The organism is Massilia frigida (assembly GCF_011682175.1).
GTDB classification, from domain to species: domain Bacteria; phylum Pseudomonadota; class Gammaproteobacteria; order Burkholderiales; family Burkholderiaceae_D; genus Telluria_A; species Telluria_A frigida.
The window spans coordinates 114,579-290,464 of sequence record NZ_WHJG01000004.1; the positions used below are offsets into that span (position 1 = coordinate 114,579).

Genomic DNA, 175,886 nt, shown 5'->3' on the forward strand with positions numbered 1-175,886 from the left:
CACGCGCGTCTCCTGCGGAGTGATGTTGATCAGGATATCTTCGTTCATTGTTCAGGGCCGCCGTGCAGATGATGGTGTTAGGGACGAGGCCGGAGGCGGGGCCGCTGCGCGCGTAAAACGCATCAGGCCAGCGGAATGCCCGCTTCGCGCAGCAGTTGCGCGGTTTCGAACAGGGGCAGTCCGACGATGCCCGAGTGGCTGCCTTCGATATGTTCGACGAACAGCGCGGCCATGCCTTGCAGGCCGTAGCCGCCCGCCTTGTCGTAGGGTTCGGGAGTGGAGCAGTAAGCCTTGATCGACGCCGGCGACAGTTTGGCGAAGCGTACCTGCGACACCTGGGTGATCTGGCGCTGCATGTCGGTGTGATGGACCGCGATTGCGGTCAGCACCTGGTGCGTGCGGCCGGACAGGCGTTCGAGCATTTCCATCGCCTCGGCGGGCGAAGCGGGTTTGCCGAGGATCTGGCCATCGATGGTGACGGTGGTGTCGGCCGCCAGCACCGGACGCAGGGTCAGGCGGCGGTGCTGCACCATGTTCCAGCCGAAGGCCGCTTTTTCGTTGGCCACGCGCGCCACGTAGTCGATGGCCGCTTCGCCCGGGTTCACCAGTTCGGTCACGTCCGGACCGCGCGGGGTATCGTTGCGCAAGGTGAGCAGCTCGAACTCCACGCCGATCTGGCGCAGCAATTCCCGCCGGCGCGGGCTTTTGGATGCAAGGTAGATTTTTCTGTCGATCGGTTTCATCGGATTCCCGGTTTCTCAGACGCGATGATAAGGGTGATTCTGCGTGATCGACCACGCCCTATACAACTGCTCGGCAAGCATAACACGCACGATGCCGTGCGGGAGCGTCATACTGGAAATACGAATCAGCCCCTCGGCGCGCGCCTTGAGCTCGGGATCGAGGCCGTCGGCCCCGCCGATCAGGAAGACGGTGTCGCGTCCGTCCTGCTGCCACTGCATCAGCTGCTGGGACAGGCCCACGCTGGTCAGGTCCTTGCCGCGTTCATCGAGCGCGATGATGCGTGCGCTCTTGGGCAGGACCGCTTCGATGCGCTCGCGTTCGAGCACCATGGCGGTAGCCGCCGTCTTGCTGCCGGAGCGTTCGACCGGCTTGATTTCCTTGAGCACGATGCGCAATTCAGGAGGCATGCGCTTCGTGTACTCAGAAAAGCCGGTCTCGATCCAACCGGGCATCTTGTGGCCGACCGCAGCGATAATGAGCTGCATCGGCGCTTACTCTGCGTCTTTTTTGGCGACGCGCTTGATGACTTTTTTGACCGGCACGGCGTCGGCTGGCGCTTTTGGCGCTTTTGCCACCTTGGTTGCAGCGGCGGCTGCGCGTTTCGGCGGCAGTGCCTTGAGGGCCTTGACGGCGGCTTCCTCGGTCTTGGTCGCGGCGACCTTGACCACTTTGCCGACAGCTTTCGACGCGGCTTTTTTGGCCGGCGCTTTTTTGGCGGCGGCAGGGGTCTTGGCGGCAGCGGCTTTTTTGGCGGCTGGTTTGCGCTCGTTGACCGGCTTGACTTCAGGCGCCGCCTGGGTCGAGGCGAGGTGCTTCGACTTTGGCTTGGTTTCGGCCGCTTCGGCCGCTTCCACGGTGCCCTTGCGCTTGGCCGCGCCGAGCTTCACAGGCTTGTCGCCCCAGATCTCTTCGAGACGGTAGTACTGGCGGATCGCCGGCTGCATGATGTGGACGATCATGTCGCCCAGATCGACCAGGACCCATTCGCCGGTATCTTCGCCTTCGATGCCGATCACGTCGCCGCCGGCTGCCTTGATCTTGTCGCGCACGGAGGCGGCAAGCGCCTTGGTCTGACGGTTGGAGGTGCCGGAAACGACGGCGATGCGGTCAAAAAGGCTGGTCAGGTGAACGGTATCGAACACGGTAATGTCCTTGCCCTTCACATCTTCGAGGGCGTCGACGACGAGGGTCTGCAGTTTTTTAATATCCATTAGATTTCGTATAAATTATGTTGTTGAATATAGTCTAGCACTACCGGGGAGATAAGCGTGTTTGCCTTCTCGCCCCGTTGTAATGCCGCACGAATCTGGGTGGCGGAGATGTCCACATCCAGCGTCTCGGCCAGGTAAGCCCTGCCGGACGGGGTATTACGCAATTGCGCCAGGCTGCCCCGGCGCAGGGTGAGTTCTTCGGCGACGGCCGCCGGCAATGCCGCATCGGCCATCGAAAATCCAGGGCGCGCAGCCACGCCGATATGGGCCAGCTCGAACAGCGCGCGCCATTCGCGCCAGCTGTCGAGCTGCTGCAACTGGTCGGATCCCATCAGGAAGACGATCGATGCCTGCGGCCCCAGTTCGGCACGCACGCTGCGCAAGGTGTCGATGGTGTAGGTCGGCGTGCCGCGTTCGATTTCCTGCAGGTCCAGCGCGACCGGGCGCGCCGCGCCGCCAAAGGCCAGGCGCAGCATGGCGACGCGCTCGGCGTCGCTGGCTTGCAAGCGGCTCTTCTGCCACGGACTGCCGGCCGGCAGGATGCGCAACTGGTCCGGTTCGAGCAGGGTGGCAAACAAGGTGGCCAGCGCCACATGACCGTTATGGACCGGGTCGAAACTGCCTCCCAGCAGCGCGACGCACAAGGTCACGTAAGAAGCCAGTCGCGATGGACCAGGAAGTCGCTGTACAGCGCCGCTTCAGCGCTGCCGGCTTCCGGATGCCAGTCGTAGCGCCACTTGACGATGGGCGGCATCGACATCAGGATCGCTTCGGTGCGCCCGCCCGACTGCAGGCCGAACAGGGTGCCGCGGTCCCACACCAGGTTGAATTCCACGTAGCGGCCGCGCCGGTAGGCCTGGAAGTCGCGTTCGCGCTCGCCGTACGGCGTGTCCTTGCGGGCCATCAGGATCGGCAGGTAAGCCTTGACGAAGGATTCGCCCACGCTTTGCGTCATCGCGTAGGACAGGTCGAAACCGGCTTCATTGAAGTCGTCGAAGAAGATCCCGCCCACGCCGCGCGGCTCCTTGCGGTGTTTCAGGTAAAAGTAATCGTCGCACCAGCGCTTGAAGCGCGCGTGCAGCGTGCTACCGAAAGGCGCGAGCGCATCGTGGCAGCTCTGGTGGAAGTGACGCGTATCGGCTTCGTCGCCGTAGTAGGGCGTCAGGTCCATGCCGCCGCCGAACCACCATACCGGATCGATGCCCGGTGCGGTAGCAGTGAAGAAGCGCACGTTCATGTGGACCGTGGGCGCGTACGGATTGCGCGGATGGAGCACCAGCGACACGCCCATCGCTTCCCAGGCGCGGCCGGCCAGTTCGGGACGCGAGGCCGCGGCCGATGGCGGCAGGTTGGCGCCCATCACGTGCGAGAAATTGACGCCGCCGCGTTCCAGCACATTGCCTTCCTCGATCAGGCGCGAGATGCCGCCGCCGCCCTCGGGACGTTCCCACTCTTCACGCAGGAAGGGCTTGCCGTCGGCGTCTTCGAGCGCTTGCACGATGCGCGCTTGCAGGTCGAGTAGCCAGGCCTTGACGGCCGCAGGGGAAGGGGATGACATCGGGGAGCGGGATCGGGGAATAAAAATTGAGGACGAATTGTACACCGTCCGCGCATTTTATGATATGCGCAGCTAATGCGCCGTCGTTCCCGCGCCAAGGCGGCACTCGGCGGGAACGACGTGGGGACTAGTGCTTCAACCCCCGCCACCCGATATCACGGCGGAACTGCGCGCCGTTGAAGTGGATATTGTCGACCGTCTCGTAAGCCTGCTTCTGCGCCATCTTGACGCTGTCGCCCAGGCCGACCACGCACAGTACGCGGCCACCACTGGTCACCAGCTTGCCGCCAGCCTGCTGCGTACCCGCATGGAAGGTCACGCATTCAGGCGTCTCGGCCGGAATGCCGTCGATCACATCGCCCTTGCGCGGATCGTCCGGATAGCCGGCGGCGGCCATCACCACGCCTACCGCCGTGCGGCGGTCCCATTCCAGTTCGACCGTGTCGAGCGTGCCGTTGACCGCATGCTCCATCACCGTCACCAGGTCGCTCTTGAGGCGCGCCATGATCGGCTGCGTCTCCGGGTCGCCCATGCGGCAGTTGAATTCCAGCGTCTTCGGATTGCCTTTGTCGTCGATCATCAAGCCCGCGTACAAAAAGCCGGTGAACGGAATGCCGTCCTTGGCCATGCCGTTGATGGTCGGGTTGATAATCTCGCGCATCACGCGCGCATGCATGGCCGGCGTGACGATCGGCGCCGGCGAATACGCGCCCATGCCGCCCGTGTTCGGACCTTCATCGGCATCCTTGAGGCGCTTGTGATCCTGGCTGGTCGCCAGCGGCAGGATGTTCTTCCCGTCGCACATGACGATGAAGCTCGCTTCCTCGCCCGCCAAGAACTCTTCGATCACGATGCGCGCGCCGGCGTCGCCGAAACGATTATCGGCCAGCATATGGTCGACCGCCTGGTGCGCTTCTTCCAGCGTCATCGCGACAACCACGCCTTTGCCGGCCGCCAGGCCGTCGGCCTTGATGACGATCGGCGCACCGTTGGCGTCGATGTAGGCGTGCGCCTGAGCCACGTCGGAAAACGTCTGGTACGTCGCCGTCGGAATCCCGTGGCGCTGCATGAACGCCTTGGCGAAGTCCTTCGAGCTTTCCAGCTGCGCCGCTTCCCTGGTGGGGCCGAAAACCTTCAGGCCGCGGCCGCGGAACAGGTTGACGATGCCGGCCGCCAGCGGCGTCTCGGGACCGACCACGGTCAGGGCGATGCCCTCGCGCTGGACGAATTCGGCCAGCTGCTCCGGATCGGTCAGTTCGACATTGACGAGGCGGATGTCGCGCGCCGTGCCGCCATTGCCCGGGGCGACGTACACCATTTGAATACGTTCGGATTGGGCCAGTTTCCAGGCCAGTGCATGTTCACGGCCGCCAGAGCCGACTACCAGGATTTTCATAGGAGCTTAATCTTCGATCAGGACGTTGGTATAGACTTCCTGCACATCGTCGAGGTTCTCGAGCGCGTCGAGAATTTTTTGCATCTTGATGCCGTCTTCGCCGCCGATCACGGTCTCGGTCGACGGTTTCATGATGATCTCGGCCACTTCGGCCTTGAAGCCGGCCGCTTCCAGCGCTTCTTTCACGGTCGCGAAACCGAAAGGATCGCACAGCACTTCAAAGCCGCCTTCTTCGTCGGCCACCACATCTTCGGCGCCGGCTTCGAGGGCCGCTTCCATCAACTTGTCTTCGTCCACGCCGGGCGCGAACAGGAACTGGCCGCAGTGCTTGAACATGAACGCGACCGAACCTTCGGTGCCCATGTTGCCGCCGTGTTTATTGAAGGCGTGGCGCACTTCGGCCACCGTGCGCACACGGTTGTCGGTCATGCAGTCGACGATGATGGCCGCGCCGCCGATGCCGTAGCCTTCGTAGCGCACTTCTTCGTAGTTCACGCCTTCGAGTCCGCCCGAACCGCGGGCGATGGCGCGCGTGACGTTCTCTTTCGGCATATTGGCGTCAGCCGCCTTGTCCACCGCCAGGCGCAGGCGCGGATTGGTGGCGATGTCGGGGCCGCCCATGCGCGCGCCAACGGTGATTTCCTTGATCAATCGGGTCCAGATCTTGCCGCGCTTGGCGTCGGTAGCGGCCTTCTTGTGCTTGATATTGGCCCATTTGCTGTGTCCAGCCATGTCGAAATTTCCTTAGACGGTGTGCATCAATGGCCGACATTTTACCATAGCGGCCTTGCCAAAATCCGCCGGCCTCCAGCCCGTTTGCGCGATTCGTTCTACAATCGCTGCATGAACAAAAGCGCAACGGCCCCCGCCGCCCAATCGATCCCGCGCCCGGCCCTGCTGGCCGGCCTGACCCTCGCCATCGCGGGCGCGGTGCTGTTTTCGGCCAAGGCGGTCCTGGCCAAGCTGATGTACCGCTACCACGTCGATGCCGTCACCGTGATCGCGTTTCGCATGCTGTTTTCGCTGCCGGTGTTCGCCGCTGTCGCGATCTGGAAGATGCGCACCGAAGCGCCGCTGTCGACGACCGACCGCTGGCGCCTGGTGTTCCTGGGCGTGATCGGTTACTACCTCTCCAGTTTTCTCGACTTCCTCGGCCTGCAGTTCATTTCGGTCGGGCTGGAACGCCTGATCCTGTTCCTCACGCCGACCTTCGTGCTGCTCATTACCTCGGTTTTCCTCAAGCGCCACATCAGCCGCATCGAGTGGCTGGCCCTGCTCGTATCCTACTGCGGCATCGTGCTGGTGTTCGTGCACGACTTGCACGGCGGCGCCGGCAGCACCGCCATCGGCGCGCTGCTGGTGCTTGGCTCGGCCCTGTCGTACGCGGTCTACCTCCTGATGTCGGGCGAGATGGTGCGCCGCATCGGCTCCCTGCGCCTGGTCGCGTATGCGATGTGCGTATCGAGCGTGGTGTGCATCGGCCAGTTCTTCGTGCTGCGGCCGGTGGCCATGCTGGTCCAGCCGGCGGCGGTGTACTGGTACTCGCTGGCCAACGGGATCTTCTGCACCGTGCTGCCGGTGTTCATGACCATGATCGCCGTGCAGCGCATCGGCGCCTCCACCGCCTCGCAGGCCGGCATGATCGGCCCCGTCTCGACCCTGTTCCTTGGCGCGCTGGTGTTGAACGAACCGATGACCGCCGTGCAGGTGGGCGGCACCGCGATGGTCCTGGCGGGTATTTACATGCTGTCGAAGAAAAAATAGCCACCCCACACCCGACCCCACGAAAGCAGACCGAATGAGCCAACCGACCAAGCCCCGCCTCGCCCTGATCGCCCACGACAAGAAGAAGGACGACATGATCGTGCTCGCCGCCGAGTACATCGATTTCCTGCGCGGCTGCCAGCTGATGGCGACCGGCACCACCGGCGCGCGCCTGATCAAGGAGCTGGGGCTGGCGGTCGAACGCAAGCAATCCGGCCCGTTCGGCGGCGACCTGCAGATCGGCGCGGCCCTGGTCGAAGGCCAGGTCGACGCGGTGGTGTTCCTGCGCGACCCCATGACGCCGCAGCCGCACGAGCCGGACATCAACGCGCTGGTGCGCGCCTGCGATGTGCACAATGTGGCCTGCGCCACCAATCTGTCGACCGCCCATTTGCTGCTCTCGCAGCTCAGGCTCGCGGCCGCACAACCCACCTCAGAATCAACCAGGAGTCCAGCATGATGGCAAAAGCAATCCGCATGAACCGCACCGGCGGCCCCGAAGTGATGGAATACGTCGACGTCGACGTCGGCGAGCCCGGACCGGGCGAAGCGCGCGTGCGCCATGCCGCCTGCGGCATCAATTTTATCGACGTCTACTTCCGCACCGGCCTGTATCCGCAGCCGCTGCCGGGGGGGCTGGGCATGGAAGGCGCTGGCGTGGTCGAGGCGGTGGGCGAGGGCGTGACCGAGGTGGCCGTGGGCGACCGCGTGGCTTATGCCGGCCGTCCGAACGGCGCCTATTCGGAAGTGCGCAACCTGCCGTCCGCGCTGCTGCTGCGCTTACCCAGCGAGATCTCGTTCGAGACCGGCGCGGCCATGATGCTGCAAGGCCTGACGGTGCAGTACCTGTTCCGCCGCACCGTGCCGCTCAAGCGCGGCGACACCATCCTGTTTCACGCGGCCGCCGGCGGCGTGGGCCTGATCGCGTCGCAGTGGGCGCGCGCGCTGGGCGTGAACATGATCGGCACCGTCGGTTCCGACGAAAAGGCGGCGCTGGCCAAGGCCGCCGGCTGCAGCCACGTCATCAACTACAACACCGAGGATTTCGTGGCGCGCGTGATGGAGATCACCAACGGCGAAAAAGTCTCGGTGGTGTACGACTCGATCGGCAAGGATACCTTCACCAAGTCGCTCGACTGCCTGCGCCCGCTCGGGATGATGGTCAGCTTCGGCAGTGCGTCCGGACCGGTGCCCGATTTTTCGCTGGCAGAGCTGTCCGCGCGCGGCTCGCTGTTCATCACCCGTCCGACCCTGTTCAGCTATGCCGCCAAGCGCGCCGACCTGGAAGCGATGGCAGCCGACCTGTTCGCGGTCGTCGCCAGCGGCGATGTGAAGATCGATATCAACCAGACCTATAAACTGGCCGATGCGGCGCAGGCGCATAGCGACCTGGAAGCGCGCAAGACGACCGGTTCGTCGATCCTAGTGCCATGAGCGCGCCCGGCGACGACGGTTCGCCCAAGTTCGGGCGCCTCTTGATCGCTCTGGTGCTGGCGGTGCTGCTGATCGTGGGGATCACCTTCGGCTCGGAGGCCTGGCTCGGTCATCCTTGAACGAAAAACGCGCTCCGGGGAGCGCGTTTTTCGTCAATAGCCGGAAAATCAGCCTTCGCGTTTGAGTTCGACCCGCCTGGCGACCCCGCTCACGCCCGGGAATTCGGCAAAGGCGCTTTGCACCAGCGCCGGCATCAGCGCCGGCGTGGACATTTCGCGGCTCATGTTATGCACGGTGACGTCGAACAGGCGCTTGCCGCCGGGGATGGACTTGATCGCCACCTGCAGCTCGCGCCGGTATTGGTGATCAATGCGCTCGCGGTACATCGGCGCGCCGCTCCAGAACGGATCGTAGAAGGGGCTGTGCCAGCCGCCCCAGTAGCGCCGCGCGCCCCAGTGGCGGCCGCGGTAACCGTAGCCGTAGCCGCCGAACGCGAAGCGCGGGTTCGGGATGAAGAAGGGATCGACCAGTTCGACCACGCGCACCGGCACGTCGGTGGTGGTGAATTTCATCGAGATTTTCAGGGTCGGCTTGCCGCTTTCGCCGGCGTCGCGGAAACCCAGGCGCGCCAGCTGGCCGCGCACCAGGTTCTGGTAGCTGCGCAGTTCGAGCGTGTCGTCCTGCACCGGCGGCGCTTCGAACACATAGGTTTTATCCTGCAGCTCGGCCGGCCACTGGTGAAAGGTGGTCACATTGCTGCGGATCGTGGTCGCGCAGCCTCCCAGCAGCAAGGTCAATGCCGCGCCGGCAGCCATCAATAATCGTCTCATCGCACTACTCCCATACTCAAAACGGATTTCACCGAAGCTAACTTTATGGCCCACGGTCTATTTTCGCAGAATTTTTACAAGTTGTTACCCTGTTCACACTGCGATACAGACAATGAGGAACGGCGCACGGTGGCGGTATTGGTAAAATAGGCACCCGACTCACCGTCCTTCCCGAGATCCCATGCGCACAGACACTCCGCAAACCATCTATCGCAAAGATTACACCCCGCCCGGCTTTCTGGTGGAAACGGTCGAACTTGGCTTTGATCTCGACCCGCAGCGCACCATCGTCGCCAGCCGCCTGACCATGACGCGCAATCCCGAGAGCAAGGTGCGCGCGATTGAGTTGCATGGAGAGAATATCGTCCTGGTGGCGCTGCGCATGAACGGCAAGACCCTGTCCAAGCGCGATTACCGCCTGGACGACAAGTTGCTGGTCATTCCGAATGCGCCCGATGAGGTCACTTTGGAAATCGAAACCCTGACCGCGCCCGTCAAGAACACGACCTTGAACGGGTTGTACGTGTCCAACGGCAACTTTTTCACGCAGTGCGAGGCGGAAGGTTTCCGCAACATCAGCTATTTCCCCGACCGTCCCGACGTGATGGCGAAATACACGGTGATGCTGCGCGCCGACAAGGCGACCTATCCGGTGCTGCTGTCGAACGGCAACCTGATCGAAGAGGGCGAGCTGGGCGATGGCCGCCATTTTGCCAAGTGGGAAGACCCGTTCAAGAAGCCGTCCTACCTGTTCGCCCTGGTGGCGGCGCGCCTGGTGTGCCAGGAAGAAACCTTCAAGCTGGCCGATGGCCGCTCGGCACTGTTGCAGGTGTGGGTGGAAGAGGGCAATCTCGACAAGACCGATTACGCCATGCAGTCGCTCAAGAACAGCATCCGCTGGGACGAAGAGCGCTTCGGGCTCGAACTCGACCTGGACCGCTTCATGATCGTGGCGGTGGGCGACTTCAACATGGGCGCGATGGAAAACAAGGGCCTGAACATCTTCAATACCAAGTTCGTGCTGGCCAATCCGCGCGTGGCCACCGACATCGACTACGCCGGCATCGAGGCGGTGGTCGGACACGAGTATTTCCACAACTGGACCGGCAACCGCATCACGTGCCGCGACTGGTTCCAGCTGTCGCTGAAAGAAGGCCTGACGGTGTTTCGCGACCAGGAATTTTCGGCCGATATGATCGGCACCGACAGCGGGCGCGCCGTCACCCGCATCGACCAGGTGCGCACATTGCGCCAGGCCCAGTTCCCGGAAGACGCGGGGCCGATGGCGCATCCGGTGCGCCCCGACTCGTTTGTGGAGATCAATAACTTCTACACCGTCACCGTGTACGAAAAAGGCGCGGAAGTGGTGCGCATGTACCAGACCCTGCTCGGGCGCGAGCTTTTCCGCAAGGGCATGGACCTGTATTTCGAGCGGCACGACGGCCAGGCCGTGACCTGCGACGATTTCCGCGCTGCGATGGCCGACGCCGGCGGGCGCGACCTGACCCAGTTCGAGCGCTGGTACAGCCAGGCCGGTACGCCGGTGGTGCGCGCCGAAGGCCGCTACGATGCCGATGCGCAGACCTACGAGCTGACCTTGACCCAACGCTGTCCGGCCACGCCGGGGCAGGAAAACAAGCTGCCGTTTCATATTCCGGTGGCCGTGGGCCTGCTGGGCGCCGACGGGCGCGACCTGCACCTGAACGTCGATGGACTCGATGCCGTCACCGCGGTGCTGGAACTGACCGAAGCAAGCCGCACCTTCCGCTTTTCCGGCGTGAAGGAAGCGCCGACGCCATCGATCCTGCGCGACTTTTCCGCGCCCGTGGTCCTTGAATACGATTACACCGATACCGAACTGCTGCACCTGTTCAGCCATGACAGCGACCCGGTCAACCGCTGGGAAGCCGGCCAGCGCCTGGCGATGGCGCGCCTGCTCAAGCTGACGGCGGCCGTGGCCAAGGGCGATACGCTTGAACTGGACACCACCTTCATCGAGGCGCTGCGCAAGATCCTGGCCGACGAATCGCTCGATGCCGCCTTCCGCGAACAAGCCTTGCTGCTGCCGTCGGAGAGCATGATTGCCGATCAAATGGACGTGGTCAATCCGCAAGCGATCCACCAGGCGCGCCAGTTCGTTCGGCGCACCATCGGCGGCGCGCTGCGCGCTGACCTGCGCGCCCAGTACGACGCCAACCAGACGCCGGGCGCGTACAGCCCCGATGCGCTGTCGGCGGGGCGGCGCGGCCTGAAAAACCTGGCCCTGGCTTATCTTGCGTCCACCTCCAGCGAAGACAGTATCGCGCTGGCGCAGGCGCAGTTCGACCACGCCGGCAATATGACCGACCGGGTCGCCGCGCTGGGAGCCCTGATCCATGCGGGCGCCGCTTCCGCGCAGGCGGCGCTGCAGGCTTTCTACGCCGACTTCGACAACGAGGCGCTGGTGATCGACAAGTGGTTCGCGATGCAGGCTTGCGCCCCGGCGACCGACGTGGCCGCGGTGCGCGCGTTGATGCGCCACGCGGCCTTCAACCTCAAGAACCCGAACCGGGCGCGCAGCCTGGTATTCACTTTCTGCGTCGGCAATCCATCGCAGTTCCACGCGGCGGACGGCAGCGGCTACGCGTTCTGGGCCGAGCAGGTGATCGCGCTCGACGCCTTGAATCCGCAGGTGGCCAGCCGCCTGGCGCGCTCGATGGACCGCTGGCGCAGGTATGCGCCGGCCTTGCAGGCGCCGATGAAGAAGGCCTTGCAAAAGGTCGCGGGCGTGAAAAAATTATCGAACGACGTGCGCGAAGTGGTGAGCAAGGCGCTTGCCAACTGATGCTGTCGTCAGCAAAGAACGTCAACAAACCAAAGGGAAGTGAATGAAACGCGTCAGTCTCACGCAACACCTGGTCGAAGAACAACGGCTGCATAACTCCATCCCGGCCGAACTGCGCCTGCTGATCGAAGTGGTCGCGCGCGCCTGCAAGACCATCAGCCATTCGGTCGGCAAGGGAGCGCTCGGCGATATCCTCGGCAGCGCCGACACCGAGAATATCCAGGGCGAAGTGCAGAAAAAGCTCGACGTGATCTCCAACGAGATCCTGCTCGAGGCGAACGAATGGGGCGGCCACCTGGCGGCCATGGCGTCGGAAGAGATGGAATCGATCCATCCGATCCCGAACCGCTATCCCATGGGCGAATACATGCTCCTGTTCGACCCGCTCGACGGCTCGTCGAACATCGACGTGAACGTCTCGATCGGCACCATCTTCTCGGTGCTCAAGGCGCCCGAAGGCATGGGCACGCCGACCGAAGCGGACTTCATGCAGGCCGGTAGCATGCAGGTTGCCGCCGGCTACGCCGTGTATGGCCCGCAAACCATGCTGGTGCTCACCACCGGCAATGGCGTGAACTGCTTCACCCTGGACCGCGAAATGGGCTCGTGGGTGCTGACCCAGCGCCACATGATGATTCCCGAGACGACCAAGGAATTCGCGATCAATATGTCCAACGCGCGCCACTGGCATGCGCCGGTGCAGCGCTATGTCGACGAGCTGCTGGCCGGCTCGACTGGCGTGCGCGGCAAGGACTTCAATATGCGCTGGATTGCGTCGATGGTGGCCGACGTGCACCGCATCCTGAACCGTGGCGGCATCTTCATGTATCCGGCCGATACGCGCGACACCTCGATGCCGGGCAAGCTGCGCCTGATGTACGAAGCCAACCCGATGGCGATGATCGTCGAGCAGGCCGGCGGCGCCGCGACCGACGGGCGCACGCGTATCCTCGATATCGCCCCGCACAAGCTGCATCAGCGGGTGCCGGTGTTCCTGGGATCGAAGAGCGAAGTCGAGCGCGTGAGCAGCTATCACGCCGAGTAAAAATGGTCTTTTTCACAAAAAAGTAAAAGAACGCGCATTCGCACTAGCAATTTTGCAGCGTTCTTTGCTAGAATACGCGTCTTCGCCGATTTAGCTCAGTTGGTAGAGCAGCACATTCGTAATGTGAAGGTCGCCAGTTCGATTCCGGCAATCGGCACCAAGTACATAGCAGCAAGTCAGAACCCGCACGCCTTACCGGCGTAGCGGGTTTTTTCTCGTTCTTTTGCCGCGGCGGGTAATTCGCTGCGATGCCTCACCGGGGCACGAGGGCGTGAAGTGTCGGCGCGAGCTTGATCGCACTGCCGAAGGGAATCCGGAAGAACGTTTTCCCGCCTTGGGCGCGGGTGGCACTTTTCCCCGATTCAAAACTGGTGATCATGCCCGACAGTAAGGTCGCGTTGAAGGCGGCGACTCCGAAGACCGTCGCCATCGTCGCGGTGATGGCGGTGATGATGACTGTCTTCTTGAGGTCTTTCATGTCGGCTTTGATCTTGGTTCCGGTTTGCTCGATATGGGCGAAACGCACGTCCAGCCGTTTTTCAAATTCCGCGCGCCGCTCCGCCTCAAGGCGGTCGCGCTCAATTTGCTGTTGGCGGCGCTCAGCCTCGAGGCGCGCGCGCTCGGCTCGTTGTTCAGCTCGCCATTCGGCTTCCAGGCGGTCGCGTTCGGCCCGCCGCTCCGCTTCCCGTTGGTCGCGTTCGGCCATCCGGGCATCGCGCTCGTCCATGCACATGATCAGCGTTTTTACATCCATGTCGATTGCCGAGACGCGCGCTTCCGTCCAGCCTTTTTGGGCTGCCAGACGTGCTTCGATCTCTTCGCGTGATAGGCCGTTCATTGGTCCATCATAGCGTCGCCCATGGGTGCGTCAAGCGCGCGCGTTTGAGGTGGCGCAAGCGCCGCCGGCGGGTGTCGCCAGCCCGGCTAAAGGCTGTCCATGGAGAAAAATAGTAGCGACAGGAGGTCTCAGCGCTGTTGCATGGACGGAAAGGTACGCGCAGCACGCGCCGCCAGCAGGTCGATACTGGCCTTGGCGCGCCGCAGCAGTTCAGGGTCGGGTTGCAAATAGCCTTCGATGGTGCTGATCTGCCCGCGAAAGTAGCCGCTATCCCATACATCCGGACCCGTCAGGGCATCGGCGTGCCGGATCAGACTGCGCAGGGCCATGTTTCCCCGCTCGCAGGGTTGAATCATGCAAACATCGCCATGGCACGGTCATGCGCGAGGCGGTCGGCGCGCGCGGACAGGTGTTCGTCCATCGCGTCGCGGATGTGCGCCGCCAGCCGCGCCAGGTCGCACAGCTCGGTCGCATTCCACCCTCCGGGCCGGTGCAAACGGGTGCCATCATGGCCGATGAAGTCGGCGCCCTGGGGACAGGTCACTTTCACCACCTGGTTGCCGGCCATCAGGCAATCGACCCGCGTCGCCGCCAGTTGCGTCAGCTCTTCATCGAAGCCTTCGCCGACAAACATCGTCAATTTCATACCATGCCACATTGTTTGCATTACCGTCATTCAGCGCGCTCCCCATATCGTTGAGACAGGTGATATATTAGTCTTACTAATGAATATTGTCAATAGTCCAACTGATATATTTCGCCAAAGTGTTGTTTGTTTGAGCATAAAACAGAAACCCCGCACACGGCGGGTTGGGGTTGCGGAAACAGGCAGGGCGCTCGGGGCAGGCTTGCTTGTTGGCCTCAGACGCGGCCCATCAGCGTGCGCGCTTCCTGCCGCACCACGCGTCCGACGATGATGCAGTCGCCGCCGCGGCAAGCACGCCGGTGGTAGGCCGGATCCGGATTCATGGATGCCAGATACCACTCGCGGCCGTCGCGCACGAGGCGCTTGACCACGGCTTCGCCCTCGAAATTGACGGCGTAAAACTCGTTGTTGATGGGCTTGGTATCGGCAATATTGATGACCACCACATCGCCTTCGATCATCAGCGGCCACATGCTGTCACCCTTGACGCTGATGGCCAGCAAGCATTGCGGCACCAGGTCGTTTTCCTCGATGAAGCGGCGCGGCAGGTCGATCGTGCTGTCGGACGGATCCTCCTGCGACGCCTCGAAGCCCATCACGCCGGCGCGCAGCGTCAGGCTGACCTTCTTGATGGGGATGTGCTCGGCCTGCTGCGCATCGACCGTGACGCGCTTGCCGACGATGCCGAAATCATGCTCGCGCGCCTGCGCCATGGCTATCGCATCCTTGGCGGCGGCAAAGTCATCGGCATGGGACGCCAGCGTCGAGCTGAACGCCGAGATCGGCACGCCCAGCAGTTTGGAGAACTTGATGGCGACGTCGATATTCAAGGGGATCTTCCCGTTGAGATATTGGTTCAAGGCGCTCTGGCCGAACTCCAGCTGGTTGGCGGCTGCTTCCTGGGACGCCGGCAGCCCTTGGCTGCGGCGCGCGTGTTGCCACTCAATGAAGAGTTGCTTGAGCTGCGCTGCTTCCGCGAGCTCGTGTTGGTTTAGGGGGAGGGCTGGCATAGCTCGCACAATATAAGGAAAACTAATAAACATCAATTAGTCCGACTGTTGACAAACATCATTAGTAGGACTAATATAGTGCCTATGAACTCAATCGCACACATCCGGGCCCGGCTCGGCGTTACCCAAGCCGTGATGGCGAAGGGGATCAATGTTTCTCAGGGCAATGTTTCCAACTACGAGCGCGGGCAATCCATGCCGCCCGACGTGGCGGCCCGGCTGATCCGCTACGCGGCGTCCGTGGGCTGCACGATCAGCCACAACGATGTGTATGCGTCGTCGCACGGCCGCGCGCACGGAGACGCCCGCCGGGCCTGATCCGGCTGTTCCGTTTTACCCGGTTTCACCCCAAGCCCAGCGCCATCGCCAGCAGCGATGGCGGCTGTACCCCCACGTCCGCGCCAGTGGCGCTCACTTCATCAAGGAAAACACATGACTGTTCTACCGGAACTCAATCACGAGGCACGCCAGGTGCTCGCCATGGCATGTGCCTGGCGCGACAGCCGCAATGCCACCTTCGCCCTGCGCGGCGTCACCGCCGAGCTGATGCAGCTGCGCCACCGCCTCGATGGCGACGCCCTGGCCGACGCCATCGACAGCTACTGGAGGACAGCATGAGAGCCCTCTGGATCGATGCACTGCGCGCCAGCATCGTCAGCGCCCTGGCGGACGGCCCCACGCAAGTGATTCCGCTGGCGCAGCGGCTGGGCGTGGACGCCGAACTGGTGCGCCAGCAATGCCTCCTGCTGTTTCGCGAAGGTGCTATCGCGCGTGATCCGCGCACCCGGCGCGCGCGCATGGTGTACAAGGCCGCCGCCAATGGGCAGGCCGCCGCCGAACACGACCCGCACCCGCTCCTGCACGTCCTGGCGGCCGAATGGAAGGGCCATCCTTTCCGCGATCCGCTGGTCGCCGCCCTGTTCGGTCCGGCGGGACAGCATACCAACCATAGCGCTATCTGATAGCGGTTCTGAAACGCGGTCATCCGCAACGGAGGTAATCAATGGCAGGAGAATGGATCAAGATGCGCACCAATCTGTGGAGCGATCCGCGCGTGTCCAGGCTGTGCGACCTGACCGGCAAGGCCGAAGCGACGGTGGTCGGCGCGCTGTACTGGCTGTGGGCCACGGCCGACGAGCATACCCGCAGCGGTCACATGCCGGGTCTGAGCATGGCTGGCATCGACCGCAAGACCGGCATCGACGGCTTTGGCGCGGCGCTGCTGGCAGTGTGCTGGATCGATGATACCGAAGGCGGCATCACCCTGCTGCGCTTCGACGAACATAACGGTTCCTCGGCCAAGAACCGCGCCACCACCGCGCGCCGCGTGGCCAGTCATGCCGCCGGCGTACGCGCCAGAACACAGGCCGGCGGCGCCGTCGCGACGGCACTGGCCGATGATGGCGGCGACGCTAACGCCGCCGCCGTTAGTGCCGCGTTAGCTAAAGAAGAGAAGAGAAGAGAAGATGTAAACAGCCTTCCCCCAACCCCGGCGGTTTCTTCAAGTCCGCTTGTTGCAACGCCGGCCAAACGGCGCGCGTCGGGTGCCGTCTCGCTCGCGGCCTACCTTGAGCAATGCAAGCTGGCCGACGACAAGCCGATCCGCGCCGACGACGCGGTGTTCGACTACGCGGCCAAGGTGGGCGTGCCGACCGACTTCCTGCGCCTGCAGTGGCTCGAATTCAAGGAGCGCTATAGCCTGGACGGCGCGAAGCAGTACAAATCGTGGCCCACCGTGTTCGCCAAATCGGTCAGGGGCAACTGGTTCCGCCTGTGGTACATCCAGCCCGACGGCGCTTACGCCCTGACCACCAGCGGCTTGCAGGCCCGGCGCCAGCACGAGGCGGGCGCTTGAGCCGGCCCCTTTTCAGCATCACTGCCGAACAGGCCGTGCTGGGCGCCATCCTGGTCGACAACGCGGCGCTCGACAAGATTGCGACCCTGCTCGAACACGATTTTTACCGCGCCGACCATCGCCTGATCTACGCCGAAATGGTGCGCCAGGTGATGGACAACAAACGCGCCGACGCCATCACCCTGGCCGATACGCTCAAGGAGCGCGTGGCCGATTGCCTGCCTTATCTGTTTGCGCTGCAGGCCTCTGCCGCCAGCGCGGCCAACGTCGCCATGCACGCCGCGATCGTGCGCGACCGCGCCATGCTGCGCGCGCTCGACGCCTTCGGGATGGAAGCGCAGACGGAGGCCAACGGCGCGCTCGAACCGGCGCGCGTGGTGCTCGACCGCATGGCGCACAAGCTCGATGCGCTGGCTCTGAACAAGGAAGAGGGCGCGCCGCTGCACAGCGCCGAGCTGCTGGGCGGCTATGTCGAACTGCTGACCCGGCGCATGGATGGCCTGGTGCGCGCGGTACCGACCGGCTTTCGCGACCTTGACCGCCAGCTCGACGGCGGCCTGGAACGCGGCACCCTGTCGGTGCTGGCGGCGCGCCCCGGCATGGGCAAGACGGCCATGGGCCTGGCCATGGCGCGCAACGTGGCGCGCGAGGGAGCGGCCCTGTTCCTGTCGATGGAAATGAACCGCACCCAGATCAGCGACCGCAATATCGCGGCGCTGGGCGGCATCCCGGTGGCGTGGCTGCGCAATCCGCACGCGGGCGACGCCGCCACCTGGGGCAAGGTAGCGGCGGCGTGCGCGGCGAACGGAGAACTGAACCTGTACGTGGACGATGCGAGCAGCCTGTCGATGCTGGAGATCCGCGCCAAGGCGCGCGCCGTCAAGCGCCGCCACGGCCTCGATCTGCTGGTGATCGACCAGCTCAGTTTCATCAGCGGCGGCAGCAACGAGAACAAGGCCTACGACATCGGCGAACACACGCGCGGCGCGGTGGCGCTGTCGAAGGAACTCGATTGCGCCGTGCTGCTGCTGGCGCAGCTGAACCGCGACTGCGAGAAGCGCCAGAACCGGCGTCCCATCATGGCCGACCTGGCGATGTCGGGATCGATCGAGCAGGATGCGGCCAACGTCCTGTTCCTGTACCGCGACGAGATGTACAACCCGCTCACGCGCGAGCGCGGCGTGTGCGAGGTCATCGCCGGCAAGCAGCGCCAGGGCGCCACCGGCACGGTCGGGCTGCATTACATCGGCAGCCAGACCAGGTTCGAGGATCTGCAGCACGCATGGCAGGCGCCATACCAGAGCGACGCCGGCGCCGCTCCACACCTGCGCGGTTTCGATTAAGCGGCTGCATGCACGTCACAGCCGCCGGCAAACCACCTACCAGGCCCGCACGCCCCGCATGGCGCGGCGGCGGGCCCGCCCACACATATATATGAGGAGTGCAGCATGATCGTTCAATCCAAGCACACGGCCCCCGTGGCACAACAGCCGGCGTCGCCGTTCGAGCATGCCATGTCGGTCTGGACGCGCTGGATCGCGCTCAAGGACAACCAGGTTTCGCAAGGCTGGGGCCATCCGCAGGACACCAAGGATTTCATGCGCGCCGGCGAAGCGGTCGAGGTCATGATCAACGACCTGCCGCGCGTGGAATGGTGGGCTGTGCGCAAGGCGCGCGGGGTGGCCACGGTGTGGCGTTTTCCCGATTTGTCGCTGCCTGATGCACTGGCGCGCGCCGAACAAATCCTCACGCCAAAAATGAGAAATCACATTGCCACGCGCCGCTTCTTCCATTAGTATGGTGGTGTTAGATGTGATTTCTGCGTCAGAAGCGACGGCAGTAAAATCACCCTGACGCACAAGGCCCGCTCCGCAAGGACAGCGGGCTTTTTCGTTTGCGCGCGCGCTTTTCGGCGCCGCGTTTTTGAACCACAACACGGATCGACAGGTAAATCATGGGCATGGAAGCGATGGTATCGGCGGTGCTCTGGCCCCTGACCGCGGGACGCGTCTATTTGGACGTCGCCCCCTCCGGCGCGGTGCGGCCGTTCATCACTTTGCGCGCCGCTGGCGGCACGCCCATCACGTTCCTGGACGGGACCATCCCTGCCAAGGAGATCGTGCGCGTGGAGGTCTCCGTATGGGGCAGCGGGCGCGCGGACGCCGCTGACGTGGGCAAGAAGGTGGAAGACGCCCTGCGCGCCGCCACGGCCCTGCAAACGACGGTGCTCACCGGCCGCAGCGCCATCATCGACAGCGCGACCCAGATACCCGTCATGCTGCAGGAATTCGAGATATTCGTCTGACACGGCGCCGCAGGGCGCCAGCACTTTGCCCGCAAGGGTCACAACCGACCGCCCACGAGGCGGTTTTTTCATGCCCTCACGGGTCAACTATATCGGTCGACATCGACCGGAAAGGCACTATCTTGGCCGTATCTCTCCCTAATGGCATCGTTCTCGCTCTGGCAACTGCGTATGCCGCACCCATCGCCGTTACCGCGGCAAGCAACGGCGCCGAAGCCGTCCTGACGGTGGCCAATGCCCTGGTCGCCGGCGACTACGTCGAGTTCAGCTCCGGCTGGAGCCGCGCGAATGGCCGCGTGTTCCGCGTCAAGGCGCCGACCCCGACCACCATCGTGGCCGAAGGACTGGACACCACGTCCACCTCGCTGTTCCCGATCGGTTCGGGCGTGGGCACGATCCGCAAGATCAATAGCTGGACCCAGATCACCCAGATCATGGGTTGCACCAGCTCGGGCGGCGAGCCGCAGTACCAGACCTACTCTTTCCTGGAGCAGGACTTCGACAGCCAGATTCCGACCACCACGTCGGCCCAATCGCTGGCCCTGGAAATCGCCGACGATCCGTCGCTGGCCGGCTACCAGGCGTTGAAGAACGCGTCGCAAGCGCGTAACCCGACGGCGCTGCGCGCCACCCTGCCGGCTGGCGGCTTCATTCTCTACAACGGCGTGTTCGCCTTCGACGAGACGCCATCGCTGACCAAGGGCAGCCTGATGGCCGTCAAGGCCGGCATGGCACTGCAAGGCCGTCCGGTCCGTTACATCGCTTAAACACCTTGTTGTCTGTGGCCCGCTCTGGCGGGTCTTTTACGCCCCCGGCTTGATCCCTGGGGGTCTTTTTCTCTCTGAAAGCAAAAAATGACCAAGACAAACGCCAAACAAAAATTCTCCCTGAACGTCGCGCCGACCTTCAAGGCGCCGGTGACGATCACGATTCCCGGCGGCGGCGAAGCTGACATCATGTTTACCTTCAAGCACCGCACGCGCGACGAATTCAAGGCCTTCACCGAAAGCCTGAAAGCAAGCGCCGATGCCGACGACGGCACCAAGGGCGACGGTCCCAAGGATACCGACGTGCTGCTCGACATCGCCAGCGGCTGGGACCTGGACGATCCGTTCGACGCCGTCTCGCTCGACAAGCTGGTGCAGCGTTACATGGGCGCGGCCCAGGCCGTTATCGGCGCCTACTTCGGCGAACTGACGGGCGCGCGCGCAAAAAACTGATCGCGCTTGCAGAGCACCTGTACCGCACAGCCCCGACCGCCGACGAGTTGGAGGCGGCCGGGCTGACGGCGCAGGACTTTGCAGGCGAAGCGGTCACGCCCTGGCCGGACAACCTGGCAGCGTTCTCGCTGTTTCAGTTCATGCGCACGCAGTGGCGCATCGGGATGGCCGGGCCGACCGGCCTGGACTACGGTGTGCTGTTCCGCAAGATGGACCGGATGGGCTTGAGCCCGGACGAGTACGACCAGCTCGAGTGCGACATCCAGATCATGGAAGTGGCCGCACTGAACTGTATTTTCGCAAAAACCTAGCCGCCTTCGGGCGGCATTTTTATTTGGACTTCCCATGCCGGACATCACGAACAATACCACCATCAAGCTCGACACGAGCCAGGTGGAAGCGGGTCTGAAGAGGATCGACGAGGCGCTGGCCAGGACCGGCCGCAACCTCGAGAACCTTGGCGATGGCGACGGCATGGGCAAGCTGGGCGAGGATGCCCAGGCCGCCGCGGCCGCGTTCTCGGCGGGCGCCGGGACCGTTTCCGACGCGGTGGAAAAACAGAGCGCGTCGATGGCGGACTTCGCCGGCAAGCTTGGCGAGGTTACCAGCGCCAGCGAACTGTGCGCCGAAGCCCTGCTGGCGGTCAGCGCGGCGGCCGCGCCGCTGCTGGTGCAGTTGAACGGCGCCGCGCAAGCCACGTCCTTTCTCGATGGCGTGCTCGGCAAGGCCAAGGCATCGCTGATCGGCTTGGGTGTCAGCCTGCTTGAGAAGGTCTCGTTCGAGGCGATGGTCGAGGGCATCAATGCCGCGATCACCGGCCTGGCCGACCTGGACGACATGGCGCAGCGCACCGGCGCGTCGGTCGAGACGCTCTCGCGCATGCAGAAGGTAGCGCAAATGACGGGCCAGGAATTCGGCGAAGTCGACCGCGTGCTGTCTCGCCTGGCGGGCAATATGGGCGGGGTGGGCGAGGGCGCGGACAAGGTCAAGGATGCGCTCAAGCGATTGGGTGTGTCGGCCACGGAGGCGTCGGGTGAACTGCGCGACCCGGCCGAGGTGCTGATCGAGGCGACCACCAAGCTGCAGGGCTATTCCGAGAGCGTCGCCAAGACGGTGCTCCAGCAAGACTTGCTGGGCATATCCGGCGCCAAGCTCAAGCCTTATCTGAACGATGTGGTCGAGCATATCGGCAAGTTTTCCGGAACGAGCGAAGCGTCCGCCGCCGCGGCGACGGCGTTCAACCAGAACATGGGCAAGCTGCAGGTACACCTCGGCGAACTGGGCACGTCGGTGGCCGAGAATCTGCTGCCGTCGCTGAACAGGCTGTTGGAGAAGGTGAATGAGCTGGCCTCCAGCGAGGAATTCAAGACGTTTCTGAAAGTCGCAGGCGCGGGTGCCCGGCTGTTTGCCGTTGGCGTCGAGATCCTGGTATCCGCGCTGGTCGCAGCGACCAAGATCGCGGCTGGCTTTGCCACCGCGTTTGGCGCCGCGCCCGCGCTGTGCGGCATGGCGGGCAAGGGCTTGTCCGCACTGACGGGTCTATTTACTGACTCCTCGGCCGCAATCAGCACCAACGGCGGCTTGTGGTCGACGCTGGACAAGAACCTGGGCGATGTCGCGGAGTCGACCGAATCGGCCAGCGCTTGGCTGGACAAACTCCAGGTCGCCGCAGTCGAGGTTCTCACCGCATTCGGCGCATGGCAGATCGGTACCTGGCTGCGCGAGGAATTCGAGATCGTGCGCATTGCCGCCCTGGCTTTCGTGGGGGATGTTCTGGTCGGATTCGACTATATTTCTTCCAACAGCAAGAAGGCTTTTCTTTACCTGGAAACTGCCTGGTCATATTCCCTCGGCAACATGTCGGTATCCTTTGCCAGTTTTGGCGACTGGATCGCTAACGGGCTGGGCAAGATGGGAGCGAAGCGCATCGCGGGCGAAGTGCGCGAGTATGCAAATTCCTTGCGCGCAACGGGCGCCGAGCACCACGCCAATGCCGCCAGCGCGCTCAAGTCCGCTGCAGCGGAGACCGAGGCGTACGAGGCGCGCAAGACATCGACCCAGGCGCGGATCGACGAGATGATGCAATTCGAGCGGCTCAAGGGAAAAATTGTCGAGCCCACCTCCGGCGGATCCGAGCCAAAGCCGCAAGTGCCGGCACCGGTTGTCAAGACCGGCAAGTCGACAGAGGCGAGCGATTACAGCAAGATAACGGCATCCATCCGCGACAGGATCGCGGCAAGCGAACTGGAGCTGAAAACCAGCGAGAACGCGACCGAAAGCGAGAAGCTGCTGCTCAAACTGCGACAGGATCGTGCTGTTGGCACGGTCGTGTTGACCGATAAGCAGATGGAATTGGTCAAGGCGCAACTGGCCGAGCTTGGCGCGAAGGAAAAGCTGCTCAAGTTGCGTGCGGCGGAAAAGGATGTGGGCGACTACATCGAGCAGAGCACGGCGGCCCGGGTGGCCTCGACAAAATCGCTTGCGCTGGAATACAGCATGTACGGCAAATCGAGCGATGCGCGCGAGCTGGCCAATGTGGCGGTGCGCTCGGAAGCCGAGCTGCAGAAAAAGCTGACGGACATGCGCAAGGAAGACAAGCCGATCACCGACGACATGCTCGAACGGATGCGTCGGGAAAAGGACTTGCGCGACGAGATCGAAACAGCGACGCTGGCGCAGACCAAGGCGCTCGCCTATGCAAGCACCTTGGCCGGCGAAAACCAGCGCTTCGCGGTCGAGTCGATTCTCGATGAGCGCGAGCGTGCCGCCGCCCTGCTGGAAATCGAGGCCGACACCTGGCGCGAGCGGATCGCGCTGGCCGGTGAAGGCACCGATGCGCAGAAAAAGCTGCAAACGCAGTTCGACCAGTGGTACAAAAACCAGTCGGCCAAGCCGATGATCGAGGAGTGGAAGAAGACTGTTCAGCAATATGAAGAGCTCTTCCACAAGGGATTCACCGATACGCTGATCAACGGCAAAGAGGGCTGGAAGTCGTTTACGAAGTCGCTGGTCTCCACGTTCAAGACCACTGTCGCGGACCAGATCTACAAAATGTTCATCAAGCCGATCGTGCTGCAAATGGTCGGCAATATGGTCGGTGGCCCCGGCTCAGGTGGGACGGGCGGCTTTGATTTTTCCAGCGCCGGACAGTCGATCTACAAAGCGTTTTCCGCAGCGGCGTCCAGCGGGGGCGGCTTGGTCAACATGGGGAAAACGTTCTTCACGACGTTGCGCGGGACTCCTGCGGTTTCCACGCCGCCTGTGGGCCACCATGTGATCCCTGGCGCTACGGAGCCAGTCACTAGCGGCACCCCAACTCCCACCACGGGCGGCGGCTTAAGCGCCTCTAATGGCACCATGTCCATCGCGGGCTGGATTGCCGCGGGCATGGCGTTGTCGAAATCGCTCTATGCGAAGGGCTGGGATGCGCAGAACGGGTCGATCAGCTCGGTGGGCCCGGTGGCACCTTTCAATGCGCCAATGCTGCACCTGAACAAGGGGCTGCAAAAACTCGGGTTTGACAACACCACGGCCAATATGCTTTCGGGCGCCTCCACCGTGTCGCGCCTCTTCGGCCGCAAGAACCCCGAGGTGAAAGACTTCGGCATCGAAGGCACGTTCGGCGCGTCCGGGTTCGATGGGAAGACGTACCAGGACATCCTCGAAAAAGGCGGCATCTTGCGCAAAAGCAAGCGCTACACGAAGGATGGGGCGCTCGACGCCGCCAGTGAAAGCACCTTCGACGGCACGATCAAGAACCTGATGGCGGCCGTGAAAGGCTTTGGCGCGCAGTTGGGCATTGAGGCGACGCAGATCGACAGCTACACCAAGTCGATCAAGCTCGCCCTCACCAGCGACGAGGCCAAGAACAAGGAATTGATCGTGTCCCTGTTCGGCGACATCGGCAACGAGCTGGCCACCTTGCTGCTGCCCACGATTGCAGGCCTGGGCAGGGATGGCGAAACGGCGGCGGCGACGCTGCAGCGCATCGCGACTGAATTCGTCGCCATCGATGCCGCTCTGGCCTCGGTGGGGGACGCCTTTGGGGCGGTCGGCATGGGTTCGCTGGAAGCGCGCCAGCGCTTGCTCGACCTCAGTGGCGGCATGGAATCATTCGGCAAGGATATCGCCTTCTTCGGCCAGAATTACCTGACCGAATCGGAACGCCTGGCGCCGGTCGCCAAGACGGTCGAGGCGGCGCTCGATAGCCTTGGCATGTCCCAGATCAAGACCCGCGACCAGTTCAAGGAAGCGATCCTCGGCACGCGCGATGCGACGGGAGAACTGGTGGGGGGCCTGGACCTGACCACCGAGGCCGGTGCCAAGGCTTACGCCGGCCTGATGAACATCCAGGAAGCGTTCGCCCAACTGCATCCGGCGGCCCAGAAAATCGCCGACAAGCTGCGCACGCCGGACGACATCAAGGCCGAGCGCGATGGGTTGAATGATCAGATCGATGAACTGACGATGACGCCTGCCGCGTATAGCGACAAGCAGCGTATAAAACAGCGTGCCAAAGACGCTGAGCTGATCGATCCGAGCAACAGGGATCTGTTCGACCAGGTGCAGAACGGGCGCATCGCCGATGCGGCGAACAAGAAGATGTTTGCCGACGCCGAGAAGCTCGCCAAGATCAGCCAGGGCATTCAGGATCAGATCGACACCTACGAACGAGCAAGCATGACGCCCACGCAGGTGCGTGAGCGTGAAATCGCCGGGATGGACAAGAGCACGGTGGAGCTGTACGACTCCCTGGCAGCGCTCAAGCAGTCGGCGACCGCGGCCGATGCGCTGAAATCGGCCAACAAGAGCATTCAGGACCAGATCGACACCTACGAGAAAGCGAGCATGACGCTCGTGCAGGTGCGCGACCGTGAAATCGCTGGGATGGACCAGACCACGGTGAAGCTGTATGACTCCCTGGCAGTGCTCAAGCAATCGTCGGCCGCGGCCGATGCCCTGAAATCGGCCAACAAGGTCATCCAGGACCAGATCGACAGCATGCTCAGGGCACGCATGACGCCGGACCAATTGCGCGCCGAGGACACCAAAGGCATGAAGCAGGAGACCATCGACCTGTACGACAAGCTGGCCGCCATGAAGCTGGCGGAGCAGCAGGCGCAGGCCACGCGCCAGGCCGAGGAGGTGCGCCTGGCGGACCAGAAACGCCTGGCCGAAGAAGCCCAGCGCGCAGCGGAACAGTTGCGCGATGCCTGGAAGTCGGTCACCGACGCCATCTTGGACGAGGTCAAGCGGCTGCGCGGCTCGATCGATGACGCCTCGGTGAACTCGGTGGCGCGCGCCCAGTCGGCCTTCACCGTCGCCACCGCGCAGGCGCGCTCGGGCGACATGGACGCGAGCAAGATGCTGCCGAGCCTGTCGCAGAAACTGATCGAGCTGACCGAAGCGAACGCGACCTCGCTGCTCGAACTGCAGCGGGTGCGCGCACAGACGGCGGCCAGCCTGGCCGTCACCGGCGCGCTGCTCGGCGCCACGATGGGCTTGAATGCGCCGCAGGCAGGCCCCGCCGCCGCGCCGAACGCGCAGGGCGGCATGCCGAAGGCGGGCGCGTATCAGCCGCCGATGCAAGTGCCGCAAAACTGGGGCTTGCAAGGCGGCGCGGGTGCCAATCCGGATGCCCAGAGGCTGCAGGCCGAGGTGGAGGCGCTGCGCGCCGAAACGCGCGCCACGGCCACTCATACCGCCAAGCTGGTGTCGATGCTGAGCCGATTGATTGTCGATGACGTACTGAAAACAAAGGAGACCGCATGAGCGGAATGAAGGTCATTAAACCGACCACCATCAGCGGCGCGATGCTCACCAGCAGCAGCGTGGCCGAACCGGATGTGGGCGAGACGGTGTGGAATCCGGCCACCAGCTACGGCGCCGGCGCCGTGGTGATCCGCACCACCACCCACATGAAATATGAACGCGTCGCCGCCGGCGCCAGCGCTACCTTGCCGGAGAACGATAGCGTCAACTGGCTGCCGGCCGGACCGACCAACAAGTGGGCGATGTTCGACCGCAAGATCGGCACCACCACCAAGGCCGGCGCCAGCCTGACGGTGGTGATGCGGCCGGGCGGTATTTCTGGCCTGGGCATGCTGGAGCTGATCGGGCGCGAAGCGATCGTCACGCTGCGCGATGCGCCAGGCGGCAAGGTGGTCTACAACCGCACCATCAATCTGGACGGCACCTTGATCACCAGCGTCTACGACTGGTTCTTCCTGGACTACGAGCAGCTGAGCGACTTCGTGCTGACCGACTTGCCGCAGCATTACTCGGCGGGCGAACTGAGCGTGCAGCTCAAGGGCACCACCGGCGTGGCGGTCGGCGTGCTGCAAGTGGGGCAAGTGCTGGCGATCGGGCGCACCACGGGCGGCTCGACCGTCGGCATCATCGACTACAGCCGCAAGGAGAAAGACCGGTTCGGCAACTTCGATGTGGTCGAAGGCGCCTTCAGCAAACGCGGCACCTTGCAGGTGGTGACCGAGGCGTCCGAATTCAACAAGCTGTTCCGCTCGCTGGCGGCACTGCGCGCGATTCCCTGCATCTACATCGGCACCGACCAGATCGGTTTCGAACCGATGATTAATTACGGCTTCTACAAAGACTTTTCGATGGTGGTGGCCTATCCGCACCACCACCTTTGCAACCTTGAAATTGAAGGACTTTCCCAATGACGATCACTGCCATTCCACCACTGGACCGCACCGCGCCGACATTTCGTGCCGACTGCGACACCTACTTCGCCACCAGCATCCCCAACTTCACCACGGAGATCAATGCGCTGGCGACCGACCTGAGCGGCAGACAGGACATCGCCAGCAAGGCCGCCATCAACGCGGCCACGTCTGCCGAGACCGCGACGAAAAAGGCCGCGGACGCCGCTGGCAGTGCGAGCAGCGCCGACACCAGTGCGGTCAACGCCGCCACCAGCGCCGCCAATGCGCTGGCCTCGGCCGGCACCATCGGCCAGGCTGCCGCCTTTTCCGATGCTAATCCGGTGGTCAAGGGCAGCACCGATCCGACCAAGCAGCTCAAGATCGAGTGCGACATGCTGATCCCGGCCGGCTCGACCGTGACGCTGACGGCACCGGCGGTCAGCGGAACCATTGCGACGCTGAGCGACCTGCAGGAGCTGATGCGCTCGATGGTGTTCTACGACAATGGAGCAAGTACCGCAGTCAATTACGCCAATGGTGGCACCCAGCGCGTGGCGCCGGCCTCGGGCGCAAAGACACTGAGTTTTACCAACTGGCCCGCCGCCGGGAAGCAGGCGGTGCAGTTTCTGGAGCTGGTGAACATCGGCCTCGGCGGTACACCAGCCTGGCCTGCCGGCGCGCGCTTCATCCGCAACGATGGCGTGCTCCAGCCGACGGCCGGCGCGGCAAATATCAACTGGCAGGGGAGCGGCACCGATTATGTGATGGTATCGACGCGCGACGGCGGCACCACGCTGATCATTTCCGTTCAGCGGGGTTGAGCATGACACCGATCGATGCGCAACGTGCCTTGTTCTACGGGAAGCGCTCACGTACGCTCGTGACCCAGACATTCACCAGCAGCGGGACGTGGTACGCCCCGTTGACAACGACACGCCTGGAATCATTGACTGGAAAAGGTGGTGATGGCGTCCCGGGAGGAGGTTCTTATCGTACTGATCCAAACTCGATTGTCGCCATTGTGCAGACCACTTCTGGTTCAGGCCCAACAGCGGGGATCGCTCGTTGGGAGCAACTCGCGCCATACGCAAACGCGGCGGTGAACGCACTGAATGCCGGGAACAGCACTTATTCAGGTGTTGCCATTTCTCAATGGACCACGCCGGGATTTAGCTACGGCATCTATCCTGGCACCGTGATTACTGTCACAGAGCCTGTGATACCAGGTAGCGCGGTATGGACCGCCTCTGGCTCAGCAAGCAGCAGTGGGCCGATTTCGAGTAATGGGGGCCTGACTCTGCGGTGGGAAACACCGTATCCGGCAACGACCGGGCAGGCGACCGTGGCATTTGGCATCAGCTTCCCGGGTGGCCTTGGCGGTGGGGCCAATCCGGTCGTTTACGGCGCCATGGGGGTTTCACCGGGTTACGGATATGCGTTCACAGTACCCCCTGGCGGGTCTATCAGCTTCACCTACTATTTTTAACGGCTAGCCATATTGCTGCGCTTTCCATGACTGCTCCTGCAATCGACTGCGTTTGCCTCCCGCCGCCGCGCGCGCTAATTCAACCGGATCAATTCCATGACCAATAGTCCACAACGCATCGTTGATATGCGCATTCCCCTCACCTGGTTGCTGACCTCCGCGTCAACCATACTTTCCCTGCTATGCCTCACCCTGTGGACGGTTGCCGGCCAGTCCAACAAGCTCGAACAGATCGCCGGCACCAGCGCCAAGATGGAAAAGCGGCTCGACGATCGCGACGAGAAGACCGAGGCCATGCGTGAACGCATGTTCAACTTCGACCGCACCACCGACAACCTCAAGCTGCGTGTCGATGCGCTGGAACGGGCGCGCAAATGATCCTGCTCGATGACTGGCGCGCCGTGCTCGCCAAAGCCTGGAGCCTGAAATTCACCGCCGCCGCCGGCCTGCTCGGCGCCGCCGAAGTGTATATCGCCATCGCCCAGCCAGCGGGCGTGCCGAACGGCGTGTTCGCCGGCATCGGTGCGCTGGTGTCGGTGCTGGCCTTCGTGGCGCGCCTGATGGCGCAGGAGGAACTGCGCGATGGCCAGCATTAAGCAGCGTGCCGGCTGGTGCGCGATCGCGGTGACGATGGTCGGCGGCTTCGAGGGCTTGCGCCTGGCCGCCTATGCCGATCCGGTCGGCATTCCCACCATCTGCTTCGGCGAAACGAAGGGCGTGCGCCTCGGCCAGCGCGCCACGCCCGCGCAGTGCCAGGCCATGCTGGCCGACTCGCTGGCCATTGCCAACCGCGCGGTCGACGCCTGCATCCGCGCGCCCCTGGGCGATTACCGGCGCGCCGCGCTGGTCTCGTTCGCCTACAACGTCGGGCAGGAAAACTTATGCGGCTCCACGCTGGCGCGCAAGATGAATGCCGGCGATGCACTCGGCGCCTGCAACGAATTTCCACGCTGGAACCGGGCGAAGGGTATCGTCTTGCCTGGCCTGACCAGGCGCCGCGCCACCGAGCAGGCGATGTGCCTCGGGGCCTTGCCATGAACGCGCTCTTGTGGAAACCCATCGCGGCGGTCCTGCTGCTGGTGCTGGGCATCGCCTGCGTGGCCAGCGGCACCGGCTGGTTCCTGGCGCGGCGCGAGCGCGACCTCGCCCGTGCCGAGCTGTCGGCCGAACGCGACAAGCGTGCCGCCTGCGGTGCGGCGCTCGACCAGCAAAATAGCGCGCTGGCGGAACTGGCCGAGCAGAAAGCAGCCGCCGACCTGCGCGGACTGGCTGCCCAGCAAGTCGCCGCTGCCCAAGGCAAGCGTTTCGACCAGGCGCTGGCGCAGGTGCGCACTGCCAGGGCCACTACCTGCACCGAAGCCATGCCTGCCGTCAACATGATCCTGGAGTCCATCCGATGAGTTCACCTTCCTTTCCTGCTGGCACGCGCCTGCTTGCACTGGCGATGCTGACGGGGGTGCCGATCGCGCTGGCCGGATGCGGCACCGCAACGCAGGCGATGCACACCGTCCGCGTGCCGGTGCGCTCGCCCTGCATAGTCGCGTTGCCGGCGCGCCCGCTGTTCGCTACCCAAACCCTCATGCCGGACGCCAGCGACGGCGAAAAGGTGCTGGCCATCGCGCGCGACCTGCCGCTGCACCTCAAGTACGAGAGTGCACTCGAAGCCGCCATGGTAGCCTGCCTGTAAGCGGCCGGCTTGCGGCCATCCCGCGCCCGCCTGCCACCGCATCCGCACCATCTTAAGCCTGCGCCGACCTGCGTCAATAACGCACGTTTGAGGCAGCGCAAGGCGTCCCGCATCCTCCCTCTAAAACGATGCCTTCTGGCATGCATTGCAACTCTGTTAGTCAGCGCACGGTGAACGACGAGTAATCGTTATATTTTTTGTATTCGGCGTCATCCAAAGCGCCACCACCCGCGCTGGTATAAAACTTTTAGAGGAATGGATCATGGACAATCAGAAATCGAATGGCGGCAACGCAAGCAATATGGGTAACGAAGGTTCGGGCAGCAGCATGGGCAAGGATCTGGGCGCTGGCCGCAGCGATGGCAACCAAGGTAGCGATAATAAAGGCAGTGATCTGAGCAAGAGCGCGAGCGAGCTGCACAACACCATCGACAAGGCAGCCGAGGCTGCCCAGCCTGTGGTCGACCGCCTCGCTTCCAGCGCGCACGCCGGCGTCGACAAAGTCAGCGGCGCCCTGAACGGCGTCACCGGCCGCATGGATGAAAAAGCGCGCCAGCTGACCGACGCCTATAAAAACTTCGCAGAAACCGGCCGCGACTATGTTCGCACCAGCCCGGCGACCTCGGTCCTGGTCGCCCTCGGTGTCGGCTATACGCTCTCGAAACTGCTGGGCCGTCGTCACTAATCAGCGCTCGTGCGCTGGCATGGCCCGGACGGCGCACGCCGCCCGGGTCAAGCCCGTACGTCCCCACACTCCCGTTTTGATCGTGTCGCTACCGTGCCCATGCCGGTGGTGTTGCATTCCCGCGCCGGTCGCTCGTCACACATATTCTAATTGAGGTATTTCATGGTCACACGCAAGAAAACGGGCGCCACGGAAGATGGCGCCGGTTCCATCCTGAGCACCGTCTCCGGTCCCTCCAACGCGCAGCCTCCCGGCAGCCTGGGCAGCAGCGATCCGATCGCCGAACAGTTGCTCCTTAAAACCGTGGCCGGCCAACAGCTCGCCGCCGCGATGCCATTCAACCCGAACAAGCCAGCCGAGTACGGCGAGGCGGCGCGCACGCCGCCGCCGGGCGCCACGGCCGAGCCATCGACCCCGTCCGCCACCGGCAGCACCAGCACCGAAACCATCGCGTCCAGCAAGCTCGGTGCCGGCGTCGCGCCGCTTGGTGCCAACCCGACCGTGGGACCGCTCGACCGCGTGCGCGTCGACGGCGGCGGCCAGCGCCTGACCACCAACCAGGGCGTGCCGATCGCCGACAACCAGCATTCGCTCAAGGTTGGCCTGCGCGGACCGACCGCGATGGAAGACTTCATCCTGCGCGAAAAACTCACCCATTTCGACCACGAGCGCATTCCCGAGCGCGTGGTGCACGCGCGCGGCTCCGCTGCCCACGGCTATTTCGAGAGCTACCAGGACTTGAGCGGCGTGACCCGCGCCTCGCTGTTGGCCCAGCCCGGCAAGCGCACGCCCGTGTTCACCCGGTTTTCGACCGTCGCCGGCGAACGCGGTTCCTCCGATACCGTGCGCGATGTGCGCGGCTTCGCCGTCAAGTTCTATACCGATGAAGGCAACTGGGATCTGGTCGGCAATAACATGCCCGTCTTTTTCATCCAGGACGCCATGAAGTTTCCCGACCTGGTGCACTCGGTCAAGCCCGAGCCGCACCACGCCATGCCGCAAGCGTCGAGCGCCCACGATACCTTCTGGGACTTCGTTTCCCTGATGCCCGAATCGACCCACATGCTGCTGTGGCAAATGTCGGACCGCGCGATTCCGCGCAGCTACCGCACCATGCAGGGTTTCGGCGTGCACACCTTCCGCCTGGTCAATGCGGAAGGCGAATCGGTGTTCTGCAAATTCCACTGGACCCCGCTGCAGGGCACGCACTCGCTGGTCTGGGACGAAGCCGCCAAGCTGGTCGGCGCCGATCCCGATTACCACCGGCGCGACCTGTGGGAAGCCATCGACAGCGGCAATTTCCCCGAGTGGGAACTGGCGCTGCAAATTTTCACCGAAGAGCAGGCTGAATCGTTCGCTTTCGACGTGCTCGATCCGACCAAGCTGGTGCCTGAGGAATTGGTGCCGCTGACGCCGGTCGGCAAGATGGTGCTCAACCGTAACCCGGATAACTTCTTCGCCGAAACCGAACAAGTGGCCTTCTGTACCGCCCACATCGTGCCCGGCATCGATTTCAGCAACGATCCGCTGCTGCAAGGGCGTATCCATTCCTACCTGGATACCCAGATCAGCCGCCTGGGTGGCGCCAACTTCCACGAAATCCCGGTCAACGCGCCAGTGGCGCAGGTGCAGAACAACCAGCGCGACGGAATGCACCGCCAGGCCATCCACCGTGGCCGCGTGAATTACGAGCCGAACTCGCTGGCCGGCGGATGCCCGTTCCAGGCTGGCATGACGTCGGGCTTTACCAGCTTTCCGCAGACGATTTCGGAAGACAAGGTGCGCGGCAATCCGGAACTGTTCGCCGATCACTATTCCCAGGCGCGTTTGTTCTTCAACAGCCAGAGCCCGGTCGAACAAGCCCACATCGCCGCCGCCTTCCGCTTCGAGCTCACGCGCGTGCAGACGCCGGCCGTGCGCGCGCGCGTGCTGGCCACCCTGGCCAATGTGAACCCGGTCCTGGCTGGCGCCGTTGCGGGCGGCCTGGGCATGGAGGTGCCGCCGCCGCTGCCGCTGGCGACCGACCGTCCGATCCCCGAGTACGAGCCGTCGCCGGCCCTGTCGCTGCTCAGCCGTCCGGGCGAAACCGGCATCCGCACGCGCAAGGTGGCCGTGCTGGTCGCCAACGGCGTCGATGGCGCCATGGTGCGCGCCATCTACAGCGCGCTGCTGGAAGAGGGCGCCGTGCCGCGCGTGGTGGCCAGCCAGCTGGGCAAGGTCAAGACCAGCGACGGCGCCACGCTCGACGTGGAAATCACGCTCGAAGCCGGACCGTCGGTGCTGTATGACGCGGTGGTCGTGCCCGATGGCGACGCCGTCACCGTGCTCGGGCGCGATGCGCATGCGCTCGACTTCGTGCGCGAGCAGTATCGTCACTGCAAGCCGATCCTGGTGGTGGGCGCCGGCGCTGCGCTGCTGAAAAAGGCGGGCGTGCCGCCGGCGCTGCCGGATGGCTCGGCCGACCCGGCCCTGATCGGTACCGAAGCCGGCGCACTGGCGCCGGCGCTGGCCGCGTTCAAGAAGGCGCTGGCCGGGCACCGCTCTTTCGCGCGCGAAACCGATCCGCCGAAAATCTGAGCGCACCGACCAAAAAAACGCCAGCAATGCTGGCGTTTTTTTTGGTCCGGGAAGCGCGTTGCGGATCAGCGGAAGGTGTCGTACTCGCTCTTGCGGCGACGCGACATGAAACCGATCAGGCCCAGGCCGGCCAGCAGCATGACATAGCTTTCCGGTTCTGGAACCGGGGTGGTCGGCACCTGGAAAGCGGTCTTGCTCAGGTCGCGCGCGAAGATGGTCAGGCTCGAGTAATCGGCCAGCTTGCCGCCCGGGTTGAGCGCGTTCAGGGTCCAGCTGCCCGTGCTTTTCGCGCCGGCGCCGAGGGCTTCGTTATCGAACAGCCAGGCCGCGCTGCCGCCGCCGCCGTGCATCGCAAACACCAGGTCCAGCTTGACATTGTTCTTGACGTCGCTGTTCGCGACAGTCCACGAACCATGGCGGCCGTCAAACTTGTCGAAGGTGAAAGTCAAGCTGGCGCCGAGCTTGCTGGTCGTGATCGCAACGCCATTGTCAGCCTTGCTGTCGAAGGCGGCGATCGAGGTCCAGCCCTGCTGCGAGCCGTACAGTGCAAAGTCGCTGGCGAAACCGCTGCTGCCGCCTTTGGTGGCGTTGCCGCTCTGCGGATTGACGCCGGCGGCATAGTCGACCGCATCGGCGCTCACGCCGCCCAGGCTGACATCATTTTTGGTGGTGTTGCCGGCGCTACCGCTGGCAGCCGCATGCGCGGTGGCGGCGAACAGGACGGACGAGCAAAGAACTGCGCCAAAGCTTATCGTTTTTGCAATGTTTTTCATGTCGTTTCCGATGACTGAGAAATGGATGGAGAAGCATTGCAGGGGTTAGGCAGCGCTTGATGCAAATGCAGTAGGTCAGGACAGATAGTACCGCAGGTATTGATTAGATTCAAGAAGGAAAGTTATATTAATGCAATTCAACTGATAAATATACAACTTTCATGCGCAATGAGCTTGAGATTGCATCATGTTGCCCGCCCGCGCTTCCCGGCGAATCGGGCTCAACGGCGGGCGACGTGGCCTGGCGCGGCCTGGCGCAGCCGGACATGGCGGCGCACGGCGGCCCCAGCCTCGACCGTTGTCAGGGTCCAACAAAAACGCCAGCACGAGGCTGGCGTTTTTGGCTGATTCACAACAGGCGGATCAGTGGAACAGCGGCTGTGCCTGCTTGCGGCGACGCGACATGAAGCCGACCAGGCCCAGGCCGGCCAGCAGCATGGCATAGGTTTCCGGTTCCGGTACCGGGGTGGTTGGCACTTCGAAGGCGGTCTTGCTGACGTCGCGCGCGAAAATGGTCAGGTTTCCGTAGTTGGCCTTGCTGCCGAACAGGTTCAGCGCGTTGAAGGTCCAGCTGCCGGCGCTGGTCGAACCGGCGCCCAGGGTTTCATTGTCGAACAAAAAGGCCGAGCTGCCGATGCCGCCGTACATGGCGAACACCAGGTCGAGTTTGACGTTGTTCTTCACATCGTTGTTCACCACCGTCCACGCACCATGGCGGCCATCGGTCTTGTCGAAGGTGAAGGTCAGGTTGGTGCCCAGCTTGTGGGTGGTGAAGGCGTCGCCATTGTCGGCCTGGCTGCCGAAGGCAGCCATCGCGGTCCAGCCCTGCTTCGAGCCGTACAGCGCGAAGTCGCTGGCGAAACCGCCGCTGCCGCCCTTGGTGGCGAACAAACCTTGCGGATTGACCAGCAAGGCGTAATCGGCCGCATCGGCGCTGGCGCCGTTCAGCTTGACGTCGGCCGCGGTGGTATTGCCGGCCCAGGTCGCATGCGCGCTCGAGGCGAACAGGACGGATGCGCAGAGTGCCACGCCCATCGTAATATTTTTAGCAATGTTTTTCATGTCGTTTCCAGTGGAATGGTTCAAGAAGCATTGCGGGGGTTCGGCAGTGCTTATGCAAATGGAATATGCGGAGCGAATACTACCTGACGTATTGATGAGATTCAAGAAAATGCATTATATTTCCATAACAAAGCTGACGAATATACAACGTCGATGCTCTGGAACATTTCTACCTAGAAATTCCAGCAAACGCGTCGGCCAATAAAAACGCCAGCACGAGGCTGGCGTTAGGGGGCAGGCACCGGAGCGGGCTGCTTATTCGTTCAGGTCGAGCACGGCCCTGCGTGGCGGGACGGCTTTTTCCTTGCGCAGATAGCGCATGCCGCGCTTGAGCAAGCCTTCCAGGTCATCGATGTAGGTGTACACCGCCGGCACCACCAGCAGGCTGAGCAAGGTGGATGTGATCAGGCCGCCGATGACGGCAATCGCCATCGGCGAGCGGAAGCTCGGGTCGGCGCCCCAGCCCAGCGCCAGCGGCATCATGCCGGCGCCCATCGCGATGGTGGTCATGATGATCGGGCGGCTGCGCTTGTGGCAGGCGTCGACCAGCGCATCGAAGCGGTCCATGCCGGCCTGGCGCGCCAGGATCGCGTAATCGACCAGCAGGATCGAGTTCTTGGTCACGATCCCCATCAGCATGATCAGGCCGATCATGGATGGCATCGACAATGCTTTCCCGGTCAGCAGCAGGGCCACGAAGGCGCCGCCTATCGACAGCGGCAACGCCGCCAGGATCGTCACCGGCTGCATGAAGTCCTTGAACAGCAGCACCAGCACGCCGTAGATGCACAGCACCCCGATCAGCATCGCCAGGCCGAAGCTGGCAAACAGCGCCTGCATTTCCTGGGCGTCGCCCAGTTCCGCGATCTTCACCGACGCCGGCAGGTTTTGCATCGATGGCAGCTTGCGCGCTTCGTCATTGACTTCGCCCAGCGAGCGGCCCGACAGCTCCACTTCCAGGGTCACGTTGCGGCTGCGATTGAGGCGGTCGATCTGCGCCGGACCGCTCTCCATCGTGATGGACGCCACGTTGTCGAGCATGACCGGGCCGTTCTTGCCCGGCACCGTCAGCCGGCCCAGGGCCGACAGGTCGGCCCGCACCGCGTCCGGCAGCTTGACCCGGATCGGCACCTGGCGCTCGCTCAGGTTCATCTTGGTCAGCGCCGTATCGTAGTCGCCGGCGGTGGCCACGCGCACCGTCTCGCCGATGGCCGCCGCGGTCACGCCCATGTCGGCCGCCTTGGCAAAGTCGGGACGCACGATGATCTCCGGACGTACCAGCGAAGCGCTCGAACTGACATTGCCGATGCCCTTGAGGGTGCGCAGTTCGCGCTCCACCGCCTGCGCCGCGCCGGTCAGCGCCAGCGCATCTTCGCTGCGCAGCACCAGCTGCATCTTCACGCCGGTATCCTGCGGGCCCACGTTGAACTTGGCGCCGGGGATCTGATCGAGCTTGGCGCGGATCTGGCGTTCCAGCTGGTCCATCGATTCCTTGCGGTCGTTGCGGTGCAGCGTGGTCAGGGTCAGCACCGCGCGGCGCGCCTCGGCCGAGGCGCCCGGAGCGAAGGCGTCGCCGCTCGAACCGCCACCGATCGAACTGAAAATGCCTTTGATGCCCGACACTTCCATCGCCGCCACGCGGGCCCGTTCGGCCACCGCGCGCGTCTCGGCCAGGGTGGAGCCGGGCGGCAGTTCGACGTTGATCATGGTCTGGGCGCGGTCGGACGGCGGCACGAAGCCGGTCGGCAGCAGTGGCACCAGCATGATCGAACCGACGAAGAACAGGGCCGAGCCGATCGCGGTCACCAGGCGGTGCTTCAGGCACCACTTCATGGCCACCATGTAGCGCTGCATGATCCAGCCGTCTTTTTCCTCTTCGTGCGGCAAGTCCTTGAGGATGTAGGCCGCCATCATTGGCGTGAGCAGGCGCGCCACCACCAGCGAGGCCAGGATCGCCAGCACCGCGGTCCAGCCGAACTGCTTGAAGAACAGGCCCGGAATACCGCCCATGAAGGCGGTCGGCAGGAACACCGCGACCAGCGCGAAGGTGGTGGCGATGACCGCCATGCCGATTTCATCGGCCGCTTCCATGGCCGCCTGCATCGGGCTTTTCCCCATGCGCAGGTGGCGCGAAATGTTTTCGATCTCGACGATCGCATCGTCCACCAGCACCCCCACCACCAGCGCCAGCGACAGCAGGGTCACCGTATTGAGGGTGTAGCCGAACCAGTACTGGCCCAGGAAGGCGGGAATCACCGACAGCGGCAGCGCGGCGGCGGCCACCAGGGTGGCGCGCCAGTCGCGCAGGAACCACCACACCACCAGCACCGCCAGGATCGCGCCTTCGTACAGCAGTTCCATCGAACCGTCGAAGTTTTCCTTGACCGGCTGTGCGTTGTCGATCACTTCCTTCAATGCCACGTTGGCATGCGCCGCCCGCAGTTCGGCGATGGCGGCGCGCGTCCCTTCGGCCACCGCGATTTCGCTGGCGCCCTTGGTGCGGAAAATCTCGAAGCCGACCACGCGCTTGCCATCCTGTTCGGCCACTGAACGCGGCTCGGCCACGGTATCGGTCACGGTCGCGATCTGGTCCAGGCGCACACGGCGTCCGTCCGGCAGCGGAATGTCCATTGCCGCCAGCTGGTCGGCCGTCTGCACGGTGGCGATGGTGCGCACCGATTGTTCGGCGCCGGAGACGTCACCGCGTCCACCCGGCGCTTCGCGCTGCACGCTGCGCAACTGGCGCGACACGTCCACGGCAGCCACCTGCAACGCCGCCATGCGGGCGTCGTCGAGTTCCACGCGGATCTCGCGGAACACGCCGCCGACGCGCTTGACTGCCCCCACGCCCGGCACATTCAAGAGGCGCTTGGCGACCGAATTATCGACGAACCAGCTCAGTTCCTGGTCGTCCAGCGGCACGCCGCCCTTGCCCGGCGCCGCGCTGGCGGTAAAGGTGAGGATCACGCGCCCGGCCGTGGAAGCCTTGGTCACGGTCGGGTCGCGCATCTCGGCGGGCAGGTCGGCCTTGACCCGCGCCACCGCATCGCGCACATCGTTCACGCCTTCCGAGATGTTTTTCTCGAGGATGAATTCGACCGTCACGGTGGCCACGCCGTCGAGCACCTTGGTGTAGACGTTCTTCACGCCTTGCAGCGTGGCGACCGAATCCTCGATCTTGCGCGCCACTTCCGTTTCCAGCTGCGCCGGCGCGGCGCCGTCGAGCGTGGCGGTGACGGTGACGATCGGCAGTTCGATGTCCGGGAAGTCCTGTACCGCGTTGGCCTTGTAGGCCAGCAGGCCGGCCAGGGTCAGCAACGCGAACAGCATGATTGCCGGTATCGGGTTCTTGATTGATAGGGATGAAAAATTCATGAAGATTCCTTATTTGGCGGCGCCAGCCGGCGCGCCTGCCGTGGCCGCAGCCGCGGCAGGCACGTTACGTACCAGATCGCCATCATTCAAAAAGCCCGCGCCGCTGACCACGACCAGCGAATCGGCCGTCAAGCCCTTGGTCACTTCGATGCGCTCGCCCAGGCGCCGTCCGGCCTGTACCTTGAGCTGGCTGACCCGCTGATCCTGGTTCAGGCGGAACACATAGCTGAAACCATCGCGCACCACCACCGCCTGCTGTGGCACGGTCATGGCGTCCGAGGTCCCCAGCTCGAACCGGCCGCTGGCGAACATGCCGGCCTTGAATGGCGCGTTGGCCCCTGTCGTTGCTGGCAGGTCCACATACACCAGCGCGGAGCGGGTCTGCGGATCGATGGTGGGCGCGATCATGCGCACCTTCCCGGTCAGCTCGCTGCCGTTGGCCGCCTTGACCACGGCGCCGGTGCCGGGCTTGATGCGCGCCAGTTCGGCCGCCGTGACTTCGGCGCGCCATTCCAGGCGGCCCTGGCGGATCATGCGGAACAGTTCCGTGCCCACGCCCACCACCGAGCCGACGGTGGCCGCGCGCGCCGAGATCACGCCATCGTCGGGCGCGGCCACCTGCGTGTATTTCAGGCGCAGCTGCTGCGACGACAGGGCCGCCCTGGCCGAGGCGATGCGCGCCTTGGCGGTCTGCTCGGCCGTCTTGTACTGGCTGATCTGCTGGGCCGACAGCGCGCCCGAGGTTTCCAGCGTGCGCGCGCGGGCCGCGTTGGCCACCGCTTCGGCGGCATTCGCTTCGGCTTCGAGCAGGCCGGCGCGCGCCTGCGCCACATCGGCATTGACGCTATCGGCCGAGAACACGGCCAGTACCTGGCCCTTCCTGACCACGTCGCCGACATTGACCTTCACATCCGTCAGGCGCAGGCCGCCCGATTCGCTGCCGATCACCGCTTCCTGCCAGGCTGCGACGTTGCCGTTGGCGCCCAGCTTGATGGCCAGCGTGGCCGGCGACGGTTTGGTGGTGGTCACGGTCAGCGCCGGTTTCGGCGCCGCGTCTTTCTTGTCGTCGGCCGCCATCGAATTGGAGGACACGGCCATCAGCGCCGTCGAGGCCAGCACCAGGCTGCCGATCACCAGCGCGGCGGCCGGCTTGAGTTTGAGGTTTTTCAAAGTGTAGTGGGTATGGTTTGTCATGGTGTTCTATCCGTAGTCGTGTCGGGGCGGTCAGTTCGAGGCGGTGGTCCAGCCGCCGCCGGCGGCGCGGTACAAGGCGACCGAGGCGGCGCTGCGTTCGCGCTCCAGGGTCACGACCGCGTTCTCGGCGGCCAGGCGGGTGCGGCGCGCGTCTTCCAGTTCGAGCAGGCTGCCCAATCCATTCTTGTAGCGGTCCTCGGCGGCGCGGAAGGCGGCGCGGTAGCCGTCCAGCGAGACTTGCGCGTCGGCGCTGCGGTCGGCAGCGCTGTTCAGGTTCACCAGCGCCTGCTCGACTTCACTGACGGCGCGCCGCGCGCTGGCGCGGTACGACACCACCGCCGCTTCGTAGCGCCCCTTGGCCGCGTCCACATTGGCGCTGCGCCGCCCGCCGTCGAAGATCGGCAGGGTCAGCGCCAGCGGACCGATGGTCCAGGTATCGAGCTGGGTATTTTCGCCGCCGCTGCGAAAGTTCGCCGCGCCGATCGCGCCTCTCAGCGCCAGGCGCGGATAGCGCTGCGCCTGGGCGCTGCCCACGTCGAAGCTGGCGGCCGCCACTTCGCGTTCGGCGGTAAACACGTCGGGCCGCTGGGCCAGTACCTGCGCCGGCAGGGCCGCGATGCCCAAGGGCGGCGGCGCCACCGGCGTGCTGGCCAGCAGGCGCGCGCGCAGGTCAGGCTCGTCGATCGCCGTCAGGGCCACCAGCGTCTTGATATCGATATCGCACAAGGCGCGCTGCAAGGTGGCGCGGCTCTTGCCTTCGGCCGCGCTGGCGCGTGCCAGGGCCGCCGTGGCGGGTGCCTGGAAGCCGGCATCGGCCGACAGGCCGGTCAGGCGCGCGGTGTCCTGGCGCGAGGCGGCGTCGAGGCGGGCCACCGCCAGCAACTGCTCGCATGCGCGCAGGCTGTAATACTGGTTGGCCACTTCGGCCGCCACCGCCACGCGCGCGTCATGCCAGCCGGCGCGCGCGCCGGCCAGGCGTTCCTCGCTCGCGTTACGGGTGGCGCGGCCACCGCCGAACAGGTCGATCTCCCATGTGCTTTCCAGGCCGGCCTGGCTGGTGGTGCCGCCCGGCTGGGCGCTTTGCTGGTTGGCGCGGCTCACGCTCACGCTCGCGTCCAGGGTTGGCGCCAGCGCGGCGCCGGCCGCGATGCGGTCGGCGCGCGACTGGGCGATGCGCGAGCGCGCCGTGGCCACGCTGGGGCTGGCCGTCTGCGCCGCCTCGACCAGCTGCACCAGCAGCGGGTCGCCCTGCTGGCGCCACCAGCTGGAGAGGTCGGTCAGGCTGCCGTTGTGCGGCAGCGGTGCCTGCCATTGCGGCGCTACCGGCGCGTCGGTCTTGCCCGGCGGCGCCAGCGCGCATCCTCCCAGCGTCAGCGGCAACAGGGCCGCACTCAATACATGGATTATCTTCATGCTTTCTTCTTTCGTGGCTTTGTAATCGGTTGTGCGGCGCCGGCCTTGCGGCGCGCCAGTTCGGCATTGACCATCGCCTCGCCGTAGTCGACCAGGCGCGCCATCCAGGCATCGATGGCGGCGTCGTTTTCCAGCAGGAGGGGATTGATGCGGTCGATCACGTCGCGCGTGACCATCAGCTGCACCGCCAGCCCGACCAGCGAGAAGGCCAGGCGCTGCAGGTCGTCGTCGGGCGTGGCCAGGCCCAGGTGGCGGCCCAGCACCATCATCAGCGCCGCATGCGCCGGCTTGATGCCGTTGTCGATTTCCTCGTCCCACACGCCGGTCGGTTCGAGCATCTCGCGAAACCACAGCCGCATCGACAGGCGCGCCAGGTCGCCGCGTTTCAGGTCGGCCATCATGACGCCGTAGAAGCCTGCGAGCGTCTCGCGCAAGGTGACGCCGGTCGCGGTGAACGCGTGCAGATTGGATTCACAGCCGGGCGACGGTTCGGTGAAGGCGGCGCGGTACAAGCCCGCCTTGTCGCCAAAGTAGTAGCTGATCGACGCGATATTGGTACCGGCAGCCAGCGCAATCTCGCGCGTGGACGTCCTGGCGAAGCCCTGCTCGGCGAACAGGCGGATCGCCGCCAGCAGCAGCCGCTCGCGCGACTGGGCGCCGTCCGAGCGCGTGCGGCGCGCATCGTCGGCCGGTAATGTGGGTGTTTTTTCCATCCCGTAATTTAATCACGAAAATCAAACGATTGATATAACTAAAGCGTTCGCTTTAACTAAACGGCTGTAACTTTACATTAGGGTTATATTGTGGACCATCTTGCACCTAAATTAACGGGAACTTTTCGTCCGTTCGGGCGCAATACATGGAAGGCGGGGATGTTCCCGGCCATTTCCCGGATCGGGTTGCCCATGAAAATGACTTTGCTTGCCTTGTTCGCCGCCGCCACGCTGATGACGGCGCGTGCCGACCCGCTGCCGGGCGGGCAGGCGGCCGCGCATGTGCTCAACCGGATCGCCTTCGGGCCCGCGCCGGGCGACCTTGAGCGCGTGACCCGCAGCGGCGTGCGCGCCTATATCGACAGCCAGCTCGAACCCGAAGCGATTGCCTTGCCGGCCGCGCTGGGCGCGCGCCTGGCCGCTTTGGAAGCGCCCAACCGCAGCGCCGGCAAGACCCTGGGCGAATTCGAGCAAGCGCGCCGCAATGCGCGCGACGAGGCGCCCGCCGCGCTGGCGCAACGGCGCGCGCGGGTGGCCCGCATTGCCCGCGACACGGCCGAAGCGCGCCTGCTGCGCGCCATCTACAGTCCGCGCCAGCTCGAAGAAGTCATGCTCGACTTCTGGTTCAATCACTTTAACGTGGCCGCCTCCAAGGGCAATGTGCAAGCGCTGGTCGCCAGCTACGAGCGCGATGCGATCCGGCCCTGGGTGTTCGGCTCCTTCCGCCAGCTGCTGGGGGCCACCGCGAAACATCCGGCCATGCTGTACTACCTCGACAACTACCTGTCGGCCGGCCCCGCGCCGGCGGGCGCCAGGGGCCGGCCGCGCGGCCTGAACGAAAACTACGCGCGCGAACTGATGGAACTGCACACGCTCGGCGTCGATGGCGGCTACACCCAGCGCGACGTGACGGAACTGGCGCGCATGCTCACCGGCTGGACCTACGACCAGCGCGCCCTGATCGCCGGGGACCAGGGCTTCCGCTTCGATTCCCGGCGCCACGACCAGGGCGCCAAGACCTGGCTGGGGCGCGCGGTGCCGGCGCAAGGCCAGGCCGAAGGCGAGATGGCGCTCGACGTGCTGGCCGTGCATCCGGCCACTGCGCGCCACCTGAGCTACAAGCTGGCCCAGTATTTTGTGCAGGACGAGCCGCCGCCGGCGCTGGTCGGGCGCATGGCGCGCACCTGGCAGGCCAGTGATGGCGACATTCGCGCCGTGCTGCGCGTGCTGTTCGCCAGCGACGAATTCATGGCGCCGGCCAGTGTCGGCGCCAAGTTCAAGACGCCGTACCAATATGTGGTGTCGGCGGCGCGCGCCAGCGCCGCGCCGCTGGGCGACATCGGCCCGCTGCTCTCGGCCATGACCCAGCTCGGCATGCCGCTGTACGGCTGCCAGACCCCGGACGGCTACAACAATACCGAGGCGGCCTGGATGAATCCCCATGCGCTGACCCGGCGCATCGTGTTCGCCACGGCGCTCGGCGCGGGACGCCTGCCGCTGGGGGCGGGTGCGCAGCCGGTGCCCTTGGAGGCGGCCAGCTCGGTGGCGCCGGCGCCGCTCGATCCGCAAGTGCTGGAAGCCACCCTGGGCGCGGCCGTGTCGGCCCGCACCCGCGACATGGTGGCGGCCAGTCCCATCGCGCTGCGGGCGGCGATGCTGCTCGGCGGCCCCGATTTCATGCAGCGTTAAGCGAAGGAGCATCCATGCAACGCAGAGACTTTTTATCCTCGATGGCGGCGGGTGCCAGCCTGCTGGTGCCGGCCGGGCGCAGCGCCTGGGCCGCCAGCGGCGACAGCGCCACGCGCCAGAAACTGATCGTCGTGATGCTGCGCGGCGCGGTCGATGGCCTGAACGTGGTGGCGCCGGTGGGCGACCCGAATTACCGGCGCCTGCGCCCGACCATCGGCCTCGAATTGCCTGGGGCGGAGGGCGGCGCGCTCGACCTGGACGGCTACTTTGGCCTGCATCCCGCGCTCGCGCCGCTGCTGCCGCTGTGGCAGGAAAAGCGGCTCGCGTTCGTGCATGCGAGCGGCTCGCCCGACGACAGCCGCTCGCACTTCGACGCCCAGATCTATATGGAGAACGCCACGCCCGGGCGCAAGAACACGCCGGACGGCTGGATGAACCGGCTGGTGGCGGCGCTGCCGGGAGCGCCGGCGGCCAGCCGCGCGCTGAGCATCTGCCCGCTCATGCCGCGCATCCTGAGCGGGGCGGCGCCGGCCATCAACCTGCCCAGTGGCGCCGGCGCAACCCGCGCCGATGTCCTCGACCGCCCGGCGGTGGGCGCCGTGTTCGACCAGCTGTATGGCGGCCATGCGCGCTTCGGCCGCGCCTATGGCGAGGGCAGGGTCGCGCACAAGGAAGTCATGCAGGCGGCGATGAGCCAGGAGATGCAGGCCGCCGACAACGGCGCGCCACTGCCGAATGGTTTTCCCGACGATGCGGCGCGCCTGGCGGGCCTGATGCGCAGCGACCCGCGCATGCAGGTGGCGTTCATCGCGCTGGGCGGATGGGACACGCATGCCAACCAGGGCGCGGCCAGCGGCCAGCTGGCCAACCGGCTGGCGCCGCTCGGACTGGGGCTGGCCACCTTGGCCCAGCGTCTGGGCCCGATGTTCGCGCAGACGACCATCGTCGTCATGTCGGAATTTGGCCGTACCGCACGCCAGAACGGCAACGCCGGCACCGATCATGGACACGGCAACGCCATGTGGCTGCTGGGCGGGCGGGTCGCGGGCGGCAAGGTGTATGGCGACTGGCAGGGTGTCGGCGACGCCGCGCTCAACGAAGGGCGCGACCTGCCGGTGACGACCGATTTCCGCTCGGTGCTGGCGCAGGTGGCTGAAAAACACCTCGGTTTGCCCGACAGGCAACTGGCGCGCTTGTTCCCGGACATGCCACGCAAGGCGCCGGGATTTCAATTATTTCAAGCGTAAGCAGAATATTTGTATCCGCACAGCAACACCGTAGAACTACCGTATTGCAGTGCACCATCAATGAGAATATAGTGGACTTGTCTCCTCCAGTTTTCTCGGAAGATTGGATTGCCGCCCGCACCATCAAGGTCGCGGGCGTTTTTTTGGGGTCAGACCCCGGTGTTGCCTGCATGGGGTCTGACCCCGGGGTCTGACCCCGGTTTGTACGTCTTAACGTTTTTCGCGCAGGGCGAGGGTGAAGGTGCTGCCGGTGCCGTAGTCGCTGGTGAAATACAGGTTCCCGCCGAGCAGATTGGCCAGGTTCTGGCACAGGTACAGTCCCAGTCCCGCGCCCTCGGCATGCCGGGTCGAGGTCGAATCGAGCTGCGAAAAGGCCTGGAACAGCTTCGACTGGTCTTCCGGCTTGATTCCCGCCCCGCTGTCGGTCACGCTGAATTCGGTGAGCAGCTCGCTCGTGTCAAGCCGTTGCGAAAGCGCGACTTTGACCGTCCCCTGGTCCGTAAACTTGATCGCATTATTAACCAGGTTGATAATGATCTGGGTCAGCGCGCGCCGGTCCGAATCGATCACGATTACCTCGCCCGGCAGTTCCACCGACAGCGTCAGGCCCTTTTGCGCCGCCAGCGGACGCAGGGAATCGGCCGTCTGGTTCAGCAGGTCCTGGCACTGCACCCGCTCCAGCGCCAGCGTCACCTTGCCCGCCTCGATCTTGGCCACATCGAGAATGTCGTTGATCAGCGAGAGCAGATGGCGTGCGCTCGAACGGATGGTGTTGAGCTGCTTGTCCTGGTCGGGCGTGAGCGGTCCGGGAAGCTTCATCAGCAGCGCCCCGGTAAAGCCGATGATGGCATTGAGCGGGGTGCGCAGCTCGTGCGACATATTGGCGATGAAGGCCGACTTCATGCGGCTCGCTTCGGCCAGCTCCAGGTTCTTGAGCGCGATCTCGCGGTTGATGGTTTCCAGTTCGGACGCATGGTGCGCCAGCCGCATATTCAGTTCGATCACCTGGCGCTCGCGCGCCTGCAGCTCGCTGTTGACCTGCACCGCCTGTTCGTAGGTGGAAATGAGCAGGTCCAGGATTTGCTGGCGCCCGGCGTTGATGAAGTGCTTCTGGTTGCCGAGATAGAGCGCGATGCCCGCTTCCACCTCTTGCGGCGGCCCTTCGCGCAGGCGCAGGTTGAGCAGCATGTGGCTGATCCTGCTGAGCAGGTAATCCTCCGCATACGGCTTGCGCACGAAGTTATCGGCGCCGCACTCGATGCCGCGGATGATGTCCTTGGGGTCGTTCAGCGCCGTCACCAGGATGACCGGGATGTCGCGCAGGGCCGGGTCGGACTTGATGATGTGGCAAAGTTCGTAGCCGTCCATCTCGGGCATGATGATGTCCGACAGGACCAGGTCCGGCTTTTGCTCGCGGATCAGGGCCAGTGCCAGCTGGCCGTTGAGGGCCACGCGCACCCGGTACGCCTTGGACTGGATCAGGCGCCGCAGACGCTCGGCCTGGGTCGGGCTGTCTTCGACGATCAGTATCTCGAATTCTTCTGGCTGGATTTGGTACGTCGAGTCCACGACATGGCTCCTTGCACGACGGCTGCGTTGCACACGACTATATCGGATTTGTCGCGCCAGATGGTAAATTTACAGCCTCGATCATGTCACTGTTTTTTTACTCCGTGTCGCCCTGGAAGCTTCCCGTGCGCCAGGTCAGCACCAGGGTGTCGCGGTGGCCGTTCGCGCCGTCGGGCTGGATCGGGGTCGATTCGTGGATCACGGTGGCGTCGTCGAGCAGGATCAGGGTCCACGGTTCGAGCATTGTGAAGCGCTTGCCGTCCGGCCCGGCGGCCTCGAAAATGCGGGTTTCGCCACCCTTGATATGGCGGCGCCCGACCAGCAGCACGGCGACAAAATCGACGCCATCGCGGTGCGCGCCTTCCGGGGTGGGGCGGCCGATGCCGTCGAGCGTATCGATGCGGAACTGGTGCGCTTCCACGTACCAGGGCTGGCCCGCACGCACGCGCGAGCAGGCGTCGCCCAGTGCGCGCAGCAGCTTGCCCCACGCCGGCAGGGCCACCGTGGCCGGGTCGACCGGCTCGAACAGGCGGTGCATGCCGCCGTGCAGCGCGTTGTATTCGACCGGCTGCCAGTGTGCACGGTGCGCGGTCTGGGTCAGCGTGGCGCCATCCTGGATGAAGCAGGAGTGGCGCCGGCGCCGGTAATTGCCGCCATCCTTGAGATAGTTGTCCGGCGCGAGCTGGTCCCAGCTGGCGACCAGGGTGTTGAGTTCCTCGAGGGTGCAGCCGGCCAGGATGGCCACATCGGCGGGACGCAGCAGGGCGTAGCCGCTGGCGCGCAGCGCGCTGGTGAGCTGGGCGATATCGGTAAAAGGTGGCGCGTGTGTTGTCATTCCGTTAGCGTAGCATTTTTTGCTGCGGGCCGTCAGGGGCGGCCCCCCTTTACCATTTCTTCACAAGGGTCAGCCGCAGCGAACGCGATTCCGTGGGGTGGAAGTGCACGTCCTGGCGCGCTTCGCTATCGCCCGGCAGGCGCGACGCATAAAAATAGGCGATGGCCGACGCGCGCCGGTTGGCCAGGTTGAAGCCTTCGATTTCCAGCAGCAGGCCGCCGGCGAGGCGATAGCCGATGCGGCCATTCATGGTGCTGCCGCCGGGTGCGCGCACGCTGTTGTCTTCGATGAGCGGACGCGCGCCCACGTAGCGCAGGCGCAGTGCGCCGGACCAGCGGCCACGCTCGAGGGTCAGCGCGAACTGGCCCACGCCTTCGACCGCGCCGGCGATGCGCTCTTCACCGGCGGCGGCGCCGCGCGTGCGGGCTTTGGCGAATGCCAGGTCCAGATCGAGCGAGAGCCATTTGAAGGGCTTGTAGTAGTTCGACAGCTCAATCCCGGTGCGGCGGCTTGCGGGGCCGGCTTCGGTGTTGCCGGCGTCGCCGACGAACACCAGTTCCGAGTCGATGTCGAGGCGGTATAGCGACAGCGCGCTTTGCAGCTTGGGCAGCAGTTCGCTGCGCACGCCCGCCTCCAGTCCACGCGTGCGCGCCAGGCCCGGCGCGGGGGCGAGCCGGTCCAGCGTGCCGCGCGCATCGTTACTGTGAAAGCCGTTGCCGGCATTGAGATACCACTCGGTCTGCGCCCACGGACCGAAGATCAGGTTCAGCGAAGGGCCGAGCTGGCGGTCGCGCGCGCGTGCCGCGCCGCCTTCGTTGCGCACGGCGAAGCGGTAGGTGTCGGCGCGCAGGCCGGCCACGCTGCGCAGCTTCTCGCTCCAGCGCACCTGATGTTCGGCGAACAGGCCAAGGCTGGTCTCGGCCACGTGGTCTTCACGCGTGGTGGAGAGGCGCTCGCGCCGGCGCGTGTTGTACAAGCCGTTGAAGATATTGTCGTTCTGGAGCTGCAGGCCGACGGTCAGGTCGGTATTGATCCCGGTGCCGTGCCCATGCCAGGTGTGGGTCGCGTCGACGCCGCTGGTCACGCGCCGGTCGGGCTGGCTGAACTGGTCGCCGTTGAGCGGGTCGTTCAGGAAGTAGGTGAAGTTGGAATACAGCTCGAGCTGGTTGCGGATCACGTAGGCGCTGACCTTCGACGCCTGGTCCGCCCCGGTGCGGCGCCACACGCCGGACACGCTGTAGCGGCGCGCCTGGCCGCCGTCGCTGTCGTCGATGGCGTCGAAACGTCCCAGCGTGCCGTCATCGACAGCGCGCCGCGGTATCTGGTCGGTTGCGTTCCAGCTGGCGCGGTAAGCCATGGCGCCGATACTGAAACCGTTGTTGGCGTAGCCCTGGCTATAGCGCAGCACGGCGTTGACCTTGCGGTAGTCGTCCGGACGGGTGAACGGGCCGTCGTTGTGCAGCACCTCCAGCGCGTACAGCAGGTTGCCCGCGCCCGCCTCGGGCGAGCCGGCCAGCAGGGCACGGGCAAAGCCGTTCTGGCCGATGCTGGCGCTGGCGGCCGATTGCGCCAGCCGGTTGGCGTAGGTGATCGCCGCGGCGCCGGCCGAGGCAAAGTCGCCGTCGCGCGCCGAGTACGGCCCTTTGCGGTAGTCCAGGCGCGCCGCCAGTTCGGGGATCAGAAAATTCAGGTCGGTCCAGCCCTGGCCATGCGCGTGGCTGCGCTGGTTGACCGGCATGTCGTCGACCGTGGTGCGCAGGTCGGTGCCATGATCGAGGTTGAAACCGCGCAGGAAGAATTGATTGGCCTTGCCCTCGCCACTGTGCTGGGTGGCGACCAGCCCCGGCGCCGCTTCCAGCAGCTCGCCCGGGCGGTACACGGTGCGCATCTCCAGCTGCTTCTGGTTGACGCTGCCGGCGTTGGCCGAATCGGCGATGCCCAGCTGGCTGGCGCGCGCGCCGTCGATCAGCACGCGCTGCAACACCAGGTCGTCGGCGCGCGCCGGCAGGTGGCACAGCATCAGGGACAAGGCGAGAGGGGTGAGGAAATGGGCGTGCTGCATGGTTCAGGGAAGCGGCTGTTCGGTTTTGCTGCGGTCGAAGGTGAGGGTGGCGGTCGCGCCGCCTCGGTTGACGTTGACGGTATTGATCTGGTCGGGCAAAAAATCGGACAGGACCGCGTCGTGCACGCGCGCGGCGCTGGCCAGCGGGGTCTTTTCAACTTCCTGGTAGACCACCACTGTGTCCACGTTGCTCGTGACGCCGACCCAGCGCAGCGGCAGGCGCGATTTGTCTGGTGCCAGGAGGTAGAACTGTTTTTCGACGTACTTGCGCAGCACCGCTTCGTCCTGCGGGTCGGACAGGTCGAACTGGCGCTGGTACAAATTGGCCAGCAGCGCTTCGACATCGTGCGCCATGTAGGTGTGCACGACTTCGATGCTGCCGGTGCCGTGGTTGAACGAAATGTCGGTGATCCCCGCGTGGAAGCGGTGCGCATGCGCACCCAGGCAGGCGCAGGCCAGCAGCGCGCCGCACACGAGGCGACGCATCATTGGGCGGCCTTCTTGTCCTTGGCGTCCTTGAGTTTCAGCGGCGTGTTGAAGTCCTTCATCAGGTCATCCTTGGTGCGGTCGGTCTTGAACAGCTCCAGGCGCGACGGCATGATCTTGCGCGGCCAGGCGTTGTTGCTCACGTCCGTGTCGGCCGTTTCCCAGTACGGGTCCTGGGTCAGTCCCACCATCGGTTCGTCGGTGGCGATCAGCTTCGTGATCTTTTTCGGCGAATAGCGCCACACTTCGGCCGGAATGCGCTCGATGTATTTTTTGCCGGACTTGAGTTCGATGTCGAGCACCAGCGGCGTCACCAAGCCGCCCAGGTTGGAAAAGTCGACCAGGTACAGATGCTTGCCCTGCGCCAGCAGCGCCTTTTCCCAGTCTTCCAGACCCTCCACGGCTTCGCTGTACTTGTTGCGGTCCTTGTTGGTGACCGTGAAGTCGTCATGCTCGTTGTAGAAGTCCTTGAGCTGCGGATGCGCGTCGACGCGGCGCGCCGTGCCCTTGTCGCGCTGGCTTGTCACCGACACCGGTTCGGCATCCTTCTGCGCCTTTTTCCAGGCTTTCTCGATGTCCGGATTCTTGGTGTTCACGCTATATTCGGTGATGCCGTCCACGCTCACGTCCACCGCATCGGTGGTGTAGAACCAGCCGCGCCAGAACCAGTCCAGGTCCGTGCCGGAAGCGTCTTCCATGGTGCGGAAAAAGTCGGCCGGGGTCGGGCGCTTGAATTTCCAGCGCCGCGCGTATTCGCGGAAAGCGAAATCGAACAGTTCGCGCCCCAGCACCGTCTCGCGCAGCACGATCAGCGCGGTGGCCGGCTTGGCGTAGGCGTTGTTGCCGCGCTGCAGAACCGATTCCGAGTTGGTCATCACCGGCACCTGGTTCTTGCTGCGCATGTAGTCGACGATGGCGCGCGGATCGCCGCGCGTATCGGGGAAGTCATCTTCCCACGCACGCTCCGACAGGTATTCCAGGAAGCTGTTCAGGCCCTCGTCCATCCAGGTCCACTGGCGCTCGTCGGAGTTGACGATCATCGGGAAGTAGTTGTGGCCCACTTCGTGGATGATCACCCCGATCAGGCCATACTTGGTGCGCTTGGAGTAAGTCAGCTCGCCGGTTTTCTTGTCCTTGACCGGACGCGGGCCGTTAAATGAAATCATCGGATATTCCATGCCGCCCACCGGGCCGTTGACCGAAATGGCGATCGGATACGGATAATCGAAGGCGTACTTGTTGTACTGCTCGATGGTGTGGATGATGGCCTGGGTCGAATAGCGCTCCCACAGCGGATTGCCTTCCTTGGGATAGTAGGACATCGCCAGCACGTCGGTGCCGCCCTTCTTGTAGCCCTGCGCATCCCAGATGAACTTGCGGCTGCTGGCAAAGGCGAAATCGCGCACGTTGGCGGCCTTGTAGTGCCAGGTCTTGCTGGCGCTGCTGCGCGATTTTTCGGCCGCTTCCGCTTCCTTCTGGGTGACGATGATCACCGGTTTTCCGCTGCTGCGGGCTTGTTTGAGGCGCTCGCGCTGGGTCGCGCTCAGCACCTCGCCCGGATTTTGCAGCTCGCCCGTACTGGCCACGATATGGTCGGCCGGGACGGTCAGTTCGATGTCGTAGTCGCCGAATTCGAGCGTGAATTCGCCGTCGCCGAGGTACTGCTTGTTTTGCCAGCCGGCCGCGTCGTAGTAAGCCGCCATGCGCGGATACCACTGCGCCACCTCGAACAGGTCGTTCTTGTCTTCCTCGAATTTTTCGTAGCCGGAGCGGCGCCCCAGCACATGCATTTCGGGGATGTTGAAGTTCCACGCCATCTTGAACGAAAAGCGCGAGCCCGGCTTCATCGGCTGCGGCAGGTCGATCCGCATCATGGTCTTGTTGATCGTGTACTTGAGCGGCTGGCCGCCGGTACCGCTCAGGCCGGTGATATTGAAACCACCGTCGAACGTGCGGCTCTCGACGATAAAGCGCATCGCCTCGAACTTCATGCCGTCCGCCTCGGTCGCCTTGCCCCATGCTTCGCGCGACGGCACGGTGGCGATGGCGCGGTTGTCCGAATCGGCGCGGAACATGTTCTGGTCCAGCTGCACCCACAGGTAGGACAGCGTATCCGGCGAATTGTTGTGGTACGTGACCGTGCCGCTGCCGTCGATGCGGCGCTTCGCTTCGTCGAGCGTGGCGCGCAGCCTGTAGTCGGCGCGCTGCTGCCAGTAAGCGTGGCCGGGGGCGCCGGACGCGGTGCGCGTGATGCCGGGCGTGGGCAGCAGCTCGTCGAGCTGGCGGAACTTGTCCTCCAAAGGCTGGGCCGCCGCGATGGAACCGGCGAGGCAGGCGGCCAGGGCCAGCGAAAGGTGTTTGATGATCATTGTGCGGTCATTCAGTGCGAAGAAGACGGGCACGCGATCGTGCCCGCCCGTGCTACTTGGTTTTCAAGGGCGTGTTGAAGTCTTTCATCAGGTCGTCCTTGAAGCGGTCGGTCTTGAATAGTTCCAGGCGCGACGGCGTGATCTTGCGCGGCCATGCATTGTTGCTGTTGTCGATATCGGCCGTTTCCCAGTATGGGTCCTGGTTCAGGCTCACCATCGGTTCGTCGGTGACGATCAGCTTGGTGATCTTCTTCGATGAATAGCGCCACACTTCGGCCGGAATGCGTTCGATGTATTTTTTGCCCGACTTGAGTTCGATTTCCAGCACCAGCGGCGTCACCAGCCCGCCCAGGTTGGAAAAATCGACCAGGTACAGGTGCTTGCCTTTGGCGAGCAGCGCCTTTTCCCAGTCTTCCAGGCCCTCGACCGCTTCGCTGTACTTGTTGCGGTCCTTGTTGGTGACCGTGAAGTCGTCATGCTCGTTGTAGAAGTCCTTGAGCTGCGGATGCGCATCGACGCGGCGCGCCGTTCCCTTGTCGCGCTGGGCCGTCACCGACACCGGCTCGGCATCCTTCTGCGCCTTTTTCCATGCCTTTTCGATTTCCGGATTCTTGGTGTTCACGCCATACTCGGTGATGCCGTCCACGCTGACGTCGACCGCGTCGGTGGTGTAGAACCAGCCGCGCCAGAACCAGTCCAGGTCCGTGCCGGAAGCGTCTTCCATGGTGCGGAAAAAGTCGGACGGCGTCGGGCGCTTGAATTTCCAGCGCTGCGCGTACTCGCGGAAGGCGAAATCGAACAGCTCGCGGCCGAGCACCGTCTCGCGCAGCACGTTCAGCGCTGCCGCCGGCTTGGCGTAGGCGTTGTTCCCGAACTGCAGCAGCGATTCGGAATTGGTCATGATCGGCACCTGGTTGCGGCTGCGCATGTACTCGACGATGGTGCGCGCTTCGCCGCGCGACTGCGGGTAGTGCTCTTCCCACGCGTTTTGCGCCAGGCCCTGGATGAAGGTGTTCAGGCCTTCATCCATCCAGGTCCACTGGCGCTCGTCGGAATTGACGATCATCGGGAAGTAGTTGTGGCCCACCTCGTGGATGATTACCCCGATCAAGCCATACTTGGTGCGCCTGGAGTAGGTCAGCTCACCGGTCTTCTTGTCCTTGACCGGACGCGGGCCGTTAAACGAAATCATCGGATACTCCATGCCGCCGATCGGGCCATTGACCGAGATCGCCGCCGGGTATGGATAGTCCAGCGCATACTTGTTGTACTGTTCGATGGTGTGGACGATGGCCTGGGTCGAATACTTTTCCCACAGCGGATTGCCCTCTTTCGGGTAGTACGACATGGCCATCGTGTCGGTGCCGCCCTTCTTGTAGCCCTGCGCATCCCAGATGAACTTGCGGCTGCTGGCGAACGCGAAATCGCGCACGTTGTTCGCCTTGTAGTGCCAGGTGCGGGTGCCGCTGGCGCGCGATTTTTCGGCCGCTTCCGCTTCCTGCTGGGTGACGATGAGTACCGGCCTGGCGCTGGTGCGCGCTTGTCTGAGGCGCTCGCGCTGGGTGGCCGTCAGCACCTCGCCCGGATTTTGCAGCTCGCCCGTGCTGGCCACGATATGGTCGGCCGGGACGGTCAGCTGCACGTCGTAGTCGCCAAATTCCAGCGTGAACTCGCCGGCGCCGAGGAACTGCTTGTGCTGCCAGCCATACACGTCGTAATACGCCGCCATGCGCGGGAACCAGTGGGCGATTTCGAACAGGTCGTTCTTGTCGTCGAATTTTTCGTAGCCGGTGCGCCCGCCCTGGACCTTGGCGTCGTTGATGTTGAAGCTGAAGTCGATGTTGAACGACAGGCGCGCGCCCGGCTTCATCGGCTGCGCCAGGTCGATCCGCATCATGGTCTTGTTGATGGTGTGGCGCAGTGGCTTGCCGTCCGCCCCCTTGACCGCGCCGATCGCGAAACCGCCCGCGAAGCCGGGGTTCTCCAGCAGCGAGCGCATGCTCTCGAAGCGCACGCCGTCTTCGTCGCTGCGCGCCTTGGCCCACGCGTCGCGCGAAGCCACCGTGGCCGACATGCGCGCGTCCGAATCGGGCTTGAAGATATTCTGGTCCAGCTGCACCCACAGGTAGGACAGGGTGTCGGGCGAATTGTTGTGGTAAGTGACCGTTTCGGTCGCGCTGATGGTGCGCTTGTCTTCATCGAGGCGCGCGCGGATCGTGTAATCGGCGCGCAGCAGCCAGTAGGCGTGGCCGGGAGCGCCGGCCGCGTTGCGGATCGTGTTCGGTGTCGGCAGCACTTCTTCGAGCTGGCGGAACTTGTCGTCGAACGGTTCGGCGGCCGGGGCGATGCCCGACACGAGGAACAACGCTGCTAGGACCGGGATACGGATCATGTTGTCTCTGGCTTTTCTCGTGAAAAAGAGCAAGTATTCTAAACGTACCGATTAGTCAATTGTTTCAGGAAATTGTAAAAAACCTGAAACATAGACGCGGGTGCACGCTATGATTGTTGAGGCCGAATATTGTGGCGGGGAGGCGTGGCGGAATGGAAATGAACTTCAAGGCGAGCATCCTGATTGTCGATGGCGTATCCGACAACCTTGTACTGATGGAAGAGCTGCTGCAGGAACGCTACCACGTGCGCCTGGCGCGCAGCGGCGAGGACGCGTTGCGCATTGCGCAGCAGGCGCCGCGGCCGGACCTGATCGTGCTTGGCGGCGCGCTGGCGGACGCCGACAGCGTGCGCGTGTTCCACGGCTTGAAGTGCCAGGTGCTCAGTGCCGACATCCCCGTGATCATGCTCATTTCCGCCGGCGGCGTGGGGCTGGAACAGCGCGCGTGGCGCGAAGGCGTGGCCGACGTCGTGCAATTGCCGTTGGTGGCCGGGGCGCTGCAGGCGCGTATCGGCACCCAGTTGCGCTTGCGCGCGGCCGATGCCATGCTCAAGGACCAGCACCGCCACTTCGAGCACCTGGTGGCCGAGCGCGTGCGCGATGCGGGCCTGATGCAGGACGCCACGGTGCTGGCGATGGCCGTGCTGGCCGAGTCGCACGATCCGGGGATCGGGCAGCATTTGCTGCGCACCCAGCATTACGTGACGGCGCTGGCGCGCGAGCTGCGTTTCGTGTCGGCCTACACGGCCGAACTGACCAACGAGGATATCGCGCTGCTGCACAAGGCGGCGCCGCTGCACGATATCGGCAAGGTGAGCGTGCCGGATGCGGTGCTGCTCAAGCCGGGCAAATTGAGCGACAGCGAATTCGAGCTGATGAAACTGCACACCGTGTACGGGCGCGATGCGATTGCCGGGGTCGAGCGCACGCTGGGGCGCAGCAATGGCTTTCTGCGCTACGCGCGCGAGATCGCCTACTCGCACCAGGAAAAGTGGGATGGATCGGGCTATCCCGAAGGCTTGGCGGGTGACGCGATTCCGCTGTCGGCGCGGCTGATGGCGGTGGCCGACGTGTACGACGCCCTGATCACCGCGCGTGTCTACCGGCCCGCGTTCACGCACGAAACGGCGGTCGAGCTGATCCGCCAGGGCCGGGGCGAGCACTTCGACCCCGACGTGGTTGACGCCATGCTCGCCATCGAAGAGCGCTTCAAAGCCATCGCCGCCGAATTTCCTCCCCCCAAACCGGGCTCAGAGCTCTAATTTGAAACATTTAGCGCCGCAGGAACTGCGGCCTTACCCAGCGTCGTGGGGCAGGCATGGCGGAAGTGCGCTACATGCCTGATTTGGCAACTGTTTTTGGCCGAGATTTGATGCTTTTATGGAATGTTTCAATTTAAAGCTCTCACCCCGGTTGTAGGGGACTTTGGAGGGAGGCTGTAGGAGATTTCGGCGGGCTGAAGTGTTGTTGGGCTGCGCCATTTGTGCGATTTCCGCATAACAATATGCTATAGTCAATTCGCATACCCGGGCGTGCCCGGCCTTCGGTACAACGTGGAGCGAACCGATGCGGACTCAAGGATGCCTGGCCTTTGTAGTCGGTATTTGTCTGACCATGTGGACCTGCGTTGCCGTGCTCGATGCGCAGCAGGCGCGCATCTCGGCCATCTTCCAGCGCGATGCCGACAAGGTCGCCAGCGACACCAATGTGCGCCTGCAAACCTATTTCGACATGCTGCTCAGTATCAAGGGCGCCTTTGCCGTTAACGATCAGGTCGACCGCGAGCAGTTCGCCCGCTTCGTGCGCGAACTGAACCTGACCACGCGCTATCCAGGCTTCCAGGCGATCCAGTTCGTCCGTTATGTGCCGGCCGCCGACCTGGCCCGGTTCACCGAGGCCGTGCGCAGCGATACGCGCCTTTCCCCCGTCGGCTATCCCACTTTCACCGTGCATCCGAAGGTGGCGCGCGCCGAACACTTCATCATCGAATACACCGAGCCGCTCAAGGGCAACGAAAATGCCTTCGGCCTCGATCTGGCGGCCCTGCCGCCGCACCTGGCGGCGGTCCAGACGGGCCGCGACAGCGGCGAGATCGTCGCCACCGAGCGCATCATCCTGGTCCAGGACCACACCGGCCAGCCTGGCTTCGTGGCGCGCGCGCCGGTGTACCGCCAGAACATGCCCTTGAGCACCGTGGCGGAACGGCGCGCCGCGCTGGTGGGCCTGGTGGCGATCGTGTTCCGCGTGAAGAACCTGATGCATGAGGTGATCGACCCGTCGCTCATGAGCCAGATGGCGTTTCGCATCCACGATGCCGGCAATGTGTCGGACGGCGCCAACGCACCCTATGCCGCATCGAACGTGATGTTCGATACCAGCGCTGCCGGCGCGCCGCCGCTGCCCGGCTTCCAGACCGAGGCGCGCCTGAACGTGGCGCAGCGCCAGTGGGTGATCCGCTTCCAGGCGCTGAGCGGCAGCCGTTACAGCCGCGATGTGCGGCCGGTGCTGGTCATCGCCGCCGGCGGCCTGGTGATCAGCACCCTGATCGCGGCGCTGATGATCGCCTCGCGCCGCAGCCGCCTGCTGGCGCAGCAGCTGCGCGTGACGCTCGACGAGCAGCGCGCCTTCCAGGACAGCGCCAGCGTCGGCATCGCGCTGTTTTCGCACGGCGTGATCATGCGCTGCAACCGCGGCATGGAGGAGATGATGGGCTACGCGCCGGGCGAGCTGGCGGGGAAAGCGACGCAGGTACTGTCGCGCCCCGCGGCGGCCGGCGCGGCCGATCCGTTCGCGGTCGATCCGCAAACCCAGCGCTGGCAGGGTGAACTGAAACTGCTGCGCAAGGATGGCACCACGATCTGGTGCCTGATCAACGGCAAGGCGCTCGATGCGTCGGACCTGCCCAAGGGCGGGGTGTGGGTGATCCAGAATATCAGCGACCGCAAACATACCGAGGCGGCCCTGGTCGACGCCAAGGATGGCCTGGAACACAGCCTGGCCGAACTCGAACAGCAAAAGGCCAACGTGGAGAGCGCACACCGCGACCTGTCGACGGTGCTGGTCACGCTCAAGCAGGCGCAGACGAATCTGATCACCTCGGAGAAAATGGCCTCGCTCGGGTCGCTGGTGGCGGGCATCGCGCACGAACTCAATACCCCGATCGGCAACAGCCTGCTGACCGCCACCGCGCTGGCCGACATGGTGGCCGACTTCGAGCGCAAGTATGCGGGCGGCGGCATCAAGCGCTCGGCGCTCGAAGCGCACATGGCCGATACGCGCCTGGCGTGCGACATCATGGCCAGTTCGCTGCGCCGCGCGGGCGACCTGATTACCTCGTTCAAGCAGGTGGCGGTGGACCAGACCAGCGACCAGCGCCGCCGTTTCGACCTGTGCGACCTGGTGCGCGATACGCTGGCGACGTACGCGGCGCAGCTGCGCCGGGCCAACTGCGAAACGCGCATGGATGGTCCGGCCGCGCTGCTGCTCGATTCCTATCCGGGCAGCGTGGGGCAGGTGCTGTCGAACCTGATCAACAATGCGCTGCTGCACGCGTTCGAGGGGCGCCCAAGCGCGCTCATTACGATCACCGCGCGCGAGATCGAAAACGACCAGCTGCTGCTCATTTTCAGCGACGACGGGGTGGGCATGCCGCCCAAGATCCTGCACCAGGTGTTCGATCCGTTTTTCACGACCAAGATGGGGCAGGGCGGCTCGGGCCTGGGGATGAACATCGTGTACAACATCGTCACCGGCATGCTGGGCGGGAGCATCGAGCTCGAATCGTCGCCCGAACATGGCACCAGCGTGACGATCCGCATTCCGCGCAAGGCGCCCAACCGCGAGAGCGAGGCGGCCGACGTCAACATGCTGCTGATGTAGGGTCAGGCGGCGTAGCGTTCCCGCAGCAGCCGCAGCATCGCCACGTTCAGGTCCCACGCATCCGAGAGCGGCTCGCCGCTGAACGGCATGCTCTGGGTGTAGGGCGCCGGCCCGAATTCGGGCGTGATCGTCATTAATGCGGCGCCGGCCGCGCGGCGCAGGGCGACGATGCGGTCCCACCACTCCAGATGGCGCGCCAGCTCGGCCGCGAACTGCGGTGCGCGGAAGTCGCTCACCTGCGGCCCTTGCGCATGGCCCACACGCGCGTGGATATGGCGCACGTGCGGCAGCGTCGCCGCCAGCGTGGCCGGCTGGTCGTCCAGCAGCGATTCGCAGGCGCAGCACCAGTGCGACAGGTCGGCCGTCAGTTCAAGCCCGGGCAGCTCGCGCAGGTACGGCCGCAGCAGCATCGGATGGCCGGAAAAGCGGCTGCGGTGGATCTCGTGCACGATCGGCACGCCGTGCTCGCGCGCGATGCGTGCGGTCAGCGCGATCAGCTCGCGGTTTTGTTCGTGCGTGTAAAAATCCTTGCCGGTGTGCGTGTTGACGAACAGCGGCCGCGCGGCGCAGGCGTTGGCCAGGTAGGTCGCCAGCGCGTCGCGGTGCGCGTCAAATTCGGCATGGAACACGGTTTCCCACTGCTGCGCGATGAGCAGCAGGCCGGCATCGGCGATGCGCGTGCGCCAGTCGTCGCGCTGGGCGGCGTCGAGCGGGAGCGACATTTCAATGCCGTCGAAACCGGCCGCCTTGACGCGCTCGATGAAGACTTCCGGTGCCAGCTCGTTGCTGCCCCAGTGCGGGGCGAAAATGCGGATATCCATGAACTAGTCGAAGCCTCGCACCGGAAAGCTGGCGTCGCGCTGGATCCAGTTCTGCGGCGAGTAGACAGTCGCGCCATCGGTCGCATGCAGGGTGTAGGCATGGCGCGATACGGACGATCGGTTCGGCGCGCTGTAGTGCGGCAGCAGGCCGTGAAAACATACCAGGCTGCCGGCTGTCGCTTCGAGCGGCACGGCGGTGCTGTCGTCCGGCCATGGCATGGTGTCGAGCGTTTCCATTTTAATGGCGTCGCCGTGGCGCACGAAGCGCTCGCGCAGCGGGCCGCGGTGGCCGCCCGGTTCGACCCACAGGCAGCCGTTGTCGATGGTGGCGTCTTCCAGCGCGAACCAGAAGGTGGTCACGCTGATCGGCGTGGTCTCGAAAAAGGTCGCGTCCTGGTGCCAGCGTACTTCGCCGCCGATGCCGGGCTGCTTGAAGATGTACATCGATTGCCACACCTTGGGGTCGCCCAGGCCCAGGTCGCGCGCGACGGCGGCGAGGTTCGCATCGCGCGAGAAGGCGCCGAACACCGGATCGAGGTCGTGCAGCGCGTGGCCGATCTTGTTGATCGACAGGGCTTTTTCCTGGCGCAGCTGGCCGTCCGCGCCGAACGCTTCTTCTTCAAAAAAGCAGCGGATGGTGTTGTCCGAGCGCAGGAAATACGCGTCGGTGGCGGTGGTCTGGTCGCGCGTGGTGAAGATCGAGCGGCCCTGGCCTGGATCGAATTCGTTGACAATCTCGCCGGCGCGCCGGCGCAGCCGGGCGATCTCGTCCATTGTCTTGAAGCCGGGGACGACGAGGTAGCCGTCGCGCTGGAACTGGTCGCGTTGTTCGGTGCTGAGCATGGGGGTGGCTCCTGGCATGAGGGAAGCTGCCATTGTAGGGTTGGCGGCGCAGCCCCGCAATCGCCGTATCGGTTGACAGATTGTCGCCATCGGGTTGACAATCGGCCGCATGGATCAATTGCGCGCAATGGAGATTTTCGTCGAGGTGGCGCGCCTGCGCAGCTTTTCGGCCGCCGGGCGCCGCCTGGGGCTGACGCGCGCCATGGTCAGCAAACATATCATGCAGTTAGAAAGCAAGCTCGATGCGCGCCTGCTGCACCGTTCCACCCGCGAAGTGAGCCTGACCGACGCCGGCCACGCCTATCTGGCGCCGTGCCTGGCGACGCTGGAGCAGGCGCGCGAAGCGGCGCGCGCCATCAGCCCGGCCGGCGCCGAGCTGGCCGGGGCGTTGCGGATCCAGGCGCCGTCCGGTTTCGGCAGCGCGTGGCTGGCCGATGCGCTGGCGCGTTTCAACCTGCGCCACCCGCTGCTCACGCCATCGCTGTTCGTCGACGATGCGCTGCTCGACCCGATCCGCCATGGCTTCGACCTGACCATCCGCGTGGGCGGCATCCCGGACAGCAGCGGGCTGGCCATGCGCCGCCTGGCGCCGTGCCGCGGGGTGCTGTGCGCCAGCCCCGATTACCTGGCCCGCTGGGGCATGCCGCAAACACCGGAACAACTGCTCGATCACCAGTGCCTGCATTTCAGCCACCTGACCGATGGCACCAGCTGGCACTTCACGCGCGGGAGCGAGCGCCGCACGGTGCGCGTGAACGCCGGTTTCACCGCGAATAACGGGCTGGTGCTGCAGCAGGCGGCCGAGCGCGGACTGGGCATCGTCTACAACACCACTTTCCTGGCATGGCAAAAGCTGATCGATGGGACGCTGCTGCCGGTGCTGCCGGACTGGGAGCTGCCACTGAACGACCTGTCGGCCCTGTACCCGGCCAGCCGCCAGCTCTCGCCCAAGGTCAGGGCGCTGGTCGATTTCCTGGTGGAGGAGTACCGCGTGGCGCCGTGGGACCTGGCGCTGGCCCGCGCCGGCATCCTGGCTTGATCAGGCCTCGGCGCCGACCTGCCAGGCGCCATCCTTGTAGACCAATTCCTCGTCCAGATACACGGCTTCCGTCACCGCGAAGATGTCGACGTGGTAGCGCGCATCCTTGCGCTTGAAACCCGGCTTGGGATAGACGCCGTGCTTGGCCCCCAGCGACAGGTGGATGCCGCACATGCGTTCATAGGTGCCGATGTCGTTGACGCGGCGCTCGCGGGTAAAGGCGCGGTTCATGCCGAAACCGAGTTCGCGCACCCATACTTCGCCTTCGTCCGCCCGGATGATCTCCAGCAGGCGCGCGAATTCCGGCGTGGCGTCGACCGTATCGACCACGCGGCCACGTTCGATCACCAGCGTGATCGGGGTCTCGGGGCGGTTGACCATGTAGGAGGTGTCGCCGAAGACGTGCACGCGTACGCGCCCGTTGACCGCTTCGAGGTCTTGCGCTTCGGTGAATACTTCGCCGATCGGGAACTGGCCGCCGACGTTGTTCATGCCGCTGTAGTCGCCCACGTTCAGCTTGGCCGGCTCGAACGGCGAGGCGAATACCAGCGTCTCGCCGCCGCTGTGCACCACGCCGCCGGAGGCGGCATCGATGCGGCGCTTGAGCGCCTTGCCCACGCCGCGGTAATAGGCGCTGTCGTAGGCCAGTGATTCGATGTAGTGCTCGCCCTGCGCGCCCGGCATGCGCGACAGGTGCACGTGCTCGATCACTTTCAGGCCCAGCTTGAACAGCTCGACCCGGATGCGGAAGGCTTCGAGGCGGAAGTTGGTGGACTGGATCAGCACCACCAGGTCGTGCGCCGCCATGCCCTTGAAGGCGGCCAGCACCGCGTCGGCGGCGACCGTATCGAAGTCGATGAAGACGGCATCGGGCAGGTTGCGTCGATAGCCTTCGGTGAGCGCGCGCGCCAGGTCGCAGCGGCGGTCGACCACCACCAGCGCGCGCTGGGCCGGCCCGTGCTCGAACACGGTGGCGAGCACCTCGTGCAGGTGGGCGGCGGCCGCGTCGACGGCGTGCGCGGGAATCTCGCCCCAGGGGGCGGCGGTCAGGTCAGGGGAGGTCATGGTGCGCTGCGAAGGTCTTGGATGACCGCCATTATACGTGGCGCGGCGGCATGGTTTTGCTTGGTAGCCACACTTCCTTGTCGAAGAAATAATGCTTTGTGTTATTTATTCCGATAACCCAAGGGCATATGTTAACGTCAGTAAAACTACACGGTTCAAGGCCGGACCCCTCGATCTGACAAACCCAAGGAGATACAGATGAAATCATTGTTCAAGCAATTGATGTTCGCGGTCTTTGCCTTCACCCTCGCCGGCGCCGCCAGCGCGCAGGATGCCAAGCGCGGTACCGCCGAGGAAGCGGTGGCCATGGTCAAGAAGGCCAGCGCCTACCTGAACGAGAACGGCCGCGACAAGGCGGTTGCCGCCTTCAACGACCCCAAGGGCGAATTCATCAAGGGCGATCTGTACGTCTTCATGTTCACCTTCGACGGCACCGCGCTCGCGCACGGCCAGAATGCCAAGATGGTCGGCAAGAACCTGATCGACCTGAAGGCCGGCGAAGTCTATCCGATCCGCGAATTCATCAAGATCGCCAAGACTTCCGGCACGGGCTGGTTCGGCTACAAGTGGCCCAATTCGATCACCAAGGCCATGGAAGAGAAAAACACCTACATCGAGCGCAATGGCGAGGTGCTGATCGGCGTCGGCACCTACAAATAGATGAACATTGCGCTGCGCCCCTGAAAACCGTCCTTGCCGCCAATGACGGTTTCTCTCCAGGCATCCGGTCCCGCCCCCTGAAATACCGCGAAACGGTACCCGGTAAATAAACCGCGTAGCCAACCCGTTTGCGCTATGATTTGAAGAGCAACAACGGCCCGCTTTGACGGGCCGCGACTTCTTATACATATATATGGCGGCAAGCGACATGGTACACCGATGGGAAACGCCCGGCAGCGTCTGGCTGGAAGATGAACACACGGCGCAGTTTGAACTGGCGTCGAGCGAAGGATTGGGCCGCGTCGAGCGCGAAGCCCAGTCGCGCGGCCGGCTTCCCGACATCGCCCATCTGCTCGGCGCCTCGCTGCCACTATCGTGCGACTGCTCGCCCATCTATCCCGAAGGTTTCGCGTTTTGCCCCACCTGCGGCGCACCGCTCGACAAGCTGGCCGGGCGCACCAGGACCCCGCCCGACTGGTGGGGGCCGTGGTCCGACCGCCTGCTGCCGCGCCATGTACCGCATGGCTTGAGCGTGACCGCGCTGGCGCTGGGCGACAGTCTCGAAGACCGTCCCGCCGCGCCGGCCCCGGGCCGCCCTGACCGCAGCATGCCGGCCCCGCCGAATGCGCATTGCGTGTTCGCGGCCGGCACCTTCGGCTTTTCGGCGCAGCGCCTGATCGCGCTGGCCCATGCCCGCAACGTGCTGCAATATTGGGACCCGCTCGGCGCGGCCTGGCATGTCATGGCGGCCGAAGACAATACGGCCGACCTGACTTTCAGCGCCCCGGCCTCGTCCTACGCCTGGCTGCCGGAGCCTGACCCGCTGCGCGGCGAAGTGGGGCTGGTGCCGACCGACCGCGGCCTGCGCCGCCTGTTCATCGATCCGGTCAGCGAAACCTGGCGCACCGAATCGGTGTTCGATGGCCGCCTTGCCAGCGCGCCCGGCGCCATGCGCCGCCACCTGGCTTGCCTGGTCAACGGCGACCAGGGCGTGCGCCTGTGGAGCGCGCACAGCGACATGAGCAATGAAGTCGTCTACGAATGCGATGCCCCGGCCGGCCACTGGGAGCGTCCGCTCGGCTACGACGGCAAGCTGTTCTGGCTGCACGCCCAGGGCCAGATGGTGTGGCAGCCGGACGCCCCGCCGCAATGGATCGCCTGGCCGGCCGGATGGTCGCCGCGCCTGCAGTTCGGCGGCCCCACGCAAAGCCGCGATGGCCGCCTGTGGCTGATCGGCCATGACGGCCAGGCTTACTCCTTCCTCGAACTGGGCAGGGCCGACGGCCAGCTCGAAGCGCTGTCCGGCGCGCGCCTGGGCTTTGCCAGCCTGCTGTTCCGGCGCGGCCATGCGGTGGTGGGCGAGCCGTGGGGACAGGAACACGTCGAAGATCCGCACGACGACGACGCCATGGTGCTGCCGCTGCTGCGCGGCTTCAATAACAACCGCAGCCAGCCGAGTGGGCTGGTGCTGCGCTTCCACCAGTACACCGGCATGGCCGAAGATGCGCTGGCCGGGCGCATCCTCCCGCGCACCACGGTCGAATGGATCGGCAAGCGCAACGTGATCCTCGACGATATCGCGCGCCTGGCGCGCCCGCTCGAATGCGTACCCTTCGTGTACGACAACTGCCTGTGGCTGCACCATCCGGACTGGAACCAGGTGCGCGGCTGGCATCTGGACGCACTGCCGTGAGCCGGTCGCTGCCGCGCCTCGCCGCCAGCGCCGCGCTGCTGTGCGCCGGCGCGCCCGCGCTGGCCGGCTCGCACGTATTCCTGGTCCAGAACTCTGGCTGGATGGAGCCGTTCTATACCGATCCGGCCTCGCCCTTCAAGCCGCTGGTGGCCGAAATCGTCATGGCCGCCACCCGCCCGGGCGACCCGATGGTGCTGGCCGCGTTCAACCAGTCCTTGCCCGGCGCACCGTCGCCGAAGGCGCTGCTGTCGCTCACAGTCGACCCTGTGCCCACGCGGCGCCAGGTGGTCACGGCGCTGTCCGCGCTCGCGGTGGCGCACAAGCCGGGCAGCACGGCGCTGGCCGATACCGATCTCAATGAAGCCGTCAGTTCCGCCATCGGCACGGCGCTGGGTGGCAAAGCGGGTCTGGTGTGGCTGTTCACGAACAACCGCAACAGCCCGAACAACGACCAGGCGACGGCGCTGCGCAACCGCGATTTTTACCAGTTGATCCACCGCGGCGGCGCGATCAGCAAGGCGCTCGCCTTTCCGCTGCAAATGCCGGTGCAGGGCGCGCAGTATCGCGCCAATGGCTTGATGGTGTACGTGTTCGCGGTAGGCGGCGAGGGCGCGCGCGAGCTCGATGCGCTGCTGGCGTCCGGGCGCCTGCAACAGGTCATCACGGAACCGGCCGCGCGCCTCAAGCCGCTCGACCGCGACACCGTGCGCCTGGTGCCGCGCAAGGTCAGCGACGCGCCGGGCGTATCGTTTTCGATGGCACCCAATGGCGTGCTGCATGCGGACGTGGATGCCGAAGCGCGCAGCCCCAGCGCGAAGATCGAGTGGAATCTGGAAAATACCATGTACCCGTACACCATCGCCAGCGCCACCCTCGGTGCGCGCTCGCTGCTGGGCGGGGAGAACCACCCGATCGAACTGGCCGGCACCCAGGTCAGCAAGCTCGCACCGGGCAAAAGCGCGCCGCTGGCCTCGACCATGCGGCTGCCGGTGGGCCAGCTGCCGGGCAAGTGGTCGATGCAGGCCGTGACCTCGGCCGGTTCGGCCTACGTGCTGCCGGGACGGATCGAGCTGCAACTGAGCGGCCAGCGCCTGGAACTGTCGCAAGCCTTCCGCCAGCGCATGGCCACCCTGTTCCCGGGCGACCCGCTGCCCGACATCTTCACGCCGCCGGCGCAGATCGACGGCTCCACCGCCGTGCTGCCGATCGAAGTACGGGTGCATTACGGCGTCGGGCCGCTGGTGGCGCTGATCGGCGCCGCGCTGGCGCTGCTGGGCGCGGCCGGCGCCGCCGTGCTGGCCATGGCGCGCCCGCGCAAGGCGTACGTGACGGTGGAGGATGAATTGCGTACCCTGCACGCGCGCGCCGGTAGCACCCAGCCGATCTACGACAAGGCGGGCAACAAGGTGGCGCAACTGAAAACCACGCTGTTCGGCCACCAGCTGATCGACCTGCGCGAAGGCGCCCAGGTCCGGCTGGGCCGCTGATCCATCTATTCATATTAGGACCATCTTCATGCAAAATCCCAAGGACCCCGCAAGCGCACCCGCCGATCCCGGCTTCCGGCTGCCCAGTGCGGCCAGTGCGCCCGCCGTCGGACCGTTCAAGGGCGGCGCGAACGGCGGCACCTCGCCGCTGCCGATCGACATTGTCCCGGTCGAGGGCATGCCGGTGACCGATACCTCCACGCGCGACCTGGCCATCGGCGGTGCCGTGTTCCTGGTGCTGCTGATCGGTTTTTTCTTCGTGCGTAACGCCTACGTGCACCACCTGGTGGTCAAGCGCGTGGCGCCGTCGTCGGCCGGCAGCGCCGGCTGGCTGATGTTCGTCGGCCTGTCGCTGGTGAGCGCGGCGGGGGTACTGGCGGTCATCAACCCGGGCAAATTCCTGACCATGGCCGTGACCGCGACGCTGGTGCTGATTGGCCTGATCGCCATCATCGCCGCCCTGTTCGTCGGACGGCGCTGAATCAACCACTGAAAGAGATTTGACATGGCAGAATTTCCCAACACCGGCGGCGCCAAGGCGGAACTGAAGGTCGACCTGCGGCCCACGCTGTTCATCGGCGCCGGCGGCACCGGCATGGAAGTGATGCTGCGGATTCGCCGCCGCATCCTGTCGGAAGTATGGAACCGCCACAATCCGACCCGGGTCGAATCGATCGCGCAGTTTCCGGTCGCGCGCTTCCTGCACTTCGACCTCGATAACAACGCCATCATCGACGAGGGCAAATCGCAGCGCACCGACCCATTGTACGAACTGGTCAAGCTGGCCGACGACGAGCGCCTGGTCGAGCCGCTCGACCTGCCCCAGTACCACGAATCGGACGACAGCCTGGCGCGTTTCCCGCTGATCGAAAACTGGATGCCGCTGCGCCCCAAGAAACTGCGCTCGCTCGGGATCGACCCGTCCAAGGGCGCGGGCCAGATCCGCGCGCTGGCGCGACTGTACCTGTTCGACAAATATCCCAAGCTGCGCGGGCGGATCAAAGGCGCGCTGAATTTCTTGAGCAGCAATGCCGGTAACGAGCGCAAGGAAACCTACCAGCGTCTCGGCCTGCAAGTCGATACGTCCAAGTTCCGCATCGTCGTCATCGCCTCCTGCGCCGGTGGCACGGGCGCCGGCAGCGCCATCGACCTTGGCTGGATTTCCAAGGCCATCGCGCGCCAGGAAGTGTCCGACAACCAGGTCGACCTGGTGATGTTCATGCCGTCCGGTTTCGCCAAGGCCAACAAGGAGCGCACCGAGGCCAATGCCTACGCGACCCTGATGGAGCTGGAAACCACCATGCGCGACATGAACGCGCAAGTACGCTGGGCCGAGCCGGACAGCCTGGTGGGCAAGGGCGCACCGTTCGACGATGTGTATTTCGTCGACACCGCCAACCTGGCCAACAAGGCGACCGGCGACGTCAAGGATATCTACCAGATGGTGGCCGACACCCTGTTCGAGGACTTCGCCTCGGCCGATTTTGCCAACCGCAAGCGCTCGATCGCGGTCAACCAGCAGCAGCACAAGCTCGGGCCCTTCAATCCACGCGTGCCGGAACAGCGCTTCGGCGACATGCGCCTGTCGTACTCGAAGGTGTATTCGGCTTTCGGCCAGGCGGTGCTCGACACCCAGCAAAGCCTGCGCGACGATATCCGCGCCTACGAACTGGCCGCGCTGATGGTCAAGGCCTTCTTTGGCCTGATGGGGACTGACGGCGTGGCCGCGCGCCGCGCGGGCGACCAGGAACGCGACATCTTCATGCGCGAGCAGATGGCGATGAGCGAGCATCCGTTCGACGAATTCCCCGACTTCAAAAAGGGCACGGTGGACCTGACGCCGTTCCAGGAATACGCGCTGACCGACCAGCTGCTGATGGACAAGGACCAGCGCTCGCTGCTGGAGCGGGTCGAAAGCAAGGTGCAGCTGGAAATCGACCGCATCATGGGTTCCTACGACCTGGGCGTGTGGCGCGAAAAAGTGGCAGAGCTATTGCCGCACCTGGAGCGCGACGCCATCCGCGAAGCCGGCGCCACCGCCGAAACGAGCGAAGACCGCATCAAGCGCCACACGGTCGAACTGACCACGCGCCTCAAGGGCCGGGCGCGCACCCAGTTGTACGCGCTGCTGGACGACCGCAAGCAGGGCGGCCTGGAATTCGTGCTCTCGCTGCTGGAACAGATCAAGGCGCGCCTGCTGCAGCGCGACCTGGGCAACGCCGAACGCAATGGCAAGCGCTATCGCGACATCCGCGATGCACTGCGCACGCGCCAGGTCGAGGAGTCGCTGGGCAACCTGTCGCAGGCGGCCAGCCGCCTGTTCGGCAAGGATGTCCAGTCGCGCGAAGTGATGGCTCACCTCAAGCGCGACATTGCCGACTACCTGCGCTTTCACATGCTGGCAGTGGCGGCCGGCCAGTCGATCGAAGTGATGCGCGCCATGTCGGCCTGGCTGGGCGACCCGCAAAGCACCGACGAACAGGGGCAGCCCGTATGGAGCGGCATCGCCGGCGAATTCCAGGAGGGCCGCCGCTGCGTGCAGGCCATGCTGGGCGCGGTCGACCAGCGCATCGACCAGCTGCGTGCCGACGCGCGCCACGAACACGCCACCTGCATCAAGCTGGCCAGCGATGTCTTGCCCGATCCGGTGGCCTTGAGCGGCGACATCCATGCCTGGAGCGAGGAAGTGCTGCTCGAATTCGGCGGCTCCGCGCGCCTGTTCCCGCAACTGGGCGATGAAAAACTGCGCGCCAGCCTGCTGCTCAAGCTGTTCCGCCGGGCCCAGACCCAGCTCACCGTGCAGGAGGCGGGCGACGCCGAACCCGTCGATCCGCTGCTCGAACGCCTTAACGCCATGTCGCCCCAGGAGCGCCAGCGCATCTTCAACGAGTGGCTTAAAAGCGCCATGCCGTGGATGAATGCGCGCTTTTCCGCCGAGTTCACGCCCAAGGCCGACCAGTTCAAGTGCTTTATCGGCGTGGGCGACGTCAATGCCTGGCGCAAGATGGAAACCGAAATCCGCGCCGCCGTGCCGGCCGGTTCCTTCCATGGCGACCTGGTCTCGGTGGTCAACACCGGCATTAACGGCAAGGCCGTGTGCTATATCGAGCTGTCCGGGTTCCCGATGACGGTGCTGCGCGGCCTGCCGACCTGGCGCACCTCGTACCAGATCGAGAATCCCAAGATTCCGACCCACCTGCATTTCGACGCGACGCGCTTCCGGCATCCGATTTCGCCATCGATGGATGAACTGAACCGCCTGGCCGACGATTACGAGTGGTTCTTGCAGGCCAACGCGCTCGGCGTCATCCGCCGCAAGGGCGACCTGGCCGACCGCGAAGCGTCGTTCCAGCCGCGCGGGCAGTACCTGTTCGAGGTCGAGCCGGGGTCCGGCGAGTGGCTCCAGATCGGCAACGAGTTTGCGATCCGCTCCAACGGCTTGCCGCCGTTCTACCGCGAACAGGTGATCGCCGCCGTGCAGCAGCGCCTGGCCGGCGTGGGACCGGCCCAGCTGACCATGCTGGCCGCCCTGATGCGCCACTTCCAGCAGCGCGTGTACGAACCGAAGCTCGACGTCGACGAAACCGGCGCCCAGCTGCCGTCGCCGTCGCTGCCGAACATCACCGCGCGCCGCCTGTACGAACAATGGTTCAAGCGCGCCACGGCCATGAACCCGGCGCTGTCCCTGCGCGACATCGATGCCGCCAGCGCCTCGCTGGCCCAGTGGAGCGACACGGTACCCAATTCGGCCAGCGATGCCTACACCTGGGAAGTCGAGAAGGCGGTCGACAAGCGCGCCATCCGCGCCGCTTACCTGGCCAGCGAGTTCGAGGCGGCGCAGGCGCTGGCCGGGCGCGCGCTCGCGCCTCCACCGCCACCGCCGCACGCGGGCGGTGGACGCTATAAACTGTTCATCGACGGCGCGCAGCAGGGACCATATTCGATCGATGAAATCGCGCTGCGCATCGCCCGTGCCGAAGTGGGGTCCGAGACGCGTGTGTGGAACATGCAGTGGAACCCCAAGGCCGACAAGTGGAAGTTCGCGGGCGACCTGCCGGAGCTGGCTGCCCTGTTCGACGATGCCATTCCCGACCCCGATAACGACATACCCGATCCAGACTGACGCCATGAACCTGCAAGACCAAGTGATCTACCGCTGCATCGATGCCGCCTGCGCGCGGCCGATGCCGCGCCGGGTCGATTTTTGTCCGTACTGCGGCGCTCCCCAGCACGACGGGGCGCGCAGGCCCGCGTCCGCCCCCGCGTTTGCCCCCGCTTCTGCGGCGCCTGCGGCTGCGCCGGCGCCGGCCGTGTCGCCGCTCGACGCCCCCTCGTTCGTGCAGGTAGTGCCTGTGGCGCCGCCAGCGCCACCGAAGCCGGCAGCGGCCGCGCCGGCGCGCAAGACCACGGCGCGGCCCGCGCCGGCCGCCGCTACCGGGCTGCGCAAGCCAATCCGCCTGCGCTACTGGCTGATGGCGCTGGCGCTGCTGGCCGTGATCTGGTTCACGGCCAAGCCGGAACCGAAACGGGTCGAGGCGCGCATCGCCGAGGCCACCGAGCTGGCTGAAAAATGCAAGATCAAGGAAGCGCAGGACGAGGTGGTCGCGCTCAGGGCCGACAAGGTCAGCGCGGCGCAACTGCGCCGCTTGCAGTCGTCGATCAACGCGGCGGCCGACGCCTGCGAACGCAAGCACCCGCGCGTGGTCAAGCCCAAGGCTACCCCAAGGAACGAGCCGCCGGCGGTGTCGTCCAGGCCCGCGCCACGGCCCGTGGAACGCCCGCTGGACCCGTCGGCGCGCAACCTGATCGCGGAAGCCGAGCGCCAGATCGCGCAGGGCGATTACCGGGCCGCCGCCGCCAAGCTGGAAACCTGCATCGCCATGGTGGAGGGCGGCAGCCGCGAGTGCGCCGCTTTCAAGAAATACGCCAACCGCCTGCTCAGGGAAATGGAGAGCTGCGTGGCGTCGGGACGTTACTGGAGCAACGGACGCTGCACGTAAGTACAATCGTGTCATAAAGTCCAGCGCTACTCGTCTGACATGTATCTTTTTTGTAAAGATTGTCAAAGTGCTTGCTGAAATGTTGCTGGTTGGTCTAGGATCGACACTTTCCTCTCATTGGAGACGTCGATGGCTCTCAGCAGAATTCTCCCGTCGCTGGCACTGGCCTGCGGTGCAGCCTCGGCGCAAGCTGCCAGCTTCGACTGCGTGGCGCCCGAGTTTCCCGATAAATCGGTGTCGAGCCAGGCCGCGCGCCGGGTGGACGACCAGGTGCGCGCGTGGGAAAAGTGCTATGCCCAGTTCCGCGCCGGCCACTGGAGCATCGATGCCGCGCGCCAGAACGACGAAGTGGCGGCCGGCCTGGAACGCTGGATGACGCTCACGCGCAGCCAGGGCCGGCGCAGCAGCGCCGATGGGCCGGCCCGGATCGCACGCGACAAACGCGATAGCCAGGCCGCGCGCTTCGTCGAACAGGCTCCGGTTCAATACGCGGTAGAACTGCCCTGACCCCGGGCCGGGTCAGGCCAGCGCCCGCATCTCAATCGCAATCCCCGACAGCACCGCGTTGCCCGACAGGGGATCGCGCAGGTTTTCATCCAGCAGGGCGTTCAGGTTCACGCCCGGCCGCTCGGCCGCCACCCGCATCCGCGTGCCTTCCAGGTTGTGGCCCCAGCCATGCGGCAGGCTGACCACGCCCGGCATCATCTGCGCCGAGATCTCCACCTGCACTTCGATCATGCGCCCGCCATTGCGGATCTGCGCCATGGCGCCGTCGACCAGGCCGCGCCGCGCCGCATCAATCGGATGGACCAGCGCCGTGCAGCGGTAGGCGCCCTTGGCCAGCACCGGCAGGTTGTGCATCCAGCTATTGTTCGAGCGTAGCTGGCGCCGGCCCACGATGACCAGGTCCGGCGCCGGCGCTTGCAGGTCGGCCGCGGCGCGCGCCAGGTCGTCGAGCAGCGCCTGCGGCGCCAGTTCGATCTTGCCCGACGGCGTGCGCAGCGCTTCCGGAATGCGGCTGCCCATCGGCCCCAGATCGATGCCCGAGGGGGCCGCCTTCAGCCGCGCCAGGGTCAGCCCGTCCGGGTTCTTTCCGAACTGGTCGCCGTAAGGGCCGCTGCGCAGCGCCAGGTCGAGCATGCGTTCGGCGCCGCGCTGGCTGCCCAGGGCCGCCAGCAGCGCGGGGGCGGCCGGTCCGGCGGCGCGCGCCACTTCCTCCTGCAGCAGCTCGTCGTCGAGCGCGTCGATATCGGCCGTCGCGCCCAGTCCCTTGGCGATGGCGGCGATGCGCATCAGGCTTTGCCACTCGTCCGGCTGCCCGCCCGCGCGCGCCAGCACGGGCGCGCTGAAACGCGCATGGTTACGGTGCGAGAACTGGGTGAAACTGACGTCGTAGTGCGCGTCTTCCAGCGGCGAGACGCCCGGCAAAATAACGTCGGCGTGGCGCGAGGTTTCGTTGAGGTAGATATCGAGGCTGACCATGAAGTCGAGCTGGTCGAGCGCCTTGGACAGGCGCGCCCCGTTCGGCGCCGACAGTACCGGATTGGCGGCGATGGCGATCAGGGCGCGGATCTGGCCGGGGCCGGGGGTGTCGATTTCCTCGGCCAGGCAGGTCACCGGCAGCTCGCCCGACACTTCGGCCGCGCCCGAGACGCGCGAACGAAAACGCCCGCTGACCACACCGCGCCCGATGCCCGGCGCGCCGCGCGTATTGGCGGCGAAGGCGGCCGCTTTCGGGAACATGGCGCCGCCTTCTTCATCGAGGTGCCCGGTCAGCACGTTGATGACGTCGATCAGCCACGAACACAGGGTGCCGAACTGCTGGGTGCAGGTGCCGATGCGCCCGTAGATGGCCGCGCGCGGCGTGTTGGCCAAGCTGCGCGCGAGCTGGCGCATGGTGGCCGCATCGATGCCGCAGCGCGCTGCCACCAGTTCGGGCGCGTAGCCGCGCACCGCCGCTTCGACCTGTTCCAGGCCCACCGTATGGCCGGACAGGCGCCCGAGGCGCACCAGGTTTTCGTCGAACAGCGCGTGCGCGATCCCGAGCAGGAAGAAGACGTCGGCGCCGGGCCGGATGAAGTGATGGGCGTCGGCCACGTCGGCCGTTTCGGTGCGGCGCGGATCGACCACCACCAGCTGGCCGCCGCGCGCGCGCAAGGCCTTGGCCTTGCCGCGAAAGTCCGGCACGGTCCACAGGCTGCCGTTCGAGACCATCGGATTCGCACCCAATATCAGCAGGAAGTCGCAGCGTTCGATGTCGGGCACCGGCACCGACAGCCAGCTGCCGAACATCAGCCCGACCGACAGCATCTTGGGAACCTGGTCGACGCTCGACGCCGAATACATATTGCGCGTGCCGAGGGCTTTTGCCAGGCGCGCGAAGTACAGCATCAGGCTCATTTTGTGGGAGACCGGGTTGCCCAGTACCGTGGCCACGGCATTGGCGCCGCCGGCGGCGATGACGGGCGGCAGGCGCTTGTCGATTTCGGCGTAGGCTTCGTCCCAGGTGGCCGGCTCGAACACGCCATTGCGCTTGATGAGCGGCGTGCGCAGGCGGTCCGGATCGTCGTGCAGGTCTTTCAGGCCGATCGCCTTGGGACACAGGAAGCCGTGCGAGAACACGTCATTGGCGTCGCCGCGGATGCGCACCACCTTGTTCTCTTCGAGGTCCAGTTCAAGTCCGCAGCAGGCTTCGCAGAACGGACAAATGCGGTGCGCGCTGGTGGCGGGTGGGGTGGTAGGCAGGGTGCTGGACAAGGTCATGGGAGCGCTTTCCAAAAAATCGAACGGTCGTGCGATTGTGTGCACTTAGTGCCCAACTGTCAACCGGAATGTCGGGCACGGGTGTATGCTATTGAGCAACAACAACCGTAGGGGAAATCATGAAAATCACATCGCTCATCGGCTGCGCAACGATGGCCGTGGCGCTGGCCGCGCTGGCTGGCTGCCACAAGGACGAGCAGGGCATGGGACCGGCGCAGAAGGCCGGCGCCAAACTCGACAAGGCCGGCGACACCGTCGGCGACAATCTCAAGGCCAACGTCGACAAGGCCGAAGAGGCGGGCAAGAAGATCACCGATGCGGCCAAGGCGACCGGCGACAAGATCAACGAGGCGACCCAGGACGCCAGCAAGGGCCTGAATCAGGCGACCGAGAATGTCGGCAAGAAGGTGGAAGAAGCGGGCGAAAAGATCCAGGAAGCGGCGCGCAAATAACAGCGGTCAGCCGTGGCCGCGCGCCGGCTCCAGCGGCGCCCGCACGGCCATGGCGCGCCAGTCGTCGACCGCCTCCGGGCTCACCACCAGCGCCACCATGTTCGGAAAGCGCTCCAGCATCCGGTCCAGCCACGGCATGTCCTGCATCACCTGATCGATGCCGGGCCGCGCCGGCTCGCGCAAGCGTGCCAGCACCCGGCGCCGCCGCGCCAGTGCCGGATGGCGCTGGGCGTTGAACAGCGCCAGTTCGGCCACGGCGCGGTCGACCAGCACGCCGGCCGCGCCGAAGCGCAGCAGCCGGCTTCTGTCGCCGGCCCAGTCGAACAGGCTGGCCGCCACCGGCAGCAGCGTTTCGTGGCCCGGCTTCCAGCCCGCAGCCAGCAGGTGTGTCATGACTTCCTCGAACAGGGTGCGCGCGCAGACATTGACCATGGCCTCGCCGTCGAGGATGCGTTCCAGCTCGCGCCGCCAGGAGGCGTCGTCGCCGGCCACGTGCGCCTGCGTCAGGCGCGGCAGCGCCGCGCCATACTGTGCGATGGCCAGGTCGCACAGGTGCTGCGGGTCGCTGCGGTCCAGGTCGGGCTGCAAGGGCTGCTTGCCGCTGGCGGCGGACACCGGCATGAGCCGCTCGGCCGCCTGCGCCGCCCACGCCAGCGCCATTTCGTAGGCTTCGCGAAGGTACTGGAAGCCGGCGGCGTCGCCTTCCTGGTCGATCTGTTTGAGTTCGCGCGCGTAGGCGCGCCGCACCGCGCGCGTGTCGGCGTCCTGGCACAGGCCCAGCCGGGAAAAACAGGGATGGGTGTGGGGCATGTCAGACGATGGTCAGCTTGGGCGGCGCGGGCGGGTTCTTGCTTTCCGGCCAGGTGCCCAGCACGATCGACATGTCGACGTAGCCGGCGCCCCAGGCGCGTTCCAGGTCTTGCTCGATGTCTTCCATCGTGGTCTGCTCGAAGTTGGCGAAGCCGCGCACGCCGTAGGCGCGGTTGCGCCCGTGCGCCTTGGCCAGGTACAGCGCCATGTCGACCAGGTTGACCGCGCGCTCCCACGGCAGCGGATTCGTGCCCGGCACCAGCGGGAAGGGCGCGAAGCCGATCGAGACGTTCACCGACAGCTTCTTGTCCTGGTAGTCGATGCTCTGGTTCGAGATGCCGGTCAGCAGGCGGCGCGCGATTTCCTCGACGCCGCTGCGCGGGATGGCCGGCAGGAAGGCGAGGAATTCTTCGCCGCCCCAGCGCACGATCATGTCGGTTTCGCGCAGGATCTCGCGCAGGCTTTCGGCGATCATCTTGAGCACGGCGTCGCCGGCGGCGTGGCCGTGGCCATCGTTGACGTGCTTGAAGTGGTCGACGTCGAGCAGGAACAGGGCGCCCACGATTTCTTCGCCCGAGGTGCCGGCGCCGCGTTTTTCCACCTGCAGGTGGGTGCGCATGAATTCCTGGAAGTGGCGCCGGTTGTACAAGCCGGTCAGCGGGTCGCGCGAACTTTGCTGCTTCAGTTCCAGGTTCTTCACCTTGAGCTGGGCATTCGCATGGCGCACCTTGCGGTACAGGATGCCGACCACCAGCGCGGCCAGTGCAAACACCACCGCCAGCAGCCACCACACGCGCTGCTGCAGGCGGCGGTTGTCGATTTCGGTCGACTTGAGCTGGTTCTCGCGGCTTAAGAGTTCGATCTGGCGCTGCTTCTTTTCGGTGTCGTATTTTTCCTGCAGCTCCAGCGTGGCTTTCTGGCGCCGTTTTTCAAACAGTTCGTTCGACAGCGCCCGCTCGCGGTGGTAGGCCCTGACCGCGCCCGCCATGTCGCCGGCGCGTTCGAGCGCGGCGCCGTATTCCATCAGCACTTCCTGCAGTTCCGGCTTGTCGCCGACTTTTTCGTACCACGCCAGGCCCAGCTCGAAATGGCGCTTTCCCTCGGCCAGGCTGCCCAGGCCGAGGTAGGCCTGGCCCAGGTTCAGGTGCGCGGTCGCTGCGGTGCTCTCGTCGTTCAGGCTGCGCGCCGCCTGCAAGGCCTGGTTTGCGTAGGTCAGGGTGCGCGCGTAATCGCGCTGCTTGAGGTAACTGTCCGACAGGTTCACCAGGGTCCCGGCGATCATCGCCTCGGCGCCGATCTGGCGCTCGTACGCCAGCCCGGCGAGCAGGGCGCGCAGGCCGCGCTGCGGCTGGTTGGTTTCGACCGCCAGGCCGTATTCGGTATCCTTCAGGGTCGCCAGGCGGCCCGGCGAATTGGTCTGCTCGGCCAGCGCGGTCGCTTCTTCGAGGGCCTCGAAGCCCTTGTCGTGTTCATTCAGTTGACCGTACAGGAAGGCCAGCGCGTTGAGCGCCTGGACTTTCGGAATCGGCTGGCCGTACTGGCGCGCCAGGGTCAGCGCGGTCTGCATCTTGGCCATCGCCGCCGGAAAATTGCCGTCTTCGGAGTAGGCCTGGCCCGAGGTGATGGCCGCCTGCACGCGCAGCGCCAGGTCGTCGGTGGTGTTGGCGATCTTTTCGCCTTCCCACGCCAGCTGGTGCGACAGGGCCAGCTGGTCCATGCGCGAGACGACGTACGCCTTGGTCAGCAAGCCTTTGGCGCTGACCACATTGTCTTTCTTGTCGCGCCCGAACGCGATCAGTTCTTCGGCCGCAGCCAGCGATTCAGGCACCTTGTTCATGCCGCGCAGGGCCAGGCATAGCTGGACCAGGAAGTCGGCCTTGGTGCGCATCGGGGCCGCGCGCGCCTCGCTCTCGATCTGGCGCAGCGCGGCGAGCGCCTTGGGCGGCACGTAGCGGTTCATCTCGCGGATCTCGACCAGGCGCGCATCGAGCACCGGGTGCTGGGCATGCGCCAGACCCGACCCCAGGCATAGCGATGCCAGCAGCACGCGGACCTTGCGGCCATGCGAGGTGTCTGATAAACCTGCCAACATCACGTTCCTTAATGTGAAAAGCGCTGTTTTCCGGAGGGGAAAACTGCAATCAATTATATTCTTGTTGCAGTCTGGAAAGTCCTAGTTGCACTCAGATTGTGCCTCTAAATGCACATTTTTGTGGCAGGCGCGTGCGTTTCGATGCCGCTTTGGCATGGAAGTGTTGGTGCCATACGACGCCATCGCGGCACTTGAGGACCCCGATCTTGCCGCCCGTCGCATTTGCGAGCCGGCGCCGTGCGCTTCCCTTATATTTCCTGCAAGCCCATCAATAATGTCAGGAAATACAATGCTTGAGCTATGCAATGTGGTCAAAACATTTGGCAAGGATGTCCGCGCGGTGGACGGCGTGAGCCTGACGCTCGGGCCTGGCGTGGTCGGCCTGATCGGCCACAATGGCGCCGGCAAGACCACCCTGATGCAGATGATCGCCACCCTCACGCGCCCCAGCAGCGGCCGGATCCTGTTCGACGGCGTCGATATCGCCGCCCGGCCGCAGGACATCCGGCGCCGGCTCGGCTACCTGCCGCAGGATTTCGGGGTCTATCCGAACCTGTCCGCGCTCGAATTCATGCAGTATTTCGCCGCCCTCAAGGGCGTGCGCGACCCGGCCCGCATCCGCTATCTGCTCGAACTGGTCAACCTGCACGAGCAGGCCAGGCGGCCGGCGGCCTCGTTCTCGGGCGGGATGCGGCGCCGCCTCGGCATCGCCCAGGCCTTGCTGAACGACCCCGACATCCTGATCGTCGACGAGCCGACCGCCGGCCTCGATCCGGAGGAGCGCCTGCGCTTTCGCAACCTGCTCGGCGAACTCGGATTCGACAAGCTGGTGATCATGTCGACCCACATCGTGTCCGACGTCGAGAGCATCGCCGGCCAGCTGGCCACCATGGATGCCGGCAAACTGATCGCCTGCGAGATGCCGCGCGTGATCCTCGACCGGGCGCGCGGACGCATCTGGTCGGCCAAGGTGGGCGCGGCCGAATACGAGCAGTTGCGCAAGCGGGTCAGCGTGCTGCATGCGCAGCGCGAAGGCGAGCATGTGGCGCTGCGCATGGTCCATGCTGCTTCGCCCTGCGATGGGGCGCGCGTGGCCGAACCGACCCTCGAAGAAGCACTGATGGCGCAGCGCCACGCGCTCAGGGAGGCCGCATGAAGCGGCACGTGCTCAGGGCGCTGGCGCTGGCCGAAGTGCGCCTGCGCATGCGGCGCGCCTCCACCATGGTCGCGCTGCTGGCAGTGGTGGCCCTCTGCTGGGCGATGATCGCCGATCCGGCCGGCGGCGAAGCGCTGCTGGTCTTTAACAAGGCGCGCGTGCTTTACACCAGTTCCGCACTGGCGCTGGGCAGCGCCACGCTGGGCGCCGTGCTGTTCGGACTGGGCGGTTTTTACCTGGTACGCGGGCGCATGAGCGAAGACCTGCGCAGCGGGGTCGGCGGCGTGATCGGCGCCACGCCGGTCGCCAGCGGCGTGTTCCTGGCGGGACGCTGGCTGGGCTGCGTGGCGTACCTGGGCGCGCTGGTGGCCGCCTTCATGCTCACCATGCTGGTACTGCACGCGCTGCGCGGCGAAGGCCCGCTCGAGCCGCTGGTCTACCTGCAAACCTATGCGCTGTTGCTGCTGCCGATGGTGTTTTTCGCGGCCAGCTGCGCCATCCTGTTCGACAGCTGGGCGCCGCTGATGGGCAAGGGCGGCGACCTGCTGTTCTTCCTGCTGTGGGTGGCCCAGCTGGCGCTGATGACGCAGGCCGGGAGCAGCGAACTGCCGGCGCTGATGGTGTTCGATTTTTCGGGACTGGCGGCGGCGGTGGCGACGGTCCAGGGCTTTGTCAGCGGCGCCAATTTTGCCATCGGTTCCAGCAAGTTCGATCCGGCCGTGGCGCCCGTGATCCTGCCGTCGCTGCTGTGGAGCGCGCGCATGATGGCGTTGCGCGGCGCCTCAGGCCTGATCGCGATCCTGCCGCTGCTGCCCGCGTGGTGGCTGTTCCACCGCTATTCGCCGGACCGGGTCAAGCCCGGCCGCGCGCGCGTGCGCCGCTCGCCGCTGGCGCTGCTCAACGCCGCCCTGCGTCCCCTGGCCGCGCTGGCCGCGCCGCTGCTTGGCCTGGCCGCGCACCTGCCCGGCGTGGCCGGCCAGGTGCTGGCCGATATCGCCCTGACCTTCATCATCGCCCCGTCCGCGCTGCTGGCGGTGCTGCTGTGCGCGGGGGGCGCCATGCTGGCACCGGCGGCCGCGCTGCCCGCAGTGCTGCTGGCCGGGGTGGCGTGCTGGGGCATCCTGGTAAGTGACATGAGCACGCGCGACTTTGGCGCCGACACCGAGGATTTGACCGGTGTGGTCAGCGGCGGCGTGGCGCGCCGCTACCTGCGCCAGTACGCGGCCAGCGTGCTGCTCGGGCTGATGTTCACGGGGGCGGTCGCGCTGCGCTGGTCGCTGGCGCAGCCGCTGCGCGCGCTGGCGCAGCCGCTGCGCGCGCTGGCGCTGGTGAGCGGCGTGGCCTGCCTGGCGGCGCTGGCCAGCCTGTTCGGCCGATGCAGCCGCAGCGCGCGCCTGTTCCTGTCGCTGTTCCTGTTCGGGTTGTACGTGGCGCTGAACGCGACCAGGGCGCCGCTGCTCGATGCCGTCGGTTTCAACGGCGCGGCCAACCTGCATTCGCTCGGCATGTATGCGCTGGTGGGGGCGCTGGCGCTGGCGGGCGGCTACCTGTGGAACGCCAGCCGCCCGCAGCGCTAGACGGCCAACTGCTGCAACAGGTACAGGCGCTGGTACAGGCCGCCCTCGACCAGCATCAACTCGTCGTGCGAACCGGCCTCCGAGATGCGCCCGTGATTGAGCACCACGATGCGGTCGGCCTCGCGGATTGTCGACAGGCGGTGCGCGATGGCGATGATGGTGACCCTTCCGCGCAGTTCGTTGAGCGCTTCCTGCACCACCTGTTCGGTGGCGCTGTCGATGTGCGAGGTCGCTTCGTCGAGCAGCAGGATGCGCGGCTTGCCGGCCAGCGCGCGCGCAATCGCAATGAGTTGCTTCTGGCCGGTCGACAGGCGCGAGCCACCTTCGCCGAGCGAGGTGTCGTAGCCCTCTTCCAGCGCGGCGATGAAGTCGTGCGCGTGCGCCGCGCGCGCCGCCGTCTCGATGGCTTCCTGCGACAGGCCGCGCCCCATGTCGATGTTTTCGCGCGCCGACGCCGCCAGCAGGAACGGGTCTTGCGGCACCAGTCCCACCTCGGCGCGGAAGCGCTCGTTGTCGATCGCGGCCAGCGGCTGGCCGTTGATCTCGATGCAGCCCGGGGGTGACGGGTAGTAGCGCAGCAGCAGCGACAGCAGGGTCGATTTGCCGCTGCCGGTGTGGCCGACGATGCCGAAAAAGGCGCCCTGCGGCACGTCCAGGTTCAGCTCATGCAGCACATCCTGGCCCGGCGCATAGCCGAACGTCAGGTCGCGGATGCGCACCGCCGGCGCGTTGGGCGCCGCATGGTCGGTGGGCGCCGCGCGCCCGGCCGCGTGTTCTGGCGCGCCGGCTTCGTCGAGCAGGGCCGCCACGCGCGCGGTCGCCACCACGGCCTGCTGCAAACCGCTGAACTGCATCGTGATCTGGATCATCGGTTCGACCACGCGAGCGATGTAGCTGATGAAGGCGTACAGCACCCCGACTTCGACCGCGTTCATGTCGCGTTGTCCGAAACTGTAGATCACCACCGCCAGCAGGATCACGTTGAGCAGGTCGAGCGCGGGGCGCAGCAGGAACGCGTTGGCGCGCAGCTCGGCCAGGCGCGCCTTGTAGTGCGCCTGGTTGGTGGCGGTAAAGCGCGCGCCGAAACGCTGTTGCGCGTTATTCGCCTGCAGCACGCTCATGCCGCCGATCGATTCGGCGATCTGGCCGTTGATGTCGCTGCGCAGGGCGCGCGCGCGCGTCACCGCCGGCGCCGACAGGCGCTGGTAGACGACCACGATGACCACCACCGCCGGCACCAGGGCCAGCACGATCAGCATCAGGCGCCAGTCCAGCCAGGCCATGGCGATCATGGTCCCGACCAGCACGATGCTGCTGTCGAGGATTACGAACAGCACCTGGATGTACAAGGTCTTGACGGCTTCGGTGTCGTTGGTCACGCGGCTGATCAGCTGGCCGGTGATGGCGCGGTCGAAAAAAGCCATCGGCAAGCGCAGCACATGGCCGAACACCCATTCGCGCAGGCGCTGCACCGAGCGCATGGCCAGTCCCGACAGGCGCACCAGTTGCAGGTAGCGCAGCCAGCTGGCGATCCAGCCGCTCACCAGCATGGCGCCGAGCAGCATGGCCATGCGCGGAAAATCCAGGTGGCGCGGCAGCAGGTGTTCGTCGATCAGGGCCTTGCCGAGGATCGGGCCGATCACTTCCAGCGCGGCGGCGAGAATCAGCCACAGGGTGGCCCACAGCAGGTGGCGGCGGTCGGGATGGGCGGCGCGGCGCAACAGGCCAATGGCTTGCGCGGCCTGTGCGCGCATCGGCTTGGGAGTGGTATCAGAGTGCATCGAGGCTGGCCTCCAGTTGTTGATAGCGCCACTGGCTGGCGTACCAGCCGCCCTGTTCGAGCAGGGCGTCATGGGTGCCCGATTCGACGATGCCCCCGTCGCGCAGCACCACGATCAAGTCGGCGTTGACCACGGCCGAGAGCCGGTGGCTGGCGATGATCACGCTGCGTTCGGGCCGCGCGCGCCGCAGTTCTTCCAGGTGTTCCAGGATCCGCGTTTCGGTGCCGGTATCGACCGCCGACAGGGCGTCGTCGAGCAGCAGCAGGGTGCTGTCGGCCAGCAGCGAACGGGCAATCGCCACGCGCTGGCGCTGGCCGCCCGACAAGGTGATGCCGCGTTCGCCCACCGGCGTGTCGTAGCCCTGCGGGAAGCGCAGGATGTCGTCGTGGATGGCGGCCATGTGGGCCGCGTGTTCGATCTGCGCGCGGGTGGCGTCGGGGCGCGCCAGCGCGATGTTCTCGGCGATGGTGGCCGAGAACAGGAACGATTCCTGCGCCACCCAGCTGATCGCGGCGCGCAAGGTCGCCAGCGTATATTCCGCCAGCGGGCGGCCGCCCCAGCGGGCCTCGCCCGTTTGCGGCGTGGCCTGGCGCAGCAGCACGCGCAGCAGGGTCGATTTGCCGGAACCGGTCGGTCCCACCAGGCCCAGGGTCTGGCCGGGCGCGACGCTGCACGACACGCCGGCCAGCGCCGGGACGGTTTGCCCGGTATAGGTGTAGCCGACCTGCTCGAGCACCAGCGCGCCCGGGGCCAGCTCGGCCACCGTGCCATGGTCGTCCACGCTCAGGGGCGTGTCGAGCAGGGGCTGCACGCGCGCCAGCGCGGCGCGTCCGCGTTCGATCAGCGAGAGCACCCAGCCGGCCGCGAACATCGGCCAGATCAACTGGCCCAGGTACATCGTAAAACTGGTCAGCGCGCCGATGGTCAGCTGGTTTTGCCAGACCAGGTAGCCGCCCAGGCCGAGCGTGAGCGCGCTGGCGGCGGTGAGGGTCAGGCCGACGGCCGGCTCGTAGGCCGCTTCCCATTTCTGGGCGCGCAGGCTGGCGTCGGCCGCGCGCGCGGCCAGTTCGCCGAACTGGGTCGCGCTGCGCTGCTCCAGCCCCAGCGCGCGCAGGGTGCGCACGCCCGACAGGGCTTCCTGCACATGGTCGTTCAGGCTGGAAAAGCGCTTGAGCGAGTCGGTGGCCGCCACGTGGATATGGCTGGAGATGCGCCAGAACGCGAACGCCATGAAGGGGAAGGGCAGCAGGGCGATGCAGGCCAGGCGCCAGTCGACGCCGAGCGTCATGATCCCCAGCACCATGACCAGGGTCAGGGTGCCGTCGAAACCGGCCAGCATGGCTTCGCCGGCCGCCATTTCGATGGCGTCGATATCGTTGGTGGCCAGCGCCATCAGGTCGCCGGTGCGCTGCTTCTGGTAGAACGCCGGTCCCTGTGCCGACAGGCGCGCGTAAAAGCGCGTGCGCAGTTCGACGCCGAGCCGGTAGGCGGCGGCGAACAGGCGCAGGCGCCAGCCGACCCGCAGCAGGTAGATGGCCACGCCCATGGCGAGCAGTTGCAGCAGTCCGCGCAGCAGGTCGCCCGGTGCCAGGCTGTGCGTGGCCAGGCCGTCGATCAGCGCGCCGATCTTGCGTGGAATCCAGACCGTGAATGCGGCCACGCCGGCCAGCATGAAGGCCGACGATATATACGAGCGCCAATGGCGGCGCACAAAGCTGCCGACGAGCTTCGATAAACTCATTACGTTCCTTGGAAGTTGCGCCCAGATGAAAAAAACGGGCCGAAGCCCGTCAATTTACTACTTTTGGCAACTTGGCGCAGAGGCCGGCCTTGTCTGGCGCTCGCCCTTACTTCTTGCGCGCGCCTTTCGACGCGGACGCATCGGCCAGTTTGCCGATGCCCGGCCTGCCCGAATGCGGAGCCGGTGGCGGCGCGGCGTCGACCGGTTTGATGCCGGAGACGTCGATCTGGATCGCGTCGTCGGCCGCCAGCGGCGCGGCGGAGGGCGCGTCTTGCGAGGCGCCGGCGACGATGCCGGCGACCGCGCGCGCGATCGGCGTGGCGTCGGCCAGCGGCAGCGGATCGGGGTCGGACTGGCCGATCGGGTTCATGCTGACGATGATGGGCTCATCGTCGGTGTCGGGTTCGGCCGGGGCAGCGCTGGCGGCGGCTTGCTCGTCGTCGCCGTGCGCTTCATCGTTGGCGGACGCGCGCGCCAGGCTGGGCGCGGACAGGGACGTCACCTTGGCGGCGTCGGTGCCCACGCTGCCGGCGATGCCGAACAGGGCGCGGCCGTAGTCGAGAATGGTGTTGAAGCTCTCGTGGCTGTGCGCGGTCAGCGCCAGCAGGTCGCGCGGGTCTTTTGCTGCCAGCAACTGCTGGAAGGCGGCGGTGGACTTTTCAACGCTGGCGCGGGTGGTGCGCAGGTTCAGGGCAATCAGCTTCTCGGTATGTTCGACCGCCTTGCCGGAAAAGTGGCGGAAAGCGTCGAACTGGGCTTCGAGCTGGGCTTTGCGTGCTGCGGAAAACTGTTCTGGAAGGTTGCTCATGAGGGTTCCTTGGAAGTGTTTTATGACGCGCTGCAATATTGCTAAGTCTATCCATGATTGCCTGCCTTGAAAAGCAATTTTTCAACCGTGCTCACGAAAATATCTTGCATCGCAGCATTTACCCGTTTGGCATGATCGTGACATGGAAAAGCTGCGTCGGCGCGACCCAAGCGCGGCCGAACTCGCTACAATCGGGCGACACCCCTTTTCCAAGGAGCCATCGATGGATCTCGTTATCCGCAACGCCAGCCTGCCCGACGGACGCCTACTGATTGATATCGCGCTCGAGGGTGGGCGCATCGCCGCCGTCGGCCCGCGCCTGGCCGTGCAGGGCGCGCGCGAGATCGACGCCGGCGGCGACCTGGTGACGCCGCCCTTCGTCGACGCCCACTTCCATATGGACGCCACGCTCAGTTACGGCTTGCCGCGGGTGAACCGGAGCGGCACCCTGCTCGAAGGGATCGCCCTGTGGGGCGAACTGAAACCCGGCCTGACCCAGGATGCGCTGGTCGAGCGCGCCATGCAGTATTGCGACTGGGCGGTCGCGCGCGGCTTGCTGGCGATCCGCTCGCACGTCGACATTTGCGACGACCGCCTGCTGGCGGTCGAAGCGCTGCTGGAAGTGCGGCGCCGGGTGGCGCCCTATCTGGACCTGCAGCTGGTCGCGTTTCCGCAAGACGGGATTTTGCGCAGCGCCAGCGCTTTCGATAACCTCAAGCGCGCCGTCAAGATGGGGGTGGACGTGGTGGGCGGGATTCCCCATTTCGAGCGCACCATGAGCGAAGGCGCGGCCTCGGTGCGCCTGCTGTGCGAATACGCGGCGCAGCAGGGACTGCGGGTGGACATGCACTGCGACGAATCGGACGACCCCCTGTCGCGCCATATCGAAACGCTGGCCTTCGAAACCCAGCGCCTCGGCATGCAGGGCAGGGTGGCCGGCTCGCACCTGACCTCGATGCACTCGATGGACAACTACTATGTCAGCAAGCTGCTGCCGCTGATCCGCGAGGCGGGCGTGGCGGCGATTGCCAACCCGCTGATTAACATCACCCTGCAGGGCCGCCACGACACGTACCCGAAACGGCGCGGCATGACGCGCGTTCCCGAGCTGATCGCGGCCGGCGTCGACGTCGCCTTCGGCCACGACTGCGTCATGGACCCCTGGTACAGCCTGGGCTCGGCCGACATGCTGGAAGTGGCGCATATGGGCTTGCACGTGGCGCAGATGACCGGGCAGGAAGCGATGCACCAGTGCTTCCTGGCGGTGACCGAGGTCCCGGCCCGCATCCTTGGGCTGGAAGGCTACGGCCTCGCGCCCGGCTGCCACGCCGACCTGGTGCTGCTGGACGCGGCCAGCACGGTCGAAGCGATCCGCCTGCGCGCGGCGCGGCGCATGGTGATCCGGCGCGGCGTGGCGGTGAGCGAAGCGCCGCGCGCGCGCGCCACCCTGAACCTGCCGGGGCGCGCGGCCGCCACCGATTTCCGCCTCGGGCCGAGGTGAAGGCTTGACGGGCAGGGCGCCATCGGTGCTACACTCGGCAGCGGTCAACCTTGCCAAAACATGAACATGGCGCGACGTTCAACCAGGAGGGGCGCGTGAGCCAGCATCAGATCCAGATCCGTCCAGCCGCCGATACCGATATCGGCGCGATGTGGACGATTTTCGACGCCGTCATCGAGGCCGGCGAATCCTATCCTTTCGCGCCGGGCACTTCCAGGGCGGCTTGCGCCGACTACTGGTTCAACCCGCGCTCGACCAGCTTCGTGGCCGTCGATGCCGACGGGTGCGTGCTGGGCATGTACAAGCTGGTGCCGAACCAGATGGACCTGGGCGCGCACGTGGCCAATGCCTCGTACATGGTCAGCCCGGCCGCGCAGGGCGCCGGCGTGGGGACCCTGCTCGGCAGCCACAGCCTGGACGAAGCGCGCCGCCAGGGCTACCTGGCGATGCAGTTCAACTACGTCATCAGCAGCAACCTGGCCGCCGTCGCGCTGTGGAAAAAGCTCGGCTTTGCGATTGTCGGCACCCTGCCCAAGTCGTTCCGCCATGCGCGCCTGGGCTATGTGGACGCCTACGTGATGTACCAGCTGTTGATGGAGCCGGCCGGCTGGCCGGCGCCGGGGGGCCGATGAACATCCTCGCTACCCCCCGGCTGGCGCTGCGCACGGTGGAAGCGGCCGATGCGCCGTTTTACCTGGAGCTGGTCAACGATCCCGATTTCATCGACCACATTGGCGACCGCGGCATCCGCACCCTGGAGGCGGCGCGCCTGCACATCGAGAACGGCCCGGTCAAGATGCAGGAAGCGCTCGGCCATGCGATCTGGCTGGTGGCGCTCAGGGACAGCGGGGTGGCGATCGGCATGTGCGGGCTGATCAAGCGCGACACCCTGCCCGGGGTCGACATCGGCTACGCCTTCCTGCCAGCCTGGCGCGGCTGCGGCTATGCGCTGGAAGCGGCCACTGGCGTGCTCGCCTACGCGCGCGATACGCTCGGCCTGGGGCGCTTGCTGGCGATTGCCTCGCCGCAAAACAGCGCTTCGCAGGCCTTGCTCGAAAAACTGGGCCTGCGTTTCGAAAAGATTGTCCACCTTACACCGGAAGATGCGGGCACCCGGCTGTACGCGATGGAACTGTGTGCAAGCGCCTGAAATACTTGTCGTGAGTTAACTGATACGTATTTCTTTTTATCTTGAGCGGGTTCATGATGAGTTGCACAGCAAGCGTCTTTACAGACGTCAACGCAACTATCCCGAGAGAGACCATGAAACTCGCCAACCTCCGAATTGCCGTGCGCCTTGGTGCGCTCGGTGTCTTCTTCTTTGCCGCCTTCCTGCTGGTCGGCCTGGGCGCCTGGTCGGCCCTGTCCAGCGCCGATGCCCAGAGCGCGCTGGCCATGCAGCGCGCCGCCAAGCTGACCGACGCGGTCGACATGGCGCGCAGTGCCCAGGTTGAATTCAAGATCCAGGTGCAGGAATGGAAAAATATCCTGCTGCGTGGTTCGGACGCGGCCCAGCTGGAAAAATACACGGTCTCGTTCCGCAAGAGCGGCGAGACCACGCGCGCCGAACTGGGCAAGGTCAATACCATTCTGGGCGAACTGGGGCTGCGCACGCCGCTGGTCGACGAGGCCATCAAGGCCACCGACGAACTGGGCAAGAACTACCTGGGCGCGCTGAAAAAATTCGATGGCGCCGATCCGGAGAGCTACAAAGCCGTCGATAAGCTGGTCAAGGGCATGGACCGCGAGCCGACCCAGAAGATCGACGCCATTGTTGCCTTCATCGGTACCGAATCGCGCGCGCTGACGGTTGCCATGGCCAAGGAGCAGGCCGCCGTCGAACGCTCCGCGACCATCAAGTTGCTGGTGATCGTGCTGGTGACGGTAGCGGTTGGCGCGGCCATCATGGTGTGGCTGGTACGCAGCATTACCGGGCCGCTCAACGAAGCGGTCAACATCGCGCGCACGGTGGCCAGCGGCGATTTGTCGACCTTGATCGTGGCGCGCGGCAGCGATGAAATCGGCATGCTGCTCAAATCGCTCAAGGATATGCACGATAGCCTGGCCGAGATCGTCGGCAAGGTGCGCGCCGGCACCGATGCGATCGCGGCGGCTTCCAGCGAAATTGCCGATGGCAACCTGGACTTGTCAGCACGCACCGAAGAACAGGCCAGTTCGCTCGAAGAAACCGCCTCGGCCATGGAAGAGCTGACCTCGACCGTCAAGCAAAATGGCGAGAACGCCAGCCAGGCGAGCAAGCTGGCCAGCGACGCCTCGGTGGTGGCGGTGCGCGGCGGCGATGCGGTGGCACAAGTGATCCACACCATGGGGTCGATCAATGACTCGTCCAAGAAGATTGTCGACATCATCGGCGTGATCGATGGGATTGCCTTCCAAACCAATATCCTGGCCTTGAATGCCGCCGTGGAAGCGGCGCGGGCGGGCGAGCAGGGGCGCGGTTTTGCCGTGGTCGCCTCCGAAGTCCGCAACCTGGCGCAGCGCTCGGCGGCGGCGGCCAAGGAAATCAAGACCCTGATCGGCGACTCGGTCGACAAGGTCGAAACCGGAAGCAAGCTGGTCGGGCAGGCGGGCAATACCATGGAAGAAGTGGTGGCAAGCGTGCAAAGGGTGACGGCGATCATTGCCGAGATTGCCATTGCCAGTGGCGAGCAAAACGTGGGGATCGACCAGATCAACGATGCCATTGGCCAAATGGATGCCGTCACGCAGCAAAACGCGGCCTTGGTGGAGCAAGCGGCGGCGGCGGCGGAAGCGATGAAGCAGCGGGCGGCCAGCCTGGCCGAAGCGGTCAGCGTGTTCAAGATCAGTGACCGGCACGTGGCGGCGGCGCCGGCGGCGCGTGCACTGCAGCGGGCCGCGCCGGCTGCGCACCGGGCCGCTCCGGCCGCCCGTCTGTCCGCGAACAAACCATCCCCGGCGCGCCCGGTACCGGCCGGCGCAAACGACTGGGAAGAATTCTAAATCCCTCCCACAACATTTCTCAATCGGGGTCAGAGCTCTGACTCGAAACATTTCTTCATTGGGGGCAGAGCTCTGACTCGCAACATCTTGCTCGCAAAGCCGGCGCCGGCCGCCGGTTTTGCAGCATGCAAGCTCACTTCCCCCTTCACGTCATCGCTGCACCAGGCCATCGCCCCTTTTTTCTTTTTTTGAAATGTTTCGAGTCAGAGCTCTGACCCCGATAGGGAAATGTTTCGAGTCAGAGGTCAGACCCCGGTTGGGTAAGTCGTTTTCCTGCGGATACGGGGCGCGCGGGCGCGCGGATTCGGAGGGGGAACCGGTGCTAATTGTGCACGGTTGCTTGTCGAGTATCTATATAATAAGTGGAAGATTGCCGCGACCACAACCGGTCCGTCCATTGCCTTCCCATACTCAGCCGTACTATCCCTAAAAGGATCCAATGAGCACCGACAAAAGCCCGCAGTTAGCGTTGATTATCACCAAGTTCGAAAATGAGCTGCTGGAAGTGTGGTTGTCGGGACTGATGACGCGGATGATTCGGCGCGACAAGAACGCCGAGGCCGAACTGCGCCAGCAAGCCACCCGCTTCCTGCCCTTGCTGGTGCAGGCGCTCGGACGCGGCGCCACCAACGATATCGAAGGCGCGGCCTGGGATGACACCCGCCACATGCTGACCGAAATCTCGCAGGCGCGCGTGCGCCAGGGCTTTTCGTCGATCGACACCGCCAGCTTCATCTTCGCGCTGAAAGAGCCGCTGTTCGCTTACCTGCGCACCGCGCTGGCCGACGATCCGATCCAGCTGGTCGAGGAAACCACCTCCACCAGCGCCCTGTTCGACCGCCTCGGCCTGTTCACCATCGAGGTGTACCAGAAGGCGCGCGAACAGGTCATCCTGCGCCAGCAGCAGGAATTGCTGGAGCTGTCCACGCCGGTCGTCCAGCTGTGGGACGGCGTGCTGGCCCTGCCGCTGATCGGTACCCTCGATAGCGCCCGCACCCAGGTGGTGATGGAGAACCTGCTGCAGAAAATCGTCGACACCGGCGCCTCGATCGCAATCATCGACATCACCGGCGTGCCGACCGTCGACACCCTGGTGGCCCAGCATCTGCTCAAAACCATCGCCGCCGCGCGCCTGATGGGTGCCGACTGCATCATCAGCGGCATCCGCCCGCAGATCGCGCAGACCATCGTGCACCTTGGCGTGAACCTGGAAGACGTGGTCACCAAGGCCACCCTGGCGGACGCCTTCGTGGTGGCCCTCAAACGCACCGGCTCGACCATCACCCATCCGCAGAACGCGCGCTAGACCATGGAACGCATCCCCATCCTGAAAATGGGCCGGCTGCTGCTGGTGACGATCCAGGTCGACATGCACGACCGCCTGGCCATGACCCTGCAGGACGACCTGACCGCGCGCATCGTCAAGGACCGCGCCACGGGTGTGCTGATCGATATCTCGGCGCTCGACATCGTCGACTCCTTCATCGGCCGCATGATCAGCCACACGGCCGCCATGGCCCGGATTCTCGACGCCCGCACGGTGCTGGTGGGGATGCAGCCGGCCGTGGCGATCACGCTGGTGGAACTGGGCCTGACGCTCGAGGGCGTGAGCACCGCCCTCAATGTGGAACGCGGCCTGGCCCTGCTTCAGCAGGAACGGGAATGACCGCCGCGGTTCAACGGCAGGGCGTGCCGTGAGTGCCGCCGATGGCCTGGTTCACGCCCCTCTGGTCACCGATGAAGACGTGGTCCGCCTGCGCAAGCTGGTGCGCGATGAAATGGTCGCGCTCAAGTTCTCCCTGATCGAACAAACCAAGATGGTCACCGCGGCCAGTGAACTGGCGCGCAATACGCTGCGCTACGGCGGCGGCGGGCGGGCCGAACTCGAACTGGTCGAGCGCGGCGGCAAGCGCGGCGTGAGCGTCAGCTTCATCGACGAGGGACCAGGCATCGCCGATATCGAGCTGGCCCTGACCGATGGCTACACCAGCGGCGGCGGCATGGGGCTGGGCCTGTCGGGCGCGCGCCGCCTGGCCGACGACTTTATCCTCGATAGCGTGCCGGGCAAGGGCACCACCGTCACGATCGCGAAATGGAAGCTGTTTTGAACAGATTTGGTAGGCAAACGGCGTTTCACGTAGGCGAATTGAGCGAAATCGCATCGGCCCGGCGCGCCGGCAATACCCTGGCGCGCCAGCTGGGCTTCGACGAGACACGCGCCGGCCAGCTGGCCATCGTGATCACCGAGGCGGCCACCAACATCGTCAAGCATGCCCGCGAAGGCGAGATCCTGCTGCGCGCGCTGCATGCGGGCGAGCGCGCCGGCGTGGAAGTGATCGCGCTCGACCGCGGTCCCGGCATGGCGAATGTGGCGCTGCGCATGGAAGACGGCAATTCGACCGCCGGCACCTACGGCGTGGGACTGGGCGCCATCAGCCGCCTGGCGCCGGAATTCGATATCTATTCGGTCGAAGGCCAGGGCACGGTGCTGCTGATGATCGTCTGGAGCGGCGCCGCCGGTGCTCCGCTGCCGGACTGGGAAGCGGGCGCGGTGTGCCTGCCGCTGCCGGGCGAGGACGTGTGCGGCGACGCCTGGGACTTCGGGCTGGCCAACTGGGGCCTGACGGTCGGCATGGCCGATGGCCTGGGTCACGGCCCGCAAGCGGCCGTCGCCTCGGAGGCGGCTGTCGCGCTGGTGGCCGAACGTCCCGCCGTGGGCGTGTCCGAACTGATGCAGCTGGCGCACGGTGCCCTGCATGGCACCCGCGGCGCGGCGCTGGCCGTGGTCGCCATCGATTGCGACGCGGGCGAACTCACGTTCGCCGGCATCGGCAATATCGCCGGCTGCATTTTCGATGGCGGCGCGCGGCGCCACCTCATGTCGCACAATGGCATTGTCGGCAGCAATCTGCGCAAGGTGCAGAAGTTCACCCATCCCTGGACACCCGGGGCCATGCTGATCATGCATTCCGATGGCTTGGGAACGCGCTGGGACCTGGATGCCTATCCCGGCTTGATATTCCGCCATCCGGGCTTGATCGCGGCGGTGCTGTACCGCGATTTCGCGCGCCAGCGCGACGACGCCAGCGTGCTGGTGATCCGCGAACGGGAGCTTCGGTAATGTCGCTGCGGATCCTCAAGATCGCCATCGGCACCGAGCTTGATGTGGTAGGCGCCCGCCAGCGGGCGCGCGAGATCGCGGTGCTGTGCGGCTTCGCCATGCAGGACCAGGTGCGCATCGCGACCTCGGTGTCCGAACTGGCGCGTAACGTCTTCAATTACGCGCACGGCGGCAAGGTCGAGTTTTCGATCGAGGACGCCGGCGGCGTGCAGGCGCTGCAAATCCGCATTGACGACCAGGGCCCCGGCATCGCCGACCTGGAGCTGGTGCTGTCCGGGCGCTATCAGTCGCCGACCGGCATGGGCCTGGGCATCCTGGGTGCGCGCCGCCTGATGGACCGTTGCGACATCAGCACGGCGCCCGCCAGCGGTACCCACATCGTGCTGCAAAAGCGCTTCGCCAGCGATGCGCCGCGCATGACGGCGCGCATGGTGGGCGACATGTGCGCGCACCTCAATGCGCTGGCGCCCGATTCGATGCTGGGCGAAGTGCAGCAGCAGAACCAGGAACTGCTCGGCACCCTCGATGAACTCAAGGCGCGCCAGGAAGAGCTGCTGCAGCTCACGCGCGAACTCGAAGAGAACAACCGCGCCGTCAAGATGCTGTACGCGGAGCTGGACGAAAAGGCCGAGCACCTGCGCCGCGCCGACCAGACCAAGTCGCGCTTCCTGTCGAACATGAGCCACGAATTCCGCACGCCGCTCAGTTCCATCCGGGCGCTGGCCAAGCTGCTGCTGGCGCGCGCCGACGGCGAACTGTCGGACGAGCAGGAAAAGCAGGTCAACTACATCTTGCAGGGCACGGTCGCCATGAACGAGATGGTCGACGACCTGCTCGACCTGGCCAAGATCGAAGCGGGCAAGGTCGATGTGCGGGCCGAGCGCTTTTTGGTAGCCGACATGTTCAGCACCTTGCGCGGCCTGATGCGGCCCTTGCTGCATGGTCCCGACCTGGCCTTGATCTTCCTGGAGCCGGCGGCGCTGGCGCTGCACAGCGACCAGGGCAAGCTGTCGCAGATCCTGCGCAATTTCATCTCAAATGCCATCAAGTACACGGAGCGGGGAGAAATCACGGTCCGTGCGACCGTTCTGCCCGAGCAGGGTATGATGCACTTCAGCGTGGCCGATACCGGGCTGGGAATCGCCAAGGCGGACCAGACCTTCATATTCGAGGAATTCAGCCAGATCGAAAACCGCTTGCAGACGCGTGTCAAGGGCACTGGCCTGGGCTTGCCGCTGTGCCGCAAGCTGGCCGACCTGCTGGGCGGCGCGGTCGGTGTCGACAGCGTGCCGGGCGCCGGTTCCGTATTCTGGGTGTCGATCCCGCTCACTTGTGCGCAAGAGGGCGGCGCCGCCCCCGTATCGCCATAACCATACCAACCGGATTGAGGTCCACCATGCAGTCCATGCCATTTGCCGATTCCCTGATCCTGAACGTCGACGACAGCGAAGGAGCACGCTACGCCAAGTCGCGCATTCTCACGCGTGCCGGTTTCAAGGTGATCGAGGCCGCCGACGGCAACTCGGCCCTGCTGCGCGCGCGTGAAGACAAGCCGGACCTGGTCCTGCTCGACGTCAAGCTGCCCGACATTAATGGCTTCGAGGTGTGCCGCCTGATCAAGGCCGATCCCGACACGCGCGCCGTGCTGGTGCTGCAAACGTCGGCGTCGTATATCGGCGTGGCCGACAAGATCCGGGCGCTCGAAGGCGGCGCCGATAATTACCTGTTCGAGCCGATCGAACCCGAAGAACTGGTGGCCAACGTCAAGGCGCTGCTGCGCCTTGGCCAGGTTGAGCGCGAGCTGCGCGATGTCGACCGCCGCAAGGATGAATTCCTGGCCACGCTGGCGCATGAACTGCGCAATCCGCTGGGGCCGATCCGCAATGCGGTCGAACTGCTGTGCCGCCTCGACCCGAACGTGCCGGAGCGCCAGGACAAGGCGCGCCTGACCATCCTGCGCCACACCGGCCACCTGGTGCGGCTGGTGGAAGACTTGCTCGACGTGGCCCGTATTTCGCAGGGCAAGATCACGCTGCACGAAGAGCGGGTGGAGCTGCGGACCTTTATCGGCAGCGCGCGCGAATCGGTGACGCATATCGCCGAGAGCCGCAACCAGCGCCTGGAGGTGACCATGCCGGCGCACGAGGTGTGGCTCAGCGGCGACCATGTGCGGCTGGGGCAAATCGTCGGCAACCTGCTGCACAACGCCTTCAAGTTCACGCCGCCGGGCGGCGTCGTCAAGCTCTCGGCCGAGGTGACCGGGGCGGAAATCCTGATCCGCATTTCGGACAATGGCATCGGCATTGCTGCCAACAAGCTCGATTACATTTTCGATCTGTTCGCCCAGGACGGCTTCACGCCGGACCGGGTGCAGGATGGCCTGGGCATCGGCCTGTCGCTGGTGCGCACGCTGGTCTCGCTGCACCATGGGACGGTCAGCGCCTTCAGCGCCGGGGTGGGCGAGGGCAGCGTGTTCGAGGTGCGCTTGCCGATCGATGCGGTGGGCAGCGGCGCCCAAGGCATCGTGGCGCCGGGCGCTGACGATGCAGCCGCCGCGCGCATCCTGGTGGTGGACGATAACGTCGATGCGGCCGACATGCTGGCCGAACTGCTCGGCATCAGCGGACACGATGTGAAGGTGGCGTACAGCGGCCAGCAGGCGCTCGACCGCGCGGCCGAGTTCAGGCCGACCTACGTGTTCCTCGATATCGGCTTGCCCGACATGAGCGGCTACCAGGTGGCGGCAAAAATGCGCGAGCTGCCCGGCATGGACGATGCGGTGCTGGTCGCCCTGACCGGCTACGGCCAGGCGCGCGACCGCGAGGAAGCGATGGAAGCCGGCTTCGACGACCATATCGTCAAGCCGATCGATTTCGCCAAGGTCACCTCGCTCGACCTGCAGCGCCGCAAGCGCTGACCGTCCCTTACTGCCAGGGGAAGAACCAGGTGAGCGGCTTGTCGACGCGCGCGGCCCACGATTTTTCGTTGTGGGTGGCGCCTTCGGCGACGTGGTAAAACAGGTCGGCGTCCTGGCGGTAACCCTGCTTGAGCATCGCGTCGCGCATCTTGAGGGTCTCTTCAAGACCATCCTTGACGGTGCCGGCATCCAGATAGAACCGGACCGGCAGGCGTGGCGGCAGGCTTGTGACGAATTCCTGCCTGTTCCACCAGAACGAGCCGGACACCGATGCGGCCTTTGAAAACACGGCCGCATTTTTCTGCGCGATATAAACCGAGGCGATGCCGCCCAGCGACGAACCCATGATGGCGGCCGATTCCTTGCCGGGCATGCTGCGCAGGGTGCTGTCGATATACGGCTTGACGGTGTCGACCACGAAGCGCTGATAGGTATCGAGCTGGCCGCCGCCGTACTGCGGATCGCAGCAGGTGGTGTATTCGGCGATGCGTTCGGGCGAGTTGTCGATGCCGACCACGATGATCTCTTCCATGATGCCGGTGGCGACCAGCCGGTTGACCGTTTCGTCGATGCCCCATTCAACGCCGTAGGCGGCGGTTTTCGCGTCGAACAGGTTCTGGCCGTCGTGCATGTACAGCACCGGATAGCGCTTGGCCCGGTTTTCGTCGTAACTTGGCGGCAGGTAGATGCGCAGGCTGCGGCTGTTCTTGAGCTGCGGCGAGGCGAAGCCGGGAATGATCTTGACCTTGCCGAACGGCGCGCCGAAGAAGGGATAGATGTCGCGCGTGCTGCCGGCGGCGAGTTTGTAGGTGCCGCCGATGGCGATTTTCTCATCGCCCAGCACCGGTTTCATGACAACGTCGCCAAGTTCGTCGGGCCAGGTATACGTCCATACCTTGCCGTCGTCGCTGGTGGCCGCGGCGCCCTTCGACCAGGACATCGGCCCCTTGTCGCCGCGGATGGCGACGCCGCCCTTGCCGCTCTCGTAATGGACGCGTACCGTGGTGGCGTGTGCGACCAGCGGCAGCAGGCTTGCCGCGAGCAGCGTGACTCGTGCCAGTGTCATTGCGTTTTCCTTTTTTATTTCAGGTGCAGCAGGCGCGCGCCATACACATCGAACTTGTTGGATGGACCTTCGGCGCCACCGGCCGCGCTGAAGGTGCTGTTACTTTGCAGGTAGCTCATATTATAGAAGTCGCTCATCTCCAGCGCGTACAGGCCGGGCTTGAGGCGTGTGCGCAAAGGCGTGGACAGCACCCCCGTCTTGCCGGTGCGCGCGTGCGGCAGCTGCACCACGCCCTGCGCCGCAATGCGGCCGGAGGCGTCTTTCAGGACCAGCCATTTTACGCCGCCGCTGATTCCCAGGTTGATCTGGTTGGCGCCATTATGGTAACGCACCTGCGCGCCGTACTCGCCGGCCTGCGCGATCCGCACCGCGCCGAAACGCAGGCGCTCGCCCGGCTTGCCCCAGTCCTTCACGTGCGGCTGCGCCACGCCGTCGACCATTGCCGGGACCTCGACCGCCACTCCGGTGCAGCGCGGCACGCTGTGGTGGCTGCGGTTGCCGGACACGGAAAACTGCGCCTCGATCGCGTAGCACGCGGCCGCCGGCGGGGCGCGGTCGCGCCACTCGCCGGCCGCCACCCCGGCCGCAACCAACTTGCCGTCGCGGTAGACGTTGTACACGGTGCCGGCGCCATTGCCGTTGGCATCGATCCGCAGCGTGGCCGCTGTGGCCTCCTTGGCGATGGACGGCTCGCGCGGCCCGAAGACATCCGGTCCTTCGGCGCAGGACGCCGCGTCGACGCGGCGGATTCGCTGGTCGCCTTGTTGCAGTGGGCCGAGCGCGATATCGATGGTCGCGTTGTCGGGCAACTGGTCCCAGGCGATGGACTGCGCCGTGGCGGCGCCGTTCAGCGTGATGGTCTTGAGCGGGTAGTAGCCTGTTTCATTCGTCGCATCGGGCAGCGCGATGCGCACCGTGATGCGCTTTCCGCGCACGCTCAAGTTGTCGAGGGTGATGGCGGAGGCCGCGCCGAACACCTCGCGCCGCAGCTTGGCGGTGATGAAGGGGCGCACTTCCATGCCGCTGCCTGTCACGCCGACGCCGAACACGTTCCCGATCACCATGCCGAGATAGCCGCCGACCGACCATAGTTGGCGCTTCGAGTTGATCACGGGGCCGATCAGGGCCGGCTGCTGTTCGTCGAGCAGCAGCGGCTGGCCCGAGATCCACTCCAGGTTTTCCATGTTCGACAGGTTCAGGGCGGCGCCGCGCATCAGCGTGTCGTACGCGGCGTCGGCCACGCTGACGTTGGCATGCAGGCTGGCGGCCTTGAGGCCGTAGGCGGTCACGAACGGCCAGATGGCGCGGTTGTGGTACACCGGCATGCCTTGCTGCTGCGGGTAGATCACGGGCGCGCCCATCGGGCCGTGCGGATAGCTGGCGAGGATGCGGCGTGCGCGTTCGCCATCGGCCACGCCGGTGACGATGGCCAGCGCCTGTCCGAGCCAGTCGAATTTATGCGTCGGCGCGCCGTCGAAGTGGGGCGCCGTCAGGCTGCTGTACATGCCGGCGTCTTCCAGCCACAGGCGCTGGTTGATGCTGCGCTTGAGAGCCGCCGCCCAGCCGGCGTATTTTGCCGAGCGCGCAAGGTCGCCGCTGTCATGCGCCAGCGACGCGGCCAGGGTCAGCGCCTTGTAGTGCAGGACGTTGGTGGACAGGGCTTTGGAGCTGGCCAGCGAGGCCAGGTCGCCCACGATCCATGCGGCGTAGCTCTGGTCGCGCCAGTCGAGAAAGGATTGTTCGCCCATGTACAGGCCGGAGGCGGCGTCGAACGCGGCGATGCGGTCGTTTTCCAGCGTGTTGACCAGCGCCTCCAGCGCGCGTGCGGCGAACCGTGCGCGCTGCGCCGGCGGCAAATGATTGAGCGCCGCTTCGGCGCCGAGCACCCAGGCCACGCGGTCGGTGCTGACCGGCCAGCTGCCGCCGCTGCCGGTATCCTGGATGATCTGCAGGCCATCGGCGCTGCCAGCCACCTGCGGCACGCGCGCGATGCCGGGCCGGTAGCCGGACAACTTGAAGTCGAGCGAGTTGCGCACCCGCTCCGGGTCGAGCATTGCAAGTCCCAGGTCGGCCGCATACGACAGGTCGCGCGTCCACACGTAATGCCATTTTTCGCCGGTCTCGAAGCAGTCGCAGTCGATGGCATTCGCGCCGTTGTAATTGCCATCCTTGATCTGTGCGACCGCGTTCTGCTTCATTTCATCGAGCGCCAGCGCAAACAGCGCGTCGAAGGCAAGGCTGCCGCTACGCACCGTTGGCCTGTCCGCAGCTTCGCGGTAAGTCGTCGATGGCGGGCCGGGGTCGCGCAGCGGCATCGTCGTCGACTGGGTATAGCTGCGCAGGATCGCCCCCGTGTCTGGTGTCGAAAAGCGCACCGTGTCGCTACCGTACTTGATGGCGACGCTGAGCGCGTGGCCCTGGTGCGGATCGTCCGTGCTGGCGGGCGGCATGCCGGTCTGCGTCACGCGCAGCAGTGGCGCCGCAGGGTCGGAGGCGTCGACGGAAAAGCGCCAGATGGACGTCTTTTTGATGAGCAGGTAGTCCTCGGGCCCGGCCTTGGCCTGCATCTTGTAGCTGGTGCCGGCGGATACGGTGACGCTGGCGCTTGGGTCGATCACCCATTCGGCCGACCAGTCCTTGCTGCCGACCTTGAAGCCGTGGTAGCCGGGACTGGCCAGGACCTCCGCTTCGTACACGCCGTTGCCCTTGTAGGCCAGCGGATGGTCAAGGCCCCAGCCATTGAAGCCGCCGCGCAGGTACATGGGCGTAGCCAGCGTGCCGCTGTCGGCGATGCCGGCGGCGCTGGCCGAGAACAGGGCGGCGGCCGCCAGCAGGTGGGTGGACGTGAACATCAGCGGTATTCCTTACGTTCGATGATGCCTTGCAAGGCATCCTTCGATTCGAGCATGGGGAAGCCGCCGGCGCGGTAGCGCCTGGGCGTCTGGAAAACGAGCTCGCCGATGTCGCCGGCGTAGCTGGCCTGGCGCGCACGCACCGCAAGCGGCTTGCCATCGACCGTGGCCTTGCCGCCGCCGGTCACCAGCAGGGCCGTCTTGCCGGGAGCGAGATCGAACGCGAGCTGCGAACGGCGCTTGTCGTCTTCCAGGAAGTTGAACGACACCTTGCGCGGCGTGGCGCCATTCAGGCGCAGCTTCCAGTGCTGCTGTTTGCCGACGCGGCGGAAATCGACGTCGATATTGTCGGCCGCGCCGAAGGGCAGGGCCGCATAAAACGTGCTCCATGCGGCGGGGATGGCGGGCGTGAAGGCCAGCGTGTTGTCGAGCAGGCGCGGGCGAAAGCCGACGTAGTCCTGATAGCCGTTGCGCGCATATTCGGCCACGCTCCATGATTGCGCCCAGGTGCCGGATGGTTTGAGCTTGCCGTCGTCGCCGGGCAGGGCGTCGAGCAGTTCGCTCATGTTCCCCAAGGTGCCCAGGCCGAGGATTTGCCGGCCCAGGTTCTGGCTCAGTTTCCACGCCAGGTCCTGGTAGCCGAACTTGTTCAGGGCCGTGACCGTGAAGCCGGCATTCCAGCCCCAGATGGTGCCCTGATGGTAGGCCGCATCCTTGTGGTGAAAGGCGGGATTTTCATGGCGCGGGTGGAAGTAGGGATCGTCCTGGCTCAGCGAGGCGATGCCGTAGGGGTAGAGCAGTTCGGACACCGCGTTGCGCGTCACGCGCGCCTGTACCTTGGGCGGGATGAAGTCGTCGAACGGGATCGACACCAGCATCAGCTGGTTGGGGCGGACCTTGGTATCGCGGCTGGCGTCGCCGCGCAGGCGGTCGGCCATGACGCTGCCATCCCAGTACAGCTGGAGGAAGCTGCGTTGCGCCTTGGCGGCCAGTGCGTTCCACTGGCGCGCGCGGGCGTCGTCGCCCGCCTGCGTGGCCAGCCAGGCGCCGGTCTTGAGGGCGGTATGCCACAGGGCCTGGATTTCGACGGCGCGCGGGCCGCGTGCGGACCACGGGTCCTTGTTGTCGATGCGCGCGTCCATCCAGGTGTCGGCCGAATCGTGCGCCAGCAGGCCATCCTGGTCGGCATAGTTGGCGATGGCGCCGTCGAAGTAGGGCAGGGCGAGCTGGTACATCTGGCGCGCAAACGCCTTGTCGCCGGTGTACTGGATGTACTCGAAGGCTTCGCGCAGCATCCACGGGGTGCCGTCGACGGTGTTGTAGATGATGCTGTCGCCAGCCGCGACGCGGTTGGGAATGCGGCCGTACTCCCTGTCGCGCGGCTCGCGCAGGTTCTGGTAGCGCGCGAAGTTCGACAGCACGGCTTTGGCGTCCTCGAACTGGCCCGCTACGAGCAAGGTGCCGGGCAGCGCGATGAAGGTGTCGCGGCCCCAGTTGTCGCGGAACCAGGGCAGGCCGGCCCAGATGCCGGTGCCGAATTCCTCCACCACGAACATGCGGCTGGCCGCCTTGGCCCAGTTGAGCGCCTTGTTGTATTCGGCGTCGCTGGTGGACAGGTAGCTTTTGGTCAGCGCTTCATATAGTGCCCTGCGTTCGGCGCTGATCGGCTCACGCTTCACCAGCGCCAGTGCGCGCTCGCTGGCCTGGGCGGCGCTGTCGCCAAAGGCCACGACCACGGTCATCTCACGCGCCGCTTGCGCGCTGCGCAGGGTGAGGCTGTCGCCCAGCACGAAGGGGCGGTCGGCGGCGATGGCCGTGAACGGGCCGGCACCGCTTGGGTCGACCACCACCACGTCGCCGTCGCGGTGGATGGCGCCCGGCGCCTTGCGCAGCGCCTGCACCGTCAGTTCGGCGTCGGCCGGGTTGGTCAGGCGGATCGCGAGCGCGTGCTTTTTCGATAGCAGCGCCATTTCCTCGGTGGCGCCGCCGGCGTGGCGCACGCGGTGGCCGTAAGGGAGTACCTGTTCGCTGGAGCGGGTGCGTTCGTTGCGTGCGCCGTTGACGAACGTGGCGTAGCCATCGAATACGGAGGCGTTCCTGATCGTGTAGCCGGCGCCCCTGGCATTGTTCTGGGTGTAGCCCTCGAAGTAGCCCGCCAGGTTGTCGCCCACCACGAACTGCGATTGCTGCCCGGGTGGGACGCTGATGGCCATGGCGTCGAAAAAGGCGTCCACGCCAGGTTTGCCGGCAATTGCGGTCAACGGCATGGCGATGGCGGCGGCCAGTGCGATCAGGGTCTTCATTCGATTTCCAGGATCAATGCCGAGCGGGCCGGCAGGGTCAGTGTGCTTGCGAGGGCGTGGGTGGCGCCGCTGATGGCGTCGACGCCGGTTTTGGCGCCCTTGAGCATTTCGTGAAAGCGCTCCAATGCCAGGACGGCTTCCTTGTCGCCTTTGTTGAGCGCCACCATGACCTTGTTCCTGCCGTCGTGGCGGAAGTAGACGTAGGTGCCGTTTTCGGCGCCGTAGTGCATGGTCTTCCCGTGGTGGATGACGCTGTGCGACTTGCGCCAGTTGACCAGCTTCTTGACGTAGGCCTGGGCTTCGCGCTGCTGCGCGTTCAGTCCAGCGCCGCTAAAGGCGCTGGCTGCGTCGGCGCGCCAGCCGCCCGGGAAGTCCTGGCGGAAGCTGGCGTCGTCGCGGATCTTGGTTTCGCTGGTCATGAGCACCTCGGTGCCGTAATAGAACTGGGGTATGCGCGGCAGTGTCATGAGCATGGCGAGGCTCATCTTGTACAGCTTGAGGTCTTCGCCGACCACGCTGAAGGTGCGCGCGATGTCGTGGTTCCCCTCGAACAGCACCAGGTTGCCGGCGTCCGGATACACGTGGTCTTGCGCGAGCATTTCGTAGACGTCGGTGAAGCCGCTTGCGGGACCGGTGGCGGCGAGGGTGGCGCGGATCGTCTCTGCCATCGGAAAATCCATCAGGCTGGGAAGGTAGCTGACGTAGCCGTCGAAGTTGACTTTGCCGCGCTGCCAGTGCGACACCACTGCCGGCGACTTGTGCCATTCCTCGCCCACCAGGTTCAGATTGGGATATTCGGCCATCAGGCGCCGCGTGTACTCGGTGAGGAAGGCGCTGTGGGAGTAGCCGTACGTATCGATGCGCAGACCGGACAGGCGGGCGTACTCGATCCACCAGATATTGTTTTGAATGAGGTAGTTGGCCACCAGCGGGTTGACCTGGTTCAGGTCGGGCATGCTGCTGTCAAACCAGCCCCTGGTGAAGTTGGCGCGGTCCTGCTGCGATCCGTACGGGTCCTGCACCGACACGCGATGGTGCCGGGTGGGCGTGAACGTGCCGCCGTTGGTGATCCAGTCGGGGCCGGGGAGGTCGTTCATCCACCAGTGGTGGCTGCCGATATGCGACAGCACCACGTCCTGGATGATGCCGATGCCTTTCTTGCGCGCCTGCGCCGAGAGCTGGCGGTAGTCCTCGTTGCTGCCGTAGCGCGGGTCGATGCGGTAATGGTTGGTGGCCGCATAGCCGTGGTAGGAGTAGGCCGGCATGTCGTTTTCGACCAGCGGCGTGGGCCAGATCTGGGTGAAGCCCATGGCCGCGATGTAGTCGAGATGGTCGGCCACGCCGCGCAGGTCGCCCCCGTGGCGCCCGCTGCCGGCGGCGCGGTTGGCCTGCTCGGCCATGCCGGCGACGCTGTCGTTGGCCGGATCGCCGTTGGCGAAGCGGTCGGGCATGATCTGATAGATGGCGTCTTCGCTGCCAAAGCCCTTGCGCTGGGCCGATCCGGCTTCGCGCGCATGCAGCTGGTAGGGGTAGCGGATCGTGCGGGCGCCGTCCTTGAACAGGATGTCGAAGGTGCCCGGTTTGGCGTCAGGCCCGATCAGCAGGTCGATAAAGAGGTAGTTGCGGCTCGCGACCTGGGTCAGCGCGTCGATGCGCACGCCCGGGTAGTCGATGGCGGGGCGGGTGTCGCCGATGCGCTCGCCGTGGACCATCAGCTGGAGCTTATCGTGCCGCATGCCGGTCCACCAGGATGGTGGTTCGAGATGGGTGATGCGGCCCGGCGGCGTCGGTGCCGCGCCGGCAAGGGCGGCGGCGCTCGCCAGGGCAGCCAGGGCGAACAGTCGGAAGAGGGGCGTGCGGCGGCCTGCTGGGGTCATGCGGTCTCCATTGCATCAGGGATGACTGCGCGTGCAGTCGCGTAGTATGGCTACATGGTCTTGTTATCGATAAAGCATACTACAGAAGAGGATGCCTATCAAACGCCGCCGACAGGAAGATATCTGTTCGGGCTTGCGGTGCTAGTTTAGCTACATGACGTGTCGATGCGGTCTTTATTGCACCGCCGTGAGCGCTTGCGGGGCGAAAATGCGACGCATGCCCTCGTTTTTACTACGGAATTTGCTACAAAAATGTAGTAACGATGAATTTCCAAAAAGGAGGATTGCACTTGTTTGGTGCGAAAATAACCCAAGGCAAGGAAAAAGATGGTTCATGTAGTCGGACTACAGTCACCTTTGCCATGTTCTGTAGCTGAAATACAACGAGAATGCCCTGCGTGACGGGTAAGAGATGTAAAAACCGCACTTTTCCGTAGTCGTGCGCAACTCACGTTGACAGTGCATCTAGTTTTAGTACAGAATCGGCTCAGAGCGTCTTAGAACGTTGCCTTTGGAACCCGTGCAGTCGCCGCCATGCTGAAGATACGGGAAATGTGTAGTAATGATGAGATGAGGGGACAGAATGAAATTTTTCGCCAATACCCGTAGCAAGAGTGCCGCATTCCCACTGAGCCCGGTCGCTGCCGGTTGCGCGCTGTTCGTGTCCGCCATGTCGGGCAACGTCTATGCGCAAGCGTCCGCTGCGCCGCAAGCGAGCGATCAACCGATCACAACGGTCAAGGTGTCGGGCATTCGCCGCGGTATCGAGGACGCGATTTCGGTGAAAAAGGATTCGTCTTCCATCGTCGAGGCTATCTCCGCGGAAGATATCGGCAAGTTGCCGGACGTTAGTATTGCTGAATCGATCGCCCGTCTTCCCGGCCTGGCGGCGCAGCGCGTTGGCGGCCGCGCCCAAGTCATCAGCGTGCGCGGCTTGTCGCCGGACTTTTCGACCACCTTGCTCAATGGCCGCGAACAGGTCAGCACGGGCGACAACCGCAGCGTCGAATTCGACCAGTATCCATCCGAGCTGCTCAGCGGCGTGACCATTTATAAGACCCCGGACGCCGGCCTCGTCGGCCAGGGCTTGTCCGGCACCATCGACATGCAGACCGTGCGACCGCTGTCGTTCGGCAAGCGCACCATCGCGATGAATGTGCGCGGCGAGAAAAACTCGCTCGGCGGCATCGCCAATGCGAAAGCCACGGGCAACCGCTTCAGCGTCAGCTACATCGACCAGTTCGCCGACCGCACGATCGGTATCGCGATCGGTTACGCCCACCTGGCCTCGCCGGTGTTGTCCAACGAAACCGGGCTGTACGAGCCGTGGAAAACCGATGCGCGTCCTGGCGTGCCTGGCGGTACCTATCTGATGGATGGTTTGAAGTCGGTTGCGCGCAGCGGCACCAACAAGCGCGACGGCGTCATGGGCGTATTGCAATATCGTCCCAACAAGACCTGGACCAGCATGATCGATGTGTACGCATCGAAATTCAAGCGCGAAGAAACGGCCAACCAGTTTGAAGTGAACCTGAGTAACTACAACGGTGGCTTCCAGCCGGGCCTGATGTACACCCCGGCAACCACCTCGAACGGGGTGTTGACGGGCGGCTCGGCCAGCGGCGTCTATCCGCTGGTGCGCGGCATGTACAACAACCGCAAGGATGAAATCAAGGCGATCGGCTGGGGCAATACCTTGCGTTTCGATGGCTGGTCGCTGTTGGCCGACGTCAGCTACTCGAAGGCGAACCGCGATGAAGTGAGCCTGGAAAACAACCTGCAACTGAGCAATGCTGCCGGCGATCCCTTCCTCGACACCGTCAACCTGAAATTCGCCACCGGCGGTTTTTCGCAAATCGGCGGCCGCCTGAACTATAGCGACGCCAAGAACCTGTACGTGCGCAACACGATTTACGGTTCCGGCTACGGCAAGACGCCGCAGATCGAGGATGAGCTCAAGGGCTTCAAGCTGGTCGCTTCGCTGCCGATGCCGACCATGCTGCAAAGCTATTTCTCTGGTGTGGACGTGGGTGTGAACTATGCCGACCGCAACAAGAGCAAGGTGCAGCCGGAAGGCGCGATCACCTTGCGCGGCGCGCCGGGTCCGGTTCCGGGCGAATTGTTGTATGACCAGGTCGACCTCGGCTTTGCCGGAACGGGCATGATTCCTTCGTGGAATGTGCCTGGCGTTGTCGGCCAGTACATGAACTTCAACCCGAGCTCGACCCATTCCTACCTGATTTCCAAGGCGTGGACAGTGCAGGAAAAGATCACGACCAGCTTCGTGAAAGCCAATATCGACAGCGAAATCGGTTCGGTAACGGTCAAGGGCAATGTGGGCGTGCAGGTCCAGCACACCGAGCAATCGTCGCAAGCGAACTATTTCGATGGCACGGCGCCGGCTGGAAGCCAGATCAAGCCGGTCGACGATGGCATGAAGTACACCGACTACCTGCCGAGCCTGAACCTGGCGTTTGGATTGAGCAACCAGCAGACCGTGCGTTTCGCGGCGGCCAAGCAACTGGCGCGTCCGCGGATCGATCAGCTGCGCTCGGCGCTCGACTTCAACGTCGGCACCACCGACTTCAAGCCGGGCGCCAGCGGTGGCAATGCGCGTCTCGATCCGTGGCGCGCCAAGGCACTCGATTTGTCCTACGAAAAGTATTTCGGTAACAAGGCGTATTTTGCAGTCGCGGCTTTCCACAAGAAGCTCGATACGTACATCTTTACCCAGACCAAGGAATACGATTTTTCGAAATATATTCCTGGCACCGACGCGATCACGGCGACTGGTAACTACAAGGCGCCGTACAACGGCAACGGCGGCAAGCTCAAGGGCCTGGAACTGTCGGCATCGCTGCCGCTGAGCTTGCTCACACCCGTGCTCGATGGGTTTGGCGTGTCGGCCAGTGCCACGCACAGCAAGAGCTCGATCGCGATTGAAGATCCGGACAGCAGCATCGGCAAGAACATTCCGCTGCCGGGCTTGTCCAAGCGCGTGACCAACCTGACCTTGTACTATGAAAAGAACGGTTTTGAAACCCGGGTCAGCCAGCGCAAGCGCTCCGATTTCGTTGGTGAAATCGGCAACTTTGCCAATGAGCGCAGCTTGCGTTACGTGGTCGGTGAGGATGTGGTCGACTTCCAGATCGGTTATAACTTTACCGAAGGCAGCTTTAAGGGCCTGGGATTGGTGTTGCAGGTTAATAACGTTGGCGATACGGCGTACGAAACCTACGCTGGCGACCGCAACAAGCCGCTGGAATATCAGAAGTACGGCCGCACCTTCCTGATGGGCGCGAACTACAAGTTCTGATGCGTGCTCTGCCGGGGGGCGATCCCGGCGCTGACGACAACCCCGGCGCATGCGAATGTGGCGGGGTTGTTTTGTGTTGGGGCGACCGCGAACGGCGCGGCAGGCGGCGCGAACCGCGACATCGCGTGGCGGCAAAGCGGAACAGATTGCACGAATAGCCTCAATTCCCGCCCACTTGCACGCAACTCCGTTACAAAAAATCGCATTCTGGACTACAAGAGAGTAAACTGCAGGATGCTTTCCCGTCGGGCTAGCTAGTCAAATTGTGAGTGTCCTATGTCTGAAACCCCTGTACTACTGTTTTCCGAACTCAACCTGAGCGCCCAAGTGCTGAAGGTCATGAAAGAGGTCGGTTACGAAACGCCGTCGCCGATCCAGGCTGCCACCATCCCGCTGCTCCTGGCCAATCGCGACGTGCTGGGGCAGGCCCAGACCGGAACCGGCAAGACCGCGGCCTTCGCGCTGCCGATCCTGTCGCGCATCGACATCAAGCAGCAGTCGCCGCAGGCGCTGGTGTTAGCTCCTACCCGCGAACTGGCGATCCAGGTCGCCGAAGCATTCCAGAAGTACGCAACCCATATTAAAGATTTCCACGTCCTGCCGATCTACGGCGGCCAGAGCTACGGTCCGCAGCTGCAGGCATTGCGCCGCGGCGTGCACGTGATCGTCGGCACCCCGGGCCGCGTGATCGACCACCTGGAAAAAGGTTCGCTCGACCTGTCCAAGCTCAAAACGCTGGTACTCGACGAAGCCGACGAGATGCTGCGCATGGGCTTTATCGACGACGTCGAACAGATCCTGCAAAAAACCCCTGAATCGCGCCAGACCGCGCTGTTCTCGGCCACCATGCCGTCCGCGATCAAGCGCATCGCCAAGACCTACCTGCGCGATCCGGCTGAAGTCACGGTCGCCGCCAAGACCGGCACCGCCGACAATATCCGCCAGCGTTACTGGATGGTGAGCGGCATGCAGAAGCTCGAAGCGCTGACCCGCATCCTGGAAGCGGAACCGTTCGACGGCATGATCATCTTCGCGCGCACCAAGCTCGGTACCGAAGAACTGGCGACCAAGCTGCAGGCACGCGGCTTCGCGGCTACGGCGATCAACGGCGACATGCAGCAAACGCAGCGCGAGCGCACCATCGAACAGCTCAAGAACGGCAAGATCGACATCCTGGTCGCCACCGACGTCGCCGCGCGCGGCCTGGACGTGGAACGCATCAGCCACGTGATCAACTACGACGTGCCGTCGGACCCGGAAAGCTACACCCACCGCATCGGCCGTACCGGCCGCGCGGGCCGTAGCGGCGAAGCGATCCTGTTCATCACCCCGCGCGAGCAGGGTTTGCTCAAGGCGATCGAACGCGCCACGCGCCAGCCGGTTGCGCCGCTGACGCTGCCGACCGTGAAAGCGGTCAACGACGTGCGTATCGCCAAATTCAAGGACCAGATCACCGAAATGCTGGCGGCCGGCGGACTCGATGTATTCCGTTCGCTGATCGAAGAATATGAGCGCGAGCAGAACGTGCCCGCCGTCGAAATCGCAGCGGCGCTGGCCAAGCTGGCGCGCGGCGACATTCCGCTGCTGCTGGAAAAACCGAACCGCGACGCCAAGAGCGCGCCATCGTGGCAGGAAAACACCCCGGCCGCGCGCGCACCGCGTTCCGACGCGCCAATGCGCAGCGACCGCGGCGACCGTGGCGATGCACCAGCCTTCAAGCGCGAGCGCGTATCGCGTCCGTCGGAAGAGGGCATGGGCACCTTCCGGATCGAAGTCGGTCATGCGCACGGCGTCAAGCCGGGCAACATCGTCGGCGCGATCGCCAACGAAGCGAACATCGAGTCCAAGTTCATCGGCCGCATCGAGATCTACGACGACTACAGCACGCTCGACCTGCCGATCGACATGCCGGCGGACCTGATCGACCACCTCAAGGGTGTGTGGGTCGCGGGCCAGCAGCTCAACATCACGCGTGATGGCGAAGCGCCGGCAGTCAAGAAGGCGGCTCCGAAAAAAGCGGGCGACCGTCGTTTTGAAGAGAAGAAGCTCGGACCTAAAAAACCGTACGACGCGGCCACCAAGGCCAAGAAGGAAGCACGCAAGCTGGCCAAGCCGGAGTAAAGCGGCGGGCAGGTGAAAAAAAGGGCAGCTTCGGCTGCCCTTTTTGCTTAGGTGTTCCTGCACAAGCGCGCTGGGGATAATCCGGCCAGGCCCATCGTCAAACCCTGCGCTAGCTCTGCAGAGCTGAACCGCCGTTGACGCGTTCACCAGTGCGTGTTGCGAGGATAAACGGCTCCCATCCGCCTGGCGGGTCCCACTCCCCGCTGCCTTTGATATGCGTCCCGGTGGCGCTGTGCACCATCACTGCGTCAATGGCGAGCTGGGTGGTTTTCCATAGAAGCGCACCGTCAGAACCGAATGCGAACAGCTCGGACGCGGAACTTGCGAGTACGCAGAAATCCTCGCCGGACGTTTCCAATTCCTCGGCATCGAAGAATTCGCAAAAATATCCATCCATCTGGTACATCACGACGTCCTCTGTCACGCAATCGACGATGAAAACGCGCGCTCCATAGCCGATATATGCTTTGGTACCGGCCAGTCGGATCGCCTGGAAGCAGGTGGCTTCGACAGCATCGGCCACATCAATTCGCAAGAGGCCGCCCGGGCTGGAGTCTACGGCGACGCACGTAGCGATCGCAGCGCCAGGTCGAGCGGCGCCTACCAGAAGGGATCTGGTAAAAGATACTCCCTCGTTTTCTCTTAAAAACCAAATCGCCATGTTTTTTTGCTCATGAATTCTTGCAATCAAATTTGGCCGGAGTTCGATTCTACCGGTGCTATCTTGCCGGTCAGCGAGGGCCGGGTTGGCATCAGTGTACAGGACCGGGCATCGCAGGCTGGGTAGCTGGCGCCTCGTCCTTCACCAGGCACCACAGGGCCGCAGAGATGGCCAGCGAAGTGCCGCAGATGACATACAAGATGCTCTGGTCGGCCACGCGTTTGAGCACGAAGCCCACACCGGTGGACATCAGCTGCGGCAGCACCACCGACAGATTGAAGACGCCCATGAAAAAGCCCATGCGGCTCTTGTCCACCTTGTCGCTCATGATCGCGAACGGCAGGCTGACGATGGCGCTCCAGCCGATGCCGACCACCGCCATCAGCGCGTACAGCATCATCGGCGTGCGTGCCATGGTGGCGATCAAAAAGTACCCGAGCGCCATGATGGCGATGCAGCCCGCTTGCGTATGGACGCGCCCGATCCTGCGCGCCAGCGGCGCCAGCACCAGCGCCGGCAGCAGGAAGCCGACCGTATTGAGCACGGCAAAAGCGTAGGCGATCACCTGGCCGCTCATGGCGTTCGCCGCCTTGGTGTCCAGCCCCACCGGTACCAGCTGCTGCTGGATAAAGCCGTAGGTGTAGACGAACATCGCCTGCACCCCGAGCCACGCAAAGCCGTGCGCGATGTAGATGCGCCACAGCTGGCCCCAATCGGCTTTGGTGGCGGCCGCCGTCTCATTCTTTTTCACCAGCTCGCGTTCTTCCTTGATGAAGAACATCGGCACCACCGAGAATACGAACACGATGCCGGCGCCGACCGAAATGAGCACGTCGTTGCCGAGGGTCGCGCCGATGATGTACGCCGCCACCCCGAAGAAGCCCGAGATGGTCTGCATCCACGTGTAGCCGCGTGTGCGCGTTTCCCCTTCCGGGGTGAGGTCGGCGATGATCGAGCGGGTCGGGTTGAAGCTGATGTTGATCGACAGGTCCAGGGTCAGCGCAATGATCACCGCCACGATGACGATATTCTTGATGCCCAGGAGCTGGCTGACCACATCGATGCGCGGCAGCAGGAACACCATCAGCGCGGCCAGTGTGCCGCCGATCAGGATGAAGGGCCGGCGCCGCCCGCCCCAGAACCAGGCATCGTCGCTGATCAAGCCGATGATCACCTGGCCGAAGATGCCTGCCAGCGGTCCGGCCGCCCAGACGATGCCGATCTGGTGAATTTCGAGGTTGAAGCGCGTACTCAGGATCCAGCTCAGCGCCGAAATCTGGATACACAGCGCGAAACCCATCGCCGTCGCGGGAAGGCTCAGGGTCGCGTAAAAAAGGTGATTCAGGCGCTTCTGCATGTCCAGCATCGTGTCCCCATCTTGTCTGTTATTTGACTACAAAATTCGCGATTTCGTCTGCCTTATTGCGGCGATTTTACTATGGAACTGTTTAGATTGACACTTAGAAATCGACATGTTATTTTCCTACAAATATAATGCGTGGCAAAACGCTTGGAGATTCCCGATGCAGATGCAATTCCCGGTAATAAAACCACGCCTGAGTTTCTGGCAGTTGTGGAACATGAGCTTCGGCTTCTTCGGCATCCAGTTCGGTTTTGCGCTGCAAAACGCCAACACCAGCCGCATCTTCTCGACCCTGGGCGCGAATGCGGACCAGCTGCCGCTGTTCTGGCTCGCCGCGCCGGTCACCGGGCTGCTGGTGCAGCCGGTCATCGGCTACCTGAGCGACAATACCTGGCATCCGTTCTGGGGCCGGCGCCGTCCCTTCTTCTTCCTCGGCGCGTTCCTGGCGACCGTCGCCATGTTCCTGATGCCCAATTCCACCTCGCTGTGGATGGCCGTATTCGTGCTGTGGATGCTGGACGCGTCGATCAACGTGTCGATGGAACCGTTCCGCGCGTTCGTCGGCGACAAGCTGCATCCCACCCAGCAGACCTCGGGCTTCGCGATGCAGACCTTCTTCATCGGCTGCGGCTCGGTGATCGCCTCGCTGCTGCCGACCATGTTCACCGATTGGTTCGACGTCAGCAATGTGCCGGTGGGCGGCGGCATTCCGGATACGGTGCGCTACTCGTTCTATGCCGGCGGCCTGGCCTTTATCGGTGCAGTGTCGTGGACCGTCATCACCACGCGCGAGACGCCACCCGAAGACATGAAGGCGTTCCGCGCCGACGTGGAAAAGCGCAAGGGCACCTTGACCGCCCTGCGCGAAATCCTTGGCGGCTTCACCACCATGCCGCGCACGATGGTGCAACTGGCGAGCGTGAGCTTCTTCTCGTGGCTGGCGCTGTTTACGATGTGGGTCAACACCACGCCGGCCATTGCCGAAAACGTCTTCGGCACGGTCGACGCGCAGTCGGCCGCATTCCAGAGCGCCGGCAACTGGGTCGGCGTGATGTTCGCCGTGTATAACGGCGTGTCGGCGCTCGCCGCCTTCATCCTTCCCGTGATCGCGCGCCGCACCAACCGCAAGATGACGCACCTGGCCTGCCTGGTCATCGGCGGCATCAGCCTGGCCAGTATTTTCTTCATCACCCAAAAAGAGATGCTGCTCATTCCGATGGTCGGCGTCGGCATCGCGTGGGCCAGCATCCTCACCGTGCCGTATGCGATCCTGGCGGGCGCGCTGCCGCCGCAGCGCATGGGTTTCTACATGGGCGTCTTCAATTTCTTCGTCGTGATCCCGCAGATCGTTGGCGGCATGGTTCTCGGCCCGATCAGCGTGGCCCTGCTGGGCGGGCGTCCGGTGGCGACCTTGCTGCTGGCCGGTGCATGCATGGCCATCGGCGGGCTGCTGACCGTATTCGTGGCCGACAAGGGCGAGCAGACCTAACGCGGCGTCAGAATTTTTCCACCTGTCGTATCGTATTGTTAACAGACAGGAGTAAAAATGACCATCCACACAGTAAACACCACGCCGTTCGCCGGACAACGCCCCGGTACTTCCGGCTTGCGCAAGAAGGTAAGCGAGTTCCGGCAACCCGCTTACCTCGAAAACTTCGTGCAGTCGATCTTCAACACGCTCGGCGACTGCGCCGGCCAGACCCTGGTCCTCGGCGGCGACGGGCGCTACTTCAACCGCCACGCGATCCAGGTCATCCTGCGCATGGCGGCGGCGCACGGCTTCGCCAAAGTGCTGGTGGGGCAGGGCGGCATCCTGTCCACGCCGGCCCTGAGCTGCGTGGTGAGGAAGCGCGCCGCATCGGGCGGCATCGTGCTCTCGGCCAGCCACAATCCGGGCGGACCCGATGGCGATTTCGGCATCAAGTACAACATCGCGAACGGCGGTCCGGCGCCCGAAAAAATCACCGACGCCATTTACGGCCAGACCCAGGTCCTGGGCGAATACCGCATCAGCGACGCCGGCGACCTCGATCTCGATACGATCGGCAGCGCGCGCATCGAGCAAATGGCTGTCGAAGTCATCGACCCGGTGGCCGACTACGCGGCGCTGATGGCCGATCTGTTCGATTTCGCCGCCATCAAGGCGCTGTTCGCGGGCGGCTTCACGATGCGCTTCGACGGCATGCACGCCGTCTCCGGACCGTATGCGCACGCGATCCTGGAAGGCTTGCTCGGCGCGCCGCGCGGCACCGTCATCAACGGCACACCGCTGGAAGACTTCGGCGGCCACCATCCCGATCCGAATCCCGTCAACGCGGCCGAACTGGTGGCGCTGATGTCCGCGCCCGGCGCACCGGACTTCGGCGCCGCATCGGATGGCGATGCCGACCGCAACATGATCGTCGGGCGCGGCATCGCCGTGACGCCGTCCGACAGCCTGGCCATCATCGCCGCCAATGCCGCGGTTGCCCCGGGCTACCGCGGCGGCATCAAGGGCATCGCCCGCTCCATGCCCACCTCCACCGCGCCGGACCGGGTGGCGCAAGCACTCCAGGTGCCGTGCTACGAAACCCCGACCGGCTGGAAGTACTTCGGCAACCTGATGGACGCCGGCATGGTGACCCTGTGCGGCGAAGAGAGCTACGGAACCGGCTCGGACCATATCCGCGAAAAGGATGGCTTGTGGGCCGTGCTGTTCTGGCTTAACCTGCTGGCGGCAAGCGGCAAATCCGTCGACACGCTGGTGCGCGAGCACTGGGCGCGATTCGGCCGTAACTACTACTCGCGCCACGACTACGAAGCGGTTGAGGCAAAGGCGGCGGAAGGCTTGATGACGCACCTGCGCGAGCAGCTGCCGGCGCTGGCGGGCCAGGTCATCGACGGCTACACTGTTGATTTCGCCGATGATTTTGTTTACAAGGACCCGGTCGACGGCAGCATCGCCAGCAAGCAGGGCGTGCGCATCGTGATGAACGATGGCTCGCGCATCGTGTTCCGCCTGTCCGGCACCGGAACCGAAGGCGCCACCATCCGTCTTTACCTCGAACGCTACGAGCGCGACGTGGCCATGCACGGCATCCCGGCGCAGGAAGCGCTGGCCGCGCTGGCGGCGATTGCCGACCGGCTGGCCGGCCTGCACCAGCGTACGGGGCGCGAGCGGCCGACGGTCACCACCTGACAAACCACTTTAACCTTTAGCCAACAGGGAATACATGAAATTTTCCGCACTTGCAGTCTCACTGGCGCTCACTTTCGGCGCCGCCCACGTCAACGCCGCGCCGCCGGTGGCGCGCACCCCGTTTGTGTGGGAAAACGCGACTGTGTATTTCCTGTTGACGGACCGCTTCAACAACGGCGACAAAACCAACGACCTGGCGTACGGACGCAAGGCCGATGCCGCGCCGCTGCGCGGTTACATGGGCGGCGACCTGGCCGGCGTAACCGCGAAAATCAAGGAAGGCTACTTCAAGGAGCTGGGTGTCGATGCGATCTGGATCACGCCGCCGGTTGAGCAGGTTCACGGCAGCACCGATGAAGGCAGCGGCAAATCCTACGGCTTTCACGGCTACTGGGCGCGCGACTTCACCAGCATCGACGCCAATCTCGGCACCGAAGCGGACCTGCAGGAACTGGTCGACACCGCGCACGCCAACGGCATCCGCGTGCTGCTCGACGTGGTGATGAACCATACCGGCCCGGTCACCGCGCTTGATCCGGTGTGGCCCAAGGAGTGGGTGCGCACCGCGCCGGTGTGCGCTTTCAAGGATGCGCGCACCACCATCGATTGCACGCTGGTGAAGAACCTGCCTGACTTCCGCACCGACGTCGACCGGCCCGTCGCGCTGCCGCCGGCGCTGGTGGCAAAGTGGAAGGAAGAAAAGCGCTACGAGCGCGAAGTGGCCTCGCTCGATGCCTTTTTCAAGGAAACCGGCTACCCGCGCGCCCCGCGCTACTACCTGATGAAATGGCACGCGGACTGGGTGCGTAAATATGGTTTCGACGGCTTCCGTGCCGACACCGCCAAGCACGTCGAGCCGCGCGTGTGGAAGGACCTGAAAAAGGTCGCCAGCAAGGCGTTCGAGGACTGGAAGCGCGACAACCCGGCCAAGCGCCTCGGCGACGGCAAGTTCTACATGACGGCCGAAGTCTATAACTACTCGCTGCGCCACGCGCACCAGTTCGACATGGGCGGCGAAACCTTCGTCGACTTCTACGACAATGGCTTCGATAGCCTGATCAATTTCAGCATGCCGTCCGACGCCAAAGGCGGCTACGACGCCATGTTCGGCCGCTACGCCGCGCTGCTGGCCGGACCGCTGCGCGGTTATTCTGTGCTCAATTATCTGAGTTCGCACGACGACGCGGCGCCGTTCGACCCGACGCGCACGCGTCCTTTCGATTCGGCGGTGAAGCTGCTGCTCTCGCCTGGCGCCGCGCAGATTTATTATGGCGACGAGACCGCGCGCCTGCTCACGCACGACGGTGCCAAGGGCGACGCGGTGCTGCGTTCCTTCATGAACTGGGATGAACTGGCCAACAACGCCCAGCGCGACGGCTACCGTATCGCCGACGTGCGCAAGCACTGGGGCCTGATCGGCCGCTTCCGCCAGGCGCATCCTGCGGTGGGCGCCGGCGAGCACCGCAAGCTGCAAGCGACCCCGTACATTTTTGCGCGCACCTACGAGAAGGACCGGGTCGTGGTGGCGCTCGATCTGCCGACCGACAAGTCGACGCCGGTCGTGGTGGGGCCGGTGTTCCGGGATGGCGAGTCGGTGACCGATTACTACTCGGGCAAGAAGGCCGTGGTGGCGGGGGGGAAGGTCGATTTCCACACCAAGAACGGGATCGTGCTGATCGCGAACTAAGCCGCTCGCCCGCGCCCAACCACCGTCGTTCCCGCCTGCGCGGGAACGACGGACCCAAGGGCAACGCCAAATCATCTGCTGTCGGATCTAGCCAGTTCTACATCCAGCGTGACCATGGCCCATTTCATACATTTCATACAATAGGGTATGCTACGCGCGAACTGCCCGAACCGTCCCAAGCGACTGCGATGACCAAAGAACACGATTCAGAACAAAAGTATAGCCGTACCGCTTATGCCGACGGCCCGCGCCTGCTGGCCGATATCGGCGCGACCCACGCGCGCTTTGCCCTCGAAACCGCGCCCGGCGTGCTGCGCGCGGTGCGTGTGCTCAAGTGCGACGACTTCCCCGGCATCGTCCCGCTGCTGCATACCTATCTCGCCGACCACGCCGGCATCCGCATCAACCACGCCGCCTTTGCCCTCGCCAACCCGATCAGCGGCGACATGATCCGCATGACCAACCGCGACTGGCAATTCTCGACCGATGAAGTGCGCCGCGAACTGGGCCTGAACACCCTGCTGATCGTGAACGATTTCACCGCCCTGGCGATGTCGCTGCCCGGCCTGTCGGGCGACGATCTGATGCAGGTTGGCGGCGGAACGCCCGCGACGAACGCCGTGATCGGCGTCGTCGGGCCGGGCACCGGCCTTGGCGTCTCCGGCATGATCCCGACGGTCGACGGCTTCGTCACCCTCGGCAGCGAAGGTGGCCACGTCAATTTCGCCCCGGCCGACGAGCGCGAATTCGCCATTTTGCAGTACGCATGGAACGAGTGGTCGCACGTCTCGAACGAGCGCCTCATTTCCGGCCCCGGGATGGAACTGATCTACCGCGCGCTGGCCCAGCGCAACGGTGTGCAGGCCGCGCCACGCACCTCGCCCGAGATTATCACCGGGGCCCTGGAAGACAACGACGCGCTCTGTCTCGAAGTGCTCGACTGCTTCTGCGGCATGCTTGGCGGCGCGGCCGCCAACCTGGCCGTCACGCTCGGCGCCTTCGGGGGCATCTTTATCGGCGGCGGCATCGTGCCGCGCATGGGCGAGTGGTTCGCCACGTCGGCCTTCCGCGCGCGCTTCGAGGCAAAGGGCCGCTTCAGCTCCTACCTTGGCCAGATCCCGACCTACGTCATCATGATTCCCAACCCGGCGTTCATCGGCGTGGCGACGATCCTGTCCGAACACCTGCGCGGGCGCAGCGGCGCCAATACGCTGATGGAGCGCGTGCAGCATTTGCAGCACGAACTGTCGCCCGCCGAACAGCGCGTGGCCGCGCTGGTGCTGGGACACCCGCGCAAGGTGCTGGGCGAGCCGATTGCGGAAATCGCGCGCCTGGCCGATGTCAGCCAGCCGACCGTGATCCGCTTCTGCCGCTCGCTGGGCTTTCTGGGCCTGGCCGACTTCAAGCTCAAGTTCGCCAGCAGCCTGACCGGCACCATCCCCGTGCGCCACAGCCAGGTGCGCGTATCCGACAGCACGCACGATCTGTCGGCCAAGGTGATCGACAATACCGTGTCGGCGATCCTGAAATTCCGCGACCAGCTCGACGTGGTGTCGATCGACCGCGCCATTGCGCTGCTGCGCAAGGCCAACCGGGTCGAGTTTTACGCCATGGGCAATTCGCGCGTGGTGGCGCTGGATGGCCAGCACAAATTCTTCCGTTTCCGTATTCCCACCTCGTCGTATGGCGACTCGCATTTATTCACGCTGGCGGCCGAACTGCTCAAGCCGGGCGACGTGGTGATCGCCATTTCCACCTCGGGCCAGTTGCCGGAGCTGCTGGCGGCCGTGGATGCGGCGCGCGCCACAGGCGCCGACGTCATTGCGATTACCAGCAGCAAATCGGCGCTGGCGAAACGGGCGACTATTTGTCTGGCGGTCGATCACAGCGAAGACAGCACCAGCTTCCTGTCGATGATCTCGCGGGTGCTGCAACTGCTGCTGATCGATATTCTGTCGGTCGGTATTTCGCTCGGCGCGCAAGGCGCCGATCCGGCCGATCACGAGAAAAAGCGCTCGCTCATCTCGCACCTCGATATCTGATCACTCCACGAACACGACGGCGGTGCGCGCGGGGATGGTAAAACGCCCGGTGGCGCTGTCGAAGGTGCTCGCCGCGGCGCGCTGGTCGGCCGCTGACGGTGCCGTATGCACCGGATGCAGGCGCAGGCGCCTGCCGCGCATCCCGGCTAGATCGAGCGTGTGCGCTACCTTGTCCACATTGATGAAGTACGCCACGTCCGTGAATCCGGCGCCGGCGTAGCCCGTGCCGTCGATGTGCGCCGCGATCACGGTGGGAACCTGTTTTGACCCGGTGTTGTGGAAGCGCAGGCGCTGGCCGATGTCCTGCGCGCTGCGCATCCGGAACAGCGTGGAGCTGGCGCGGATTGCCAAGAGGTCGCGAAAGGCGTCGCGCGCGAAGGCGATATCTGCCGGTGCGGGCTTGAGCGCGGCATTGGCCAGCAAGGGTTTGATCAGCGCGTAATCCCTGGCGTTGTCGTCGGCCGGCGGCGCACCGGTGCCGAAGTAATTGTCCTGGTAGCTCCAGTCGATGCGGTTGAACCAGTCGCCGGAATTGAAGCTGTTGCGGTCCATCGACTTCGAGCGCAAGGTGTCGATCCCGGCATGGAAGTAGGCCACGCCCTGGCTGAAAGCGTTGATCGCCGCGCCCAGCACCTGCACGCGCGCGCGCTCGGCGCTTGATGTGGCCAGCGGCAGCTTGAATACGTTCATGTCGTACAGGGTCTGGTTGTCGTGGTTTTCGACGTAGTTGACCGCTTCCCCGGGTTCGCTGGCGTATCCCGCTGGCTGGCCGTTGTAATCGATGGCCTCCAGGGCCAGGGTACTGTCCTTGTATGTCGTCATGGCGTAGCTGCGCACCGAACCGGCCAGCCCGACGCGCACCATGTCGGCCGCCTGCATCAGGTCCGTCAGCGGCCGTTCGCCGGCCAGCGCATTCGGGTCGTACACCAGGCCGTTGATGTAGCCCTGGCGCCGGATCATGTCCGCGCCGGCATCGGCCGCCGAACCGCCGCGTACATGGTCGCGCGCGCGGTCGCTGAAGGTGCCGATGCCGCTGCCGTTCAAGGACAGTTGCGACGCTTGCACGAAGCGCGCGCCGTCGGCCACCTCGCCGAAGTTCCAGCCTTCGCCGATCAGCTGCACATGCCGCCCCGCCGCCGCGTTCACGCGTGCTTGCAGCCGCTCCATCGCCGCGCGCGGCTGGTGGCCCATCAGGTCGAAACGGAACGAGTCGATCTTGTACTCGCGCGCCCACAAGGCGGCCGAATCGATCATGAGTTTGGCCATCATGCGGTTTTCGGTCGCGGTATTGTCGCAGCAGGTCGATTGCTCGACGCCGCCGGCCGCATTCAGTCTGTGATAGTAGCCGGGCACGATGCGGTCGAGGACCGATTTTTCCTTCTGGCCGGAGGCAAACGTATGGTTGTAGACCACATCCATGCCGACCCGCAGGCCGGCCCGGTGCAGGTTCATGACCATGCCGCGCAATTCGATGATGCGCGTGGCGGCGTCAAACGCATCGCTGGCGTAGCTGCCTTCCGGCGCGTTGTAGTGATACGGATCGTAGCCCCAGTTGAAGCAATCGGTCGCCGCTGTCTGCTTGATCAGTGCCTGCTGCGCTTCGCTGTCCGCCGCGCCGGTGGGAGCGGGCTGCGCGCAGCCGCGTTCCGGAATGCTGGCGATGTCGTACACCGGCAGCAGGTGAACGTCGGTCATGCCGGCGCTGGCCAGGGCGGCCAGGTGCCGCATGCCGTTCGACCGGCTGTGCGAAAAGGCGGCGTACTTGCCGCGCGCCGGCGCCGGCACGGTCGCGTCGTTGATCGAAAAATCGCGCACATGCAGCTCGTAGACGGCCATGTCCGTCTGCGCCTTGACTGTCGCCGGTGGCGCCGACTTGTCCCAGCCGGCCGGCTTGAGTCGCGGCGATGCCAGGTTGGCGATGTAGCTGCGTTGCGAGTCGGTGGTCAGGCTGACCGAATACGGGTCGGTCACCATGTTGCGTACCAGGCCCGTGCCATCGGCCACGACGTCAACCGCGTATTTGTAGTATTTGCCGGACAGGTCGCCTTGTCGCGTGGCGCTCCAGATACCGGTTGCGCGGTCGAACCGCATCGTATCGATCGCTTTCGCGCGTCCGCTGCCGCTGTCGTAGGTGCAGACGGACACCTGGCGCGCGGTCGGCGCCCACAGCTTGAAGGTGGTGCCCCGGCGCGCAGGGACTGCACCGAGATCGCTCGCCGATTCCGCAGCCGCGTACAGATCGTCGAGCGCGCCCGCCGCCTGTAGCCTGGTCGCCGCGCGCACTTTTCCGTCAGCGTCTTCCCGCACCAATACCAGCTGCTGCCGGTGCAGGCCGGGCAGGCGCGCCAGATCGGCTGCCGCCACGGCCAGCATCACGCCCTTGCCGACGTACTTGAAGCGCTGCGCCAGTGTGTCGCTGGAGGCGGCAAGTACCAAGGCGCCCGATGCGCCGCTGACCGTGCCGCCGCTTGGTGCCGCAATGGTCCCGTCGGGCGAGTGATAGAGTTTGAACCGGCCCGTATTTTCCATGCCAGGCCATTGCGCAAGGCGCCGGTCCAGCCAGACGGCGCGCGCATCGATACTGGCGGGCGATAGCCGCACGATGGTTTGAAAGGCGCCGCTGTCGCAGACCGCCGCCATCGGCGCGGCCGAAGCCGACGCGCTCGCGCCGGCGAGAACTGCTGCCCTGAAAAGTGAAAAGGTCATCTGGCGTCCGGTGTCGTCGTTGTGCATATTATCGCCTGCTATTTTTTGCCGGGTGCCAGCTGGTATTTTTTGAGCTTGTCGTACAGGGTTTTACGCGGCACGCCGAGTTGGTCGGCGGCGGTTGACACATTCCCGTCGACTGCGTCGAGCGCATTGGCGATCAGCTCGCGCTCATAGGCGTCGAGCTGCTGCGGCAGGCTCAAGGCGCCGCCCGGAGCGGCAGCGGCGTCTGGCGCCGGTGCCGCAACGATGCCAAGCACCAGCCGCTCGGCGAAGTTGCGCAGTTCGCGCACATTGCCCGGCCACTCGGCCGCCTGCCACTGGCTCATTTGCTGGCTGCTCCACTGCGGCACCGGCCGCCCGTAGCGTTGCGCCGCATCCTGCGTGAAGTGCGCCATCAGCGGCGCGATGTCGTCGCGCCGTTCGTTCAGTCGCGGCAGGTCGATCGTGGCCACCCCGATGCGATAGTACAGGTCTTCGCGGAAGCGGCCCTCCGCGCTCAGTTCCAGCAAGTCGGCCTTGCTGGCCGCGATGATGCGAAAGTTCACCGCGATCGCCTCGTTGCCGCCCAGGCGCTCCAGCCGGCGTTCCTGCAGCGCCCGCAGCAGCTTCACTTGCAGCGCCATCGGCATGCTCTCGATCTCGTCGAGGAACAGGGTGCCGCCGTTGGCGTATTCGAGCTTGCCGATGCGGCGTTTGTGGGCGCCCGTAAACGCGCCGGCCTCGTGCCCGAACATCTCGCTCTCGAACACCGATTCGGGCAGGGCGCCGCAATTGATCGCGACAAAATTGCCCTTGCGCGCGCTGGCCGCGTGGATCAGGCGCGCCACCACTTCCTTGCCGGTGCCGGTCTGGCCGTTGATCAGGATGTCCACGCCGGCCGGCGCGATATTGCGCACCAACACCTTGAGCCGTTCGATGGCGTCGGAGCGTCCCACCAGTTGCGGCGTATCCGGATGCAGCGCCCACGCCGTCTTGAGGTGGCGGTTTTCCAGCACCAGGCTGCGCCGCTCCTGCGCACGCCGCACCGCGTCGAGCAGGCGTTCGGCGCCGAACGGTTTTTCGATGAAGTCGTACGCGCCGGCGCGCATGGCGCCGACCGCCATCGCCACGTCGCCATGGCCGGTGACCATGATCATGGGCAGTTCCGCATCCAGCGCCACGACTTGCGCCAGCAGGTCGAGGCCGGAGCGCCCGGGCAGGCGCACATCGCTGACGATCACGCCATCAAACGCCGCGTCGAGCGCCGCCTGGGCTTCCTCCGCGCTGGCGAAGGCGCGCACGGTAAAGCCGCCCAGTTCCAGGGTCTGGGTGGTGGCCAGGCGCAGCGGCGCTTCGTCTTCCACCAGGATGGCTTGCATGGTTTTCATTCATTCCCCTTGTCCGGCAGCGGCAGGCGCACCTCGAATTGGGCGCCGCCGCCGGGGCGGTTGCTGCCTTCGAGGTGCCCGTTCATGGCTTGTACGATCGATGATGATATCGCGAGCCCGAGCCCGAGGCCCTTGCCCGATGGCTTGGTGGTAAAAAACGGTTCGAACAGGTGGGCGGCCACGCTGTCGGACATGCCCGCGCCGCTGTCGGCGATACGTACCACGGCGTAGCCATCCTGCTGCGCGAGCGTGACCGACACCTCGCGCACCGGCGCCTCGTCGACGGCATCGAGCGCATTGCGCAGCAGGTTGATGAACACCTGTTCGATGCGCACGGCGTCGCCGGTGATCAGCAGCGGCGCGGGCGGCGGCAGCGCCAGCGCCACGCCCAGGCGTTTGAATTCGCCCGCCAGCAAAAATGCCGAGGCGGCGAGCGACTGGGCGATATCGACTGTCGCCACGGCGTCGCTGCGCCGCGCAAAGCCCTTCAACTGGCCGATGATGGCGCCCATGCGCGCGCTGGCATCGCTGATGTGGGTCAGGTTGGCGCTGGCCTGCGCCTGCTGCCCGCGTTCGAGAAAGGTGCGCGCATTGTCGGCAAATGCGCGGATCGCGGCCAGCGGCTGGTTCAGTTCATGCGTTACGCCGGCCGCCATCTGCCCCAGCATCGCCAGCTTGCCCGCCTGGACCAGCTGGTCCTGGGTCGAGCGCAGTACATGTTCGGTTTGTTTCAGGGTGGCGTAGCGCGCTTCCAGGTCGTCGTTGGCCTGGCGCAGCAGCGCGGTGCGCTCGGCCAGTTTTACATCGAGTTCGCTCGCCGCACGCTGCAACGCGGCATTGGCGGCCTGGCGTTCTTCGAGCCGGCGGCGGCGCTGGTACAGGGCCCAGGCGCCAACGGTGGTGCTGGCCGCGACGAGCGCGGCGGCCAGCGCCCACAGGGCCGCCATGCGCCGCACCCGCCCCGGCGAAGGGAACAGCATCAGCTGCCACCCCAGGCGGCCCGTCGTGCGGGCGGCATGCGGCGCCGGCTTCCCGTCGATGGGCGTGATGGTGCGGCGCGCGTACTGGTCGGTGCTGGCCAGCTCGCGCTGGGTAGCGGCGCTCAAGGCGTGCAGGCTGCGGTACTTCCATTGCGGCCGGTTGGACAGGAACACCACGTCGGCACGGTCGGCCAGCACGATGGTGTCCTCGGCGCCGGCCCAGTTGCGTTCGAATTCGTCGAGGCTGATCTTGACCGCGACCACGCCGCTCACGGTGGCGCCAGTCATCACCGGCTGGGCGATGAAGTAACCGGGTTCGCTGGTGGTGCTGCCGATGCCGTAAAAGCGCCCGGCGCGCCCGGCCAGCGCCTCATGAAAATACGGACGGTAGCCGAAGTTCCTGCCCACGAAGGTGAGCGGCAGGTCCCAGTTGCTGGCGGCGAGCGTGTTGCCGTCGCGGTCCATCAGGTAAATGGCGCCCACCTTCGACTGGCGCTGTATCGCCTTCAGGCTGCGGTTGACCTGGTCGATGCGCGCGCGCTCGCCGGGATGGGCGAGCAGCGCGGCCACGTTCTCTTGCAGGCCGACGACGTAGGGCAGGGTCTCGAACTTGTCCAGCGCCGATTCCAGTTCGGGCGCCATCAGCTGCAACTGGCGCGCGCCGCGTGCGAGTTCGTCGGCCGCGCCCTGGCGCGCCGCCCACTGGTAGGCGGCCATGATCAGCCCCGCGCTGGCGAGCAGCGCGAGGAGCCAGGCGAGTTGTCGTTTTACGTGCATGGGCGGCCCACGGTGAGTGGCCTCGATTCTACTGCACGCGCACCCCTAGTCGACAGCGGCCATCCTTATTTCATCGTTGTGGTGGCGCTGCTGCTCTTCCATCACCAGTGCCCCCAGCTCGCGCTTGAGTTCATTGAAGGCTGCCGACGACGGGTCGCGCATGCGCGGCAGTTCGACGATGATGTCGCGCTTGACGGTGCCGGGCCGGTAGGTCATCACGATGATGCGGTCGGCCAGGTAGATCGCCTCTTCGATGCTGTGGGTGACGAACACGATGGTCTTTTTCAGGTCGGCCCAGATGCGCAGCAGCTCGTCCTGCAGGTTGCGCCGGGTGAGGGCGTCGAGCGCGCCGAACGGTTCGTCCATCAGCATGATGGGCGAGTCGAGCGCCAGCACGCGTGCAATCGCCACGCGCTGGCGCATGCCGCCCGACAGGTCCTTGGGAAAGCGCTGCCGGAATTCCGACAGCGACAGCATCTCCAGCAGGGCGCCGACGCGCTTGTCGATCTCTGCCGCTTGCATGCCCTTGATGCCGAGGCCGAAGCCGATATTCTTCTCGACCGTCATCCAGGGGAACAGGGCGTATTCCTGGAACACCATGCCCCGGTCCGGCCCGGGGGCCGTGACGCGCGCGCCGTTGGCGTGGATCTCGCCGGTGGAAGGCAGCGAGAAGCCGGCGATGGCATTGAGCAGGGTCGACTTGCCGCAGCCCGATGGCCCCAGCAGGCAGACGAACTGGCCGTCCGGGATGTGCAGGTTGATGTCGCGCAGGGCGGTCACTTCGCGTTCGCCCGCGTTGAAGATCTTGCTGACGTTCGCAACGTCGATGTGGGAGGAAGTCATGTCAGGTCTCCAGGCCACGGTGCCAGCGCAGCAGATGGTTGTTCAGTTTATTCATGGCGATGTCGATGCCCAGGCCCAGAAGGCCGATGCTGATCATGCCGGCGACGATTTTGTCGGACCAGAAGTATTCGCGCGCTTCCAGGATGCGGAAGCCCAGCCCATTGTTCACGGCGATCATTTCGGAGACGATGACGACGATGAAGGCGGTACCGATCCCGATCCGCACGCCCGACAGGATGTACGGCACGGCGGCCGGCAGCATCACGCGCAGGAACATGGTGCTCTGGCTGGCGCCCAGGTTGCGCGCGGCGCGGATGTAGATGCTGTCGACCTGGCGCACCCCGGCGATGGTATTCATCAGCACCGGGAAAAACGCGCCGATGGCGATCAGGAACACGGCCGGCGCATTGCCAAGGCCGAACCACAGGATCGCCAGCGGAATGTAGGCGATCGGCGGAATCGGGCGCAGCACCTGCATCAGGGGATTGAGCCAGGCGTACATGGTGCGGCTCGATCCCATCGCCAGCCCGAGCGGCAGGGCCAGGCCGGCGCCGATGACGAAGCCGACCACCACGCGGTACATGCTGCCCATGGTGTCGATCAGCAGTTCGCCCGAAAACATCCACGCCAGGCGCGAACTGGTGGCCGGGTCGAACGCGGTCAACGGCAGCGCGTATTCGATCCACTTGAGCAGCACCGCCCACGGCGAGGGCAGCACCTGCGGGTTGATCACCCCCAGCATCGCCCCGGCCTGCCACAGGGCGACGATGACGACCGGTACGACGAATCCAACGGCGCTTTCGCGCCATGTAGCTTGGGTCATGAAGGCCTCCGCTTATTGGACGGACAGGGACTTCTTGGCCTGATCGAGCAGGTCGGTCTTGACCCAGTCCTTGGCGAGCGGCGGCGTGCGCATCTTGCCGGTGCCGGTCTTGGCCATCACGTCGGTGGTGGTCTGGATATGCTCGATGCTGACGTCGTAGGTGTAGGGCGAGTTGGCGATCGCGTCCTCGAAATCGTCCTTGGTGATCTGGTTCTTGAACATCGATTCGCGCACGTATTTTTCGCCGGCCGCCTTGTTATCGATGAACAGCTTGGTGGCCTGCACGAAGCAGCTCATGAACTTGGCCGCGGTGGCGCGGTTCTCCTTGTAGAATTTTTCGCTCATGACGAGCGTGCGTACCGGCTCGCCGATCGGGGTGTCGTAGGGTTTCATCACTTCCATGCCGAAGCCCTTGTTGATCGCTTGCGACGATTGCGGCTCGCTTTGCATGATCGCGTCCAGGTTCTTGCCGAGCAGCGCCTGGTTCAGGTCCGCGAACGCGAGGTAAATGACATGCACGTCCTTGCCGGCCGAATCGGACCAGGTGAGGCCATGCTTGGCCAGTTGCGCGTACAGCAGCACTTCGTGGATGCCGCCGCGCGTCACGCCGACCTTCTTGCCCTTGAGGTCCTTGACCGACTTGATGCCGCCGTCGGGGCGCGCGACCAGGCGCGCGCCACCTTTAGCGAAACCGGCCACGATGTAGATCGGCGCACCGTTGGCGCGGCCGGAAATGGCCGCCTCCGACGCGGTGGCGCCGACGTCGAGGTCTCCCGAGAGGATCGCCTGCATCACGTCGGGGCCTTTGGCGAACATGTTTTCTTCCACCTTGATGCCGCACTTGGGCGCGATCTCCTTGATGTACGAGACGGCGCCGTAGTGGGCGAATTTGAGGTTGCCGAGCCTGACGACATTGTCGGCCGCCTGGGCGGACGCGGACAGGGCCGCCGCTGCCAGGATCAGGTGCTGGATGGTTTTCATTTTTCATCTCCGTTATGGTTTAGCTACACCATGCCTGTTGCATCTTCCGTGCCAGCGCTGCGGGCGCTGTCCGCAGGGGCGCAGGGGCAAGGAGACGGGCGAAAACTGGCGGAAATCCGGAATGGGGACGATGCGGCGTGCGGAAAACCGCGAACAGGGCCGGGCGCCACGGCTGCGGCGCCCGGGAGGGGTACTTACTTGTAGATGCCGCAGTTGATGATCAGGTCTTCGTATTTTTCGAAGTACATCGATTTCGGTTCGATCTGTTTGGTGACCGGATTGACAAACTTGTAGTCCTGCCAGCCTTTGCCCTTGGCCTTGACCAGGTCGAGGCGCTCGCGCATGAAGGGTTTGCCGTCCGCGTCCTTGAGGTCGATCAAGTCCTTGCCCTGCATCTTGGCGTTGGCGCCATGGGCCAGGTTTTTCATGGTCATGTCGTTGATGGTCACGTACAGGTCGCGGTCGCGAAAGCGGGTGTTTTGCAGGTCGTTGATTTCGGCGATGGTCTTTTCGCGCCCATTCGCTTTCATATAGGCGATCACCTTCTGCACCAGTGCCTTGGCTTCCTCGGCTGTGCCATGGTCGCTGGCGGCGGCGCCGCTGCTGGTGCAAAACACGGCGGCGCAGCACATGAACGCTATCTGGAACAATTTACGCATGATGATCCCCTTATCGTTGTAGGGGCGGGGAAGCAGGCTGCTTTCCCGCCTTTGGCACGGCCAGTTTTACGCCTTGGCCGGTGCGGCGTCGGAACGGTAGTTATCCATCATCTTGTAGCGCGTCGCATACCAGCCGAAGACGGCGGCGGCCACGAACGCAAAGCCGGCGAAGAAGTACATCTGGAAGGCGATGACGCTGAACCCGCTGGTGGCGATATGCGAGATCACCGCATCGTTCTTGATGCTGGCATTGACGATCAGTACCCACAGGCTGCCCACCGTGTTGGACAGGAACCAGAACGCCATGATCACGCCCTTCATCGATGGCGGCGACTGGCTGTACGCAAATTCGAGGCCGGTGGCCGACACCAGGACTTCGCCGAAGGTGAGCAGCGCGTAGGGCAGCACTTGCCACGCCATCGAGGTTGGCGTGCCGCCGTCCATCTGCACCTGCAGGGCGCCGATCACAATCCACGACAGCGCGGAGAACACGATCCCGGTCGTCATGCGGCGCAGTGGGGACGGTTGGATGCCCATCTTGCGCAGCGCCGGGTACAGCACCAGGTTATTGAACGGGATCAGGATCATCACCAGCAGTGGATTGAGCGCCTGCATCTGGGCCGGCACGAAGGTGAAGTCCTTGCCGAACAGGGTGAGGGTAGGGGCAATCATGGAGTTGGCCTGGACGATCCAGGTCGACGCCTTCTGGTCGAACAGCGAGTGGAACGGCGTCACCAGCGCAAACACAATCAGGATGCGCAGCACCGCGCGCACGCCGTCCACCGCCACATCCGAATGCAGGCCGCGCGCGCGTTCAAGCTGCATCGAGGTACCGATGCCGCCGAAGGCCAGCAGCAGCACCAGGGCGGTGCAGGCGGCGATCACGAAACCCCATTGCGGCGACATGGCCAGCGCTGCGACGGCGCCGGCCACGCCGAACATGGCCACCGCCAGTCCGCTGCGCGCCTGGCCCGGCTTGTGCGTCATGAGCGCGCTGCGCGCCACGCGGGTGAACGAGTCCGGGTCCGGCGGGGCGGGCGGAAGGTGGATGTATTTTTTGCGTCCCAGCCAGAACACGATGGTGGCGATGAACATCAGTACGCCGGGAATGCCGAAAGCGACAGCCGCGCCGTAATCGCGCAGGAAGATCGGCATCAGCAGCGAGGCGAAAAAGGAGCCGAAGTTGATCATCCAGTAGAACACGTCGTAGACGACTTTCGCCTTGTTCTTGTTGGTCTGGTCGAACTGGTCGCCCACAAACGACGAGATCAGGGGCTTGATGCCGCCCGAGCCGAGCGCGATCAGGAACAGGCCGAAGTAAAAGCCCTTGAGGCTATCTTCGAAGATGGCCAGGCAGGCATGGCCCGCGCAGTACACAAGACTGAGCCAGAAGATGGTGTCGTATTTGCCGAAGAAGCGGTCGGCCAGCCAGCCGCCCAGCAGCGGGAAAAAGTACACACCGATGACGAAGGTGTGGAACACGTGCTTGGCTTCGCCGGTGCGGTCGGCGACCGGCATGAACAGCAGCAGGGTGCTGATCAGGAAGGGGGTGAGGATGTTGCGCATCCCGTAAAAACTGAATCGTTCGCACCCCTCGGTGCCCACGATGTACGGAATCTGACGGGGCATCGGCCCGTTTCCGCTTTCTTTATCTTTATCCAACTGCGACATGGGTACTCCCACTATGTAAACAGATGGGATGCTAAGCCCAAGCCCGGAGGCTGGCAACAGGTATCGCTCGCCGTGGCGGGGTGCCACCTCCGGCCACCGGACGCGTCATTGCAACGGCAGGTGCAGTTGGTCGGCATGGCTGTAGTTAAACTACCGAATGTACTCTATCTGCGGCAATATATATTGCATAAGTTGTTGAAATAAAAGGAAATTAATCGTTTTTTCCGTTTTCTCCTGTTCATTGTAAAATCGGTGAGATTGATGTATATTATGTACAAAAACTCACATGGGCGCCCATCATGAACAAAGACGTTTCGCTGCACTCCGAACAAAATACGCCGTGGTGGCGCGAGGCCATCATTTATCAGGTTTATCCACGCAGTTTCCGTGATACCAATGGCGACGGCATCGGCGACCTGCCCGGGATTACCGAAAAACTCGACTACATCGCGGGCCTGGGCGCCGACATTGTCTGGATTTCGCCCTTCTTTACCTCGCCGATGAAGGATTTCGGCTACGACGTCGCCGATTACTGCGACGTCGACCCGATGTTCGGCACCCTGGACGACTTCGACGCGCTGATCGCCAGGGCCCACAGCCTTGGCCTGAAGATCATGATCGACCAGGTGCTCTCGCACACCGCCGACATCCATCCGTGGTTTGTCGAGAGCCGCAAGAGCCGCGACAATCCCAAGGCCGACTGGTATGTGTGGGCCGACCCGCTGGCGGACGGCAATCCGCCGAATAACTGGCTGTCGGTGTTCGGCGGCTCGTCCTGGCAGTGGGACAGCCGGCGCAGGCAGTATTACCTGCACAATTTCCTGGTCAGCCAACCGGACATGAACTTCCACCATCCCGAGGTGCAGCAGGCGCACCTGGACAACCTGCGCTTCTGGCTGGCGCGCGGCGTGGACGGCGTGCGCATGGACGCCTGCAATTTCCATTTCCACGATCCTGAACTGCGCAGCAATCCGGCCGCCACCAACCGCGACACCTCCACCGTCACCGATGTGAACCCGTACGGCATGCAGGCCCACGTCTACGACAAGACGCGTCCGGAGAACCTGGCCTTCCTGCAAAAGATCCGCGTGCTGCTCGACGAATTCGGCGCGGTCGCCATCGGCGAAGTGGGTGCGGACGATGCACTCGGCGTCATGGCCGACTACACCGCCGACGGCGACAAGCTGCATATGGCGTACAGCTTCAACCTGCTCACGCCCGAATTCTCGGCGGCGCACGTGCGGCGCCAGGTCGAACAATTCGAGGCGCGCGTCAAGGGTGGCTGGGCTTCCTGGTCGGTCGGTAACCACGACAGCATCCGCGTCATGACGCGCTGGGGCGGCGCCGCGCCGACCCATGCGCTGGCCAAGCTGGTGCTGGCGATGCAGCTCTCGCTCAAGGGCACGCCGTGCCTGTACCAGGGCGACGAGCTGGCGCTGACCGAGGCCGACGTGCCGTTCGAACTGCTGCAAGACCCGTACGGCATCACTTTCTGGCCCGAGTTCAAGGGCCGCGACGGCTGCCGCACGCCGATTCCCTGGACCGCCGAACTGCCCAACGCCGGCTTCACCACCGGTACGCCGTGGCTGCCGGTGGCCGAGGAGCACATCGCCTCGGCCGCCAGCGCGCAGGAAACCGATCCCGACTCGCCGCTCAATTTTGCGCGCCGCATCGTTGCCTGGCGCCGCCAGCAGCCGCAGCTCACGCGCGGCGAGATCGTCTTCTTCGACGCGCCCGAACCGGTGCTGGCGCTGCGCCGCGACCTGGCCGGCCACGCCAGTGTGCTGGCCGTGTTCAACCTTGGTCCCGAACCGGTGACGTACGAGTTTGCCGACGCCCTGGACGCGGTCTCGATGATCGGCCACGGCCTGCATGGCAGCGCCGAAGGCGGCACGCTCACCCTGCCGGCCTATGGGGCCTGGTTCGGTACCAAGAACTGATGGACGAGCAGCCAGATCCCGCGAAATTCGGCCGCACGGCCTTTGCCGACGGCCCGCGCCTGCTGGCCGACATCGGCGCGACCCATGCGCGCTTCGCGCTGCAAACCGCGCCCGGCGTATTTCGCTCGGTGCGGGTGCTCAAGTGCGATGACTTCGAGGGCATCGTGGCGCTGCTGCGCTTTTACCTGGCTGACCATGCCGGCATGCTGCTGAACCACGCGGCGCTGGCGGTCGCCAATCCGGTCAATGGCGACCAGGTGCGCATGACTAACCGCGCCTGGGAGTTTTCCACCGATGCGGTGCGGCGCGAGCTGGGGCTGCACACGCTCTTGATCGTCAACGACTTCACGGCGCTGGCGATGGCGTTGCCGGGCCTGACGCCGGACGACCTGATGAAGGTCGGCCCCGGCATGGCCGCCGGCAACGCCGTCATCGGCGTGCTCGGTCCCGGCACCGGCCTGGGCGTGTCGGGCGTGATTCCGACCGTCGATGGCTTCGTCACGCTCGGCAGCGAAGGAGGGCACGTCAATTTCGCCCCGGCCGACGAGCGCGAATTCGCGATCCTGCAGTTTGCCTGGAAGGAGTGGGCGCACGTCTCGAACGAGCGCCTGATCTCCGGACCGGGCATGGAAATCATCTACCGCGCGCTGGCGCAGCGCAACGGCATCACGGCGCCTGCGCGCGCCTCGCCCGAGATCATCGCCGCCGCCATCGACGACCAGGATCCGCTGTGCCTGGAGGTGATCGACTGCTTCTGCGGCATGCTGGGCGGGGCCGCAGCCAACCTGGCGGTGACCCTGGGCGCCTTCGGCGGCATCTTCATTGGCGGGGGGCATCGTGCCGCGCATGGGTGAGCTGTTTGCCAGCTCGCCGTTTCGCAGCCGCTTCGAGGCCAAGGGGCGCTTCTCGACTTACCTGGCCGATATTCCCACTTACGTCATCACCACGCCCAATCCGGCCTTCCACGGCGTGGCGACGATCTTGTCGGAGCACCTGCGCGGGCGCAGCGGCGCCAATACGCTGATGGAGCGCGTCCAGCACCTGCAGCACGAACTGACGCCCGCCGAGCAGCGCGTGGCCAGCCTGGTGCTGGAGCAGCCGCGCCTTGTGCTCAATGAGCCGATTGCCGATATCGCACGCCTGGCGGAAGTGAGCCAGCCGACCGTGATCCGCTTTTGCCGCTCGCTCGGGTTTTTGGGACTGGCCGACTTCAAGCTGCGCTTCGCCAGCAGCCTGACCGGCGCCATTCCCGTGCGCCACAGCCAGGTGCGCGGCGGCGACAGCACGCACGACGTGTCGGCCAAGGTGATCGACAACACCGTTTCGGCCATCCTCAAGTTCCGCGACCAGCTCGACGTGCGCGCGCTCGACCGCGCCATCGACCTGTTGACCCACGCGCACCGGGTCGAGTTTTACGCGATGGGTAATTCGCGGGTGGTGGCGCTGGATGGCCAGCACAAGTTTTTCCGCTTCCGCATTCCGACCTCCTCGTATGGCGACTCGCACCTGTTCTCGCTCGCGGCCGAATTGCTCAAGCCGGGCGACGTGGTCATTGCGATTTCCAATTCGGGGCGCTTGCCCGAGTTGCTGGCGGCCGTGGACGTGGCGCGCGCGGCCGGCGCCGATGTGATTGCGATGACCAGCAGCGGTTCGCCCCTGGCCAAGAAGGCCACGGTGTGCCTGGCGGTCGACCACGCCGAGGATAGCACCAGCTTCCTGTCGATGATCTCGCGCATCATGCAGCTGCTGCTGATCGATATCCTGTCGGTCGGGATTTCGCTCGGCGCCAGCGGGGAGGCCGGCGGCGCCAGTCAGCACACCCAGATTTCGCACCTGGGCGGGTAGGGCAAGCCTGCCCGTGGCCTCAGGGCGCCGGTGCCGGCGCCGCCCCGGGCTCTGCCTTTTTGATGATGCGCTCCATCGGGCGCATTTCGGTGCGCCATTGGGCCAGGGTCAGCTGGCGGTCGTCGTTCATGTCGTCGACCAGGATCTCATCGCCTGTGGTGGCGACCAGAAAAGTCTCCCAGCGATGCGCCGCCTCCTTGCTGTCCTCGACAAAGCTCAGGCTCCAGTAACTTTTTCCGTGGATGAGCTTTGTCGCGCTCTCGTCGTCGAGCACCGCGCCGTGCGCGCTGCCGCCCGAGACCTTGTCGATATGCGCCGACCAGGCTTTCAATTCCGGCAGCGCCATCAGCGCATCGATGGCTTGTTCTTTCGTGCGCGTCAGCTGCGCCGCCGGCTTGGCCGCGGGCGTGGTCCTGGCGGCGGCCGAGGCCGCTGCCTGGACCGATTCATGGTGATTGTGGTACAGCACGGCGCCTACGCCGACCAGGGCGATCAAGGCAAACAGCAGGACTACTTTTTTGGACGATCCGGACATAGAGATGGGCAGCTGGGACGCGTTGATGTTCCGGTCATACTACGCCAAAACTATACTGGCAGCAACATGACCGGCGGCCCAGGCCACGCCATCCTCCAGGCGGTCGTTCCCCCAGAACATCTCGTCCCCGGCAAAGAACATGGGCGCCCCAAAAACGCCGCGCCGCACCGCTTCCTCGCCCTGGGCGCGCATGGCCAGCTTGTTTTCGTCGGTGCCGGCGGCGGCGATCAGGGCGGCGCCGTCCAGGCCGAGCGCTGCGAGCACTTCGCCGACCAGGGCCGCGTCGTCGATCTCGCGGTCCTCGACGAAATTGCATTCCATGATGCGCCGGCAAAACGCGCCGATCCACGCTTCGCCGGCACCGAGCAGGGCGACCCGCAGCGGCAGCAGCGCGCGCCGTGGGAAGGTGCGCGGCTGGGTCCATGGCAAGCCGTATTTATCGCACTGGCGCTGCATGTCGCGCCACACGTAGGCGCCTTTTTCCTTTTGCAGCACGAAGGGCGAGGTGTTCCAGCCGAAGGACTTGAACACCGGTCCCAGCAGAAACGGCTTCCACAGCACGCGCACGCCCTGGGCGGCGGCCAGCGCCTCGATGCGCATGGTGCTCAGGTAGCTGTAATTGCTGCCGAAATCGAACCAGAATGCGAGTTGCGGATCATTGTCGGGCATGGCTTCTCCGTGCATGGGGCATCGGGATCGACGCCGCGTGCAGCAGTGTAGCGCGATCGCGGCAGCGGTACGGGAGGTCTCGCTTGTTAATAATACAAGATTGCGCTACAGTCAGTGTTCCTACTTCATCACGGAAATCTCCCCCATGCGATACATCCTGACCGCGCTGTCCGTTTGCCTGGCATGCGCGCTGCCGGCCATGGTCCACGCCGACCCGGCCAGGATCCAGTTCGCCACCGAGGTGTTCTTCGACAGCGGCAGCGCGCGCCTGTCGGCCGATGCGGTATCGATCCTCGATCAGGTCATCAGCAAGAGCGGCGAGCTTGATCCCGAGCTGATCATGGCCATCGGCCATACCGATGAACTGCCGAGCGACGCCAAGGCGCAGACGCTGTCGGTCCAGCGCGCCGAAGCGGTAAAAGAATATCTGGCCGACAAAGGATTCGAGCGCATCCGCATCTACACCGAAGGCAAGGCCAAGCGCCTGCCGGCCGCCGGCAACGACACGCGCGAAGGGCGCGCCCGTAACAACCGGGTCGAAGTGCAACTGGTGGGACCGAGAGGCGCAGCCGGACACTGACGATACCGGCGTCATACCGCCTGTAACGCCAAGGCGCGCGGCATGTTCCGGACCGCCTATGCGAGCGCCCGGCGCGGCGCGGCGGGACGGGCCAGATACCGCGTTTCCCGGCCTGGCGCGGCATCGGACACCAGCCTGAAGGCGTCGACCAGCCGCGTCAGCTTGAGTGCCTGTTCCTGCATTTGCGCGGCCGCTGCAGCGGTCTCTTCCACGACGGCGGCGTTCCTCTGAGTGATTTCATCCATCTGCGACACGGCTTGGGTGACCTGGTCGATGCCCTCGCTTTGCTCGCGGCTGGCCAGACTGATGTCGTTGACGATGCCTGCCACCTGCTTGGCCGATGTCACGATCTGGTCCATGGTCTTTCCCGCACTGTCGACCAGCGCGCTGCCCGCATCGACTTTGTCGACCGAGTCATTGATCAAGGCCTTGATTTCCTTGGCGGCCGCGGCCGAGCGTTGCGCCAGGACGCGCACTTCGCTGGCCACCACCGCGAAGCCGCGACCCTGCTCGCCGGCGCGCGCCGCCTCCACCGCCGCGTTCAGCGCCAGGATGTTGGTCTGGAATGCAATGCTGTCGATGACGCTGTTGATGTCGACGATCTTGCGCGAACTGTCCCGTATCGATCCCATGGTGCCAACGACCTGGGCGACGGCGTGCCCGCCCTGGACGGCAGTGGCGGCGGCGGCCGTGGCCAGCAGGTTCGCCTGGCGCGCATTGTCCGCATTCTGTTTTACCGTGCTGCTGATTTCTTCCATCGACGACGCCGTTTCTTCGAGCGAGCTGGCCTGGGCTTCGGTGCGCGCCGACAGGTCGGCATTGCCTGCCGCGATGTCGCCGGCGCCATGGCTGACGACGCCGGTCACTTCCTTGATCTGGCCGACCAGCAGCCTGACATTGGTCTGCAGTACCCCGAGCGCGCCGGGCACGTGGGCGAGTTGGTCGTTGCCGCCGGCATCGATGCGGCCCGTCAGGTCGCCGGCGCTCATGCGCTCGATATCGCTCCTGGCGCGCCGCAGGGGAGGCACGACGGCGCGATACAGTAACAATCCCGACAGCAAGCTGACGCACAGTCCCAGTGCCGCTGCCGTCAGCCGCGCCGCGCCGCGCCGCCGTCCGCGCCCAGGCTCGCGATGAACAGCAGCGCCACCAGCAAGGTCGAGGCGCCGATGCGCGCACCCAGCGACAGGGTGGCGAACAGGTTCAGGCGGCGCAGCGCCGAGCGGCGCAGCACGGCCCCGGCGTGCACTTCGAGCCCGCCGCGGCCATCGTTGAGCGCCCGGTAGGCTTGCTCGGCGGCGGTGACGTGTGCACGGCTGGGCTTGACGCGAATCGAGGTGAAACCCACGATGCAGCCTTGCTCGATCACAGGCGCCGCGGTCGCTTCCACCCAATAGTGGTCACCATGCCGCGAATGTAAAAAGCCCGCACGGCGACGACCGTACGGGCTTTTTTTGCGGAGAAAACGTCAGCCATGAAAAAAGCCTGCAAGGCGCAAACCTTGCAGGCTGTTCGATGCCAGCGGAGGCGGACCAGCCGCGCTCCGGCGTATCAGGCAATTACATCATGCCGTCCATGCCGCCCATGCCGCCCATGCCACCCATGCCGCCCATGCCGCCAGCTGGCTTGTCGTCCGCCAGTTCGCAGACCATGGCGTCGGTGGTCAGCATCAGGCCAGCGATCGAGGCTGCGTTTTGCAGTGCCGAACGGGTGACTTTAGCTGGATCCAGAACACCCATTTCGACCATGTCGCCGTAGGTGCCGTTCGCTGCGTTGTAGCCGTAGTTGCCGCTGCCGGCCAATACTGCTGCAACCACTACCGACGATTCTTCGCCAGCGTTTTGAACGATCATGCGCAGTGGCTCTTCCATGGCGCGCAGGACGATCTTGATACCGGCGTCCTGGTCAGGATTGTCGCCTTTGACCTTGATGTTGGCACGTGCGCGCAGCAGGGCAACGCCGCCGCCAGGAACGATGCCTTCTTCCACGGCAGCGCGGGTAGCGTGCAGTGCATCTTCAACGCGGGCTTTCTTTTCTTTCATTTCGACTTCGGTGGCTGCGCCAACCTTGATCACTGCAACGCCGCCTGCCAGCTTGGCAACGCGCTCTTGCAGTTTTTCACGGTCGTAGTCGGAAGTCGCTTCTTCGATCTGGACGCGCACTTGCTTGACGCGCGCTTCGATCGCTTCTGCCTGGCCGGCACCGTCGATGATGATGGTGTTTTCCTTGCCCACTTCAACGCGCTTGGCTTGGCCCAGTTCTGCCAGGGTGACCTTTTCCAGGGTCAGGCCGACTTCTTCAGCGATGACCTGGCCGCCGGTCAGGACAGCGATGTCTTCCAGCATGGCCTTGCGGCGGTCGCCGAAGCCTGGGGCTTTGACTGCGCAGGTTTTCAGGATGCCGCGGATGTTGTTCACAACCAGGGTGGCCAGTGCTTCGCCTTCGATGTCTTCCGCGATGATCAGCAGTGGACGGCCGGCTTTGGCGACTTGTTCCAGGATCGGCAGCAGATCGCGGATGTTCGAGATCTTCTTGTCGCACAGCAGGACGAACGGGCTATCCTGGATGGCAACTTGCTTGTCCGGGTTGTTGATGAAGTAAGGCGACAGGTAGCCGCGGTCGAACTGCATGCCTTCGACGATGTCGAGTTCGTCGTTCAGGGATTTGCCGTCTTCAACGGTGATGACGCCTTCCTTGCCGACTTTTTCCATCGCTTCAGCGATGCGCTCGCCGATCGAATAGTCCGAGTTGGCGGAAATGGCGCCGACCTGGGCGATTTCCTTGGTGGTGGTGCATGGCTTGGCGATCTTGGCCAGTTCTTCGACGGTGGCAGCAACTGCCTTGTCGATGCCGCGCTTGAGGTCCATCGGGTTCATGCCGGCGGCAACGAACTTCATGCCTTCGCGCACGATGGCTTGTGCCAGCACGGTCGCGGTGGTGGTGCCGTCGCCGGCATTGTCGCTGGTGCGGGAAGCAACTTCCTTGACCATTTGCGCGCCCATGTTCATGAGCTTGTCTTTGAGTTCGATTTCCTTGGCAACCGACACACCGTCCTTGGTGACGGTCGGCGCGCCGAACGAGCGCTCCAGCACCACGTTGCGGCCTTTCGGGCCCAGGGTGACTTTGACTGCGTTGGCGAGGATATTGACGCCTTCAACCATTTTGGCGCGCGCTGCGTCGCCGAATACTACATCTTTAGCTGCCATGTTTATTTTCTCCGTTATGCGTAGATATCTATCGCGTGGAATTCTTAAGGAAAGGACGTGCGCGGATCAGGAAACGATTCCCGCCCCGGATCGATCACTTGACCAGGACGGCCATGATGTCTTCTTCACGCATCACCAGCAGCTCTTCGCCGTCGACCTTGACGGTTTGGCCGGAGTATTTGCCGAACAGGACGCGGTCGCCGACTTTCACTTCCAGCGCGCGTACTTTGCCGTCGTCCTGGACTTTACCGTTGCCGACAGCCAAGATTTCGCCTTGATCCGGTTTTTCGGCAGCTGCGTCAGGAATGATGAGGCCGGACGCAGTTTTGGTTTCCTGGTCGAGACGCTTGACGATAACGCGATCGTGCAATGGGCGAAGGTTCATGCAAAACTCCTTAATATTCAGTGGTTTAGTAGCTATTGGTCAGGACCGCCCTGGGCGTTCCCGGTGTTTCAACATGCCTCGCGGTGTTGCCGCAGAGACTAGAAAGAGTTGTTAGCACTCTCTACTAACGAGTGCTAATTATAGGGACGGTCAAGGTGTTTTTCAAGGCGTCCCGTTGACTATTTAATAGACGAGCTTGATCTGGCGCAAACCGCGGGCTTGCCGCGGTGCCCGATATTGGAGCGATCTCAAGGCTGCGCGCGCAGGGGATCGGCGCGCGCGGCGGCGCCGCCGGCGCGACTTCCGGTTCAATAGCGCAAGCGAGGGACGGTGTTGAACGCACTTGCGTGCCGCCCGCTTATTACATCCCCTTACATCAATCGTCCACCCCTCTTACTGATTCGGTTGACGGACTTTCCTTCGCACCCCTATAGTTACGGGATGATTTCTGAATTCGACGAACTATCCGAAAAAATTGACCGGCTTGCCGCGTTGACCCTCTCACTTCGCAGCGAGAACGCGCAGCTGCGTCTGGCGAATGCGCAACTGCGCCAGTCGAACGCGGCGCTGTGCGCCGAAAACGAGGAATGCGTGGGGCGCATGAATGAAGTGCAGCGCCGCGTCGAAACCTTGCTGGCGCAAATGCCCGATCCGAACGCCCCGGCCGTCGTGCCTGAAAAACTTGATGAGGTCGCGCAATGATCCAGTTGAATGTCACGCTCATGGGCAGCGCCTACCGCCTCGTCTGCCAAGAGGGCGAGGAACGCACCTTGCAGGAAGCGGTGAGCTATCTTGACGGGAAAATGTGCGCCTTGCGCGATTCGGGCAAGGTCAAGGGAAATGACCGCATCGCCGTCATGGCCGCGCTCAGCGTGGCTGCGGAATTCCTGTCGGTGAAAACGCCCCAGGGACCGCTTTCCGAAATGACGATCCTGGAAGTCAAGCAGAAGCTCGGCGACATGCACACGGTGCTCGATAACGCCCTGACCCCCCAGGAAAATCTGTTCTGAGGCTAATTTCGTTTGACATGACGGCACATCGGAGTAAACTGCGTCTCACCCTGCGGTGTTCGCGATTGCCATATATTCCTTGAACCATTTATGTGCACAGGTTGCGGAATTTTGTTCGATGGGAGTGAGCGTCGCTTGTTCGACGAACCCGAAATTGGACTAACTGCGACCGCCTTGAACCATTAGGTTCAGGATGCCGGTAAAGACGGCACAGGCGGGGTTCTGATTTTCACAGGCGGTTGCATGCATTCGGTGCGCAACCGTTTTTTTATGGGCGCGCGCTTGGTCCGCCGGCGGGCGGCGCGTCCGGAGCGAGCAGATGGCTTATTGGCTGATGAAGTCCGAACCGGACGAAGTGAGTATCGACGATGTGCTGGCCGCGCCGGCGCGCACGGTGGCCTGGTTCGGCGTGCGCAATTACCAGGCGCGTAATTTCATGCGCGACGCCATGCGCGAAGGCGACCTGGTCCTGTTCTACCATTCCAGCTGCGCCGAACCGGGCATCGCCGGCATCGTCCAGGTGTGCTCACCCGCCTATCCGGACGCCACCCAGTTCGATCCCGCCAGCCCCTACCACGATCCCAAGGCCACGCCGGAGCAGCCGCGCTGGATCGGCGTCGACGTGCGCGCGCTGCGCAAGACCGCCCTGCTGAGCCTGAAAGAGCTGCGCACCGTGCCCGCGCTGGCCGGCATGCGCCTGCTGGCCAAGGGCAGCCGCCTGTCGGTGATGCCGGTCGAGCCGCACGAATGGCATGCCATCGAGGCCTTGCTCGGCCAGCCTTAGCAAACTGTACCTTATAGGCAACACCACGAGCCAGGCGCGGGCGCCGATGCTATCGTGTCTGCATGCCTCCCCCCACCAGCGAGCGTCCGCGCTACCGACTCCGGGCCAGCCATATCGCTTTGCTGTTCGGCGGTTTCCTGGTCTCGGCCATCCTGGCCTCGCTTGGCGCGGCCAGCTGGACAGCGCGCGAACAGACCATCAACGAATGGCGCAAGCAACTGAGCAATCTGTCGCTGGTGCTGGCCGAGCACATCGGGCAGCAAGTGACGTCGGCCTCCCTGGTCCTCGACAGCGTCGCCGATTCGGTCCGGGCCGCCGGGGTCGACAGCGATGCCAGCCTGCGCGCGCGCCTGGGCGACCAGGCCGAGTTCCTGAGCATGCGCGACAAGGCGCGCGGCCTGCCCCAGGTCGACGTGGTCACCATCGTCGCAGCCAATGGCGATGTGGTCAATTTCACGCGTTCCTGGCCGGCGCCCGCGATCAACCTGGCCGACCGCGATTACTTCAAGGCGCATCTGCTCAATCCCGGACAGGGCTTGTACTTCAGCAAGCCGGTGCGCAACAAGGGCAACGGCCAGTGGACGTTTTACCTGAGCCGCCGGGTGAATGGTCCCCAGGGTGAATTGCTCGCCATCGTGCTGGTCGGCTTTTCATGCACCTCGCTGAGCGACTTCTACCAGCGCATCACGCTCGGCGAGGGCGCCAGCATTTCGCTGTACCGGCGCGACTTCACCCTGCTGGCGCGCTGGCCCCACATCGATTCCCTGATCGGCCAGCTCAACCTGAGCGGCACCTCCTACCAGGTGATCGAACAGATGCGCCAGAGCTCGGGCGTGATCCTGAGCTCGGTGCCGCGCTTCACGGAAGGCCGCGAGGCGGTCACGCGCCTGGGGGCGCCGCGCCTGGTGCAGCATTACCCGCTGATCGTCAACCTCACCATCACCGAATCGCTGATGCTGGCGCGCTGGCGTGAATTCAATACCGCCCGCATCGTGCTCGCGGCGCTGGCCATCCTGGCGGTGGTGAGCGCCTCCATGGTGCTGCTGCGCCTGTTGCAGCGGCGCGAACGCGACTTCACGCTGACCCGCCATCTGATGGACAAGGCCGACGCCGCCAACCGCGCCAAGTCCGATTTCCTGGCCATGATGAGCCATGAAGTGCGCACCCCGCTGACGGCGATCATCGGTTTTGCCGAACTGCTGGGCACGGCGGACGAGCCGGCGCTGCGCGGCCAGGCCGGCCAGGTGATCCTGCGCAATGGACACCATCTGCTCAGCGTGATCAACGATATCCTCGATATCGCCAAGATCGAGGCCGGCCGGCTCGGCCTGGAGCAGGTGGCGTTTTCGCCGGTCCAGACCGTGACCGAGATCGAGTCCATGATGGGCGCCCAGGCGCACAGCAAAGGCATCGACTTTCGGGTGCGGGTGCACTATCCGTTTCCGGCCCAGGTGGTGGGCGACCCGACCCGCTGGAAGCAGATCTTGTTTAACCTGTGCAGCAATGCCATCAAGTTCACCGAACTGGGCTGCGTGGAGCTGGACTTGTGGTACGAGAAGGCGCCGGCGCGGCTGGCGTGCAGGGTGCGCGACAGCGGCATCGGCATGTCGCCGGAACAGTGCGCCCGGCTGTTCGAACCCTTCCAGCAAGCCGGCCTGGACACGACGCGCAAGTATGGCGGCACCGGGCTCGGCTTGTATCTGGTGCAGCAGCTGGTGACCCGCATGGGGGGCACGGTGCAGGTGTCCAGCGCGGCGGGCGAGGGCTCGGCGTTCGAGGTGGGCATCCTGGCGCGCAGCGGCGACGGGACGGCCTGGCTGGCCGGCCCCGCGCCCGGCGCGCCGCCCGCGCCGGTGGTGGCGGTGGCGCCGCCGGCCTTGCACGGGCGCGTGCTGCTGGCCGAGGATGGGCCCGACAACCGGGCCCTGATCGGCGCCTTCCTGAACCGCCTGGGCATACGCTGCGAGATGGCCGAGAACGGCGCGCGGGCGGTCGAGATGGTCCTGGCCGGCAACTTCGACCTGGTCCTGATGGATATCCAGATGCCGCTCATGGATGGGGTGGCGGCGACCGAATTGCTGCGCGCGGCCGGGGTGGGGATTCCGGTGGTGGCGCTGACCGCCAATATCATGACCGCCGATGTGGCGCGCTACCTGGCGGCGGGCTGCTCGCATTGCGTCGGCAAGCCGGTCGATTTCACGGCCCTGGGTGCCTTGCTGGCGCAACTGCTGCCGGCGCTGCCGCCAGCCCCGGTCATGTCGCCCGAGCAGCTGGCCGTGTTCGTGGACATCCGGGCCCGCTTCGAAGCCGGGCTGGCCGGCCGCCTGGAGCGCATCGCGACCCACGCCGCGGCCGGCGAGGCGGCCGAGGCGGCCGCGCTGGCGCACATGCTCAAGGGTAGCGCCGGCAGTTTCGGCTACCCGCACGTGACCGAGCTGGCCGGCGCGCTGGAACGCGCCTTGCTGGACGGCGAAAACGCCGCCGCGGCCGGCTTGCTAAAACAGTTGCAGCAGCTCGAAGAAGTGCGGCGCGTGCTGGCCGGCGCCGGGGAACCGGGCGGTGCCGATGAAGAATGAGGCCGTGATGGTGATCACCGCCGCCGCACCGGCGGCGCGGCGCGCACCGCCTCCGCAGGGCGCCTGGGGCGGTAGCGCGGTGATGCCTGCGGGCATTACGCTGTAGAATACTTGCCACGGCAAGTCTCTGGTGGCTTGCCACTTAACAGCAAGCCTCACCGACTGCGCGCATGACGACTGACACTGCAATCATGGCCACCCCAGCGGGAGGCCGATGGACTGGAGCCTGATCCTGGTCCTGCTGGCGATGGGCGCCGCCGGCGGGTTTGCGGCCGGCTTGCTGGGCATCGGCGGCGGCATGGTGCTGGTGCCCTTCATCACGATGATCTTCACCGCCAAGCACTTCCCGCCGGACGTGGTGGTGCGCATGGCGATTGCCACCTCGCTCGCCACCATCATGTTCACCTCGCTGTCCTCGGTGCGCGCGCATCATGCGCATGGCGCCGTGCTGTGGCCGATCGTCAAGCTGCTCGCGCCCGGCATCGTGCTCGGCTCCTGGATCGGTCCGTGGCTGGGCAAGCAGCTCGACACCACCGCGCTGGCGCTGGTGTTCGCCCTGTTCGTGGCGTTCTCGGCCACGCAGATGCTGATCGGCGGCAAACCGGCGGGAGCGCGCGAGTTGCCCGGGGCGCCCGGCATGTGTGCCGCCGGCGGCGCCATCGGCGTGGTCTCGGGCGTGGTGGGGGCGGGCGGCGGCTTTATGTCGGTGCCGTTCATGACCTGGTGTAACGTCAAGCTCCATAACGCCGTGGCCACCAGCGCCGCGCTGGGCTTTCCGATCGCGCTGTCGGGCACCCTGTCGAATATCTGGTTCGGCTGGGACCAGGCCGGCCTGCCGCCGTACTCGCTCGGCTATATCTACGTGCCCGCGCTGGCGGTGATCGCCGCCGCCAGCGTGGTGTTCGCGCCGCTGGGCGCGCGCGCCGCGCACCGCATGCCGGTGCAGCAGTTAAAGCGCATCTTCGCCGTTATTCTGTATGCGCTGGCTGCGTATATGCTGTGGAAGGCGTTTCACTGACGCGCTGGCGGTAAGCCCAGGCCAGTATCGCCGCGCCGCCGATGATCATCGGCAGCGACAGCATCTGTCCCGACGTGACCGGCAAGCCGGCCACGCTGATCTGCCAGTCCGGCACGCGGAAATATTCCGTGAAGAAGCGCGCGCAGCCGTACAGCAAGGTGAACATGGCGCCCACCGCCAGGCGCGGCCGGTCCTTGCGCGCATAGATCCACAGCAGCACGAATACCACCAGCCCATCGACGATCATCTGGTACAGCGGCGACGGATGGCGCGGACCCTGCACGCCGGGCCACAGCATGGCCCACGGCAGGCTGGCATCGGCCACGCGGCCCGGCAGTTCGGCGTTGATGAAGTTGCCCATGCGTCCGGCCGCGTAGCCGAGCGGCACCAGCGGCGCGATGAAATCGTAGGCATCGAGCAGATTGCGCTTGGCCTTGCGCGCCCACAGCGCCATGGCCACCAGCACCCCGATGAAGCCGCCGTGGAAGGACATGCCGCCCTGCCAGATCTTGAAGATGGCCGCCGGATCGGCCATGAAGCGGGCCGGCTGGTAAAACAGCACTTCGCCCAGGCGCCCGCCGATGATCACCCCGAGCATGCCGTAGAATAGCATGTCGTCCAGGTCTTCTTTTTTCCAGCCGCGCGCGGCGATGTGGGGCTGCTTGATGCGCACGCGCCCGAGTGCGAGGAACATGGCGAACGCCAGTACATACATCAGCCCGTACCAGTGCACGTGCAGCGGGCCGAGCGAAAAGGCGACGGGGTCAGGCATCGGGTGGGTCAGCATCAGTATTTTTCCTCAGTAAATCCAAAAAACCCTGCAAGACTGGCGAGACAGCGTCGCGCCGCCAGGCCAGCCCGGTTTCCACCTGCGGCGCCGCGTCGCGCAGGGCCCGGTATTCTACGCCGGGCCGCATCAGATTGGACACCGATTGTGGCACAAGTGCCATCCCCATGCCGGCCGACACCAGGCTGACGATGGTCTGCATCTGGATCGCTTCCTGCCCGATCTCGGGGGTGACGCCGGCCGCGCGAAAGCAGGCCAGGATGGCATCGTGCAGGGCCGGAGCGATCGGGCGCGGAAAGATAATCAGCGGCAGCGGCGCCAGTTCCGCCAGCGATACCGGCGCATCGCCGCCGGTGCCGGCCAGGCCGGCCGGCAAGGCGGCGATCAGCGGCTCGGTCAGCACCTTGAGGTAATCGAGTTCCAGGCGCGCCTTGTCCGGCAGCGGCGGGATCAGGAGGCCGGCATCGATGCGCCCATGCAGCAGTTCGTCGATCTGTACGTCCGAGGTGGCTTCCTGCAGCGCGATGCGCACTTGCGGAAAGGCCGCGCGGTAGCTGCGCAGGAAGGGCGGCAGCACGCTGTAATCGGCCGAGGACACGAACGCCAGCGACAGCCGGCCCGCTTCGCCGCCGGCCGCGCGCCGCACCAGCGCGGGCAAGGCGGCGCTGGCGGCCAGGATGCGACGCGCTTCCGGCAGCAGGGCCTGGCCGGCCGGGGTCAGCTCGACGGCGCGGCGGCTGCGCGCGAACAGCGGCGCGCCGAGCAATTCTTCGAGGCCCTGGATGGTTTGCGACAGCGGCGGCTGGGTCATGTGCAGGCGCAGCGCGGCCTTGCCGAAGTGAAGTTCTTCAGCGACGGCGACAAAATAGCGCAACTGGCGCAATTCCAGGTTCATCGATATGCTTTTCCATGTGAAGGTGGTGGTGTGATACGCAGTACGACTCACAGCAATGCAAATGATATATTTGACGCGCGCCCGGGGGCAAGGCATTCTTGCCGCTATCAGATCAAACTCAGATCATCACCGGAGTGAAGCCATGTCAGACCAGCCACGCTACAACCGTCGTTCCCGCAACATCACCGAAGGCGTCTCGCGCAGCCCGAACCGCTCGATGTATTACGCCATGGGCTATGAAACCGAGGATTTCGACAAGCCGATGATCGGCATCGCCAACGGCCACTCGACCATCACGCCATGCAACTCGGGCCTGCAAAAGCTGGCCGACATCGCCATTTCGACCATCAAGGGCGCCGGTGCCAATCCGCAGGTGTTCGGCACGCCGACCATTTCCGACGGCATGTCGATGGGCACCGAAGGCATGAAATATTCGCTCATCTCGCGCGAAGTCATCGCTGACTGCATCGAAACGGCCGTCAACGGCCAGTGGATGGATGGCGTGGTCGTGATCGGCGGCTGCGACAAGAACATGCCGGGCGGAATGATCGCCCTGGCGCGCACCAATGTGCCGGGCATCTATGTGTACGGCGGCACCATCAAGCCGGGCAACTGGAAGGGCAAGGACCTGACCATTGTCTCGGCCTTCGAGGCGGTGGGCGAATTCACGGCCGGGCGCATGTCGAAGGAAGACTTCGACGGCATCGAGCGCAACGCCTGCCCCTCGTCCGGTTCCTGCGGCGGCATGTACACGGCCAACACCATGTCGTCCTCGTTCGAGGCGCTGGGGATGGGCTTGCTGTACTCGTCGACCATGGCCAATCCGGACGACGAAAAGGTCGGCTCGGCCGCCGAATCGGCGCGCGTGCTGGTCGAAGCGGTGAAAAAGGATTTGAAGCCGCGCGACATCATCACCCGCAAATCGATCGAGAACGCCGTCTCGCTGATCATGGCGACTGGCGGTTCGACCAACGCCGTGCTGCACTACCTGGCGATTGCCCATGCGGCCGAAGTCGAATGGACCATCGACGATTTCGAGCGCGTGCGCCAGAAGGTGCCGGTCATCTGCAACCTCAAGCCGTCCGGGCAGTACGTGGCGACCGACCTGCACAAGGCGGGCGGCGTGCCGCAAGTGCTCAAGCTGCTGCTCGACGCCGGCCTGCTGCACGGCGACTGCATGACGATCACCGGCCGCACGATGGCCGAAGAACTGGCCGATATTCCATCGGTACCGGACCCGAAGCAGGATGTTATCCGCACCATCGACAAGGCGCTGTATACGCAGGGGCACCTGGCCATCCTCAAGGGCAATCTGTCGCCGGAAGGCTGCGTGGCCAAGATTACCGGGCTGAAGAATCCAGTGATCACCGGTCCGGCGCGGGTGTTCAACGACGAGTATTCGGCCATGGATGCGATCCTGGCGGACGGCATCAAGGCAGGCGACGTGCTGGTGATGCGTTACCTGGGGCCGAAGGGTGGTCCGGGCATGCCGGAAATGCTGGCGCCGACCGCTGCGCTGATCGGCAAGGGGCTGGGCGAATCGGTGGGCTTGATTACCGACGGCCGCTTTTCGGGCGGGACCTGGGGCATGGTGGTGGGGCACGTGGCGCCGGAAGCCTTCGATGGCGGCACGATTGCGCTGGTGGAAGAGGGCGATTCGGTGACCATCGATGCGCATCAGCAGCTGATCCAGCTGAACGTGAGCGATGAAGAGATTGCGCGCCGCCGCGCCAATTGGGTCAAGCCGGCGCCGAGATATACCCGTGGGGTGCTGGCCAAGTTCGCGGCCTTGGCATCGTCTGCCAGCAAGGGGGCTGTGACGGGGTAATAACTGACAAGTCACCGGAACCGTCGCATCAAAAACCGTCGCCCCCGCCGAGTGCCGCCTTGGCGCGGGGACGACGGCTAATAAGTCATCCGGCATCTACTACTTTGTCTGCGCGGAGCGACGCTCGTCCGCCGCCGCCACGACTCCTACTTCTTGTTGGCCTTCTCAAACGCCTCTTTGACGCGTGCCTTGCGCCGTGCCTCGTCCACGTTGTGGGCTTTTTTCTTGTCCAGGCCAAAAATCTTTTCGACGAACTCGAACCAGATGAAGGCGGCGAACATCAAACCGATCACCCACCACCACGACAACTCGGCAAACCGCCAGACTTCGAAATAGCGCAGGCCCACAAGCGCTGCAATTAATAGTATCAGTGGCATGGCAAACTCCTTTTCATACGCATATCTTACAAACAATTGCCCGCGAGGGGCAGTAAAATCGTGTCGCTGGGCAAATAGCTGGGTCAACCATCCACAGGCTTGACCCGTTATAGAGCGTGTCACCGCCCATTCGTATTGCGGAAACGCGGTAAAATTGCATTCAGTTGTTCACCCTGGAGAAATACATGAAACGGTCCCTGATGTTGTTCACGGTGTTGTCGGCGCTGGCTTCGTCGAGCGCCATGGCAAACGCCGATTTGGCAAAAGCAAAAAATTGTATGGCGTGCCACGCTGTGGCGACCAAGCTGGTCGGACCTGCGTACAAGGACGTTGCGGCAAAGTATGCCGGCCAGAAGGATGCTGAAAGCAAGCTGGTGGGCAAAGTCCTGAAGGGTGGTTCCGGCGCCTGGGGCGCGGTACCGATGCCAGCCAATCCGCAAGTGAGCGAGGCCGAAGCGCACACGCTGATCAAATGGGTCCTGGCCCAGAAATAAACCCTGCTTTCTCAATAAAAAACGCGCTTGCAGCGCGTTTTTTTATGCCGGGCCGCGGCCGAAGCCGCAGCCCGCGTGATTACTTGATGACCGACATTTTGGTCTTCTTGCCGCCCTTGAAGGTGAACATGGTCAGCGCGCCATCCTTGATGTCGCCCTTGTCGTCGAACTGAATCAGGCCGGTCACGCCCTGGTGCTTGATCTTGCGCAGTTCAGGCAGGTATTTGGCCGGCTCGGCCGACTTGGCGTTTTGCATCGCCGCCGCCATGACCATCACCGCGTCGTACACATACGGCGAGTACAGCTGGACATCGGCATTGTTGAAGCGTTTTTTGTAGCGCGCCACAAAGTCGGCCATCGATTTTTCTTGCTCGCCGGTCACGCCGCCCGCTTCGGCGCACGTCACATTGCCTTCGCCTACGCCATCACCAGCCAGGCGCACCAGCGATTCGGTGCAAATCCCGTCGCCGCCCATGAATTTGGCGGTGATGCCCAGCGCCTTCATTTGCTTGAGCATCGGTCCGCCGACCGCATCCATGCCGCCGAAGAAAATCAGGTCCGGCTTCTTGCCCTTGAGCGAGGTCAGGATGGCGGTAAAGTCGGTGGCGGTGGCACTGGTGAATTCCTTGCCAACGACCTTGATCGCAGGATTTTTTTCCTTGGCGCCCTTGAGGAACTCGGTGGCCACACCCTGGCCGTAGGCCGAGCGGTCATCGATGACGGCAATATTGGTGGCCTTCAGGGTATCGACCGCGTAGCGGCCCAGGGTGCCGCCGAGCTTGTTGTCGTTGGCGACCACGCGGAAGGCCGACTTGAAGCCTTGCTTGGTGTACTCGGGAATCGTGGAGGACGGGGAGATCTGGGGAATGCCCGCGTTATGGTAAATCCGCGAGGCCGGTACGGTGGTGCCCGAATTGAGGTGGCCGATCACGCCCTGCACCTTGGCGTCGACCAGCTTCTGCGCCACGGCCGTGCCCTGCTTGGGATCGGCGCCGTCATCTTCCAGCACCAGTTCCAGCTTGACCTTCTTGCCGTTGATCATGAAGCCCTTGGCATTCAATTCTTCCACGGCCATCTTGGCGCCGTTCTCGTTATCCTTGCCCAAGTGCGCACTGGCGCCCGAGATCGGCGCAACGTGGCCGATCTTGACGACGTCCTGGGCGCTGGCGCTGGTGGCAAATGCCATGGCGATTGCGAGTGGAATGAGTTTGGTCGTGAACTGCATGTGCATTCTCCATTGGATTGAAAACAGACAGCGCTGTGGCGCCGTTTCGAAAATTTTGTGTAGGGCAAAAGGTACAACAATTTAAATGCTTCGCAAAGCCGATTGTCAAAATTTAAGGAACAAATGATGGCATCTCACCATAAACGTGCATGCCGGCGTTGCGTGCACGCCGGCATGCGCCGGATTGCCGCTGTTTTGTAAGCAAATGAAAGGCCCTGCCCGGGAGGGCAGGCCGGGGCGACGCTACTGCTGGCTCTGCAGATGGCTCAGTTCCTGGGCGACCGCACGCACCACGATGCTCTCGATGGTGTCTTGCAGGCCGATGCGCAGCTCGGCCGCCAGTCCGGCCACGGCATGCTGGAGTACCTGTTCCAGGCTGTCGCGCAGGCGCTGTTCGAGCACGAAGTCGACTCTTCCCTGGATTTGCTGGAGGATGCGCCCGGACAGGCGGCGTTCGAGCGCCGCCCATTCCGGATCGCTCCAGTCCGCCAGCAGGGGTTCTTGCGCCGCCGCTTGCGCGCCAGGATCGGCTTGCGCCTCGCCCTGGTCAGAAAACAGTTCCGTCAGCACGGGAATATTCGGGTCGAACGGACGAGCCTGGGTCATGACTGGCCTGCGACGAAGTGGGTCAATGGATAGGATTGCTGCTTGTAGGCGACGTAGCGCTTGCGCCCGGCGGCAGCGTCGCTGTCATCGGTGGAAATGATTTCAAACACGCGCTGGAAACGCCCGAGCTGGGCCGGCGTGGCCCGCGTCAGGTTCACCAGCATGTCGTAATGCGGCAGCTCGGCATCGTCCCGGTCGGTGATGATGATGGGCGTGTGCGCGGCCAGCGGGTCGCCGGCCATCACATGCGGCAGAAAATCGGTTTCCGACAAGGTCCACAGGGCCGCGTCCAGCGCCGCCGCCTGCGCCGCATCCTCGGCCAGCAGTACCACTTTGGCGCGGCTGGCATAGGCCTTGCGCGCCAGCCGGCAGGCGTAGCTCAGCTTGTCCGGGATGTTGGTATGGAAATCGATGCGCGTCATCGGCGTGCTCAGAACACGAAGCCGGGCGGGGAAGTCTTTTCCTGCGGCTGCGGCGGACGTTCGGAGTCCTGGGCTGCCTTGGTCTTTTCATCGACTTTCGGCAGCACCGGTTCCGGTGGTGCTGCCGGGGTCGGTTTTGGGAACTGGTACGTTGGCGGCAGGATTTTCTTTTCCGGATAGGACGCCTCGGTCAGCATGGTATTCCATGCGCCGGCTTCAAAACCGGTCGACTTGGCGCGGCCAATCTTGATGAACGGCAGGCGGCCATCGCTGCCAGCTTCCTTGAGCTTGGCTTCGTCGGCCTGGGTTTGCACGGTTTTCTCGGCAAACGGAACGCCGCGCTCTTTCAGGAAGGTGCGGGCCTGGTCGCAAAAATCGCACTTGGCGCGCGTGTAGAGCACCACCGGCTGCGAGCGCACGGCCTGCGCCAGCGCATACGGCAGCGGCACACTGGCCGCGCCGCCGGCGCCAGCCTTGATTTCCACCGGCTTGGTGTTGGCTGGCGGCGGCTGGTCGCTGAAGGTGACCTTGCCCGACGCATCGACCCATTTGTACATCTGCTGTGCACTGGCGCCGCCCGCGCACAGCAGCAGTGCCATCATCGTGCCAGTCATCATTTTTGTTGCTGTCATTACAATTCTCCTGCTGGCACGGTCTTTCAGGACTGCATGCCGCTGTGGCGCAACAGCGCATCGATACTGGGCTCGCGGCCGCGGAAGGCCTTGAACGATTCGAGCGCGGGGCGCGAACCGCCGACGGCCAGTATCTCTTGCTGGAAGCGTTTACCGGTTTCTTCGGACAGGGCTCCGCCGCCCGCCTCGACCGCTTCTTCAAAGGCGGCGTAAGCGTCGGCAGATAATACTTCAGCCCACTTGTAGCTATAGTAACCGGCGGCGTACCCTCCGGCAAAAATATGTCCGAAAGAGTGTTGGAAACGGTTAAATGCAGGCGGCATCATGACCGAAAACTTCTGGCGCACGTCGTTGATCAATTCCTGCACGGTTTGCGCGCTGGCCGGATCGAAATCGTAGTGCAGGTGCATGTCGACCAGCGAAAACTCCACCTGGCGCAGGGTTTGCAGGCCGGACTGGAAGTTCTTGGCGGCCAGCATCTTGTCGTACAGTGCGCGCGGCAGCGGCTCGCCCGTTTTCACGTGGGCCGTCATGTGCGGCAGCACATCCCATTCCCAGCAAAAGTTTTCCATGAATTGCGATGGCAGCTCGACCGCATCCCACTCCACGCCGGAAATGCCGGAGACGGCGATTTCATCGACCTGGGTCAGCATATGATGCAAACCGTGGCCAAATTCGTGGAACAGGGTGGTCACTTCGTCGTGCGTGAACAGCGAGGGCTGCAACTGGCCGTCGACCGTGGCCGGCGGCGTGAAGTTGCAGGTCAGGTAGGCCACCGGCGTTTGCACGGTGCCGCCGGTATGCAGGCGGCGTCCGCGGGCGTCGTCCATCCAGGCGCCGCCGCCCTTGCCGCTGCGCGCATACAGGTCGAGGTAGAACTGGCCGACCAGGGTGCCCTCGCGCTCGATGCGGAAAAAGCGCACGTCCGGATGCCAGACGGCGGCCGTGTCGGGCTTGATCTCGACCGAGAACAGGCTTTGCACCAGGCGGAACAGGCCATCGACGACTTTTGGCTCGGGGAAGTATTCCTTCACTTCCTGGGCCGAGAAGGCATAGCGGCGCTCGCGCAGTTTTTCCGACGCGTAAGCCAGGTCCCAGGCTTCGACCTTGTCGATGCCCAGCTCGTCCTTGGCGAAGGCGCGCAGTTCGGCCAGGTCTTGCTCGGCGAACGGACGCGCGCGGCGTGCCAGGTCTTCCAGGAATTCGATCACGTGCTCGGGACTCTGGGCCATCTTGGGCACCAGCGAGACTTCGGCGAAATTGCGATAGTCGAGCAATTTGGCTTCTTCATCGCGCAATGTCAGCAAACTGGCGATATTGCCGCTGTTATCCCATTTTTCGAGCTCGCTGAACACGGTGCCCAGTTCCGACGCCTTGGTGGCGCTGGCGCGGTAGATCGTTTCGCGCAGTTCGCGCTTGTCGGCAAATTGCAGGATCGGGAAGTAAGACGGGAAGTGCAGCGTGAACTGCCAGCCGGCCTTGCCATCCTTCTCGGCGGCGGCGCGCGCGGCCTGCTTGACGTCGTCCGGGAGGCCGGCCAGGTCGGCCTCAGCCTCGACCATCAGCTTGTAGTCGTTGGTGGCGTCGAGCACGTTTTCGGAGAAGCGGGTCGAGATGCTGGCGTGCTGCTCCTGGATGGCGGCGAAGCGCTCCTTTTTCGACTCGGGCAATTCGGCGCCGCCCAGGCGGAAGTCGCGCAGGGCGTTTTCGACGATGCGCTTGCGCGCCGGCGACAGGCTGTCAAAGGCGCCGCTGGCGCGGATCGCCTTGTATTTGGCGAACAGGGCTTCGTTCTGGGCCAGCGCGGTCCAGAATTCGGTCACTTTCGGCTGGTTGTCGTTGTAGGTGGCGCGCAGTTCGGGCGTGTCCATCACATTATTGAGGTGGCTGACCACGCCCCAGGCGCGGCCCAGCTGTTCGGTCGCTTCTTCGAGCGGGATGACAAAGTTGTCCCATGTCACGTCGTCGGCGGGCGCTTCGAGCTCGGCCACGACCGCGCTCGCATGCGCGATCAACTGGTCGATGGCCGGCGTCACGTGCTCCGGCTGGATGTCGTTAAAACGTGGCAGGTCGCTGAAATCGAGCAGGGGATTGCTGGTATCGGTCGTCATCGTGTTTTCCTCATGTCGTTTTCAATTAAATTGTCAGGCGCGTCGGCTTGCCGCGCCGGCAGGCTGCGCGTTTAGCCGCGCTCGGCCGCTTCGACAGTGTTCATCAGCAGCATGGTAATCGTCATCGGTCCCACGCCGCCCGGCACGGGCGTGATGTGCGAGGCCACTTCGCGCACCGCCGCAGTATCGACATCGCCACACAGTTTGCCGTTATCGTCGCGGTTCATGCCCACATCGATCACGATCGCACCGGGCTTGACCATGTCGGCGGTGAGCGTGTTGCGGCGTCCCACGGCGGCCACGACCACGTCGGCCTGGCGCGTGTGGTGCGCCAGGTCCGGGGTCGCACTATGGCATATGGTCACGCTGGCGTTCGCTTGCAAGAGCAGCAGGGCCATTGGCTTGCCGACCGTGTTGCTGCGGCCGATGACGACCGCATGCTTGCCGCGCAGGTCGTAGCCGGTGCTTTCGATCAGTTTCATGCAGCCGTACGGGGTGCACGGGCGGAAACCCGGCAGGCCGGTCATCAGTTCGCCGGCGCTGAGCACCGAGTAGCCGTCCACGTCTTTCGTGGTCGAGATCGCCTCAATGACCTTGTTCGGATTGATGTGCTTCGGTAGCGGCATCTGCACCAGGATGCCGTGGATGGCCGGATCGGCATTCAGGCTGGCGATGCGGTCCAGCAAGGCGGCTTCGGTCAGGTCGGCATCGTACTTTTCCAGGATCGAATGAAAGCCCACGTCCGCGCACGCCTTGACCTTGTTGCGCACATACACGTGGCTGGCCGGATCTTCCCCCACCAGGATCACCGCCAGCCCAGGCTGCTTGCCTTTGGCGGTCAGGACACTGGCGCGCTGCTTGATTTCTGTGCGTAATTGTTGGGAGAGGAGAACACCATCGATCAGTTGAGCGGACATGATTTTTAGCCGGGAAAAGAGTGGGGAGAAAAGAATGGAACAAAAGCGGGATTATAAAGCCCCTGCTGCTATCGCGTGCCCCCAATCCCCGGAACTCCCCATACTCTTGCATTGAAAGAAAGATGAACTTTACGTTCACGTCAAGTCAAATCCCATAATATGAAACGATATATCGCAATTTGAAAAAGCGGAAAACTACTGTTAGAATTGCTCCACTAAATTTGGGTATTGGTAAATAATCAGCAAAACGTCCGCCGTTGATCTCGATCGGGTAGGGCACTAACAAAGGAGACGCATCAATGTCAGCTCAACTCGACCAGTTGACGGCAGCAGCCGCCAACGATCCCGACACGCTCGAAACCAAGGAGTGGCTCGACGCGCTCGAAGCCGTCATTGAAAATGAAGGCACCGACCGCGCCCACTACCTGATGGAACGCATGGTCGACCTGGCCCGCCGCCGCGGCGCCCACATCCCGTTTTCCAGCAACACCGCCTACGTCAACACCATCCCTACCCACCTCGAAGAACACTGCCCCGGTAACCTGGAGTACGAAGAGCGCCTGCGCTCGTGGATGCGCTGGAACGCGATGGCGATGGTGGTCAAGGCCAACCGCGCCGACGGCGACCTGGGTGGCCACATTTCGAGCTTCGCCTCGCTGGCGAACATGCTCGGCATCGGCTTCAATCACTTCTGGCGCGCCCCGACCGCGGACCATGGCGGCGACCTGCTGTACCTGCAGGGCCACTCCTCGCCTGGCATCTACGCGCGCGCCTTCCTGGAAGGGCGCCTGTCGGAAGACCAGATGCTCAATTTCCGCCGCGAAGTCGACGGCAAGGGCCTGTCCTCGTATCCGCACCCGAAACTGATGCCGACCTTCTGGCAGTTCCCGACCGTCTCGATGGGCCTGGGCCCGCTGATGGCGATCTACCAGGCGCGCTTCCTGAAGTACCTGCACGCGCGTTCGATCGCCGACACCTCCAACCGCAAGGTCTGGGTCTTCTGCGGCGACGGCGAGATGGACGAGCCGGAATCGATGGGCGCGATCGGCATGGCCGCGCGCGAGCGCCTCGACAACCTAGTGATGGTCGTCAACTGCAACCTGCAGCGCCTTGACGGCCCTGTGCGCGGCAATGGCAAGATCATCCAGGAACTCGAAGCGGACTTCCGCGGCGCCGGCTGGAACGTGGTCAAGGTCATCTGGGGCCCGGGCTGGGACGCCCTGCTGGCCAAGGACAAGGAAGGCATCCTGCAGCGCGTGATGATGGAAACCGTCGACGGCGAATACCAGAACTACAAGGCCAAGGACGGCGCCTACGTGCGCAAGAACTTCTTCGGCAAGCATCCGAAGCTGCTGGAAATGGTCGCCAACATGACCGACGACGATATCTGGCGCCTGACCCGTGGTGGTCACGATCCGCACAAGATCTACGCCGCCTTCAAGATCGCGCAAGAAAACAAGGGTACCCCGACCGTCCTGCTGGTGAAAACCGTCAAGGGCTTTGGCATGGGCAAGTCCGGCGAAGCGCGCAACACCGCGCACCAGACCAAGAAGCTCGACGACGAAGCGATCCGTGAAATGCGCGACCGCTTTGCGATCCCGATCCCGGACGACAAGCTGGCCGAGATCCCGTTCTTCAAGCCGGCCGACGATGCGCCGGAAATGGTCTACCTGCACAAGCGCCGCGAACTGCTGGGCGGCTACCTGCCGCAGCGCCGTCCGCAAGCGGCCGAATCGCTGCCGGTGCCTGCGCTCTCCGCATTCCAGAACGTGCTCGACGCGACCGCCGAAGGCCGCGAGATCTCGACCACGCAATCGTTCGTTCGTATCATTTCGACCCTGCTGCGCGACCCGAACCTGGGCCAGCGTATCGTGCCGATCCTGGTCGACGAATCGCGTACCTTCGGCATGGAAGGCCTGTTCCGCCAGATCGGCATTTTCAATCAGCAGGGCCAGTTGTACGAGCCGGTTGATAAAGACCAGGTCATGTACTACCGCGAAGACAAGGCCGGCCAGATTCTGCAGGAAGGCATCAACGAAGCGGGCGGCATGAGCTCGTGGATCGCCGCGGCGACCTCGTACTCGACCAACAACCGGATCATGATCCCGTTCTACACCTTCTACTCGATGTTCGGCATGCAGCGCATCGGCGACCTGGCGTGGGCGGCGGGCGACATGCGCGCGCGCGGCTTCCTGATGGGCGGCACCGCCGGCCGCACGACCTTGAACGGCGAAGGCTTGCAGCACGAAGATGGCCACAGCCACGTGATGGCGGCGACCATTCCTAACTGCCTGCCGTACGATCCGACTTTCGCACACGAAGTCGCGGTCATCGTCCAGGACGGCCTGCGCCGCATGGTGGCGGAACAGGAAGACGTGTTCTACTACATCACGCTGATGAACGAGAACTACGAGCAGCCTGGCCTCACGCCTGGCACGGAAGCGGGCATCCTGAAAGGCATGTACCTCTTGCAGGCGGGCGACGCCTCTGCCGCCCAGCGCGTGCAGCTGATCGGCTCAGGAACCATTTTGCGCGAATCGATCTTTGCGGCCGAACTGCTGCAAAAGGACTTCGGCATTGCGGCCGATGTGTGGTCGGCGCCGTCGCTGACGCTGATCGCCCGTGACGGCCAGGATGCGGAGCGCTGGAGCATGGTCCACCCGCTTGAGGCGCCACGCCTGCCGTATGTCACGCAGCTGATGGAAAAGACCAGCGGTCCGATCATCGCCACGACCGACTACATGCGCCTGTTCGCTGAACAGATCCGCGCGTTCATGCCGATGGGCCGCACCTACAAAGTGCTCGGTACCGATGGTTTCGGCCGTTCCGACAGCCGCGTCAAGCTGCGCGAGTTCTTTGAAGTGAACCGTTACTACATCGTGGTGGCGGCGCTCAAATCGCTGGCCGACGAAGGCGTGATTGCCACTTCGGTGGTGGCTGAGGCGATTGCCAAGTACGGCATCAATCCTGACAAGCCGAATCCGGTGACCCAGTAACTTTGCCACGGTCTCGTCGCTCCCGCGCAGGCGGGAGCCCATAGCACCTTCGCCGCATCGGCGTGGTATGGGCTCCTGCCGGCGCGGGAGCGAGGTGATGCGACTAAACGAATAAGAACGGAGTAAACGCTATGAGCATTGTGGAAGTCAAAGTCCCGGACATCGGCGACTTCAAGGAAGTCGAAGTCATCGAACTGATGGTCAAGCCGGGCGATACCATCAAGGTCGACCAGTCGCTGATCACGGTCGAATCCGACAAGGCCAGCATGGAGATCCCATCGAGCCACGCAGGCGTGGTCAAGGAACTCAAAATCAAAGTCGGTGACAAGGTCGCCGAAGGCGCTCTGTTGCTGATCCTCGAAAGCGATGACGCGGCTACCGCACCGGCAGCCGCACCTGCCGCCGCCGCAGCAGCACCAGCAGCAGCGCAAGCAGCCGCTCCGGCGCCTGCCGCCGCACCAGCCGCAGCTCCGGCACCGGTCGCAGCCCCGGCACCAGCCGCCGCAGCCGCACCAGCCCAATCGAACGCCAAGGCCCACGCCTCGCCATCGATCCGCAAGTTCGCGCGCGAACTCGGCGTCGACCTGCTGCGCGTCGCTGGCAGCGGACCGAAAGGCCGCATCACCCAGCAAGACGTGCAGAACTTCGTCAAGGGCGTGCTCGCGAGCGAGTCGCCAGGCAACGGCAGCAAGGCGTCTGGCGGTTCCGGCGTGGGTCTCGACCTGCTGCCATGGCCATCGCTCGACTTCAGCAAATTCGGCCCGACCGAACTGCTGCCGCTGTCGCGCATCAAGAAAATCAGTGGCCCGAACCTGCACCGCAACTGGGTGATGATCCCGCACGTGACGCAGTTCGACGAATCCGACGTGACCGACCTCGAACAGTTCCGCGTCGATTCGAACGCCGCGCTGGCCAAGGCCAAGTCGACCGTCAAGCTGACCATGCTCGCTTTCGTGATCAAGGCCAGCGTCGCCGCGCTCAAGAAATACCCGGCGTTCAACGCATCGATCGACGCCACCGGCGCCAACCTGATTCTCAAGCAGTACTACAACATCGGCTTCGCGGCCGATACCCCGAACGGCCTGATGGTCCCGGTCATCAAGGACGCCGACAAGAAATCGATCTCGCAGATCGCCGTCGAAATGGGCGAGCTGTCGGCCCAGGCGCGCGACGGCAAGCTCAGTCCCGCCAACATGCAGGGCGCGACCTTCACCATCTCGTCGCTTGGCGGCATTGGCGGCACGGCTTTCACGCCGATCATCAACGCACCGGAAGTGGCGATCCTTGGCCTGTCCAAGTCGTCCATGAAGCCGGTGTGGGACGGCGCGGCATTCCAGCCACGCCTGATGCTGCCGCTGTCGCTGTCCTACGACCACCGCGTGATCGACGGTGCCATGGCCGCGCGCTTCACCGCATATCTGGCCGAAGTCATGGCCGATCTGCGCAAGACCTTGTTATAAGGACGACACAGCGATGAGCACAATCGAGGTAAAAGTACCGAATATCGGCGACTTCAAGGAAGTTGAAGTCATTGAAGTGATGATCAAGGTGGGCGACACGATCAAGGTCGACCAGTCCCTGATCACCGTCGAATCCGACAAGGCCAGCATGGAAATCCCGGCCAGCCACGCCGGCGTGGTCAAGGAAATCAAGGTCAAGGTGGGTGACAAGATCGCCGAAGGCTCGATGCTGCTGGTGCTCGACGAAGCCGGTGGCGCAGCCGCGGCGCCTGCCGCTGCCGCTCCTGCTGCGGCCGCGCCGGCTCCTGCCGAATCGCAGGCGCCTGTGCATCCGACGGCGCCAGCGGCGCCAAGCGCCGCAGCACCTGCGCCGACCATGGCCAAGTATGACGGCAAGGTCGACATCGAATGCGAGATGATGGTGCTGGGCGCGGGTCCCGGCGGCTACTCGGCGGCGTTCCGTTCGGCCGACCTGGGCATGAACACGGTGCTGATCGAGCGTTACGCATCGCTCGGCGGCGTGTGCCTGAACGTTGGTTGCATTCCATCGAAAGCGCTGTTGCACGTGGCCGCCGTGATCGATGAAACGCAAGCCATGTCCAAGCACGGCATCAGCTTCGCCAAGCCGGAAATCGACATCGACCAGCTGCGCGCCTACAAGGACAAGGTCATCACCAAGATGACCACGGGCCTGGCCGGCATGGCCAAGATGCGCAAGGTCAATGTGGTGCAGGGCGTCGGCCAGTTCGTCAGCGCCAACCACATTGAAGTGACCGCCGCCGACGGCAGCAAGAAGGTAGTCCAGTTCCAGAAGGCGATCATCGCCGCTGGTTCGGCTGTCGTCAATTTGCCGTTCGTGCCGAAAGATCCGCGCATCGTCGATTCGACCGGTGCGCTGGAACTGCGCCAGATCCCGAAACGCATGCTGGTCATCGGCGGCGGCATCATCGGCCTGGAAATGGCGACGGTGTACTCGACCCTCGGTGCGCGCATCGACGTGGTCGAAATGCTCGATGGCCTGATGCAGGGCGCCGACCGTGACATGGTCAAGGTCTGGCAGAAGTTCAACGAGAAGCGCTTCGACAAGGTCATGACCAAGACCAAGACGGTGGCCGTGGAAGCGCTGGAAGAGGGCATCAAGGTCTCGTTTGAAGCGGCCGAAGCCGGCGTGACCGCGCCCGAGCCGCAGATCTACGACATGGTGCTCGTTGCCGTCGGCCGCAGCCCGAACGGCGGCAAGATCGCCGCCGACAAGGCTGGCGTGACGGTTACCGACCGCGGTTTCATTCCGGTCGATGCGCAGATGCGCACCAACGTGCCGCATATCTTCGCCATCGGCGACCTGGTGGGCCAGCCGATGCTGGCGCACAAGGCGGTGCATGAAGCGCACGTTGCTGCCGAAGCGGCGCATGGCGAGAAGGCCTTCTTCGACGTCAAGGTGATCCCGTCGGTGGCCTATACCGATCCGGAAGTGGCATGGGTCGGCATTACCGAAGACGAGGCGAAAGCCAAGGGCATCAAGCTGGAGAAGGGGCACTTCCCATGGGCTGCGAGCGGCCGCGCGGTTGCCAATGGCCGCGACGAGGGCTTCACCAAGCTGCTGTTCGACGCCGAGACGCACCGGATTGTCGGTGGCGGCATCGTCGGCACGCATGCGGGCGACATGATCGGTGAAATCGCGCTGGCGATCGAGATGGGTGCTGATGGCATCGATATCGGCAAGACGATTCACCCGCATCCGACCCTGGGCGAATCGATCGGCATGGCGGCCGAAGTGTATGAAGGCGTGTGCACGGACTTGCCGCCGGTGCGCAGGAAGTAACAGCCGCAATGAGAAAAAGCCCCGTTCACGCCATGCGTCAACGGGGCTTTTTTTGTCGGGAACGACGGTTTTTGGTTTAGCGATATCTCTTAGTGAAAACTCACCCACCGTGCAGGAATCTCAATATTCCCCGAGCGCGCGGCAGCCGCATACGCGTGCATCTCCGCGACCACCGCTTCGAGTTGTTCCATATTCGGGTTTTCCAGAAAACCCTTCATTCGTTCATTCAGTGACGCTTGCTGGTCATGCCATTCGTAGCGAGCAGACTTGCTCATACATCCTCCTTGAAAGATTCAACTTTGCCAGAAATGATGCACCACTTCGGTGCGATGACGCACATTCTCCCTGGCACACGCAGCGCTCAAGGCGCTTGCAGAACACTGCGATAAAACAGATCCAGACGCTGCTCCAGCGCCTTCACCACATCTTCGCGTGCCTGCGGCGCCGGTTGAAACAAAAACCGCCCGAAGTATTCGCCCTGCACGCAGTTCAGCAAAAACGTCGGAATCAATTCCAGCGCAAGATCCTCGCGCAGCTGGACCCGGATATCCGGCCGTGCGAAATAACGCATCAGCATCTCGCGCGTCTGGCGCGGACCGGCTTCGTAAAACGATGCCGACAATTCCGGATTCGACGCCGCTTCCGCAATCACCATGCGCTGCATGCTTAACGCTTCCGGTGCGCTGATCATGTCGAAAAACTGCAGGCTGAATTCGGAGACGACCTGCTTGAGCGGACGCATGTCGCGCTCCACCTCGCTGGCAGTAAAAAAGCGGCTGCGGTTGGCCATCAGCACCGCCTGGAACAAGCCTGCCTTGCCGCCGAACTTGACGTAAATCGTGCGCACCGCCACATGGGCTTCGCGCGCAATGGTTTCCAGGCTGACCTTGCCATAGCCATGCTTGAGCATCAACTGGCCGGCGGTCTCGATCAGATTGTTGTGGCGCGCTTCGAGCTCGCAAGCGCGCGGCCGGCCCGCCGATTTGGCGGCCGGTAAAGGTGGGGCAGGGATGGCTGTCATCATGCCGCCACTCTAATTCAAACGAAAATGAAATGCAACCGTTTCATTTCTTGACTTGGCGAAATGCATAGGGAATAATGACCCTACCCCATTTCATTATCGGAGCAGTACCATGTCGCAAGCACAAGCCAAGGCCGAGCCACAAGCCCTCGCCGCCGTTCCACCCGTCCAGGCGCCCGCCTCGACCCCGCCCAACTGGCGCGTGCGCGGTATTCTGGCCTTGATCGCCCTGCTGGCGATCGGCGGCGGTGGCCGCATGTGGTACCGCAGCACCCATTTCGTCGAAACCGAGAACGCCTATGTATCCGGCCACGTGCACCCGGTATCGGCCCGCATTGCCGGCGTGGTGACCAAGGTGCTGGTGGAAGACAACCAGAGCGTCAAGGCCGGCGACGTGATCGCCGAACTCGATCCGGCCGACCAGCGCGTCAAGGTCGAACAGATCCAGGCGCAGATCGCCAGCGCCCAGCAGCAGGTGCTGCAGGCCGACGCCCAGGTCGAACAGGTGCGCGCGCAGGCCGCCGCCGCCTCGGCCCAGGTGCTGCAATCGGAAGCGCAGCTGCTGCGCGCCAAACAGGATGCCGAGCGTTTCGGCCAGTTGTACACCTCGCAGATGAAAGCCGTCTCGAAAGCCGAACTCGATGCCGCCAACGCCGGCCGCGCCGGTGCGGTGGCCGACGTGTCGGCACGGCGCGGCACCGTGGTCGCGGCCCAGGCCCAGATTACCGCCGCCGGCGCCGCGCGCGATGTCGTCAAGGCCCAGATCAAGGTGCTGCAAACCCAGTTGAAGGACGCCCAGCAGCAGCTGGCCTACAACCGCATCGTGGCGCCGGTCGACGGCCGCCTGGGCCGCCGCAGCGTGGAAGTGGGCGCGCGCGTCCAGCCAGGCCAGCAGCTCGCCGCCATCGTGCAGGACGACGTCTGGATTACCGCCAATTTCAAGGAAACCCAGTTGGCCGGCCTTCAGCCCGGCCAGTCGGTCCATGTGGTGATCGACGCCATGCCGAAGCATCCGCTGGTCGGCCGCATCGACAGCTTCTCGCCGGCGTCGGGCAACCAGTTCGCGCTGCTGCCGGCCGATAACGCCACCGGAAACTTCACCAAGATCGTCCAGCGCGTGCCGGTCAAGATCGTATTGCGTGCCGAAGACGTCAAGGCCCTGCAAGGCCGCCTGGTGCCGGGCATGTCGGCACTGGCCGAAGTCGAACTCGATCAAGCCGTCCCCGCCACCAAGACCGCGACTGCCCCAGCCGCCGCCCCCGCAGCCCACTAAGCATATTTCATGAGCAGCCCGACCAACACCATGACCGCCGGGAGAATGGCGGCAGCGCCGCCGATCTCCGAAAAGGTCGACCTGCGCACCTGGATCGCCGTCGCCGCCGGCATGCTGGGCGCCTTCATGGCGATCCTGGACATCCAGATCACCAATGCCTCGCTCAGGGACATCCTGGGCACCCTCTCGGCCACCCAGGAAGAGGGTTCGTGGATTTCCACCGCCTACCTGTGCGCCGAAATCGTCGTCATCCCGATGACCGCGCTGCTGGCGCGCGTGTTCGGCATGCGCACGTACATGATGGGCACCACCGCGCTGTTCCTGGTGTTCTCGACCCTGTGCGGCACCGCCTGGAACCTGGAAAGCATGATCGTATTCCGCGCGCTGCAGGGCTTTACCGGCGGCGCCCTGATTCCCATGGCGATGACCCTGGTCATGGCCAAGCTGCCGGCCTCGCGCCGTTCGATCGGCATGGCCATTTTCGGCTTGACCGCGACCCTGGCGCCGGCCATGGGCCCGACCCTGGGCGGCTTCCTGTCCGAAATCTACGGCTGGCCATCGATCTTCTATATCAACTGGGTGCCCGGACTGCTGCTGATCGGCGGCATCTGGTGGGGCCTGGACCGCAGCCCCAGCGACCTGCGCCTGCTGGTCAAGGCCGACTGGCTCGGCATCGCCATGATGGCCATGGGCCTCGGCTGCCTGACCATCTTCCTCGAAGAGGGCAATTCGAAAGACTGGTTCGATTCCAACTTCATCATCCTGTTCGCGGCCCTGTCGCTGATTGGCCTGGTGGGGTGGGCCGCCACCAGCCTGACGCGCCCCGATCCGTTCGTGAACCTGCGCCTGTACGGCCAGCGCAATTTCATCGTCGCCACCATTCTGTCGGCGGTGATCGGCATGGGTCTGTACGGTTCCTCGTTCCTGCTGCCGCTGTACCTGGGCCAGATCGCCGGCTACACCCCGATGCAGATCGGTGAAGTCATCATGTGGGCCGGCCTGCCGCAACTGTTCATCATGCCGTTTGCCGCCGCGCTGTCGTCCAAGGTCGACAACCGCATCCTGTGCTCGATCGGCCTGACCCTGTTTGGAATTTCGTGCCTGATGAATTCGCACATGGATGCGAGCACCGGGTACGACCAGCTGTTCTGGTCTCAGGTCGTGCGCGCCCTGGGCCAGCCTTTCATCATGCTGACCTTGTCGAGCTTCGCGATGCATAAAATCGCCCCGGCCGATACTTCGTCGGCATCGAGCCTGTTCAACATGACGCGTAACCTGGGCGGCTCGATCGGCATCGCCATGCTGGCCACCACGCTCACCAACCGCGAGCACTTCCACTCGGCGATCATCGGCCAGTCGGTCACCGCCATGTCGGCCCCGGTCCAGCAACGCCTGGACCAGCTGACCCAGGCGTTTGTCGCCAGCGGCATCGATCCCGCCACCGCCGCCAACCAGGCGCTGTCGGTGATCGACCGCGTGGTGCGGCGCGAAGCCTATGTCATGGCCTATAACGATGGCTTTGTCATCATGGCCGTATTCCTGTTCGCTTGCGTCGGCGCGCTGCTGTTCGCCGACAACGTCAAAGCCCCGTCCGGTCCCGGCGCGGGCGCTCATTAAAGTAGGGAGAATCACCTTGAAGCCACTGATCCTGTGCGCGCTGCTGGCGCTGTCCGGCTGTGCCACCATCGGCACCGATTTCGTCGAACCTGTCGCCTCGGCCGGCCCGGCCTGGCGCCACGCCGGCGCCGACACCCTGGCTGGCGCGCGCCTGCCGGCGAGCTGGTGGACCGTGTTCGGCGACGCCACCCTGAACGACCTTGAGCAGCGCGCCGTGCGCGACAACCCGGGCGTGAAAGCGTCCGCGCAGCGATTGCTGCAAGCGCAGGCGCAAATGGGCAACCTGCGCGCGGCGCTGTCGCCGAGCGTGAACCTGAGCACCTCGGTGAGCAATGCGCGCAGTTCGGCCGAGACCTCGCAGGGCCTGGCCCTGGGGCACCGCTCGATCGAAGGGAATAACTATTTTGTCGGCGGTTCGCTCTCGTATGAGCTGGACCTGTGGGGCCGCGTCAAGCGCGTGGTCGAAGCGGCCGACGCCCAGGCCCTGGCCGCCCAGGACGACCGCGATGGCGTGATCTTGCTGCTGTCGGCGCAAGTGGCCAGCACTTACTGGCAGCTGCGCGGCATGGATGCCGAAATGGCGATCCTTAAAAACGCACTGGCGACGCGCGGCGAATCGCAGCAACTGGTCGAAGCACGCTTCGATGCCGGCCTGACGAACGAACTCGATGTGTCGCGTGCCCGGGTCGAGCGTGCCAACGCCGAAGCGGACCTGCACGAAGTGCAGCGTCAGCGCAACCTGCTCGAACACAGCCTGGCCACCCTGGTGGGCGTGTCGCCGTCGTCGCCGCTGATCGCCGCCGCTGCCAAGGTGGACCTGCCGACGCCGCCGGCCATTCCGGTCGGCCTGCAGGCCAGCCTGCTGTCGCAGCGGCCGGACCTAGCGTCGAGCGTGGCGGCCCTGCGTGCGGCCAATGCGCAAGTGGCGGTGTCGGAAGGCGCGTTCTATCCGTCGCTAACCCTGACCGGCAATTTCGGTTTTGCTTCCGAAAGCCTGAGCAATCTGACCAATAGCGGCGCGCGCCAGTTTTCCATCGGCCCGCTGGCCTTGTCGCTGCCGATCTTCGATGGTGGCCGCAACAAAGCCAATCTGGCGATGTCGCAGGCACGCTACGCCGAAGCGCGCGCCAATCACGAAACCAAGCTGCTGACGGCCTTGCGCGAAGTGGAAGATGCGCTGTCGGACGTGCAGCAGCGCCAGCGCCAGGGTGAAGTGCAGGCCCAGTCGCAGAAGGCTGCGGCGCGCGCATACCTGGTGGCGCAAGCACGCTATGAGCGTGGTCTGTCGACCTACCTGGACGTGACCGATGCCCAGCGCAGCTCACTCAATGCCGACCGCGCCGCCGCGCAAATCCGCACCCAGCGTCTGCTGGCCAGCGTGGCGGTGGCGCGTTCGCTCGGTGGCGGCTGGACTCAGCAAGCAGCCGAGGCGACCATCGCCCAGGCCTCGCGTTAAGGCTTACCCGCTGTAGTGCGCTCGCCGCACTACAGCGGGCCGAAGTGCCCCAGCAGAAAATCGACAAACGTAGTCAGTTTCGGCGTGGCCTGACGGTCGCGCGGATACATGATGTGCATCGTGCGCGGCGCCGGAATATGCGCTTCCAGCAGCGACACCAGCCGTCCGGCGGCCACTTCCTGCGCCAGCATCACCTCCGCCTGCATCACAATCCCGAAGCCCGCCAGCGCCGCCTGTTTCAGCGCCTGTCCATTGTTCGAACGGAACCGGCTGGCGCGCGCCGGCGCACCGCCGTCATCGTCCCCCAGGCGCCAGCGCACCAGTTTTTTCCAGTGCATGAAGTCCAGGCACTCGTGCTGTGCCAGATCGGCCGGCACGCGCGGTTCGCCGTGGCGCGCGAGGTAATCGGGCGAGGCGCAGATCAGCATGCGGTAGGGACGCAGGCGGCGCGCGATCATGCCCGAATCATCCAGGTCGCCGATGCGGATTGCGGCGTCATAGCCATCGTCGACCACGTCGACCAGGCGGTCGTTCAACTCCAGATCGAGGCTCACTTCGGGATGCTGCGCCAGATAGCGTGGCAGCAGCGGCGAGAGCGACTCGCTGCCGAATGTGACGGGCGCGCTGATGCGCAGGCGCCCGCGCGGGGCGAGCCGCATCGCTTCCGCGCCAGATTCGGCGGCGCGCACCTGCGCCAGGATGCTGCGGCACTGCTCCACATACTGTTCGCCGATTTCGGTCAGGCTCTGGCGCCGCGTGGTGCGCGCGAGCAGGCGCGCGCCGAGGCGCTCTTCCAGGAAGCGGATGTGCTTGCCGACCATCACGGCCGACATATCGAAGCGCGCGGCGGCCGCAGTGAAGCTGCCGTCGTCCACCACCGCCGTGAAAATCTCCATGCTGCGCAGCTTGTCCATTGATTCCGAATTGTGAGTGAGTAATATCCGTCATGTTAGCGCATTTATCTCGATTGCTAACGGGAAGATACTGATGGCTCGAACTCTTCGTTTCTCAACTTATAAGGAGTAGCTATGAAAATCATCGTGATCGGCGCCAGCGGCACCATCGGCAAGGCAGTTTCTTCCCATCTGGCCGTGCGCCACGACATCGTCACCGTGGGTGCCAACAGCGGCGACGTGCGCGCCGATATCCGCGACATCGCCCAGGTGCGGCATCTGTTCGAGCAAACCGGCAAGGTCGACGCGGTGGTGGTGGCCGCCGGCGCCGTGCATTTCGGACCGCTGGCCGAGCTGGGACCGGAGCAGTTCCAGGTCGGCATCGCCAGCAAATTGATGGGGCAGGTGAATGTGGCGCAGGTGGCGCCGGCGTTTTTGAATGACGGCGGATCGATAACCCTGATCAGCGGGATCGTGGCCGAGCACCCGATCCGGTTTGGCGCGTCGGCCAGCATGGTCAATAACGCCGTGGAGGGGTTTGTGCGTGGCGCCGCCATCGAGCTGCCGCGCGGCTTGCGCATCAATGCCATCAGCCCGACGGTTCTGGAAGAATCGCTCGATGTGTATGGACCGTATTTTTACGGATTCGAGGCGGTGCCGACCAGCCGCGTGGCGCTGGCGTACAGCCGCAGCGTGGAAGGCGCGCAGACGGGGCAGGTGTACCGGGTGTGGTAAATCGGCGCGCTTGTTGGCGGCAGTAACAAGGCGGATAATGGCTCGCCAGCACATCCGCCCGAAGGCATCCCATGCTCCCCGATCTGTATGTTTGCAGCAGCTGTCATGAACAATTCGATTTCAAGTTTCGTGAGGCGTACTATTACGTGGGCGCGGCACCGGCGCACGAGCAAATCGCCGATGCCGATCTGCTGTGGATCAATCTGCGTCCCGCGTGGTGCAAGGATTGCGAGTGCGTTTGCGGGGTGGAGGACATTGCTCCTCTGAGGGCATTTGAAGGTGCCTACGGCGCCGCGCGTGCCGGCCAGCCAGTCGAGTACCCGTCGTATGCCAAGTTCATGGAGCCAGCGGATGCGATACGGGAACTCGGCGACCAGCTGCGCTGGCGCATGGGACGCCGCCGCCCAGCCCGGGCGCTCTGCTGCGGGGGATCGCGTTATCAGTGGATGGATGTGGCCCAGCCCCTCCTGAGGCATGCGCAGTGCGAGTACGGTTTCATCGAACCCCGCATTTACATTGGCTCGGGCTGCGGACCTGGTCCCGGCATCTATGCCCCGGCAAATATCCGGCTGTACGACCCCGAAGGGGAATTGATCGGCCAGCTGACGTGGCGCAAACAGGATGGGAGCGTGTGGGATATCGAGCCGATGCGGTATCCGCCGCCTGCCGCTGACGATTAAGACGGCGCGCGGGGTGAGCTTGAGAGCGCTGGCGCGGCGGCTTGACGAATCAGCTTGATCAACATGTTCTTTTGGGCGGTGTCCGGATTTGTGAAAATGTAGCGCTCACGTTGTTTCAGAAGTTCCAGCCATTCGGTTAGAAACGCGACGTTGTTGTTCAAGGAAGTTTTTTCCTCCGCCCATTTGCTTGCACAAGACCGGAGCTGTGCTGCGATGTCATTTGAATGGTTCCAGCACGGCCTGCACAGCGTGCGTTGTTGGTCGATGTAAGCCTTTTTAACCTCGTAGGCATACATCTGATCCTGCGCAGTAAAAACGCAGGAAGTGCCGCAGGTCCGGCAAACATATGCTTTGTCGGTGTAGTGCTTGACCCATCCCAATTGATACGGAAGCGATGTTTTGCTTTTGGCGGACCAGCGCTCCGGTTCGGCAGGAATGCAGGCAGGTCTAAGATCGGGAAAGGCATGGTCGGGCGACGTCATGTCCAATGCCTGTGCAATGCTGAAAAAGCAGATTTTACGTGAGCGACCGTGCCGCCGGATTGCATCGATGTTTTGCAGTCGCCAACGGGCTGTCACTGTTCGAAAGATGCGGGAAACTGCACTGCCGTTTGGCGGCTGGGGGGATGTCCTGAGCTCGGACTTCACACGTGATGCTTGGTTGCATGGAGCATGCGTTTCTGGGTAGTGGCGTCGGACTCGCGAGGGCGCGCCTGAGGTGCCGGGTTTGTCAGCTCGCGCTCAAGCTGTCTAGCAGCCCGGTGATGAAGAGCAGGCTCAGCAACGCGCTCGGCAAGGAACGGTTCTCGTGCATGCGCAGCTAATGCATAGGCTTCCTTATTTCCATACTTCGCTATCGAGAAGCGCTTGCCAGCTCATCGTAAAGGCATGACGTGCTGAAAATGGAAAGAGCATCGCCGCTACAGCAGAACAGATTGAAATCTCTGAAGCCCTGCTCGTGATAGAAGCCAGGGCCCCCCTGAATGAGTGCGACACATTTCGGCCTGTGCGCTGCAGGCACACAAACAGTGCAGATAGCAAGAACAGGTGAAGTCTTTCCAGGCGCGCGAAGTCGGATAGGACACCTCATTCGCGCGCGGGGATCAGTTGCTCTCCATTGTTGCAATTGCGCGCTTCAAGGCGACATCAGGAGCATGGCCGGCGGCGATGAATTCGGCTTTGCGCTCCATGACCCATTCGTACACATCGGGGCGATACCAATTCGATGTCGGGTCCAGTGCCGCGTGCTGGGCCTGACCGAGGCGCAGCACTTCCGCGTAGCGCCGCTCCGGTCCACTCAGCTGCGCCGCAGGCGCCGCCGCAGCTTGGGGCGCAAGCGCCACCGCAGTCGGTCTTGCCATTGCAGCGGATGGCGCTGGCGGCACGACGGTCGCGATCGTTGCAGGTGCTATTGGCATTGCCGGTGCTGCGGCGACTGGCGCTGGTGGCGGTGCGACCGGCGCGGTGCTGGTCTGGGAGACAGCCAGTGCGGCGACCGGCGAGGTGCTCGCGTTCACAACGGCTGGCGCGGCAGCTGGCTTGGCCTTGGGCTGCGGCGCCGTGGCGCTTGGGAGTGCGCCATTGCGCCCCTTGTAATTCGGCGAACGCGGACCATACAGCAGGCCATTCATCTGGCCGCCTGCCAACAGGCGCTCGTTTGCCGTACGCGCCACTGTATAGGACTTATCGAGCGCGGAATTGAGGATTTGCTTGACCGCCACCTGGACCAAAGCGCCGACGATGCCGCCTCCGGCATTGCCCTGATTGCCGTTGTCGACAACAACGACCTGGTTGTTCCACAAGAGCGCACCGGTTTTCAAATCCACCAGCTTGGCTTCGGCCGCCACCGTAACGGTACTGCTGATGACCTTATAGCTGCTGCCGTACTGCGTGATGGTCAAATACAGGGCTGCATCGGCGCCGAAAATCTGCTGCAGTTTTTTCGGGTCAACATTGTGAATGTCGGTCGCGTTGGTCAAGCCGTTTTGTTTGAACGTTTCGTTGACCACGGCAACGGGCAAGACGTAATAGCCGGCTTCGGCCAAGGGATGCGTGACCTGCGCATACACGCTAAAGGTCGCCTTCACGTCCGGCGAATTATTCACGGGTGGTAGCACCAAGATCGAGTGCGGGTTGCTCGCCTCAAATGCGCTGTAATCGTAAGGCGTGGCGTGCTGCGTGGCGCAACCGACACTCAATACTGCCGGCACGATCAAGGCGGCCAGCTTTAGCATTCGTTTCGACATATTAGTGCCCCCCCTTGCCAAGAGTCTCAAGTAGACGATTCATGTATGGTTCCGATTCCGGGAAGAGTCGCTTTTCTTCCTGGAATTGGGCGGCGACCTGGTCTGGCCTGCCAGCGATCGAATAGAGCATGCCGAGATGGGCGTGGAAACCAGGGGGAACTTGTTTGCCGTGCGTGCTGGCGGTTTGCAAATGTTTTTCCATCACGACGATTTGCTGGATCGGGCTCTCGCCCTTGAAATGCCCGTTCAGCTGAGGTTCGTACGAACCCCACTGGTAAATGGAAGGCGGGGCAGTTCGGCATCCAACGAGTGCGAAGGCGGCCAGCGCCACGGCCAGTGCATTGATAAATTTGATTTTCATGGGAGGGGCGTGATTATTTTGGTAGTGCCAGAGCGCCGCTCTCAACACCGGCAACAAGGCGCTCGACCGCTTCGCGCATGGCCAAGTCGATGACTTTTCCGTTGAGCGTGGCGTCATAGCTGGCGGTGCCGCCAAAGCCGAGCACTTCGCGGTTCGACAGGCTAAATTCGCCGGCGCCCTGGCTCGAATAGACCACTTCCGACGTGGTGATGTTGACCACGTTGAGGGTTACCTTGGCATAGGCAAGCTGGGTCTTGCCGCGGCCTGCCAAGCCAAACAATTGCTGGTCACCCACTTCCTTGCGGCCGAATTCGGTCACGTCGCCGGTGACGATAAAGTCGGCGCCCTTGATCGCCTGGCCTTGGCGTTTGAAACCGGCTTCCTGCGTCAACTGCTCAAGATTGTCGCGGTCGAGCACATTGAAGCGGTTAGTTTGCTGTAAATGCGCGATCAAAATCGTCTTGGCCTGACTGCCCAAACGATCGACGCCGTCCGAAAAAATACCGCGCTGAAAGCTCGAACGGTTATCGAAACGGCCAACTGCAATCAAGCTGCGCACGCCCGTGTAAGGACGGCTGGCGCTGGCGACCGTTGGTAGTGTGACGGCCCTTGAGCTTTCGGTGGCACAGCCAGCGAGGGCCGACAGGATACACACGCCAATCAATAAAGGGCGCGCAAGGGCTAATTTCATGTGTACTCCAATTAGTGTGCGGGCACGAAGCCAATATTAAAGAAATAATAAGATCTCAGATCTGCGCATTATACTCGGAGTTTTCCTATGATCAACTATCGTTGTTAATTGTTATTTAACAAACGTGTTGATCACTTCTGTTGATCACTTCAATGGCAGCAGTATCACGGGCGACGGGGGCCGACTTTTGCCTCGATATCGACACCTTCGTCATGAACAACAGCGGCACCAAGACGGAGGCGGTGAGCCGCACCTGTCAAGGAATTCATTCGCATGCGCAGACGCGGCGATATGGAAGGGCTGGCGCGGCGGTGCCGTACGCTCCCCCGCGGACGAGAACAGGCCGATGGGCAATACGCCGACAAGGAAACTGGTTTCCACTATAATCGGCACCGTTACTATGATCCTCAGGCTGGCCGCTACCTGACGCACGATCCGGTGAGACTGCAGGGCGGTACGAACTTATGTCGCTATGCACCAAATCCTGTCGGTTGGGTCGACCCGCTTGGATTGACGTGCAAGGCCTACCGCGTCATGGATGGCGTCAAGCGCAACGGCAGATGGTGGGTAAGCGTCTGCCCAACACCGTATTGAGTCCGGCCGCGAATTGTTCGATGATGTCGTCACACCGCTGGGAAGCGGAGTGTTTTCAGGCAGGGGCCAGCTGCCCGGCGAAATGCCAGGGCAGGAACTCGTCAACGCGGTTGATGGGATGATCGGCGATGTGGGCTAGCAAAAGTTAAAAATTAACGTATTTGGCCCAGGTCCACCCGAGCCATCCGAGCCATCCGAGCACGCTACCGACCACCGCGCCGGCCGCCACCACGGTGTGGCTGACCGTCTCCGGTGGCCACGCCTTCGCAACAAGAACGGCAGCCGCACCGAGCGCACCGCATAACAGCGTGCGCAGAAGCGGGTGATCTGCAACCGCCATTGTCGATCTGGCGTCAAAGGCCACAATGGTCCCGTAATAGGCGCCAAGGACTGTGAGCATGCATACTGATGTCAGAACATCATGCCAATTCCAGTCTCCACCGTTTCCGCTTACCCACGATAGAGAAAAAAGGCCGGTGAGCGTGATACCCACGACGAATACGACTGCAAACAGCAGGATGGTCGCCAGGACTGCGCCCCATTTCGATCTGGTCAAACGTCGGAAATTCATCGGGCTATCCATCGCCTTATTGCGCAGTTGAGCGGATTGATTGTATCCGCACCGCCACGGACCGGGACCTGTTGCGACTACCGGGGGGCGGCGCGGTGCGCAAAGACCTGCGTCTTAGTAAAGATCGTTGCGCACCGCATGCTCGTAATGCGCATCGACGTGCGCCACCTCGGCCTCGCCAATCATGGCCATCGACACCAGCATCTGCCCGACCGTGGGCAGCGCCGTGCGCTCGATACGCGCTTGCTCGCTCCACAGGCGCGCGCGGTTGATCGCTTTACCGCAGTGCATCAGCACTTCGTCGATTGCCACCACGATGGCTGTTTTCGGCAGACGCTCGCCCTCGGCCAGCTTCGCCAGCAGGTCCGCGTCGGTGCTCACGCGCGCGCGCCCGTTGATGCGCATGAATACTTCCAGGCCGGGGAACAGGAACATCATGGCGGCGCGCTCGTCGTCGGCCAGGTTGCGCATCGATTCGATGCGGTTGTTGCCCGGCCAATCGGCAAAAGCCAGCGTGCGCGCGTCGATCACTTTCACGAAGCCCGGCGGGCCGCCGCGTGGCGACACGTCCAGCCCTTGGGCGCGGCCGGTCGCCAGGGCGAAAAACGTGGCCGCCGCGAGATAGTCTTCGTGTACCGGCACCAGCCGCTCCAGCACGGCCTTCCGGATCCGCTCCGACGGCGCCGCATACAGCGCATCGAGGTCCGGCTGCGCGGCCATATCGCGCTTCTCGACCAGGGCGCGCAGTGGCGCGTGCCGGATGTCGAACACATCGAAGATGCCCAGCGCGCGCAGCGCCGGCAGTGCCTCTTCGATGTCGGCTTGCACGGCGGCGCGCGCTGCATGCGCCAGCGCCGGATCGGCGAAGGCGCGCGCATTGGCGAGAAACGCCGCCACGGTTCCCTTGCGTATCGTCAGGCCCTGGAAGCTGGCTTCATTCACATCGTCTGGCAGGATATCTTGTGCGTGCATGGCATCTCCGAATGGATCAAAACCGCAGCATAAGCAAATCCGCCTGTCCGCTGTACACTATATCCGCCAACTAATAACGCGAATCCGCCATGTCCGACCTGACTCTCGATCCCGCCACCATCAACACCTCCGAGGGACCTGTGGTCATCGTGGCGGCAGGCAGCCAGGATGGCGAACGTGCTTCCTCCGGTCACCGGCACGCGCGCGGACAGTTAATGGGGTCCTTGCGCGGCCTGTTATCGGTGGGCGTGGAGGATGGCCAGTGGATCGTGCCGGCGATTCACGCGGTGTGGCTGCCGCCGCACCACTTCCATTCGGTGCGCTCGCACGGGCCGTTCTCGGGCTGGAGCGCATATGTCGCCGAGCCGGCTTGCGCCGGCCTGCCGTCGCGCCCCTGCACGATCCGCACCTCGGGCCTGCTGCGCGAAGCGGTGCTGCGCGCCGCCACGTGGGCGCTCGAACCGCTCGGCGCGCAGCGCGAACGCATCGCCCACGTGATCCTCGACGAGATCCGGGACGCACCGCCGGCGCCATTCGGACTGCCGCTGCCGCGCGACCCGCGCCTGCAACGGGTGGCCCGCGCACTGATCGACGACCCGGCTGACGAGCGTGACCTGGAACAGTGGGCGCAATGGGCCGCCATGAGTTCGCGCACGCTGACGCGCCGCTTTGTCGCCGAAACCGGATTTGGCTTTGCCGCGTGGCGCCAGCGCGCGCGCCTGATGCGGGCGCTCGAAATGCTGGCTGCGGGGCGGCCGGTGACCACGGTCGCCATGGACCTCGGTTATGCCAGCGCGAGCGCGTTCATCACGCTGTTCACGCGCGAGTTCGGGGCGACGCCGGCGGCGTACCGGCGCGCGCTGCCCGCACATTAACGCTGGCTGCGGCGCCAGGCCTGCGGTCCCATCCCGATCTGCATCTGGAACGCGCGCGTGAAGTGGGACTGGTCGCAAAAGCCGTGGGCGTGCGCGATATCGGTCAGCGCTTCGTCACTGGCCAGCATGGCCTCGCAGGCTGCGGCCACGCGCCGGCGCAGCACGTAAACACGGGCCGGCACCCCGACCGCGTTCTTGAACGCGCGCGAGAAGTGGCTCACGCTCAGGCCCACGGTGGCGGCCAGGTGCGTGGTACGCAGGGTGGCGCACAGGTTGGCGTCGATATGCGCGGTCAGCTGGCGCACCTGCCAGGGGGCGAGGGCGCCTTTGCCATAGTCGGGGGCGGGAACGGGCGACGCGCGCCGGAAGCGGCGCACCGGCGGGGCCTTCGATACGGTGAAATTGAGGGTCGCTTGCATGGTTCGCTCCAGGGTGGCATGACGATGCTCCGTCAGCGACGATGATGCGTGAAGCCAGCTTGGGCGAACAGGGCCACTCAGGTGACTGTGTACCCCCCCGAAAGTGTTGGTGCGAGTCGGCGCCCGCGAATCTTTACAGGCCGATGAACCCGCGCTCGATCCCGATCGTCACCGCGTGCGTGCGGTTGTTCGCCCCCAGCTTGTCCATGATATTGCGCAGGTGCCCCTTGACGGTATCTTCCGACAGCGCCAGTTCGCCCGCCACCTGTTTGTTGCTGTGGCCGCGCGCGATCAGTTGCAGTACCTGCACTTCGCGCGGGGTCAGGCGTTCCTGGCCAAGATGGTTGGCCAGTTCGGCGGCGATCTCCGCCGGAAAATAGCGCTTGCCCGCAGCCAGTGCGCGGATCGCCTCGGTCAGTTCCTTGCGCAGGGCGCTTTTGAGCAGATACGCCTGCGCGCCAGAACGGATGGCTTGCAGCGCGCGCGCGTCGCCCCGGTAGGTGGTCAGCACCGCGATGCGCGCCTGCCCGAATTCGGCGCGGATCGCCTGGATCGCCTCAATGCCGTTCATGTCCGGCATCTGGATGTCGATCAGCGCGACGTCCGGTTGCAGCATGCGGTACTGCGCCACGGCCTCGCGCCCATCGCCGGCTTCCCCGGCCAGGCACATATCGGGCTGGCTGGCGATGACGGCGGCGATCCCTTCGCGCATCATCGGATGGTCGTCGCACACCAGCACGCGGATGGGTGTCGTTTCAGATGTCATTTGTCGCCTCGTTGATCGTTTTTTGTACGCCGCCACGCAAACAGGCGCCGCGTTCCGCGCCGGTATGCCAGCTGCGCCTTGATGCCGAGCCGGACCTCGCTGCCGCGCGCCGGGTCGCTGTGGATGGCGAGCAGCGCGCCGATGCGGCCGACCCGCTCGTGCATGCCGCGCAGCCCCCAGTGGTCGGCACGTCCCATCGGTGTCAGGTAGGCCGGGGCGATGCCCAGGCCATCGTCGCTCACCGTCATCTGGAACTGGCGCGCGCCGTACTCGATTTCCACCTTCACGTGCAGCGCATGCGCATGGCGGAAGGCGTTGACGATCGCCTCGTGCCCGACCTGGTACACCTCGTCGCGCACCAGCGGGCGCAGCGGCGCGGTCGTGCCGCGCACCGTGAGCGCAAAGCGCGCGCCGCCTTTCTGTTCGAGTTCCGCGCCCAGCGCCGCCAGGGCGTCGTGCAGCTCGCTCAGGTCGACCGCGCCGGTGCGCAGGTCGCGCACGCGGTCGCGTCCTTCGATCAGCACTTCGTCGGCGCGGTCCAGCGCTTCTTCCAGGCTGCGGCGCGCGGGGCTGCCGGCCGGGATGGTGTAGACGATCGCCTGGAAGCGCAAAATCAGCCCATGCACGCCTTGCAGCAAGGTGTCGTGCAGGTCGCGCGCAATGCGTTCGCGTTCGCTGTGGCGCTCCTCGATGCGCTCGCGCAGGCGTTCGGCGGCGCGCCGCATGTTGATCCGGTACAGCATCCACAAGGCGGCAAACGCCAGCGCGCCGGCCAGCAGCAGGAACAGCGGCTGGCGGTACAGCGCCGGCGGGATGCTGAACTCGAACACGGCTTCCTGCGTGCTGGGCAGGCCGTCCTGGTTATGCGCCAGCACGCGGAAGCGGTATTTGCCCGGATTGAGTCCGGTGTACACAGCCTGGCGCTGGCGGCCCGCGTCCTGCCAGCCGGCGTCGTAGCCGTCCAGGCGATAGCGAAAGCTCAGCCGTTCTGGTGCCGACAAACTCAACGCCGTGTAGTCGATCGCGATGCGCTGGGCGCCGGCGGCAAGCGTGGCGTGGGCGCCCCGGGGGGGGGGCCCCCCCGGCCCCGGGGCCCCGGGGGGGCCCCCCCGGGGGGGGGGGCGGGGGGGGGGGGGGGGGGGCGGGGGGGGGCGGGGGGCCCCCGGGGGGGGGG

At 64.5% G+C, this 175,886-nt stretch carries 151 protein-coding genes, 1 tRNA gene, 1 other RNA gene and 2 pseudogenes (1 of these 155 only partly in view); 80 read left to right on the plus strand and 75 right to left on the minus strand.

The features are described from left to right. The 8 genes from rng to F2P44_RS05845 form a co-directional block, all read right to left on the minus strand. Positions 1-48, minus strand: partial view of a ribonuclease G gene (rng, locus tag F2P44_RS05810; RefSeq protein ID WP_167085775.1) — the start only. It extends 1,416 nt beyond the left edge of the window; 48 of the gene's 1,464 nt are visible here — the first part of the coding sequence; the start codon lies at positions 46-48; its stop codon lies beyond the left edge, outside the window. Positions 49-122: 74 nt separating this feature from the next. Further along, positions 123-743 (minus strand): Maf family protein, encoded by a 621-nt coding sequence (locus tag F2P44_RS05815; protein ID WP_167085776.1) that lies wholly within the window; start codon positions 741-743, stop codon positions 123-125. A gap of 15 nt (positions 744-758) precedes the next feature. Continuing rightward, the gene (gene rlmH / locus F2P44_RS05820; protein WP_167085777.1) at positions 759-1,229 is read right to left on the minus strand and encodes a 23S rRNA (pseudouridine(1915)-N(3))-methyltransferase RlmH; all 471 of its coding nucleotides are present in this window, start codon (positions 1,227-1,229) and stop codon (positions 759-761) included. Positions 1,230-1,235: 6 nt separating this feature from the next. Continuing rightward, positions 1,236-1,955: a ribosome silencing factor gene (gene rsfS, locus F2P44_RS05825; RefSeq protein ID WP_167085778.1), complete on the minus strand. Its 720-nt coding sequence runs from the start codon at positions 1,953-1,955 to the stop codon at positions 1,236-1,238. Further along, positions 1,955-2,605 carry a nicotinate-nucleotide adenylyltransferase gene (locus tag F2P44_RS05830; RefSeq protein WP_167085779.1) on the minus strand — a complete coding sequence of 217 codons (651 nt, stop codon included), beginning with the start codon at positions 2,603-2,605 and terminating at the stop codon, positions 1,955-1,957. The genes rsfS and F2P44_RS05830 overlap by 1 nt, the downstream gene beginning before the upstream one ends. Beyond that, entirely contained in the window at positions 2,602-3,513 is a 912-nt protein-coding gene (gene hemF / locus F2P44_RS05835; protein WP_167085780.1) for an oxygen-dependent coproporphyrinogen oxidase, read from the minus strand. The genes F2P44_RS05830 and hemF overlap by 4 nt, the downstream gene beginning before the upstream one ends. Positions 3,514-3,640: 127 nt before the next feature. Further along, positions 3,641-4,909, minus strand: coding sequence for a phosphoribosylamine--glycine ligase (purD, locus tag F2P44_RS05840; RefSeq protein WP_167085781.1), 1,269 nt, complete (start codon positions 4,907-4,909; stop codon positions 3,641-3,643). A 6-nt stretch (positions 4,910-4,915) separates the two neighbouring features. Next, complete coding sequence (locus tag F2P44_RS05845; protein WP_167085782.1) at positions 4,916-5,641, minus strand: YebC/PmpR family DNA-binding transcriptional regulator; 726 nt, start codon at positions 5,639-5,641, stop codon at positions 4,916-4,918. A gap of 111 nt (positions 5,642-5,752) precedes the next feature. Between F2P44_RS05845 and F2P44_RS05850 the strand changes: the two genes are divergently transcribed. Genes F2P44_RS05850 through F2P44_RS36075 form a run of 4 tightly spaced genes read left to right on the plus strand, consistent with a single transcriptional unit; the run spans position 5,753 to position 8,226 of the window. Beyond that, positions 5,753-6,673: a DMT family transporter gene (locus F2P44_RS05850; RefSeq protein ID WP_167085783.1), complete on the plus strand. Its 921-nt coding sequence runs from the start codon at positions 5,753-5,755 to the stop codon at positions 6,671-6,673. Positions 6,674-6,707: 34 nt separating this feature from the next. Next, positions 6,708-7,133: a methylglyoxal synthase gene (locus F2P44_RS05855; protein WP_167085784.1), complete on the plus strand. Its 426-nt coding sequence runs from the start codon at positions 6,708-6,710 to the stop codon at positions 7,131-7,133. Beyond that, positions 7,133-8,107: a quinone oxidoreductase family protein gene (locus F2P44_RS05860; RefSeq protein ID WP_167085907.1), complete on the plus strand. Its 975-nt coding sequence runs from the start codon at positions 7,133-7,135 to the stop codon at positions 8,105-8,107. Before F2P44_RS05855 ends, F2P44_RS05860 begins: the two co-directional genes overlap by 1 nt. Continuing rightward, complete coding sequence (locus F2P44_RS36075) at positions 8,104-8,226, plus strand: hypothetical protein (RefSeq protein WP_267877582.1); 123 nt, start codon at positions 8,104-8,106, stop codon at positions 8,224-8,226. The genes F2P44_RS05860 and F2P44_RS36075 overlap by 4 nt, the downstream gene beginning before the upstream one ends. Before the next feature lie 48 nt (positions 8,227-8,274). Here the strand turns inward: F2P44_RS36075 and F2P44_RS05865 are convergent, their stop codons facing one another. Then, positions 8,275-8,937: a DUF4136 domain-containing protein gene (locus F2P44_RS05865; protein ID WP_167085785.1), complete on the minus strand. Its 663-nt coding sequence runs from the start codon at positions 8,935-8,937 to the stop codon at positions 8,275-8,277. A gap of 181 nt (positions 8,938-9,118) precedes the next feature. Here F2P44_RS05865 and pepN point away from each other — a divergent pair, with 181 nt between their 5' ends. The 3 genes from pepN to F2P44_RS05880 all read left to right on the plus strand — a co-directional run bounded on the left by pepN (position 9,119) and on the right by F2P44_RS05880 (position 12,966). Further along, positions 9,119-11,761 carry an aminopeptidase N gene (gene pepN / locus F2P44_RS05870; RefSeq protein WP_167085786.1) on the plus strand — a complete coding sequence of 881 codons (2,643 nt, stop codon included), beginning with the start codon at positions 9,119-9,121 and terminating at the stop codon, positions 11,759-11,761. 43 nt (positions 11,762-11,804) lie between these two features. Next, positions 11,805-12,806 carry a class 1 fructose-bisphosphatase gene (locus F2P44_RS05875; RefSeq protein ID WP_167085787.1) on the plus strand — a complete coding sequence of 334 codons (1,002 nt, stop codon included), beginning with the start codon at positions 11,805-11,807 and terminating at the stop codon, positions 12,804-12,806. A gap of 84 nt (positions 12,807-12,890) precedes the next feature. Then, positions 12,891-12,966: transfer RNA gene (locus F2P44_RS05880), tRNA-Thr, on the plus strand. Between the two features lie 93 nt (positions 12,967-13,059). On the opposite strand, the gene F2P44_RS05885 is transcribed toward F2P44_RS05880, so the two are convergent. From F2P44_RS05885 to F2P44_RS05900, 4 genes are all read right to left on the minus strand, one after another. Continuing rightward, positions 13,060-13,644 (minus strand): hypothetical protein, encoded by a 585-nt coding sequence (locus F2P44_RS05885; RefSeq protein WP_167085788.1) that lies wholly within the window; start codon positions 13,642-13,644, stop codon positions 13,060-13,062. A gap of 128 nt (positions 13,645-13,772) precedes the next feature. Continuing rightward, on the minus strand, positions 13,773-13,973 hold the full coding sequence (locus F2P44_RS05890; protein ID WP_167085789.1) for a hypothetical protein: 201 nt from the start codon (positions 13,971-13,973) through the stop codon (positions 13,773-13,775). Positions 13,974-13,996: 23 nt separating this feature from the next. Next, positions 13,997-14,290 (minus strand): hypothetical protein, encoded by a 294-nt coding sequence (locus tag F2P44_RS05895; RefSeq protein WP_167085790.1) that lies wholly within the window; start codon positions 14,288-14,290, stop codon positions 13,997-13,999. Positions 14,291-14,505: 215 nt separating this feature from the next. After that, the gene (locus F2P44_RS05900; protein WP_308609986.1) at positions 14,506-15,333 is read right to left on the minus strand and encodes a LexA family transcriptional regulator; all 828 of its coding nucleotides are present in this window, start codon (positions 15,331-15,333) and stop codon (positions 14,506-14,508) included. Between the two features lie 51 nt (positions 15,334-15,384). On the opposite strand from F2P44_RS05900, the gene F2P44_RS05905 reads away from it, so the two are divergent. From F2P44_RS05905 to F2P44_RS06005, 21 genes are all read left to right on the plus strand, one after another. Further along, entirely contained in the window at positions 15,385-15,618 is a 234-nt protein-coding gene (locus F2P44_RS05905; RefSeq protein WP_167085792.1) for a helix-turn-helix domain-containing protein, read from the plus strand. A gap of 114 nt (positions 15,619-15,732) precedes the next feature. Continuing rightward, entirely contained in the window at positions 15,733-15,918 is a 186-nt protein-coding gene (locus F2P44_RS05910) for a hypothetical protein (RefSeq protein WP_166873514.1), read from the plus strand. Beyond that, positions 15,915-16,262: a hypothetical protein gene (locus F2P44_RS05915; RefSeq protein ID WP_167085793.1), complete on the plus strand. Its 348-nt coding sequence runs from the start codon at positions 15,915-15,917 to the stop codon at positions 16,260-16,262. Before F2P44_RS05910 ends, F2P44_RS05915 begins: the two co-directional genes overlap by 4 nt. A gap of 41 nt (positions 16,263-16,303) precedes the next feature. Continuing rightward, positions 16,304-17,155, plus strand: coding sequence for a hypothetical protein (locus F2P44_RS05920; protein ID WP_167085794.1), 852 nt, complete (start codon positions 16,304-16,306; stop codon positions 17,153-17,155). Continuing rightward, positions 17,152-18,498 (plus strand): replicative DNA helicase, encoded by a 1,347-nt coding sequence (locus F2P44_RS05925; RefSeq protein ID WP_167085795.1) that lies wholly within the window; start codon positions 17,152-17,154, stop codon positions 18,496-18,498. The genes F2P44_RS05920 and F2P44_RS05925 overlap by 4 nt, the downstream gene beginning before the upstream one ends. A 105-nt stretch (positions 18,499-18,603) precedes the next feature. Further along, a complete protein-coding gene (locus F2P44_RS05930; RefSeq protein WP_167085796.1) occupies positions 18,604-18,951 on the plus strand; it encodes a hypothetical protein in 348 nt (115 codons plus the stop codon). Between the two features lie 173 nt (positions 18,952-19,124). Continuing rightward, positions 19,125-19,460 carry a tail completion protein gp17 gene (gp17, locus tag F2P44_RS05935; protein WP_267877585.1) on the plus strand — a complete coding sequence of 112 codons (336 nt, stop codon included), beginning with the start codon at positions 19,125-19,127 and terminating at the stop codon, positions 19,458-19,460. A 122-nt stretch (positions 19,461-19,582) separates the two neighbouring features. Further along, positions 19,583-20,227, plus strand: a complete 645-nt coding sequence (locus F2P44_RS05940) for a phage tail protein (protein ID WP_167085798.1) — start codon at positions 19,583-19,585, stop codon at positions 20,225-20,227. Positions 20,228-20,314: 87 nt separating this feature from the next. Then, complete coding sequence (locus tag F2P44_RS05945; RefSeq protein WP_167085799.1) at positions 20,315-20,680, plus strand: phage tail assembly chaperone; 366 nt, start codon at positions 20,315-20,317, stop codon at positions 20,678-20,680. A gap of 47 nt (positions 20,681-20,727) precedes the next feature. Then, positions 20,728-20,991, plus strand: coding sequence for a DUF1799 domain-containing protein (locus F2P44_RS05950; RefSeq protein ID WP_229423404.1), 264 nt, complete (start codon positions 20,728-20,730; stop codon positions 20,989-20,991). A 34-nt stretch (positions 20,992-21,025) separates the two neighbouring features. Next, the gene (locus F2P44_RS05955; RefSeq protein WP_167085800.1) at positions 21,026-26,452 is read left to right on the plus strand and encodes a hypothetical protein; all 5,427 of its coding nucleotides are present in this window, start codon (positions 21,026-21,028) and stop codon (positions 26,450-26,452) included. After that, entirely contained in the window at positions 26,449-27,363 is a 915-nt protein-coding gene (locus tag F2P44_RS05960) for a hypothetical protein (protein ID WP_167085801.1), read from the plus strand. Before F2P44_RS05955 ends, F2P44_RS05960 begins: the two co-directional genes overlap by 4 nt. Continuing rightward, positions 27,360-28,166, plus strand: a complete 807-nt coding sequence (locus tag F2P44_RS05965) for a hypothetical protein (RefSeq protein WP_167085802.1) — start codon at positions 27,360-27,362, stop codon at positions 28,164-28,166. The genes F2P44_RS05960 and F2P44_RS05965 overlap by 4 nt, the downstream gene beginning before the upstream one ends. Positions 28,167-28,168: 2 nt before the next feature. After that, complete coding sequence (locus F2P44_RS05970; RefSeq protein ID WP_167085803.1) at positions 28,169-28,831, plus strand: hypothetical protein; 663 nt, start codon at positions 28,169-28,171, stop codon at positions 28,829-28,831. Positions 28,832-28,927: 96 nt separating this feature from the next. Continuing rightward, positions 28,928-29,209 carry a hypothetical protein gene (locus F2P44_RS05975; protein WP_167085804.1) on the plus strand — a complete coding sequence of 94 codons (282 nt, stop codon included), beginning with the start codon at positions 28,928-28,930 and terminating at the stop codon, positions 29,207-29,209. Then, positions 29,206-29,427 carry a DUF7940 domain-containing protein gene (locus tag F2P44_RS05980; protein WP_167085805.1) on the plus strand — a complete coding sequence of 74 codons (222 nt, stop codon included), beginning with the start codon at positions 29,206-29,208 and terminating at the stop codon, positions 29,425-29,427. The genes F2P44_RS05975 and F2P44_RS05980 overlap by 4 nt, the downstream gene beginning before the upstream one ends. Further along, positions 29,414-29,869 carry a lysozyme gene (locus tag F2P44_RS05985; RefSeq protein WP_167085806.1) on the plus strand — a complete coding sequence of 152 codons (456 nt, stop codon included), beginning with the start codon at positions 29,414-29,416 and terminating at the stop codon, positions 29,867-29,869. Before F2P44_RS05980 ends, F2P44_RS05985 begins: the two co-directional genes overlap by 14 nt. Further along, complete coding sequence (locus tag F2P44_RS05990; RefSeq protein ID WP_167085807.1) at positions 29,866-30,231, plus strand: hypothetical protein; 366 nt, start codon at positions 29,866-29,868, stop codon at positions 30,229-30,231. The genes F2P44_RS05985 and F2P44_RS05990 overlap by 4 nt, the downstream gene beginning before the upstream one ends. Next, positions 30,228-30,518 carry a hypothetical protein gene (locus tag F2P44_RS05995; protein ID WP_229423405.1) on the plus strand — a complete coding sequence of 97 codons (291 nt, stop codon included), beginning with the start codon at positions 30,228-30,230 and terminating at the stop codon, positions 30,516-30,518. Before F2P44_RS05990 ends, F2P44_RS05995 begins: the two co-directional genes overlap by 4 nt. A 262-nt stretch (positions 30,519-30,780) precedes the next feature. Beyond that, a complete protein-coding gene (locus F2P44_RS06000) occupies positions 30,781-31,203 on the plus strand; it encodes an ElaB/YgaM/YqjD family protein (RefSeq protein WP_229423406.1) in 423 nt (140 codons plus the stop codon). Positions 31,204-31,365: 162 nt separating this feature from the next. Next, positions 31,366-33,780, plus strand: a complete 2,415-nt coding sequence (locus F2P44_RS06005) for a catalase (RefSeq protein WP_167085808.1) — start codon at positions 31,366-31,368, stop codon at positions 33,778-33,780. Between the two features lie 65 nt (positions 33,781-33,845). Here the strand turns inward: F2P44_RS06005 and F2P44_RS35375 are convergent, their stop codons facing one another. The 6 genes from F2P44_RS35375 to F2P44_RS06035 form a co-directional block, all read right to left on the minus strand. Further along, positions 33,846-34,553, minus strand: a complete 708-nt coding sequence (locus tag F2P44_RS35375; RefSeq protein ID WP_229423407.1) for a PEP-CTERM sorting domain-containing protein — start codon at positions 34,551-34,553, stop codon at positions 33,846-33,848. A 363-nt stretch (positions 34,554-34,916) separates the two neighbouring features. Then, a complete protein-coding gene (locus tag F2P44_RS35380; protein ID WP_229423408.1) occupies positions 34,917-35,615 on the minus strand; it encodes a PEP-CTERM sorting domain-containing protein in 699 nt (232 codons plus the stop codon). Between the two features lie 255 nt (positions 35,616-35,870). Then, positions 35,871-38,990 carry an efflux RND transporter permease subunit gene (locus tag F2P44_RS06020; RefSeq protein WP_167085809.1) on the minus strand — a complete coding sequence of 1,040 codons (3,120 nt, stop codon included), beginning with the start codon at positions 38,988-38,990 and terminating at the stop codon, positions 35,871-35,873. Between the two features lie 9 nt (positions 38,991-38,999). After that, entirely contained in the window at positions 39,000-40,184 is a 1,185-nt protein-coding gene (locus tag F2P44_RS06025; RefSeq protein WP_167085810.1) for an efflux RND transporter periplasmic adaptor subunit, read from the minus strand. Positions 40,185-40,214: 30 nt separating this feature from the next. Next, positions 40,215-41,597, minus strand: a complete 1,383-nt coding sequence (locus F2P44_RS06030; RefSeq protein WP_167085811.1) for an efflux transporter outer membrane subunit — start codon at positions 41,595-41,597, stop codon at positions 40,215-40,217. Continuing rightward, a complete protein-coding gene (locus F2P44_RS06035) occupies positions 41,594-42,310 on the minus strand; it encodes a CerR family C-terminal domain-containing protein (protein ID WP_167085812.1) in 717 nt (238 codons plus the stop codon). The genes F2P44_RS06030 and F2P44_RS06035 overlap by 4 nt, the downstream gene beginning before the upstream one ends. Positions 42,311-42,502: 192 nt before the next feature. Between F2P44_RS06035 and F2P44_RS06040 the strand changes: the two genes are divergently transcribed. Both F2P44_RS06040 and F2P44_RS06045 read left to right on the plus strand, forming a co-directional pair. Then, a complete protein-coding gene (locus F2P44_RS06040; protein WP_167085813.1) occupies positions 42,503-43,999 on the plus strand; it encodes a DUF1800 domain-containing protein in 1,497 nt (498 codons plus the stop codon). A gap of 14 nt (positions 44,000-44,013) precedes the next feature. Continuing rightward, the gene (locus tag F2P44_RS06045; RefSeq protein WP_167085814.1) at positions 44,014-45,246 is read left to right on the plus strand and encodes a DUF1501 domain-containing protein; all 1,233 of its coding nucleotides are present in this window, start codon (positions 44,014-44,016) and stop codon (positions 45,244-45,246) included. Positions 45,247-45,456: 210 nt separating this feature from the next. Here F2P44_RS06045 and F2P44_RS06050 read toward each other — a convergent pair whose 3' ends face one another. The 6 genes from F2P44_RS06050 to F2P44_RS06075 all read right to left on the minus strand — a co-directional run bounded on the left by F2P44_RS06050 (position 45,457) and on the right by F2P44_RS06075 (position 54,959). Continuing rightward, a complete protein-coding gene (locus F2P44_RS06050) occupies positions 45,457-46,815 on the minus strand; it encodes a hybrid sensor histidine kinase/response regulator (protein WP_167085815.1) in 1,359 nt (452 codons plus the stop codon). 97 nt (positions 46,816-46,912) lie between these two features. Next, the gene (locus F2P44_RS06055; protein ID WP_167085816.1) at positions 46,913-47,650 is read right to left on the minus strand and encodes a 2OG-Fe dioxygenase family protein; all 738 of its coding nucleotides are present in this window, start codon (positions 47,648-47,650) and stop codon (positions 46,913-46,915) included. A 49-nt stretch (positions 47,651-47,699) separates the two neighbouring features. After that, complete coding sequence (locus F2P44_RS06060; protein WP_167085817.1) at positions 47,700-49,712, minus strand: TonB-dependent receptor; 2,013 nt, start codon at positions 49,710-49,712, stop codon at positions 47,700-47,702. A 3-nt stretch (positions 49,713-49,715) separates the two neighbouring features. Further along, a complete protein-coding gene (locus F2P44_RS06065; RefSeq protein ID WP_167085818.1) occupies positions 49,716-50,201 on the minus strand; it encodes a DUF6702 family protein in 486 nt (161 codons plus the stop codon). Then, complete coding sequence (locus F2P44_RS06070; RefSeq protein WP_167085819.1) at positions 50,198-52,567, minus strand: M1 family metallopeptidase; 2,370 nt, start codon at positions 52,565-52,567, stop codon at positions 50,198-50,200. The genes F2P44_RS06065 and F2P44_RS06070 overlap by 4 nt, the downstream gene beginning before the upstream one ends. A gap of 52 nt (positions 52,568-52,619) precedes the next feature. Next, positions 52,620-54,959 (minus strand): M1 family metallopeptidase, encoded by a 2,340-nt coding sequence (locus F2P44_RS06075; RefSeq protein ID WP_167085820.1) that lies wholly within the window; start codon positions 54,957-54,959, stop codon positions 52,620-52,622. A gap of 152 nt (positions 54,960-55,111) precedes the next feature. Between F2P44_RS06075 and F2P44_RS06080 the strand changes: the two genes are divergently transcribed. Both F2P44_RS06080 and F2P44_RS06085 read left to right on the plus strand, forming a co-directional pair. Beyond that, entirely contained in the window at positions 55,112-56,221 is a 1,110-nt protein-coding gene (locus tag F2P44_RS06080; RefSeq protein ID WP_229423409.1) for an HD-GYP domain-containing protein, read from the plus strand. Positions 56,222-56,525: 304 nt separating this feature from the next. Continuing rightward, positions 56,526-58,838 carry a sensor histidine kinase gene (locus F2P44_RS06085; protein ID WP_167085821.1) on the plus strand — a complete coding sequence of 771 codons (2,313 nt, stop codon included), beginning with the start codon at positions 56,526-56,528 and terminating at the stop codon, positions 58,836-58,838. 2 nt (positions 58,839-58,840) lie between these two features. On the opposite strand, the gene F2P44_RS06090 is transcribed toward F2P44_RS06085, so the two are convergent. After that, positions 58,841-59,659, minus strand: coding sequence for a sugar phosphate isomerase/epimerase family protein (locus F2P44_RS06090; RefSeq protein ID WP_167085822.1), 819 nt, complete (start codon positions 59,657-59,659; stop codon positions 58,841-58,843). A gap of 3 nt (positions 59,660-59,662) precedes the next feature. Beyond that, positions 59,663-60,502 (minus strand): phytanoyl-CoA dioxygenase family protein, encoded by an 840-nt coding sequence (locus F2P44_RS06095; RefSeq protein WP_167085823.1) that lies wholly within the window; start codon positions 60,500-60,502, stop codon positions 59,663-59,665. Between the two features lie 109 nt (positions 60,503-60,611). Between F2P44_RS06095 and F2P44_RS06100 the strand changes: the two genes are divergently transcribed. Next, positions 60,612-61,541: a LysR family transcriptional regulator gene (locus tag F2P44_RS06100; protein WP_229423410.1), complete on the plus strand. Its 930-nt coding sequence runs from the start codon at positions 60,612-60,614 to the stop codon at positions 61,539-61,541. On the opposite strand, the gene F2P44_RS06105 is transcribed toward F2P44_RS06100, so the two are convergent. After that, the gene (locus F2P44_RS06105; RefSeq protein WP_167085824.1) at positions 61,542-62,606 is read right to left on the minus strand and encodes a M29 family metallopeptidase; all 1,065 of its coding nucleotides are present in this window, start codon (positions 62,604-62,606) and stop codon (positions 61,542-61,544) included. A 198-nt stretch (positions 62,607-62,804) separates the two neighbouring features. On the opposite strand from F2P44_RS06105, the gene F2P44_RS06110 reads away from it, so the two are divergent. From F2P44_RS06110 to F2P44_RS06140, 7 genes are all read left to right on the plus strand, one after another. Continuing rightward, a complete protein-coding gene (locus F2P44_RS06110; protein ID WP_167085825.1) occupies positions 62,805-63,266 on the plus strand; it encodes a cache domain-containing protein in 462 nt (153 codons plus the stop codon). Positions 63,267-63,474: 208 nt separating this feature from the next. Continuing rightward, positions 63,475-64,959: a hypothetical protein gene (locus F2P44_RS06115; RefSeq protein WP_167085826.1), complete on the plus strand. Its 1,485-nt coding sequence runs from the start codon at positions 63,475-63,477 to the stop codon at positions 64,957-64,959. Continuing rightward, complete coding sequence (locus tag F2P44_RS06120; RefSeq protein WP_167085827.1) at positions 64,956-66,446, plus strand: hypothetical protein; 1,491 nt, start codon at positions 64,956-64,958, stop codon at positions 66,444-66,446. Before F2P44_RS06115 ends, F2P44_RS06120 begins: the two co-directional genes overlap by 4 nt. Before the next feature lie 28 nt (positions 66,447-66,474). Then, the gene (locus tag F2P44_RS06125) at positions 66,475-66,927 is read left to right on the plus strand and encodes a hypothetical protein (protein ID WP_167085828.1); all 453 of its coding nucleotides are present in this window, start codon (positions 66,475-66,477) and stop codon (positions 66,925-66,927) included. Between the two features lie 24 nt (positions 66,928-66,951). Continuing rightward, positions 66,952-70,569: a tubulin-like doman-containing protein gene (locus F2P44_RS06130; RefSeq protein WP_167085829.1), complete on the plus strand. Its 3,618-nt coding sequence runs from the start codon at positions 66,952-66,954 to the stop codon at positions 70,567-70,569. A gap of 4 nt (positions 70,570-70,573) precedes the next feature. After that, positions 70,574-71,446, plus strand: coding sequence for a hypothetical protein (locus F2P44_RS06135; RefSeq protein WP_167085830.1), 873 nt, complete (start codon positions 70,574-70,576; stop codon positions 71,444-71,446). A 129-nt stretch (positions 71,447-71,575) separates the two neighbouring features. Beyond that, complete coding sequence (locus F2P44_RS06140) at positions 71,576-71,953, plus strand: hypothetical protein (RefSeq protein ID WP_167085831.1); 378 nt, start codon at positions 71,576-71,578, stop codon at positions 71,951-71,953. A gap of 12 nt (positions 71,954-71,965) precedes the next feature. Here the strand turns inward: F2P44_RS06140 and F2P44_RS06145 are convergent, their stop codons facing one another. After that, positions 71,966-74,209, minus strand: coding sequence for a molybdopterin-dependent oxidoreductase (locus tag F2P44_RS06145; RefSeq protein WP_167085832.1), 2,244 nt, complete (start codon positions 74,207-74,209; stop codon positions 71,966-71,968). 119 nt (positions 74,210-74,328) lie between these two features. Here F2P44_RS06145 and F2P44_RS06150 point away from each other — a divergent pair, with 119 nt between their 5' ends. Beyond that, positions 74,329-74,661, plus strand: coding sequence for a hypothetical protein (locus F2P44_RS06150; protein ID WP_229423411.1), 333 nt, complete (start codon positions 74,329-74,331; stop codon positions 74,659-74,661). Between the two features lie 6 nt (positions 74,662-74,667). On the opposite strand, the gene F2P44_RS06155 is transcribed toward F2P44_RS06150, so the two are convergent. Next, positions 74,668-75,471, minus strand: coding sequence for a hypothetical protein (locus F2P44_RS06155; protein WP_167085833.1), 804 nt, complete (start codon positions 75,469-75,471; stop codon positions 74,668-74,670). A 1-nt stretch (position 75,472) separates the two neighbouring features. Further along, on the minus strand, positions 75,473-77,563 hold the full coding sequence (locus F2P44_RS06160; RefSeq protein WP_167085834.1) for a tetratricopeptide repeat-containing diguanylate cyclase: 2,091 nt from the start codon (positions 77,561-77,563) through the stop codon (positions 75,473-75,475). A gap of 289 nt (positions 77,564-77,852) precedes the next feature. Between F2P44_RS06160 and F2P44_RS06165 the strand changes: the two genes are divergently transcribed. Beyond that, positions 77,853-78,719 (plus strand): ABC transporter ATP-binding protein, encoded by an 867-nt coding sequence (locus tag F2P44_RS06165; protein ID WP_167085835.1) that lies wholly within the window; start codon positions 77,853-77,855, stop codon positions 78,717-78,719. Continuing rightward, positions 78,716-80,296 carry an ABC transporter permease gene (locus F2P44_RS06170; RefSeq protein WP_167085836.1) on the plus strand — a complete coding sequence of 527 codons (1,581 nt, stop codon included), beginning with the start codon at positions 78,716-78,718 and terminating at the stop codon, positions 80,294-80,296. Before F2P44_RS06165 ends, F2P44_RS06170 begins: the two co-directional genes overlap by 4 nt. On the opposite strand, the gene F2P44_RS06175 is transcribed toward F2P44_RS06170, so the two are convergent. From F2P44_RS06175 to F2P44_RS06185, 3 genes are all read right to left on the minus strand, one after another. Further along, positions 80,293-82,077 carry an ABC transporter ATP-binding protein gene (locus tag F2P44_RS06175; RefSeq protein ID WP_229423412.1) on the minus strand — a complete coding sequence of 595 codons (1,785 nt, stop codon included), beginning with the start codon at positions 82,075-82,077 and terminating at the stop codon, positions 80,293-80,295. The genes F2P44_RS06170 and F2P44_RS06175 overlap by 4 nt on opposite strands. Continuing rightward, a complete protein-coding gene (locus F2P44_RS06180; RefSeq protein WP_167085837.1) occupies positions 82,067-83,818 on the minus strand; it encodes an ABC transporter ATP-binding protein in 1,752 nt (583 codons plus the stop codon). Before F2P44_RS06180 ends, F2P44_RS06175 begins: the two co-directional genes overlap by 11 nt. Positions 83,819-83,924: 106 nt before the next feature. Then, positions 83,925-84,626 (minus strand): phasin family protein, encoded by a 702-nt coding sequence (locus tag F2P44_RS06185; protein ID WP_167085838.1) that lies wholly within the window; start codon positions 84,624-84,626, stop codon positions 83,925-83,927. Between the two features lie 223 nt (positions 84,627-84,849). Here F2P44_RS06185 and F2P44_RS06190 point away from each other — a divergent pair, with 223 nt between their 5' ends. From F2P44_RS06190 to F2P44_RS06235, 10 genes are all read left to right on the plus strand, one after another. After that, the gene (locus F2P44_RS06190; RefSeq protein ID WP_167085839.1) at positions 84,850-86,127 is read left to right on the plus strand and encodes an amidohydrolase family protein; all 1,278 of its coding nucleotides are present in this window, start codon (positions 84,850-84,852) and stop codon (positions 86,125-86,127) included. Between the two features lie 95 nt (positions 86,128-86,222). Then, the gene (locus F2P44_RS06195; protein WP_370662638.1) at positions 86,223-86,759 is read left to right on the plus strand and encodes a GNAT family N-acetyltransferase; all 537 of its coding nucleotides are present in this window, start codon (positions 86,223-86,225) and stop codon (positions 86,757-86,759) included. Beyond that, positions 86,756-87,277 carry a GNAT family N-acetyltransferase gene (locus F2P44_RS06200; RefSeq protein ID WP_187363249.1) on the plus strand — a complete coding sequence of 174 codons (522 nt, stop codon included), beginning with the start codon at positions 86,756-86,758 and terminating at the stop codon, positions 87,275-87,277. The genes F2P44_RS06195 and F2P44_RS06200 overlap by 4 nt, the downstream gene beginning before the upstream one ends. Positions 87,278-87,390: 113 nt before the next feature. Beyond that, complete coding sequence (locus tag F2P44_RS06205; protein ID WP_167085840.1) at positions 87,391-89,109, plus strand: methyl-accepting chemotaxis protein; 1,719 nt, start codon at positions 87,391-87,393, stop codon at positions 89,107-89,109. 439 nt (positions 89,110-89,548) lie between these two features. Then, on the plus strand, positions 89,549-90,415 hold the full coding sequence (locus F2P44_RS06210) for an STAS domain-containing protein (protein ID WP_167085841.1): 867 nt from the start codon (positions 89,549-89,551) through the stop codon (positions 90,413-90,415). 3 nt (positions 90,416-90,418) lie between these two features. Then, positions 90,419-90,775 carry an STAS domain-containing protein gene (locus F2P44_RS06215; protein ID WP_166893867.1) on the plus strand — a complete coding sequence of 119 codons (357 nt, stop codon included), beginning with the start codon at positions 90,419-90,421 and terminating at the stop codon, positions 90,773-90,775. Between the two features lie 28 nt (positions 90,776-90,803). Beyond that, entirely contained in the window at positions 90,804-91,217 is a 414-nt protein-coding gene (locus F2P44_RS06220) for an anti-sigma regulatory factor (protein ID WP_289312400.1), read from the plus strand. Positions 91,218-91,255: 38 nt separating this feature from the next. Continuing rightward, complete coding sequence (locus tag F2P44_RS06225; protein ID WP_308609995.1) at positions 91,256-92,230, plus strand: ATP-binding protein; 975 nt, start codon at positions 91,256-91,258, stop codon at positions 92,228-92,230. Then, positions 92,230-93,600 (plus strand): ATP-binding protein, encoded by a 1,371-nt coding sequence (locus tag F2P44_RS06230; RefSeq protein ID WP_167085844.1) that lies wholly within the window; start codon positions 92,230-92,232, stop codon positions 93,598-93,600. The genes F2P44_RS06225 and F2P44_RS06230 overlap by 1 nt, the downstream gene beginning before the upstream one ends. A 26-nt stretch (positions 93,601-93,626) precedes the next feature. Continuing rightward, entirely contained in the window at positions 93,627-95,147 is a 1,521-nt protein-coding gene (locus tag F2P44_RS06235; protein ID WP_167085845.1) for an ATP-binding response regulator, read from the plus strand. A 7-nt stretch (positions 95,148-95,154) separates the two neighbouring features. Here F2P44_RS06235 and F2P44_RS06240 read toward each other — a convergent pair whose 3' ends face one another. The 4 genes from F2P44_RS06240 to F2P44_RS06255 are packed head-to-tail and all read right to left on the minus strand — an operon-like array spanning position 95,155 to position 103,245. Beyond that, the gene (locus F2P44_RS06240; RefSeq protein ID WP_167085846.1) at positions 95,155-96,213 is read right to left on the minus strand and encodes an alpha/beta hydrolase; all 1,059 of its coding nucleotides are present in this window, start codon (positions 96,211-96,213) and stop codon (positions 95,155-95,157) included. Between the two features lie 14 nt (positions 96,214-96,227). Next, positions 96,228-99,065: an MGH1-like glycoside hydrolase domain-containing protein gene (locus F2P44_RS06245; RefSeq protein WP_229423413.1), complete on the minus strand. Its 2,838-nt coding sequence runs from the start codon at positions 99,063-99,065 to the stop codon at positions 96,228-96,230. Then, entirely contained in the window at positions 99,065-101,368 is a 2,304-nt protein-coding gene (locus F2P44_RS06250) for an amylo-alpha-1,6-glucosidase (protein ID WP_167085847.1), read from the minus strand. Before F2P44_RS06250 ends, F2P44_RS06245 begins: the two co-directional genes overlap by 1 nt. Continuing rightward, positions 101,365-103,245, minus strand: coding sequence for a glycoside hydrolase family 13 protein (locus tag F2P44_RS06255; RefSeq protein WP_167085848.1), 1,881 nt, complete (start codon positions 103,243-103,245; stop codon positions 101,365-101,367). Before F2P44_RS06255 ends, F2P44_RS06250 begins: the two co-directional genes overlap by 4 nt. Positions 103,246-103,828: 583 nt before the next feature. Between F2P44_RS06255 and F2P44_RS06260 the strand changes: the two genes are divergently transcribed. Both F2P44_RS06260 and F2P44_RS06265 read left to right on the plus strand, forming a co-directional pair. Further along, the gene (locus F2P44_RS06260) at positions 103,829-106,561 is read left to right on the plus strand and encodes a TonB-dependent receptor (protein ID WP_167085849.1); all 2,733 of its coding nucleotides are present in this window, start codon (positions 103,829-103,831) and stop codon (positions 106,559-106,561) included. Positions 106,562-106,837: 276 nt separating this feature from the next. Beyond that, positions 106,838-108,682 (plus strand): DEAD/DEAH box helicase, encoded by a 1,845-nt coding sequence (locus F2P44_RS06265; protein WP_167085850.1) that lies wholly within the window; start codon positions 106,838-106,840, stop codon positions 108,680-108,682. Positions 108,683-108,791: 109 nt separating this feature from the next. Here the strand turns inward: F2P44_RS06265 and F2P44_RS06270 are convergent, their stop codons facing one another. Next, positions 108,792-109,343 carry a hypothetical protein gene (locus F2P44_RS06270; RefSeq protein ID WP_167085851.1) on the minus strand — a complete coding sequence of 184 codons (552 nt, stop codon included), beginning with the start codon at positions 109,341-109,343 and terminating at the stop codon, positions 108,792-108,794. 91 nt (positions 109,344-109,434) lie between these two features. After that, complete coding sequence (locus F2P44_RS06275; RefSeq protein WP_167085852.1) at positions 109,435-110,709, minus strand: MFS transporter; 1,275 nt, start codon at positions 110,707-110,709, stop codon at positions 109,435-109,437. Between the two features lie 157 nt (positions 110,710-110,866). Here F2P44_RS06275 and F2P44_RS06280 point away from each other — a divergent pair, with 157 nt between their 5' ends. The 4 genes from F2P44_RS06280 to F2P44_RS06295 all read left to right on the plus strand — a co-directional run bounded on the left by F2P44_RS06280 (position 110,867) and on the right by F2P44_RS06295 (position 117,613). Then, the gene (locus tag F2P44_RS06280; protein ID WP_167085853.1) at positions 110,867-112,195 is read left to right on the plus strand and encodes an MFS transporter; all 1,329 of its coding nucleotides are present in this window, start codon (positions 110,867-110,869) and stop codon (positions 112,193-112,195) included. A gap of 57 nt (positions 112,196-112,252) precedes the next feature. After that, positions 112,253-113,884 (plus strand): alpha-D-glucose phosphate-specific phosphoglucomutase, encoded by a 1,632-nt coding sequence (locus F2P44_RS06285; RefSeq protein ID WP_167085854.1) that lies wholly within the window; start codon positions 112,253-112,255, stop codon positions 113,882-113,884. Positions 113,885-113,918: 34 nt separating this feature from the next. Further along, the gene (locus F2P44_RS06290) at positions 113,919-115,571 is read left to right on the plus strand and encodes an alpha-amylase family glycosyl hydrolase (RefSeq protein WP_167085855.1); all 1,653 of its coding nucleotides are present in this window, start codon (positions 113,919-113,921) and stop codon (positions 115,569-115,571) included. Positions 115,572-115,759: 188 nt separating this feature from the next. Beyond that, positions 115,760-117,613 (plus strand): glucokinase, encoded by a 1,854-nt coding sequence (locus F2P44_RS06295; protein WP_167085856.1) that lies wholly within the window; start codon positions 115,760-115,762, stop codon positions 117,611-117,613. Here F2P44_RS06295 and F2P44_RS06300 read toward each other — a convergent pair whose 3' ends face one another. From F2P44_RS06300 to F2P44_RS06335, 8 genes are all read right to left on the minus strand, one after another. Continuing rightward, the gene (locus F2P44_RS06300) at positions 117,614-120,346 is read right to left on the minus strand and encodes an alpha-1,6-glucosidase domain-containing protein (RefSeq protein ID WP_229423414.1); all 2,733 of its coding nucleotides are present in this window, start codon (positions 120,344-120,346) and stop codon (positions 117,614-117,616) included. A gap of 11 nt (positions 120,347-120,357) precedes the next feature. Beyond that, positions 120,358-121,689 (minus strand): sigma-54-dependent transcriptional regulator, encoded by a 1,332-nt coding sequence (locus F2P44_RS06305; RefSeq protein WP_370662639.1) that lies wholly within the window; start codon positions 121,687-121,689, stop codon positions 120,358-120,360. Next, positions 121,686-123,446 carry a sensor histidine kinase gene (locus F2P44_RS06310; RefSeq protein WP_167085857.1) on the minus strand — a complete coding sequence of 587 codons (1,761 nt, stop codon included), beginning with the start codon at positions 123,444-123,446 and terminating at the stop codon, positions 121,686-121,688. Before F2P44_RS06310 ends, F2P44_RS06305 begins: the two co-directional genes overlap by 4 nt. A 45-nt stretch (positions 123,447-123,491) precedes the next feature. Further along, on the minus strand, positions 123,492-124,289 hold the full coding sequence (locus F2P44_RS06315) for an ABC transporter ATP-binding protein (RefSeq protein ID WP_167085858.1): 798 nt from the start codon (positions 124,287-124,289) through the stop codon (positions 123,492-123,494). Between the two features lies 1 nt (position 124,290). Next, entirely contained in the window at positions 124,291-125,112 is an 822-nt protein-coding gene (locus F2P44_RS06320) for an ABC transporter permease (RefSeq protein ID WP_167085859.1), read from the minus strand. A gap of 12 nt (positions 125,113-125,124) precedes the next feature. Next, complete coding sequence (locus F2P44_RS06325) at positions 125,125-126,093, minus strand: ABC transporter substrate-binding protein (RefSeq protein WP_167085860.1); 969 nt, start codon at positions 126,091-126,093, stop codon at positions 125,125-125,127. A 194-nt stretch (positions 126,094-126,287) separates the two neighbouring features. Continuing rightward, positions 126,288-126,752: a cache domain-containing protein gene (locus F2P44_RS06330; RefSeq protein ID WP_167085861.1), complete on the minus strand. Its 465-nt coding sequence runs from the start codon at positions 126,750-126,752 to the stop codon at positions 126,288-126,290. A gap of 66 nt (positions 126,753-126,818) precedes the next feature. Further along, positions 126,819-128,381: a POT-type proton-dependent oligopeptide transporter gene (locus F2P44_RS06335; protein ID WP_167085862.1), complete on the minus strand. Its 1,563-nt coding sequence runs from the start codon at positions 128,379-128,381 to the stop codon at positions 126,819-126,821. Positions 128,382-128,722: 341 nt separating this feature from the next. Here F2P44_RS06335 and F2P44_RS06340 point away from each other — a divergent pair, with 341 nt between their 5' ends. Then, the gene (locus tag F2P44_RS06340; protein ID WP_167085863.1) at positions 128,723-130,363 is read left to right on the plus strand and encodes an alpha-glucosidase; all 1,641 of its coding nucleotides are present in this window, start codon (positions 128,723-128,725) and stop codon (positions 130,361-130,363) included. Next, positions 130,363-132,208: pseudogene (locus F2P44_RS06345) on the plus strand (glucokinase). The gene F2P44_RS06340 and the pseudogene F2P44_RS06345 overlap by 1 nt, the downstream one beginning before the upstream one ends. A 19-nt stretch (positions 132,209-132,227) precedes the next feature. Here the strand turns inward: F2P44_RS06345 and F2P44_RS06350 are convergent. Beyond that, the gene (locus F2P44_RS06350) at positions 132,228-132,743 is read right to left on the minus strand and encodes a hypothetical protein (RefSeq protein WP_229423415.1); all 516 of its coding nucleotides are present in this window, start codon (positions 132,741-132,743) and stop codon (positions 132,228-132,230) included. Positions 132,744-132,782: 39 nt separating this feature from the next. Then, entirely contained in the window at positions 132,783-133,412 is a 630-nt protein-coding gene (locus F2P44_RS06355; protein ID WP_229423416.1) for a 2-hydroxychromene-2-carboxylate isomerase, read from the minus strand. Between the two features lie 145 nt (positions 133,413-133,557). Between F2P44_RS06355 and F2P44_RS06360 the strand changes: the two genes are divergently transcribed. After that, on the plus strand, positions 133,558-133,992 hold the full coding sequence (locus tag F2P44_RS06360; protein ID WP_167085865.1) for an OmpA family protein: 435 nt from the start codon (positions 133,558-133,560) through the stop codon (positions 133,990-133,992). A gap of 56 nt (positions 133,993-134,048) precedes the next feature. Here the strand turns inward: F2P44_RS06360 and F2P44_RS06365 are convergent, their stop codons facing one another. The 4 genes from F2P44_RS06365 to groES form a co-directional block, all read right to left on the minus strand. Then, positions 134,049-135,020, minus strand: coding sequence for a methyl-accepting chemotaxis protein (locus F2P44_RS06365; RefSeq protein WP_370662640.1), 972 nt, complete (start codon positions 135,018-135,020; stop codon positions 134,049-134,051). A gap of 62 nt (positions 135,021-135,082) precedes the next feature. Beyond that, the gene (locus F2P44_RS06370) at positions 135,083-135,382 is read right to left on the minus strand and encodes a hypothetical protein (protein ID WP_167085866.1); all 300 of its coding nucleotides are present in this window, start codon (positions 135,380-135,382) and stop codon (positions 135,083-135,085) included. A 169-nt stretch (positions 135,383-135,551) separates the two neighbouring features. After that, entirely contained in the window at positions 135,552-137,198 is a 1,647-nt protein-coding gene (gene groL, locus F2P44_RS06375) for a chaperonin GroEL (protein WP_167085867.1), read from the minus strand. A gap of 94 nt (positions 137,199-137,292) precedes the next feature. After that, positions 137,293-137,583 (minus strand): co-chaperone GroES, encoded by a 291-nt coding sequence (gene groES, locus F2P44_RS06380; protein ID WP_054264305.1) that lies wholly within the window; start codon positions 137,581-137,583, stop codon positions 137,293-137,295. A gap of 333 nt (positions 137,584-137,916) precedes the next feature. On the opposite strand from groES, the gene F2P44_RS06385 reads away from it, so the two are divergent. From F2P44_RS06385 to F2P44_RS06410, 6 genes are all read left to right on the plus strand, one after another. Continuing rightward, positions 137,917-138,285, plus strand: coding sequence for a cell division protein ZapB (locus F2P44_RS06385; RefSeq protein WP_308610002.1), 369 nt, complete (start codon positions 137,917-137,919; stop codon positions 138,283-138,285). Beyond that, positions 138,282-138,593 (plus strand): cell division protein ZapA, encoded by a 312-nt coding sequence (locus F2P44_RS06390; protein WP_167085868.1) that lies wholly within the window; start codon positions 138,282-138,284, stop codon positions 138,591-138,593. The genes F2P44_RS06385 and F2P44_RS06390 overlap by 4 nt, the downstream gene beginning before the upstream one ends. 44 nt (positions 138,594-138,637) lie before the next feature. Then, positions 138,638-138,818, plus strand: a non-coding RNA gene (gene ssrS, locus F2P44_RS06395) — 6S RNA. A 94-nt stretch (positions 138,819-138,912) separates the two neighbouring features. Beyond that, positions 138,913-139,377, plus strand: coding sequence for an EVE domain-containing protein (locus tag F2P44_RS06400; protein ID WP_167085869.1), 465 nt, complete (start codon positions 138,913-138,915; stop codon positions 139,375-139,377). A 62-nt stretch (positions 139,378-139,439) separates the two neighbouring features. Continuing rightward, positions 139,440-141,953 (plus strand): ATP-binding protein, encoded by a 2,514-nt coding sequence (locus tag F2P44_RS06405; protein WP_167085870.1) that lies wholly within the window; start codon positions 139,440-139,442, stop codon positions 141,951-141,953. A 214-nt stretch (positions 141,954-142,167) separates the two neighbouring features. Then, positions 142,168-142,971, plus strand: coding sequence for a sulfite exporter TauE/SafE family protein (locus F2P44_RS06410; protein WP_167085871.1), 804 nt, complete (start codon positions 142,168-142,170; stop codon positions 142,969-142,971). Here F2P44_RS06410 and lgt read toward each other — a convergent pair. Continuing rightward, the gene (lgt, locus tag F2P44_RS06415; RefSeq protein ID WP_167085872.1) at positions 142,922-143,758 is read right to left on the minus strand and encodes a prolipoprotein diacylglyceryl transferase; all 837 of its coding nucleotides are present in this window, start codon (positions 143,756-143,758) and stop codon (positions 142,922-142,924) included. The two genes, F2P44_RS06410 and lgt, sit on opposite strands and share 50 nt — an antisense overlap. Beyond that, complete coding sequence (locus F2P44_RS06420; RefSeq protein ID WP_167085873.1) at positions 143,736-144,653, minus strand: LysR family transcriptional regulator; 918 nt, start codon at positions 144,651-144,653, stop codon at positions 143,736-143,738. Before F2P44_RS06420 ends, lgt begins: the two co-directional genes overlap by 23 nt. A 142-nt stretch (positions 144,654-144,795) precedes the next feature. On the opposite strand from F2P44_RS06420, the gene ilvD reads away from it, so the two are divergent. Then, the gene (ilvD, locus tag F2P44_RS06425) at positions 144,796-146,481 is read left to right on the plus strand and encodes a dihydroxy-acid dehydratase (RefSeq protein ID WP_167085874.1); all 1,686 of its coding nucleotides are present in this window, start codon (positions 144,796-144,798) and stop codon (positions 146,479-146,481) included. 146 nt (positions 146,482-146,627) lie between these two features. Here ilvD and F2P44_RS06430 read toward each other — a convergent pair whose 3' ends face one another. After that, on the minus strand, positions 146,628-146,858 hold the full coding sequence (locus F2P44_RS06430; RefSeq protein WP_167085875.1) for a TIGR04438 family Trp-rich protein: 231 nt from the start codon (positions 146,856-146,858) through the stop codon (positions 146,628-146,630). Between the two features lie 185 nt (positions 146,859-147,043). On the opposite strand from F2P44_RS06430, the gene F2P44_RS06435 reads away from it, so the two are divergent. Continuing rightward, complete coding sequence (locus F2P44_RS06435) at positions 147,044-147,352, plus strand: c-type cytochrome (RefSeq protein ID WP_167085924.1); 309 nt, start codon at positions 147,044-147,046, stop codon at positions 147,350-147,352. A 79-nt stretch (positions 147,353-147,431) separates the two neighbouring features. On the opposite strand, the gene F2P44_RS06440 is transcribed toward F2P44_RS06435, so the two are convergent. The 6 genes from F2P44_RS06440 to folD all read right to left on the minus strand — a co-directional run bounded on the left by F2P44_RS06440 (position 147,432) and on the right by folD (position 153,265). Then, a complete protein-coding gene (locus tag F2P44_RS06440; protein ID WP_167085876.1) occupies positions 147,432-148,577 on the minus strand; it encodes a branched-chain amino acid ABC transporter substrate-binding protein in 1,146 nt (381 codons plus the stop codon). A 243-nt stretch (positions 148,578-148,820) separates the two neighbouring features. Then, on the minus strand, positions 148,821-149,183 hold the full coding sequence (locus F2P44_RS06445) for a DUF2486 family protein (RefSeq protein WP_167085877.1): 363 nt from the start codon (positions 149,181-149,183) through the stop codon (positions 148,821-148,823). After that, positions 149,180-149,605, minus strand: coding sequence for a DNA polymerase III subunit chi (locus F2P44_RS06450; protein ID WP_167085878.1), 426 nt, complete (start codon positions 149,603-149,605; stop codon positions 149,180-149,182). The genes F2P44_RS06445 and F2P44_RS06450 overlap by 4 nt, the downstream gene beginning before the upstream one ends. A gap of 8 nt (positions 149,606-149,613) precedes the next feature. Continuing rightward, positions 149,614-150,237, minus strand: a complete 624-nt coding sequence (locus F2P44_RS06455) for a glutaredoxin family protein (RefSeq protein WP_167085879.1) — start codon at positions 150,235-150,237, stop codon at positions 149,614-149,616. A gap of 26 nt (positions 150,238-150,263) precedes the next feature. Continuing rightward, positions 150,264-152,348: a M3 family metallopeptidase gene (locus tag F2P44_RS06460; protein ID WP_167085880.1), complete on the minus strand. Its 2,085-nt coding sequence runs from the start codon at positions 152,346-152,348 to the stop codon at positions 150,264-150,266. Between the two features lie 71 nt (positions 152,349-152,419). Next, on the minus strand, positions 152,420-153,265 hold the full coding sequence (gene folD / locus F2P44_RS06465; protein ID WP_167085881.1) for a bifunctional methylenetetrahydrofolate dehydrogenase/methenyltetrahydrofolate cyclohydrolase FolD: 846 nt from the start codon (positions 153,263-153,265) through the stop codon (positions 152,420-152,422). Between the two features lie 299 nt (positions 153,266-153,564). Between folD and aceE the strand changes: the two genes are divergently transcribed. From aceE to lpdA, 3 genes are all read left to right on the plus strand, one after another. After that, complete coding sequence (gene aceE / locus F2P44_RS06470) at positions 153,565-156,261, plus strand: pyruvate dehydrogenase (acetyl-transferring), homodimeric type (RefSeq protein WP_167085882.1); 2,697 nt, start codon at positions 153,565-153,567, stop codon at positions 156,259-156,261. Between the two features lie 131 nt (positions 156,262-156,392). Beyond that, a complete protein-coding gene (gene aceF / locus F2P44_RS06475; RefSeq protein WP_167085883.1) occupies positions 156,393-157,721 on the plus strand; it encodes a dihydrolipoyllysine-residue acetyltransferase in 1,329 nt (442 codons plus the stop codon). Between the two features lie 13 nt (positions 157,722-157,734). Further along, positions 157,735-159,543, plus strand: coding sequence for a dihydrolipoyl dehydrogenase (gene lpdA / locus F2P44_RS06480; RefSeq protein ID WP_167085884.1), 1,809 nt, complete (start codon positions 157,735-157,737; stop codon positions 159,541-159,543). A gap of 89 nt (positions 159,544-159,632) precedes the next feature. Here lpdA and F2P44_RS06485 read toward each other — a convergent pair whose 3' ends face one another. Both F2P44_RS06485 and F2P44_RS06490 read right to left on the minus strand, forming a co-directional pair. After that, positions 159,633-159,818 (minus strand): hypothetical protein, encoded by a 186-nt coding sequence (locus tag F2P44_RS06485; protein ID WP_099875462.1) that lies wholly within the window; start codon positions 159,816-159,818, stop codon positions 159,633-159,635. Positions 159,819-159,904: 86 nt separating this feature from the next. Next, positions 159,905-160,567, minus strand: coding sequence for a TetR/AcrR family transcriptional regulator (locus F2P44_RS06490; protein ID WP_229423417.1), 663 nt, complete (start codon positions 160,565-160,567; stop codon positions 159,905-159,907). Positions 160,568-160,676: 109 nt separating this feature from the next. Here F2P44_RS06490 and F2P44_RS06495 point away from each other — a divergent pair, with 109 nt between their 5' ends. Genes F2P44_RS06495 through F2P44_RS06505 form a run of 3 tightly spaced genes read left to right on the plus strand, consistent with a single transcriptional unit; the run spans position 160,677 to position 164,910 of the window. After that, positions 160,677-161,837: an HlyD family secretion protein gene (locus tag F2P44_RS06495; protein WP_167085885.1), complete on the plus strand. Its 1,161-nt coding sequence runs from the start codon at positions 160,677-160,679 to the stop codon at positions 161,835-161,837. 9 nt (positions 161,838-161,846) lie between these two features. Next, positions 161,847-163,454 (plus strand): DHA2 family efflux MFS transporter permease subunit, encoded by a 1,608-nt coding sequence (locus F2P44_RS06500; RefSeq protein ID WP_167085886.1) that lies wholly within the window; start codon positions 161,847-161,849, stop codon positions 163,452-163,454. Positions 163,455-163,470: 16 nt separating this feature from the next. Further along, positions 163,471-164,910, plus strand: coding sequence for an efflux transporter outer membrane subunit (locus F2P44_RS06505; protein WP_229423418.1), 1,440 nt, complete (start codon positions 163,471-163,473; stop codon positions 164,908-164,910). A gap of 29 nt (positions 164,911-164,939) precedes the next feature. Here the strand turns inward: F2P44_RS06505 and F2P44_RS06510 are convergent, their stop codons facing one another. Beyond that, positions 164,940-165,824 carry a LysR family transcriptional regulator gene (locus F2P44_RS06510; protein WP_167085888.1) on the minus strand — a complete coding sequence of 295 codons (885 nt, stop codon included), beginning with the start codon at positions 165,822-165,824 and terminating at the stop codon, positions 164,940-164,942. A 114-nt stretch (positions 165,825-165,938) separates the two neighbouring features. Between F2P44_RS06510 and F2P44_RS06515 the strand changes: the two genes are divergently transcribed. Both F2P44_RS06515 and F2P44_RS06520 read left to right on the plus strand, forming a co-directional pair. Beyond that, positions 165,939-166,538, plus strand: coding sequence for a short chain dehydrogenase (locus tag F2P44_RS06515; protein ID WP_167085889.1), 600 nt, complete (start codon positions 165,939-165,941; stop codon positions 166,536-166,538). A 71-nt stretch (positions 166,539-166,609) separates the two neighbouring features. Next, complete coding sequence (locus tag F2P44_RS06520) at positions 166,610-167,218, plus strand: hypothetical protein (protein ID WP_167085890.1); 609 nt, start codon at positions 166,610-166,612, stop codon at positions 167,216-167,218. On the opposite strand, the gene F2P44_RS06525 is transcribed toward F2P44_RS06520, so the two are convergent. The 4 genes and pseudogenes from F2P44_RS06525 to F2P44_RS06540 all read right to left on the minus strand — a co-directional run bounded on the left by F2P44_RS06525 (position 167,215) and on the right by F2P44_RS06540 (position 170,515). Further along, complete coding sequence (locus F2P44_RS06525; protein ID WP_167085891.1) at positions 167,215-167,700, minus strand: zinc-ribbon domain containing protein; 486 nt, start codon at positions 167,698-167,700, stop codon at positions 167,215-167,217. The genes F2P44_RS06520 and F2P44_RS06525 overlap by 4 nt on opposite strands. 1,109 nt (positions 167,701-168,809) lie before the next feature. Further along, positions 168,810-169,463, minus strand: a pseudogene (locus tag F2P44_RS35385) (DUF799 domain-containing protein); the annotation flags it as partial. 1 nt (position 169,464) lies between these two features. Next, positions 169,465-169,824, minus strand: coding sequence for a DUF4810 domain-containing protein (locus tag F2P44_RS06535; RefSeq protein WP_167085892.1), 360 nt, complete (start codon positions 169,822-169,824; stop codon positions 169,465-169,467). Positions 169,825-169,837: 13 nt separating this feature from the next. Then, on the minus strand, positions 169,838-170,515 hold the full coding sequence (locus tag F2P44_RS06540; protein ID WP_167085893.1) for a CsgG/HfaB family protein: 678 nt from the start codon (positions 170,513-170,515) through the stop codon (positions 169,838-169,840). Between the two features lie 291 nt (positions 170,516-170,806). Between F2P44_RS06540 and F2P44_RS36860 the strand changes: the two genes are divergently transcribed. Further along, positions 170,807-171,109 carry an RHS repeat-associated core domain-containing protein gene (locus tag F2P44_RS36860; protein ID WP_229423424.1) on the plus strand — a complete coding sequence of 101 codons (303 nt, stop codon included), beginning with the start codon at positions 170,807-170,809 and terminating at the stop codon, positions 171,107-171,109. Positions 171,110-171,254: 145 nt separating this feature from the next. Here F2P44_RS36860 and F2P44_RS06550 read toward each other — a convergent pair whose 3' ends face one another. Continuing rightward, the gene (locus F2P44_RS06550; protein WP_167085895.1) at positions 171,255-171,680 is read right to left on the minus strand and encodes a hypothetical protein; all 426 of its coding nucleotides are present in this window, start codon (positions 171,678-171,680) and stop codon (positions 171,255-171,257) included. Positions 171,681-171,794: 114 nt separating this feature from the next. Next, entirely contained in the window at positions 171,795-172,400 is a 606-nt protein-coding gene (locus tag F2P44_RS06555; RefSeq protein WP_167085926.1) for an MSMEG_1061 family FMN-dependent PPOX-type flavoprotein, read from the minus strand. 341 nt (positions 172,401-172,741) lie between these two features. Here F2P44_RS06555 and F2P44_RS06565 point away from each other — a divergent pair, with 341 nt between their 5' ends. After that, the gene (locus F2P44_RS06565; protein ID WP_167085896.1) at positions 172,742-173,527 is read left to right on the plus strand and encodes an AraC family transcriptional regulator; all 786 of its coding nucleotides are present in this window, start codon (positions 172,742-172,744) and stop codon (positions 173,525-173,527) included. Here F2P44_RS06565 and F2P44_RS06570 read toward each other — a convergent pair. The 3 genes from F2P44_RS06570 to F2P44_RS06580 form a co-directional block, all read right to left on the minus strand. Further along, on the minus strand, positions 173,524-173,946 hold the full coding sequence (locus F2P44_RS06570; protein ID WP_167085897.1) for a helix-turn-helix domain-containing protein: 423 nt from the start codon (positions 173,944-173,946) through the stop codon (positions 173,524-173,526). The two genes, F2P44_RS06565 and F2P44_RS06570, sit on opposite strands and share 4 nt — an antisense overlap. 133 nt (positions 173,947-174,079) lie before the next feature. Further along, a complete protein-coding gene (locus tag F2P44_RS06575; RefSeq protein WP_167085898.1) occupies positions 174,080-174,712 on the minus strand; it encodes a response regulator in 633 nt (210 codons plus the stop codon). Then, positions 174,709-175,713, minus strand: a complete 1,005-nt coding sequence (locus tag F2P44_RS06580; protein ID WP_167085899.1) for an ATP-binding protein — start codon at positions 175,711-175,713, stop codon at positions 174,709-174,711. The genes F2P44_RS06575 and F2P44_RS06580 overlap by 4 nt, the downstream gene beginning before the upstream one ends. Between the last annotated feature and the right edge of the window lie 173 nt (positions 175,714-175,886).

Excerpts from the sequence above, each read along its gene's own strand:
- gp17 (WP_267877585.1), top strand. The coding sequence starts at position 19,125 with ATGGTATCGGCGGTGCTCTGGCCCCTGACCGCGGGACGCGTCTATTTG.
- F2P44_RS05900 (WP_308609986.1), bottom strand. The coding sequence starts at position 15,333 with ATGTTTATTAGTTTTCCTTATATTGTGCGAGCTATGCCAGCCCTCCCC.
- F2P44_RS06430 (WP_167085875.1), bottom strand. The coding sequence starts at position 146,858 with ATGCCACTGATACTATTAATTGCAGCGCTTGTGGGCCTGCGCTATTTC.
- F2P44_RS06025 (WP_167085810.1), bottom strand. The coding sequence starts at position 40,184 with ATGACAAACCATACCCACTACACTTTGAAAAACCTCAAACTCAAGCCG.
- F2P44_RS06410 (WP_167085871.1), top strand. The coding sequence starts at position 142,168 with ATGGACTGGAGCCTGATCCTGGTCCTGCTGGCGATGGGCGCCGCCGGC.
- F2P44_RS06210 (WP_167085841.1), top strand. The coding sequence starts at position 89,549 with ATGAGCACCGACAAAAGCCCGCAGTTAGCGTTGATTATCACCAAGTTC.
- F2P44_RS05920 (WP_167085794.1), top strand. The coding sequence starts at position 16,304 with ATGGCAGGAGAATGGATCAAGATGCGCACCAATCTGTGGAGCGATCCG.
- F2P44_RS06175 (WP_229423412.1), bottom strand. The coding sequence starts at position 82,077 with ATGCACTCTGATACCACTCCCAAGCCGATGCGCGCACAGGCCGCGCAA.
- F2P44_RS06235 (WP_167085845.1), top strand. The coding sequence starts at position 93,627 with ATGCAGTCCATGCCATTTGCCGATTCCCTGATCCTGAACGTCGACGAC.
- F2P44_RS06420 (WP_167085873.1), bottom strand. The coding sequence starts at position 144,653 with ATGAACCTGGAATTGCGCCAGTTGCGCTATTTTGTCGCCGTCGCTGAA.
- F2P44_RS06035 (WP_167085812.1), bottom strand. The coding sequence starts at position 42,310 with ATGGAAAAAACACCCACATTACCGGCCGACGATGCGCGCCGCACGCGC.
- F2P44_RS06080 (WP_229423409.1), top strand. The coding sequence starts at position 55,112 with ATGGAAATGAACTTCAAGGCGAGCATCCTGATTGTCGATGGCGTATCC.
- F2P44_RS06115 (WP_167085826.1), top strand. The coding sequence starts at position 63,475 with ATGGTACACCGATGGGAAACGCCCGGCAGCGTCTGGCTGGAAGATGAA.
- F2P44_RS05965 (WP_167085802.1), top strand. The coding sequence starts at position 27,360 with ATGACGATCACTGCCATTCCACCACTGGACCGCACCGCGCCGACATTT.
- F2P44_RS06075 (WP_167085820.1), bottom strand. The coding sequence starts at position 54,959 with ATGATCCGTATCCCGGTCCTAGCAGCGTTGTTCCTCGTGTCGGGCATC.
- F2P44_RS06240 (WP_167085846.1), bottom strand. The coding sequence starts at position 96,213 with ATGACACTGGCACGAGTCACGCTGCTCGCGGCAAGCCTGCTGCCGCTG.
- F2P44_RS06400 (WP_167085869.1), top strand. The coding sequence starts at position 138,913 with ATGGCTTATTGGCTGATGAAGTCCGAACCGGACGAAGTGAGTATCGAC.
- rlmH (WP_167085777.1), bottom strand. The coding sequence starts at position 1,229 with ATGCAGCTCATTATCGCTGCGGTCGGCCACAAGATGCCCGGTTGGATC.
- F2P44_RS06140 (WP_167085831.1), top strand. The coding sequence starts at position 71,576 with ATGGCTCTCAGCAGAATTCTCCCGTCGCTGGCACTGGCCTGCGGTGCA.
- aceF (WP_167085883.1), top strand. The coding sequence starts at position 156,393 with ATGAGCATTGTGGAAGTCAAAGTCCCGGACATCGGCGACTTCAAGGAA.
- F2P44_RS06340 (WP_167085863.1), top strand. The coding sequence starts at position 128,723 with ATGAACAAAGACGTTTCGCTGCACTCCGAACAAAATACGCCGTGGTGG.
- F2P44_RS06070 (WP_167085819.1), bottom strand. The coding sequence starts at position 52,567 with ATGATCATCAAACACCTTTCGCTGGCCCTGGCCGCCTGCCTCGCCGGT.
- F2P44_RS05875 (WP_167085787.1), top strand. The coding sequence starts at position 11,805 with ATGAAACGCGTCAGTCTCACGCAACACCTGGTCGAAGAACAACGGCTG.
- F2P44_RS06020 (WP_167085809.1), bottom strand. The coding sequence starts at position 38,990 with ATGAATTTTTCATCCCTATCAATCAAGAACCCGATACCGGCAATCATG.
- F2P44_RS06290 (WP_167085855.1), top strand. The coding sequence starts at position 113,919 with ATGAAATTTTCCGCACTTGCAGTCTCACTGGCGCTCACTTTCGGCGCC.
- F2P44_RS06230 (WP_167085844.1), top strand. The coding sequence starts at position 92,230 with ATGTCGCTGCGGATCCTCAAGATCGCCATCGGCACCGAGCTTGATGTG.
- lgt (WP_167085872.1), bottom strand. The coding sequence starts at position 143,758 with ATGCTGACCCACCCGATGCCTGACCCCGTCGCCTTTTCGCTCGGCCCG.
- F2P44_RS05980 (WP_167085805.1), top strand. The coding sequence starts at position 29,206 with ATGATCCTGCTCGATGACTGGCGCGCCGTGCTCGCCAAAGCCTGGAGC.
- F2P44_RS05970 (WP_167085803.1), top strand. The coding sequence starts at position 28,169 with ATGACACCGATCGATGCGCAACGTGCCTTGTTCTACGGGAAGCGCTCA.
- F2P44_RS05845 (WP_167085782.1), bottom strand. The coding sequence starts at position 5,641 with ATGGCTGGACACAGCAAATGGGCCAATATCAAGCACAAGAAGGCCGCT.
- F2P44_RS06270 (WP_167085851.1), bottom strand. The coding sequence starts at position 109,343 with ATGGCGATTTGGTTTTTAAGAGAAAACGAGGGAGTATCTTTTACCAGA.
- F2P44_RS06525 (WP_167085891.1), bottom strand. The coding sequence starts at position 167,700 with ATGACGTCGCCCGACCATGCCTTTCCCGATCTTAGACCTGCCTGCATT.
- F2P44_RS06490 (WP_229423417.1), bottom strand. The coding sequence starts at position 160,567 with ATGATGACAGCCATCCCTGCCCCACCTTTACCGGCCGCCAAATCGGCG.
- F2P44_RS06455 (WP_167085879.1), bottom strand. The coding sequence starts at position 150,237 with ATGACAGCAACAAAAATGATGACTGGCACGATGATGGCACTGCTGCTG.
- F2P44_RS05975 (WP_167085804.1), top strand. The coding sequence starts at position 28,928 with ATGACCAATAGTCCACAACGCATCGTTGATATGCGCATTCCCCTCACC.
- F2P44_RS05985 (WP_167085806.1), top strand. The coding sequence starts at position 29,414 with ATGGCCAGCATTAAGCAGCGTGCCGGCTGGTGCGCGATCGCGGTGACG.
- groL (WP_167085867.1), bottom strand. The coding sequence starts at position 137,198 with ATGGCAGCTAAAGATGTAGTATTCGGCGACGCAGCGCGCGCCAAAATG.
- F2P44_RS06510 (WP_167085888.1), bottom strand. The coding sequence starts at position 165,824 with ATGGACAAGCTGCGCAGCATGGAGATTTTCACGGCGGTGGTGGACGAC.
- F2P44_RS06155 (WP_167085833.1), bottom strand. The coding sequence starts at position 75,471 with ATGCCCCACACCCATCCCTGTTTTTCCCGGCTGGGCCTGTGCCAGGAC.
- pepN (WP_167085786.1), top strand. The coding sequence starts at position 9,119 with ATGCGCACAGACACTCCGCAAACCATCTATCGCAAAGATTACACCCCG.
- F2P44_RS06090 (WP_167085822.1), bottom strand. The coding sequence starts at position 59,659 with ATGGATATCCGCATTTTCGCCCCGCACTGGGGCAGCAACGAGCTGGCA.
- F2P44_RS05865 (WP_167085785.1), bottom strand. The coding sequence starts at position 8,937 with ATGAGACGATTATTGATGGCTGCCGGCGCGGCATTGACCTTGCTGCTG.
- rsfS (WP_167085778.1), bottom strand. The coding sequence starts at position 1,955 with ATGGATATTAAAAAACTGCAGACCCTCGTCGTCGACGCCCTCGAAGAT.
- F2P44_RS06550 (WP_167085895.1), bottom strand. The coding sequence starts at position 171,680 with ATGAATTTCCGACGTTTGACCAGATCGAAATGGGGCGCAGTCCTGGCG.
- F2P44_RS06315 (WP_167085858.1), bottom strand. The coding sequence starts at position 124,289 with ATGACTTCCTCCCACATCGACGTTGCGAACGTCAGCAAGATCTTCAAC.
- F2P44_RS06095 (WP_167085823.1), bottom strand. The coding sequence starts at position 60,502 with ATGCTCAGCACCGAACAACGCGACCAGTTCCAGCGCGACGGCTACCTC.
- F2P44_RS06335 (WP_167085862.1), bottom strand. The coding sequence starts at position 128,381 with ATGCCCCGTCAGATTCCGTACATCGTGGGCACCGAGGGGTGCGAACGA.
- F2P44_RS06055 (WP_167085816.1), bottom strand. The coding sequence starts at position 47,650 with ATGACAACACACGCGCCACCTTTTACCGATATCGCCCAGCTCACCAGC.
- F2P44_RS06170 (WP_167085836.1), top strand. The coding sequence starts at position 78,716 with ATGAAGCGGCACGTGCTCAGGGCGCTGGCGCTGGCCGAAGTGCGCCTG.
- F2P44_RS35375 (WP_229423407.1), bottom strand. The coding sequence starts at position 34,553 with ATGAAAAACATTGCAAAAACGATAAGCTTTGGCGCAGTTCTTTGCTCG.
- F2P44_RS06300 (WP_229423414.1), bottom strand. The coding sequence starts at position 120,346 with ATGCACAACGACGACACCGGACGCCAGATGACCTTTTCACTTTTCAGG.
- F2P44_RS05990 (WP_167085807.1), top strand. The coding sequence starts at position 29,866 with ATGAACGCGCTCTTGTGGAAACCCATCGCGGCGGTCCTGCTGCTGGTG.
- F2P44_RS06360 (WP_167085865.1), top strand. The coding sequence starts at position 133,558 with ATGCGATACATCCTGACCGCGCTGTCCGTTTGCCTGGCATGCGCGCTG.
- F2P44_RS06355 (WP_229423416.1), bottom strand. The coding sequence starts at position 133,412 with ATGCCCGACAATGATCCGCAACTCGCATTCTGGTTCGATTTCGGCAGC.
- F2P44_RS06265 (WP_167085850.1), top strand. The coding sequence starts at position 106,838 with ATGTCTGAAACCCCTGTACTACTGTTTTCCGAACTCAACCTGAGCGCC.
- F2P44_RS06310 (WP_167085857.1), bottom strand. The coding sequence starts at position 123,446 with ATGCACGTAAAACGACAACTCGCCTGGCTCCTCGCGCTGCTCGCCAGC.
- F2P44_RS06255 (WP_167085848.1), bottom strand. The coding sequence starts at position 103,245 with ATGACCCCAGCAGGCCGCCGCACGCCCCTCTTCCGACTGTTCGCCCTG.
- F2P44_RS36075 (WP_267877582.1), top strand. The coding sequence starts at position 8,104 with ATGAGCGCGCCCGGCGACGACGGTTCGCCCAAGTTCGGGCGCCTCTTG.
- F2P44_RS05955 (WP_167085800.1), top strand. The coding sequence starts at position 21,026 with ATGCCGGACATCACGAACAATACCACCATCAAGCTCGACACGAGCCAG.
- F2P44_RS05860 (WP_167085907.1), top strand. The coding sequence starts at position 7,133 with ATGGCAAAAGCAATCCGCATGAACCGCACCGGCGGCCCCGAAGTGATG.
- F2P44_RS06045 (WP_167085814.1), top strand. The coding sequence starts at position 44,014 with ATGCAACGCAGAGACTTTTTATCCTCGATGGCGGCGGGTGCCAGCCTG.
- aceE (WP_167085882.1), top strand. The coding sequence starts at position 153,565 with ATGTCAGCTCAACTCGACCAGTTGACGGCAGCAGCCGCCAACGATCCC.
- F2P44_RS35380 (WP_229423408.1), bottom strand. The coding sequence starts at position 35,615 with ATGAAAAACATTGCTAAAAATATTACGATGGGCGTGGCACTCTGCGCA.
- F2P44_RS05815 (WP_167085776.1), bottom strand. The coding sequence starts at position 743 with ATGAAACCGATCGACAGAAAAATCTACCTTGCATCCAAAAGCCCGCGC.
- F2P44_RS06280 (WP_167085853.1), top strand. The coding sequence starts at position 110,867 with ATGCAGATGCAATTCCCGGTAATAAAACCACGCCTGAGTTTCTGGCAG.
- F2P44_RS06390 (WP_167085868.1), top strand. The coding sequence starts at position 138,282 with ATGATCCAGTTGAATGTCACGCTCATGGGCAGCGCCTACCGCCTCGTC.
- ilvD (WP_167085874.1), top strand. The coding sequence starts at position 144,796 with ATGTCAGACCAGCCACGCTACAACCGTCGTTCCCGCAACATCACCGAA.
- F2P44_RS05930 (WP_167085796.1), top strand. The coding sequence starts at position 18,604 with ATGATCGTTCAATCCAAGCACACGGCCCCCGTGGCACAACAGCCGGCG.
- F2P44_RS06515 (WP_167085889.1), top strand. The coding sequence starts at position 165,939 with ATGAAAATCATCGTGATCGGCGCCAGCGGCACCATCGGCAAGGCAGTT.
- F2P44_RS06285 (WP_167085854.1), top strand. The coding sequence starts at position 112,253 with ATGACCATCCACACAGTAAACACCACGCCGTTCGCCGGACAACGCCCC.
- hemF (WP_167085780.1), bottom strand. The coding sequence starts at position 3,513 with ATGTCATCCCCTTCCCCTGCGGCCGTCAAGGCCTGGCTACTCGACCTG.
- F2P44_RS06325 (WP_167085860.1), bottom strand. The coding sequence starts at position 126,093 with ATGAAAACCATCCAGCACCTGATCCTGGCAGCGGCGGCCCTGTCCGCG.
- F2P44_RS05885 (WP_167085788.1), bottom strand. The coding sequence starts at position 13,644 with ATGAACGGCCTATCACGCGAAGAGATCGAAGCACGTCTGGCAGCCCAA.
- F2P44_RS06440 (WP_167085876.1), bottom strand. The coding sequence starts at position 148,577 with ATGCAGTTCACGACCAAACTCATTCCACTCGCAATCGCCATGGCATTT.
- F2P44_RS06110 (WP_167085825.1), top strand. The coding sequence starts at position 62,805 with ATGAAATCATTGTTCAAGCAATTGATGTTCGCGGTCTTTGCCTTCACC.
- F2P44_RS06160 (WP_167085834.1), bottom strand. The coding sequence starts at position 77,563 with ATGTTGGCAGGTTTATCAGACACCTCGCATGGCCGCAAGGTCCGCGTG.
- F2P44_RS06150 (WP_229423411.1), top strand. The coding sequence starts at position 74,329 with ATGAAAATCACATCGCTCATCGGCTGCGCAACGATGGCCGTGGCGCTG.
- F2P44_RS05910 (WP_166873514.1), top strand. The coding sequence starts at position 15,733 with ATGACTGTTCTACCGGAACTCAATCACGAGGCACGCCAGGTGCTCGCC.
- F2P44_RS06540 (WP_167085893.1), bottom strand. The coding sequence starts at position 170,515 with ATGAAATTAGCCCTTGCGCGCCCTTTATTGATTGGCGTGTGTATCCTG.
- F2P44_RS06000 (WP_229423406.1), top strand. The coding sequence starts at position 30,781 with ATGGACAATCAGAAATCGAATGGCGGCAACGCAAGCAATATGGGTAAC.
- F2P44_RS06500 (WP_167085886.1), top strand. The coding sequence starts at position 161,847 with ATGAGCAGCCCGACCAACACCATGACCGCCGGGAGAATGGCGGCAGCG.
- F2P44_RS06215 (WP_166893867.1), top strand. The coding sequence starts at position 90,419 with ATGGAACGCATCCCCATCCTGAAAATGGGCCGGCTGCTGCTGGTGACG.
- F2P44_RS06305 (WP_370662639.1), bottom strand. The coding sequence starts at position 121,689 with ATGAAAACCATGCAAGCCATCCTGGTGGAAGACGAAGCGCCGCTGCGC.
- F2P44_RS06535 (WP_167085892.1), bottom strand. The coding sequence starts at position 169,824 with ATGAAAATCAAATTTATCAATGCACTGGCCGTGGCGCTGGCCGCCTTC.
- F2P44_RS06330 (WP_167085861.1), bottom strand. The coding sequence starts at position 126,752 with ATGCGTAAATTGTTCCAGATAGCGTTCATGTGCTGCGCCGCCGTGTTT.
- F2P44_RS06100 (WP_229423410.1), top strand. The coding sequence starts at position 60,612 with ATGGATCAATTGCGCGCAATGGAGATTTTCGTCGAGGTGGCGCGCCTG.
- F2P44_RS06565 (WP_167085896.1), top strand. The coding sequence starts at position 172,742 with ATGTCCGACCTGACTCTCGATCCCGCCACCATCAACACCTCCGAGGGA.
- F2P44_RS06320 (WP_167085859.1), bottom strand. The coding sequence starts at position 125,112 with ATGACCCAAGCTACATGGCGCGAAAGCGCCGTTGGATTCGTCGTACCG.
- F2P44_RS06200 (WP_187363249.1), top strand. The coding sequence starts at position 86,756 with ATGAACATCCTCGCTACCCCCCGGCTGGCGCTGCGCACGGTGGAAGCG.
- F2P44_RS06460 (WP_167085880.1), bottom strand. The coding sequence starts at position 152,348 with ATGACGACCGATACCAGCAATCCCCTGCTCGATTTCAGCGACCTGCCA.
- F2P44_RS05915 (WP_167085793.1), top strand. The coding sequence starts at position 15,915 with ATGAGAGCCCTCTGGATCGATGCACTGCGCGCCAGCATCGTCAGCGCC.
- F2P44_RS06275 (WP_167085852.1), bottom strand. The coding sequence starts at position 110,709 with ATGCTGGACATGCAGAAGCGCCTGAATCACCTTTTTTACGCGACCCTG.
- F2P44_RS05945 (WP_167085799.1), top strand. The coding sequence starts at position 20,315 with ATGACCAAGACAAACGCCAAACAAAAATTCTCCCTGAACGTCGCGCCG.
- F2P44_RS06105 (WP_167085824.1), bottom strand. The coding sequence starts at position 62,606 with ATGACCTCCCCTGACCTGACCGCCGCCCCCTGGGGCGAGATTCCCGCG.
- F2P44_RS06005 (WP_167085808.1), top strand. The coding sequence starts at position 31,366 with ATGGTCACACGCAAGAAAACGGGCGCCACGGAAGATGGCGCCGGTTCC.
- F2P44_RS06445 (WP_167085877.1), bottom strand. The coding sequence starts at position 149,183 with ATGACCCAGGCTCGTCCGTTCGACCCGAATATTCCCGTGCTGACGGAA.
- F2P44_RS06245 (WP_229423413.1), bottom strand. The coding sequence starts at position 99,065 with ATGTTCACGTCCACCCACCTGCTGGCGGCCGCCGCCCTGTTCTCGGCC.
- F2P44_RS06495 (WP_167085885.1), top strand. The coding sequence starts at position 160,677 with ATGTCGCAAGCACAAGCCAAGGCCGAGCCACAAGCCCTCGCCGCCGTT.
- F2P44_RS05995 (WP_229423405.1), top strand. The coding sequence starts at position 30,228 with ATGAGTTCACCTTCCTTTCCTGCTGGCACGCGCCTGCTTGCACTGGCG.
- F2P44_RS06185 (WP_167085838.1), bottom strand. The coding sequence starts at position 84,626 with ATGAGCAACCTTCCAGAACAGTTTTCCGCAGCACGCAAAGCCCAGCTC.
- F2P44_RS06065 (WP_167085818.1), bottom strand. The coding sequence starts at position 50,201 with ATGATGCGTCGCCTCGTGTGCGGCGCGCTGCTGGCCTGCGCCTGCCTG.
- F2P44_RS06125 (WP_167085828.1), top strand. The coding sequence starts at position 66,475 with ATGCAAAATCCCAAGGACCCCGCAAGCGCACCCGCCGATCCCGGCTTC.
- F2P44_RS06165 (WP_167085835.1), top strand. The coding sequence starts at position 77,853 with ATGCTTGAGCTATGCAATGTGGTCAAAACATTTGGCAAGGATGTCCGC.
- groES (WP_054264305.1), bottom strand. The coding sequence starts at position 137,583 with ATGAACCTTCGCCCATTGCACGATCGCGTTATCGTCAAGCGTCTCGAC.
- F2P44_RS36860 (WP_229423424.1), top strand. The coding sequence starts at position 170,807 with ATGGAAGGGCTGGCGCGGCGGTGCCGTACGCTCCCCCGCGGACGAGAA.
- F2P44_RS06485 (WP_099875462.1), bottom strand. The coding sequence starts at position 159,818 with ATGAGCAAGTCTGCTCGCTACGAATGGCATGACCAGCAAGCGTCACTG.
- F2P44_RS06435 (WP_167085924.1), top strand. The coding sequence starts at position 147,044 with ATGAAACGGTCCCTGATGTTGTTCACGGTGTTGTCGGCGCTGGCTTCG.
- F2P44_RS06250 (WP_167085847.1), bottom strand. The coding sequence starts at position 101,368 with ATGAAGACCCTGATCGCACTGGCCGCCGCCATCGCCATGCCGTTGACC.
- purD (WP_167085781.1), bottom strand. The coding sequence starts at position 4,909 with ATGAAAATCCTGGTAGTCGGCTCTGGCGGCCGTGAACATGCACTGGCC.
- F2P44_RS06205 (WP_167085840.1), top strand. The coding sequence starts at position 87,391 with ATGAAACTCGCCAACCTCCGAATTGCCGTGCGCCTTGGTGCGCTCGGT.
- F2P44_RS06260 (WP_167085849.1), top strand. The coding sequence starts at position 103,829 with ATGAAATTTTTCGCCAATACCCGTAGCAAGAGTGCCGCATTCCCACTG.
- F2P44_RS06520 (WP_167085890.1), top strand. The coding sequence starts at position 166,610 with ATGCTCCCCGATCTGTATGTTTGCAGCAGCTGTCATGAACAATTCGAT.
- folD (WP_167085881.1), bottom strand. The coding sequence starts at position 153,265 with ATGTCCGCTCAACTGATCGATGGTGTTCTCCTCTCCCAACAATTACGC.
- F2P44_RS06350 (WP_229423415.1), bottom strand. The coding sequence starts at position 132,743 with ATGTCCGGATCGTCCAAAAAAGTAGTCCTGCTGTTTGCCTTGATCGCC.
- lpdA (WP_167085884.1), top strand. The coding sequence starts at position 157,735 with ATGAGCACAATCGAGGTAAAAGTACCGAATATCGGCGACTTCAAGGAA.
- F2P44_RS05905 (WP_167085792.1), top strand. The coding sequence starts at position 15,385 with ATGAACTCAATCGCACACATCCGGGCCCGGCTCGGCGTTACCCAAGCC.
- F2P44_RS05895 (WP_167085790.1), bottom strand. The coding sequence starts at position 14,290 with ATGAAATTGACGATGTTTGTCGGCGAAGGCTTCGATGAAGAGCTGACG.
- F2P44_RS06085 (WP_167085821.1), top strand. The coding sequence starts at position 56,526 with ATGCGGACTCAAGGATGCCTGGCCTTTGTAGTCGGTATTTGTCTGACC.
- F2P44_RS06135 (WP_167085830.1), top strand. The coding sequence starts at position 70,574 with ATGAACCTGCAAGACCAAGTGATCTACCGCTGCATCGATGCCGCCTGC.
- F2P44_RS06030 (WP_167085811.1), bottom strand. The coding sequence starts at position 41,597 with ATGAAGATAATCCATGTATTGAGTGCGGCCCTGTTGCCGCTGACGCTG.
- F2P44_RS05890 (WP_167085789.1), bottom strand. The coding sequence starts at position 13,973 with ATGGCCCTGCGCAGTCTGATCCGGCACGCCGATGCCCTGACGGGTCCG.
- F2P44_RS06145 (WP_167085832.1), bottom strand. The coding sequence starts at position 74,209 with ATGACCTTGTCCAGCACCCTGCCTACCACCCCACCCGCCACCAGCGCG.
- F2P44_RS05960 (WP_167085801.1), top strand. The coding sequence starts at position 26,449 with ATGAGCGGAATGAAGGTCATTAAACCGACCACCATCAGCGGCGCGATG.
- F2P44_RS06555 (WP_167085926.1), bottom strand. The coding sequence starts at position 172,400 with ATGGCCGCGCAGCCGGACCTCGATGCGCTGTATGCGGCGCCGTCGGAG.
- F2P44_RS06060 (WP_167085817.1), bottom strand. The coding sequence starts at position 49,712 with ATGCAGCACGCCCATTTCCTCACCCCTCTCGCCTTGTCCCTGATGCTG.
- F2P44_RS06040 (WP_167085813.1), top strand. The coding sequence starts at position 42,503 with ATGAAAATGACTTTGCTTGCCTTGTTCGCCGCCGCCACGCTGATGACG.
- F2P44_RS06295 (WP_167085856.1), top strand. The coding sequence starts at position 115,760 with ATGACCAAAGAACACGATTCAGAACAAAAGTATAGCCGTACCGCTTAT.
- F2P44_RS06405 (WP_167085870.1), top strand. The coding sequence starts at position 139,440 with ATGCCTCCCCCCACCAGCGAGCGTCCGCGCTACCGACTCCGGGCCAGC.
- F2P44_RS06180 (WP_167085837.1), bottom strand. The coding sequence starts at position 83,818 with ATGAGTTTATCGAAGCTCGTCGGCAGCTTTGTGCGCCGCCATTGGCGC.
- F2P44_RS05850 (WP_167085783.1), top strand. The coding sequence starts at position 5,753 with ATGAACAAAAGCGCAACGGCCCCCGCCGCCCAATCGATCCCGCGCCCG.
- F2P44_RS05855 (WP_167085784.1), top strand. The coding sequence starts at position 6,708 with ATGAGCCAACCGACCAAGCCCCGCCTCGCCCTGATCGCCCACGACAAG.
- F2P44_RS06190 (WP_167085839.1), top strand. The coding sequence starts at position 84,850 with ATGGATCTCGTTATCCGCAACGCCAGCCTGCCCGACGGACGCCTACTG.
- F2P44_RS06575 (WP_167085898.1), bottom strand. The coding sequence starts at position 174,712 with ATGACATCTGAAACGACACCCATCCGCGTGCTGGTGTGCGACGACCAT.
- F2P44_RS06130 (WP_167085829.1), top strand. The coding sequence starts at position 66,952 with ATGGCAGAATTTCCCAACACCGGCGGCGCCAAGGCGGAACTGAAGGTC.
- F2P44_RS06450 (WP_167085878.1), bottom strand. The coding sequence starts at position 149,605 with ATGACGCGCATCGATTTCCATACCAACATCCCGGACAAGCTGAGCTAC.
- F2P44_RS06570 (WP_167085897.1), bottom strand. The coding sequence starts at position 173,946 with ATGCAAGCGACCCTCAATTTCACCGTATCGAAGGCCCCGCCGGTGCGC.